Source organism: Sphingomonas canadensis, assembly GCF_026013525.1.
Taxonomy (GTDB): domain Bacteria; phylum Pseudomonadota; class Alphaproteobacteria; order Sphingomonadales; family Sphingomonadaceae; genus Sphingomonas; species Sphingomonas canadensis.
The window spans coordinates 277923-506530 of record NZ_JAPDRA010000002.1 but is presented as its reverse complement, the minus strand read 5'-3'; the positions used below and the strand labels follow the sequence as shown (position 1 = coordinate 506530).

Genomic DNA, 228608 nt, shown 5'->3' with positions numbered 1-228608 from the left:
CTCGTCACGCTCGACGACCTGGAGGACCGGCGCCGCTATCTCAACGCCTCCGCCACGCTGGACCGGCTGCTGGGCCTGGGCGTCGTGCCGATCCTCAACGAGAATGACAGCGTCGCGACCGAGGAGATCCGCTTCGGCGACAACGACCGGCTGGCCGCGCGCGTGGCGCAGGCGGCCGGGGCGCAGGGCGTGGTGCTGCTGAGCGACATCGACGGGCTCTATGATCGCAACCCGGCGCTGGAGGGCGCGGTCCACATCCCCCGCGTGGCGCGGATCGACGCGCGGATCGAGGCGATGGCCGATCGCGGATCGGGCTCCGGCATGGGATCGGGCGGGATGGTGTCGAAGCTGGAGGCCGCGCGCATCGCCAATGCGGCGGGCGCGGAGCTTGCCATCGCGTCGGGCCGGATCGATCGCCCGCTCTCCGCCCCCGCGCGCCACACGCTGTTCGAGGCGAAGAAGGCCGCCACCGCGCGCAAGGCATGGATGGCCGGGCGCCTGACCGCCAAGGGCACGATCCATGTCGATGCGGGCGCGGCGAAGGCGCTGGCCGGGGGCAAGAGCCTGCTTGCCGCCGGAGCGACCCGGATCGAGGGCAGCTTCGCGCGCGGCGACCTGGTGCTGATCGCGGGGCCGGAGGGCAAGCCGCTCGCCCGCGGGCTGACCGAATATCCCAGCGAGGACGCCGCCCGCATCGCCGGCCGCCGCAGTGAGGATCATGCCGCGCTGCTCGGCTATGCGCCGCGCTCCACGCTGGTCCACCGCAGCCACATGGCGCTGCTGTGAGGGCGCGCACCGCTCCGGGACCCGTTCGTGCTGCGCTTGTCCAAGCACGCCGGAGCCCGCCCTTCGACAAGCGCATCGCGAACGGAGCCGGTGAACGATGACCACCCTCGCCATCACCGGAGGCACCGGCTTCGTCGGATCGCGCACCATCGCGCTGGCGCTGGAGGCCCGGCATCGCGTCCGCGCGCTCACCCGCCGCGATCAGGCCCCGCGCGACGGCGTCGAATGGATCGCGGGCGATCTCCAGGACACCGCCGCGCTCGCCCGGCTGGCGGAGGGGGCGGACGCGGTGATCCACATCGCGGGCGTGGTCAATGCGCCCGATCGCGCGGGCTTCGCGCGCGGCAATATCGAGGGCACGGCCAACATGCTCGCCGCGGCGGAGGGTGCCGCCGTGCGCCGCTTCGTCCATGTCTCCTCGCTCGCCGCGCGTGAGCCCGGCCTGTCCGACTATGGCTGGTCCAAGGCGGAGGGCGACAAGCTGGTGGAGGCGAGCCCGCTCGACTGGGCGATCGTGCGCCCGCCCGCCATCTATGGCCCCGGCGACCTGGAGATGCTGGAACTGTTCAAGCTCGCCAAAAAGGGGCTGGCGCTGCTGCCCCCCGGCGGGCGGCTCTCGGTGATCGAGGTGGGCGACCTGGGCCGCCTGCTGATCGCGCTGGCGAACAGCGACATCCCCCGCATCAGCATCGACGCCGACGACGGGACCGAGGGCGGGTGGAGCCACGAAGGCTTCGCGCGCGCGATCGGCGCGGCGCTGGGGCGGCGCGTCGCGGCTTTCGCCCTGCCACGCCCGCTGCTGATGGCGGGCGCGCATCTCGACCGGCTGGTACGCGGCAAGGGCGCCAAGCTGACGCCCGACCGCGTATCCTATTTCTGTCATCAGGACTGGGTGATCGATGCCGCCCGCCGCCCGCCCTCGCAGCTATGGCAGCCCGGCGTGCCCACGCCCGATGGCCTGGCCGCCACCGCCGCCTGGTATCGCGCGCAGGGGCTGCTGTAGCGGATCGGCGGCCTGCCGGCCTATCCCTGGAACGCCGCCAGGCGGGCCACCGCCTCCCCGGCGAAGGCCGCGAAGCTGAGCACCAGCCCAGCCAGCAGCGCGCGATAGGCCCAGCCCAGCAGCCGGTATTTCTTGCGGCGGAGGACCTGGCCGTTCTGGTAGAGGTCGCGCGCCATGATCTCCAGCGATCCATGATCATGCGTCACCGCCGCGCGCAGCCGCTCGACGAACTCCGCTTCGCTCAGGCTGGTGAAGGATCCGAAGAACAGCAGGTTCAGCGGCGCCTCCTCGCGCCGCCCGCCCGCGCCGATCGCGGGCATCACCACCGAAATCGCAAGACAGGCGGAGACGAAGGCGAACAGCGCCAGTATCGCCAGCGGTAGCGGCGGCAACCCGTCGCGCGTCTGGCCGATCGCCAGCGTGAAGATGACGAAGGTGGCGCCCATCAGGATCGACGCCTTCTGGTCCGCCATCTGGCTGAGCTGGATGTGGATCGCCTGGCACGTGCGCACCACATGGACGAACTGCGGCGACAATGGCTCGTGCGGTGCAGCTTGCTCGGGCATGCCTGCCTCCCCCCTGCTGCGCCCAGTGTCGCACGCCGCGCCGCGCAATCCAAGCGCGCCCCGCCACGGGCGCGTTTCCGCCGCATTCGCTTGGCACTGGCTGGCTATCCGGCTAGGGAACCGACCCCATGAGCGACCTTCAAGCAACTGCAGATACCGTCAAGCGGCTGATCGAACCCTTCAACAAGAAGGGCGTCGAAATCACCGACGGCACCACCTTCGCGGGCGATCTCGAATGGGACAGCCTCACCGTGATGGATTTCGTCGCGGCGATCGAGGACGAGTTCGACATCATCATCACGATGAACATGCAGGCCGAGATCGAGAATGTCGGCCAGCTCATCGCCGCCGTAGAGAAGCTCAAGGGCTGACCCGATGACCCAAGCCGCACAGACCGCCCCCGCCGCCGAAGCGCCCGCGCGCGACCTGTTTTCCAAGTTCGATCCGATCATCGCCGAGCGCCAGGCGCTGCTGGACAGCGGCGTGCGCGATCCCTTCGCGATCGTGATGGACGAGGTGAAGTCCCCCACCCTTGCCGTGATCAAGGGCAAGGAGACGATCCTGCTCGGCACCTACAACTATATGGGCATGACGTTCGATCCGGACGTGGTGCAGGCCGGCAAGGACGCGCTGGACCGGTTCGGCGCGGGCACCACGGGCAGCCGCGTGCTCAACGGCACCTATCAGGGCCACAAGGAGGTCGAGGACGCGCTGAAGGAGTTCTACGGCACTTCCTCCGCGATGGTCTTCTCCACCGGCTATCAGGCCAATCTGGGCATGATCTCCACGCTCGCCGGCAAGGGCGATTATGTGGTGCTGGACGCGGACAGCCACGCCTCCATCTATGACGGCTGTTTCCTGGGCGATGCGGAGATCGTGCGCTTCCGCCACAACAGCGTCGAGGATCTGGACAAGCGGCTGGGCCGCCTGCCCGCCGACGCGCTGAAGCTGGTGGTGCTGGAGGGCGTCTATTCGATGCTGGGCGATGTCGCCCCGCTGCCCGAAATGGTGGCGGCGGTGCGCAAGCATCCCAACTGCATGATCCTGGTGGACGAAGCGCACGGCATGGGCTTCTTCGGCCCGCACGGCCGCGGCGTGTACGAGGAGCAGGGCGTCGAGAAGGATATCGACTTCGTCGTCGGCACCTTCTCCAAGTCGGTCGGCACGGTCGGCGGCTTCTGCGTGTCGAACCACCCGAAGTTCGAAATCCTGCGGCTGGTGTGCCGCCCCTATGTGTTCACCGCGTCGCTGCCCCCCTCGGTAGTGGCGACGGCGGCCACCTCGATCCGCAAGCTGATGCATGCGCACAACAAGCGCGCGCACCTGTGGGAGAACAGCAAGCGCCTGCACGGCGGCCTGCGCGAGATGGGGTTCAAGCTGGGCACCGATACGCCTCAGTCGGCGATCATCGCGGTGATCCTGAACGATCAGGCGCAGGCGGTGGCGATGTGGCAGGCGCTGCTGGAAGGCGGCCTCTACGTCAACATGGCGCGCCCCCCGGCAACTCCGGCGGGCACCTTCCTGCTGCGCTGCTCGCTGTGCGCCGAACATTCGGCGGAGCAGGTGGAAACCATCCTCGAGATGTTCCGCGCCGCCGGCAAGGCGACCGGCGCGATCGCCTGAATCCGGTTCCGGCCGGGCCGCGGCGGTGCATGCCCGCCCTGGCCCGGCCCGCGGATCGCGGCGGCGGCGCCACCTCCCGCCGCTTCCCCACAACTTTCGTGCTGACGCCCCGCCGAAGGCCCGGTATAGCCGGGTCCACGGCGGCGCTGCCGGCGTCCCGTAAAGCCAACGAAGGTCCCTGCGCGCGCGCATGAATTCGATCGACCGTTACATGGCGCGCGTGATCGCAGTGCCGTTGATCGCGAACCTCGTGATCACGTCGATGCTGCTGATCCTGGATCGCATCCGGCGGCTGCTGGATTTCGTCGTCACCGAAGGCGGGCCGATCAGCGCGGTGTGGCGCATGCTCGCCAACCTGCTGCCCGAATATCTGGGCCTGGGCATCCCGATCGGGCTGATGCTGGGCATCCTGCTCGCCTTCCGCCGGCTGGCGAACTCGTCGGAGCTGGACGTGCTGCGCGCCGTGGGCGTCAGCTACACCCGGCTGCTGCGCGTGCCCTATATGTACACGATCGTGCTGGCCGCGCTGAACCTGCTGATCGTCGGCTATCTTCAGCCCTATGCGCGCTACAATTACGAAGGGCTGCGGTTCGAGCTGCGCACCGGCGCGCTGGGCGCCTCGATCAAGGTAGGCGAGTTCACCAATTTCGGCCGCATGACGCTGCGGATCGAGGAGAGCGCGAACGAGGGGCGCGACCTTTCGGGCATCTTCGTCCACGCGATCCTGAAGGACGGCAGCTATGCGGTGAGCGCCCAGCACGGCACCTTCCTGCGCACCGACAATCCGGACGAGATCATCTTCCGCCTGACCAACGGCACGCTGGTGCAGCATGCCAAGACATCGCCGGTGCCGCGCGTACTGACCTTCACCTCGCACGATCTGCCGATCCCGCTGCCGAAATATGAGAGCTTCCGCAACCGCGGCGGCCGCAACCTGGAGCTGACGCTGCCCGAGCTCGCCCAGATCGGCGGCGATCCCGCGGCCAAGCCGCAACAGCGCGACACCAGCCGCGCGGCGCTGCACTACCGGCTGGTGGAGGTCGTCTCGATGTTCCTGCTGCCGCTGCTGGCGGTGGCACTGGCGATCCCGCCCAAGCGATCGACCTCTGCGCTCGGCGTGTTCCTGTCGATCGTGATGATCGTGACCTATCACAAGATCAACGAATATGGCGAAGGGCTGGGCAGCCTGGGCCGGATCGATCCCATCCTGGCGCTATGGGGTCCGTTCGCGATCTTCACCGGGCTGGTGCTGTGGATGTACTACACCGTCGCCTATGTGCCCGGCGGCCAGCCGATCGGCGCGCTGGAGCGGGTGTTCGCCAAGGCGGGATCGCTGGTGAAACGCTATCTGCCGGGCCGCCGCCCGCCCAAGCACGAGGAAACAAGCGCTTGAGCTGGGCCGATTTCTTCCCGTCCCGCACGATGTCGCTCTACATGGGGCGGATGTTCCTGGTTCGCACCTTCGCGATCCTGGCGGCGCTGGTAATCATCCTCCAGACGCTCGACCTGCTGGGCGAATCGGACAAGATCCTGGCGGTGACCGGCAACGGCGATGCGGAGGTCTGGCGCTATCTGAGCCTGCGCGTGCCGGAGATCGTGGCCACCTTCCTGCCCTTCTCCGCGCTGCTCGGCACGATCATCACGCTCTCCACGCTGAACCAGAACAGCGAGGTGATCGCGATGAAGGCGTCCGGCCTGTCGGCGCATCAGGTGCTGGCGCCGCTGATCGTCGCGGGGCTGGGCGTGGCGATTCTCTCGTTCGCCTTCAACGAGCGCGTGGTGTCGCGCGCGACGGGCACGCTCGCCGCGTGGAAGAAGAACGAATATCACCCGCTGCCCGTCGATCACGGCGATCGCGCCAATGTGTGGGTGCGTGAGGGCGACAATCTGATCGAGGTCGATCAGATCCGCGGCCGCGGCGACGCGGCGGCGCTGACCGGCATCACCGTCTATGAACGCGACGAGGGATCGCTGAAGGCGATCGTCAGCGGTGATCGCGCCACGCGCGATGGCACCGGCTGGCGCATCGCCAACGCCGAGCGTTTCGAGGTGGCGAGCGGCCGCAACCTCAAGCTCGGTCCGCTGCACGTCGGCGAAGGCGTGCGGCCCGATCAGTTCACGCTGGCGACCGTCGATCCCGACGGCATGTCCTTCGTAACGCTGTGGCAGGCGATCGGCGACCTGAAGGACGCGGGCCGGCCCACCCGGGCGCTGGAAGGCGCGCTGTGGCACAAATTCGCGGGGCCGCTGTCGGCGATGCTGATGCCGCTGCTGGGCGCGGTTGCGGCGTTCGGGCTGGCGCGATCGGGCAAGCTGTTCGTGCGCGCCGTGATCGGAATGGCGCTGGGCTTCCTCTATTTCGTCGCGGACAATTTCGCGATGGCATTGGGCAATATGGGCGCCTACCCGCCCTTCCTCGCCGCCTGGGCACCGTTCCTGCTGTTCCTGATGATAGGCGAAGCGGTGCTGCTGAAGACCGAGGAATAAGGGGCGCTATTGTATGCCGCGCTCGCCAAGGTGCCTTCCGTCGATCCTCGGCGCCGACCGGAATCAGGTTGCTACCGGCACAGAGCGTGGCGCATTTGCTCCGGCCCGTTCGCCCTGAGCTTGTCGAAGGGCGCTTCACCGCTTGCGATACCGCCCTTCGACAAGCTCAGGGCGAACGGCCGAACAACCCGCTTCAGACTTGAGGCGCCATGCTCCGGGAGCCGGCTTCGTCGAAGCTTGGCCCGTTCCGGCGCAACGGGCCACGAGCCGGGCCGGTATCCCGGCCCCGCCCTGTCAGCCGCGCGACACCATCGTGCTGCGCGCCAGCCGGGCGACCAGTCCGGGAAGGCCGGGATAGCTCGCCTTGTCATAGGTCGATCCCTGGCCCAGCGCCTTCATCAGCCGGCGGTGCGCCACGCCCAGAGCATGATAGGGCACGCTCGGCACCAGGTGATGCAGCGCGTGATAGCGCAGCCCCACCGGAGCCCACAGCGGCGCCAGCAGGCCCGGCGGCGGCACGTTGACCGAATCCAGATACTGGGCGGTCACCGTCATCTGCTCGCCGTCATTCTCCCACAGGTGCGCGACCAGCGTGCGGATCTGGTTCAGCACCGCCACCGCCGAGATCACGCCCAGGAAGACCAGGAACGCGCGCAGCGGGATCACGCCCGTCGCGGTCAGCGTCACCAGCGCGATCGCCCATGCGCTGGTCGCGATCTCCTGCGCCAGCCACATGGTGCGGAACGCTCCCTCCGGCGCGCGGCGGCGGAAGCTGGGGTTGATCGACAGCGCCGAATAACGCTCCACCACGATCCGGCGCAGCGGCGGAATGACCGCCGAAAGCGGCGCCAGCACCGCGAAGCGCAGGAGCTGCGCCACCGGCGCCAGCGCGGCCACGATCACGAACACCGGCAGCGACCAGGGCTTCATCAGCGCCAGCGGCAGATATTCCGGATCCTCCGCCGTGCCATAGCGCTGGCGCGCATGGTGCAGCGTGTGGACGCCTTCATACAGGAACGAAGGCACCATCAGCGGGATGCCGACCAGCAGGTGCCAGCCCAGCCGGAAACCGGGCAGCGCGCCCTGGCGGATGTGCGTCAGCTCATGGATGAAGCTGCCCGCGCGATACAGCGCGAGCACGGCGATCACCCCGGCCAGGATCGCCCAGCCCGTCGGCGCCGTCATCGCGGCATAGAGCGCGCCATAGCCCACCGCCACGCATGCCAGCATGTCGGGCCAGAAGATCGCGCCGCGCGCGACATGGAGATCGCGCGTCAGCTCTGCGGCGGCGCGCAGCATCGCCTTGTCGTCGGCGAGCGGCAGCCTGCGGGTGGCATCCTGCACGTCCGCCGGGCCGCCGGCGTCGCGCGAAGTGAAGGCAAGCGAACTGTTCATGATCCGTCCCATTGCCCTCAGATAGTGGCTAGATGGTGGCATTCGAGGGTGCGGTATCTTCCGGATTGCCATTGCCGCGCCGGGCTGTGGCTTGACATCTGCGCGGCATGGAGGCGAGTCACCGCCCCGGTAAAACGGCCCGCAACTAAGGATCCCCCGCTTGGCCAACGCTCCCGTCACCGTCCGTCCCGTCGTCACCAAGGCCGATCGCAAGGCGTTCATCGACCTCGCCTATCGCATCAACGCGAAGGACCCCGCCTGGGTGCCGCCGCTGAAGAGCGAATTCGCCAAGATGATCGATCCCAAGGACAATGGCTGGTTCAGCCATGCCGAGGGGCAGTTGTTCCTGGCCGAGCGCGGCGGCCGCGTCACCGGGCGCATCTCCGCGCATATCGACACGCTGGCGCTGGAGATGCCCGTCGAGCAGGGCTTCGGCCCCGGCACCGGCTTCTGGGGCCTGGTGGAGGCCGAGGACGCGGAGACGATGGCCGCGCTGGTGGCCCAGGCCGAGGCCTGGCTGAAGGCCAAGGGCATGACCCGCGCGCTGGGGCCGGTGAGCATGTCGGTGTGGGAGGAGCCCGGCCTGCTGGTGCGCGGCCACGATCATTCGCCCACGATCATGATGGGCCACAACCTGCCCGAATATCAGGGGTGGATCGAGGCGCTGGGATACAGGCACCTGAAGAGCCTGCTCACCTATGAGCTGGACGTCAGCAAGGAATTCCCGCCCCTCGTCCAGCGCATCGTGGCGCAGGGCGAGCGCAACCCCAGCATCCGCATCCGCGAGGTGGACAAGGGCAAGTTCCACAGGGAAGCCCAGATCATCCTCGACATCATGAACGATGCCTGGTCGGGCAACTGGGGCTTCGTGCCGCTCACCCAGCGCGAGGTGGACGACGTCGGCAAGAAGATGAAGCCGCTGGTCTACAAGGAGATGATCCGCATCGCCGAGCTGGACGGCGAGCCTGTGGCGTTCATGATCGCGCTGCCCGACATGAATGAAGCAATCAAGCCGTTCGGCGGCAATCTGCTCCCGTTCAACTGGATCAAGCTGCTGCGCTGGCTGCACAGGCCCAGGGCGCGCACCGCCCGCGTACCGCTGATGGGCGTGCGCAAGAAGCTGCAGAGCTCGCGCCTGACGATGCAGCTCGCCTTCATGATGATCTCGTACATCCGCCGCGCCACCGTGTCGCAATATGGATCGACGCGCGGCGAGATCGGCTGGATCCTGGACGACAACAGCGGGATGATCGCCATCGCCGACGCGATCAACAGCCAGGTGAACCGCGAATATGTGATTTACGAGCGGCCCATCGCCTGACGGGGCAACGGCCGGCGCTTCACGTCCTGAACGGCCGCGGCCCCGGCCCTCTCCACCGGCCGGGCGCCCCTTTTCGGGGTCGGCGGGAGGAGAAGACCGGGGCCGATTCAGCGTGGCTGAAACCGTTCCGGTGAGCTTGGCCGCCCGTTCCCCGGATGGGGCCGGAGCGCGGGCGGCCGGAAGGCTCAGCGGTTCTCGAGCGGATCGATGCCGGTCTCCTTGATCCACTCCTTGCGGGTCATGCAGGTCTTCATCGGCACGCGCGAACCAATGATGTTCTCGACGATGCAGATCTTCTGCGGCTTCTTCGAATCGTCCTTGGCGGCCTGCTCTTCCTGCTTGCCGGCCTTGGGGTCGGCGGCGGCGGCGGGGATCACGCTGCCGGCGGTCAGCGCCAACGCGGCGGCGATGGTGGCGGTGCGGGCGATCATGCGATTGGTGAACATTGGCGGTACTCCTCTTCCCTGACTTGGAACCGCAGGCGCCTTCGTCCGCCTGCACCGGAGACTAGTGCATTAGCTGTGCCAAACACCTGATTTGTTATTTTTCAATAACTTGGCTTCGATTGCCAAACAGTACCGGTGCTATAGCACGGTAAAACACGCCAAGAGTTGGCGCGTCTCGCAGCGCCCCGGCCGACGGCGATGCAGAAAACTGGCGCGGCGCATCCGCGCGCGGGCGATGCCATGGCGGCCAGTCGATACGCTGATGCCGAATCCCGGCCTGCGCCGGGGAAATAACGCCGCCGGGCGCCCTGGCAGCGAACGCGCGCGCGCCTCCCGGGCGGGACGAACTTTGGCGGACCGGCCGACACCTCCGTATCGCGGTCTTCAGCCGTTCGCGCTGTTCTAGCGGATCGTCACCCAGGTCGGCGCATGATCGCTGGCCTTCTCGCGGCCGCGATAGTCCTTGTCCACGCCCGCGCCGGTGAAGCGGTCGGCCGCCATCGGGCTGAGCAGCAGGTGATCGATGCGGAAGCCCGCGTCACGCTGCCACGCGCCCGCCTGATAGTCCCAGAAGGTCCACACGCCCCCGCCCGGAAATCGGGTGCGCAGCGCGTCGGTCCAGCCCTGCGCCAGCAGCGCGCGGTATCGCTCGCGCGATTCGGGCTGCATCAGCGCGTCGTCGGCCATGGCGCGGACGGAGAAGACGTCGTCGTCGTTGGGGATGACGTTATAGTCGCCGACCAGCACCGCGGGCCGCTCCTCGGCCAGCAGCGCGCGGGCGCGGTCGTTCAGCCGCTCCATCCACTTGAGCTTGTAATCGAACTTCGGCCCCGGCTGCGGATTGCCGTTTGGCAGGTAGATCGAAGCGACCACCAGCCCGAACACCTCGCATTCGATATAGCGGCTGTGTTCGTCCTCGGGATCGCCCGCCAGGCCCTTCTGGCGCTCCACCGGCTGGGTGCCGCGCGCCAGCACGGCGACGCCGTTGAAGCCCTTCTGCCCGTGCCAGGCGCCGCCATAGCCGGCCGCCTCGATCTCCTTCAGCGGCAGGCCCTCCTCGGCGCTCTTCAGCTCCTGGAGGCAGACGATGTCGGGCTTCGCCTCGTCGAGATACTCGATCAGCCGCGGAAGCCGCGCCTTGATGCCGTTGACGTTATAGCTGACGATCTTCACGGGCGCGCGCGTCAGACCGAGAAGCTGGAGCCGCAGCCGCAGCCCGATGCCGCGTTGGGGTTCTTCACCTGGAATGCCGCGCCGCCGAGCGATTCGACGAAATCCACGCTGGCGCCGCGCACCAGATCGAGGCTGATCGAATCCACCACCAGCTTCACGCCATCGGTCTCCGCCATGGTGTCGTCGCCCTCGACCGCGTCCGCAAAGCCGAACTTGTATTGAAAGCCCGAACAGCCACCGCCTTCGACCGAGAGGCGCAGGATCGCGGGCTTGCCCTGCTTCGCCGCGATCGCCGCGACGCGCGCGGCGGCGGAGGGCGTGAGTTCGATATCGGGAGCAAGCGTCGCCATGCCCCCGAGATAGGGCCGCCACGCCGCCGAGGCAACGGGCCAGCGGACCGTTCAGGGCGCCTCAGGCCTAAGGAAGCCGCGCCGCTGAGATCAATCGGCCCGGAAACGACGGGGGCCGCCTCGATGGGCGGCCCCTCTCCTCTCCTGACCGGAAAACCGGGGAATTACTTCGGGCCGCCGACGCCGCCCTGCGCACGATCCTGGATGCGGGCGAGATACTCGCCGCTCTGCAGGAAGGGGATGGGGTTCACGGCGCGGCCATCGACGCGCACCTCATAATGGAGGTGGCTGCCGGTCGAACGGCCGGTCGATCCCATCAGGCCGATGAGCTGACCGCGCTTCACGCGGGTGTTCTCGGCGACCAGGATCTTCGAAAGATGGCCATAGCGGGTCTGGATGCCCTTGCCGTGGTTCAGCTCGACGAGGTTGCCATAGCCGCCCGCGCGGCCGGCGCGCGAAACCACGCCATCGGCGGTGGCATAGATCGGCGTGCCGATCGGGCCGGGAATGTCCACGCCCGCGTGCATCGCCGCGCTGCCGCGGAAGGGATCGGAACGCACGCCATAGGTGCTAGTGAACTTCACATCGTCGACCGGAAGCATCGACGGGATCGAGATCACCGTATGCTCAAGCTGGTCGAGCTTCTTCCAGGTGAGGAACAGCGCGCGGAACTGGCTGTCGGCCTCCAGGTCGGCCGCGGTGGCCTCCCCGCCCGACGAAGCGGCGTCTGCGGCCTCATAGGGGCCACCCATGCCGCCCTCGACCAGGGCATAGCGCTCGGGCGACAGGCCCAGGCGGCGAATCTCGGCGGCGGTGGCGGCATAGCGCGCCTGGCCCATCGCCAGCGCACGCCCGGCGGCCTCGCGCTGGCGCTCCTCAAGCCGGCGCAGCGGGGCCAGCACTTCCTCGGCCACCGAGCTGGTGGCGGCGCTGACTTCGGGAACCGGCTGGTTGATCTTGGCGCGGTCCGCGGAACCCGGGGTCATCATCGCGGCGATCAGCGCCTGGTTCTTCTCGACGCGGGCGGCGTGCGCGCGGGCGGCCTCCTTGGCGGCGGCGACATCGGCCTGCATGCGCATCACCTGGCGGCGCATCTCGGCCATCTGGCCCTCGGGCGAAGTGTCCTTGCCCGCAACGCCGCTGGCGACGATCGCGCCGAATGCGGCCTGCACCACGCCGTAGCCGGAGAACAGGATCATCAGCGCACCGGCACAGGCGGCGACCACCTGGGTGCGCGCGGCAATGCTGAACCGGCGCAGGTCGCGCCCGTCGTGGAAGATGAAATCGCGGTTCGTGAAAAAGGATCGGATGCGCGCGAACAGGGTCGCGGTATTCATTGACGAAGCTTTAGCCATAATTCCCCGGCAATCAGCAGGCGGACGCGCCAGAAGTCCGGCGTCCCGCCTATTTTCCCCAATGTCCCGACAGCAGCCCCCCGTTGCCGCGACGCGGTATGATTAGTGCGGGAAGGGATCAGGCCAGGGCAAGGCTTTGCCAGTAATCTCGCGTTAAACCGGCTGCGATCCGCGCCGAGTCGTTGAACGGAGGCTTAATCAATCCGCGAAAATACCGATTCACCAGCGATTGCCAGGTGGATTGCGGAGGGAATCCGGAATCCCTGCAACCCGATTCGAACCAGATTGTTCCCGCGCGGACGTGAATAACCTCATCCTTCAGGATGCGCGTCAGGATCGCTGCGGTTGCGAAATCGCCCGCCGCCTCGAACCGGGCGAGCGTCGTCGGGGTGACGTCCAGCCCGCGCGCCTCCAGCACCATCGGCACCACCGCCAGCCGCGCCAGCGGATCGTGCGCCGTCGCGGCCGCCGCGTCCCAGAGCCCGTCGTGCGCCGGCATCGCCCCGTAACGGCTGCCAAGCTGCGCCAGCCGCCGGTCGAGCAGCGCGAAGTGCATCGCCTCGTCCGCGCCCACGCGCATCCAATCGTCGGCAAAGGCGCGCGGGAAGCGATCGCCGAAGCGCCCCGCCATGTCGAACGCCAGGTCGATCGCGGCGAACTCGATATGCGCCAGCGCATGGATCAGCGCGATCCGGCCGCGCTCCGATCCGCCCCTGCCCCGCTTGGGCATGCGGTTGGGTGGCAACAGCTCGGGCTGTTCGGGGCGCGCGGGGCGATCGGGCATCGCCACGTCGAAGGTCCATTCCAGCCGCCCCAGCCGCCAGTCGCGCGCCGCCGATCGCGCCGTCATCAGCTTCGCGCGCGGATCGGCGGTTAGCAGCACGGCGCGGCAGGCCTGGGCGATCGTGCGCGCGGGTTCCATGGCGCCTGCCCCTTCCCCGGTCCCTGCCGCCGCCCCGCCGTTCAGCGCCCGGCGGCCAGCTCGCGCACAGCCTCCAGCACGTCGATGGCATGGCCGGGAACCTTCACCCGGCGCCAGGAACGCGCCAGCCGCCCCTCCGCGTCGAACAGGAAGGTCGAACGATCGATGCCCATGTAGCGCTTGCCATAGAGCTGCTTCTCCACCCACACGCCGAACGCCTCCATGGCCCTGTCGTCGGTGTCGGTCGCCAGCGGCACGGTCAGGTCGTATTTGGCGATGAACTTCTGGTGCTTGATCGCCCCGTCCTTCGACACGCCCAGCACGGTGGCGCCCAGCGCGGTGAATTCGGGCAGCAGCGCGGAGAAATCCTGCGCCTCGCGCGTGCAGCCGGAGGTGTCGTCCTTCGGATAGAAATAGAGCACGAACGGGCTGCCCGCGCGGTCGCGCAGCGCGATCGCGTTGCCGTCCGAGCCCAGCAGCTCCACCGCCGGGATCTTGTCGCCTTCCTCGATTGCCATGTCGCCGTCCCCGATCCGTGCCGCGCGCGCGGCGTTGTCCTCCGCCGGTAGAGGAAAGCACCCGGATTCGACAAGCGCCGCGCGGCGGCTCAGCGATGGAAGCCGGTGCCCCGCGCGCGGATCTCCGCCCAGCACGCGCGGACGGTGGCGCGCGCCTGCTCCAGCCCGGCGAGCACCGCGTCCCAATCCGCCACGCCCAGCGCGCGCGCCACCAGCGGGCGCGTTGCCGGCGCGGGCGGCCGGCAATCGGGCGCCACCAGCCGCAACGTCACCAGCAGGCGCGAGAGCAGGTCGTGCGCCGCATGCATCTCCGGCCGCATCAGCCCGGCCGCGGCCAGCGCGTCGATCGCCCGGCCGAGCCGGGGATCGAAGGCGGTACGGTGCAGAAGCTGGAGCGTGTGGACCGCGAACTCCAGGTCTACGAGCCCGCCGTCGAGCAGCTTCGCGTCCAGCGGACCCGCCGGCGGCTTGTGCGCCGCCATCTCGGCGCGCATCGCCGCGGCATCGGCCACGATGTCGCGATCGGGCCGCGCGCCCATCAGCACGCGGCGCACCGTCTCGTCCACCACGGCGCGCGCGCCGGGCGATCCGAACACCGGGCGCGCGCGCGTCAGCGCCATATGCTCCCAGGTCCAGGCATCCTTTTCCTGATACTGGCGGAACCCCTCCAGCGAGACGACCAGCGGCCCCTGCGCGCCCGATGGCCGCAGCCGCGTGTCCACCTCATACAGCGGGCCGGAGGCGGTGGGCACGGAAAGCGCGCCGTTCACCCGCTGCGCCAGCCGGTTGTAATAGGTCACCGCCCCCAGCGGCCGCGCGCCATCGGATTCGCTCAGGTGATGGCCGGTGAAGACATAGATCAGGTCCAGGTCGGAGGCGTGGGTAAGCGCCGCGCCCCCCATCCGGCCCAGCGCCAGGATCACCAGCTCGCCATCGGCCAGTCGGCCGTGCGCGCGGGCGAATTCGTCGCGGGTGGCGCCCGCCAGCACTTCGATCGCAGCCTCCGCCACGCGCGCATAGCCAGCCGAAACCTCCAGCGGATCGCTGGTTCCCGCCACGATCTGGGTCCCCAGCGCAAACCGCTTCTCGCCCACCAGCCGGCGGACATGATCGAGCAGCCACTGATAATCGCCGTCGCGCTCGCGCTCGCGCATCTCGTCCACCAGCGCGGCGACATCGGGCATCGGCGCCAGCGCGGTGGCGTCGATCAGGCCGTCGAGCAGCTCCGCGCGCCGCCCGAGCTGGTCGGCCAGCGTCGGCGCGTGGCACAGGATCGCGCTCATCAGCCGCGCCAGCGCGGGCTGCGCCTCCAGCAGCCGGAAGAAGTTGATCGCGCTGGGCAGCCGCGCCAGCATCGCATCGAAGCGCGCGATCGCATGCGCCCCGTCTGGCGCCTGGGCAAAGGCGGCGATCAGCCCCGGCAGCACCGCCTCCAGCGCCTCACGCGCCGCCGCGGTGCGCAGCGCGGGCACGCCGCCGCCGCGCCATCCCTCGATCAGCCGCGCGGCGTTGGCGGGATCGGGCATGCCCGCCGCCGCCAGCTCGCGCTCCAGCGAATCGGCGTCCGCCGCCAGCCGCGGCTCCTCTTCGCCCGCCAGCGCGTCATAGACGCGCCCTACCCGCTCGACATGCGGGCGCAGCATCGCCGTCAGCGCCTCGCCACCGGCCAGCCCATGCAGCCCCGCCACATTGTCCAGCGCCGCGCGATCGGCGGGCAGCTTGTGGGTCTGCAGGTCGTTCACCATCTGCAGCCGGTGCTCGATCGTGCGCAGCGCGACATAGGCGCCGGTCAGCGCCTCCGCCGTCTCCGCGTCGATCCGCCCCGCCGCCGCCAGCGCGGCGAGCGCGTCGCGGGTGGCGGGCGCGCGCAATGCCGGATCGCGGCCGCCGTGGATGAGCTGCTGGATCTGCGCGAAGAACTCCACCTCGCGGATGCCGCCCCGGCCCCGCTTCAGGTCATATCCGGGGCCGAACGCCTGGCCCTGGGCATGATGATCGCGGATGCGGCGGGAGATGTCCTGGATCTCGCGCACCGCCCCGAAATCGAGCGCTCGGCGCCACACGAACGGCCGGATCGCCGCCAGAAAGCCCTCGCCCAGCGCCACATCCCCGGCGCAGGCGCGCGCGCGGATGAAGGCGGCGCGCTCCCACGGCAGCGCCTGCGATTCATAATAGCTGATCGCAGCCTCCACCGGCAGCACGATCGGCGTCACCTCCGGCGTCGGGCGCAGGCGCAGGTCGACGCGGAAGACATAGCCGTCGCCGTCGCGCGCCTGGAGCAGCTCGACCACGCGGCGGCCGATGCGCACCGCCGCATCCTCGGGCGCCTCGCGCTCGCGCCGCGGCAGCGTGGCGGGATCGTAGAGCAGGATCGGGTCGATGTCGGACGAATAGTTGAGCTCGCGGCTGCCGTGCTTGCCCAGCGCGATCACCGTCAGCCCGCGCGGCTCGACCCCGGGGGTGCGTTCGGCGATGGCAGCGGCCACCGCGCGGTCCGCCGCGTCGTCGGCAAAGTCGCTCAACAGCCGCGTCACGCGCCCGAAGTCGTAGATTCCCGCCAGGTCGCCGATCGCCGCGACCAGCGCCAGCCGCCGCCGTTCCAGCCGGAGCTGGCGCGCGACGCTGCCCCCGCCGTCCGCCGCGCGCGCCGCCGCCACCGGGTCCGCCAGCGCCCCCGCCACGTCCGCGGCGATGCCCGGCTCCTGATCGAGCAGCAGGGCCAGGAACGGGGCGTGCGCCCGCGCCCGCGCCAGCGCGTCCCGGATCGCCAGGGGGTCCATCGAAGCCGTCATCGCCGTGCCATTCTGGACGCGACGAACCGTGAAATAGTCAAGCAACAAATGCGCCCTTCGCCCGTTTGAGCGATATGACACAGCAACCCGCAAACCAGGCAGAAAGGGCCGCCTCTCCCTTCCGGGTGGAACGGCCCCGCGCCGGCGATGCGGTGGGGCATGCGCTGCGCGAGGCCTATGAGCGCGACCTTGGCTTGCCCGAGGATATGTCCTCGCTGCTCCACAGGCTGAACCGCGTGCTTTCGCACTCCGCCGACTGAAAACCCGCCGCCCGCGCTCAGCGCTCGCGGCTCAGGTCGTCGACCTCTCCCATGATGGCGTCCAGCGCGCTGCGCCCCTGCGGATCGGCCGGGGTGGAGCGGCGCGACGCGATCTGGCCGCCCGACAGCAGCCCTTCCAGCGCCACGCGCCCGCGCGCGACGCGGCTCTTGATGGTGCCCACCGCGACCTGGCAGATTTCGGCCGCCTCCTCATAGGCGAAGCCGCCCGCACCCACCAGGATCAACGCCTCGCGTTGCGGCTCGGGCAGGTGCATCAGCGCGCGCTGCAGGTCCGAAAGCTCGACATGCCGGTCCTGGCTGGCGGGCGCGGCGAGCAGCCGGTCGGCCACCAGATCGTCCCATTCGCCGCGGAAGCGCGAGCGGCGCATCTGGCTGAGATAAAGGTTGCGCAGGATGATGAAGGTCCAGGCGCGCATGTTGGTGCCCGCCTGAAAGCGCTGGCGCGCCGCCCATGCCTTCAGCAGCGTTTCCTGCACCAGATCGTCGGCCAGGTCGCGGCTGCCGGAAAGCGAGCGGCCGAACGCGCGCAGATGGGGGATCACCAGCGCAAGCTGATCCTTGAACGCATCGTCGGAGAGGGCGACGCGCTCCTCCGCGGGCTGGCCTGCACTGGAATCTTCGGCTTCGGGCTGGGTCATCGAATACCGTTCAGATGCGGGCGGCGCATCGCTGCGCGCCCGGGAATTGTCCGCGCGCGGGATGCGGCGATCGCATCCCCGGCGGCGGAGGGATCAGGCCCAAAGGATGATCGCATAGGCGATGATCACCAGTGCCAGCGACGCGCCCAGGATATAGCGCGTCATATGCGGGGTGGCGCCGGCGCGGGCGCTTTCGCCATCCAGATGGATCGGGGGTTCGGGTTTCGCCATGCTGCTTCAACCCCCCAGCACCGTTTTGGCTCCGTACCATATGGAACTTCGCCGCACGCATGGGGCGGTCAGGCGCCGGCAGGGACGGTCGCCTGATCGAAGAACAGCGCCTGCGCGATGGTGGTCTTCACCGTGGCGCGCTGGAACGGCTTGGTGATCAGGAAGGTCGGCTCGGGCCGCTCGCCGGTCAGCAGCCGTTCCGGGAAGGCGGTGATGAAGATCACCGGCACCGAGAATTCGGCCAGGATGTCCTTCACCGCGTCGATGCCGGAACTGTCGTCGGCAAGCTGGATGTCGGCCAGCACCAGGCCGGGCCGATCCTCCATCGCCAGCGCCACCGCTTCGTCGCGGGTCACCGCCACGCCGGTCACGTCATGGCCCATGTCGCGGACGATCGATTCCAGGTCCATCGCGATCAGCGGCTCGTCCTCGATCACCAGCACGCGCGTGCGCGTCTGGCGCTCGATCTCGGCGATCGCCTCATTCACCAGCTCGGAAACCCGGTCGGGCGACTTGGCGATCAGGAACGCGGTGTCGTCCACCGAAAACCCCTCCATCGCGGTCAGCAGCAGCGCCTGGCGCGACAGCGGGGCGATCTGCGCCAGGCGGCGGCGGGCGATCTCCTCATGCGTTCCGGCCGACGCGCCGCTGCGGGGATCTTCCTCCAGATGCACCGTCTGCCAGATCGCCTGGAAGGTGCGGTACAGCCCCAGCCGCGGCTCCAGGTCGCGCGGGAATTCCTCCGGTGCGGCGACGATCGCCTCCAGAGCGGCGCGGACATAGCGATCGCCCTCCACCTGGCTGCCGGTGAGCGCACGGGCATAGCGGCGAAGGAACGGAAGGTGCGGCGCAAGTTGCTGACCTAGCGACATGAGCAGTATATTCTCCCTTGCGAGCGGTTGCGGAGGTTGCACCTCCGGCACCGCCTTGGCAAATATTTCGCGTCAACCGTGGAGGCTCCCCCCGGATACCGCATCAGGGCATGGAACAAACGAGGCGTTCTTTTGTTTCATGCGCTGGAAGCGTTTGTTGAAAGCGGTTCCGATCCGGGATTGCCCCCGGCAGTTTACGTTTGTAGTCCAATGGCCCGGAGGACCGAGGCCTCAAGGGGGAATGGTGCGTTCCGCGAATGATCGTATGAAGCAGGCGCCGAAGCGGAAGGGCGGAGCGCAGGGACGAACCGGCGGAAAGCCGGTGGGCGACGCATTGCGCCAGGCCTATGACGAGGCGCTGGGCGAGGCGATTCCAGCGGAAATGCTCGATCTCCTCAACAAGCTTGGATAGCCCGCGGGGCCAATGACTGGCGAGCATCCCGAGCCGCCAGGCGCAGACTCCGCTGCCCGGCAGGAGCAGGCTCTCCAGTCGCCGCCCCGGCAAGCCGCTGTGCTCCCCGCCGGGCTGCGCGACCGGATCGAGCGGCTGCCGACCGGCGCCAAGGTCTTCCTCATCCTCGTCCTCGCGCTGCTGCCGCTGGCGCTGATCGCGCTGTTCACGACGCTGCGCACCACCGGCATGGCCGATGCGGAGGCGCGCGCCCGGCTGAATGCCGCGGCCAACGAGAGTTCGGGCGTGCTCGCCTCGATCCTGAAGAACCATATCGCGGAGCTGAAGGAGGGGCTTTCCGCCCTGGAGAGCGACCGCGCCGACGCGCCGGGATGCACGCGCGTCGCCGGTGCCTTCGCCGCGCTGGCGGACACGGGCACGCGCTTCGCGATCGTCGACCGGCGCGGCGAGCTGCTGTGCGGCCAGCGGTTCAGCGTCGCGGGCGCGTCCGTGCTGGGCGCGGACCAGGCGTCGGTACTGTTCCTGCCCGACGGGCTGGTGCTGCGCATCGGCGGCAGCCGCGGGGCCAGCGCCCTCGCCTTCTATCCCACAAGCGCGCTCGGGCAGCTCAGCCGGCCCAATGGCCTGGTCGCGGTCTATGGCTCCGCGATCGTGCGCGGGGCCGAACGGCTCGATCTGCGCCCGCTGCCCGCCGCGGGCGCGCTGGAACGCAACGAACGGGTCGAGGCGCCGCTCGGCGTGGACGGGCTCCAGCTTGAGATGTCGATGCGCGGCGCGGCGATCTCCCAGGCGCTGATCCTGGCCACGGTGCTGCTGGTGCTGATGTGGATCGCCGCTGCGGGTATCAGTTGGTTCGTGGTCGATCGGCTGCTGATCCGGCCGTTGCGCCGCCTGCGCTCGGCCGTCCAGCGCTATCGCCCGGGCGAGGAGATCGATCCCACCTGGTCCGGATCGATGCCCGCGCAGGAGATTCGCGAGCTGGGCGAGACCTTTCGCGAGATCAGCCGCACGGTGCAGGCGCACGAGGCGGGATTGGCCGAGGGGCTGGTGCGCCAGACCCGGCTGACGCGCGAGGTCCACCATCGCGTGAAGAACAACCTTCAGGTCATCGCCAGCCTGATCAACTTCCACGCGCGCGGCCCGCGTTCGCCCGAGGTGGGCGAGGCCTATGCCTCGATCCAGCGCCGCGTCGACGCGCTGGCGGTGGTCCACCGGCATCATTTCGCCGAGATCGAGGAGAGCCGCGGGCTGGAGCTGCGCGCGGTGATCGGCGAACTGGCCGCCAACCTGCGCGCCACCGCGCCCGAGCGGGCGTCCGGCATGACGATCATGCTGGAGGTGGAACCGTTGCTGGTGACGCAGGACGTGGCGGTGGCCGTCGCCTTCCTGATTACCGAGATCGTCGAGCTGGCGATGGCGCGCAGCCCCAACGCGCCCGTACGCATCGCCGCGCGTACCGACGAGACCGCGCCGGATCGCGCGACGCTGCGCGTCCTGTCCCCCGCGCTGGTCGGCAGCCCGGAACTCGATGCGCTGGTGGAAAGCCGCTACGGCCGGGTGATGGGCGGCCTGGCGCGGCAGCTTCGCACCGCGCTCCACCATGATCCGCTGCTCGGCGCCTATGAGGCCGGCATCGCCGTCACCGGGCGTAGCTGAGGTACGAAAAAAATTTGCGCGGCCGGGAACCGGTGTCCGCAAGGATCGTTCTGTTCTTCGGATAGTGACCTTTTGCCCCCCCGCTCTCGCTATCCAAGACATGGGCCCGGAAGCGTCAACCCTCCCCCCCCCCCGGAGACGCTTCCGGGCCTAACATTTTCCAGCGAAACGCTTTTTCACCGAACCTCCGCGCGGAACGAAGCCGCGCCCCCGCGCATTGATGCGCAGGTTTCCAATGGAGGTTCGATCATGCGCAAATATCTCGGCATCGCCATGCTGGCAGGCACGCTGATGCTGGCGGGCTGCAACACCATCTCGGGCGTCGGCAAGGACGTGCGCTCGGCCGGCGATGCGGTGTCCGACGCCGCCGAGGGCGCGAAATAGGCTTCAGGCCGCCCCGGATTCAGCCGCCGCCTGGCGTTCGCGCCGGCGGCGGGTGAACCAGATGGCGCCCAGCGCCAGGAAGTACAGCAGGCTGAGCGGCACCGCGAGCAGGAGCTGCGATCCGACATCCGGCGGGGTCAGCACCGCCGCGATCGCGAAGGCGCCGACGATCGCATAGCGCCACGCGCCCCTGAGCTGCTCAAAGGTGACGATGCCCGCCTGTTCGAGCAGCATCAGCAGCACCGGCAGCAGGAACGAAAGCCCGAAGCCGAAGATGAACTGCATCACGAACTTCAGGTAATTGCTCACGTCCGGCAACGCCTGCTGCTCCACCCCGCCCAGATCGCCCTGGAACCCCAGCAGGAAGGTGAGCGCCACCGGGATCGCCACGAAATATGCCATCGAAGCGCCCGCGATGAACAGCACCGGCGTCATCATCAGGAACGGCAGCAGCGCCTTCTTTTCCTTGCGGTACAGCCCCGGCGCCACGAACTGCCAGAGCTGGTTGGCGATCACCGGAAAGGCGATCATCAGCGCCGCGAAGAACGCCACCTTCAGCTCGACGACGAAGCCGCCGAACACTTCGGTATTGATGATCTTGGTCTGCCCCGCCTTCAGCAGCGGCGCGACCAGGATGGCCAGGATGCCGCGCGCGAAATAGAGGCAGCCGGCAAAAGCCGCGATCAGCGCCGCGAGCGACCACAGCAGGCGGCGGCGCAGCTCGATCAGATGGTCGAGCAGCGGTGCCTGGGTATCGTCGATGTCCCTCATTCGGCCGCCGCCTTGCGCGGGGCGCGGGGCTTGCGCGGCTTCTTCGCCGCCGGGGCCGGAGCGGGCGTAGCCTCCACCTCCGCTTCCGGCGCGGCGGGCTCCGGATCGGGCCGGATCTCGGGCATCGCGGTCATCGCCGGGGCGGGCTCCGCCTCAGGGGCGGGCAGCGCCTCGGGCGGATGTTCGCGCATGATCCGCGCATTCTCCGCCGCCCATTGCTTCTCCAGCTCCTGCAGCTCCGCCTCGCGCACCATCGAATCGAATCCGCTGCGGAACTGGCGCGCCACGCCGCGAGCACGGCCCACCCATTTGCCTACCAGGCGCATCGCCCTGGGCAGGTCCTTGGGGCCGATGATCAGCAGCGCGACGACGCCCACCAACAACAGCTCGGTCGGCGCTACATCGAACATTCGCGGTCAGCCTTGGTGCCGCGCCGCACCTTGGGGGCGCGGACGACGGGGAACGGAAATCAGCGCTCTTCGCGGACCGGCTCGGCCTCGCGCTTCGCGGCGGGATCGGGCGCGGCCTTGCCCTCGATGCGCGCGGCGGGCTTTTCGTCCTCGTCGTCGGCCATGCCCTTCTTGAACTGCTTGATGCCCTTCGCCACGTCTCCCATCATGCTGGAGAAACGATTGCCGCCGAACAGCAATATCACCAGCACGCCGACGATCAGCCAGTGCCAGATGCTCAAGCCACCCATGAAAAATCTCCTCGGTTCACGGGCTATCTAGTCCTCTTCCGTTGCAGTTTCCACCTCGGCTGAGTCGCTTTCGTCGCTTTCGCCCAATCCGGCCTGCTCCAGCGCCAGATCGACCGGGTCCAGCAGCCCCGCGGCCTTCAGGTCGTCGATCCCGGGCAGGTCGCGGCGGCTGGAGAGCCCGAAATGCGTCAGGAAACCCGCCGTGGTGGCATAGAGCAGCGGCCGCCCGGGCACCTCGCGCCGCCCCGCCGGGCGCACCCAGCCGGCCTCCATCAGCACGTCGATGGTGCCCTTGCTGATCTGCACGCCGCGAATCGACTCGATCTCGGCGCGGGTGACGGGCTCGTGATAGGCGATGATCGCCAGCGTCTCGATGCCCGCGCGGCTCAGCTTGCGGCTCTCCTCGCGATCGCGGCGCAGCAGGTGCGCCAGATCGGCGGCCGTCTGGAAATGCCAGCGGTCGCCGCGCCGCACCAGCTCGATGCCGCGCCCGGCATAGGCCTCCTCCAGCGCCTTCAGCGCGCCGCGCACGTCGGCCTCGGCGCCCACATGCGCGCGGATCTCGTCGATGTTCATCGGCGCTTCGGACGCGAACAGCACGGCTTCCACCGCGCGCTCGATCACATCCGGCGCCGCCCCCGCCCCGTTCATGCCCGTCCCTTAAGGTAAAGCGGCGCGAAGGGCGACTTCTGCTTCAGCTCCACCCGCCCCTGCCGCGCCAGCTCCAGCGCGGCGACGAAGGACGAAGCCAGCGCCGACTTGCGATAGCCGCCGCTCGCGTCGTCGGGCAGGAAGCTCTCGATCGTGCTCCAGTCGATCCGCGCGCCGATCAGCTCCGATACGCGCTCGATCGCCTCGTCCAGCGTCATCACGTTGCGCACGGCGACGACGTGCATCACCGGCCGGGTGCGCGCGTTGATCCGGCCATAGGCGGCGATCAGGTCATAGATCTCCGCCTCCCACCGCGCCTTGCGCAGCACGCGCAGCCCCTCCGGCACGCCGCGCGGGAAGACGTCGCGCCCCACCCGGTCGCGCGCCAGCAGCCGGGCGCCCGCCTCGCGCATCGCGTTCAGCCGCTCCAGCCGCAGTTGCAGCCGCAGCGCCAGCTCCTCCGGGCTCGGCTCCACCTCCGGATCGCGCGGCAGCAGCAGCGCGGACTTCAGATAGGCCAGCCACGCCGCCATCACGAGATAGTCGGCCGCGATCTCCAGCTTCAGCTCGCGCGCATCGTTGATGAAGCGCAGATATTGCTCGACGAGCTCCAGGATCGAGATCTGCCGCAGATCTACCTTCTGCGATCGCGCAAGCGCCAGCAGTAGGTCGAGCGGCCCTTCCCAGCCGTCGACATCGATGGTCAGCGTTGCGGGCGCCTCCGAATCCATGCCCGCGATTAAAGCAGCGCGGAGAGGGTAAGGCTACTCCCGCGATTTCTCCCAAATCCTCCCCCGCCAGGGGGAGGATGGGGGCGCCGCAATTCCTCCCCGAGCTTGTCTCAGGGAGGGGGACCGCCGCCGGAGGCGGTGTTGGAGGGGCGGCGCGAAGCGCCGTTGCACCTCGCCGCGCCAACTCCGCCGCCACGTTCCGGCGTCCTCCCCCGCTACCGCGTTCCGCGGTCCCCTCCCCCCGGCGGGGAGGATGGCGCGGGCTCACCCCACCGCCAGCAGCGCATCCCGCTTGGCGACCAGATCGGCGAAGGCGCCGGCGTCCGGCCCGGCCGCCACCGTCGCCATCGCGCGTTCCAGGCGCGCCAGCGTCTCGGGCGGCGCGTCGCCCAGGCGGCCGGCGATTTCCTCCATCTCGTCCATCCGCGCCCAGCAATCGAGCGCCACGTCGCACCCGGCGGCAATCGCGGCGGCGGCCTTCTCGCCCGCGGTGCCGCTCAGCGCCTTCATGTCGATGTCGTCGGTCATCAGCAGCCCGTCGAAGCCGATCCGCCCGCGGATGATCTCGCGGATCACCCGCGGCGAAAGCGTCGCGGGGCGCTCGCGGTCCCATGCGTCGAACACCACATGACAGGTCATGCCCATCGGCGCGTCGTTCAGCGCGGCGAAGGGCGCGATATCGGTCTCCAGCGCCTCCGCGGGAGCATCGACGTGCGGCAGCTCCAGGTGGCTGTCCACCCTGCCCCGCCCATGGCCGGGCATGTGCTTGACGATGCCCACCACGCCGCCGCGCCGCAGCCCCTCGATCACCGCGCGGCCCAGCGCGGCGACGCGCATCGGCTCGCTGCCCAGCGCGCGATCGCCGATCACGCTGCTCGTCTCGGGCCGCAGCACGTCGAGCAGCGGCAGCGCGTCCACGTTCACGCCCACCTCGGCCAGCATCAGCGCCAGCGCATGCGCGTTCGCCCGCGCCGCCTCGATCGCCGAGATGGGCGCCACGTCATACAGCCGGTCGAACACCGCCGGGGCCGGGAATTCGGGCCATTCGGGCGCCCGCATCCGCGCCACGCGCCCGCCCTCCTGGTCGATCAGCACCGGCACGTCGGCGCGGCCGGTCAGATCGCGCAGGCTGTCGGTCAGCGCCCGCATCTGCGCGCGGCTCTCGCAGTTGCGCTTGAACAGGATGAAGCCCAGCGGCTGGGCCTCCCGGAAAAAGGCAACCTCATCGGGCGATAGCGACAGGCCGGCGATGCCGAAGATGACGGGCTTCATGACTCCGCCCTTATCGCCAATTCGCCGCGCGGGGAATCACCCCCGCGCGCGGATCAGTTCGCGACGTAACAGTTCTCGCCCGCGGCGATCAGCCTGGCGCAGATGTCCTTGGCCTGCGCGTTGCTGCCCGCGTTGACGCGCAGGCGATACACGGTCGCGCTGCCCGCCGTACCGCGTTCCACCGCCTTGCCCAGCGGCGCCAGCACCGGGAACTTGCGCGTCAGCCGCGCCCAGGCCGCCTCGGCCCCGGCTTCGTCCGGAAAGGCGCCGAGCTGCATCAGCGCGCCCGATCCGCCGGGGGGCAGCTTGGCCTCCAGCTTCTTGGTGGCGTCGGGCACGGCCATGGTGCCGCCGCCCGGCGAGGGCTGGGCCGCGGGCACGGTCTTGCCCGTCACCGGCTCCTCGGGCCTGGCGCCCATGTTTACCGCTACGTTGCCGGATTCGCCCTGGCTGGCGCCATAGACGGCGGTGCCTTCGCCCTCCACGTTCAGGCCGCCGGGTTCGTCGGGCTTGACCTTATAGTCGCCCTCGGGCGCGGCGATCAGCGCGCCGTTGCCCTGCATCGCCTGCTGCCGCTGATAGATCCAGATGCCGAAGACGACGACCGCCAGCACGGCGACGCCGATGAAGATCAGCAACAGTATCCGCCAGATCGAGGGGCCTTCGCGATAATCCTCTTCGACGGTTTCCAGCCACGGGAGGCGATCGTCATCGCCGAAGCCCTCCCCAGCACGCATACCCATCTTAACTACATCTCCGAAACGGCATCGACCCCCATGATGCCAAGACCATTCCGTACAATTTGCCCGATCGCCTGCGCCAAATAAAGGCGCGCGCATGTTAACCTTACCTGATCCGGGATCAGGAATCTGCGCGCCGGATCGTCGTTGCCCAGATTATACAGCGCATGGAATTCGGCCGACAAGTCATAGAGATAAAAGGCAATCCGGTGCGGTTCGCGCGCGGCCGCGGCGGCCTCGACCATGCGCGGGAACTGTGCCGCCAGCTTGGCGACCTGAAGCTCGCGTGTGTCAAGCAGAGACAGGTCGGCCTCGCCGCAGAGAATCCCCGCCTCCGCCGCCTTGCGATGCACCGAAGCGACTCGCGCATTGGCGTACTGGACGTAGAAGACCGGGTTGTCCTTCGACGCCTCCACCACCTTGGCGAAGTCGAAGTCCATCTGCGCGTCGGCGCGGCGCGTGAGCATGGTGAAGCGCACCACGTCCTTGCCCACCTCGTTCACGACATCGGCCAGCGTGACGAAATTGCCCGAGCGCTTGGACATCTTCACCGGCTCGCCCGCGCGCAGCAGGCGCACCATCTGGACCAGCTTGACGTCGAACCGGGTCTTGCCGCCGGTCAGCGCCTGCACCGCGGCGACGATGCGCTTCACCGTGCCGGCATGGTCCGCGCCCCAGATGTCGATGAGCTGGTCGGCCGCCTGCGCCTTCTGGAAGTGATAGGCCAGGTCGGCGCCGAAATAGGTCCAGCTTCCGTCGGACTTCTTGATCGGCCGGTCCTGGTCGTCGCCGAAGCGGGTCGAGCGGAACAGCGGCAGCTCCACCGGCTCCCAATCCTCGGGCGTCTCGCCCTTGGGGGCTTCCAGCATGCCGTCATAGACCAGGTCGTGCGCGCGCAGCCACGCCTCGGCCTCGGCCGGCTTGCCCGCGGCCTGAAGCTCCGCCTCGGACGAGAAGAGGTCGTGGTGGATGCCGAGCAGCGCCAGGTCCGCCTTGATCATCTCCAGCATCGCGGCGACCGCTTCCTTGCGGAAAAGCGCGAGCCACACCTGCTCCGGTTCACCAACATAGGCGTCGGCATGTTCCGCGGCGAGCTTTTCGCCGACCGGCTTCAGATAGTCGCCGGGGTAGAGCCCCTCGGGGATTTCGCCGATCTCCTCGCCCAGCGCCTCGCGGTAGCGCAGGTGCGCCGATCGGGCGAGCACGTCCACCTGCCCGCCCGCGTCGTTGACATAATATTCGCGGATCACCTTGTGGCCCACGAACTCCAGCAGGCTGGCCAGCGCATCGCCCACCACGGCGCCGCGACAATGCCCCATGTGCATCGGCCCCGTCGGATTTGCCGAGACATATTCGACATTTACGGTCACGCCCGCGCCCGCGTCGGAGCGGCCGTAATCGGCGCCCGCGGTGGTGATCGCGCGCAGCTCCTCGCGCCAGCTATCCTCGGCGACGCTCAGGTTGATGAAGCCCGGCCCCGCGATCGCGACCGACGCGACCTCGTCCAGCTTCTCCAGCTCGGCGGCGATCTTTTCCGCCAATGCGCGCGGATTGGTGCCCGCCGGCTTGGCCAGCACCATCGCCGCGTTGGTCGCCAGATCGCCATGGCTCGCGTCGCGCGGCGGCTCGACCGTCACGTTGCGTCGCTCCAGCCCCGCCGGCAGATCGCCCGCCGCCAACAGGGCGTCGAGCGCGGCGTCGAGATGTGCGGAGAAACGTGCGTAGAGGGTCATTTCCTGTCCAGACGGATGTTAACGTGCGCGCCGCTTACGCCAAAGCGCCCGCGGCTCAAAGCCATACGTCACTCGGCCGCCGCAAGCCCCGCCGCCGCCGCGCCAAGAGTCTGTCCTGTTCAGGCGGCACCAGCCCGCTCCCCCGCCCGGCCACCCAACGCCAGTTTATTCTATGGGTGGCCGGGCGGGGGAGCGGGCCGGGGCCGATTCCGCCAAAGGCGGACAGACCCGAGCCCGCCATCGATCGCATAGACCGCCAGCCCCGCCCAGATCAGCGCGAAGCAGATCAGGTGCGCGGTGGTCAGCGCTTCGCCGAAGAAGGTGACCGCCAGCACGAACTGCGCGGTGGGCGTCAGATACTGGACCAGCCCCAGCGTCGAAAGCGGCAGCCGCCGGGCGGCCCCGGCGAACAGCAGCAGCGGCGTCGCGGTAAACACGCCCGCCAGCGACAGCAGCAGCGACAGAGAAGCCGTGGTGCCGAAAGCGCCTGCCGGATGCAGCACCAGATAGAGCGCGGCGAACGGCGCGAGCCACGCGGTCTCGATCGTAAGCCCCCCCAGCGAATCTACCGGGGCAAGCTTGCGCACCAGGCCATAGAAACCGAAGCTCAACGCCAGCGACAGGCTGATCCACAGGCCGCCGCCCGCACTGGCGGCGAGCACCGCCACGCCCGACGCGGCCAGCAGCACCGCCACCGTCTGCGCCCGGTTCAGCCGCTCGCCCAGCACGGCCATGCCGAGGAGCACGTTGACCAGCGGATTGAGGAAATAGCCCAGGCTGCCCGCCAGCACATGGTGGTTCTGGACCGCCCAGATATAGATCAGCCAGTTGACGGAGATCAGCGCTGCGCTGAGCGCGAGCATCGCCACCAGCCGGGGATTGGCGATCGCGCTGCCCAGCCGCGCCAGCCGCCCCAGCGCCATGACCAGCACCAGCAGGAACAGCACCGACCACACGATCCGGTGCGCCACCACCTCCACGGAACCCACCCCGTGGAGCGCCGCAAAATAGATCGGCAGCAGCCCCCACATCGCATAGGCCGCGATGCCCTGCACCAGCCCGGTGCGGACGGAATTGGTCGTGTTTTCGGCCATGCCGCGCAGTTAGGGACGATGCCGCGCCGCGTCAAAGCACCTGGGGTTTCGCGCCGCGAAGCTGCGCTGTTCCGCGCGTCAGAACCCCTCGGGCAGCCCCGTGGGGCCGATCGCCGCCTCATGCCGGGCGATGGCGTAGCGATCGGTCATGCCCGCGATGAAATCGGCGATGTGGCGGCTGCGCGCGGGCTCCTCCCCGGGCAGCGTCTCGCGCCATTCGGCGGGGATCAGCCCGGGATCGGCCGAATAGGCGGCGAACAGCCCCGATATCACCCGGTCCGCCGCGTCCGCCGCCTCCAACTGGCTGGGGTGGTAATAGAGATTGGCGTAGAGGAACGCCTTCAGCTCGCGCTCCGCCTCCTTCATCGCATCGGAAAAACCGGCGAGCGGGCGCCCGGCGGCGCGCACCTCGTCCACGCTTCCGATATCCGCGATCCGATCGCGCGTGGCGGCGATGAAATCGTTGACCATCGCGCCGATCTGCGAACGGATCAGCTCGCGTGTCAGCCGCTTGCGCTCGGCGCCGGGGAAACCGGCCTCCACGCTGCGCCAGCGCTCCTCCAGCATCGGCAGCGCGAAGAGCTGGTCGAGGCTCAGCAGGCCTGCGCGCAGCCCGTCGTCGATATCGTGGTTGTCATAGGCGATGTCGTCGGCGATCGCCGCGACCTGCGCCTCCAGCGAGGCATGGGTGGTCAGGTCCAGCGGGAAGGCCGCATCGATCTCCGCCAGCGCCCAGCCGGGCTCGAACACCGGGCCGTTGTGCTTGGCCAGCCCCTCCAGCGTCTCCCAGCTAAGGTTCAGCCCGTCCCAGGCGGGATAGGGCCGCTCCAGAACCATCAGCGTGCGCAGCGTATGGCCGTTGTGATCGAAACCGCCCGCGCCCGCCATCGCCGCCTCCAGCGCACGCTCGCCGGCGTGGCCGAAGGGCGGGTGGCCGATGTCGTGCGCCAGGCACAGCGCCTCGGTGAGGTCCTCGTTCAGCCCCAGCGCGCGGGCGATGGTGCGGCCGATCTGCGCCACCTCCAGGCTGTGCGTCAGCCGGACGCGGAAATGATCGCCGTCGGGCGCCAGGAACACCTGGGTCTTGTGGCGCAGGCGGCGGAAGCCGGTGGAGTGGATGATCCGGTCACGATCGCGCTGGAAGGCGTCGCGCGGGCCGCGCTCGATCCCAGCAATTTCCGCGTGCAGCCGCCCGCGGCTGCGATCCGGACGGCACGCCCATGGCGCCTCGCGCACGCTCATGCGCGCCGCCCGCAGACATAGGGGACGATCACTTGGCCGCCAGCTTGGTGATCTTCTGCCCGGCCTCGCTGGTGAAGACGAAGCCGCCCACCCCGTCCTTCTTCACCAGGTTCACGAAGGCCTGCGCCTCCGCCACCGATTTGAACGGGCCGACGAGCAGCCGGTTGGTCGCCTTGAACGGCACCGTCCAGGGCGAGCGCCCCTTGAACGCCGCGGGCGACTTCTTCGAAAGCGCGGCCCAGGTGAGCGGCAGGCCCTTCACCTCGGCGCCACCCGCGATCTGAACCCAGATGCGCGCGGGTTCGGCCTTGGCGGGGTCGGGCTTCTTGGTCTTGGAGGTATCGGGCTTGGCGCCAGGCTTGGTCGCGGCGGGCTTGGCCGCCGTGGGCTTGGCGGCGGCGGGCGTGCCGGGGCGCGGCGCGGCGGCCACCGCCGGAGCGGGCTTGGCAGGCGCCGGCCGCACGGCCGGGCCACCCGGCACGGGCGCATTGGTAGCCTCCATCAGCTTGCGCTCCTCATCCGGCACCGCGATGCCGGCGATGATCGAGGCAAGCACCGGATCCTCCTGCCCCGCGCGGACCGGGCCGGGCGGGCGCGGATCGCTGCGTGGCGCGGGAACCGCGGTCAGGCTGCCGGGGACGCGGCGGCCGCCGCCGGCCACGGCCGGCTGGTTGGCGGGCTTGGGCGGCGGCGCCGCACGCACCGGCTGCGGGACCGGATCGATCACTGCGTCCGGCACGGGGCGATAGACCGGCGGCGGCGGCAGCGGCGGCGCGGCGGAAGCAACCTGCACCGGCGCCGGGGCCGGCACCGGCGCGGCACCGCCCCGGCTGGTCGGCGCGGCGAGGCCGCTGCTGGCGCCCCGGGCATCGCGGCCGCGGCCCTTGTGCGGATCGAGCGCGGCGGGCGCCGGGATCGGGCTGGCGGCAGCGACCTGAACCGGCGCGGCGGCCGGCCCGGCGGGCGGGGCATAGGCGGGAAGCTCGGGCGCGAACCGGGCATCGGCAAGCCGCGCCTGGCTGGGCCGCAACTCGCCGAAATGCACCGCGAAGGCGCGGTCTGCGGCGCCCATCGGCGCAAGGCGGCGGAAGAAGGGGCTGAGCGCGGTGCCCATGTTGCCGGGCATCATGCTCGCGGCGATACGTTCGGCGCCCACGACGTCGCCGTTCATCGCCAGGATGAAGGCGCGCGCGCGCCACGCCGCGCGATCGCTCTTGCGCAGCAGCGGATCGAGCTGCGCCATCGCCTCGTCGGTTCGGCCGGTGATGCCCAGCGACAGGGCATAGCGACGCACCGTCTCGTCATCCGGGCGGATGGCGAGCGCGGCCTGATAATCCCTCTGCGCAAACTGCGGCGCGCCGAGCAGATCATAGGCCAGCCCGCGATCGGCGGCATATTCGCGCACCGGCAGCCCGCGCGCCTCGGCCTCCTTGAACAGTTGCAGCGCCTCGCCCGGGCGTTGCAGCTTGATCAGAATCACGGCGCGGCCCGCGGCGATGCGCGGGTTCTGGGCATCGAGCACCTCGGCGCGCGAATAGAAGGCGAGCGCGGCGGGCGTATCCCCCACCCGCCCGCTCAACTCCGCCGCCGAAAGCAGCGCGCGCAGATCGCGGGGATTTGCGGCGATGATGCGCATCTCCGACGCCAGGCGCTCGGCATCGGGATTGGGCGCGGCGACGACTTCCGTGGAGCTGGTCGCGGGCGCGCCGTCCATGGTCTGCGCGGCGGCGGGAAACGCGGTGGCGGCAGCCAGAACGGCGATGGCCCGGCGCAGGAATGCAGGTCTGGTCATATGCGCTCAGCCTATCCCCGCACCCGGGCGTTCCGCCAATGGCCTTTGCCCGCGCGCCTCGCCAAAACGAGACACGCGGGCGACGAACGGCCTATTGGTTGTTCTGCCGGTTGAGGAACCGCGGGATCGGCGGCAGATCGCCGTCGTCGTCGTCGGACTTCGCGCCACCCCGCGAAGCCGCGGCCATACGCTCGAACAGCGTGCCGCCCAGCTTGGGCTTGGCGGCGGGCTTCGGCGCCTCCTCCGCATCGTCGCCGCCGGTCAGCCAGCGGCGGCGGTTGCCGAACTCGGGCGCGCGCGGCTCGGACGGGACCTCCCCGGCCGCGTCGGCGGCGAGATCCTGTGGCGTCTCCAGCCCGTCGCCGACCTCGGCCTCGGACCCCAGCACCAGCTCGTCGCCGGCCGGCTCCTCCGCGGCTTCGGGCTCATAAGCCTCGGGCACGGCGGCGGCGGGCTCGTCGCCGAAGGTCATCGGCTCGGGCGCGGAGATGGTGAAGCCGGGCTGCGGCGCCGGCTCCTCGGCCACGGGCGGCTCGGGCGCGGGCTCTTCGGCCACGGGCACCGGCTCGATCACCGGAGCGGCGGCCGGAGCCTCCGTTCCGCGGCGCGGACCGGCGAAGGAGAAGACGCGCGGCTGCTCGGCCGCGGGAGCAGCGGCGGGCTGGGCCTCCGCGTCGATACCGGTGGCGACCACCGACACGCGGATACGGCCCTCCAGCTCCGGATTGAACGCCGAACCCCAGATGATGTTCGCATCGGGATCGACCAGCTCACGGATATGGTTCGCGGCCTCGTCGACCTCCAGCAGGCGCATGTCCTCGCCGCCGGTGATCGATACGATCACGCCCTTGGCGCCGTTCATCGACACGCCGTCGAGCAGCGGGTTAGCGATCGCCTTCTGCGCGGCGATGAGCGCGCGGTCGTCGCCCTCAGCCTCGCCGGTGCCCATCATGGCCTTGCCCATCTCCTGCATCACTGCGCGGATATCGGCGAAGTCCAGGTTGATCAGGCCGGGCATCACCATCAGGTCGGTGATGCCGCGCACGCCCTGTTGCAGCACCTCGTCCGCCATCTCGAACGCTTCCTTGAAGGTCGTGTTCGCGTTGGCGATCAGGAACAGGTTCTGGTTGGGGATGACGATCAGCGTATCGACGTACTTCTGCAGTTCCTCGATACCCGCCTCGGCGGCCTTGGCGCGGCGGCGGCCCTCGAAGGCGAAGGGCTTGGTGACCACGCCCACCGTCAGGATGCCCATGTCGCGCGCGGCCTTGGCGATCACCGGCGCGGCGCCGGTTCCCGTGCCGCCGCCCATGCCGGCCGCCAGGAACACCATATGCTGGCCCTGCAGCGCCGTCTGGATCGTGTCGATCGTCTCCTCGGCGGCGGCGCGGCCGATCTCGGGCCGGCTGCCCGCGCCCAGGCCCTGCGTGATCTTCGCGCCGAGCTGGAGCCGGTTCGCAGCCGTCGACTGCTTCAGCGCCTGAGCGTCGGTGTTGGCGACCAGGAACTCGACGCCATGCACGTCGGCGCGAATCATGTTCGCAATGGCATTGCCGCCAGCGCCGCCTACGCCGATCACGGTGATCCGCGGGGTCAGTTCATCCACGTCGGGCGGCAGGAATTCGATACTCATCGCCAGTTTCTCCCCTCGGGCGACCGGCGGGAAAACCGGTCGGCACCGATTCCTTGTGCTTCTGCACGAACGCCGAATACGACTCTAGCGAAAAGAAGCATTCTTGTCGCAGAAGCTTAATAATTCGAGCGAAACGCCTGCCACAGCCGTCCCAGCAGCGCGCCCGTATTGGCGCGCGTGACGAGCTGATGCGGCGCGTGGATGCTGCGCACATCGACCGGGTCCGCCGCGGCGAAGCGCGCGATTCCGGCCATGGTGGCGAACTGCGGGCCGCTGTGCGCCTCGGGCAATCCTGCGAAGCCGCGCGGCCGCTCGACGCGCACCGCGCTGCCCAGCGCCTGCTGGGCGTAATCGGCGATTCCCTTCAGCTCCGCGCCACCGCCGGTCAGCACGATCTGGCGCCCCACCGGATCGCCGAAGCCCAGCCGCGACAGCTCCGCGCCGATCTCCGCGATCAGCCGCTCCAGCCGCTGCCGGATCACCGCGATGAGCTGCGCCTTGGTGATTCGCGCCGTCTCCGCATTCTCGTCGGACGATGCGGAGGCGACCTCGATCGTATCGTGGTTGTCGCGCGGGCTCATGTTGGCGGAGCCGTGATAGCATTTGGTGCGCTCCGCCCAGGCGCGCGGCGCGGCGAAGGCGGAGGCGATGTCGTCGGTGATGTCGGCCGATCCCATCGGTATCGAACCCAGCCCGGTCAGCACGCCGCCGCGGAACACCGAGACATTGGTGAGCCCCGCCCCGATCTCGACCAGCGCGACGCCCAGCTCGCGCTCCTCCTCGGTAAGGCAGGCGAGGCCGGTGGCGACCGGCGCCGCGATGATCGAGCGGACCTCCAGATGCGCCGACCGGACGCACAGATCGAGATTGCGGACCGGCGACCCCTCGGTCGAGACGACATGGATATCGACCCCCAGCCGGTCGGCGTGCAGCCCCAGCGGGCGCTTCACCCCCGGCAGCCCGTCTAGCGTGTAGCGCGTCGGCTGGGCGTGCAGCACCATCTTGCCGCCCGGATTGAGCGCGTCGCGCCCGGCCTTGAGCAGCTCGTCGACATCGGCCTGCTCGACGCGATGGCCGCCCAGCTCGACCTCAAGCTTCACCACCTCGGAGCTCATGCCGCCCGCGGAGAAGCTGACCCACACGTCCTCGATGTTGAAACCCGCCAGCCGCTCGGCCTGCTCCACCGCCTCGCGGATCGCCTGTTCGGTGGCGGCCATATCGACCACATAGCCGCGCTTCACGCCCCGGCTCTCGCGCTGGCCGGTGCCCAGCACCATCAGTTCGCCGTCGTCGCTGCGCTGTGCGATCAGCGCCGATACCTTCGACGAGCCGACGTCGAGCGCGGTGATCAATCCTTCGGGTGCTGCCTTGGCCATGATACCCCTCCGTCACTCCCCCGATTTGGCGATGTCGCCCTCGCGCTCCGGCGCGTCCTCGCGGGCCTGGGCGGCCTGGGACGGCGAAGGCGACGGCGCCGGCTGCGCGCGCGGCATCCGGATCACGAACTGCCCTTCGTTGCGCATGTCGAAGCTGATCACGCCGCGGCCGAGCACGCGGAAATCGGCATCGCGCTTGGCGAAACGGGTCAGCGCGGCGACGGCGGCGGCCTCGCCTTCCGGAAGCTGCAGCTTCTCGCCGGTGTCGAAGAACAGGTCCCAGCGGCGATTGCCCACCCAGGCCGCGGCCTTCACCAGCGGCTTCAGCGATGGCGCCGCGTCCAGCAGGCGGCGGCGGGCCAGTTCCTGCGTGTTCGCGGTATCGCCGATCAGCAGCGGCAGATTGGGCATCGCATCGCGCGAGACGGGGGCGATCGGAAAGCCCTTCACGTCGATCAGCGTTAGCTGGCCCTGGTGGTGCTGCCAGATCGCCGCGGGCTCACGCTCGACGATGTGGATCACCAGCGTATCGGGCAGGCGGCGCGATACGCGCGCGTCCTCGATCCAGGGATAGCGCAACAGCCGCTCGCGCACGCCCGCCAGGTCGATCAGCGGCATCGCCCGCGATTTCTGGTCCAGCGCCTGGGCATAGACGGTGTCGCGGTCCATGCGGCGCAGGCCGGTGATCTCGATCGCGTTGAGCCGAAGCCCGGCATCGCCGATCGCCTCAGACACCGCCTGCCCGGCCATCGCGGGCACGCCGAACCAGCTCGCCACGCCGATCGCCCCCGCCCCGGCCAGCCCGACCAGGCCCCAGGCGGTGATGCGGCGGATCGCATCGTGGCTGAGCCCCAGCGCGCTCACCGCGCGATCGATCGCGCCCGGGCCCTGGCGCCGCCGCTGCTGCGGCGGCCGCTTCGCCGCGGGCTTGCGCCCCTTGGCGGGGGGCCGGGAGGGCGCGCGCTTGCTCACGCCAGGGCTTCGTCCACGATACGCTGCACCAGATCGGCATAGCTCATCCCGGCATGCTTCGCCTGCTCCGGAACAAGGCTTAGCGGCGTCATGCCCGGCTGGGTGTTCACCTCCAGCAGGAACAGCCCCGCCAGCCCGCGCTCGTCGTCCCAGCGGAAGTCGGAGCGGGAGGTGCCGCGGCACCCCAACAACCGGTGGGCCTCCACCGCCAGCCGCATGCACTCCGCCGCAATATCCTGCGGGATATCGGCGGGGCAGACATGCTCGGTCAGCCCGTCGGTGTACTTCGCCTCATAATCGTAGAAGCCGCTCTTGGGCCGCAGCTCGGTGACGCCCAGCGGGGTGTCGCCCAGCACCGCCACGGTCAGCTCGCGCCCGCGGACATAGGGTTCGGCGAGCAGCTCGTCGAACTCCTGCCACGGCCCGCGCGTGTCGCGGCCGATCGGGTTGCCATAGTTGCCGCCCTGGGTGACGATCGCCACGCCGACCGAGGAGCCCTCGTTCACCGGCTTGAGCACATAGGGGCGCGGCAGCGGATCGGCGGCGTAGAGGTTTTCGGTCGCCACCACATGGCCCGCGGGCATCGGGATGCCGTGCGGCACCAGCGCCTGTTTGGTGAGCTGCTTGTCGATCGCGATCACCGATGTGACCAGCCCAGAATGGGTATAAGGGATGCCCATCAGATCGAGCATGCCCTGCACCGTGCCGTCCTCGCCCGGCGTGCCGTGGAGCGCGTTGAACACCACGTCCGGCTTCGCCTCGGCCAGCTTCACCGCGACGTCGCGGCCCATGTCGATCCGCGTGACGCGATGGCCGAGCGATTCGAGCGCGTCCGCCACGCCCGCGCCGGACATCAGCGAAACCTCACGCTCGTTGGACCAGCCGCCCATCAGAACCGCGACGTGGAGGTTCACAGCTCTCCTCCCGCTTGCGAGAGGGGCTGGGGGAGGGCCTGTTCAAGATGGAGGACGATCATGGCGACACGCCCTCCCCTAACCCCTCCCGCAAGCGGGACGGGGATGCTGCAGCGACTCCCACCCTCTGAATCTCCCATTCGAGTTCGACGCCGGAACGCGCCTTCACCTTCGCGCGCACTTCCTCGCCCAGCCCCTCGATATCGGCGCTGGTCGCCGAGCCGAGGTTGAGCAGGAAGTTGCAGTGTTTCTCGGACACCTGCGCATCGCCCCGGCGCAGCCCGCGGCATCCGGCGGCGTCCACTTCCTGCCACGCCTTGGTGCCCGGCGGGTTCTTGAAGGTCGATCCGCCGGTGCGGCTGCGCAGCGGCTGCGATTCCTCGCGCGCGGCGGCGATGCGGTCCATCTCGGCCTGGATCGCCGCGGGGTCGCCGGGATGGCCGCGAAAGGTGGCGCTGACGACGATCGCGCCATCGGGCAGCGCGCTGTGGCGATAGGTATAGCCGAGGTCCGCCAGCGCCAGCGTGCGCAGCTCGCCCGATCGCAGCACCACTTCGCATTCGACCAGGATGTCGCAGGTCTCGCGGCCATAGGCGCCGCCGTTCATCCGCACGAAGCCGCCCACCGTGCCCGGGATGGAGCGCAGGAACTCGATCCCCGCGATGCCGGCGTCGCGCGCCTTCGAAGACACCAGGATGCCCGACGCGCCACCGCCGCAGCGCAGCGTCGTCGCGTCCACCTGCTCCACCGTCGCAAAGGCCTTGCCCAGCCGCACCACCACGCCCGGCACCCCGCCGTCGCGCACGATCAGGTTCGATCCCAGCCCCAGCCCCATCACCGGCACCGCCGGATCGAGCGCGGCGAGGAAATCGCACAGGTCCGCGACATCGGCCGGCTCGAACAGCCATTCGGCCGCGCCGCCGCTCTTGAACCACACGAGCGGCGCCAGCGGCGCATCCGGCGTCAGCTTGCCGCGCACCCTGGGAAGCGTCGCTGCCGCGTTCACTTCCAGCCCCACAGGCCGGCCCATTGCTTCCACAGCGCCAGATTGGCCTCGGCGGCCTTCTGCCCGGCCTCGTGCAGCGCGGCGACCTGGTCGCCCGCGTCGATCATCTTCTGCGCGGCGTCGAGCTGGGCCTGCTGGGCGCGCAGCACCTCGCGCTGCATCTCGATCGCGGTGGAGAACCAGTCGCTCATGCCGCCGCGCCCTCGGCAGAGGCGGTGCGGCGCACCTCGTCGATGGCGCCCGCCAGGCTCGCGGCCCATTTGGTGATGTCGCCGGCGCCCAGGCAGACGACGATATCGCCCGGCTCGGCCACCCCGGCCAGCGCGTGCGCCAGCGCGGGAGCATCGGCGACATGCGCCACCGAACGATGCCCGCGGCGCTTCACCGCCTCGACCAGCGCCTCACCGCTCACGCCCTCCACCGGCGCCTCGCCCGCGGCATAGACCGGGGTGACATAAACCATGTCGGCGTCGTTGAAGGCCTGGGCGAAGTCATCCATCAGGTTGCCCAGCCGCGAATAGCGGTGCGGCTGCATCACCGCGATCACCCGCCCGGGCGAACTTTCGCGCGCGGCGGAGAGCACGGCGCGGATCTCCACCGGATGGTGGCCGTAATCGTCGATGATGGTGACGCCGCCCGTCTCGCCCACCTTGGTGAAGCGCCGCTTGACCCCGCCGAAGCGGGCGAAGCCCTTCTGGATCGTGGCATCCGGGATGCCCAGCTCCAGCGCCACGCCGATCGCGGCCAGCGCGTTCTGGACATTGTGGCGGCCCGGCATCGGCAACTCGATGGCCTCGATCGTGCGGGTGGAGCCATCGCGTTGGCGGACCACCGCGTCGAAGCGGTTGCCCCCCGCCACCGGCAGCACATTCACCCCGCGCACGTCCGCGCTGGCGGCGAAGCCATAGGTCACGATCCGCCGGTCGCGCACGCGCGGGATGATCGCCTGCACCTCCGGATGATCGAGGCACAGCAGCGCCGCACCATAGAAGGGCACATTCTCGACGAACTCGACGAAGGCGCTCTTCACCTTCTCGAAATCGCCATAGTGATCGAGATGTTCGGGATCGATGTTGGTGACCACCGCGATCGTTCCGTCCAGCCGCAGGAAGCTGCCGTCGCTCTCGTCGGCCTCCACCACCATCCACTCGCTGTCGCCCAGCCGGGCGTTGGAGCCATAGCTGTTGATGATGCCGCCGTTGATCACGGTGGGGTCCACCCCGCCCGCGTCGAGCAGCGCGGCGACCATCGAGGTGGTCGTGGTCTTGCCGTGCGTTCCCGCCACCGCGACGGTGGACTTCAGCCGCATCAGCTCGGCCAGCATCTCCGCGCGGCGCACCACCGGGATGCGGCGCTCATAGGCGGCCTCGACCTCCGGATTACCGCGCCGGATCGCGGTGGAGGTGACCACCACCGCCGCATCGCCCAGATTCTCCGCGGCATGGCCGATCGTCACCGGGATGCCGCGCGTGCGCAGGCCCTCGATCACATAGCCCTCGGCCACGTCGGAGCCCTGCACGCGATAGCCCAGATTGTGCATCACCTCGGCAATGCCGGACATGCCGATGCCGCCGATGCCGACGAAATGGATCGTGCCGATGTCGGTGGCGACGCCCTTCATGCGCGGTGTTCCGTCATTGCGAAGGCGGGCCGTGCGCCGCCGGTGTTGCCACGCAGGGCCGCACGGCGGACGCCCGCCGGCGCCTCGGGCGCGTTGATCGATTCGACCAGATCGGCCAGGTCGCGCGCGGCATGCGGGCGGCCGCAGCCCCATGCCTTCTTCGCGGCATTCTCCAGCGCCACGGGATCAAGGCCCAGCTTCTGGATCTGCTTGGCCAGCTCAGTGGGGTTGAATGCGCGCTGCGATATGGTGCGCGCGCCGCCCGCGGCCGTGATCTCGCGCGCGTTGGCGGTCTGGTGATCGTCGGTGGCGCTGGGCAGCGGCACCAGGATCGCCGGGCGCCCCGCCGCGGTCAGCTCCGCGATGGTCGAAGCGCCCGCGCGCGCGATCACGATGTGCGACCACGCCAGCCGCTCGGGCAGATCGGGCAGATAGGTGGCGATCTCCGCCGGGATATCGTGATTGGCGTATTTCGCGCGCACCTGATCGATGTCCTCGACCCGCGCCTGATGCGTCACCTGCAGGCGGCGGCGGAAATGCACCGGCAGCAGCGCCAGCCCGTCGGGCACCACCTGGCTCAGGATCGTCGCGCCCTGGCTGCCGCCTGTCACCAGCACGCGGAAGATGCCGTCCTCGTCCAGCATCGGATAGGGCCGGTTGCGCAGCGCCAGCACGCTCTCGCGCACCGGATTGCCCACCAGATGCGTCTTGGCCTTCCACGAATCCTGCAGCCGCTCGACATTCTCGTAGCTGGTGGCGATGGCATCCACCTTGCCGGCGACATAGCGGTTGACGCGGCCCAGCACCGCGTTCTGCTCATGGATCACGGTCGGGATGCCCGAACGGAAGGCGGCAAGGAGCGAGGGCAGCGCCGGATATCCGCCGAAGCCGATCACGCAGGCGGGGCGAAGCTGCTTGTACAGCTTGCGCGCCATCGAACGCCCAGCCATCACCTTGGCCGCCGCGCGCACCCAGCCCAGCGGCCCGCCGCCCAGCCGCCCGGCGGGCAGCACATGCGTTTCCACGCCATCGAACAGCCCGGGATAGCGCACGCCGCGATCGTCGCTGATCAGCACGACATGGTGGCCGCGGCCGGCCAACTCCTCGGCCAGCGCGGCGGCGGGCACCATATGCCCTCCGGTCCCGCCTGCCGCGAGCACATAGGTATGCGATTGGGTCATCTGCCGCTCCACCGGACCGTATAGGACGAGCGCTTCAGATACGGGTTCCGGCGCGTGAATGCGAGCAGCAGACCCATCCCCAGCGACAATGCGATCATCGACGATCCGCCATAGCTGATGAACGGCAGCGTCATGCCCTTCGACGGTGCCAGCCCCGTGTTGACCGCCATGTTGATCGCCGCCTGAACCCCGAACTGCGCCGCCAGCCCCGCCGCCGCGAGCAGCCGGAACGGATCTTCCTCGTCGATCAGCTTCAACAGCACGCGCAGCACGATCGCCAGATAGAGCGCCGCGATCGCCGCGCACGCCAGCAGCCCGAACTCCTCGCCGACCACGGAGAAGATATAGTCGGTATGCGCTTCCGGCAGGCGGTATTTCACCTGCCCCATTCCGGGACCGGTGCCGGTCCATCCCCCGGCGGTCAGCGTCCGCTCCGCCATGTCGGTCTGATAGTGCTCGGCGAGCGCCTTGTCCTTGTCGGGGAACAGGAACGAATTGATGCGGATCCGCGCCGTATCGTAGAACAGATAGGCCGCGACCACGCCCGCCACCGCCGTGCCGAACAGCCCCGCGATCGCCGCGGGCGACAGGCCGGAGATGACCAGCAGCAATATCCAGACGATCGCGAACACCATCGTCTGCCCGAAATCGGGCTGCATCATCAGCAGCACCGCAACCAGCGCGGTCAGCACGCCGGTCACCGCCAGCACGGGCAGCTCCGGGTCCTTCGCGCGCAGCGACAGGATCCAGGCCATCGAGACGATGAAGAGCGGCTTGAGGAACTCGGAGGGCTGGAGCTCGGCCACGCCGAAATCGATCCAGCGCCGCGCGCCGTTCGCCTCGCTGCCGATGAACGGCACCAGGATCAGCAGCACCAGGAACACGCACGCCCCGATCAGCGACAGCCGCCGCGCCAGCGTGGCGGGCAGCATCGACACCGCGAACAGCACCGGCACGGAAGCGCCGACCCAGATGAGCTGGCGCCAGAAATAATACATCGACGCAACCTGGTGTGCGCCGTCCGAATAGCGCCGCGCGCTGGCGGGCGACGCCGATCCCACGGCAACCAGCCCCACCGCCATCAACAGCAGCGTGAACAGCAGCAGCATGCGGTCCACCTCGCGGAACCACACCAGCAGCGGCGATGCGCGCGCCGTGCCGAGCAGCCCGCCGCGCAGCGCCGGAAGCTGGGCGCGGCCGGCCACGGCCTCGTCCCCCGCCCCGCTCATCCGAGCGCCTCCACGGCGGCACGGAAGGCGTCGCCGCGCGCCTCGAAATCGCGGAACTGATCGAACGAAGCGCAGGCGGGCGACAACAGCACCGTCTCGCCCGGTCTGGCATTGGCCGCGGCGGACTTCACCGCCGCCTCCAGCGTACCGCTGCGCTCGACCGGCATGTCGCGCTCCAGCAGCGCCGCGAACATCTCGCCCGCCTCGCCGATGGTATAGGCGCGGGCGACGTGCGCGAAGCCGGGACGGCAGGCGTCCAGTTCGTCCGTCTTGGCGCGGCCGCCGACGATCCAGTGGATATGGTCGAACGCGCGCAGTGCGGGCGCGGTCGAATCCGCGTTGGTCGCCTTGCTGTCGTTGACGAAGCGGACGCCGTTGCGGGTCGCGACGATCTGCATGCGATGCGGCAGCGCTGCATAGGTCTCCAGCCCGCGGCCGATCGCATCGCGCGCGATGCCCAGCGCCTCGCACGCGGCGATGGCGGCGAGCGCGTTCTGCGCGTTGTGCGGCCCCTGGAGCGCGGGCCAGCGCGACTGATCCATGCAAAGGCCCGGCGCGATCTTCGTCACGTCCTCCGCACGTCCGGCGCGGGCGAGGCGCGCGGCGATCGCCTGGCTGGCCGCGTCACCGATGCCGATCACCGCGGCATGCCCCGCCGACTGCATCGCGAACAGCCGCTCCTTCGACGCGGCATAGCCCGCGAACCCGTCATAGCGATCGAGGTGATCGGGCGTGATGTTGAGCAGCACCACGACGTCGCAGTCCAGCGTCCGCGTCAGGTCGATCTGGTAGCTCGAAAGCTCAAGCACATAGACGCCGCCCTCGGGCAGCGGGTCCTGGCTCAGGATCGGCAGGCCGATGTTCCCGCCCGCCAGGCTCGGCACGCCGGCGGTGCGGCAGATATGCTCGATCAGCGCCGTGGTGGTCGATTTGCCGTTGGTGCCGGTGACCCCGGCCACCTTGTGCGGCGGCAGGTCCGCGCGCGCCTGGGCGAACAGCTCGATGTCGCCGATGACCGGCACGCCCGCCGCGCGCGCATGCTCCGCGATCGGGTGGCGGTTGATCGGCACGCCGGGGGAAACGACGACGCCGTCGAAGCCCGTCAGGTCGATGCTCAGCGGATCGGCCAGTTCGGCGCCCGTCACCTGCGCACGCGCGGCCGCGTTCGCGTCCCAGGCGGTTACGTGCGCACCGCTCGCGACGAGCGCGGCCACCGTCGCCTGTCCCGAACGCGCCAGCCCGAGCACCGCATAGCGTTTGCCGCGCCAGGACGGGCTCGTGATCACCGCAGCTTCAGCGTCGAAAGCCCCGCGAGCGCGAGCACGAAGGCGATGATCCAGAAACGGATCACCACGGTCGGCTCGGACCAGCCGAGCTGCTCGAAATGATGGTGGATCGGCGCCATGCGGAACACGCGCTTGCCGGTGCGCTTGAAGAAGAACACCTGGATGATGACGGACAGCGCCTCCATCACGAACAGGCCGCCGATGATGCCCAGCACCAGCTCATGGTGCGCCACCACCGCGATCGTGCCCAGCGCGCCGCCCAGCGCCAGGCTGCCGGTGTCGCCCATGAACACCGCCGCCGGGGGTGCATTGAACCACAGGAAGGCGAGCCCCGCCCCCACCATCGCGCCGCAGAAGATCGCCAGATCGCCCGCGCCCGGCACGTGCGGGATGCCCAGATAGGTCGCGAACTTCACGTTGCCGGCCAGATAGACGATGATCATGAACGCCAGGCTGGCGATGATCACCGGCATGGTCGCCAGCCCGTCCAGCCCGTCGGTCAGGTTCACCGCATTGCCGAACGCCACGATCGTGAAGGCGGCGAAGACGATGTAGAAATATCCCAGATCCGGGTGGATCCAGTTGAAGAACGGCACATAGAGCTGGGTGCCGCTCTGCGCGATGATGATCCACGATGCCACGCCCGCGATGGCGAATTCGCCCAGCAGGCGGATGCGGCCGGAAACACCCGCCGTCTTCTGCTTCCGCACCTTGTCGTAATCGTCGAGGAAGCCGATCATGCCGAAACCGAAGGTCACGAACATGCACGCCCAGACATAGGGATTGCGCAGGTCCATCCACAGCGCCAGCGACACCATCAGGCTGGTGAGGATCATCAGCCCGCCCATGGTGGGCGTCCCGCGCTTGGCCAGGTGGCTTTGCGGCCCATCGTCGCGGATCGGCTGGCCCTTGCCCTGGCGCACGCGCAGCCACCCGATGAAGCGCGGGCCGATCAGCAGGCCGATCAGCAGCGCAGTGGTGATCGCTCCCCCGGTGCGGAAGGAAAGATAGCGGAAGAGGTTCAGGATGCCGGGGAAGCCCAGCCATTCCGCGATCAGGTAGAACATGGTTGCCTTTCCGCCAGCGCGGCCACCAGGGTGGAAAGCCGCACGCCGTTCGAACCTTTAACGAGTACCGCGTCACCCGCCTGCAGCACGGCATCGAGCCGGTCTCGCGCGGCCGCGGCGTCGGGCACATGGACGAAATCCACATGGCCCTCAAGCGCATTCGCAAGCGGCTTCATGCCTTCGCCGACCAGGATCGCATAGGTGATGCCCGCCGCCTGCACGGGGCCGGAAAGCTCGGCATGGAACGCCTCCGAATGTTCGCCCAGCTCGAACATCTCGCCCAGCACGGCCAGCTTGCGGCCGCGCTCATCGCCCAGCACCTCCAGCGTGGCGCGCATCGACGCGGGATTGGCGTTGTAGCTCTCGTCGATCACCAGCGCCTCGCCGCCGACGGCCGGCACCGTCAGCCGCGCGCCGCGCCCGGGCAGCCCGCCCAGTTCGGCCATCGCCAGCCCCGCCAGTTCCAGGTCGCCGCCCGCGGCTTCCACCGCCGCCAGAACCGCCATCGCATTGGAAACCCAATGCATTCCGGGCTGCGACAGGGTGAAGCTCAGCTCGCGCCAGCCGCCCCCGCCCAGCTCCAGCCGCGCGGTGACATAGGTGCCGCCCGATCGCGTGCGCATCGTTTCCAGCGCACGGACGTCCGCCCCCTCGCCCAGCCCGAAGGTCACGATCCGCGCGGCATGCGGCCGGGCCGCGGCGATCAGCCGCTCGCGGTGCGGACTGTCGAACGGCACGATCGCCGTGCCGCCGGGCTCCAGCCCCTGGAATATCTCCGCCTTGGCGTCGGCGATCTCGGCCTCGTCGCGGAAGAACGCGCTGTGCGCCGGGGCGATGGTGGTAACCAGCGCGACGTGCGGGCGGACCAGCCGGGTGAGCGCCGCCAGCTCGCCCGCATGGTTCATGCCCATCTCGAACACGCCGAAGCGCGCGTCGCGCGGCATCCGCGCCAGGCTGAGCGGCACGCCGGTGTGGTTGTTGTAGCTCTTCACCGAACGATGCGCGCAGCCGGGATCGGCGCGATCCAGCGCGGCATAGAGCGCCTCCTTGGTCCCGGTCTTGCCCACCGATCCGGTGACGCCGATCACGGTGCCGCCCATCCGCCCGCGCGATGCGACGGCCAGTGCGTCGAGCGCGGCGGTGGTATCGGGAACGATCACGTGCGGATGCGGCGTCGGCTCGGAAACCAGCGCGCCTGCCGCACCGCGCGCGAAGGCCTGATCCAGGAAGCGATGGCCGTCGGTCGTCTCGCCCTTCAGCGCCAGGAACAGGTCGCCCGGCCCCACCTCACGCGAATCGAACGTCACGCCCGATACGGCGAAGGCGGCCGAAGCCGTGCCGTGGCATGCGATCGCGATCTCTTCGGCGGTCCACAGCCTCATGCGGCGCACTCCCGCGCGACGGCCACATCGTCGAACGGCAGCACCATATCTCCCACGATCTGTCCCTGCTCATGCCCCTTGCCGGCGATCAGCACGATATCCTCCGCTTGCGCCATCTCCACCGCGGCGGCGATCGCCGCGCGCCGGTCGCCGGTCTCGATGCCCTGGGGCACCCCTTTCAGTATCTCCGCCCGGATCGCCGCGGGGTCCTCGCCGCGGGGATTGTCATCGGTCACGATGGCCACGTCCGCGCCCGCGGCCGCCTCCTGCCCCATCAGCTCGCGCTTACCATGGTCGCGCTCGCCACCCGCGCCGAATACCAGGATCAGCCGGCCCTGCGTGTGCGGCCGCAGCGCCGCGATGGCCGCCTCCAGCGCATCGGGGGTATGGGCATAGTCGACATAAAGCGGCGCGCCATTGGCCTTGATCGCCGCGCGTTCCAGCCGCCCGCGCACCGGCTGGAGCCGCGCCAGATTGGCGATGGTCTGCGCCGGATCACCGCCGGTGGCGACCACCAGCCCCGCCGCGACCAGCGCGTTGGCGGCCTGGTATCCGCCGATCAGCGGCAGGTTCACCTTATGCTCGCGCCCATCGGCGGCGATCACCAGCCCCTGCCCCAGCAGCGTGGGATCGCGCGAGACGATGCGCAGCGTATCGCCATGTTCGCCCACGGTGATCAGCCGGTTGCCCCGCGCACGCGCCAGATCGATCACCCGCTCGCTGTTGGGGTCGTCCACCCACACCACCGCCACGCCGTCCGGATCCAGCACATCGGCGAACAGCCGCAGCTTGGCGTGGAAATAGGCGGCCATGTCGCCGTGATAGTCCAGGTGATCGCGGCTCAGGTTGGTGAAGGCTGCGGCGCGCACCGGCAACCCCTCCGTCCGGTATTGCGACAGCCCGTGCGACGACGCCTCGAACGCGAGGTGCGTCACGCCCTCGCGCGCCAGGCCCGCGACGTTGGAGAGGAAGGTCACGATATCCGGCGTGGTCAGGCCGGTGGAGACGCTCTCGTCCGAAGTCGTCACGCCCAGCGTGCCGATCGAGGCGGCGTGATGGCCGGCCATCCGCCAGAGCTGGCGCGTCATCTCCACGGTGGAGGTCTTGCCGTTGGTGCCCGTCACCGCGACGGTGACCGGCGGGAACGGCGCGAAGAAGCGCGCCGCCAGCCGGGCGAAGCGCTCGCGCGGGTTATCGTCGGCGATGTGCAGCGCGCCTTCCACCGCGGCTTCCGGCCGCGCCACCACCGCAATGGCGCCAGCCGCCACCGCCGCCGGGATGAAATCCTCGCCGTTCACGCGCGCGCCCTGAAAGGCGCCGAAGATATTGCCGGGCGCAACCTTGCGATGGTCTATCGCAAAGCCGGTTACCACGGCGCCGTCCGCGGCGCCCCCTGCACCGCCGGTCAATGCCCCCAGGTTCATCGATCCGATGCCTTTTCCTTGTCTTCCTGCGCCACGAGGTTGCCGTAGGCACCAAGAGCGATGTCCCGGTTCGGATCGGGGATGACGCCCATCATGGGCCCTACCCGCGTCACCAGCCTGCCCACCAGCGGCGCCGCGGTCCACCCGGCCGTACGCTGGCCTGCGGATTCGGCATTTCCGATCGGCGAATCGAGCATCGCAATCACCACATAGCGCGGTGCGTCCATGGGGAAAGCCGCCGCGAACGTGGAAACATTCTGATTCTTCAGGTAACCGCCGCCGCCCAGCTTTTCCGCGGTGCCGGTCTTGCCGCCGACACGGTATCCGGCGGCGTTCGCCTTCGATCCGGTGCCCTCCGTCACGATCAGGCGCAGCAGCTCGCGGATGCGCAGGCTGGTCTCGGCGCTGATCACGCGCTCGCCGGCCGGCGCCTTGCCCGGTTCGATGCGCAGCAGCGTGGCCGGCCGCCACAGCCCGCCGTTCACCAGCGCGGCATAGGCGCAGGCAAGGTGCAGCGGCGTGACGGAGATGCCATGGCCATAGGCGGCGGTCATGGTGGTGGTGCGGCCCCAGTCGCCGGGCCACAGCGGCCCTTCGTTCTCCACCTCGAGCGAAAGCTTACGATCGAAGTGCATGGCCCGGAACATCCGTTCCAGCGGCTCGCGCCCCATCTCGTCCGCGATCCGCGCCGTGGCGATGTTGGAGGAATGGATCAGCACCTCCGGCACGGTGATGAAGCGGCCCAGCGGGTGATCGTCGTTGATCGTGAAGCGGCCGATCTTGATCGGCTCGGTGGCGTCGTAACGCTTGGCCATCGACTTGATCGTGCCCGCCTCGATCGCCGCGGCCACCGCGATCGGCTTGAAGGTCGATCCAAGCTCGTACCGGCTCTGCGTCATGTTGTTGCGCGGGATCGGGCCGGCAATCGCGTTGGGATTGAAGGTGGGGAGCGACGCCATCGCCACTACCTCGCCGGTCTCGACGTCCAGGATCACGCCGGCCGCGCCCTTCGCCTGGAAGCTGACCATGGATCGCGCCAGTTCGTTCTCCAGCGCGCCCTGGACGCGCATGTCGATCGAAAGCGCAACCGGGGCGGCGCGCGCGCCCTCGCCCTGCAGCCGCTGGTTCAGCGCGCCTTCCATACCCCAGCCGCCCGTGCCGTCCGAACGGACATAGCCCAGCACGTGCGCCGCCATGGTGGACTGGGGATAGAGCCGGTCGGGCTCGCGCATAGGCTCGATCGCCGGCTCGCCCAGCGCGTTGACTGCCTTCACCAGCTCCGGGCCGGCGCGGCGCTTGAGCCAGGCGAACTTCGAGCCCGTGTTGAGCAGCACGAAATACTGCGCCTCGGTCTTTTCCGGGATAAGCTGGGCGAGCTGCTTCGCCAGCGCCGAGCGATCGCCGATCACGCGATCGGGGTGGATCGCCAGCGACCATCCATCGACGGTGCGCGCCAGCGGCTGACCGTTGCGATCGGTGATGTCGCCGCGCGCGCCCAGCCCGGTGAGCTGCACCGCGGCGCGCGCGGGCTCGGCCATGATCGCCAGCACCGCCAGCCGCCCGATGATGAACACCATGCCCACCGCAAACAGCAGCGCGAGCACCATCAGCCGCACCTGGGCGATCGCCACGAGCGATTGGCGGGCCCCGCCCGCCCGGCCCGTACGGGCCGGCGGTGCGACAAGGACGATCAACGCAGCTTCTGCGCTTCGGCGGCGGCGAGACGCTTCAGGTCTTCAAGCGTGTTGTTGTCCAGCATCGCCACCTGGCGAACCTTGACGACTTCCCCGCCCCGGCGCGCGCCGGCCGCGGCCACCGCCTGGCGGCTGGAGCCGGCATCGGCGGTGACGATCGCGGGCGAGGTGGCGGCCATCGCGGTGCGCACCGACGCGGGCACCACGGCAGCCGCAAGCTCGCGGCGCGGCGCGTCTTCACCGGCCACGGCGGGCTGGCCGAGGCTGGCTAGCTGCGCCTCGCTGGTCACATATTGCGCGGCCTGCGGGGCGGCGAGGCCCAGCGCGGTGCCGTTCCACTCCTCAAGCTGAAGCTGGCTCGCGCGCGCCGCGAACTCGGTCTCCAGCGCAAGAATCTCCTTCTCAGCGGTGCGGATCTTCGCATCCACCGAGGCAAGGCGCGTACGTTCTGCGGAGCCATAGGAAGTCGCGAAGCTGCAGACCGGAGCAACGATCATGCAACAGACCAACCAGCCCAGCCCCTTCATCCTGGTCACAGCCATCAGTCCACTCCTTCCGACCATGGCGCGGCGGCAGTACGCCGCGCCACCCGAAGCGTCGCTGAACGCGCGCGCGGGTTACGGTTAATCTCCGCCTCGCCGGGCCGGACGGCCTTGGCGAGCGACTCGAAGCTCGGTGCCGCCTTCGGGCCGGCGGCGGGCCTGTGGCGCGAACCGGCGGATTCGCCGCCCGAACGTTCGCGCAGGAAACGCTTCACCAGCCGGTCCTCCAGGCTGTGGAACGTCACCACCGCCAGGCGGCCGCCTGGCTTGAGCACCCGCTCGGCCGCGGCGAGGCCCTCTGCGAGCTCGTCCAGCTCGCGGTTCACATGGATCCGGATCGCCTGGAAGGTCCGCGTCGCGGGGTCCTTCTTCTCGTGCGGCTTATGTCCTAACGCCTTCTTTACCACGTTCGCGAGTTCGGAAGTCCGCTTAAGGGGTCGCGCGGAGACGATGGCGCGGGCCACGCGGCGCGACTGGCGCTCCTCGCCATAGTGATAGAGTATGTCGGCGATCTCCGCCTCGTCGGCGGTGTTCAGGAAATCGGCCGCACTCATCCCCTCGCCCGACATGCGCATGTCGAGGTCGCCGTCCTTCTGGAAGCTGAAGCCGCGATCGGGATCGTCGATCTGCATCGAGGAGACGCCGATATCCATCGTCACGCCATCCACCGGCGCGAAGCCGCGGCGCGCGAGCTCCGCCTCCATCTGGCTGAACGGCGCCTCGATCAGCACAAGGCGCCCGCCGCTTTCGGCGACGAGCGAGAGACCGCCCTGGACCGCACGGGGGTCGCGGTCCAGGGCAGCCACCTCGGCACCCCGCTCGAGGATCGCTTTGGTATATCCGCCCGCGCCGAAGGTCGCGTCGACGTGGCGCTCGCCCGGACGGGGATCGAGCGCCGCGACAACCTCGTCGAGCAGCACGGGGATATGGGGCGCCGCGCTCACAGCGCGATGCCCTTGGCCTGGCACAGATAGGCGCAATAGGAACGCAGCCGCGCAAGCTCCGGCGCGGTCGTCGCCATCAGCATCTCGGGCGCCCAGATGTTGAACGTGTTGCCGGCGCCCGAAAACGCCGCCCACTTCCCGATCTTCGCCTCCGCGCGAAAGAACGGGGGCAGGATGAAGCGGCCGCTGGGATCGAAGCTGGCGCGCTCCACCGGGCCGAACGCCTGCTGCATCGCGCGCTCGCCCACGCCGGCGGCCTCGGTGAAGGGGGCGGCGGCGGGATTGTCGATGCGGCGGTGCTTTTCCTGCGACCAGGCAAGGTCGTGCGCCGAAAGGCAGGGCTCGCTCTCGTGCAAGCCGATGACGACGATGCGGCTCTCGCAGTTACGCTCGATGGTCGCGCGCAGGTCGGCGGGGATCGCTACGCGACCCTTATCCTCGACGCTCTGCAGCGCAAATCCTTCGAAGACGTCGCGAGACACCTCAAACCCCTGAACCCCGGGGCAAAGGCCACCCGCCCCCGGAAGGCGCGGTGAAACGCCGCCTTCCGGCGCAACTCATGTTGGACGGTGAATAGGACTCTGCCCCGATTAGCTGAGGTTTCGTTTACCACAGCCATTCAGGGATTCAATGCCGGAAATGGGTTTTTAGCCCCAAATTCCCCCATGTTCTAAATATGTTCTATTAAATCTTGCTTTGTTCTTACTTCTCGCCGCCAAAACGGCCCCGCCGCGCCTGACGGAATCCGGATCGCGTTTCCGATGCTGGTTAACGATGCCATCGAAGCCTGTTTCCCTGGGGCGGCGGGGCCTTCCGGTGCCGCGCGGGCCGGTTTCGGCGCCACCGCGCCGGCTTCCGGAGCCTGTCCCTGCTACTTGCATTAGCACAAATCGCGGCAAGACACATCGCCGCATGCGCGCGGAATCGCAGAAATCCGGCGAGTCGCCGCACTTGCGGGCGATGGAACCAAAGGCTCCCAGCCTCCGGAAAACCCGCCTGGGGGGCGAATGGGGCTATTTGGGGCCGGGATTCCCGCCGGCTGGTGGCGCGTGCGCCGCATCCTCTTGCGCGGCCGTGCTGGGCGCCACGCCCAGCGTCGCCAGCGGCTCTTCCTTCGCCTTGCCGGCGGCGGTGTTCGACAGATCGGTGATGTTCGCGACAACCGCCGCGTTGGGCGCGCCGACGGCGGCCACCGGCTCATCGCGATTGGCGGAGGAGAAGATCGCGCTCGCGAGCCCGATCAGCACCAGCACCAGCGCCAGCCCCGTCATCCCGACGCGGACGCGCTGCATCGCCTGAGCGGATTCCTCTGAGGTTCCGGGCTTCATACGTGTTGCATAAATGTAACGCCTTAACGGCGCGTTGTCGAGCCGCGCGATCAGCGGCGTTCGAGCCAGTCCGGGACAGCCAGTCCCTTCGCTCGCAGCCACTCCGGATTATAGAGGCTTGAAAGGTAACGGAATCCGGTATCGCACAGGATCGTCGCGATGCGATGCCCCGGCCCCAGCTCGCGCGCCAGCGCCACCGCGCCGGCCACGTTGATGCCGGAGGATAGGCCCAGCGCCAGCCCCTGCTCGCGCATCAGCTTCCACACCCATTCCAGCCCCTCCTCGTCGGAGATCCGGAACTGGGTGTCGATCGGCGCGCCCTCCAGGTTGGCGGTGATCCGCCCCTGGCCGATGCCCTCGGCCACCGAGCTTCCCTCGGCCTTCAGCTCGCCATGGGCATAATAATTGTAGAGCGCCGCGCCATGCGGATCGCTGAGCGCGATGCGGACCTTCTCGTCATGCGACTTGAGGCCCAGCCCGACCCCCGCCAGCGTGCCGCCGGTGCCCACGGCGCAGGTGAAGCCATCGACGCGGCCCTCCATCTGCTCCCAGATCTCGTTGGCGGTGCCGCAGATGTGTGCGCGGCGGTTGGCGATATTGTCGAACTGGTTGGCCCAGATCGCGTTGGGCGTCTCCTCCGCGATCCGGCGGCTGGTGTGGACGAAATGGCCGGGGTTCGAATAGGGCGCGGCGGGCACCAGAACCAGCTCCGCGCCCAGCGCGCGCAGCGTGTCCATCTTCTCGCGGCTCTGCGTCTCGGGCATGACGATGATCGTCTTGTAGCCCTTGGCATTGGCCACCAGCGCCAGGCCGATGCCGGTGTTGCCCGCCGTGCCCTCCACGATCGTGCCGCCGGGCTGGATCAGCCCCTTCTCCTCGGCATCGCGCACGATGAACAGCGCCGCGCGATCCTTCACCGACGCGCCGGGATTGGTGAACTCGCACTTGCCGAAAATCTCGCAGCCGGTGGCCTCGCTGGGGCCTTTCAGGCGCACGAGCGGGGTGTTGCCGATCAGGGACAGCGTGTCGGGAGCAATCTGCATGGCGCGCTAGATAGGGGCGCTACCGCCCCCGGGGCAAGCAAGCGAAACTATCCGCGCCCCACCCCGGCCTGATCCAGATGCGGCCCCAGCCGCCCGGCGAACCACAGGAAGAACATGCGATAGTCGCTCAGCAGCGACCACAGCGGATAGGTGAAGGTCGCGGGCCGGTTGCGCTCCACCCCGAAATGCGCCGCCCAGGCAAAGCCATACCCCGCCAGCGGGATCGCCAGCCACCACCAGCCCCCCGCACCCACCGCGATCAACAGGAACCAGAAGGTCAGGAACGTGCCGGCATAGTGGAGCGCGCGCGTCGCGGGCTTCGCATGCTCGCGCAGGTAATAGGGCCAGAAGTCGGCATAGCGGGTGATGGTGCGCGCCATGGGCACAAGCTATCGCAGCCTCATGCACGACCGCAAGCAAAGCTTCCCGCCAGTCGTCGATCCGCGCGTCCGCCTGCTGGTGCTCGGATCGCTGCCAGGCGAGCGGTCGCTGAGCGAGCAGCGCTATTACGCGCATCCGCAGAACCAGTTCTGGGCGCTGATGGCGGCCGCGACGGGGCGCGACCTGCCCGCCCTGCCCTATCCCGGCCGGCTTACCGCGCTGCTGGAGGCCCATGTCGGACTGTGGGATGTCGTGGCCAGCGCGCGCCGCCAGGGCAGCACCGACGCCGCCCTGCAGGACGTGGAGCGGCACGACATCGCCGCGCTGGCCGAATCGCTGCCCGAATTGCGCGCGATCGCGTTCAACGGCGGCACGGCGCTGCGCCACGGGCTGCGCCAGCTCGGGCCGCTTGCCACCCGCTGGCAGGTGGTCGCGCTGCCGTCGAGCAGTCCGCTGCATACCATTGGCCTGGCGGCGAAACTCCCGGCATGGAGGGCGCTCAGCGCCCATATTTCGCCATGATTTGGACGCAATTCCTACCCGATAACTAGAAATGGCCTTGCCACCCTTGCCGCAATCGTGCCACAAATACGGCACAATTAAGGCAGGAGGCGCAAATGCGTGTCAGGTTGCTGGGTTCGGCCGCGCTGGGTGCGGCATTGCTCGCGGGGTGCAGCCAGGGGGGCTCCTATTCCGCCGGTCCCGTTTCCACCGAGGCTTATGCCGATCCCGCGGCGATGCCGCCCGAGATGCGCGAGCGCTATGCACGCAACGATATCTCGCCGGTCCGCAACGTCGCCGAGGCGCCGGTCTCCACCTTCGCGGTCGATGTGGATACGGCGGCCTATTCCAACGTCCGCCGCTTCCTTGTCGGGGGTGCCACGCCGCCCAGGGACGCCGTGCGCACCGAGGAGATGATCAACTATTTCCGCTACGACTATCCCCTGCCCGCCGATCGCGGCGCGCCGTTCAGCGTCACCACCGACGTATCGACGACGCCGTGGAACCCGCAGACGCGGCTGCTGCGCGTCGGGCTGCGCGGCTATGACCTGAACTATCGCGAGCGGCCGGCGGCGAACCTGGTGTTCCTGGTCGACGTGTCCGGATCGATGGACCAGCCGGACAAGCTGCCGCTGGTCAAGGCCGCGCTGGCCACGCTGGCGGATGGGCTGCGGCCGCAGGATCGCGTTTCGATCGTGGTCTATGCCGGTGCCGCGGGACTGGTGCTGGCGCCGACCAGTGACCGGTTGCAGATCAAGGCCGCGCTGGACAATCTGAACGCGGGCGGCTCCACCGCGGGGGGCGAGGGCATCCAGCTCGCCTATGCCACCGCGCGCGCGAACCGGATCGAGGGCGGGATCAACCGCGTGATCCTGGCCACCGACGGCGACTTCAACGTGGGGCTGAGCGACCAGCGCGGGCTGGAGGAGCTGATCGAGCGCAACCGCGACGACGGCATCACGCTGACCGCGCTGGGCTTTGGCCGCGACAATCTGAACGACGCGATGATGGAAGCGATCGCGGACAAGGGGAACGGCAACTACGCCTATATCGACACCGCGATGGAGGCGCGGAAGGTGCTGGACGAGCAGCTCGGCTCCACGCTGTTCACGATCGCGGGCGACGTGAAGGTGCAGGTGGAGTTCGATCCGGCGGCGGTTAGCCAGTACCGGCTGATCGGATATGAGAACCGCGCGCTGCGCGAGGAGGACTTCAAGAACGACCAGGTCGACGCGGGCGAAATCGGCGCCGGGCATCAGGTGACCGCGATCTACGAGATCGTCCCCACGGGCGCACAGGGCTGGTCGGGGCCGCGCCGCTACGCCGGGAACCAGCCCGCCGCCGCGCCCGCCCAATCGGGCAGCGGCGAGATGGCCTTCGTCAAGCTGCGCTACAAGCTGCCCGGCGAGAAACAGTCGCGGCTGATCGAACGCCCGGTGCCGCGCGCGCTGATCGCCGGGGCCGCCGCGCCGCAGGGCGACATGGCCTTTGCCGTGGCGGTCGCCGGCTTTGCGCAGAAGCTGCGCGGCGATACGCTGCTCGGAAGCTGGAGCTATGCCGACATCCGCCGGCTGGCGGGATCGCCGGCCGACTATTGGCGGCGCGAGTTCGTCGAACTGGTGGGCATCGCCGAAAGCGGCCGGTTCGCCGCCGAGGCGGACGGCCTGCCGGAGAACGCGGCGCTTTGAACCCGTCCCCCGCCGGCGGGCGATCTGGGGTCCCGCCGGTGCGCCGCGGCCCGGCCGTTTGCCCCTTTGGGCCGGGCCGCGGCGGAACGGGAGCTCAGCCCTGTTCCGCGCAGCCCTCGCGCGTTTGCCCGCCGACCTGGATCTTCACGGTCAGCGGCAGGACGGTTTCCGCCGGCGTGTCGCACGGCTGGGCGGTGAGCGTGACCGTCATCGGGCCGGCCTGGCCATAGCTGGTGCTGTAGGTGGCCGAGGTGGCGGTGATCACCGGCGCGGCCGGAGCCAGCGTCGCGGGTTGCGGCGTCTCCACCGAATAGTCGGTATAGACCAGCGTGCTGCCGTGAATCTCCAGCAGCCAGAAGGGCTCCTGCCCCGTCGCGCGCACCTTGCCCGCCAGATCGACGCCGCCGAGCGTGGATGCAGAAGGCGTCGCGGTGGCGTTGACCGGCGCGGGTTCCGCCATGTTCGCCGGCTCCGGCGGCGGGGGCGTCAGGTTCATCGTCTCGTTGCCGGCGTCGTTGCCGGGGGCAACCGTCACGCTGCCCTGCCCGCATCCGGCCAGCGCTAGCGCCAGCCCAGCGGCGGCCAGCCGCTGGCTCCGGAGTGGATTCATCCGCATCGCATCCTCCCTCTATGCCCCGCCCGGCATCCGCCCGCGGGGCCTGCGCCTAACAACCACGGCGGCGCTCCGGAGAGAAGCCCCGCAATGGCGGAAATACAGAACGCGGGTCTGGAATATCTGCAACAATTCTGAAATAGCGGGGCAAATTCGTGAGCAGGGCTACATTTCGATGCGTATTTCCGGCCTGTTTGGCAGGCTGATGTGTGTCTTCGGCAGGCACCAGCGCTCGCGCGGCAAGGCGCGCGAGACCCCTTCTGGCTGGCAGAGCGTGTGCATCCACTGCGGCGTCCGCATGCACCGCGGCCTTGACCGGGTGTGGCACGTCACGCGCGACTGAGCCGCCGCCTTTGCCGGAAGGCATGGGTGTCCCCCGGCGCATCGTTCTGCTAATGTTCGCGCGCGATGCCCGCAGCGATTCGCCCTGATCCCGATTGCGGCGGCGCGGCGGATGGGGCTGCGCCGGCGCCCCTGCTCGCCTTTCCGCCGCGGCCGCTGCGCTGGCTGTTCCTCGACCTGAACTCCTATTTCGCCAGCGTCGAGCAGCAGTTGAACCCCGCCTTGCGCGGCAAGCCGGTGCTCGTCGCCCCGGTGGATGTGGACACCACCGTGGCGATCGCCGCGTCGGTGGAGGCGAAGCGCTACGGCATCTCCACCGGCACCCCGGTCTGGGAAGCGAAGCAGAAGTGCCGCGACCTGCTGATCGTGCCGGCGCAACATGAACGATATGTGGCGTTCCATGAGGCGATCCTGGCCGAAGTGTGGCGCCATATCCCCGTCACCCTGGTCTGCTCGATCGACGAGGTGGCGTGCCGCCTGCTCGACAACGAGAACAGCCCGGAGGCCGCCGTGGCGCTGGCGCAGCGGATCAAAGCGGGCATCCGCGCCAATGTGGGCGAATGCCTCACCAGCTCGGTCGGCATCGCGCCCAACCGGCTGCTCGCAAAGCTGGCGTCGGACCTGCAGAAGCCGGACGGGCTGGTGGTGATGACCGCGGACCAGCTCCCCCAGCGCCTGTTCGGGCTGAAGCTGCGCGACATCGCCGGCATCGGCGCCAAGATGGAGCGGCGGCTGGCGCAGGAAGGTATCCTGGACATCCGCCAGCTTTGCGAACGCCGCCCGCGCGACGCGGGCAGCGCCTGGGGTGGCGTGAACGGCGACCGGCTCTGGTATCTGCTCCACGGCGTCGATCTGCCCGAAAAGCCCAGCCAGACGCGCAGCATCGGCCACAGCCATGTGCTGAGCCCGCAGAAGCGCGGGATCGCGCCCGCACGGCTGACCGCGCGCCGCCTGGCGCTGAAGGCCGCGAGCCGGCTGCGCCGCAAGGACTATCGCGCGCGGCTGCTGGTCCTTCATGGCAAGTTCGAGGACGACAAGAGCAACTGGCGCACCTCGATCCGCCTGCCCGCGACGCAGGACAGCTTCGTCGTGCTCCATGCGCTGGAGAAGCTGTTCGCCCGGCTGGTGGAGGCGGGGCGTGCGCGGCCCGGCGGTTTCCGGCTGCGCATGATCGGCGTGACGCTGGCCGAGATGGAGGGCGTGGAGGGCGAGCAGGGATCGCTGTTCGCCGCGCTCGACCCAGACGATCCGCTGGCCCGCGAGACTCGCACGCTGGCGCTCAGCCGGGCGATGGACCGCATCAACGAGCGATTCGGCCGCAATGCGGTAAGCGTCGGGCCGCTCCATGGCGGGCGGATCGACGGCGTGGGCACCCGCATCGCCTTTGGGCGAATCCCGGAGATCAGCGAGTTTCACGAATAGCTTGGCCCGCTTTGGGGCAAGAATCGCGCTGCGCCGCAACAACTTTATGATACGATATAACTCCAGAGGACTTGACGGGCGCCTTGGCGCCACGCCATGAGCGCGGCGCTATGAAAAGCCTCCCCCTGATCGCCGCCGCTGCCGCAGCGCTCCTGTCGCTCTCGGCTTGCAAGAACGAACCCGAGGTCGTGGACTCCATCGCGAAGGACCCGCTGGCCGAGCAGATGAAGAACGCGCCGAAGGCGGAGCTGCCGCCGGCAGTCGAGTCCTCGGTCAGCTTCCGCTGCCAGCCGGGCAACAAGCTGCTCTATGTCGACTTCTTCCAGGGCGGCAAGATGGCCGTTCTGAAGAAGGAGAAGGACGGCGCGCCGACCATGCTGAACGCGCCTGAGGCCGGCCAGCCCTTCGTCGGTGCGGACGGCTCGAAGATCACCGGCAACGCCAAGGCCGCGACCATCTCGGTCGCCGGCGCGGCCCCGGTCACCTGCAAGGCCTGAACCCCCTCCAGCAGTATCCGTAACGAACGGGCCGGCGGGGCTTCCCTGCCGGCCCTTTTTCATGCGACCTAGCGGCCAGGGAAAACCACAGGAGTCCGCGTGGCGACGGTCGCGATCTACAGCCTCAAGGGCGGGGTGGGAAAGACGACGCTGGCGGTCAATCTCGCCTGGTGTTCGGCCACGCTCTCCGCACGCCGCACGCTGCTGTGGGATCTCGATGCCCAGGCCGGCGCCACCTATCTGACCGGCGCGTCGCCCGCCGGGCGCGATCAGGCACAGGCGGTGTTCACCCGCGACGTGGCGCCGGAAAAGCTGGTGCGCCACACGGCGTTCGAACGGCTCGACCTGATCGCCGCCGACACCTCGCTGCGCGGGCTGGACCTGCTGTTCCACGAACTGGACAAGAAGAAACGCCTGGCCAAGCTGCTCGCCGCGCTCGACAAGGCCTATGATCGCGTACTGCTCGATTGCCCGCCGGGACTTACCGAGACGAGCGAGCAGGTGATGCGCGCCGCCGACCTGATCGTGGTGCCGGTGATCCCCTCCCCGCTCTCCACCCGCGCGTTCGAGGAGGTGGCCCAGCATCTGGACCGCAAGGGCGGCAAGGCGGGCAAGGCGCCGCTGATGCCGGTGCATGCGCTGGTGGACCGCCGCCGCAAACTCCACGCCGCCGCGCTGGAGGCGCATCCCGACTGGCCGGTGATCCCGATGGCCAGCGTGGTGGAATCGATGGCGGCGCGGCGGATGCCGGTGGGCGCCTTCGCCCCGCGATCGGCGGGGGCGCAGGCCTTCGCCGCGCTGTGGCAGGCGATCGAGCGGCGGCTGGCGGGCAAGAAGGGCTGATCGCGCGATGAGCCATCACCATCGCCAGCCGCAGCAGCTCGATCCGGAGCTGGTGCTGCGGGCCTATGCGATGGGCGTGTTCCCGATGGCCGATCATCGCACCGCGCGCAGCGTCTATTGGGTCGAGCCGCGGCTGCGCGGGGTACTGCCGCTCGATCGCTTCCACCTCTCGCGCTCGCTGCGCAAGACGATCCTGTCGGGCCGGTTCGAACTCACCGTCGATCGCGCGTTCGAGGATATCATCCGGCTGTGCGCCGAAAGCGTGAACGGCCGGCCCGAGACCTGGATCAACGGCGCGATCGAGCAGGCGTTCATCGCGCTGCACCGCCGCGGCTTCGCCCATTCGGTGGAATGCTGGCACGACGGACGGCTGGCGGGCGGGCTCTATGGGCTGGCGCTGGGCCGCGCCTTCTTCGGCGAATCGATGGTGACGCGGGTACGCGATGCGTCAAAGGTCGCGATCGCGCATCTGGTCGCGCGGCTGAAGGCCGGCGGCTTCACGCTGCTCGATTGCCAGTTCCAGACCGATCACCTCGCCTCGCTGGGCGCGATCGAGATCGGGCGCGAGGATTATGTCGCATTGCTGGGCGCCGCGCTGGGCGAATCCGCTGCGGGGCTCTCGGCCGGCGCGGCGTCGGTGGACGGCGATTTCTTCGCGCTCGATTCGTTGCCCGATCCGGCGCCCGCGCCCTTTGGCCCGGCGCCGACGGATACCGTATCCGGCCCGCTGTCGCGGAAGGTCATCGCGCAACTGATGGCCCATACGTCATAGACCGGGTGCTGGACGACGTTCAGCGCCGGACGGTCCTTGTACAGCCAGCCCGAAAATACGCGGTGCCAGCTCTGATCGGGCTGGCGCACGTCGAGCTGCGCGAAGACGCCGGTGTCCTGGAAATTCTCCCAGGGCGCGGTCTTCTCGCAGGCGCGGACGCGGACGATCACGTCGCCGGTGCGGGCCGACTGGCCGGGCTTCAGCGTGATCTGGCGCGACTGGCCGTTGCGCTTGTTGAGCAGGCCGATCACGGCCACGCGATCCTTCATCGGGGTCGCCGCCGCGGCCAGCGCGCTGCCGTCCGGCGCCACTGCCACCACCTGCGCCTCACCCGAAGGCGCGGCGCCCTCATCGGTGGTGATCACCTGGTCGACGGCGCTGTTGTCGTCCGGCTTGCCCTTGCCGCAGGCCGCGAGCACCAACAGCGCCAGCGCCGCGGGCACGGCTCGGGCCGCGCGGATCATGCCTCGGGGGTCCAGGCCTCGTAATCGCCGGTCGCGCCGATCCGCCGGCCGCCCGCCTCGAGCGCGCCGGAAGGGCGATAGGCCTGGCGGGTGCCGGTCAGATTGGCCTCGGCCGGGCGTTCCCACACGCGCTGCGGCGGCAGGGCGCGATCGGGCACGTCGTCGATCTGGTGGTGAAGCCAGCTAAACCAGTCGGGCGGAACGCGGCTGGCGTCGTTCTGGCCGCTGTAGATCACCCAGCGGCGCGGGCGGCCGTGAACGTCCTGCCCGCCTTCCCAATAGACGTTGCCGAGCGAATCCTCGCCCATCCGCTGCTTGCCGCGAAGCGACAGCATGGTGCCGATGGTGGCGCCTTCCCACCAGGTGAAGATCGACTTCAACAGACCCATGGCGAGCCCCTTAGCGCGGCCCCGGTGGCGGAGGCAATCGGAATGCGCGCGCCCGGACGGCCCAAATCGGCCGGACCGGCGCTATTTCTTCGCCACCGGCTCCCAGCGGACCTTGTCGCCGGGCGCGATGCCCAGCGCGGCGGCGCGGCCGGCCAGAAGCTCCAGCACTGCGCTCACCGGCTCGCCCGAAAGGTGGCGATCGTCGGTGAAGGGCGCCGCATCGGCGGCGATCGACGCGATCGTCCCGTCCTTGCGGATGAACAGGATGTCGAGCGCGGTGGGCGTGTTGACCATCCAGAAGCTCGCCTCGCGCGGGGGGCCGCCATCGCCCGGAAAGGGCGCGAACAACATGCCGCCGTCCTGCGGAATGTTCGTCCGGAACATCAGCCCGCGTTCCTGCTCGTCATGGTTGCGGGCCGATTCGACGCGGAAGCGATGCATCGCCCCGCCCTTGCTCTCGATCGTAACCAGCGTATCCGCCGGATCGGCGACGGCCAGGACCTGCGGCGCGGCGCAGGAAGCCGCGGCGGGGGCGAGCAGCGACAGCGCGGCAAGGGCCGCCAGCGCGCCGGGAAATCGGGTCATCGGGTCAACCGGTCCTTTCGACCGCCACGGCGAGCGGCCCCTTGTCTCCGTCGACGATGCGCGCGCGAAGCTGCTGGCCGGGTTCGACCTCCTCGATCTCGGCGCGGCGCAAGGTCTCCATATGGACGAATATATCCGCGGAGTTGCTTTCGCGCACGAGGAATCCATAGCCTTTCAGGCGGTTGAACCACTTCACCGCCACCGGTTCGAAGGGGCCGGCGGTCTCGATCAGCTTCAGCCGGTCGGCGCGTTCGCCGCCGCGGGCGCGCGGGGCCTCGATCGCCTGGCTCAGGTCGATGGCGCGGATCTCGCGCGCCTGCATGCCGCGCTGACGCTTCACAGCGACGCATTCCACGCGCGCGCCTTCGGGAAGGCTGCGCCTGCCATGTTCTTGAAGAACCGTGAAATGAATCAATATGTCGCCAAGGCCGGGATCGTCCGCGACGACGAAGCCGAAGCCGCGCGTCACGTCGAACCACTTGACCACGCCGGAACACAGATGGCCTTCACCGGCGAGGTCACTCTCCTCTTCCCCGGTTGCCATTGATCCGACGGAATATTCGTTCGTCAGAAGCTGCGGGTCGGCACGCATTTTCTTTTCCCCCAGCCCATGACTTTATCACAGAATTCCCAGCGGGGAACCGCTTTGTGTCGATTTGTGTCAGTTGCTGTCGAGCAGCGCTTCGGGGTCCTCGCCCGGCTCCATTCGCGCGATGGCGCGGGCCAGCGCCGGGGCGTGGCCCGCACGCACCATCGCCGCCACCTGCTTCTCGCGCATCCGGGGGTCCCCGCCCTCGCGCGCGAAGGGGCCGATGCGGCGGCGGCGGGCAAAGGCGAGCGCGCTCGCGCGGCTGTCCGCCTCCACCATCGGAGCGACGACGGCGGCGTCCTCCTCCTCGATCCCGGCGAAGCGCAGCGCCTGGCTGACGCGCCGGGCGCCCAGGCCGCGCCGCCCCATCGAAGCGGCGCGCGCCTCGGCAAAGGCGCGGTCGTCGACATAGCCGAGCTCAGCGCAACGTTCGGCCACCCCGGCGGGATCGGCGGGCGCCTCCCCCTCCCATCCGCGCTCGCGCAGCTTTCGCGTCAGATATCCGGCGAGACGCGCCCGTGTCGTAGCGTAACGCTCCACATATCGCAGTGCCAACCGCTCCAAATCGGCACTCGTCAGGGGCTTCAGGGGCTTTGGCGGGCGGCTCATGCGCCTTGATTGTGCCACAGTAGCAACCGATTTTGAACGACAGTCCGCGGCAAGGCCGGATGCAGTTATTGCGTTGGGGGGCCAACGGTTTGCCGCGAACAGGGGCACAGGAACAGGAATGGTTTTGGACGTTACCGGATCGCTCGAAGGCAAGGCGGACGACGCGCTGACGCTGGCACCGACGCCGACCGACGACAGCCTGCCGCGCCGCTACGCCGACTTCGAGACGCTTGGCGAAGCGCTGGATTATGCCGCAAGCGGCGTGCGCGGGCTCAACTTCCACGACGCGCGCGGCAATCTGTCGCGGCCGTATCCTTTCGCGGAGCTGCGCGAGGATGCGCTGGTGCAGGCGCGGCGCCTGATCGCCGCCGGGGTGAAGCCCGAGGACCGCATCGCGATGATCGCCGAGACGGGGCCGGAATTCGCCTCGCTGTTCTTCGGCGCGATCTATGCGGGCGCCTGGCCGGTTCCGCTGCCGCTGCCGACCAGTTTCGGCGGCGCGCAGAGCTATATCGACCAGCTTCGCGTCCAGCTCGATAGCTGCGATCCGACGATGCTGTTCTACCCGCCGGAGATCGGCACGATGTGCGCGGAGGCCGCACGCCAGGCGGGCACGCAGGGTGTCGACTGGTCCGAGTTCGCGGATCGCGCCGCCCCGGATGCGCCGCTGCCCCAGGCGAAGGCCGAAGACATCGCCTATCTGCAATATTCCAGCGGATCGACGCGCTTTCCGCATGGCGTGGCGATCACGCACCGCGCGCTGCTCAGCAATCTTTCGGCGCACAGCCACGGCATGCACGTGGGCGACGGTGATCGCTGCGTCTCCTGGCTGCCCTGGTATCACGACATGGGGCTGGTCGGCTGCCTGCTCTCGATCGTCGCGAACCAGGTTTCGACCGACTATCTGAAGACCGAGGATTTCGCGCGCCGCCCGCTCGCCTGGCTCGATCTGATCAGCCGCAACCCGGGCACGACCCTCTCCTATTCGCCGACCTTCGGCTACGACATCTGCGCGCGCCGCATGTCGAGCCAGATGAAGGCGAGCGAGCGTTTCGACCTCAGCCGCTGGCGCGTCGCGGGCAACGGTGCGGATATGATCCGCCCGGACGTGATGCAGAAGTTCGTCGACGCCTTCGCCGATGCGGGCTTCAAGGCATCGGCCTTCCTGCCCAGCTACGGCCTGGCGGAGGCCACGCTGGCCGTTTCGATCATGCCCCCGGGCGAGGGCATCGTGGTCGAGCTGGTCGAGGAAACTCAGCTTTCGGGCGGCAGCCACGGCGCCGGCCGGCCCCAGCGTTTCCGCGCCATCGTCAATTGCGGCAAGGCCGCGAAGGACATGGAGATCGAAATCCGCGAGGAAGACGGCACGCCGCTGCCCGAAAAGGCGATCGGCAAGGTGTGGTGCCGCGGCCCCAGCGTGATGGTGGGCTATTTCCGCGATAAGGATTCGACCGAAGCCTGCCTGGTGGACGGCTGGCTCGACACCGGCGACATGGGCTATCTCAGCGACGGCTACATCTACATCGTCGGCCGCGCCAAGGACATGATCATCATCAACGGCCGCAACCACTGGCCGCAGGATATCGAGTGGGCGGTGGAGCAGCTCCCGGGCTTCAAGCAGGGCGACATCGCCGCCTTCGCGATCACGACGCCCGGCGGCGAGGAAACGCCGGCGGTGCTCGTCCAGTGCCGCACGTCGGACGAGAAGGAACGGCTGCGCCTGCGCGACGAGATCCGCGAGCGCGTCCGTTCGGTGACCGGCATGAACTGCGTCGTCGAACTGGTCCCGCCGCGCACCCTGCCGCGCACCAGCTCTGGCAAGCTCAGCCGCGCCAAGGCCCGCAACCTCTATCTCAACGGCGAGATCAAGCCCTACGCCCTCGCGGCCTGAGGCCTACCCAGCAAGGACCCGCCGCCCCTCCCCCGGCCCATCGCCCCGGGGGAGAAGGTGGTGCGTGCGCGTGTTCCGGCGAATTTAGCGGATCGAACGCCCGCAACCTAACCTCTCGTCAACCTCCATCGCGCTATCCCGTGGCGCGTGACCAGCCAGACGACCTCCCAGTTCGCCAAGCCGCGCATCGACGCGCGCGCGCTGCTTGGCCTCTATGATCCGGCGGACACCACCGACTGGGGGCCGATCCGCGCCGCCCAGCTCCACGCGGGCAGCCAGCTCGCGCTGTTCCTGCTTGCCGCCAATGTGATCGGCGCGGCGCTGATCACGCTGATCCTGGCGCCCCAGGTTCCGCTGTGGCAGCTCGCAAGCTGGGGAGCGCTGGTCGCGGCCGTCGCGGTGGCGGTCACCTTCCGCCGCCTGTCGCGGCGCCACCGCGAGGCGCTGTCCGCGCCGCTGGGCGATGTGCGCGATACGCTGCTGGACGGGATCGCGCTCAGCGCGGTCTGGTCGATCCCGCCGCTGGCCTTCGGCCATCTTGCCGATCCGGATGCCGCGCTGGGGCTGTGGATCGTACTCACGTTGCTGATGACCTCCAGCGCGGTGGCGATGGCGGCGCTGCCGCTGGCGACGATCGCGTTCGTGACGATCACGGGCGGCGCGGTCGTCGCGCAACTGATGCTGACCGGATCGGCCACGCTGGCCGCCGCCGCGGCGCTGTTCACGCTGTTGCTGGCGATGACGACCTTCTCGCGCGGCAAGGCGCTGGTGGTCGTGCGCAGCCAGGAAATCGCCATCGCCGAGCGCGACGAGACCGTAAGCCTGTTGCTGCGCGAGACCGAGGAAGACAAGAACGCCGACTGGCTGTGGGAGATCGACGCCCAGCGCCGCGTGGCGCGCGCCAATCCGCGCTTTGCCGTCGCCGTGGGCGTGGACCCCAAGACGATCAACGGCATGCCCTTCCTCCAGGTGCTGGCCGGACCCACCTGGGAGAGCGGGAACTTCGCCCCCGCGCTGCGCCTGCTGGCGGAAAAGCTGAAGGGGCGCGAGGCGTTCCGCGATCTGCTGCTGCCCGTCTATGTCGGCGGGGAGGAGCGATCCTGGGAGATGTCCGCCACGCCGCGCTTCGATGAAGGCGGCACCTTCATCGGCTTCCGCGGCGTCGGTTCCGACGTCACCGAGGCCCGGCGCTCGGCCGAGAAGATCAACCGGATGGCGCGGTATGACACGCTAACCGGCCTGCCCAACCGCCTGCTGATCCACGAGACGCTGGCCCTCGCGATGGGGGAGGCGGAGAAATGGGGCAGCCGCTGCGCCTTCATGATGATCGACCTGGACCGGTTCAAGGCGGTCAACGACACGCTGGGCCATCCGGTGGGCGACCGGCTGCTGGGGCGCGTTTCGGAGCGCCTGAAGCAGCTTGTGACCGCCAACGAGATGATCGGCCGGCTGGGCGGCGACGAGTTCGCGGTGGTGGTTCGCGACGCGACCGACACCGCCGCGGTCGAGCGGCTGGCGCAGAGCATCATCGACACGCTCTCGCGCCCCTATGAGGTCGATCAGCATACGCTATACATCGGCGCATCGGTGGGCCTGGCCACCGGCCCGCGCGACGGGCGCACCGCCGAGGCGCTGGTCCGATCGGCCGATCTGGCGCTCTACCGGTCAAAGGACGCGGGCGGCGGGGTCTTCCACGCCTATGAGCCCCAGCTCCACATGGCCGCCGAAGAGCGGCGCGTGCTGGAGATCGCGCTGCGCAGCGCGGTCGAGAACAACGAGATGCACCTCACCTACCAGCCGGTCGTCGATGCCGAGAGCTGCACGCTGACCGGGTTCGAGGCGCTGCTGCGCTGGACGCATCCCGAATATGGCAACATCTCGCCCGCCAAGTTCGTGCCTCTGGCGGAGGAGGCGCGGCTGATCGCGCCGATCGGCGAATGGGTGCTGCGCACCGCATGCGAAGAGGCTGCGCGCTGGGACCTTCCCGCCCGCATCGCCGTCAACGTCAGCGCCGAACAGCTCCACAACCCGGCCTTCGCCGGCTTCGTCGCCCAGGCGCTGGCGCATTCCGGCCTGCCGCCGCAGCGGCTGGAGCTGGAGGTGACCGAAAGCGTGTTCATGCACGAAGGCACCATGGCCATCCAGGTGCTGGAAAAGATCCTGGACATGGGCGTGCGCCTCAGCCTCGACGATTTCGGCACGGGCTATTCGTCACTCGGCTATCTCAGCCGCACGCGGTTCAGCTCGATCAAGATCGACCGCAGCTTCGTCCAGGGCGCCTCGAAGGGCGTGAAGGAGGCAATCGCGATCATCCGCGCCGTCGTCGCGCTGGCGGAAAGCCTGGGCATGGCGACCACGGCCGAGGGCGTGGAGACCGAGGAAGAGCACCAGATGGTCCAGCGCCTGGGCTGCACCAAGGTCCAGGGCTATTATTTCGGCCGCCCCCTCCCGGTGGAGGAGGCGCGCCGCCTGGTCACGCGCCACGACGGGGAGAGCGCGGCGGCCTGACAGCGCCGCCCCCCCCCCGGCGTTCGGACAGGTCTTCAGTACCCCGCTGGACCACCCGGGCCGCTCCCACCCTCGGGCACCGGGCTGACGGTCCCCTTCACCCGGATCACCTTGCCGGGTTCGTTCACCGCGTTGCTGGTGATCGTCACGGTCTTGCTGATCGGGCCGGGTCGTTTGGTGTCGTACTTCACCGTGATTTCGCCATTGGCACCCGGCGCGATCGGTTCCTTCGGCCAGGTGGGCACGAGGCAGCCGCAGCTACTCGTCGCCTTCGAGATGATCAGCGGGGCGTTTCCGGTGTTGGTGAAGCGGAAGGTAGCGGTTCCGTTGCCGCCATATTTGACGGTGCCGTAATCATGCACCTCTTTGTGAAACTCGATCTTCGCCCCGTTTGCGACCTCCTGCGCGCTGATCGCGGAAACCGGGACGACAGCCGCCCCAAGCCCGAGCGAAACGACGAACGCCGCGGACATGGCGGCCAGAGCAAGTTTCTTCACGCGATACACTCCTTCATACAGACGCAAACCCGCGCCAAGGATAGGACCGCGCCGCCACGCGGCAACTGGACATATGGCTAGGGCATTCAAAACCCCCGCTGCCCCCTTGCCCCGCCCAGCGCGTCTCGCTACAGCCGCACCCCGCACAGGGGCGTAGCTCAGCTGGTTAGAGCGTCGGTCTCCAAAACCGAAGGCCCTCGGTTCGAATCCGAGCGCCCCTGCCACTGCCGGGTCCAGTCATAAGGGAAGACGATGTTCCGTCCGATGTACGACTGGGTCCTGCGCATGGCCCATCATCGCCATGCGCTTCGCAGCCTGGCTGGCGTGTCCTTCGCCGAAAGCAGCTTCTTCCCGATCCCGCCGGACGTGATGATGGTGCCGATGGTACTCGCGCGGCGGGACCAGGCCTATCTGATCGCGGGCGTCTGCACCGCGGCTTCGGTGATCGGCGGCATCTTCGGCTATGCGATCGGCTATTTCCTCACCGAATTCGCGCATCAGGTGCTGGAGTTCTTCCGCCACAATGCGTTCGAGGATTTCACGCGCGCCTACAACGAATATGGCTGGGCGATCATCCTGGCGAAGGGGCTGACGCCGATCCCGTACAAGCTGGTGACGATCGCCAGCGGCCTCTCCCACTATCCGCTCGGCCTGTTCATCATGCTGTCGGTGATCACCCGCGGCGCGCGCTTCTTCATCATCGCCGCGCTGCTCAAGCGCTATGGGGCGCCGGTGCAGGCGTTCATCGAGAAGCGGCTGAACCTGTTCGCCTGGGGCTTCCTGCTCCTGCTGATCGGCGGCTTCGCGGCGATCGCGCTGCTCTGATCGCGGCGGCGCGGGCGATCGAAACGCCGGCGGCGCGGGCCGCTTGCGCATCCCGTTGTTCGTCGCTAGATACCGCTCCCAATCCGACAGCGTGGATGGGCTGCACCGGTTCCCTGGAAGGGACCGGGCAGCGGACCCATGTCTCGCGAACGGAGAGCTTTTTTCGAGCGAGGCGGCAGTGGCCAAAGTCAATCCCCTGGAGTTCCTTCGTCAGGTTGAGGCGGAGCGCAAGAAGACCAGTTGGCCTTCGCAGCGCGAAACCGTGATGACCGGCGTGATGGTGCTGATCATGGCTACGTTGCTGGGCATCTTCTTCCTGGGTGTGGATACGCTGTTCGACGTGATCGTCCGCTTCCTGCTCAGCCTCGCGCAATAAGGGGACGCGAAATGTCGCGCTGGTACATCATCCACGCCTATTCGGGATTCGAGAGCAAGGTCCGGGACCAGATCCTGGCCGACGCCGCCCGCCTGCACCTCGACCGTTTCGTCGAGGCCGTCGAGGTTCCGGTCGAGACCGTGACCGAGGTCCGCCGCGGCAAGAAGGTCCAGGCCGAGCGCAAATATATGCCCGGCTATGTGCTGGCCAAGCTCGACATGAACGACGACGTCTATCACCTCGTCAAGAACACGCCGAAGGTCACCGGCTTCCTGGGCTCCAGCGGCAAGCCGCAGTCGATCCCGGAGGCCGAGGCCGCCCGCATGCTCAACACCAAGGACGAGGCCGCCGCGGCGCCCAAGGCCAAGGTGAAGGTGGACTTCGACATCGGCGACACCGTGAAGGTGATCAGCGGCAACTTCGCCACCTTCTCGGGCATCGTCGAGGAGCTGGACTACGACAAGAGCCGCGTGAAGGTCTCGATCTCGATCTTCGGCCGCGCCACGCCGCTGGAGCTGGGCTTCGAGGACGTCGAGCGCGTCAAGTAATCCCACGCACGCGCGCAACGCATCACGGGGCATCACGGGAAGGCCGGGGCGGAAGCTCCGGCTTTCGCCGTTTTTGGGGGGCCTCGCCCGCGTCCGTGCATTCCGCATAAACCAGTCCTTCACCGGCCTGGCCTAGTGTGGAACCATGGAGTCCGGTTCCCAACCTGACAACGCCGACGACCGGCGCCGCAAGGATCGCAGCGCGACCGACATGCTCGGGCGCGTGCGCCGCGCGTCCGGTGCGCGCGAGAATGTGCGCCTGCTCGATCTGACGCCGGGCGGATGCCGGGTGAACAATCCGGGATACCGCGTCGGCGAGACGCTGTGGATTTCCATCGGCAACCTTACGCCCATCGAGGCGCAGGTGCGCTGGTCGTCCGCGCATTCCGCCGGCCTGCAGTTCCGTTCGCCGCTCTATCCGGCGGTCGCCGATCATCTGCTGGGCTCCGCCGCGACGGCGCCGGGCCAGCCGCTCCCCGCTCCGGTGACGCCCGCGCGCGGCAAGCCGGCCAATCCCGCCCCCGTCACCGAGATCCGCAGCGGCTGGATTGCCGCGCTCCGCGATCCCTACCGCCGTTGAACCGCCAGGCAGCCACGCACACGATGGACCCCGCATCCTCCCCCCGACGCGCGATCCCGCGCCTGGCCCGCTGAGCCCCGATGCCGGCACGCTCCTCCGCCGTCCTCGCCAACCGGCCCCAGCGTTTCTGGGACCGCGTGGCCGTGCTCGGCACACAGGAGCAGAGCGGTACGCCGCCCCTGCTGCGTACCTATGAAGATATGCGGCTGGGCTGGTTCTGGGCGACCGACGCCGAGGGCGACCTGACCTATCTATCGGACTGGATCGAGGAACAGATGACCGCCGGCAGCGGTGCCCCGGTGCTTGGCCGCACCCTGCTGTCGGTGTTTTCGGCAGAGACGCGCGAAGACACGGAATCGACGCGCACCCTGCCCTTCCTGCTCGCCAAGCATGCGCCGTTCGAGAATATGCTGGTGCGATCGGACGGGCCGGAGGGCGTGCGCTGGTGGTCGCTTTCCGGCCGCCCGAGCCTGAACGCGGCCGGCGAGTTCACCGGCTATCACGGCCATGGATCGGACGTGACGCGCCAGCGGATGGAGGCGGAGGAGAACGCCCGCCTCGCATCGCATGATTCGCTCACCGATCTGCCCAACCGCCGCCAGGTTTCCGCACGGCTGGAGACGCTGCTGAACAAGGCCCGGCTGCACGGCGGCGACTGCACCTTCATGCTGATCGACCTCGACCGCTTCAAGCAGGTCAACGACACCATGGGGCACCAGGCCGGCGACATCCTGCTCCAGCAGGTGGCCGAGCGGCTGGTGAACATCCTGGGCGATCGCGAGAAGGTGGGCCGGCTGGGCGGCGACGAGTTCGTCGTGCTGCTGCCCGATTTCAGCAATGAGACCAAGCTCCAGGCGCTCGCCCAGACGATCATCGAGCAGCTCTCGCAACCCTATTCGGTCAACGGCGCGCGCTGCATCATCGGCGCGTCGGTGGGCGTGGCGATCGGCCCGGGCAACGGCGCGAATTGCGACGAGCTGATCCGCAACGCCGATCTGGCGCTCTATTCCGCAAAGGCGGCGGGCCGCGGCCGCTATCGCTTCTTCTCGCGCGAGCTGCTGGAGGCGGCGGAGGAACGCCGCACGCTGGAACACGACCTGCTCGACGCGCTGGCCCGCGACGAGATGGCGGTCCATTACCAGCCGATCGTCAACGCGGTGACCAACGAGGTGACCGGCTTCGAGGCGCTGCTGCGCTGGAACCATCCGCAGCGCGGCGCCATTTCGCCCGCGATCTTCGTGCCGATCGCCGAGGAAGCGGACCTGATCGTCCGGCTGGGCGAATGGACGCTGCGCCGCGCGTGCGAGGATGCCGCCGCCTGGCCGGCCGACCTCAGGGTCGCGGTGAACGTCTCCGCGGTGCAGTTCGCGCTGCCCAACCTGCCGTCGGTGGTGCTGAGCGCGCTCGCATCCTCGGGCCTGGATCCGCACCGGCTGGAGCTGGAGATCACCGAGAGCGTCTTCCTGGGCGATTCGGGCGAATCCGACGCGATGTTCGAAACGCTGAAGTCGATCGGCGTGCGCCTGGCGCTCGACGATTTCGGCACCGGCTATTCGTCGCTCGGCTATCTGAAGACGGCGCCGTTCGACAAGATCAAGATCGACCAGAGCTTCGTGCGCGGCGCCACGCGCAACGGCACGCGCAACCAGGCGATCATCAGCGCGATCGTGGCGCTGGCCACCGCGCTGGACATGGAGACCACCGCCGAGGGCGTCGAAAGCTTCGACCAGCTCGAAATGGTGCGCTCGCTCCACGTCAGCCATGTGCAGGGCTTCATCTACAGCAAGGCCGTGCCGCAGCAGCAGTTGCTGGAGCGGCTGGAGCAGGGCGAATGGGTGATCGCGCCCGCCGGCCCGGCCTTTCAGCGCAGCCTGCGCCACGCCACCTTCCGCCGTATCGGCGCGATCCACCACAACCATTATTATCCGGTGATCCTGCGCAACCTGTCGTCCAGCGGCGCGCTGATCGAAGGGCTGGTGGACGTGCCCGAAGGCACGCAGTTCGTGCTCGATTTCGGCGACGGCCAGCTCGTGGTCGCATCCGTCCGCCGCTCGATGGGCAACCAGCAGGGCGTCGAGTTCGAGGAAGAGCTGGTCCATGATTCCGCGGGCGGGCTCTACACGCGCACGCGGGTCTCTCCCCAGGCGCTGGCGGCGCTCGGCATCCGGCTGGATGCGTTCAACAACAACGATCAGGTCACGATCTTCCCGGTCGAAGGCCAGCTCTCCATCCCGGCCTTCCGCACGCTTACCTGAGCCTGCCAGCCGGGAGGATCAGGCCGGAGCCTGGTCCTTCCCGTCCGCGCCCTTCCGCTTGCGGCCCCGGCGCGGCTTGGCGCCTTCCCCGTCCTCACTGGCGATCGCCTCCCCCAGGTGGCGCAGCAGCAGTGCGATGGCAGGCGCGGTCGCGGGATCGTCCTCCTCGCCCAGCAGCCGTTCGACCACGCGGGCGATGCTGCCGAGCGCGGCATAGCCGAACAGGGCGGCGTTGCCCGCCATCTGGTGGCACCGGCTGAAAAAATCCGCGCGCGCATCCGCCCCGCCATCCTCGCCGAAGGCGATCGTCGCGGCACGCAGCTCCTCCAGCCGCTGGCGGAATTGCGGCCGCAGCTCCGCCAGCGCCGGGTTGGCCGACGGGGCCGGCGCCGCCGGGGCGATGCTGGCCCAGCGGCGCAGCACGCGCACCAGCATCGCGGCGTCGATCGGCTTGGCGAGATGATCCTGCATCCCCGCGCCCAGCGCCGCCTGGACATCCTCCTGATAGGCGTTGGCGGTCAGCGCGACGACCGGAAGCTGCTCGCCGCCGATTCCGGCATCGCGGATCAGGCGCACCGCCTCGAACCCGTCCATCTCCGGCATCTGCAGGTCCATCAGCACCAGGTCATAGCCGCGGCCCTGCGCCTCCGCCGCCAGCACGGCGGCCACCGCGCGGCGGCCGTCCGGAGCGATCTCGCAGGCGATGCCGAGCTGCTTGAGCACGGCGGCGATAAGCTGCTGGTTGATCTCATTGTCTTCGGCCGCCAGCACGCGCGCGGGCAGCGTGCCCTCCGGCTGGCCTTCGTCGAGGACGTTCTGCGAATCCGCCGGGGCATCGGTTTCCGCCAGCGGCAGCGTGAGGATGAAGCAGGAACCCTTGCCCAGTTCGCTGGTGACGTTGATGGAGCCGCCCATCAGCCGCGCCAGGCTGCGGCTGATGGCCAGCCCCAGCCCGGTTCCCCCTTGCGCGCGCGCGGAGCCCGTATCGGCCTGCACGAATTCTCCGAAGATCGCTTCCAGCCGGTCGGCGGGGATGCCGACGCCGCTGTCATGCACCTCCAGCACCAGCAGCCGGGCACCCTCGATCCCCTCGGCCCGGGCAGCGACGCGCACGCCGCCGTCCTGGGTGAACTTCACCGCGTTGCCCACAAGGTTGGTCACGATCTGGCGCAGGCGCAATCCGTCGCTGCGCACCCAGCGCGGCAGCGATGCGTCCAGCTCCAGATCCAGCGCGATGCCCTTCTGCCTGGCGGCGGATTCGAAGAGGCGCACCGAGCGGCGGATCGCATGGGTAAGATCCACCGTCTCGTCCGCGACGGACATCTGGCCCGCCTCGATCTTCGAATGATCCAGAATCTCGTTCAGGATGCGCATCATCATCCGGCCGGATTCGGCGATGATGCGCGCGCGCTCCTGCTGCACGGGGTCCAGATCGCCCGCCAGCAGCAGGTCCGCGAAGCCGAGGACGCCGTTCATCGGGGTGCGGATCTCGTGGCTCATGCTCGCCAGGAAGCGCGACTTGGCCTGCGTCGCGTTCTCGGCGCGCTGGCGCTCGGTCTCCAGTTCCTCTTCCATCTCCTTGCGCCGCGTCACGTCACGCAGCGACGCGACAATCTCGCGCGGGGTCCCCGCGTCGTCGCGCACCGCCTGGCAATTCGCCTCCATCCAGATCCAGGCATCGCGCCGCGCATGCCGGGCGCGATAGGTGACCACCGCGCGCTCAAGCTCGCCTGCCGCCATGCGGCGGAACACCTCCTCGATCCGCGGACGGTCTTCCGGGTGGAAGCGCTGCAGCACGGGCTGGCCCAGCACCTCCTCCACCTCATATCCCAGCACCTGCCGCACGGAGGGGGTGACGAACAGGCAGCGGCCCTTGGTGTCCAGGCGGAACACCGCGTCGGTGACGTTGCTTGCGAACAGGCTGAGATCATGCTCGCGCTCGGCCAGGCGGCGCTCGGCGCGACGGCGGTCGGTGATGTCCAGGATCAGCAGCATGAAGCCCGTCACCTGCCCGTGCTCGTCGAACTCGGGGCTGCCATAGGTCATCACCCACATCGCCTCGCCCAGGCGGTTGGCGAAGCGGAACTCGCGCTGGAACGGCTTGCCCTGGCCGATCAGCGTGCGCCATTCGGCCAGCGCATCGGGCGCCCGGTCGCCGTACAGCATCCGCGCCCAGCCGATGCCCAGCACCTCGTTCAGCTTCATGCCGGTAAGCTGGAGCCACGACGGGCTGGCATAGGTCATGTCCCCGGCCGCGTCGGTCAGCACGATGCCGGCAGGGGACAGGTTCGAGATGAACTGCATCCGCTGCTCGCCCTCGGCCAGCGCCACGCGGGTGCGCGAAAGCTCGCGCAGCGCCACCGCCACGGGCAGCGCCGATACGAAGGTGGCGAGCACGAAGGTCTGGAGGACGAAGGTGCGCGCCTCCGCGTCGCCGTCCACGAGCTGGATCGGCCCATTCCCCAGCGTGGTGCCCACCGATGCGACCACCGTGACGACCAGCGTGGCGACGGCCGCGCCCGAAACGCCCAGCCGGAACGCCGCCATCAGCACGAACGGTGCCGCCAGGAACAGCAGCGGAAACTGCGACTGGGCGAAGACCGCGATCGTAACCGCGGTGCCCGCCACCATCACCGCCACCCATTCAAGCACAGTCTGACGCGACAGGCGGTGGCGCAGGCGGAGCGCCTCCGCGGTCACGAGTACGATCGGGGCGATGATCAGGTTGCCAAGCCCGTCGGTCAGCGCCCAGGCGGCCCAGCCGTCGAACGCGAAGGCGCGGCCCGGCGCGGCCAGGATCGCCACAGCCAGCAGCGCGGCAGCCGCCGGCGCGGCAATGCCCGCCGCGATCACGAAGCGGGTCAGTCCGCGCGTCGTGCCGATCTCGTTCTCGGCGCCCATCCCGCCCGCGCGGATGATGGCGGAGGCGATCAGTATCTCGATCAGGTTGCACGCCGCCATGCCCGCGCCGGTCGACAGCGAATGGCCCGTGAGCAGATTGGCCGCCAGATAGCCCGCGAACACGGCGCTCAACAGGCTGCTCTTCCCCTCCCCCCGGCGCAGCATCAATACCGCCAGGACGATGCCGTTCGGAATCCAGATCGGCACGATCCAGGATTCGTGGCGCTGCATCGCCGCGCTTAGATATGCCAGAATGGCGGCAACGATGGCCGCGACCAGACAGCGGGCGATATTGCCCGCCATCCCGGTCCGCCCTTGGCGGCTGCTAAGCGCTTCTGCCATCTTGTGCATTTGTTCTATTTCATCGGGGCCAGCCAATACAGTATTTCACGGAGTCAGGGCGCATCCTTCGCTGCGCAAGCGCAACCCGGTCCGGGGCGGCGCAATCGGCCCCATGGCGCGCAACGCCGACGATTGCGTTCCGCGCCGCGCTGCGCTAAGGGCGCCGCCTTCCAGCGCGACAGCATTGGAAATCTGCGGGAGGCTGTCCCCCCGGGGCCGCCGGCTGTACCGCTAGACTTGATCTGGGCAAGGCGATCGCTCGCCGCGCCTTTGGAAAGAGAGTGACATGGCAAAGAAGATAACCGGCTATATCAAGCTGCAGGTGCCCGCGGGCGCCGCCAACCCCTCCCCGCCGATCGGCCCCGCGCTCGGTCAGCGCGGCGTGAACATCATGGAGTTCTGCAAGGCGTTCAACGCCTCCACGCAGGAGCTTGAGAAGGGCGCCCCGATCCCGACGGTGATCACCGTCTACGCCGATCGCAGCTTCAGCTTCGAGACCAAGACGCCGCCGGCGTCGTTCCTGCTGAAGAAGGCCGCGAACCTGAAGTCGGGCTCGAAGGAGCCGGGCAAGGTCTCCGCGGGCAAGATCACCCGTTCGGAGGTGACCAAGATCGCCGAGGTCAAGATGAAGGACCTCAACGCCAACGATATCGAAGCCGCCACGCGCATCATCGAGGGTTCCGCCCGCGCGATGGGCCTTCAGGTTGTGGAGGGCTGATACGATGGCGAAGCTGAGCAAGAAGCAGAAGACCTGGACCGTCGACAGCGAGAAGCTGCACGGCGTGGACGAGGCGATCGCGATCGTTAAGGCGAACGCGACCAGCAAGTTCGACGAGACCGTCGAGATCGCGCTCAACCTGGGCGTCGATCCGCGTCATGCCGATCAGATGGTGCGCGGCGTCGTCACGCTGCCGAAGGGCACCGGCAAGACCGTGCGCGTCGGCGTGTTCGCCCGCGGCCCGAAGGCCGAGGAAGCGCTGGCCGCCGGTGCCGATGTCGTCGGTGCCGAAGACCTGCTGGAAACCATCCAGGGCGGCAAGATCGAATTCGACCGCTGCATCGCGACCCCGGACATGATGGGTCTGGTCGGCCGCCTGGGCAAGGTGCTGGGTCCCAAGGGCCTGATGCCGAACCCCAAGCTGGGCACCGTGACCATGAACGTGGGCGAGGCCGTGAAGGCGGCCAAGGGCGGCCAGGTGGAATATCGCGTCGAAAAGGCCGGCATCATCCACTCCGGCATCGGCAAGGCGAGCTTCCCGGCCGAGGACCTGCGCGCGAACTTCGACGCGCTGGTCGATGCGGTGGTGAAGGCCAAGCCGTCGGGCGCCAAGGGCAAGTACCTCCGCAAGGTGGCGCTCAGCTCCACGATGGGCCCGGGCGTGAAGGTGGACGTGGCCGAGGTCGCCGCCGCCTGATCCGGCCTTTCACGGTTGAAACAACGCAGGGGCCGGGGGGAAACCTCCGGCCCCTTGCTTTTGCCCCCCGTCCCGCCCGCGGCCGGCCGATCGCGCGGCGTGGCTACCGGAAGGTTAACGCGCGCCTCGTGGCAAGACCCGGCTCGCGCGGGGCCGCGATCGGGAGCATTGGCGCACGATGCTGCCCGATCTTACCCGCCCGCCCTATGCGATCGCGCCCGACACCGGCACGGGCCTGGTGCATGTGAAGGTCAACGCGCTGCTGTCGCGTGAGACGTTCGATGCCTATGCCGCCGATCTTCGCGCCGCCGCGCGCGATGCGCGGGCGCGTTCCGGTTATGTGCGCATGCTGATCGACTCCACCAGCGGCAGCATCCTGCCGATCGGAATCGCCCAGGCCGCGGCCGCGCTGAAGGATGAGCTGGTCGGCAAGCCCGGCGATCGCGTGGCGGTGATCGTCGTATCGATGCTGCAGCGGCTGCAGATGCAGCACATGGCGCTGGGCGAGAACACCATGGCGTTCCTGAGCGAGGCGGAGGCGCGCGCCTGGCTGGCCGGCGCCGCCGCGCCGGATGCCCAGGATACCGGCCCCGCCGAAGACCAGCCGTACCTCGCCCGCGCCGCCGCGCGCTGAGCGCCGGTCCGGTTTGGGCGGGCGGCCGCGCCGGCCCGCAATCACTCAGCCGTAGACTTCGCGCATCCAGCCGCGCGTCACCGTCACCCGCGCGCCCTTGGGCGTGACGCCGAACAGCAGCTCGGCGAACTCGTCGGGCACGCCGATGCAGCCATGGGTGGCATAGCGCCCGTCCACCTCGCTACCGCTGCCGTGGATCGCGATCCCGCCCCAGGTCAGCCGCATCATCCACGGCATCGGCAGGTGATAGATGTTTGAGATATGGTCCCGCTTCTTTTCCAGGATGCGGAACTCGCCGGTGGGCGTCGGCTTGCCGTCGTCGCCATAGATGATCAGCGTGCGGCCGATCTCGGCACCGCCGCGATAGACGTACATCCGTTCGGCATCCAGATCGACGACGATCTCGATCGCGCCGGCGGCTCCCAGTTCCGGGTTCCACAGATATTCGCCGGGCTCCAGCTCGGTGCCGGGCTCCAGCACCTGGATCACGCGCGGCCCCTGCGCCGCGGCATGCGCGGGCAGCGGCACGGCCACGATCGCCATCAGCATCGCGAACAGGGTGAGTATCGCCTTCACGCCCCCATTATCGCCATCGCGGCGCGGCTTGGCTATCGGGCGATTCCCGCTGTCCCGCGCGGGAACAGCCGCCGCGGCCGTTAACCCGCCCCTTCCCCGCCGCTTGTCCGCGGCACGGCATTGACTTTCGCGGCGTTCCGGCTATGTGCGCGCCTTCGCTTCGCGGGCCTGCCCGCGGGCGTGCCGTCCGAGACAGCGGGTGGCCGGAATATGCCGGCCTTAATCTCCCGCCAAGACGGGGACAGATTTTTGCCGCGGCCTCCGTGCGATGGAGCGCTTCGGGTCCAGCCAGGGGATTTCTCTGGCAACGACGATCGTGCCCCTCGGACATTTGTGGACCGGGTATCGCGCAAGCGGTGCCCATTTGAGGAGAACGGCATGGATCGCGCTCAGAAGACCGAGCTCGTTTCCGAGCTGAACCGTACCTTTGGCGAGGCCAGCGCGGTGGTGATCACCCGCAACCTCGGCATGAGCGTGGCGCAGTCCACGGTCCTGCGCAACAAGGTGCGCGAAGCCGGCGCGAGCTACAAGGTCGCGAAGAACCGCCTTGCCAAGATCGCGCTCGAGGGCACGGATTACACCGTGCTCGCGGACCTGTTCACGGGTCCGACTGCGGTTGCCACCTCCACCGATCCCGTGGCTGCGGCCAAGGCGGTGGTGGATTTCGCCAAGACGACCGACAAGATCGAGATCGTCGGCGGCGCGATGGGCAAGCAGCTTCTCGACGCGGAAGGCGTGAAGGCGCTCGCCTCGCTGCCGTCGCTGGATGAACTCCGCGGCAAACTCGTCGGCCTGCTTCAGGCTCCGGCGAGCAAGCTCGCGGCCGTCACCCAGGCCCCGGCGTCGCAGCTCGCGCGCGTGTTCAAGGCATATGCGGAGAAGGACGCCGCCTAAGGGCGGCTCCGGCGACCGAACCCCTGATCAACTGAATATATTTGGAGTTTTAAAATGGCTGACCTGAACGCTCTTGTTGACCAGCTCTCCGAGCTGACCGTCCTCGAAGCCGCTGAGCTTTCGAAGCTTCTTGAAGACAAGTGGGGCGTGACTGCCGCTGCTCCGGTCGCGGTTGCGGCTGTTGGCGGCGGTGCCGCCGCTGCCCCGGCTGCCGAAGAGAAGACCGAGTTCGACGTGATCCTGACCGGCGACGGCGGCAAGAAGATCAACGTCATCAAGGAAGTCCGCGCGATCACCAACCTGGGCCTGACCGAAGCCAAGGCGCTGGTCGAAGGCGCTCCGAAGGCCGTCAAGGAAGGCGTGTCGAAGGACGAGGCCGAGAAGCTCAAGAAGCAGCTCGAGGAAGCCGGCGCGACCGTCGAGGTCAAGTGATCGCCGCGTAGCAGCGATCATCCCTGCCCCGGCCGGGACCAGCTACGAGCAAAGAAAGAGGGGCGGTTCCCATATGGGAGCCGCCCCTTCTTCTTTGGCTTCGCGCCGGACCGGGATCGTATCGCTCCCGGCCCTGGTCCCCCCGCTTTCGCAGGGAGCCCTTCCTCCCCCTCAGGGCACCGTCACCGTCTGCACGGGCAGGCCCTTCAGCTCGGGCAGCGCTTCGAGCTGGGGCTTGATCTTGGCGAGGTCGCCCACCGCCACCAGCGTCAGCTTGCCGAGCGGCAGGTTCGCCGCCGCCGCATCGCGCATCTGCTCGGGCGTCACCGCCAGCACCGCGGGGATATAGGTTTCCAGCCAGTCGGTCGGCAGCCCCAGCAGATCGCGCCCCGCGACCGTGCCGATCACCGCGTTCGACGTCGAGTTCTGGATCGCGAACAGTCCGGCGATATAGGTGCGGATGCCCTTGCTCTCCTCCGCGGACGGCGCCTCGGTCTGCATCCGGCGGATCTCGCCGAACACCTCCTTCAGCGCGGGGCCGGTGACGTCCGTGGTAATATCCGCCTCGAACGTCCACAGCGCGTCCCCGGGAGAGAAGGCGGTGTCCGACCCCGGCGAATAGGTATAGCCCTTGTCCTCGCGGATGTTGGTGGTGATGCGCGAGCTGAAGGCGCCGCCCAGCAGCTCGTTCATCGCCCGGTTCGGCACATCGCCCGGCGCGCCCGCCAGCGGCGCATCGAAGGCAAGGCGCAGCGTGGTCTGCGGCGCGTCCGGCCGGTCGACCAGGATCACCGCGGGGCCCGCGGTGTGCGGGCTGGCCAGCGCGACCGGATCGGGGCCGGCCGCCCAGCCCTTGAACGCCTTGCTGATCGCCGCCTTCACCGCCACGGAATCGAACCGCCCGGCGATGTAGAGATGCGCGCGCCTGGCGCCGAACTGGCTGGAATGGAACGCCTTCACCTGATCGATGGTGTAGCCCGAAAGCTGCTCCGGCGTCGCCAGCGGACGGCCATAGGGATGATCCGGCCCATAGATGCGGCGCGCGAGCGCGACATTGGCCAGCACGCCCGGCTGCGCCAGCGCCTGCGCCAGCGCGCGGCCCAGGTTGCTCTTGACGCGGCCCAGCTCTGCGGCGGGCAGGTTCGGCCGGATCGCCACATCCGCCACCAGCCCGATCGCCTGCGGCGCGAACTCCGACAGCACGTTCATCGTGATGTTGGTGGTCAGGTTGCCGGTGCCGACGTTCAGGTTGCCGCCCATCCCCGCCGCGGCGGTGGCGACATCGCCCGCGGACTTGCCGCCCGCGCCTTCCTTCATCAGCTCGCCGGTGACGCCCGAAAGCCAGGTGTTGCCGTCTTCATTGATCGAGCCCGCGCGCACGCGCAGCGACACCACCGTCTTGGGCGCCACGCCATAGGGGATCAGCGTCACCTGCATGCCGTTGGGCAGCGTATAGGTCTCGCTCGGCGGCAGCTTGAACGGCTTGGGATCGCCGACCGGCGGCGCGGGCGGAATCTCCTGCGCCATCGCCAGCGAGGGCGCCGATACCGCGAGCGCGGCGGCGAAAAGGAACAGCGCGCGCTTCATCACTTGCCTCCCTGCGGCTTGGCGCCCTGGGCGGCGCCGGGCTCGATGACGTAGATCGAGCGGTTGGTCTTGCGCAGATATTCGCGCGCGGTCTTCCGGATCAGCTTGGGCGTCACCTTGGCGAAGCCCTCCTCGATCCGGTTGATCGCCGAGGGATCGTTGTCGAACAGCGCATAGACCGCGAGCAGATTGATCAGGCCGATGCGGCCGCTGCTGTCGATCGTGCTGTAGAGCTGCGAGCGCATCTTGGTGCGCGCGCGGTTCAGCTCCGCGGCGCTGACCGGCTTGGCGATCAGCTCGTCGATCACGCTGTCCACCGCGGCGGTGATCTGCGCGGTGGTGTGGCTGGGATCGTGGGTGAAGTTGACGCTCCACAGCATCGGGCCGTTGTAATCGAACATGTTGCCCAGGCCCAAGTTGATGCCGCCGTCGACATCGCCGGAAATGTCCGCCTCCTGCACGATCTTGCGATACAGTCGGCTGTCGTTGCCCTGGACGAGGATCTGGTCGATCAGGCCCATGGCATACCATTCGGGCGTGCCGCGCTTGGGCACATGATAGCCGAAGGCATAGCCGGGCTTGGGCGCCTTCGTGTCGACCCGGCTCTTGAACTTCTCCTCCGTCTGGCGCGGCTCGGAGATGTCGGGCAGCGTCACCGCAGGCTTCGCGGGCATCCAGCCGAAGTATTTTTCGACCATCGCCTTCGTCGCGGCGTAATCGATGTCGCCCGCCACCACGAGCACGGCGTTGCTGGGGCGATAGAAGGCCTCGGAGAAGGCCTTGGCGTCCTCCACCGTCGCCGCCTCGATCTCCGCCAGGTCGCCGTAGAAATTGTGGCTGTTGTACCAGTTGGTGTTGGCCAGCATCGGCAGGTCGATCCACGGCCAGGTGCTGTAGGGCTGGTTGAGGACATTGCCCTTCACCTCGTTGCCGACAACGCCCTGCTGGTTCTTCAGCACGGTTTCGTCGATCACCGGATTGGCCATGCGATCGGCCTCAAGCCACAGCATCCGCTCCAGCGCGCTCGACGGCACCACTTCGAAATAATTGGTGAAATCGAAGCGGGTGGAGCCGTTGTTGATGCCGCCCGAATTGGTGATGGTGGTATCGAACACGCCCTTGGGCGCGTTCTTCGATCCCTGGAACATCAGATGTTCGAACAGGTGCGCGAAGCCGGTGCGTTCCTTCGGCTCGATGCGGAAGCCGATGCCGTAATAGACCGCGACGGTGACCGTGGGGGCGATATTGTCCTTCGCCAGCACCACGCGCAGCCCGTTGGGCAGGGTGAAATACTGGCTTTCGACCTTCAGCCCGGTATTGGCTGCGGCAGCGGCGGCGGCGGGCTTGCCGCCCGGACCGGCCCAGGCCTGCGGCGCAACGGCGAATGCCGCGAGCGCTGCGGCTGCGCACATCGTTCTCAACTTCATGAAACCTCCCACAGAATCGCGGAACTGTATTGGCGTAACACTACACAAGGACGTCCGGAAGGGACTCCTCGCGGCGCCTGCTCCCGCGTATGTCCGGCCCCTGCGCCCGGCGCGTTTCCGCGATGTTGCCGGGCGCTTCCCCCATTGCGCGCCGGCGCGCGGCGGCGGATAGAGGCGGCAACACAGGAGGGGAGCCACCAGGGGATGGAGCCGCGGCAGACGGCGCCGGGATATCTTCCGGCGGTGGACGGCTTACGCGCGCTGGCAGTGACCGGCGTGATCGTGTTTCACCTGTGGCCGGAAGCGCTGCCGGGCGGGTTCACCGGCGTCGACATCTTCTTCGTGATCTCCGGCTTCGTCGTCACCGGATCGGTGATCGGGCGGCGTTTCGAAACGCTGCGCGCGATGCTGGCGTGGTTCTACGCGCGGCGGCTGGTGCGGATCATGCCGGCGCTGGTGGCGATGCTGATCGCCACCGCGCTGGCGGCGCAGCTCTTCATCCCCGAAGCCTGGCTGAGCAACACGCTGCCCCAGGTCGGGCGCTTCGCCTTCTTCGGGCTGAGCAACATCGTGCTGGCGACCGATACCGACACCTATTTCGGGCCGCAGGCGGGATACAATCCCTTCACCCACACCTGGTCGCTGGGGGTGGAGGAGCAGTTCTACCTGGTCTTCCCCTTCCTGCTCTTCTGGTATCTGCGCGACCGGCCGGGGCGCGCGGCGATGGGCGAAGGGCGGATGCTGGCGATCGTCGGCGGGCTGACGATCGCGTCGCTGGCGGCCTGCGCCGCGATCGCTTCGCTGGACGGGCCTTATGCCTTCTATCTGATGCCCGCGCGCTTCTGGGAGCTGGGCACGGGAATGCTGCTGTGCCTGACGGCGCGGCATTGGCGCGGCTGGATCGAGGAGATGGGCGGGCGACACCGCGCGGAGCTGACATTGGGCGCGGCGGCGCTGGTGGCGGTGGGGCTGGCGGTGCCGCGCGGCACGGCCTTCCCCTTCCCGCTCGCGCTGCTGCCGGTGCTGGGCACGGCGGGGCTGATCGCGATCGTGGCGGCGGCGCCGGCATCGCCGCTCGCGCGGCTGCTGTCGCTGCGGCCGGTGGTGGCAGTGGGGCTGCTCTCCTATTCGCTGTACCTGTGGCACTGGCCGGTGCTGGTGCTGTTCCGCTGGACTGTCGGGTTGGGCACGCTGCCGCTCCAGCTAGCCGCACTGGCGCTGTCGGTGGTGCTGGCGGCGGCGTCCTATCTGCTGATCGAGCGTCCGCTGCGCGCCAGCCCGCGGATCGCGGCGATGCCGCGCGGGCGGGTGGTGGCGCGCGCGATGGGCGGCACGCTGGCGGGGGCGGCGGTCGCCTTCGCGCTGTTCGCCGCGCACGACCGGATCACGCTGAGCGTCACGCGCGATCATGCCGCCTGGTATGCCGACGAGCGGCACCCCAATGATCCGGCGATCACGCGCTGCGGCGTGCGGGCGTCGCGCGATCCGGCGGCGCCCAACCTGTCGCTGTGGGAGCCGGAGGGCTGCAAGGGCGCGGCGGGCGGCTTCACGCTGCACGCGATCGGGGATTCGCACGCGATCGCCTATACGCCGGTCTATCGCCAGCTCGCCGGCGAGCTGGGCATCCGCGCGCGCGCCTGGGCACGGCCGCGCTGCCCCTTCCTGAAGCTCAACGAGCCCGCCAATCCCGGATGCCGCCCGGTGTTCGAGCATATGCTGGCCGACCTGAAGGCGAAGGCGAGGCCGGGCGACGTGGTGTTCCTGCCCGCGCTGCGCCAGGCGCGGTTCATCAACCAATATGGCACCGACATCCTGCCCGCGGGAGCCGGCGGGGCGGTGCCCGAAGCGGTGATCGACGATGCGCGCGCGTGGCTGCGCCGGGTGACCGCGATCGGCCTGCCGGTGATCATCGAGGCGCCCAAGCCGCTGTTCCCCGCCCCCGCCTTTCGCTGTTCCGACTGGTTCAACCGGGGGAACCCGGTGTGCCGCGGCGGGCTGGAGGTGCCGCGCGAGGTGCTGTTGCGGCGGCGCGAGCCGGTGATGGCGGCGCTGCGCCGGCTGGAGCGCGAGGTGCCGGGGGTGCGGGTGTGGGACCCCTTCCCCATCCTGTGCCCGGGCGCGGTGTGCAGCGCCTTCGCGGGCGGGAAGCCGCTGTTCCTGGACGGGGACCATCTGAGCGGCTTCGGCAACCGCACGCTCTATCCGGCGCTGCGGGCGGAGGTGCTGCGCGCGGCGGGGCGCGGCGGCGGGCGCTGAAAATAGGCCCGCCCCCAGGACGGGGACGGGCCGGAGGTTCGCCTGGAGACCGGTTCAGGCGCGTGAAGGATCAGACGTGTTCGGGGCGTCCGCGCAGTTCGGCGGAGACGTCGTCGTGCATCGCCGGGCGGTCGACCGCGATCGGGGCGATGCCGCCGCCATTGTCGATGCCGACCTGGAAGGTGGCGGCAGTGCGGCCCTCGCTGCCGTCCGGCAGGCGATAGCGCGCCTCGGCGACGACCAGCGGCGCGAAGCTGCCGTTGATCTCCGAACGGTGGACCGCCAGCGTGCCGTCGATGCGGGTGCCCTCGCCCGGGCGGATCGTCTGCGGGGGCAGCGCGCCGCCCTGCTCGATCAGCAGCGCCTCCATCTCGCTCGGGCGCGTGCCGGGCGGGAGCATGAAGGCGGCGATGCGCACGTCCTCCGCCGGGGTGTCGCCCGCGTTGCCGACGATCAGCTCGATCTCGACCAGCGCCTCGTCCGCGCTGGTGCCGGCGCGCACCGGGCGCATGCCCAGCTCCAGCCACGGGCGGGCGGCGACGGGGGCCGGGCGATCGGCGATGCCCGCCAGCTCGTCGCGCGCGGCGCGGCTGGCGTGAAGCTCCGCGCCGATCGGGCCGGCGGGCGCCGCATCCGCTTCGGTCGCGGCGATGGGGGCGGCAGCGATCGGAGCGGCGGCGGCCGGAGCATATTCCTCGCTCGCAGCGCGGCGGCGGCGGAACAGCAGCGCGAAGGCGATGGCACCGGCCAGCACCGCGCCCAGCGCGATCCACAGCCAGTTCGAACGCTGCGGCACATTCTCCTCGACCACACCGGTCTCGACTGCGGGCGGAGGCGGCAGCGTCTCGACCGGCTCGACGGGAGCGGCAGCCTGCGGGACGGGAGCGGTTTCGGCGGCGGGAGCCGCGGGCGGCGGGGTTTCGGCGGGCTGGGCCTGCGCCTGGGGAGCGGGAGCGGCGGCGCGGGGCGCGGGGGCGGCGGACGCGCGGGCCGGGGCGGCGCGCGCGGCCTGGCGCTGGGCCGGACGCGCCCGGGCGGGCTGCGGCGCCGGTTCCGCCGTGGCGGCCGGGGCCTCCTGCACCACCGGGGCGGCGGGCGCGAACACGACACGCGGCTGGGCAGGCGCCGGGGCCGGCGTGGTCTGGGTCGACACCACCGGGGGTGGCGCGACCTCCTGCGCCATGGCTGGGGTTGCAACGAGCGCGGCACCGAAAATCACGGCGAGGCGCGGGGCGGGCTGATACGCACTGGTCTTCATGACGGCGGGACAACGAATGGAACCCGCCGCAGGCTGCGCCGCCTGCGACGACCGGAAGCCTGAAATCGACGAACCGATCAGCGGCCCGCCGGGCGCGTCCCCTGCGGCACATAGCGCGTCATCGCCAGCCCGGTCTGACGGCTGTTGCCGCGATCGAGCCAGATCGGGCCGAGCTTGTCCCCCTGCCCCGCCGTGCCGACCATGAAGTCCGCGGAGAAGTGGCGGATGCTCAGCCCGCCGCGCCAGCGGATGTCGAGCATCACGATCGGCACGAACATCGGCCGCGCGCCGACATTCACGACATGCAGCGTATCCCCGGCGATCGAGAGCGTGCCGGGCACGCGCGTTGCGCTGCGCGCAGGCAGGTCGAACGGATCGGCGACGGGCGGAACCGGCGGGCGCGCGTGGAAGGCCGAGAGCATTAGATCCTGGTCGGGCCGCGCGCTGGCCATCGCCAGCGTCAGCCGGATGCCCTCCGCCGGGACGTCCGAAGGATTGCCGAGCACCAGCTCCAGCTTCAGGTCGACGCGCCCGTCGGCCAGCAGAATCTCCGAGGGGCGCATCTCTATGACGAAGGGATCGCCCGGAAGCTGGAGCGACACGGGCTTCGGCTGCGCCGCCGGAGCGGGCGGCGGAGGCGGAGGCGCGGCGGGACGCGCGGGAGCCCGGGGCACAGGAGCGGGAGCGGGCGGCGGCGGCGGCACCGGCACGGCCTGGCGCGGTGGCGAGGACGAACGCCTGCGCGCGGGCCGCCGCCGCCTGCCGCCGAACCACCACCAGGCCGCGAACGCCGCCACCAGCAGGCCGCCCGCAAGCATCCACAGCCAGTCCGGCCCGGTGCGCACGCCCCCGCCCTGCTCCGGCACCGGGCTGGCGGATGCCTCCGCAACGGGCGCCTCGGGCGTGAAGCCGGGCGCATCGGAAGGCGCGGGCAGCGGCGTTGCCGATGGCGACGGCGTTGGCGAGACCGTGGGAGAAGGCGATAGCGTCGCGCGCGGCGTGACGCTGGGCGCCGGCGTCGGCGTGGCGCGTGCGGATGGCGTGGCGGAGGGGCGCGGCGATGGCGTCGCGCGCGGCGTGGCGCTGGCGGACGGCCGGGGCGAGGGCCGCGCGCTGGGCGTGGGCGCCGGGCGGCCGCCGTTGCCCAAATCGAAGGTCTCCGCCCCGGGGAGCGTCATGATCGTGGACGAGCGCGTGGGCGCCGGGGCGGGCGCGGGCGTCTGCTGGCCCGCGGCGGGCGCGACGATCGCTGCGGCGGCGGCCGCCGCGCCAAGGCCGTTCACAAGATTGCGGAAAGTCACCGGCATCGCCTAACCAGATCCAGAAGCCGTTCGAGATGATGGGGCGCCAGGGCGTGGCGCGCGCGGGGCGGAGCGATGGCGCATCGGCGCGGGCTTGTCGAGCCTTGCGCGCACACGCGCGTTTCCGGGCGCTGCGCGCATGTGCGCGTGCCCGTTGCGGCGTTTGACAGAATCCAACCGCGATCCTATATCGCGCCCCTGCCCCACGACCGGGAAATGATGCGCCGTCGCGCAGCGCATCGCACGAATTGGTCGGCCGAGGCATCACAGACGCTGGAGTGGCTGGAGTTTTTCCGAATTACGGGAAGGCGATCCGGCCTCTTTGCGTCTGTTTTCTGCGTGTCTGACCCGGCGGTTACCGGGACGCGATTACAGGCTGACGAGGCACAAAAAACCCATGGCGACCAAGGCAATCGAAGGCTCGGGCTCGGGCGGCACGCTCAAGCGCCGCATCCGCAAGGTTTTCGGCGACATCCACGAAGTGGTGCAGATGCCGAACCTGATCGAGGTGCAGCGCGAAAGCTATGAGCAGTTCCTGCGCTCGAACCCGGCGATCGGCTATGTCTCCGGACTGGAGAAGACGCTGCGCTCCGTGTTCCCGATCCGCGATTTCGCGGGCACTGCGGAGCTGGACTTCGTCAACTATGAGCTGGAGCCGCCGAAGTTCGACGTGGAGGAGTGCCGCCAGCGCGGCATCACCTATGCCGCGCCGATGCGCGTCACGCTGCGCCTGATCGTGTTCGAGGTCGATCCCGATACGGAAGCCCGTTCGGTCCTCGATATCAAGGAGCAGGACGTCTACATGGGCGACATGCCGCTCATGACCGAGAACGGCACCTTCTTCATCAACGGCACCGAGCGCGTCATCGTCAGCCAGATGCACCGGTCGCCGGGCGTGCTGTTCGACCATGACCGCGGCAAGACGCATGCGAGCGGCAAGTATCTCTTCGCCGCGCGCGTCATCCCCTATCGCGGATCGTGGCTGGACTTCGAGTTCGACGCCAAGGACATCGTCAACGTCCGCATCGACCGCAAGCGCAAGCTGCCGGTGACGAGCCTGCTGTACGCCCTGGGGCTGAACAGCGAGGAGATCCTCAACTATTTCTACAACCGCGTCACCTTCGTGCGCGGTCCGAACGGCTGGCAGATCCCGTTCGCGCCGGAGAACTGGCGCGGCGCCAAGCCGATGTTCGACATCGTCGACGCCAAGTCGGGCGAGGTGATCTTCCCCGCCGGACAGAAGATCAGCCCCCGCGCCGCCAACAAGGCGCAGAAGGACGGGCTGGAAACGCTGCTGATCCCGACCGAGGAGATCTTCGGCCGCTACAGCGCCTATGACCTGATCAACGAAACCACCGGCGAGATCTATATCGAGGCCGGCGACGAGGTTTCGGCCGAGAACCTTGAGAAGCTGGACAAGGCGGGCATCGACCGCATCGAGCTGCTCGACATCGACCATGTCTCGACCGGCCCGTGGATCCGCAACACGCTCGTCGCCGACAAGGCCGAGGAGCGCGAGCAGGCGCTGAGCGACATTTATCGCGTGATGCGCCCCGGCGAGCCGCCGACGCTGGAGACCGCCGAGGCGCTGTTCCACGGCCTGTTCTTCGATTCCGAGCGCTACGACCTGTCGGCCGTGGGCCGCGTGAAGCTGAACATGCGCCTGGGCCTGGACGCCGAGGACACGGTGACCACGCTGCGCACCGAGGACATTCTGGCCGTCGTCAAGACGCTGGTGGACCTGAAGGACGGCAAGGGCGAGGTCGACGATATCGACAACCTCGGCAACCGCCGCGTCCGCTCGGTGGGCGAGCTGCTGGAGAACCAGTATCGCGTCGGCCTGCTCCGCATGGAGCGCGCCGTGAAGGAGCGCATGAGCTCGGTCGACGTGTCGACCGTGATGCCGAACGACCTGATCAACGCGAAGCCCGCGGTCGCCGCGGTGCGCGAGTTCTTCGGCTCGTCGCAGCTTTCGCAGTTCATGGACCAGACCAACCCGCTCTCCGAGGTGACGCACAAGCGCCGCGTCTCGGCGCTCGGGCCGGGCGGCCTCACCCGCGAGCGCGCGGGCTTCGAGGTGCGCGACGTCCATCCGACCCACTATGGCCGTATCTGCCCGATCGAGACGCCGGAAGGCCCGAACATCGGCCTGATCAACTCGCTCGCCACCTTCAGCCGCGTCAACAAGTACGGCTTCATCGAGACGCCGTACCGCAAGGTGATCGACGGCAAGGTGACCAGCGAGGTCGTCTATCTCTCCGCGATGGAAGAGGCGAAGCACACGATCGCCCAGGCGAACGCCGAAACGGACGCCGAAGGCCGCTTCACCGAGGAGCTGGTGTCGGCGCGTCAGGCGGGCGAATTCCTGATGGCGATCCCCGACACGATCACGCTGATGGACGTGAGCCCGAAGCAGCTCGTGTCGGTCGCGGCGTCGCTGATCCCGTTCCTTGAGAACGACGACGCGAACCGCGCGCTGATGGGATCGAACATGCAGCGTCAGGCCGTGCCGCTGGTGCGCGCCGAGGCGCCGTTCGTCGGCACCGGCATGGAAGAGACCGTCGCGCGCGATTCGGGCGCGGCGATCGGCGCCAAGCGCTCCGGCATCGTCGATCAGGTGGACGCCACCCGCATCGTCATCCGCGCCTCCGGCGATCTGGAGGCGACCGAGAGCGGCGTGGACATCTATACGCTGATGAAGTTCGAACGTTCGAACCAGTCGACCTGCATCAACCAGCGTCCGCTGGTGAAGGTGGGCGATGTGGTGAACGCCGGCGACATCATCGCCGACGGCCCCTCGACCGAGTTCGGCGAGCTGGCGCTGGGCCGCAACGCGCTCGTCGCGTTCATGCCCTGGAACGGCTACAACTATGAGGACTCGATCCTGATCTCCGAGCGGATCGTGAAGGACGACGTGTTCACGTCGATCCACATCGACGAGTTCGAGGTGATGGCCCGCGATACCAAGCTGGGGCCGGAAGACATCACCCGCGACATCCCCAATGTGGGCGAGGAAGCGCTGCGCAACCTCGACGAAGCGGGCATCGTCTATATCGGCGCCGAGGTGGAGCCGGGCGACATCCTGGTCGGCAAGATCACGCCGAAGGGCGAAAGCCCGATGACGCCGGAAGAAAAGCTGCTCCGCGCCATCTTCGGCGAAAAGGCCAGCGACGTGCGCGACACCTCGCTTCGCCTGCCGCCGGGCGTTTCGGGCACCATCGTCGACGTGCGCGTGTTCAACCGCCACGGCATCGACAAGGACGAGCGCGCGATGGCGATCGAGCGCGAGGAGATCGAGCGCCTGAAGAAGGACTCGGACGACGAGCGCAACATCCTCAATCGCGCCACCTGGTCGCGCCTGCGCGAGATGCTGCTGGGCCAGGTCGCCACTTCGGTGCCGAAGGGCCTGAAGAAGGGCGCCGAGATCGACGGCGACCTGCTCGACAGCGTCGATCGCCACGAATGGTGGAAGTTCGCGGTGCAGGACGACAAGGTCCAGGGCGATCTTGAGGCGGTGAAGGCCCAGTATGACGAGGCCGTGAAGCGCATCAAGGACAAGTTCGAGGACCGCCGCGAGAAGCTGGAGCGCGGCGACGAGCTGCCGCCGGGCGTGCTCAAGATGGTCAAGGTGTTCGTCGCGGTGAAGCGCAAGCTGCAGCCGGGCGACAAGATGGCCGGCCGCCACGGCAACAAGGGCGTCATCAGCCGCATCCTGCCGGCCGAGGACATGCCGTTCCTGGAGGACGGCACCCCGGTCGATCTGGTGCTGAACCCGCTGGGCGTGCCTTCGCGCATGAACGTGGGCCAGATCTTCGAGACGCATCTGGGCTGGGCCGCGCGCGGCCTGGGCAAGCAGATCGCCGAGGCGCTGGAATCCTGGCGCGAGGCCAATCCCGACGCACCGGCCGGCAGCATGCCGGAGGTGGTGAAGGACCGGCTCAAGACGATCTACGGCGAGCAGTATCACGGCGAGATCGACGCCCGCTCGTCCGACCAGATCGTCGAGCTGGCGCAGAACCTGAAGGGCGGCGTACCGATGGCGACGCCGGTGTTCGACGGCGCCCGCGAGGCCGATGTGTCCGACATGCTCACGCTTGCCGGGCTCGACACTTCGGGCCAGTCGACGCTGTTCGACGGCCGCACCGGCGACGCCTTCGATCGCAAGGTGACCGTGGGCTACATCTACATGCTGAAGCTCCACCACCTCGTGGACGACAAGATCCACGCGCGTTCGATCGGGCCGTACAGCCTGGTCACCCAGCAGCCGCTGGGCGGCAAGGCGCAGTTCGGCGGCCAGCGCTTCGGCGAGATGGAGGTGTGGGCGCTCCAGGCCTACGGCGCCGCCTACACGCTGCAGGAAATGCTGACGGTGAAGTCCGACGACGTGGTCGGCCGCACCAAGGTCTATGAGGCGATCGTCAAGGGTGACGACACGTTCGAGGCCGGCATTCCGGAGAGCTTCAACGTGCTCGTCAAGGAAATGCGCTCGCTGGGCCTCAACGTCGAACTCAAGGCGCTGGAAGATGCGTCCGAGGACGGCGACGGCCTGGCAGAGGCGGCGGAGTAAGCCGATCTCTCCCCTCCCGCTTGCGGGAGGGGCCGGGGGAGGGCCTGTGGGCCACGGACCTCCCCGACGAAAGACAAGCCCTCCCCTAGCCCCTCCCGCAAAGCGGGAGGGGAATTGGAGCAGAAAATGAACGAACTGACCAACTTCGCGAACCCGATGGCCAAGCCGGAGACGTTCGACCAGATCCAGATCGGCATCGCGTCGCCGGATCGCATCCGCTCCTGGTCCTTCGGCGAGATCAAGAAGCCGGAGACGATCAACTACCGCACGTTCAAGCCCGAGCGTGACGGCCTGTTCTGCGCGCGCATCTTTGGCCCGATCAAGGATTACGAGTGCCTGTGCGGCAAGTACAAGCGCATGAAGTACAAGGGCATCGTGTGCGAGAAGTGCGGCGTGGAGGTCACCGTCTCCAAGGTCCGCCGCGAACGCATGGGCCATATCGAGCTGGCGGCGCCCGTCGCGCACATCTGGTTCCTGAAGTCGCTGCCGTCGCGCATCGGCCTGCTGCTCGACATGCAGCTCAAGCAGCTTGAGCGCGTGCTGTACTTCGAGTCCTACATCGTCACCGAGCCGGGCCTGACCCCACTGGAGAAGTATCAGCTCCTCACCGAGGACGAGCTGCTCGAGGCGCAGGACGAATATGGCGAGGACGCCTTCTCCGCCGGCATCGGCGCCGAGGCGGTGAAGTCCATGCTGATGGACCTCGACCTGGTCGGCGAGCGCGAGGACCTGCTCAAGGAGCTGGCCGAGACCAAGTCGGAGCTGAAGCCCAAGAAGATCATCAAGCGGCTGAAGGTCGTCGAGAGCTTCATCGATTCCGGCAACCGCCCGGAATGGATGATCCTGGACGTGATCCCGGTCATCCCGCCCGAGCTGCGCCCGCTGGTGCCGCTGGACGGCGGCCGCTTCGCGACGTCGGACCTGAACGACCTCTACCGCCGCGTGATCAACCGCAACAACCGCCTGAAGCGCCTGATGGAGCTGCGCGCGCCGGACATCATCGTCCGCAACGAAAAGCGCATGCTGCAGGAGGCGGTCGACGCGCTGTTCGACAACGGCCGCCGCGGCCGCACCATCACCGGCGCCAACAAGCGTCCGCTCAAGTCGCTGTCCGACATGCTGAAGGGCAAGCAGGGCCGCTTCCGCCAGAACCTGCTCGGCAAGCGCGTCGATTATTCGGGCCGTTCGGTGATCGTGACCGGGCCGGAGCTGAAGCTGCACCAGTGCGGCCTGCCGAAGAAGATGGCGCTCGAGCTGTTCAAGCCGTTCATCTATGCCCGCCTCGACGCCAAGGGCCTGAGCATGACGCTCAAGCAGGCCAAGAAGTGGGTCGAGAAGGAGCGCAAGGAAGTCTGGGACATCCTGGACGAGGTGATCCGCGAGCACCCCGTGCTGCTGAACCGCGCGCCGACGCTCCACCGCCTGGGCATCCAGGCGTTCGAGCCGGTGCTGATCGAAGGCAAGGCGATCCAGCTCCACCCGCTGGTCTGCTCGGCGTTCAACGCCGACTTCGACGGCGACCAGATGGCCGTCCACGTGCCGCTGAGCCTCGAGGCGCAGCTTGAGGCGCGCGTGCTGATGATGTCGACCAACAACATCCTCAGCCCCGCCAACGGCAAGCCGATCATCGTGCCGTCGCAGGACATGGTGCTGGGCCTCTATTACCTGACCATGGAGAAGCAGGCGGAGCCCGGCGAGGGCATGCTGCTGGCCGACATGGCCGAGGTTCACCAGGCGCTGGATAGCGGCGCGGTGACGCTGCACACCAAGGTGATCAGCCGCGTGTGGCAGACCGACGAGAACGGTCAGCAGTACATGAAGCGCTATGAGACCACGCCGGGCCGCATGCTGCTGGGCGAATGCCTGCCCAAGTCGCACAAGGTTCCGTTCGAGACGGTCAACCGCCTGCTGACCAAGAAGGAGATCGGCGACGTCATCGACACCGTCTATCGCCACACCGGCCAGAAGGAGACCGTGCTGTTCGCCGACGCCATCATGGCGCTGGGCTTCCGCCACGCATTCCGCGCCGGCATCTCGTTCGGCAAGGACGACATGGTGATCCCGGCCGCCAAGGAGGCCATGGTCGACGAGACGCGCACGCTCGTGAAGGATTACGAGCAGCAGTATCAGGACGGCCTGATCACCCAGCAGGAGAAGTACAACAAGGTGATCGACGCCTGGAGCCGTTGCGGCGACCAGGTGGCGGCGGCCATGATGGACGAGATCAAGGCGGTGAAGAAGCTCGACAACGGGCGTGAGGCACCGATCAACTCGATCTACATGATGGCCCACTCGGGCGCCCGCGGCTCGCAGGCGCAGATCAAGCAGCTTGCCGGCATGCGCGGCCTGATGGCCAAGCCGTCGGGCGAGATCATCGAGACGCCGATCATCTCGAACTTCAAGGAAGGCCTGACCGTCCTTGAATATTTCAACTCCACCCACGGCGCCCGCAAGGGCCTGGCGGACACGGCGCTCAAGACGGCGAACTCGGGCTACCTCACCCGCCGCCTGGTCGACGTGTCGCAGGACTGCGTCGTCATGGAGGAGGATTGCGGCACCGAACGCGCGCTGGAGATGAAGGCGATCGTTCAGGGCGGCAGCACCATCGCTTCGCTGGGCGAGCGCATCCTGGGCCGCACCACGGCCGAGGACGTGGTCGACGCGAAGACCGGCGAGGTCGCCATCCCCTCGGGCACGCTGCTCGACGAGGCGATGATCGCGCAGATCGAGGCGCTGGGCGTCCAGGGCATGAAGATCCGCTCGCCGCTGGTCTGCGAAGCCAAGTTCGGCGTCTGCGGCAAATGCTATGGCCGCGATCTGGCCCGCGGCACGCCGGTGAACATCGGCGAGGCTGTCGGCGTCATCGCGGCGCAGTCGATCGGTGAGCCGGGCACGCAGCTTACGATGCGTACCTTCCACATCGGCGGCGCGGCGCAGCTCAACGAACAGTCGAACCTGGAAGCCCCGGTGGACGGCAAGGTCGAGTTCCGCGACCTGCGCGTGATCGAGGATCAGCGCGGCCGCCGCGTCGTGCTCAGCCGTTCGGGCGAGCTGGCGATCCTGGACATGGACGGCCGCGAGCTGGCCGTGCATCGCATCCCCTATGGCGCGTACCTGATGTTCGACGATGGCCACATCGTCAGCGCGGGCGACCGGATGGCGGAATGGGATCCGTTCACCATGCCGGTGATCACGGAAACCGCGGGTGTCGTGAAGTATCAGGACCTGCTGGAAGGCAAGACGCTGACCGAGCAGACCGACGAAGCGACCGGCATCGCCCAGCGCGTCGTCATCGAATATCGCGTCACCTCCAAGTCGAAGGAGGACCTGCGTCCGCGCCTGACGTTGACCGGCGACAACGCGGCCGAGGCTGCGCGCTACATGCTCGCCCCGGGCGCGGTGCTCTCGGTCGAGGACGGTGCGCAGGTGCAGGCGGGCGACGTGCTGGCCCGCGTCGCGCGCGAGAGCGCCAAGACCCGCGACATCACGGGCGGTCTGCCGCGCGTGGCCGAGCTGTTCGAGGCGCGCAAGCCGAAGGAGAACGCGATCATCGCGAAGGTCTCCGGCCGTGTCGTGTTCGGCAAGGACTACAAGGCCAAGCGCAAGATCGGCATCCAGCCGGACGATGGCGGCGAGGTCGTGGAGTATCTGGTTCCGAAGTCGAAGGTGATCGACGTTCAGGAAGGCGACTACGTCAAGCGTGGCGACAACCTGATCGGCGGCAGCCCCGATCCGCACGACATTCTCGAGGTGCTCGGCATCGAGCCGCTGGCGGAATATCTCGTGTCGGAAATCCAGGAAGTCTATCGACTCCAGGGCGTGAAGATCAACGACAAGCACATCGAGGTGATCGTTCGCCAGATGCTGCAGAAGGTCGAGATCATCGAGAGCGGCGACACCACCCTGCTGGTGGGCGAGCAGCTCGACCGCGACGAGATGGACGAGCAGAACGCCAAGCTCGCGCCCGGCCAGCAGCCGGCGCAGGGCAAGCCGATCCTGCTGGGCATCACCAAGGCGTCGCTGCAGACCCGCAGCTTCATCTCGGCGGCGTCGTTCCAGGAGACCACCCGCGTCCTCACCGAGGCGGCGGTCCAGGGCAAGCAGGACACGCTCAACGGCCTGAAGGAGAATGTGATCGTCGGCCGCCTGATCCCGGCGGGCACCGGCGCGGGCATGAACCGCCTGCGCGTGGCGGCATCGTCGCGCGATGCGGCGCTCCGCGTGGCGCATCGCCGGATGAACGAGGCCTCGCTGATCGCGCCGGAAAGCGCCGCCGAGGAGCATGCCGCCGAGCTCGCCCGCTCGGTCCGCGACTCCCAGGGCGCAGGCGAGGATCCGCTGGCCGCAGTCGTGCCGAGCGGCCACGGCCTGGATGCCGACGCGGGGGATTACCTCAACGAGGAATGATCCCGCGCCGGCGGCCAGCCTGCCGATGCAATGCGAAAGCCGCCGTCCGGGATGCCGGGCGGCGGCTTTTTCGCGGCCGCGGCACCCGGGCCGGGCCGGGCCGGACATTGGGAACAATACGTATGCAACACATACGATTGCTATTTTTCCTAAATATACCAATTAATTATATGGCATCCGGCGCACCGCAGCCGATTCCTCTTTGATCCCGATCAAGGCTGTGCCCCGCGCGATACCGGCATGGTCCCGGCATCGAGATGACAACATCGCAGGCGGGGAGACGGACATGGCCAGCGTCCTGAGAATGCCGGACAGCCGCGCCGCGGTGCAGCGGGCGCGCGTGATCCCCGGAACCCCCGTGTTCGACGGCGCCGCCGCCAGCCGCGGCTATGCGATCAACGCCATGTGCTTCTCGTTCAACTCCGCCGAGAACCGCGCCGCCTTCCTCGCCGACGAGGACGGCTATTGCGCGAAATACCATCTGACGCCCGAACAGCGCTCCGCTGTGGCCAGCCGCAGCGTGCTGGCGATGCTCGATGCGGGCGGCAACGCCTATTATCTCGCCAAGCTGGCCGGGATCTTCGGGCTGAACATGCAGGACATCGGCGCGCAGCAGACCGGCTGCACCGTCGAGGAGTTCAAGGCGCGCCTGGCCGCGCACGCCGAGGAGGAATAGCCATGGCGGAAATCGTCGGCGGGCTGTTCACCAGCCATGTCCCCGCGATCGGCGGCGCCATCGCCAAGGGGCTGGAGAGCGATCCTTATTGGAGCCCGTTCTTCGACGGGTTCGGCCCGGTCCACGAATGGCTGGAGCGTGCCCGGCCGGATGTGGCGGTGATCTTCTACAACGATCACGGCCTCAACTTCTTCCTCGACAAGATGCCGACCTTCGCGATCGGCGCGGCGCCCGAATATCGCAACGCCGACGAAGGATGGGGCCTGCCCGTGCAGGGCGCGTTGCGCGGGCACACCGCGCTGAGCTGGCACCTGATCGAATCGCTGGTGGCGGACGAGTTCGACATCACGACGTGCCAGGAGATGCTGGTCGATCACGCGCTGGTGGTGCCGATTCAGCTCGCCTGGCCCGCGACGACGGACTATCCGGTCCGCATCGTCCCGATCGCGATCAACACGGTGCAGCATCCCCTGCCCTCGCCCCGCCGCTGCCTGGCGCTGGGCCGCGCGGTGGGCGAGGCGCTGCGCCGCTGGCCGGGCGACGAGCGCGTGGCGATCTTCGGCACCGGCGGGCTCTCGCACCAGCTTGAGGGCAAGCGGGCCGGGCATATCAACAAGGAATATGACCGTTTCTGCATGGATTCGCTGGCGGCGGATCCGGAGGCGCTGATCCGCCACAGCGCGCTCGATATCGTCGAGCTGGCCGGCAGCCAGGGCGTGGAGATCCTCAACTGGATCGCCGCGCGCGGCGCGCTGGGCGAGGCGGCGGTGGAGCGCAGCCGCAACTATCACATTCCGATTTCCAACACCGCCGCCGCGACGATGCTTCTGGAGCCGCGCGAAGCGGTTCCGGCCTGAAGGGACTCCTCCCTGGGGGAGGCGGGCAGCGCCCGTCTCCCTCTCTTTTTTCAGGCCCGCCCACGCACCCGGCCCAGCACCAGCTCCCCTGCCAGCGCCGCCAGCATCGTCAGCCCGGTCAGCGGCAACAGCACGCCGAGCGCCAACATCGCGATCGACATGTTCCGCATGCCCCGCCGCGTGGCCCGTGGCGGCGCGCGCAGCCGCCCTTCCCGCCGCCGCTTCCACCACAGCACCGGCCCCGTGATCCCCAGCACCCAGATCGCGATGCACCCCGCCAGCATCAGCAGCCGGTTCGCCTCGCCATATTGCTGGCCCTGGTGGGTGGCGATGCCCCATTCGATCCAGCGCGCGCCCGCGCCGAAATCGCCATAGCGCGCGTCCTGAAGGATGCGGCCGTCGGCGGCGTCGAGATAGACGGCATGCGCGTCCTGCGCCCGCACGGTGGCGGCGGACACCAGATAGGGCGCATCGGCCGTGCGCGGCAGCGTGAGCGTCCAGGGAGCGGAGAGCCCCGCCCATTGTGCCCGCGCCACCGCAAGGTCCGGCGTGGCACGGCTCGCCCCGCCCTGCGAGGCGGGGGCCGGCTGGCGCTGCATCGACCAGGGCAGGCTGGCCGTGCCACCATCATGGTCATGGCCCGCATGCGATTCCGCGGGCGCCGCCTTGGCCGGGGCCTTCTCCCAGGGGTTCGGCCCCGGGCTCTTCGGTCGGCCGAGCCCGCTCGACTTCACCCAATCGTTCAGCCCCGCTCCGGCGAACACCGTCCACGGCATGCCCGTGGCCGCCAGGAACAGGATCACCGCCGCGGCCAGCACGCCGGCGGACCCGTGCAGATCGCGCCAGAACAGCCGTGACCGCGGCCTGCCGCGCACGCCCACCGCGGGCGATCCGCCGCGCGGCCACCACAGGATCACGCCCGTCACCACCAGCACGATCGCCCAGCCCGCCACGATCTCCACCAGCGCGTTGCCCACCGGCCCGGTGATCGCCAGGCTGTGCAGGTCGCGGATCGTGGCCATCAGCCCGCCGCCCGCCGCCGTGCCCAGCAGCACGCCGCGATAGGGATCGATGAACGCCAGCCGCCGCGAACCATCCGGCATCGCCAGCGCCATGCGCCAGCTCTCCGCCGGACCGGCCGGGCGCGCGACATTGGTCACGCGCCCGCCCGACTGGCGCTCCACCGCCGGGATCAGCGCCGCCAGCGGCCGCGGCTCTCCCTGCGGCGCCGCCCAGCTCCAGCCGCCGTAGAAGGCCCGTTCGATCTCGGGCTTGTAGAGATAGAGCGCGCCGGTCGCCGCCAGCCACAGCAGCACCGGCAGCACGATCAGCCCGGCATAGAAATGCCAGCGCCACGCGGCGCGGAACAGGGCACCGCCCTCCCCCGCACCGATGGCCGGAGCGGTTCCCGGCACACTCACCGGCTCAGAACCCCACCCGGACGCCGCCGTAAACGGCGCGGCGCTCGATCGGGTAGAAGGCGACGCTGGCGGCGTTGGCGGTGATCGCCGCGGAGATGTCTCCCACCGCCTTCTTGCCCGTCAGGTTGCGGGCATCGAGGAACAGCGTCACCCGGTCCAGCTTCGCCTCCGCGCCCAGGCCGATGGTGGCATAGGCGGGCACCTTGAACTGGTTGCGGTAATCCGCCCAGGCCCCCTCGGGCACCCATTCGAAGCGCGGCGTGACCGACAGCGCATCGCCGCCCAGCCGCAGCTCCGCGCGATACAAATGCTGCGGGATCACCGGCAACCGGTTGTCGCCATATTGCGCGTCGCCGCGGAAGCGGAAATCGCTGAAGGTCCACATCTGCCGCAGCTTCAGCCACGGCAGCGGGGCCAGGTCCAGCCCCGCCTCGATCCCCTGGTGCCGCGTCCGCCCGCCGTTGAAGGTCGATGCGGGGAAGCCGGGGCTCACCGTATATTGCAGCATCTCGCCCTTCAGGCTGGCGCGGTAGAAGGTCAGGTCCCAGCTCGCGATGCCCGCGCTGCCGCGCGTGCCCATCTCGAACGTCCAGGCGCGCTGGGGCGCGACATCAACGAAGCCCGCGATGGGCGCCTGCACCAGCTCGCCGAAGCCGGGGAATTCCACCGAACGGCTGTAGTTGGCGTAGAACTGGACCTGATCGCCCGCCTCCCACACCACGCCCAGCTTGGGCGAGAAGGCGTCATAATCGCGCGTCGCGTTGTTGGCGGGAACCAGCCGGTTGTCGATCTTTCGCCAGCCGTCCGAATGCACGCCGCCCAGCACCAGCGTCAGCCGCTCCACCGGGGTCAGGCGCAACTCGGCATAGGTGTTGATCGTGTGCGCGCGCTGCTTCACGTCGCTGGTCAGCGCGCCGCGATCGCCCGCCACGTTCACATATTGCTTGGCGTTGACGTTGCCGAAGCGCGCCTGGCTGCCCAGCGTGATCGATATGGGCATGCCGCCCAGTTGGCTGTCCCAGTCCAGGCTGGCGAACAGGCCGCGATCCTCCGACTTCTGGTCGATCACCTGGAAGATCGGATGGAAAAGCTGCTTGGCGTTGAAGTGCCCGCCAAAGGCGAACGCCGCGCCGCCGCCCAGATCGACGCTGGTGCGGTTCTGGATGCGGACCGAGGTGATGTCGCGTTCCTGGTCCATCGCGATATTGTTGGCGCGCGATAGGCCGGGCGTGCTCAGTGCCTCCGCCAGCGTCAGCGATCCCGGCAGATCCTGGCGGATATAGCTGGCCAGCGCATAGAAGCGCGTCTCGATCCGGTCGTTCAGGCGCAGCCCGGCATTGCCGGAGAAGCGCAGCGCCCCGCGGCTGGAATGCTGGCGCTCGCCATCTGAACGATCGCCTGAAACCGCCAGCCACACGTCGCCGCGATCGTCCGAAAAGCCGCCCGACACCAGCCCGCGCACCGTGCCGAAGCTGCCGCCGTCCAGCCGCAGCGTCACGCCCGGATGGCTGCGCCCGGTGGGGGAAACGGCGTTGATCGCCCCGCCCAGCGTCGATCCGCCGAAGCGCAGCGCGTTGCCGCCGCGATAGACGTCGATCCGCGCGAGCAGCGCCGGGTCCAGTTCCTGAAAGTCGCCGTTGTCATCGGCCAGGTTGACCGGGACGCCATCCAGCAGGATCGTGAGCCCGCGCATGTGGAAGCCGCGGCTGAGCCCCGAACCGCGCACCGACAGGCGCACCTCCTGCCCGAAGCGCGGCTGGGTGTAGACGCCCGGCGAGAGCGCGAGCGTGTCGCGTAGCGAAACCGCCAGCACGTCCTGATATTCGTCGGAGGTTACGGTGTCGGTGCCGCCGGGGCGCAGCGTCACGTCGACCGGATCGAGCGCGGGGGCGGTCACGACGATGCTGGGATCGGCCGGGTCGGCGGCGTCGCTCTGGGCCAGGGCGGCGGAGGGAAGGACGGCGAACGCGGCGGCACAGGCGCCGCAAAGCAGGAACGGGAAACGCATCTGAAAATCCTCGATCGCGGGCGCCGCCGGCTGTGGCGCGCGCACGCAGGGTCACGGGCCGGCGGAATGCCGGCGTCGGTCGGGGTTTCAGGCGGTTGCGGGTGGTCCGGTGGCAGGCGGCGGCGGCGCGGCGAGCCCGCGGCCGATCGCCGCGATCAGCGCGGGTGCCGCCGGGGCGCGATCCTGCGCATGGAAGGGCGCGGCCGGCGCCGGCACCGGATCGGTGGCCGCAAAGGCCATGCCCAGCCCGGCGAAGGCGCAAGGATTGTCGCGCTGTTCGCCCTGGCCATGGCCCTTGCCGGACTTGCCCTCGATCTCCACGAATATCTCGGCGCCCGAGGCGGACGAGCAGAGCGTGAGCAGCAGCCCGCGGCTCTCCGCCGAGGGCATCCAGCCGGAGGGGACGAGCACGCGAACGGCCAGCGCGAGCGCAACCAGCGCTACCGCAAGCCCCCGTGCCGGGCGATTGGCGAATCGGCCCCCCATCGCGGCGGGCCTATAGGCCCCAGCGGCGGGCCACGGCAACCCGCCCGCCGCGCCACTGGCCCCGGCGCCCTGCCCGCGCTATGTGCCGCGGCCATGGCTACCGAACTCTACGACCTGACCGTCCCGGTCTTCCAGCGCGGCTTCGCGGCGCTATCCGCCTTCCTCGAAAAAGCGCGCGCGCACGCCGATGCGAACGGCATCGCGCATGCGGAGCTGCTGGAGGCGCGGCTCTATCCGGACATGCACCCCCTGCCCTATCAGGTGCAGCGCGCGAGCGACGCGGCGAAGTTCACCATCGTCCGCGTCGGCCAGGTCGAAAATGTGCCGATGGCGGACGAGGAGAAGAGCTTCGCCGACCTGCAGGACCGCATCGCGCGCACGCTGGCGCTGGTCGCCACCGCCACGCCGGAGGGGATGAACGGGCGCGAGCAGGCCACCATCACCATCGCCACGCCGAACCGCAGCTTCGAGATGAGCGGCATCGATTATGTGCGCGGCTTCGTGCTGCCGAACTTCTATTTCCACCTCACCACGGCCTATGCGATCCTGCGCATGAAGGGCGTGCCGCTGGGCAAGATGGACTTCCTGGGTTCGGTCTGAGCGGGCTGGGGCCGATTCCGCCAAAGGCGGACAGACTCTAGACCGCCACGCTCGGCACGCTGGCAGGCTCTTCGTCGCTTTCCTGCGCGATGGCTTCCTGCACGCTGGCGCCGAAGCGTTCCCACATGCGCAGCGCGACCACCACCACCCAGGCGATCCAGGCCGAGGTGAGCAGGATCAGGATCTCACCCGGCCCGGCGTCGCCGAACATGCGCACCACCGCCCACACGGCCAGGCCGGCCGCCAGGATACCCATCGCGAGCACGGCATTGTGGAAACGCCGCGTGCTGCTGCCCAGCAGCGCATCGGCTCCTGAAATCACCGGCGGATCGGCCGCCCCGGCCTCCTGCCCCTGTACCCCCTTCATGGTTTCCCCTCCCATGACGGATGCATGTCCGTTTTGTTACATTGACGCGAAACCGGTGGCATAGGCAAGCGGCAGATCGCGCCACCGTGCCGATTCCGGGATTCGCCGCATCACATCTCGACGATATGGCTCGCCAGCCGCTCGGCCTCGCCACGATCATGGGTCACCATCAGGATCGGCAGCCGCACCGTGTCGCGCAGCCGCTCGATCACCGCCATGATCTCCTCACGCCGCGCGCGATCGAGGAAGGAGAGCGGCTCGTCGAGCAGCAGGAAGGCCGGATCGCTGAGCAGCGCCCGGCCGATCGCCACCCGCCGCGCCTCCCCGCCCGAAAGCGTGCGCGGCCAGCGATCGAGCAGGTGGCCGATGCCCAGGAATTCCACCACCTCCTCCGGCGCCAGCGGGCCAGTGCGCTCGCCCCGCGCGCCATAGGCCAGGTTCGCGGATACGCGCAGGTGCGGGAACAGCCGGGGTTCCTGGAAAACATAGCCCGCGCGCCGGGCCGGCACGGCCAGATCGACGCCCGCCGCGGCATCGAACAGCGTCTCGCCGCCCACGCGGACATGCCCGGCATCGGGGCGCAGCAGCCCCGCCACCATGTTGAGCACGCTCGTCTTTCCCGCGCCCGAGGGGCCGAACAGCACGGTCAGCCCGTCCGCGGGCGCGATGCGGCACGCGATCTCGCCATCGCCCACCCGGCGCGTGACGGCGATGTCAAAGGACATGCGTGCCCCTCCCCGTCCGCCGCGCGATCAGCTCCGACGCGACGAGCGCCGCCAGCGACAGCAGCACGGAAACCAGCGCCAGCCGCAGCACCTGCCCCTCCGCCCCCGGTATCTGGAGCGCGGCATAGATGGCGAGCGGCAGCGTCTCGGTCTCTCCCGGCACGTTGGAGACGAAGGTGATCGTCGCGCCGAACTCGCCCAGCGCGCGGGCGAAGCCGAGAACCGCGCCCGCGATCACGCCCGGCAGGCTGAGCGGCAGCGTGACCGTCAGGAACACACGGCGCGGGGTTGCGCCCAGCGTCGCGGCGGCATCCTCCAGCCGCCGGTCCACCGCCTCGATCGAAAGCCGGATCGCGCGCACCATCAGCGGCAGCGCCATCACCCCGGCCGCGATCGCCGCGCCGCTCCAGCGGAACAGCACGCTCGCGCCGAACCAGCGCTCGAGCCAGCCACCCACCGGCCCCTCCGGCGCGAAGGCGAGCAGCAGCAGCCATCCGGTGACTACCGGCGGCACCACCAGCGGCAGATGGACCAGCCCGTCGAGCAGCAGCTTTCCCGGGAAGCGCACGCGCGCCAGCACCCAGGCGAGCGCGAAGGCCACGGGCAGTGCGGCCGCCACCGCGACGCCCCCCACCTTGAGCGACAGCGCGACGACGCCCCATTCCTCCGGCGTCAGCATCGCGCCGCCATCACCATGTCTGGAACCCGTGCCGGGCCAGCACCGCCTTGCCCTCCGCCGAGAGCAGGAAGCGGCGGAACGCCTCGGCCTTCGCGGGCTGCGGTCCCCGGTTCAGCCGGGCGATCGGGTAGCGGATCGGCGGGTGGCTGTCCGCCGGGAACACGCCCGCCACGCGCACCCGGGCGGATGCGCGCGCGTCGGTGGCGTAGACGACGCCATAGGCCGCCGCCCCGCGCTCGACCAGCGCCAGCGCCGCGCGGACATTCTCCGCCCGCACCACGCGCGGCGCCAGCGCGTTCCACAGCCCCAGCCGGGTCAGCGCCGCCTTGCCGTATCGGCCCGCGGGCACCGAATCCGGGTCTGCCATCGCCAGCCTGCCGTTGCCCAGCATCGCCGCCAGCGGGCTCCCCGGGCGCAGCGGCACCGGCCGGGCGTCGCCGCTGCGCGCGACCAGCACCAGCCGGTTGCCCGCCAGATCGGCGCGCGTCCCCGGCACCAGCCGGCCGCGCGCCTGGAGGAAATCCATCCACTCCCTGTCGGCCGAAACGAACAGATCGGCGGGCGCCCCCGCCGCCGCCTGCCGCGCCAGTGCCGAGGATGCGGCGAACGACAGCACCGGCCGGGCATTGCCCTTGCGCGCCCAAAGGTCCGCGGCCTCGTTCAGCGCCTCCTGCATGCTCGCGGCGGCCAGCACCAGCGGCCCGCGCTGCGGCTGCGGCGGCGCGGGCGCGGCGCCGAGCAGCAGCGCGGCAAGCAGCAGCAGGAACAGTCTGGCCATGGCCAATCCCTTGCCCGCTCCACGGCGGGCTGGCGAGTCAGTTCAGCTTGCCCAGCGCGGCGGGCGTGACCGGAGACGGCGGCGGCGCCTCCACCGCGGCCCAACCCTCCAGCTCGCGGCGGCGCTGGGCGAGGAGGTCGCTGCGGCAGGAGGCGGGATCGGCGGTCTCTGCGCAGCGCTGGCGCTCGCCCTCCCACATGCGCTGCATCTCGGCCAGATAGGCGCGGTCGTAGCGGCCCGCCTTGGCCATCAGCTCGCCATAGCGGGCATCGACATCGCGCTCGGCCTGGGTGGTCGCGGCGGCCTTCTGCGTGGCGCCTTCCTCCCCGGCGCGGGGGCGCAGCGCGTCCGCGAGCACGAAGCCGGTCGCCCCGTCGCGCTCGCGCATCACCCACAGCCAGGCGGGGCCGCCATCGCGGCTGCTGGAACCGGTGGCGACGACGGTATCGTGCAGGTCGAGCCGCTCGACCTCGGCATATTCCTCGCCCGGGCCAAGGCGCAGCGGCACCGTGAGCGCTCCCGCGGCGGGCAGCACGCGATAGCCGCGCGGGCTGGGAAAGGTCTCCAGCGCCGCCGGGGGACCAGGCGTCGCGGCGGAAACATCGCCGATCGCCGCGGCGCGCGCGCCCGCCGGCCCCAGCCCCGCAAGCAGCGGTCGCCACTGGTCCTGCGAGACGAACAGCGCCCCGGCCAGCCCCGCCAGCACGACCAGCCCCGCCCAGCGCCCGCCGTTCGACCGGTTGCGCGCCGCGTGAACGGGAACATAGGCCACCATCGCCCGCGACGGGCTGCGCGGCGGCAGTGCCGGAGGCACTCCGGGTGCCTTGCGCGCTGCCGGCAGGCGGCTGGGCGTCGCCTGGGGCTGTTGGGACGACGCCGCGCGCGGACGCTCCGTGCGCGGGCGCAGCGGGATGACCTTCGCCGCGCTGATCCGCGCCTCATGCCCGCAGAAGCCGCAGCCCGATCCGAAATGCGCATGCTCTTCCGGCTTCGCGGTGCAGGGCACCAGCTTTTCCATCAGCGCGTCCAGATGATCGCGCCACTCCTCCGCGCTCGGCCGGCGGTCGCCGGGCAGGAAGGCGCAATCGAACATCACGCGCGTACCGCGGCGGAACATGCGGTGGATGCTCGCCTGGCTGGGCGTCGCGCCCTCCAGCGGGGCCAGGCCATAGGCATAGACGCCCTGCAGGATGCGGGTCTGCAGATCGGTCGCCTGATCGCCGCTGCCCGATCCGCCCGAAAAGGGATGCACGCCGTTGTTGAGCAACTGGAAGATGATCACGGCGAGCGCGAACAGGTCCTGCTCGATGCCCAGCTCGCCCGGGGACCGCTGCCAGCTTTCGGGCGCGATATAGTCGTCGCTCACCTGCTCGGCGCCGATCCGCCCGCCGCGCCCCTGGATGCTGAAGCCGTCGGTATCGACCACCGCCATCCAGCTCACCGCCGGATAGAAGCGCAGATTGGCCGGCTTCATGTCGATCATGTGGTGGCCGGCGCGATGCAGCTCGGCGAACACCGACGCCAGGTTGCGCGCCACCAGCACGCGATAGCCGTAATATTCGGACAGCTTCTCCACGCGGCGGCTGCTCTTCTGGAGCAGGTTCACCAGGCTGGTGGAGCGCGCGAAATCAATCTCCGGCATCAGGAAGCCGACGAAGCGCCCGCTGCGATCGAACAGCTTCGCCTGGGGCCAGGCGATCTGGGGATAGGCGATGCCGCGATGCGTCGCCGGGGGCAGGTCCGGCGGGCTGGCGAGCATCGCGTCGACCTTCGCCTCATATTGGCGGGCGGCGGCGCCATGATAGATTTTGGCGGCCGCGCCGCGCATCTCGACGATCGAATAAACCTTGCCCGCGGCGCCTTCGCCCAGCAGCGGCCCCAGCGTAACCGGCCGCCGTTCGGCGCCGCGCCCCAGGAACAGCTCGGTCATCGCGCCTGCGCCCACACCAGCGTCTTGTCGTCGGCGGTGCGCTCGCGCGCGGCGATGCTGTCCAGCGTCGCGCGCAGCGCCAGTTCGCCCTCCTCCCGGCTGGCGTTCGCCAGGAAACGGCCGATCGGCTCGAAAAAGGGCATGTGTGGTTCCGGCCCATGCCCGTTCGTCTTGAAGCCCAGATCGGTCACGCCGTCGCTCATCACGAAGATCGTGTCATAACCCGGTTCGATCGGGCGGAAGCGCAGGTTCTCGCGCCAGTCCTGCTCGGTGAAGAAGAAGGTCGTGTCGGCATATTCGCCGTTGCTCGGCGGCGACAGCAGCCAGCGGCCGGCAGGCGCATCCAGCGCCAGCGCCGCGCCATCGCCGATGTGGAAGAACTGCCCGCCCTTGCCCGGCACCGCCACGGCGCCCACCAGCGTGGCGTGGAAGGCGTCGATGGTCAGGCCGCGCTCTGCGGCCAGCTCGCCCGCGGCGGCGCGCGCCGCCTCGATCCCCGCGGCCACGGCATCGGGCACGCCCGCCAGCGCTCCCGCCTTCAGCCTGCGCCCGGGAAACAGCCGCGCCAGCGCCTCGGCCACATGATCGCACAGGATCCGCGCCCCCTCCGCGCCGTGGCGGGCCGATCCGGCGCCGTCCGACACCACGGCGATCAGCACACCGCCGGGGGTCACATGGACGCGATGATGATCCTCGCAGGCGTCGGCCGCATGGCACGGCCCCGCCACGGAGGTTCCCGCAACACGCCACGCCCGGGCAGCCATTATCCGGCGCGTCCCGGCACCACCGCCCAATCGGACGGGGCCGCCATCTGGATGCTGTCGCTGGGCGCGGACTTGGATCCCGCGCGCGCGCTGCGGCTGAGCCACAGGAAGAACTCGCGGAATGCCAGCCCCTTCAGCGCCAGCGGCTGGCGCGGGCTGAAGCGGCCCAGCTTGGTCAGGTTCGCATCGCCCACGCCGACGCAGAACACGGTGGCGTGTCCCGATTCCTCGGCCTTGCGGCATTCGTCGGCCGCGGCTTCCCAATCGGGATCGGTCGGTTCGCCGTCGGTCAGGATGAACAGCCAGGGGCGGTTATAGGGGATGCCGTGATCGCGATAGCGCGCCTTCTCGGCCTCGATCTCGTCCAGCGCGCGGCGCACGCCGGTGCCCAGCGGGGTGGTGCCATTCGCCTCGATCTCGGGCGCCTCGAACTCGATCGCGTCGGTCCAGTCGCTGACGACCTCCACATCGTGCGGGGCGCCGACGCGCAGCACCAGGATGCGCACCCGCTGGCGGGCCACATCGTCGGCCTTCAGGTCCTGCTCCAGCAGGCGCAGGCCATCGTTCAACGCGCCGATGGCGTTGTTCTGCGCCATCGACGACGAACCGTCGAGGACGACCACGCAAGGCAGGCGCTGGCTGGTATTCTCAGCAAGCGCGACGTCGGGAATAAGGTTCACACGCCCCTCCACCCGGCAGGGCCCCCCGCCCAGCCAGCCGGGACTCAAGCCCGGCGGCACCCGGTATGAAGGAGTCGCCGTTTTCCCGCAAGGATTTGGCCATCAAATCGCGGCTCTGCGCGACACGCCGATGCAACACGACTGTCATGTTCCGCGGCCATCGGCGGCGGCCATGCCCGTTCCGGGCGGTTCAAGGGGATTCGAATGATGATGCGGCGTCCTATCGGCGGCACTGGCGGTGCCCTGCTCCTGTTCCTGACCGCCGCATGCGCGCCCGGGACGCCGCGCCCGGCCGCTATCCCGCCGGCGCCGACGGTGGAGGTTCCCGCCGCGGCGGAGACGGTGGCGGTCGCCACCACGGCCGCCGACGCCGCGGACGATCCCGCGATCTGGGGCCGCTCTGACGGCGCTTCCGCAAACTTCGGCGGACATGATGTTCCGGGCCTGATGCTCGGCACCGACAAGAAGGCCGGGCTCTACGTCTATGCGCTCGGCGGCGAATCGCTCCAGTTCCTGCCCGAAGGGCTGCTCAACAACGTCGATCTGCGCAGCGAGGGCGCGGGCTTCGTCGCGGGCGCTTCGGATCGCGGGCGGATGGGCGTGGCGCTCTACCGCTATGACGGGACCGGCGAGCTGAAGCCCGCGGGCTTCATCAAGTCCGACGTGGTCGAGCCCTATGGCTTCTGCATGGGCCGCGTGGACGGCACGCTGATCGCGGTGCTCGTCGCCAAGGACGGCGCGGTGCGCGAGTACACGCTCGACACCGCCGGCGCGGAGATCACCGGCACCGAACGCCGCCGCTATGCGGTAGGGTCGCAGTCCGAGGGATGCTCGGTCGATGACGCGACCGGCACGCTCTTCATCGGCGAGGAGCTGGTGGGCCTGTGGCGCTATCCGCTGGGCGCCGCGCCGGGCACGCGCACGCTGGTTTCCGGCGTGGCGGACGGGCGGCTGGTCCCCGATGTCGAGGGGGTGACGCTGATCCGCGACGCGGAGGGCACCTATGTCATCGTTTCCAGCCAGGGCGACAGCGCCTTCGCGGTGTGGGAGGTGAGCGGCGCGGCCGGGGCGGAACGCTATCTGGGCCGCTTCCGCGTGGCCGCCAACGGCGCCGTGGACGGCGTGAGCGGCACCGACGGCGTGGACGCCTGGACCGGCGCGATCGGCCCCTATGCCGCCGGGCTGGTGGCGATGCAGGACGATGTGAACGAAGGCGCCACCCAGAACTTCAAGCTGGTCGGCTGGGCCGAGGTGAAGGCCGCGCTGGTCAAGTAAGCCGCAGGCGATCCGGGGCGGAAAATCCCGCTCCGTCCCGGATGCAACCCGCTGGCGAATCGAAAGTACCTCGGTTAACCTTTGGCGTTTCCGGGGGAATTTCTTGTGATTATCGGCATCGATCTGGGCACGACCAACAGTGCGGCCGCCATCTGGCGCGACGGCGGGCCGGTACTCGTACCCAATTCGATCGGCGATCTGCTGACCCCTTCGGCGGTGAGCATCGGCGACAAGGGCGAGGTGTTCGTCGGCATGGCCGCGCGCGAGCGCCAGCCGACCCATCCGCGCCACACGGTCACCGCCTTCAAACGCTATATCGGCACCCAGCAGACGGTGGCGCTGGGCAAGCGCAGCTTCGATGCCGAGGAGCTGTCCGCGCTGGTGCTCAAGAGCCTGAAGGCCGATGCCGAGGCCTTCACCGGGGAGGAAGTGACCGGCGCCGTCATCACCGTTCCCGCCTATTTCAACGATCGCCAGCGCAAGGCCACGCGCCGCGCGGGCCAGCTCGCCGGGCTGAAGGTCGAGCGGCTGATCAACGAGCCGACCGCCGCCGCGCTCGCCTTCGGCATCCAGACGCGCGAGCAGGAGCCGTTCCTGGTCTTCGATCTGGGCGGCGGCACCTTCGACGTGTCGATCGTCGAGGTGTTCGAGGGCGTGGTGGAGGTCCGCGCATCGGCCGGCGACAACCGGCTGGGCGGCGAGGATTTCAACGCCCGCCTGATCGACATCGCCCGCCCCAAGCTGGATCCGGGCAAGGAGCTGGAGAAGGTCGATCCGGTCGTGCTGGTCGAGCTGCTCCGCGCCGCCGCCGAACGCGCGCGCCGCAAGCTGAGCGAGGCGGACGAGGCCGATTTCACCATCGTGTGGGACGGCAGGGAATACAGCACGACCGTCAGCTCGCTGGCGTTCGAGGATGGCTGTGCCCAGCTCCTCCAGCGGCTGCGCGATCCCGTGCTCCGCTCGCTGCGCGATTCGAACATCCGGGTGGAGGCGCTGAGCGAGATCGTGCTGGTGGGCGGCGCCACGCGCATGCCGATCGTGCGCCGCGCGATCACCCGCATGTTCGGCCGCTTCCCCAACGCTACCGTGCATCCCGATCACGCCGTGGCGCTGGGCGCAGCAGTGCAGGCCGGGCTGCTGGCGCGCGATTCGGCGCTGGAAGAGGTGCGGTTGACCGATGTCTGCCCCTTCACGCTGGGCGTGGACATGGCCGAGCCGGACGGGCGCGGCGGATACCGCAGCGGCATCTTCAGCCCGATCATCGATCGCAACACCGCGATCCCCACCAGCCGGGTGAACTATTACACCACGCTGTCGGACAACCAGCGCGAGCTGCGCTTCGGCATCTATCAGGGCGAGGCGCGCGAGGTTGCCGGGAACGTGAAGCTGGGCGAGCTGAAGGTGCCGATCCCGCCCAAGCCCGCCGGCCATGTGAGCGCCGAATGCCGCTTCAGCTATGATTCCAGCGGCCTGCTGGAGGTCGACGTGACGATCCCGGGGACGGAGATCACCCGCAACCTGGTGATCGTCGACGAGAGCGACTTCACCGCCGCCCAGATCGAGGAACGCCGCGCCGCGCTGGCCAAGCTGAAGCTGCACCCGCGCGACGAGGCGGAGAACGCCGCCGTGCTGGCCCGCGCCGCGCGCTGCTACGAAGGCTTCACCGGCATGCAGCGCGACATGATCGGCCAGGCGATCGGCGCGTTCGAAGGCGCGCTTTCCACACAGGACCCGCGCGTGATCCGCGAGGCCCGCGTCGCGCTGGTGGCCACGCTCGACCAGATCGAGGGCGAGCGCTTCCTGTGAACGGTGCCGACGCCTGGCACGAGCTGGGGATCGAGCCGACCAACGACCCGCGCGCGATCCGCGCCGCCTATTCGGCGAAGCTGAAGGCGATCGACGTCGATCGCGAGCCCGAGGCGTTCATCGCGCTACGCGAGGCGTTTGAATTCGTACAATCCTTTGTAAAATCTATAAATAGTACTCCAGGATCGACGAGGGAAGCGGCTCCCGATCCCCCGGAAGAACCTTCACGCGAAGCGGAGGAACCGTTTCGATCCGACTGGCCCGCGCAACCACCAATCGGCACCCAAGCGCATTATCACGCGCTTGAAGCACTGCTGACTGACTGGGCGGGTCAGGACCCCTGCCTTTCCGACGGTGAAAAGAGCGAAGCCTTGGCTCACTGGACGGCAATCGCGGCGGATCCGCACCTCCAGCAGATTAGCGCCCTGGACGAGCTGGAGCGCTGGGCAGCCTGGCTAATCAGCGCGACGCTTCCGCGGTCGAATGCCCTGGTCATGCCCGTGGTGAGCTTCTTCCGCTGGGAGCGCGCGATGGGCAGCATCTCCAGCGACCCCGGCGTCGAATATATCCTGCGGCACTACAAGGCGCTGCAGTTCCTGGACCAGGCACGGCTACCGACGCATTCGCATCATCCGGCGTGGGTAGAATTGCGCAGCAAGGCCTATCCCAAGTCGAACCGGGGCCGGGTCGATCCGCACACCGTCTACAACATCCTCACCACCGTCCGCTTCTGCTGTCCCGAAGTTGAGCGGCAGTTCGATCCCCTGCGGGTCGAGATGTGGAAGAACAATACTGCCGATCCAGCCTATCTGCGGACCGTTCAGCATGACTACGGGCCGGAACCCGGCGGATTGCCCCGCTGGGTGTCGTGGCTCATCCCCGCCTGGTTTCTGCTCGCAATAATCGCCGCATCATTTGGACATAGACCATGACTGGCGGCAGACATCCGCACCCGGCCTGGGCCGCGCTGGGGATCGAGCCGACCGAGGATGTGCGCGCGATCCGCGTCGCCTATTCGGCGAAGCTGAAGGCGATCGACGTCGATCGCGAGCCACAGGCGTTCATCGCGCTGCGCGAGGCGTTCGAGCAGGCCAAGTCGATGGCGCCCTGGGTCAACCATAACTGGGATGACGAGGACGAAGACGAAGACTGGGACGAGGAGGGAGACGAAACCGCCGAAGCCGCCGTGGAGGACGCCGCCGGAGCGGCGCGGCGCTATTCGGACTATATCGCCTCCAGCCATCCCGGCGTGCGCGCCGGCGCGGCAGCCGACGGCGCGGACGCCCCGGCGGAGACGGCAGCGGAGCCCGAGGGCGAACCCCCCGACGAAGCGCTGGCCTTTCGCGACATCGCGGGGCTGCTGCGCCCCGGCGGCGTGCCGCGGATGCGCCCGGTGGACGAGGCGGAGGAGCGCTGGCTGGGCGAACGCTTCGCCACCGGCCTGGGCGATCCGCGCATGGAGGAGCTGGGCTATCGCGCCCAGGCCGACCGCCGCTATGCCGAGCTGATCGCGGGCTGCTGGCCGGTATCGGAGCCGCTGCTGGGGCCGGCGATGCGCGCCTTCGCCTGGGGCGATCTGCCGCCGCAGCATCGTTCGCCCCAGGTCGCGTTCCTGCTGGAAAAGGTCGATGGCGATCGTTTCCTGAAGAGCGCGGCGGGCGAAGGCGCCGGGCCGGTCGCCGAATGGAGCATCCCGTCGGTGCCCGAGGCGCCGCTGGCCCCGCCGCTTGTGCCCAGCGAGGGCGAGGGCTTCGTCGAGGCGAGCGACTGGCGCGATCCGGCCCCCGCCCCCCCGGCATCGGACGCGCCGCTGCCCGAGACCGCCGAATGGGCCGAGGCCGAGCCGGCGGCCCCCGCGAGCGGCGAACCGCTGCCGGAGCCCCAGGCGTGGGACATGCCGCCCGCGCAGGAGGAACTACCGCCTCCCCCGCCTCCTCCGCCGCCGCCCTCCCCATGGCAATCGCCGACGCCCGAGCAGATCGAGGATCACGCCCGCGCGCTGGCGGCGCTGCTGTTCGCGCATCAGGGCGAGCATAACCGCTGGTCCACCGCGGAGGAGGACGCGGCGATGCTGGCGCACTGGCGGGCGATGATCGCCGATCCGCGCATGCACAACCTGACCTTCTACGCGGATTCGGAACGCTGGTTCAGCGAGGTGCTGGCCCAGAGCGCGCCCTTCTCCGACGCGCTGGTGATCCCCGCGGTCGAATATTTCGGCTGGACGCGCACCGACGGCACGATCGCCCAGACGCGCGCGATCGGCGAGGTAAGCGACCGGTACCGGATGCTGGCCTTCATGCGCGCCTGCCGCACGCCGGGAAGCGAGCATTACGACGCCTGGCAGGAGCTGATCACCCCGGCGGACGAAGGATCCAAGCGCGGGCGGATCAGCGTGGCCAAGGTCCACCGGCTGCTCCACCGCGTGCGCAGCGAGTACCCGGACCTGGAGGGCTGCTTCGATTCCTTCCGCGTCGGGCTGTGGAAGCCGTCCACGGATCAGGGGGCCGCATCACCGCCCCCGCAGGATCGGGGCGAGCCCGTGCCCGCCGAGGAATGGGTGATGCGCTTCGCCTGGCCGATCGCGATACTGGTGGTGATCTTCCTGGTCCGCGCGTTCGCCGGGATCGCCGATCCGCTTCCGTCCGGCAAATCCGGCACGGACGCGCCGCCGGTGGTTAGCTTGCCGATGCCCTCCTCCTCGGTCTCCAACCTTGACAGCGACGCGCAACAGGTGCTCACGCTGATGAGTACCGGCATGCCGGAATGGGCGGAGGTGAAGAAGCGCAACCCCAAGCTTGCCGGCGCGCTGAGCGCCAGTTGGGCCAGCGCCAAGGACCGCGGCAAGACGACTCTGGAGTGGTTCCGCATCGTCAGGGAACTGCTCAACCAGCGCTTTTCGGACGGGATCGTTCGCGCGCCCTATGCACTCGTCGCGGACTATCGTCGCGTGACTGCCGAAATCGCCCGCAGCCTGCGCGAGACCGATCCGGCGTGGTGCGACGCCTATTTCAACTCCGATGAACTTCCCTCCGCGGCAAGGCAGGTGGTCCGGGGTTTCGATTCCCGCTTAGACCCGATCTACACGCGCGTCGTGATGGAAACCGACGGCGATCCGCCGGAGAAGCGGGACACGAGCTACACGATATCGGGCGGCACCACCGAAAAGGCGGCGCGCCTGGCGGGCATGAGCCGGGAAGCGTTCCTGGAGGCGCTCAACGGCGAAGGCACGCCCGCCACGCGCTGCGACGCGCACATCGCACTGATCGATGCCGCGCTGGCCCTGCCGCCAAAGGAAGGGCTGAAGCTGCTGCGCGCGATGTGAGGGGGGATTATTCCTCCCCCATCCTCAATGCGGCGATGAAGGCTTCCTGGGGGATCTGGACGCTGCCGTATTCGCGCATCCGCTTCTTGCCTTCCTTCTGCTTTTCCAGAAGCTTGCGCTTGCGGGTTATGTCGCCGCCATAGCATTTGGCGGTAACATCCTTACGCAGCGCCGCGATCGTCTCGCGCGCGACCACCTTGCCGCCGATCGCCGCCTGGATCGGGATCTTGAACAGGTGGCGCGGGATCAGGTCCTTCAGCCGCTCGCACATGCCGCGCCCGCGCGATTCCGCGGTGGAGCGGTGGACGATCATGCTCAGCGCGTCGACCGGCTCGTTGTTCACCAGGATCGACATCTTCACCAGATCGCCGGCACGATGGCCGATCTGCTCGTAATCGAAGCTGGCATAGCCGCGGCTGATGCTCTTCAGCCGGTCGTAGAAATCGAACACCACCTCGTTGAGCGGCAGCTCATAGGTCACCTGGGCGCGGCCGCCGACATAGGTGAGATCCTTCTGGATGCCGCGGCGGTCCTGGCAGAGCTTCAGGATGGAGCCGAGATATTCGTCGGGCACATAGATCACGGCGCGGATCCACGGCTCCTCGATCTCGTCGATGCGGTTGGGATCGGGCATGTCGGCGGGGTTGTGGAGCTCCAGCTCCTGCCCTTCCGCCTCGCCCGCCGCCTTGGTGAGCTTGAGCTTGTAGACCACCGACGGCGCCGTGGTGATCAGGTCCAGGTCATATTCGCGCGTCAGCCGCTCCTGGATGATCTCCAGGTGAAGCAGCCCCAGGAATCCGCAGCGAAAGCCGAAGCCCAGCGCCGCGCTCGTCTCCATCTCGAAGCTGAACGATGCGTCGTTCAGCCGCAGCTTGTGGATGCTCTCGCGCAGCTTCTCGAAGTCATTGGCGTCCACCGGAAACAGTCCGCAGAAGACCACCGGCTGCACTTCCTTAAAGCCCGGCAGCGCTTCAGCCGCGGGCTTCTTCGCGTCGGTCAGCGTGTCGCCGACGCGGGCCTGGGCCACTTCCTTGATCTGCGCGGTGATGAAGCCGATCTCGCCGGGGCCGAGCTCCGGCAGATTCTCGATCTTGGGCCGGAAGCAGCCGACGCGATCGATCAGGTGCGTCGTGCCGGTCTGCATGAACTTCACCTGCGCGCCCTTGCGGATCACGCCGTCCATCACGCGCACCAGGATGACGACGCCCAGATAGGGGTCGTACCAGCTATCGACCAGCATCGCCTTCAGCGGCGCATCGGCATCGCCCTTGGGCGCGGGAATGCGCTCGACGATGGCGTCCAGGATCTCGTCGATGCCGATGCCCGTCTTGGCGCTGGCCAGCACCGCGTTGGAGGCATCCAGGCCGATGATCTCCTCGATCTCCGCCTTCACCTTCTCGGGCTCGGCGGAGGGCAGATCGATCTTGTTGATCACGGGCACGATCTCGTGATCATGCTCGATCGACTGATAGACGTTGGCGAGCGTCTGCGCCTCCACGCCCTGGGCGGCGTCGACCACCAGCAGCGCGCCCTCGCACGCGGCCAGGCTGCGGCTCACCTCATAGGCGAAGTCGACGTGGCCGGGCGTGTCCATCAGATTGAGGACATGGCCCTTCCACTCCAGGCGCACGGTCTGCGCCTTGATGGTGATGCCGCGTTCCTTCTCGATATCCATATTGTCGAGCACCTGGGCCGACATCTCGCGCTCAGAGAGGCCGCCGGTGCGCTGGATCAGGCGATCGGCGAGCGTCGACTTGCCATGGTCGATATGCGCGATGATCGAAAAGTTGCGGATCTTGGAAAGGTCGGTGGACATGGTGGCGGGGCGTTAGCACCGGGCGCGGGCGATGCGAAGGGGGTAGCGGCGCGGCGCAAGGGACGCCGAAACCGCCGTCAGCAGCACCAGTTCTGCTTGCCCCGGTTCCAGTCCTCCATGTTCCGGTAGTATTCGCGCTTGCGATCTCGGATGAAGGTGTCGGTGCTCTCGCGCGCCGACTTGACGATCGCGTCGCCCCAGGCAGCCCAGTTGGGCGTGGCATAGATGTCGCGCGGCGCCGCAGGGACCGGCGCCGCATACCGGCCGCGCTTCTCCCAATAGGCAAATTCCGCCTTGCTGATCAGCCCGGGATCGCCGCCCGTGCTGCGCGCATAGTTGAAGAAGGCGTCGCTCGCGATCGGACAATTGGCCAGCATATAGTTGACCGTCTTCGCGCCGCGCAGTTCGCCGCCCGGCGACCATTCGCAGATCCTGCCCGAAGACAGCAGCCATTGGTGGCGATCCTCCAGTTCCTTGTTCGATCGCTGGGTGGCGGCGAGGCGATCGCGCTCGCGCTGGGCCGCGAAATTGCGCCGCGCCGCCTCTCGATCGGCGGCCAGATTGCCGAGCGCATCGCGCGCGTTGACGCCGGTCGATCCGGCCGGGTCAGCCGACGACTTGCCCAGGGTCTGCGCGTCGATGATCCGCCAGAGCGGATCGCCCGCCGCACGCACGGCGAAGACGTCCACCCAACGCTGGGTATCGTCGCTTCCGCTGCGCTCGATATGGCGTGCCAGGCCGGTGTAGACGGGCAGCGTGCCCGCCCGCGCGAGTACGGACTGGAGCGTGCCCAGCCCCGGCCGGACGCGCAGCCCCTGCGGCGTCTCCTCGACGATCGCCCAGCCTTGGGTCGTCGAGCCGGACCAGGGATGCGTATCCAGCCGCAGCGGAAACACGCCGATCGCGCCCGCGGGCAGCGGCAGCGGCTCTCCGCCAGGCCCGATCGGCTGATAGAGCTTGCCATAGGGCAACACCGCATGATCGCCGGTGAGGATAGCCGACAGATAGTCGACGGCGAGCACGGGATAATCATAGCGGCCGTTCCGCCGCCACTGCCACAGGGTCCTTCCCTGTTCCGGGGAAATGGTTTCCCAGCGCTCGATGGCGCCGATGGCGGGCGAAACCGGCTCCCCGCGCATGTTGAGGACGCGGCTGAGCGCCGTGCCGTCGGGCGCGGTGAAGTTCGCGATCAGCGTACCCTTCACCTGATACAGCCAGCTCGCATCGGCGGGCCAGCCCTTGCCGCCCAGATTGGCGATGCGGGCGGGATTGGCCAGATCGCCCAGGATCAGAGCGACCTCGTTCGGGCGGGCCGCATCGCCCCAGGCGAAGGGCGTGCGCATACCGTTCCAGTCGAAGGTCGAGAGCTGAGCCCAGGAGAGCGCCTCCTTCCGCTCGCCCTTGCCGATCTCGTACAGATGATAGGGGAAGCCGCGCCAATCCTGCAGGCTGCGGGCCTTGTCGGGGCGCTGCACCGCGGCCAGGGTCCGGGTCAGCACGGTTACGCTGTGATATTGGGCGGGGATCAACAGCTTGCCGCTGGCGTCGGCAAGCCCGGCCCAGGCCCGGCCCTGGCTGGTGCAACTGATCCGGACATAGGCCTCCCGAAAGCGGGTACCGTCGGGCAATTGAAAGCTCTCGCCGAGCAGCGGCTTCCTGGCGCTGCCGAGATCGCATTTCTGCGCCGCAGCCGGCGTGCCGCACACACCGATAAGGATCGCGGCAACGGCCAGAAATACGCGCATGAAACCCTCGCCTGAAACTATCCGAAATGGTGTCGCGGCCCGAAGCAGCGCCAGGCATGGACCCGCCACGCCGATATGCCGGATAAGCGGCCGGATACCCGGGAGGTGACGGATTTCGCGCATGCCGGCGGTCATATCCGGCGGGTTAGCAGGAGCAGCCCGGGTTGTGGAAGGGGCGCAAGACATGCCCGCTTGCGGTGCCGCCGCTCCACCCCCCTCATCCGCCCCATTGTTCCGCCGCCGTCACCTCTGCTAGGCTGGGCGGCGATCATGGCTGCGCGGGAGTCGGGCTGGCCCCCTGTCCTGCCCCTCGCGCCCTGTTCCGCGTGTTTCGATTGGGGAGAGAATGATGCGTAAACTGATGCTCGCCACCGCGGCCGCAGTGCTTTCACTGTCGGTCGCCGCCGTTCCGGCGCAGGCGCAGTCGATGTCCTCCGGCAAGCAGAATAAGGACGGCACCACCAAGGGCGCTTCCTCCGGCCGCAAGGCGCAGGAGAAGAAGCAGGCCACCATGCCGCATTGTACCCGCGTGCTGGGCACGATCGCCATGGTCGAGCCGGAAAAGCAGTGGTGGCGTGAACTGAACCTGGGTTCGCCCGAGGCGATCCTGAAGGTGTTCGTGCAGGAATCGGGCTGCTTCACGCTGGTGAACCGCGGCCGCGCGATGCAGAGCCGCGCGATGGAGCGTGCGCTGGCCGAGAGCGGCGAGCTGCAGAAGGGCTCGAACATGGGCAAGGGCCAGGTGCGCGCCGCCGATTACCTGCTGGAGCCGGACATCGTCTCCTCCAACAAGAACTCCGGCGGCTTCAACCTGGGCGGCATCGCCGGCGGCCTGTTCGGCGGCACCGTGGGCGCGATCGCCGGCGGCATCAACGTGAAGAAGAAGGAAGCCAACGTCACCCTCTCGATGGTCGATACGCGCACCACCGAAGAATATGTGGTCGAAGGCTATGCGCGGAAGACCGACATCGGCTTCGGCGGCGGCGGCGGTGCCGGCTGGTGGGGCGGCCTGGCCGCGGCCGGCGGCTCCAGCTACCAGAACACCGACATCGGCCAGGTGCTCGTGCTGGCCTATCTCGACGCCTATACGAAGCTGGTCCAGCGCCTCGGCGGGATCTGATGCGGACGGCGGGGCTGCCCATGGCGGCCCCGCCCTCCCATCGAATGCACCTTCCCGCGGGGGGCCTTGCCCCGCGCCGCGCCTTCGCTACCATCGGCGCAAACGCCGGGAGAGGGCGATGCGCCATATCGCAGTGATCGGTTCCGGCCCCGCCGGCTATTACACCGCCGAAGCCTGTCAGAAGACCTTCGGCGAAGACGTGCGCGTCGACGTGATCGACCGGCTGCCCGTCCCCTATGGCCTGATCCGCACCGGAGTCGCGCCGGACCACCAGTCGATCAAGGGCGTGTCGCGCCGCTACGAGGCGGTGGCGCTCAGCGAGAATGTGCGCTTCGTCGGCAACGTCACGGTGGGCGAAGACCTGACCGTGGACGAGCTGCGCGGCCTCTATGACGCGGTGGTGCTGGCGACAGGCGCACCGCTCGATCGCCCGCTGGAGGTGCCAGGCGCGGACCTGCCGGGCGTGGTGGGGTCCGCCGCCTTCGTCGGCTGGTACAACGGCCATCCCGATTTCGCCGGGCTCGATCCCTTGCTCCATGGCCCGGGCGCGGTGGTGATCGGCAACGGAAACGTCGCGCTCGACGTGGCGCGCATCCTGGCGAAGACCGAGGGGGAGTTCCGCGGATCCGACATCGTCCGCCACGCGCTGGAAACGCTCCAGCAGGCTCGAATCGAGACGATCACCATCCTGGGCCGCCGCGGGCCGCACCAGATCGCGATGACGCCCAAGGAGCTGGGCGAACTCGGCGAGCTCCAGCGCGCCCAGCCGATCGTCGATCCCGCCGACATGCCCGAGGAGCTGGACGATGCGATGCTGGAGCCCGGCCAGCGCAAATCGGTGACGCACCTGCGCGCCTTCGCCGCCGCGCCCAGCGATCCGCGCAAGAACGTCCACATCATCTTCGATTTCTTCGCCATGCCCGTCGCGATCGAGGGCGAGGGCAAGGTGGAGCGCGTGATCGTGGAGCGCACCGCGCTCGACGCCTCCGGCCGCGCCAGCGGCACGGGCGAGACCTATGCCATCCCGGCCAGCTTGGTGGTGAGCTGCATCGGCTATCGCACCCCGCCGATCCCCGGCGTGCCCTATGACGAGACGGCGGGCCGCTTCGCCAATGACGAGGGGCGCGTGCTGCCGGGGCTCTACGCGGTCGGCTGGGCGCGGCGCGGGCCGACCGGCACGATCGGCACCAACAGGCCCGACGGCATCGGCATCGTCGAGAAGATCGCCGCCGACATCGGCTCCGGCAGCGGGAAGCAGGGCCGCCCGGCGCTCGACGCGCTGCTGGCGGCGCGGGGCGTGGAGGTGGTCACCTTCCGCGACTGGCAGAAGATCGAGGCGGCCGAGGTCGCCGCCGCGCGCGAGGGCTCCCCGCGCGAGAAGTTCACCAGCGTCGCGGCCGCGCTGGGCGTGGCACGGGGCGGCTGAGGCGCCGCCGCGGCCGCCCCGCCCCCCTGACGCCCGCCGATCGCGATTTCTTGCGGAAAACCACGCCCCAAGCCGCTTGCGCACCCGCAATCGCCCCGTTATAGGCGCCGCTCCAAGCTAGACCGGTCCGCCCCCGAAGGCATCAGGACCGGGCTCCGTCGGGGAGTAGCTCAGCCTGGTAGAGCACTGTCTTCGGGAGGCAGGGGCCGGAGGTTCGAATCCTCTCTCCCCGACCATTTCCGCCTGCGCGGATCAGCATTTCGGACGCCCGCATGGGGTTTTCCGGCTGCTTCGCGCGGCCTTTACGGCTGCTCAGCGTTTCGCGGGATAATCCGGCGCCTCGCGCGGGATCGCGGCGTTGCGCCAGCGGGCTACCGGCAGCGCGAGCGGACGCCCGTCGCCATCGAAGCCCCGGCGGATCAGCGTGGCGAGCTGCTGGCTGGTGCCGCCGATCGTCGCGCGCGTGCGCACCCAGAAGGTGGTCGAGCGGAACGAGGTGCCCCAGGGGATGGTGACGTTCGCGTCGGTCAGATCCTTGGCGGTCAGGAAGCCCTGCCGCGCACGCAGCGCCGCCAGCCGCCGCGCCACGGCGGGATCGCGGAACAGGATCGCCAGCATCGCCTCGTCCGCGGCGTTCAGGTTCACGCTGGTATTGCCGGGCAGCGCGGTGACCAGCGGCTCGATCCGCGCCAGCACCACCGGATCGAGCCCCAGCAGGCGCAGCGGGCGCAGGTCGGTGACTGGCCCCTTCAGCCGCACGAAGGCGATGATCGCCTCGATGTCCTTGTCGTCGATGCCCACCTCGCGCGCCATCGTCTGGAACAGCACCAGCGCGCCCGCCTCCCCCGATCGCAGCGAGTTGACATTGAAGCGCCCCTCCGCGTCGGCGATGGCCAGGTCGAAGGTGCCGCCCTCGATCGCCGCGCCGCGTTCGGACAGCTCGGCCCATGGCTCGCGCGCATGATCCTGCCCCGGCGCCTGCTCCAGATCGCGGCGCAGCGCCACCTCGGCCGATAGCTCGCCGCCGCGCGCCACCGCCAGCGCGCGCGCCGCCTCGCGCATGCGCAGGCCCCGATCGAGCGCCAGCTCCTCGCGCGTGATCAGCAGCAGCACCAGTCCGCTGGCGATCGCGACGAACATCAGCACGTTGATCAGGATCATGCCCTGCTCGTCGTCGCGCGGCGCCCTCATCGCGGGCCTCCGGCGTTCGGACCGGCCAGGTCCTCGGCGCGCGACGGGAGCACGACGACCCGGCGCAGCAGCCCCTCGGGCGTCCGCATCTCCAGCGCGATGGCGCGCGGGCGGCGATCGGCCTCCTCCGCGCTCGCGGGCCATTTCTCCACCCAGCCGGAATCGCCGCGAAAGCGCCAGCGCGCCTCGCTCGCGCCGTCCAGCAGCGGCTGGGGCATCAGCCCGGCCTGGCGCACCAGCGCGCCGCCTGCGAGCAGATAGCGCACCTCCAGCGGCGGCCCTCCTGCACCAGGCGCGGAGCGAGTGAAGCTGAGCGCCGGCCCCTCCCCCGCCACCCGGCCCGCGGCGATCTGATCCAGGTCCGATGTCACAACCGCCACGGTGCGCTGGAACGCGGCGAGCCGGTCCAGCTTCGCCTCGGTGCCGCCCTGCACGCGCAGGATGCCGTCCACCATCGCCAGCCCCGCCACCGCGATCAGCGCGAACAGGCCGAGCGATATGATCAGCTCGATCAGCGTGAAGCCCTGTTCGCCCCCGCTCCCGGGCGGGCCGTTCCTCACGCGCCAGAGCTCACCGCGACGGGCCGGTATCCCTCGGCGCCCGCCATCACGATCGCGAAATCGCGCGCCACGCTGCCATCGGTGCGGAAGCGAACGGGGCCGGTAACGCATTGGAAGCCCTTGCTCGCCAGCAGCCCGTCGGCGCTGAGGCTGTTCGACGCGCGCAGCGCGTTGGCGATGCCGGCGGCGTCATAGGCCAGCGCCGCGATCGCGCCGGGGGCGCCGCCGTTGCGCGCGGCGAACTCGCTGGCGAAGGTGCCGAAGGCGGCGGGATCGGGGCTGGCCAGCCATGCGCCGTCGAGCGCGGCGAGCGCGTCCGGCCGGTGATCCAGCGCCTGGAGCGTGCCGAGCAACTGCACGCCCGAATCCTTGAGGCCGCGCGCCACCGCCAGCACCGGCTCGCCCGATCCGGGCAGCAGCACCGCATCCGGCGCGGCATCGCCACCCGGCAGGGCCTCGGTCAACGGCTGGACGTGGATGCGGATACCCAGCTCGGCTTCCATCCGGCCCGCGGCGAGCGCGGCCGCGGCGGACCATGGGCTGCCGTCATCGAGCACCGCGACGCTGCGCACGCCCCGGCCGCGGGCATAGCGCAGCACCGCGCTGGTCACCTGCCCGGCGGTGATGCCGAAGATGAAGGTGCCCGGCTGGCGCAGCACGGCATCGTTGGAAAAGGCGATGACGGGCACCCGCCCGGCGATGGTGGAGGAAACCGCGGGCACCTCCTCCGCCAGCAGCGGGCCGAGCAGCATCGCGGGCTTGATCTTGAGCGCAGCCGTGGCCGCTGCCGCGGCGCCGGCCGCTGTCCCCTGGGTATCGAATACGCGCACATAGGCGCTGTTTTCCGCGAGCAAGGCGGCCTGGCGCATGCTAATGCCCAGCCGCGCCCGCGCGCCGCTGAGCGGAACCAGCAGGGCGACCGGGCGCTTGTCCTTCTTCTCGGTGCCCGCAGCCAGAGCCAGCGAGGGAACGCCCAATGCCGCCGATGCGATCACCCCGGACCGCGCAAGCCGCAGCAACTGACGGCGATTCAGGTTCGGCTGGGGCATCGGCGACTCGGGATTCACGGGATCGGGCGCGGGGGCGTCTTATCCGCTTCGGGCTGCTGGGCATAGCCTCCTATGCCGTCGCGCTGATCGTCACCATGCCGGCGGGCGTCGTGTTCAAGAATCATCCGTGGCGCAGCGGCGTATCGGGGACGGTGTGGAGCGGCTCGGTGGGCGTGAACGGCATGGCGGCGCTGCACTGGCAATGGGCGCCGCTCCGCTCGATCGCCGGGCTGGGCTTCGCGGCGGACTGGCAGGCGGAGGGGCCGGGGATGGCGCTGGCCGGCCGCGCGCTGGCCGGGCCGGGCAGCGTCGCCTTCGACAAGGTGGAGGGAACGGCCAACGCCGCGCTGCTCGATGTGGTGCAGCCGGGCCTGCCCTTCGCCTGCGACCTGGCCGGACAGCTGAGCTTCGATCGCGTGGTCGCGCGCGGCGCTGAACGGATGCTGTCGGGCCGCGCGCTGAGCGAGCCGGGATCGTGCCGGGCGCGCGCGGGCGGAGCCGCCACCGCCATGCCCGCGCTGGTGCTGACCGCCGAGAAGACCGGCGCCGAATCGCGCATCCGCGTGGCCCCCGCCGCCCAGCGGCTGAAGACGCTGATCGACGCACGGCTGAAGGAGAACGGCACGCTGGCGGTGACCGTCACCGACGAGGGCGCCCGTGCCATGCCCTTCCTGGGCGCGCGCGGCGGCACCACGATCGAAGGGCGGATGTAGGGCGGCGGGCCCCTACACGCCCACCAGGCTGTTCAGGTTGATGATCGGCAGCAGGATCGACAGCACCATGGTGAGCACCAGCCCGCCCATGATCAGCAGCACCAGCGGCTCCACCAGCGCCACCAGCGCGGTCACCAGCACATCCAGTTCGCGCTGAAGCTCGTCGGCGGCGCGGCCCAGCGCGGGGGCCAGCTTGCCGCTCGATTCGCCGCTGGCGACGATCGCGACCAGCATCGATGGGAACACCGCCGCCTCGGTCATGGCGGTGCGCAGGCTGGCGCCTTCGCGCACGCGCTGCGCCACGCCCAGCGCGCGTTCGCGGACATAATGGTTGGGCGTCACCGCCGCTGCGGCGTGGAGCGCATCGACCAGCGGCACCGCGCTCTCCACCAGCGTCGCCAGGCTACCCGCGAAGCGCGCCGAGTTATACTGGCGGCTGAACCGGCGGATCGGCCGGCGCTCGGCAAAGAAACGGTGCAGCCTCAGCCGGTTGGCGGGCACCCGCACCCAACGGCCGAAGCCCGCCGCGCCCAGCAGCAGCGCCAGCAGCAGCCACAGCCCCCAATCGCGCAGGAACCCGCTGACCGCGATCAGCGCGCGTGTGAGCAGCGGCAGCTCCGCCCCGCGCGAGACGAACACCTTGACGATGTCCGGCACCACATAGACCAGCAGCAGCGCCATCATCCCGAAGCTCGCGACCGCCAGCAGCGCCGGATAGAGCAGCGCGAGCTGGAGCTTCTGGCTGTTCGCCTGCCGCGTCTCGACGAAGGCGGCGAGGTGGTTGAGCACATGGCTGAGCTTACCCGAAGCCTCCCCGGCCGCCACCGAGGCGCGGTAGAATTCGGGAAAGGCGCGCGGATGATTGCCCAGCGCCGCGGCAAAGCCGCGCCCGTCCAGGATCGCGCCGCGCACCTCCAGCAGAAGCGTGGATACCGCCGCCTGTTCGGACTGGGTGGCGACGAGGCGCAGCGCCTCCTCCACCGGAATGTCGGAGCCGACCAGCGTCGCGATCTGGCGCGTCACGGTGGCGAGCTGGCGCGCGCTGATGCCGCGGCGCAGGAAGGGCAGGCCGATGGCCCCGCCCCGCCGCTCGCCCGCAGGCTCGACCGACAGCGGCAGCAGCGCCTGATCGCGCAGCATCGCCCGCGCGGCGGCGGGGCTCGACGCCTCGATCACACCCTTGCGCGTGGCGCCTCCCCTGTCGGCGGCCTTATAGGCGAAGGCGGGCATCAGACCCTCCCGGAACGCACGAAGACCGGCAGGCTATTCGGCATCGCGCACCACCCGGGCGACCTCCTCGACGGTGGTCAGCCCGGCGCGGATCTTCTCCACGCCGTCTTCGAGCAGCCCCGGCCCCGCCTCGCGCGCGGCATTCTCCAGCACGGCTTCGGACGCGCCTTCATGGACGAGCTGCTGGAAGGCGTCGTCCACCGCCACCACCTCATAGACCCCGGCGCGGCCCTTATAGCCTTCGCCGTGACAGGCCGGGCATCCCGCCGCGCGGCAGATCGCGTTGCCGGGGCGCAGCACGCCGCCCAGCAGCATCGCATCGGCCATGCTCGCCACATCCTCGCGCCGGCATTCGGGGCACAGCCGCCGCACCAGCCGCTGCGCCACCAGCCCCACCAGCATCGGCGCGAGCAGATAGCGCTCCACCCCCATGTCGATCAGCCGCGTCACCGATCCCACCGCGCTGTTGGTGTGCAGCGTGGAGAGCACGAAATGGCCCGTCATCGCGGAACGCACCGCCACCTCGGCGGTCTCCTGGTCGCGGATCTCGCCGACCATGATCACGTCGGGGTCCTGGCGCAGGATGGCGCGCAGGCCGCGCGCGAAGGTCAGGTCGGTGCGCGGGTTCACCTGGGTCTGGCCGATACCGGCAAGCTCATATTCGATGGGATCTTCCACCGTCATGATGTTGCGCTTGCGATCGTTCAGCCGGTTGAGCGCGGCATAGAGCGTGGTCGTCTTGCCCGAACCGGTCGGGCCGGTGACGAGCAGCAGGCCGTGCGGACGCTCCAGCAGGCGGCCGAACAGCTCGCGGTCACGCTCGCTCATCCCCAGCGCGGAAAGATCGAGCCGCATCGATCCCTTTTCCAGCAGGCGCATCACCACGCGCTCGCCATGCTGGGTGGGGATGGTCGAGACGCGGGCGTCGACATCGTGCCCGCCGATGCGCAGCGTGACGCGGCCGTCCTGCGGCACGCGCTTCTCCGCGATGTCCAGCTTGGCCATCACCTTGATGCGGCTGACCAGCAACGGCGCCAGCGCGCGCGGCGGCTCCACCATGTCGCGCAGCACGCCATCGACGCGGAAGCGGACCACCAGCCGCTTCTCCTGCGTCTCGACATGCACGTCCGACGCGCCCTCCTTCACGGCTTCCAGCAGGATCGCGTTGATCAGGCGGATGACCGGCGCATCGTCGCGCGTGTCGAGCAGGTCGTCCACGCCCGCCACGCCCTCGGCCAGCGCGGCCAGATCGATATCGCCCAGGTCCATGTCCGCGGCGGCGCCGCCGGCATAGGATTCGCCCAGCGCGCGATCGAATTCGGCATCGGCCACCGCCACGAAGCGCGCGCCCGGCGCGATCCGCTGCACCTCCAGCATGGCATCGAGCGGCAGACCGGCGCGGTGGATGCATTCGACCACGCCCCCCGCCCCGGCGCGCAGCAGCACGCCGTTGCGCCGCGCATAGCCATAGGGAAGCTGCGGCGCGGCCTCCGCGATCGGGGCGGCCTCGTTCATGGCGCGAACTCCACGCTGGCCGAAACGCGGCCCGCGGCGGGCCTGCGCTGGACCGACACCTTGGTGACGCGCAACGGCTGGGTGGCGCCCACCTCGGCGATCCAGGCCATCACCGCGTCATAGCCCGCGTCGGCCACGGTGGCGCGCGCACCGCTGCCCAGCGGCTCCACGGTGGCGACCACGCCATGGGCGCTCGCGATCGCCGTCACCGCCTGAACCGGCGCGCCGCTGACAGGTGCCGTGCCGCCGGGCTGGCCGGGCGTCAGCTTGCCGGCGGCGCGGATGCGCGCGCTCAGCGTCTCATAGGTGCGGATATCCTCGAACGCTTGCGCGCGCGCCGAAAGCACTGGGCGTACCGCGCCGAACCACAGCAGCAGCGCGAGCAGGATCGCGCCGAGCACGCCCAGCATCACGCGCTCGCGCGGGGATCGCTCCGCCCACCATGCGGCGAATCGGGCGGCGGCGGCGCTGAGCGCGGGCGGGGTGGTGAAGCGGCTCATGCGCCGGCCGCCGTCACGCGGACCGCGCCGCCGGTCTCCGCCACCTCTGCCTTCACCCCGGCCGAGGCGAAAGCGGCGCGCAGCCGCGCGGCCAGATCGGCCGGCGCGGGCGCCGCGAAATCGAGCGTCAGCCGGTTGTCGGCGAACTGCATCGCGCTGAGGCTGACCGGCCCCAGCGGGGCCATCGCCGCGAACACCCGGTCGGCCAGCGGCAGGAACGTCTGCTGCGCTCCCCCCGCCCCGCCGCCGCGCGGCAGCATCGCCGCCACCGACGCCGCCAGATCGTCGCCGAGCGGGGCGCCGGGCGCCGCCAGCGCGGCGAGCGTGCGCGTCTCCGCCTCGCGCCGGTCCGCGATCACGCCCAGCGCGATCGTGTCGGCGACCAGGATCGCGGCATGCGCGGCAAGGCCGATCCCCGCCACCCAGGCGACGCGCCTGCCGATCGAGGATACCGGCCGCCGCGCGGCATAGGCGCCCTGCCGCAGATCGAGCGTGATCGCGGCCAGCGCCAGATGCTCCGGCCCGGGATCGAAGGGGTTGAACGCCGTCTGCATGTCATCGGGCAGACGATCGCCCATCGCGTTGATTCGCGGGCGGCCCGCCGCCTCCCATGCGGTGCGCAGCAGCGATTCGGGGCAGGCGAAACCGGTGCCGTCGTCGCGCATCACGGTGGCGCGGCCCGCGGCGAGCCGCACGTTCCACCCGCCTCCGGACGCGGGCGGCATCAAAAGCGCATCGGGCACCAGCGCCGCTTCGCCCGCGCCCGCCGCCTCCAGCCCGGCGATCCAGCCGCGCATCACCTCATGCCGCACCACGCCCGCCAGATAGCGGTCCCCGCCCAGCGGGGCGCCCAGGGCGAGGTGGACCGATTCGAGCGGCTCGGCGATTCGCTCCTCGATCGCGAAGGGCAGCGCCGCGATCCGCTTCGCCGCGCTCTTCAGCGGAAGCTCCACCGAAAGCAGCGTTACCTGCTCGCTGGGCACCAGCGCGATTGCGGGACCCGGCCCAGCGGCTATGATCACGCCGCCGGCGGAGGCCGACCAAAGGCCGCTGGCGCGCGAATCGCGTGCGCCAATTGCCGATCCGGCTGTAACATTGCTTTCATGGACGGAACGCATGGGTCAGCGATGCGCACAGGTTTGAGACAATTCAAGGACAGCGTGACATTGCGCGTCCACAAGAGCAAGCGGCACGGGCACGGCGAGGCCGGGCTGACGCTGATCGAGATGCTGATCGTGCTGGTCATCATCGGCATCGTCGCCACGCTGGTGGTGGTCAATGTGATCGACCGGCCGGACGAGGCGCGCGTCACCGCGACCAAGAGCGACATCAAAACGCTCCGCACCGCGCTCTCGATGTACCGGCTCGACAATGGCGACTATCCCACCGCCGAGCAGGGTCTGAACGCGCTGTACGCCGCCCCCACCCCGGCCCCGCCCGCCTGGCGGGCCTATGTGCAGGACGCGCCGAAGGACAAATGGGGCCGCGATTACGTCTATGCGCGGCAGGGCGGCGGCTACACGATCACCTCGCTGGGCCGCGACGGCAAGCCGGGCGGCGAGGGTTCCGACGCGGACATCGTCGAGCAGGGCCAGTAACGGCCGGTGCCGGGGGGCCGCGCCATCCGCCGCGATGAAGCGGGCCTCACGCTGGTCGAGATGCTGGTGGTGCTGGCGATCATCGGCGTGATCTCCGGCGCGGCGGTGCTGGGCATCGGCGCCGCCACCCGCGCGCCGACCGCGGAGGCCGAGGCCCACCGGCTCGCCACCCAGCTCCAGGCCGCGGGCGATGACGCGATGCTGGGCGACCGGCTGATCGCGTTCACCGTCGCCGAGGACGGCTATGGCTTCGCCGATGTGGCGGACGGCAAGCTCACCCAGCGCACGCGCGGCCCGCTCGGCTTCCACCGGCTGCCCGCGGGCATGGTGATGACGCTGGACGCCAAGCCGCCCGTGATGCTGGGTGCGGACGGATCGGGCCAGCCGGTGACCGCCACGATCGAGGCGGGCGGCCAGACCTGGCGCGTCGCCTTCGACGGCATCACGGCAACCGCCAGCGCGGTGCCCGCGTCATGAGGTCGCCCTCCCCCTCCGCGCCGCCGCCCGCGCAGGGCGATTCGGGCTTCTCGCTGATCGAGGCGCTGGTGGCGCTGGCGGTGCTGGCCATCGCCACGGTGGGCCTGATGCGCGCGGTGGAATCGCACGTCGATTCGACGCGCGGGCTGGAACTGCGCCAGACGGCGATGTGGGTCGCCGAGAACCGCATGGCCGAGCTGGAGCTGGGCGAGGCCGGCGAGCCCGCGTCTCAGGTGGAGATGCTGGGCCGCCAATGGCGCGTCGAGGTGGCCCGCGACCGCACCGACGATCCGGAGATCGAGCGCGTGCGCATCCGTGTGTTCGGCACCGGGGATCAGGCGCCGCTTGCATCGCTCGACGGCTTCGTCGACGGAAGGCGCACATGATGCCGCTCCCGAAACTCTCGCCGCGCCAGGCCGGACTGGCGGTCACGCTGTTCACCGCTGCGGTGGTGGTATCGGTGGCGGTGGCGCTCGCCGGGCTTACCTGGCGGATCGCGGGCCATGCCGGAACCGGGCCGGTGCCGCCCGCCATGGTGGCCAAGGGCGGCGGCGCTGCGGCAGGCCCCGGCCCCTCCGTGAACACCGCCCCGTTCGGCAAGGCGGCGGACGGCGGCGCATCCCAGCCCACCGCGCTGCCGCTGGTACTCCATGGCATCGTCGCGGCCGATCCGCAGAGCCTGTCCGCCGCCTTCATCGCGGTGAACGGCCAGCCACCCGCCCCCTTTTCAATCGGCCAGAATGTCGCGGGCGCCACGATCCAGTCGATCCTTCGCGACCGGGTGATCCTCAGCAACGGCGGCCGCGCCGAATATCTGGCGTTCCCCGATCCGGCGCAGCAGCCCCCCGCCGGGGCTGGTGCGGCGCCCGCCGCGCCAGCGCCGGGAACGCCCAACGCGCCGCCCGCCCCCGCGCCTGCGCCTGTGATCAAGGCAGCCCCGGCCGCCGCCGATCCGGTAGGCCCGCTGCTCCAGCGGCTGGGCGCGACGCGCGCCGATGGCGGCTTCCGCATCAATTCCGCCGCGGTGCCCGGACTGGAGCCCGGCGACGTCATCCTTTCCGTGAACGGCACGCCGCTCAGCGATCCCACCGCCGCGGGCGCCGCCTTCTCGGCCGCGCAATCGGCGGGATCGGCGACGGTCCAGGTCGCGCGCGGCGGCAATCGCCTCACCATCACGATCCCGCTCAGGTAGAAGAGACGCCAGTGCAACCGATTCGCTCCTCGATAGCCCTGGCCGCGCTGCTCGCGATGGCCGTAGAGCCCATGCTGCTCGCCGCCTCTGCGCTGGCGCAGGAGGCCGCGCAATCGGCCGATGTCGTCATCAACATGCGCGGCGTGGAGATCGCCGACGTGGCCGATCAGGTCTCGCGCATCACCGGGCGCACGCTGATCCTGGACCCGCAGGTGAAGGGGCCGGTGACGGTCACCTCCTCCACCCCGCTGACGCCGGGCGGCGTATGGGAGCTGTTCCTATCCGTGCTGCGCGCCAACGGCTGGGCGGCGGTACGTTCGGGCCGCACCTGGCGCGTGGTGCCCGCCGCCAACGCGGTGCGCGAAGGCGGCGTCCCCTCGCGCGGGGCGGCGGGGCAGCAGCTCACGACGCGGATGGTGCGCCTGGCCAACGTGCCTGCGGCCGAGGTTGCGCGCGTCGTCCGTCCGCTGGTGGCCACCTTCGGCAGCGTCGAGCCGCTGACCAATCCCAACGCTATCGTCATCACCGACTATGCCGACAATGTCGCCCGGATCGAGGCGATCGCCCGCCAGCTCGATGGCGGCGGCGGCACCAGCTTCGCGGCGATCACGCTGCGCAACGGCAACGCCCCTGATGTGGCCCAGGCGCTTCAAAACGTCCTGTCGGACGGCACGGCGGGCGGCGGCAGCGTCCGGGTGGCTGCGGACGTGCGCAGCAACACCGTTATCGTGCGCGGCATGCCCGCCGCCGTCGCGGAGGCGCGCAAGATCGCGGCCACGCTGGATCAGCCCGGCGGCGCCACCCCGATCACGCGGATGTTCCGCCTGAACTATGCCGACGCCGAATCGGTGACCGAGGTGCTGCGCGGCGTGCTGGGCCAGTCGGACGGCGCCAGCAATCCGGTCGCGCGCTCGCTCGCGCCGGGCGGAAGCCGCCTGTCGCAGTTCAATCGCAGCTCCGGCTCCTCCTCGCCGATCTCGACATTGGCCGCCAGCAACGCGCTCGCCAACCAGGCGGCGCAGTCCGGCGCGGTGCAGGCGCTGGGGGGCGCAGCCCCGGCGGCGGCGTCCGGCACGCCTGCCGCCGCGCCGCAGGGCTTCTCCACGCCCGAGCTGAACATCCAGCCCGCCCCGGAGCTCAACGCCATCGTCGTGCGCGGAACCCCCGCCGCGATCGCAGGCCTGGAGCCGCTGATCGCCGATCTGGACGTGCGCCGCCCCCAGGTGATGATCGAGGCCGCCATCGCCGAGATCACCGGCGACGACGCGGAACAGCTCGGCGTCCAGCTCGGCACCTCGGGCGCGGTGCTCGACGCGGTAGAGGGCGCGGGAACCTCCTTCTCCAACGCCGGCCCGTCGCTGGGCCAGATCCTGAGCGCGCTGGACGTGCCCGCCGGAGCGATCCTGGGCGAAGGGCTGAGCGCGAACATCGCGTTCGGCGACAATTTCTCCATCCTCGTCCAGGCGCTGGGCGTTTCCACCAAGGCGAACCTGCTGTCCTCGCCGCAGGTCACGGTGCTGGACAATATGCCGGCCGAGATCGTGGTGGGCCAGAACGTGCCGTTCGTCACCGGATCGATTCTGACCGACACCAATTCGGCGACGCCCTATACGACGATCGAGCGCAAGGACGTGGGCATCACGCTGCGCATCATCCCGCGCATCAACGCGGGCGAGGTCGTGCGGCTGGAGGTGGTGCAGGAGGCTTCGTCGATCGCCACCGGCCTGACGGTCAGCGCTTCGGACCTGATCACCAACCGGCGCAGCATCGCCACCACCGTTCTGGCCGACAACGGCCAGACAATCGTGCTGGGCGGCCTGGTCTCCGACGATTATATGGAGGCCAAGCGCCAGGTGCCGATCGTGGGCGACATCCCGATCGTCGGCGAGCTGTTCAAGAGCCGCCGCGAGACGCGCAACAAGCGCACGCTGTTCATCTTCCTGAAGCCGACGATCCTGCGATCGCCGGAGGATGCCGCCGCGGTCGCCAAGTCCAAATACGCCCGGCTGCGTTCCGACGAACTGGACCTGGGCAAGTCCGGCGGGCTGCTGCTCAAGCCGCCCACGCCGCGGCTGACGGTGGAGATCGACGGAATCTACTGAGCGGCGCGGGGTAGCCCGAGCCGCCCTATTCGCCTTCGGGCAGCGCCACGCGCACGCGCTCGCTGCCGCGCGTGAAGAAGGCCGCGTCGATCGCCAGGCTCTCCAGCTTCCAGCCGTCGACACTCTCGCCCACCGCCAGGTTGCGCGTCGATCCGTCGGCGGTGCGCACCATCGCCACCGCGTCCTGATCCAGCCGCCCGGCAATGCCCACCAGCGCCGGAGCATCGGCGGGCGCCTCGCCGGCCGCGCCCTCGCCCGCAGGCGCTCCGGCGAACAGCGGGCGCTGATAGACCAACGCAAGTTCCGGCCCGGCGGTGACCGTCAACGGCCCGGCGGGGGCCGCGGGCGCCTTTGCGGGCGCTCCGCCCGCGCCGGGGAGCAGCAACAGCACCGGCATCGCCACCGCCGCCAGCCCCGCCGCGCCCAGCGCCGCCATCTCGCGCCGCGTGATCATTGCCGCACCGCCACGGCCTCGGCCGTCAGCCGCAATCCGCCCTCGATCGGATCGATCCGCCATGCGGCCAGCCGCACCAGCGGCGGCTCGCGCTCCAGCGAATCGGCGAGCGCCAGCACCGCCTTCTCCGGCCCGGAAAGCCGCAACCGGACGCGGGCGAGCGCCCCCTGAACCGGCAGTTCCGCCGCTTCCTCCACCAGCACGCCGCCGTCCTTGGCCCGCGCGCGCACCCGCGCCACCAGCGCCGCCGCCTCACCGGTCACCAGGCCGGGCGCCACCAGAGCAGGCTGCGGACCCGCGGGAACGGCCGCGTCCGCCGCAGCCTTGGCCCGATCGGCCCGTGCGCGCGAAAGATCGCCCAGCGCGCCGCCCGTGGCGGGCGCGAGCAGCAGCGCGAGCAGCAGGCCCGCGCCCGCCCCCACGGCCAGCGGCGGCACCTTCATTGCGCCAGCTCCTTCAGCGAGACGATCATCATCGTATCGGCCTGGCGCTGGCCCGCATCGCGCAGCCCGGCGAGCAGCGGCTCAGCACGGATCGCGGCCCGCAGCGCATCCGGATCGGGCGCGGCGACATCGGCCTCGATCCGGCCGTCCGCGCCGCGCGCGATGAACTGGACCCGCGCCTCCGGCGGCAGCGCCTTGGCCAGCGCCTCCAGCGTGGCGCCGGCCCCCGCACGGCGGACGAGCGCGGCCAGCACCCGCCGGTCGCGCGCCGCCGCATCGCGCGCGGCGATACGGGGCGCCGCCGCCTCCGTCATCCGCCGGGCATCCGCACGCGCGGCCCCAGCCATCAGCTTGGCGCCCGCGATCGTTACCAGCGGCCCCGCGGCGATCAGTGCTGCGAGCGCGCCCGCCACGATCCAGTCGCGCCTGCCGGGCGGCGGTGCGGCCTCGCCGTGGGCCAGCATCGCCCGTGCCGCGGCGGCGATCCGGCCGGCAAGGCTGTGGCTGGGGGAATCGTTCGGGGGCGCATCCATCGCCGCGCCCCCTAGCGCGCGGCGGGCCGCTAGGCAAAGCCGCGCGTCCTTTGGCGTCCCGCTCATCAAACTGCCGCGAAACAGTCTCCGTCGCGAAACAGGAATCGCATCAGCAAGTCACCCCCCCCTCCCACGGAGAGCGCGTCCGGGCGCGGCGTTCGCGCGGCGGCTTCGATTCGATTGACAGGGGAACCCGATGAGCAATTCCAGCGATATCCAGTTCGGCTACACCGACGGCGACGTCGATACCAACCTCACCGCAGGCCCGACCCTCAACGATCTGGTCGCCCAGCGCTATTCGCGCCGTCAGACGCTGCGCAGCGGCGCGGTTGCCACCGCCGCGGCGGTGTTCGGCGGATCCATGCTCGCCGGGTGCGACAACAGCGCGCTGCCGGCCGATCCGGCCCCTGCGATGTCGGTCGGCCAGGCAGGAACCGCGCGCGCCGGCAACGTGGTGACGCTCACCGCAACCGCCTATGACAACGGCACGATCACCGGCTACAGCTATTCGCAGCTCTCAGGCCCGGCGGTCACGCTGGTCAACGCGGGCACCGCGGAGTGCAACTTCATCGCCCCGGCCGTTTCCGCCGCCACCCCGCTGGTGTTCCGCACCTCGGTAACCGACGATTCGGGGAACGTCGTGACCGTCGACACCACGGTCACGATCCAGCCGGCGGCGCTCGGCTTCACCGCGGTCGCCAAGAACAAGCTCGACGTGGTCACCGTTCCGGCCGGCTACAAGGTCCAGATCGGCGCGCGCCTGGGCGATCCGATCGCGACCGGCGTGGCTGCCTTCGCCAACGACGGCACCGACGGCAACTACGCGCAGCGCATCGGCGATCATGGCGACGCGCTCTACTGGTACGGCCTCAACACCGCCGGCGGCCGCGACGACAACAGCTCGTTCCGCGGGCTGATCGTGCAGAACCATGAGAACATCAACCAGCAGTACCTGCACCCTGCAGGCCCCACCGCGCCGGGCGGCATCCGTCCCGAGGCGGAGGCGATCAAGGAGATCGAGTGCCACGGCGTCAGCGTCGTCGAATATGTCGAGGGCGCGAACCGCTCCTGGTCCTATGTGCAGAACAGCAGCTTCAACCGCCGCGTGACGCCGAACACGCCGGCCACCTTCTCCGGCCCGGCCGCGGGCAGCGCACTGCTCAAGACCGCCTATTCGACCAACGGCACCGCGGGCCGCGGCACGCTGAACAACTGCGCCAATGGCCACACCGGCTGGGGCACCAACCTGACCTGCGAAGAGAATTGGGCGGGCTATTTCAAGCGCGGCGCCGGCGACAATGCCAACCGCACCGCGCGCGAGGTCACCCAGCTCAACCGCTATGGCATCTCTCAGGGAGCCGCGGGCAGCTATGGCTGGGCCACCGTCGTCCCCGCCGATCCGGCGAACACCAGCTTCCGCCGCTTCGACCTGACCGTGGACACCACCAAGCCGGCCGACGGCACGGGCGACTATCGCTACGAAGCCAACCAGTTCGGCTGGGTGGTCGAGATCGACCCCTATGACCGCACGATCGCCCCGCGCAAGCGCACCGCGCTCGGCCGCATGGGCCATGAAGGCGCATGGCTGAGCAAGACGATCGCCGGCAAGAAGCTGGCCGTCTATCTCGGCGACGACGCGCGCGGCGAATATCTCTACAAGTTCGTCTCGAACGTTGCCTGGAGCGATGCCGACGCCCAGGCCGCGAACCGCATCGCGATCGGCGACAAATATCTGGATGCCGGAACGCTTTACGTCGCGAAGTTCAATGCCGACGGCACCGGCAACTGGCTGCCGCTGGTGTTCGGATCGGTGCCGGATCGCCCCGCGGTGGGCGCCGATCCGGTCTATGTCTTCCAGGACCAGGCCGACATCCTGGCCAACGCGCGCCTGGCGGGCGATGCGCTGGGCGCCACCAAGATGGACCGTCCGGAATGGACCGCCGTCAACCCGGTGAACGGCGAGGTCTATCTGACGCTGACCAACAACAACGCCAGCGTCCGTCCGCTGAACGGCACCGATGCGGCCAACCCGCGCCACTATAACGACCCGAAGGGCGCGACCAACCAGTTCGGCAACCCGAACGGCCACATCATCCGCCTGCGCGAGACCGGCGACGATCCCGCCGCCACCGGCTTCACCTGGGACATCTATCTGTTCGGCGCGGGTTCCGATCTGGATCCGGCCAACATCAACATCTCCGGCCTGACCGCGGACAACGACTTCTCCAGCCCGGACGGCCTGTGGTTCGGCCGTCCCCAGAACGCATCGGGCCTCGTGAAGCCGGTCCTGTGGATCCAGACCGACGACGGCGCCTACACGGACGTCACCAACTGCATGATGCTGGCGGCGATGCCGGGCACCGTCGGCGACGGCGGCGCGCGCACGATCACCAACACCGGATCGGGCGGCGCCACCGCCACCCAGGCGACCCGCGTCGGCGCCCCCGCCACCGCGGCGACGCTGAAGCGCTTCCTGGTCGGCCCGGTCGAGTGCGAGATCACCGGCGTCGATACCACGCCGGACGGCCGCACGCTGTTCGTCGGCATCCAGCATCCGGGCGAGAACGGCACGCCGGCCGCGCCCTCCAGCCACTGGCCGGCCAGCCAGGCGAGCGGCAGCGCCGGCGCCACCGTGCGCCCGCGCTCGGCGATCGCGATCATCACCAAGAATGATGGCGGCGTCGTCGCGCTCTGACGCGCAGCCGGGCTGAAGCAAGAGGGGGCGGCGTCCGCGATCGCGGGCGCCGCCCCTTCCCTTTCCCGGATCGCTTGAACCCCTGAGTATCTGATCCGCCCCGTTCGAAAACGATCCGGATTAGCGGCGCGATGCCGCCGGCGATCAGCGCTGCGGGCGCGAGCGCACATGGGCGATCCCGCCCGGATCGATGCTGATCAGATAATAGTCGCCCGACTTGCACTGGGCGCGCCACACCGGCAGCCCCTCGTAATCGTCCATCCTTTCGGACTTGAGGACGCCCTCGCACGGCAGGTCGAGGTCGATCAGCGCACGCACCAGCGTGATGTTGCGCAGCGAATCGTTCATCGCCAGCACCTTGGCGGTGACGTTGCCCGCCTCCGCGGCGTTGCCGCCGATATCGTTGCCCAGCGCGTTGGCTTCGGCTTCGGCTTCACCGGCGGTGTTGGCGGCCGGCTCCTCGCCGGTGCCGCCGCAGGCGCCAAGCGCCAGGGCCATTGCGCCCATCAGGGCGGCGATCGTCGTCCTTCGCATCTCCGTCTCCTTTCGCCGCCGCCGGGCGGGCCAGAGTTTGTTTGGAAATGCGCGGAAGCGCGCATTTCCGGGCGGTACTAGCCCGCTTCCCCCGGTCAGCGTTCATAGGCCTTGGGCAGCCCATCCTCCTTGGGATCGAGGTAGCGCTGCCGCAACCGGGTCTGGCGGTTCTCCAGCGGCTGCTCGACGCCGTCGATCAGCACCGTCACCGGAGCGGTGGCCAGCTCCAGCGGGTCGCCGTCCCAGATCACCACGTCGCCGTGGCGCCCCGGGCGCAGCGAGCCATAGTCGCCGCCCAGCCCCAGCGCCTCGGCAGGCTTGGAGCTGATCGCGGCGAAGGCCGCGCCCCAATCCAGCCCGCTGGCACCCGGAACGCGCGTCAGCGCCACAAGGTTGCCGGCATATTGCCGCGCCCAGCGCGCCTGGCGGGCATCGTCCTGATTGATCGTGCCGACGCCCACATCGACGCCGGCCGCCTTCATCCGCCCGATGTTCGACTGGGTGGCGGCAAGCTGTTCGAACGTGCCGGGCAGGTCGTTCAGCGCGGTGGCGATCACGGGAACGCCCGCATCGGCGATCTGCTTCGCCACCGTCCAGCCCTCGGTCGCGCCGACGAACACCAGCTTCAGCGACGGCATCTCGCGCTTCAGCTTCAGCAGCACCAGCATGTCCGACGCGCGCTCGACATGCACCAGCAGCGGCATCCGCCCCTCGGCCACCGGCACCAGCGCGGCGGCGTCGAGCCGGGTCAGCATCGCTTCCTTGCCGCGATCGAGGAACCGGCCCGGGTTGCGGGCATATTCGCGCGCCTCGAACAGCGCGTTGCGCAGCATCGCATAGGCCGCCGGGCGGCTGCCGCCCGCAGCACCCGCCCCCGCCTCGCCATATTCCATGAACTGGAAGGCCTGGGCCTTGCTCACCGCATCCATGTCCGCGCCCAGATCGATGATCGCGCCCTGGCCCGCGAAGATCGACCCGGCGGTTTCGGGCGCGACCACCGCGCGGGTGACGCCATCGGTGCGGTTGATCGCGATCGGGCTGGAGCGCGGGTTCACCGCAGGCGCCACGTCGATGGCGGCGTTGAACGGCGAATTGCGCGCGGAGCTGTCGTTGGTGCCTTCCACCGCATCCACCTCGACGATGCCCAGGCGGGTGAAGCCGGCGAAGATGCCCGGCGACACCCATTTGCCGCCCGCATCGATCGTCCGCACGCCCGCGGGCACGGACACCCCCGTGCCCGCCGCGGTGACGCGGCCGTTGCGGATCACCACGGTGCCGCCCTCGACGGGGCCGGAGCCGTCGCCGATGACGAGCTTCGCGTTGACGATCGCCACATCCTGCGCGGCGGCGGGCGCGGCAAGCGCGATTGCCGCCGCGGCGGCGCTGATCAGCAGGTTGCGCATCACTTCACATCCCCCTCGCCCGGCTGGCCGAGCTCGAAATCGGAAACCGGACGCCGCTTGGGGTCCTTGGCGTCGAACATCAGCGCGCCGTCCACCCACACCATCGCGGGGCGGGTGTAGACGCTGAACGGATTGCCGTTCCACAGCACGATATCGGCCATCTTGCCGGGCTTCAGGCTGCCGGTCTTGTCGGCGATGCCCAGCGCCTTGGCGGGGTTGATCGCCAGCCAGGTCCAGGCATGTTCCTCGGTGATCTTGAAGCCCGCGCGCAGCCCCGCCGCGCGCGCCTTCGCAACCTCCTGGTTCAGCCGCTGGATGCCGTTGTCGTCGTCCGAATGGATCATCGCGCAGGCGCCTTCCTGGTCGATGATCGCCAGGTTCTCGTTCACCGCGTCATAGGATTCCATCTTGAAGCCATACCAGTCCGCCCACACGGCGGCGCAGGTGCCGTTGGCCTTCAGCAGATCGGCGATCTTATAGGCCTCCACCGCGTGGTGGAACGCGCTGACATGGTATCCGAACTCCTTGGCCATATCCATGACGATGGCCATCTCGTCGGCACGATAGCAGTGGTTCTGGACCAGGATCTCGCCTTCCAGAACGCCGCGCAGCGTATCCATCTGGATGTCGCGCGCGGGCGGCTCGCCGCCCTTCTCCTCATACCGGTCCCAGCGGCGCTTATATTCCACAGCCTTGGCCCAGGTCGCGCGATCGACGGCGATGTTGCCCATCCGCGTGGCGGGCGAACGGCCCTTGGCGCCATAGACGCGCTTGGGGTTCTCGCCGCACGCCATCTTCAGGCCATAGGGCGCGCCGGGGAACTTCATACCCTGCATCGTGCGGGCATAGACGTTCTTGAGCACCACGGATCGCCCGCCGAACAGGTTGGCGGAGCCCGGCAGGATCTGCAGCGTGGTGACGCCGCCATTGGCCAGCGCGCGGCCGAAGCCCGGGTCCTGCGGCCACACGCTGTGCTCGGCCCAAACCTCGGCGGTGACCGGGCCGGTCATCTCGTTGCCGTCGGAATGCGCCTGCACGCCGGGGCTGGGATAGTCGCCCAGGTGGCTGTGGATGTCGATCACGCCGGGGGTGACATAGGTGCCGCCGCCGTCGATCACCACCGCGCCGGGCTCACCGGTCACGTCCGCGCCCAGCGCGACGATCTTGCCGTCCTTGAAGAAGATCGCGCCCTTGTCGATCCGCCCGCCCTCGCCATCCAGGATGGTGACGTTGGTCAACAGCGTCGGCACGCCGGGATAGGCCTTGTAGGTCGAGGGATAGGGATCGTGGTTATACCCCTTGCCCTTGCCTGGGGCGCTGGCGGCGGGTTCGGCCGATGCGGTCTGCGGCTTGGCGCCGCCGCCGCTGGCGCAGGCGCCCAGCGCGGAGGCGGCCGCTCCGAGGATCAGGATTGTGCGGATCAACTTGCAGCTCCCTGGACAGGTTCCTGGCGCGGATCGCGTCCGCGCCGATGCACCAGTGATCGCGTTACCGTGCCGCTTTGGCAAGGCGCCTCTGCGCGCACCGCCCCGCCGCTCACACGCCGGAAAAATCAGTTTCCATTCGCGCCGCAGCCAGTAAGCTTAGCACGCATGACCGACCCGGGCGGGGTGTCGAGTAGCGTGGAGAGCCCCCAGCGATGATGCCGGGAACGAATCCGGCGCCCATGGGCAGAAGAATGGCGTCGCTTCTTGCTGCGCTGGCGCTTTTCTGTTGCCTGCTCTCCTTCGCGGGATGGTTAACGGGCTCCGCAAGACTTGGCGGGTTCGGCCTAGCGACTTCGCCGATGTGGCCGGCCACCGCGATCGGCTATGCGGCGATGGCCGCCGGCCTGATCGCGGCGATCCGCGAACGGCATGTGCTGGCGTTGTGGTTGTGGGGGGCGGTGCTGGCCATCGCCGCGGCCGCGCTGTTCCAATCGATGACGGGCCTTCGCCTGGGCACTGATCTGCTGCTCTTTCCCGCTCAGGTCGGCGCGGTGCCGGTTGCCGATCCGGGGAGGACGGGGCCAGGCGGAGCGCTGGTCCTGCTGCTTCTCGCCAGCTCGGGCTATGCGGCGAGCCACGGGCGCTGGATACGCCGGGAGGCGAGCGCGCTGCTCGCCAGCGCGGTGCTGGCGATCGGCCTCGCCATGCTGCTGCTGTTCGTGTTCGCGCCCGCGGCGGGCTCTCCGGCGATCGCGCTGCGCGCCTCGCTGCCGGGCGTGATCGCGTCGATCCTGCTCTCGCTGGCACTGCTGGCGTGGAACCTCGACTTCGGCCTGCTGCGCGGATCGCGCGCGCTGAATGCCCGTGAGGCGCAGCTCCGGCTCGTGCTGGAAACCGTGCCCGACGCGATGGTGCTGGTCGACGAGCACGGCACGATCCGCGAGTTCAGCGCGGCGGCGGAGCGGATGTGGGGCCATACCGCCGCCGAGGTGGTCGGCCAGAACCTGAAGATACTCGCCCCGTCGCACCAGCACAGCGCCTTCACCGCGTTGTTCACCCGCGCGCCCGGCAGGGCGGACGAGGCCTCGCTCGCGGTCGGCCAGGCCGCCGACGGGCGCAGCTTCCCGGTCGAGGTGGTCACCGGCGCGCTGCCCGCCGGGGGGGAACGGCTGATCACCATCTTCTTCCGCGACATCTCCCGCCGCCTGGATGCGGAGGCGCGGCTGGCGGAGCTGCATGCGGAGCTGGCCCACGTCACGCGCCAGTCGGCGATGAGCGAGCTTGCCGCCGATCTGGCGCATGAACTGAACCAGCCGCTCGCCGCGATCGCCAACTTCCTCGCCGCCGCGCGCACGCTGGCCGAACGTGGCGACAGCGGGGAAAGCGTCGCCGAGGTGCTGCGCTTCGCCTCCGAACAGACCCAGCGCGCCGGCGAGATCATCCGCCGCATGCGCAACTTCACCGCCCGTGGCGAAGTCGCGATGCGGCCCACCGAGGTGGACAAGCTGGTGCGCGAGGCGGCCGCGCTGGTCTTCGCCGGAACGGGCCATTTTGACACCGATGTGGCGTTCGATCTCGATCCCGCCGCACCCCGGGTCTACGCCGACGGAGTCCAGATTCAGCAAGTTCTTGTTAACCTTCTTCGTAATTCTTTGCAGGCAATGCGCACCACTTCTGGAGGTAAACGCCAGATTAATATTCGTTCGTGTAAGATCGGTAAGGTTGAGATCGAAATTACGATCATCGACAGTGGTCCGGGAATCCCCGGAAACCTGCTTGATGATATTTTCTCCCGCTTCGCCACGTCAAAGCCAGGCGATAGCGGAATGGGTATTGGACTTTCGATCAGTAAGCGTATCATTGAAGCGCACGGTGGGACATTGAGTGCCGGAAACCGGCCCGAGGGAGGAGCAGAGTTCCGCTTCACCCTGCCCGCCGCAACGGAGGGTGAAGAGAATGAGTAGGACAATATACATCGTCGACGACGACGACGCCGTCCGCGCCTCCCTGCACAGCCTTCTGTCGGTCCGCACCGGGTTGCTGATTCGCGGTTTCCGATCGGGCGAGGCGTTTCTTGAGGAGGCGCCGGATCTGGACCCGGGGGTGCTGCTTCTCGATTTCCACATGCCGGGCGCATCGGGACTGGACGTTCTGCGGGCGATTCGGGGGAACGGCAAGTTCGCCGCGATCATCCTCACCGGGCGCGGCAACGTGGACCTCGCGGTGCAGGCGATGAAGGCCGGCGCGCTCGACTTCATCGAAAAGCCCTATGAGGCCGAAACGCTGATGGAGATGGTCGAAAACGCCTTCCAGCGTTTCGAGCAGGACAGCGAGGTCGCGGCACGGGTCGAGGTGGCCAAGACCAAGATCGCCCGCCTTTCCCCGCGCGAGAGCGACGTCCTGCGCGGCCTGATCGAGGGGCAGGCGAACAAGGTTATCGCCTATAACCTCGATATCAGCCCGCGCACGGTGGAGATCTATCGCGCCAACCTGATGGAAAAGCTCGAGGTGCGCAGCCTTTCCGAAGCGCTGCGCATCGCCTTCGCTGCGGGGCTGATCCCCGATCCCTGATCCCCGGGCTCAGCGGGCGGCATCGGTCCAATAGGGCAGCCGCGCATAGAGCTCGGGATAGGCGCGGATGCGATGGACCGGCAACAGCCGCGGTTCGTCCGGCAGGCACTCGCGCTCGCCTTCTTCCACCAGCACCACCACCTCGATCCACAGCGGATCGTCTACCAGCGCATCGATCCACTCCCCGGAACGGCCCGCCACGGCTTCGGCCTCCACCACCAGCACCGCGCGCTTGCGGATGTGGCGCGTCACCGCTGGATCATGGATCGCCTGGGCGGTCACCACCTGAGCCCCCGCGAACGACAGGCGCGCGGCCAGGATGCTGCGCAGACCCGCATCGCGCAGCACGAGCACGATCATGACATCGACTTCGCTCACGTTTCCCCTTCCCAACGCGGCGGCCAGATTGTGGAAGAAACGATAGGCACGCCACGGCGCGGCAACGACTACGGGCTTGTACCTAATCCCGTTCGTTTAGAATATTATAGTATTACAATAATTTAACCGGGACGCGGCGCGGCGGCGTGACAATCCGGCGCCCGCCGCCTAGGGAAAGGGCCTCGCAAGCAAGGGAACAAGTGCGATGCTCGTCGCGATCGAGGGCGCCGACGGCGTGGGCAAGGCTACGGCGGCGGCGCGGCTGCACGCCAGGCTGACGGCCGCAGGCCGCAACGCCATCGTGATCGGCTTCCCCCGCTATGGCGAAACGGTGGCCGGCGTCACCATCGGACGGCTGCTGGCGGGCGAGTTGCCCGTAGCCGCCAGCCCGCATGCCGCCGCGGTGCTCTATGCGCTCGACCGGTTCGAATGGCGCCAGGCGATCCTGGATGCGCAGGCCGCGCATGATGTGGTGATCTTCGATCGCTACATCGCGTCGAACATGGCCTATCAGGCCGCGAAGATGGACGGCGCGGCGGCGCGCGCGCTGATGGACTGGATCCTGGCGCTGGAAACCGGCCAGTTCGCCCTCCCCCGCCCCGATCTGTCGATCTATCTCGACACGCCGTGGGAGATGGCGCGCGAGCTGATCCTGCGGAAAGCGCAGCGCAGCTACACCGATCGCGCCTATGACGAATATGAGGCCGATGCCGCGCTCCAGGCCCGCGTGCGCGCCAATTACGAAGCGATGGTGGCCGCCGGGCTGCTCGCCCCCTGGCGCGTGGTGCGCGCCAGCGAAGACGGCGCGATGCGCGATCCCGAAGTGATCGCCGCCGAAATAGCGAGCCATATCCCCACCGCCGCGCGCTGAACCGCGCCCTCCGTAAAGCCCGCGCTTGACAGCCGCGCCCGCCGGAACCAATGGTAGCGCTATCAAATAGATGACCCAACGGACGGGCGGGGACTTGGAAGCGCGGTTTTCAGAAGATATGCTGCCCATCGATCATGGGCAGGCCAGCTTGATCGGCCGGGTGCTGCTTTCCGCAGGCCCCACTCCGGTGGCGGTGCGCGATGGCGTGGTCCATGATCTCTCGGGCGTGGCGCCGACGGTCGCCGACCTACTGGAACGCGATGATCTGGCGACGCTGACCGGCCCCGCGCTGTGCGATGTTAGCGCGCTCAATGCGCCCGGCCAGCCCCGGCTGCTGGCCCCGGTGGACCTCCAGTGCATCAAGGCGGCGGGCGTCACCTTCGCCGTTTCCGCGATCGAGCGCGTGATCGAGGAGCGCGCCCGCGGCGATTCCGCCCGAGCCGCCGAGATCCGCGGCGACCTGGAGGCGCGCGTCGGATCGGGCATCCGCGCGGTGGTTCCGGGCAGCGACGAGGCGGCGGCGCTCAAGGCGGCGCTGATCGAGGCCGGCATGTGGTCGCAATATCTTGAGGTCGCGATCGGCCCGGATGCGGAGGTGTTCACCAAGGCGCCGGTCCTCTCCGCGGTCGGCTGGGGCGCGGAGATCGGCGTGCGTTCCAACAGCGACTGGAATAATCCGGAGCCAGAAGTTGTGCTGGCGGTGGACCGCAACGGTAACATCCGCGGCGCGACGCTGGGCAACGACGTCAACCTGCGCGACATCGAAGGGCGCAGCGCGCTGCTGCTGGGCAAGGCGAAGGACAACAACGCCTCCACCGCGCTCGGCCCCTTCATCCGCATCTTCGACGATGGCTTCACCATGGACGACGTGCGCAGCGCCACCGTCGATCTGGTGATCGAGGGGCAGGACAACTACCGCCTCGAAGGCACCAACAAGATGAGCGAGATCAGCCGCGATCCCACGGATCTGGTCCGCCAGACGATGAGCGAGCATCAGTATCCGGACGGCTTCGTGCTGTTCCTGGGCACGCTGTTCGCGCCGATCCAGGATCGCGACGATCCCGGCCGCGGCTTCACCCACAAGCTGGGCGACGTGGTAAGCATCTCCGCGCCGAAGCTGGGCAGGCTCGTCAATCGCGTCACCACCTCGAAGGACGCCGCCCCCTGGGATTTCGGCATCCGTGATCTGATGCGTAACCTTGCCGCGCGCGGGCTGCTCGCATCGTGAGCGGCCGCGCCCCTTCCCAAGTCACGATTTTCGCGCGCCCGGGCGCCGCGCGCTGTTCCGGAGTAGCAATTTCTAATGTCGGAAGCTGATCCCATGCTCAAGCCGCTCACCAGCGAACAGCGCGCCATCTATCCCAGCCTTCGCGGAAAGCGCGTGCTGGTCACCGGCGGCGGATCGGGCATCGGTGCGGGCATCGTCCAGGGCTTCGTCCGCCAGGGGTGCGACGTCACCTTCTTCGACATCGCAGAGGAGGATTCGCGTGCGCTGGTGGAAAGCCTGTCGGGGGTCCAGCAGCCGCCGATCTTCCAGCGCGTAGACCTGACCGATATCGAAGCGGTTCAGGCCACGATCCGCAAGCTGATCGACGACAACGGCCCGTTCGACATCCTGATCAACAACGCCGCCAACGACGATCGCCACACGATCGACCAGATCACCGAGGCCTATTGGGAAAACCGGCTGAACGTGAACCTGAAGCACCTGTTCTTCTGCGCCCAGGCGGTGGTGCCCGGCATGCGGCAGAAGGGCGGCGGCGTGATCGTGAACCTGGGCTCGATCTCGTGGCATCTGGGGCTGGAGGGGCTGACGCTCTACCAGACCGCCAAGGCAGCGATCGAAGGGCTGAACCGCAGCCTGGCGCGCGAGCTGGGGCCGGACGGCATCCGATCGGTCTGCATCGTGCCCGGCAACGTTCAGACGCCGCGCCAGATGAAGTGGTACACGCCCGAGGGCGAGGCGGAGATCGTCGGCGCGCAATGCCTGAAGGGGCGGCTGGTGCCCGACGACATCGCGGCGATGGCGCTGTTCCTGGCGTCCGACGATGCGCGGCTGATCACCGCCCACGAATATTTCGTCGACGCCGGTTGGCGCTGAGGCCCTGCCGGTGGCCGTCCAGCGCTCCGAACCGGTCAGCATCTGGGCGCTTGGCGGCCCGCTGCTCGAAGGGCCGGTGTGGGTCGCGCGCGATGCAGCGCTGTGGTTCACCGACATCAAGCGCCACCGCATCTATCGCTATGATCCGGCGAGCGGCGAGCGCAGCGAATGGGCCGCGCCGGATCAGGTCGGCTTCGTGCTCCCCATCGCGGGCGGCGGCTTCGTCGCGGGGCTGAAGACCGGGCTGGCGCGCTTCGATCCGGCAGACGGCAGCTTCGCGCCGCTGTGCGATCCAGAGCCGCAGCATCCGAACAACCGGCTGAACGACGCCACCGTCGATCCGCTCGGCCGGCTGTGGTTCGGCACGATGGACGATGGCGAGGCGACGGTGAGCGGCTGCATCTATCGCCTGGGCGCGGACGGGGCCTGCGTGCGCGAGAGCGATCTCTGCTCGATCACCAACGGCCCCGCGCTGAGCCCCGACGGGCGCATCCTGTATCACACCGATACGCTGGGCGGCCTTATCCATGCCTGCGACGTGGGCGAGGACGGCCGCCTTTCCAACCGCCGCCTGTTCGCGGCCATCCCCAATGAGGAAGGCTATCCCGACGGCCCCACCGTGGATGCCGAGGGCTGTGTGTGGACGGGCCTGTACAAGGGCGGTGCCGTCCGCCGCTATTCGCCCGCGGGCGAGCTGCTGGAGGTAATCCGCTTCCCCGTGAGCGCGATCACCAAGATCGCGTTCGGCGGCCCCGGCCTGAAGACCGTCTACGCCACCACCGCCCGCAAACACTGCACACCGGAGGAAGTGGCGAAGGAACCCCGCGAGGGCGACCTGTTCGCGTTCGAGGTGGCCGTACCGGGCCTCCCCTGCCCGGAAATCCGGGTGGGGGTTTAGGGGGCCGCCCGTCTCCCTCCAATCCTTCCCCGCCAGGGGGAGGGGGACCGCGAAGCGGTGGAGGGGGAGGTTTCCAGAACATCCGCCGGGGCTTCCTCCCCCTCCGTCACGCTGCGCGTGCCACCTCCCCCTGGCGGGGAAGGATTGGGACGCCCCCTAACCCTCGAACGCCGCGATGATCGGGCACGGCCCGCTGGTCCCTGCCGCGCATTCGCCCGCCAGACGCTTCAACGACGCCCGTGCCGCCTCCAGCTCGGCGATCTTCGCGTCCAGCGCGGCGATGCGCTCCTCGGCCAGCGCGCGGGCACGGGGGCGATCGCCGGTGGCGTCGAGCGCGAGCAGCTCGGCGATCTCGTCCAGCGTAAAGCCCGCCGCCTGGGCCGACCGGATGAAGCGCAGCCGCCGCGCGTCCGCATCCGTATAGCGCCGCACACCGCCGTTGATGCCGCCGCCGCCGCGATCGGGCGTACCGAGCAGGCCGCGGCGCTGGTAATAGCGCACCGTCTCCACCCCCACGCCGCCCGCCTTGGCCAGCCCCGCGATGGTCATGCTTTTCATGCTTGACTCCGTACCATGGTACGGAACCTATATGGGCCGGGTCCGCTCTTGGACAAGATGAGGAGAAGACCCATGACCGAACCGACCCAGGGGTGCACCTGCAACCCGTGCCGCTGCAATCCGTGCAACTGCGCGCGGAACAGCAAGCGCTGCGGCTGCAAGCGCTGCGGCTGCAAGAACTGCGGCTGCTGATGCCCGCGCCGGGCCGCGCCATCCCCCCTCTTCCCGGCGCGGCCCGCCCCCATTCCCGGCGAACGAACGAGCGAGACCCGCGATGACCGGCAAGCCCCAGGCCACCCTCTACCGGATGGTGATGCCCGATCACGTCTGCCCCTATGGACTGAAGGCGCTGCACCTGCTGCGCAGCCGCGGCTATGCGGTGGACGACCGCTGGCTCACGACCCGCGCGGAAACCGATGCGTTCAAGGCCCAGCATGGCGTCGCCACCACACCGCAGACCTTCATCGACGGCGTCCGCATCGGCGGGCACGACGATCTGCGACGGCATTTCGGCCTGCGCGTGCGCGATCCCAAGGCCACCAGCTATGCTCCGGTGATCGCGCTGTTCGCGGTGACGGCCGCGGCGGCGCTGGCGCTCAGCCATGCCGTCACCGGAGCAGCCCTCACGCCACAGGCGCTGCAGTGGTTCGTCGCGCTCAGCATGTGCGTGCTGGCGATCCTGAAGCTCCGCGATGTGGAGAGCTTCGCGACGATGTTCCTCAACTATGACCTGCTCGCGCGCCGCTGGGTGCCCTATGGCCGCGTCTATCCTTATGCGGAGGCGCTGGCGGGCGTGCTGATGCTGGGCGAGCCGCTGATGCACCGGATCGCGATCCCGATATCGCTGTTCATCGGCGGCATCGGCGCGGTTTCGGTTTTCAAGGCGGTGTATATCGACCGGCGCACGCTGAAATGCGCCTGCGTGGGCGGCGACAGCAACGTGCCGCTGGGCTTCCTCTCGCTCACCGAGAATCTGATGATGGTGGGAATGGCGCTGTGGATGCTGCTGGGGTGACTTTGGCGCGGGAAACCGTCTAGCGCGGGACCGATGCCGCAAGACGCCCCAGCCGAACCCGAAACCCATGACGCTATCGTGCTCGGCGCGGGGGCGGCAGGGATGTTCTGTGCCGCCATGGCGGGCCAGCGCGGGCGGCGCGTGCTGCTGATCGATCATGCCGGCGCGCCGGGGCGCAAGATCCTGATCTCCGGCGGCGGGCGGTGCAACTTCACCAATCTGGGCACCGCGCCCGATCGTTTCCTGTCGGCCAACCGGCATTTCGCCAAATCGGCGCTCAGCCGCTTCGGCCCGCAGGATTTCCTGGCGCTGGTCGACCGCCACGGCATCGCCTGGCACGAAAAGACGCTGGGCCAGCTCTTCTGCGACGGATCGGCGAAGCAGATCGTGGCGATGCTGATGGACGAATGCGATCGCGGCGGGGTGGAGATCGCGCTGGGCCAGCCGATTGCGGCGGTGGAGCATGCGGACGGCATGTTCCGCGTCACCGCCGGCAGCCGCACCGCCCGGGCGCCCGCGCTGGTGATCGCCACCGGCGGCCCTTCGATCCCAAAGCTGGGCGCGACCGGCTTCGCCTATGATCTGGCGCGCCGCTTCGGGCTCAAGGTGGTCGAGCCACGCCCTGCGCTGGTGCCGCTGACATTGGGGCCGGACGAGGCGTTGTTCCGCGAGCTTTCGGGCGTCTCCGCCCCGGTGGTCGCGCGTTGCGGCAAGGCGGCGTTCGCGGAAGCCGCGCTGTTCACGCATCGCGGGCTATCGGGGCCGGCGATCCTCCAGGTCTCTTCCTATTGGCGCCATGGCGAGGCGATCGCAGTGGATTTTCTTCCCGGCGCGGCACCGGGATGGCTGACGGAGGCCAAGCGCGCCCAGCCGCGCGCCACGCTGCGCAGCCTGCTCGCCCGCACCCTGCCCGACCGGCTGGCCGAGGCGCTGGCCGAACGGCTCGCGCTGAACGGCGAGCTGGCGAACCTGCGCGATGGCGCGCTGGCCGAGGCCGAGCGCAGGCTGACCGGCTGGCGCTTCACCCCCAGCGGATCGGAGGGCTTCGCCAAGGCCGAGGTGACCGTGGGCGGCATCAGCACCGCCGAGCTCTCCTCGCAGACGATGGAGGCGCGGCGCGTGCCGGGGCTGTTTGCGATCGGCGAGGCGGTGGACGTCACCGGCTGGCTGGGCGGCTATAACTTCCAATGGGCCTGGGCCAGCGGCTGGGCCGCCGCGCAGGCGCTATAGGCCGCCCGCCGCATCAGCGCGGCTGGATGAAATGCTCCAGCTTGGCCAGCGTCTGGTGCCCCAGTTCCACCGCGCCGAACCCCTTGGCGTTCTGGAACTCGGCGGCGGTGCTGAATATCATCCCCAGCGTCACCTTCGTCGCGCCGTCCCATTCCTCGAACGAAGCCCAGGCGTCGGCGTGCTTCGGGCCGTTCTCGCCCCATAGCAGCGAATAGCCCAGCCGTTCCTCCGGCAGCACCTCGTGATAGAGATGGTGGTTCGGGAACACCGTGCCGTCCGGCCCGATCATGTCGAACACCCATTCGCCGCCGCTTCTCAGGTCGATGCGATCGGTGCGGCACGAGAAGCCATCCGGTCCCCACCATTGCGGCAGCGTCTCCGGGTTCACCCACGCGCCCCACACCACGGAGCGCGGCGCCCGGATCACGCGCTGGAGCAGCATCGTGCGCTCCGCCACGGCCGCCAGATTGTCGAGCCCCGCGCCGAATCCTTCGCGATAGCCCGCCGCCATATCCTTCGCGACGGCGGAAAGCTGCACCGTCACCACCAGCCGGCTGCGCACCGCGTCGCCGGAGAAATCCGCGGTCACCAGCGCGATCGACAGCGTCTCGCCCTCCGCCGAGACCACCTCATAGTTCACGCTGCGCAGCGCAGGCTGCAGCGCCAGCCAGCCGCATTCGCAGCGGATGTCCGGCTGGCCCGCAATCTTGCAGAGTGAAACCTCGCGCCCGCCCACCCGGCTATCGGCCTCAAGGAACGCCACCGTCACTGCAGGCGACGGCGCGGCCCACACCGCGCGGGCGGCGGGCGCGGTCCACGCCTCCCACAGCACGTCCAGCGGGGCCGCAGCCTCCCGCTCGAAACGGAGCGTGGCAAACCGGTCCTGGGGGCCGGCGGGCACGGCGGCACTGTCCTGCGTCATTCTTCGCGTTCCTTCATCACTCGCATCACGAAAGCGTCCAGCCGGTCCAGCCTGCCCTCCCAGATCGCGCGCTGCTCATCGAGCCAGGTCCGCGCCGGATCGAATGCCTCGGGCACGATCGCGCAGGTGCGGATCCGCCCGTCCTTGGAGGTGGCGATCAGTCCAGCCTCCTCCAGCACGGACAGGTGGCGCATCACCGTGGGCAGGCGCAGCCCCGTCGGTCCGGCCAGATCGGTCACCCGCGCGGGCATCTTGGCCAGCCGCGTCAGGATCGCCCGCCGCGTGGGATCGGCGAGCGCGTGAAACAGCCGCGAGAGATCGGGATCATAGTTAGACATATCGCTAAGTATTGCGAGCCGGCGCGGCGGCGCAAGCGAAAACTTTGCCGATCGGCTAAGTTTCTTAGCCCCGGATATTCCCCGGCGAAGGCCGAGGCCCGGGTTCGACGCAGACCGCATTGGGGAAAGCCCCCGCCGCCGGCTCGCAAGCCATCCCGGCCGCAGCGGCCCGCGCTAGTGATTGTGCCGCGGCACCTTCTCGCTCGTCCGCCGGTATTTCAGCGCGAACTCCAGCACCCCGCCATCGCCTAGCTGGCCCGTCTTCTCGCGGTACAACTCCTCCCAGGGCGTGTTGCTCTGCGGCACGGCCGGGATCGTCTCCTCCGCCAGCCTGCGCGCGATCTCGGCCATATCCACCAGCGCGTCACAGGTGCCGGTGTTGAGATCGATGCGGATCGTGTCTCCCGTGCGCAGCCAGCGCAGGCCCCCGCCCGCCGCGCTCTCGGGCGAGGCGTTGAGGATCGAGGGGCTGTCCGACGTGCCCGATTGCCGCCCGTCGCCCAGCGTGGGCAGGCTCTGGATGCCCTTCTGCAGCAGCGCGTCGGGCGGCTGCATGTTCACCACCTCGGCCGATCCGGGCCAGCCGAGCACGCCCGATCCGCGGATGACGAGGATGCAGTTCTCGTCGATCGCCAGCGCGGGATCATTGATGCGGTGATGATAGTCGTCCGATCCGTCGAACACGATCGCGCGGCCCTCGAACACCCCCTCGGCGCCGGGGCGCGAGAGATAGCGGGCGCGGAAATCCTCGCCGATCACGCTGGTCTTCATGATCGCGAAGTCGAACAGATTGCCCTTCAGCACCAGGAACCCCGCCCGCTCCTTCAGCGGCGCGGCCCAGGGCAGGATGACGTCCGCATCCTTGATCGGCGCGGCAGCGACATTCTCGGCCAGCGTCCTGCCGGTAACGGTGGCGACCGAACCGTCGATCGCGCCCGCCTCGATCATCACGCGCAGCACGGCGGGGATGCCGCCCGCGCGGTGGAACCGCTCGGACAGATAGGCGCCGGCCGGCTGCATGTTGACGATCAGCGGCAGGTCATACCCGGCCATCCAGTCCGCCGCGTCCAGCGTGAAGCCCGCGTGGCGGGCCATCGCGTTCAGGTGCGGCTGGGCGTTGGTCGATCCGCCGATCGCGGTGAGCAGCTTGATCGCGTTGAGGAAGGATTGCCGGCTGAGCACCTTCGACGGGCGCAGGTCCTCATAGGCCATCTCCACGATGCGCCTGCCGGTCTCAAAGGCGATCTGCCCGCGTTCGCGGTACGGCGCCGGGATCATCGCGCAGCCGGGCAGGCTCATGCCCAGCCCCTCGGCGATCGAGTTCATCGTCGATGCCGTGCCCATGGTGTTGCAATGCCCGGCGGATGGCGCGCTCTCCATCGCGCGCTTCAGGAACTCCTCCTCGTCGATCTCGCCCGCGGCCATCTTGCGGCGGCTGCGCCAGATGACGGTGCCGGAGCCGACCAGCTCGCCCTCATGCCAACCGTCGAGCATCGGCCCGCCCGAGAGGACGATCGCCGGGATATCCACCGTGGATGCCGCCATCAGCGAGCTGGGCGTGGTCTTGTCGCATCCGGTGGTCAGCACCACCGCGTCGATGGGATAGCCGTTGAGGACCTCGACCAGCCCCAGATAGGCCAGGTTGCGGTCCAGCGCCGCGGTGGGGCGGCGGCAATTCTCGAAGATCGGGTGGAGCGGAAACTCCATCGGCACGCCGCCCGCCGCCAATATGCCCTCGCGCACGCGCTTCACCGTCTCCAGATGGATGCGGTTGCACGGCGCGATGTCCGATCCCGATTGGGCGATGCCGATGATCGGCTTGCCGCTACGCAGCTCGTCCGGCGTGATGCCGTAATTCATGAAGCGCTCGAGATAGAGCGCCGCCATGTCGCTGCGGCCCGGGGCGGCGAACCATTCGCGCGATCGGAAGGGGCGGACGGGGGTACGGGTCGTCAAGGCACGGCTCCAAACAAATTCCTCCCCGAGCTTGTCTCGGGGAGGGGGACCATTCGCGCAGCGAATGGTGGAGGGGCGGCGGCGGGATACCGCCGCTTACGCGGCGCCCCCGCCACCACGCCCTTCGGGCGCGGTCCCCCTCCCCGAGCAAAACTCGGGGAGGATTTGGGACGTCAGCCCTCCATCGCCTCCAGTTCCTTGCCCTTGGTCTCATGGATGAACCGGACGACCAGGAAGAAGCTGATCACGGCGCAGACGCCGTAGAAGCTGTAGCTGGCGGCAAGGCCGATCGTGGTGAGCATGATCGGGAAGGCCTGGGCGATCGCATAGTTCGCGGCCCACTGGAAGAACCCCGCCACCGCGAGCGCCGAGCCGCGGATCTGGTTCGGGAACATCTCGCCCAGCATCACCCACATCACCGGACCCCAACTGACGTTGAAGAAGATCACATAGATGTTGGCCGCCCAAACCGCGATCTTGCCCGAATCGTCCGGCAGCATGAGCTTGCCGTCGACCAGCCCGCCCTGGCTGAACGCATAGACCATCGCGAACAGCGACAACGCCATGCCGACCGAGCCGATCAGCAGCAACGGCTTGCGGCCGATGCGATCGATCACCGCGATCGTCACGAAACAGGCAGCGATCGAAACCGCGCCCGACACGATGTTGATGATCAGCGAATCCTGCTCGGAGAAGCCGGCCGCCTGCCATAGCGTCGCGCCGTAATAGAAGATCACGTTGATGCCGACGAGTTGCTGGAACACCGCCAGCATGATGCCCACCCACACGATCGAACGGACGCCCAGGAAGCCCCGGCCGCCCGCGGGCGTGAGTACGTCGCTGAGGCGCGGGCGGTGATCGTTGGAAAAGCTCGCCTGAATCTCGGCGACCTTGGCGGAAGCCGCGCCCGCGCCGAACAGGTTGGTCAGGACCGAATTGGCTTCCTCGTTCCGCCCCTTCGACACCAGGTAGCGCGGGCTTTCGGGGATGAAGAACAGCGCGATCAGGAACACCGCCGCCGGCACCGCCTGGAGCAGGTACATCCAGCGCCAGGCCTCGATATCGAACCAGATCTTGTTGGTCGAAACGCCGGCGACCGAGGTGACGTAATAGTTGGCAAGGAACGCCGCGGTCAGGCCGGTGATGATCATCACCTGCTGCACCGTGGTCATGCGGCCGCGGATGCTGGCGGGCGCGACCTCGGAGATGTAGGCGGGCGACAGCACCGATGCGGCGCCCACCGCCATGCCGCCGATGATCCGGGCGATCACGAACAGCGTGTGATCGTGCGCGAAGCCCTGGACCAGCGCGCCGCCGAGGAACAGCACGGCGGCCAGCCGCATCACGGCACGGCGGCCCATCGCATCGGCGAGTACGCCCGCCAGCGACGCGCCGACCACGCAGCCGATCAGCAGCGACCCGACCGTGAAGCCCAGCCCCTTGTCGTCGAGCCCGAAGGCGGCGATCAGGCCCGGCTGCGTGCCGTTCACGGCACCGCTGTCATATCCGAAAAGCAACCCGCCGATCGTCGCCACCGCGACGATGGCAAAGACGAGGCCGATGTTCGTCCTCTCCGCCGATGCATTCATCCCTTGGAACCCCTCTCCCTCAGTCCGCGTGGAATCTGCGGGACTGTTAGCGGTAACGGTGGCCCCATTACGGATGAAAAGCAAGCGCCGGAAGCGCCCGCGAAGGCGCCCCGGCGCAGGATCAGGCGCGGCGTCCGCGGCTCCGCGAGGGTTCGGAGACGACTGCCGGAGGCGGCCCGGAGGATTCGCGCACCACCAGCTCGTAATCCAGCACCTGCTCCTCGAACCGGGGCGTCTCGCCAGAACGCAGCGCGCGCAGATGGGCGAGCAGCAGGTTCAGCGCGGTCTCCGCCATCGCGGCGGTCGGCTGGCGGATGGTGGTCAGCTCGGGCCAGACGGTGGTGGCGAGCTGGGTATCGTCGAAGCCGACGATCGACAGGTCCTGCGGCACGTTCATCCCGCGGCGGTGCGCCACGCCCACGGCGGCGGCGGCCATATCGTCGTTGCAGGCGAAGATCGCCGTCGGCGGATCGCCCCGGTCGAGCAGCCGTTCGGTGGCGATGATGCCGGATCGAAAGGTGAAGTAACCCTGCTCCACCGGCATGTCGGCCACGTCGAGCCCGGCCTCCTCCAGCGCCGCGCAGAAGCCGCGATAACGCTCCAGGCTGGCACTCTGGTTCGGGTTGCCGCGGATGAAGCCGATGCGGCGGTGGCCCAGCCCCAGCAGATAGCGGGTCATCGCCGCCGCCGCGCCGTAATCGTCGATCCGCACGTTGAGCGATCCGGCCGGCGGCACTCCGATCGCCACCGAAACCGCGGGGATATCGGCCGACAGCAGCTCGGCCTGCACGGGCGCCGCCTCCGCCAGCGGGCACGGCAGGATCACGCCCTCCACATCGGTGGCGGCGAAGCGGCGGGTGGCTTCCGCCTGCTCGTCCGATCGCTCGCTCTCGCACGCCTCCAGCACCAGATGGCATCCGGCGCGGCGCGCGGCGGCCAGCGCGCCGATCAGGAATTGCGAGAGATAGGCGTCGGACGGGTTCGAATAGAGCAGGCCGATCCGCATCGCCTCGCCCGCGGCCAGGCTGCGCGCGGCGCTGTTGGGCGAATAGTTGAGACGCTCGATCGCTTCGAGGACGGCGGCGCGGGTCGTCGCGCGGACGTTGGTGCCGCCGTTCACCACGCGCGAAACCGTCATCGCGGACACGCCTGCGGCGCGTGCGACGTCCTGAACGGTAACGCTACCCCGGCTCCTCCGGCTGGGTCTGCTCATCGGCCCTCCGCGCGGGTGCATATAAGTCGCCCCGCCAGATTGCAATTGCGTTGCCGCGCACGATCGCGCGCAGTCTCGGTTGACCGCCGCGAAGCGCCGCCTCTATAACTGATAGCGCTACCATAAGAACGGCGCCCCGCGCCGCGAGCCGAGGAGAGGAAATCGATGGACGTGTCCGGTCGCCGCCAGCCGGGGGCATCCGCCGCCCGCATCCGTATCGCTGCGCTTGCCGCGGTTGCCGCGATCGCGCTGTCCCCCATGATCGCGCCCGCGCTCCAGGCACAGAGTGCGAAGGCCGACGCCCGCGCCACCCCCGGCCAGCCGCTCTACAAGGACGCATCCCAGCCGGTCGACCTGCGCGTCGAGGACCTGCTCAAGCGCATGACGCTGGAGGAGAAGGTCGCGCAGATGGTGGCGGTATGGCTGGAGAAGGAGAAGATCCAGTCGCCCGACGGCGAGTTCGATGCGGCGAAGGCGTCGCGGAACTTCCCCAACGGCGTGGGCCAGATCGCCCGCCCCTATGACCGCCGCGCGATCACCCAGGGGCCGGCCGCAGGCGCCGCGGCGGGCACCGTCAACCGCGGCCCCGCCGATACCGCGCGCTACATCAACGCCGCGCAGAAATGGGCGGTGGAGAAGACCCGCCTGGGCATCCCGATGTTCATGCATGAGGAGGCGCTGCACGGCTATGTCGCGCCGGGCCGCACCAGCTTTCCGCAATCGATCGCGCTCGCCAGCAGTTGGAACCCCTCGCTGCTGGAGCGCGTCTTCTCGGTCGCCTCGCGCGAGATGCGGGCGGTGGGCGCCAATCTGGCGCTGGCCCCGGTGGTGGACGTGGCGCGTGATCCGCGCTGGGGCCGCATCGAGGAGACCTATGGCGAGGACCCCTATCTGGTCGGCGAGATGGGCCTGGCCGCGATCCGCGGGTTCCAGGGCGCCACGCTGCCGCTGGCCAAGGACAAGGTGTTCGTCACGCTCAAGCACATGACCGGCCACGGCCAGCCGGAGAGCGGCACCAACATCGGCCCGGCGAACGTGACCGAGCGCACGCTGCGCGAGGTGTTCTTCCCGCCCTTCGAACGCGCCGTGACCGAGCTGCCGGTGATGAGCGTCATGCCGTCGTACAACGAGATCGACGGCCTCCCCAGCCACGCCAACAAATGGCTGATCCACGACGTGCTGCGCGGCGAATGGGGGTTCAAGGGCGTGGTGCTGAGCGACTATTTCGCGATCCGCGAGCTCAACACCCGCCACAAGATGTTCGGGACCATCGAGGAGGCCGCGCAGCGCGCGATCGATACCGGCGTCGATTTCGAGACCCCGGACGGCGAGGCCTATAACACGCTCCCCGCGCTCGTCCGTTCGGGCAAGGTATCCGAGGACCAGATCGACATCGCGGTGCGCCGCATCCTGAAGATGAAGTTCCTCGCCGGCCTGTTCGAGAATCCCTATGTCGACGAGAAGGCGGCGGCGAAGAAGACCGAGACGCCCGACGCCGTGGCGCTGGCCCGCGAGGCGGCCCGTGAATCGGTGGTGCTGCTGAAGAACAGCAACGGCCTGCTCCCGCTCGACGCGGGCAAGATCAAGCGGCTGGCGGTGATCGGCACCCATGCCAAGGACACGCCGATCGGCGGATACAGCGATATCCCCACGCATGTGGTGAGCGTGCTCGAAGGGCTCCAGGCCGAGGGCAAGGGCAAGTTCCAGGTCGATTTCGCCGAGGGCGTGCGCCTGACCAAGAGCCGCGTCTGGGCCGCCGACGAGGTCGAGCTGGTCGATGACGCGACCAACGACAAGCTGCGTGCCGAGGCGGTCGAGATGGCCAAGGGCGCCGACACGATCGTGCTGGTGCTGGGCGACAACGAGCAGCTCAGCCGCGAGGCATGGGCCGACAACCATCTGGGCGACCGCAACTCGCTCGACCTGATCGGATCGCAGAACCAGCTCGCCAAGGAGCTGCTGGCGCTGGGCAAGCCGGTGGTCGTGGTGCTGCTCAACGGCCGCCCGCTGTCGGTCAACTATCTGGCGGAGAACGCCCCCGCGATCGTCGAGGGATGGTATCTGGGCCAGGAGACCGGCAACGCGATGGCCGATGTGCTGTTCGGCCGATATAATCCGGGCGGCAAGCTGCCCGTTTCGATCGCGCGCGACGTGGGGCAACTCCCGATCTTCTACAACTACAAGCCCTCGGCGCGGCGCGGCTATCTGTTCGCCGAAACCTCGCCGCTGTTCCCCTTCGGCTTCGGGCTCAGCTACACCAGCTTCGACATCTCCGCGCCCGCGCTGTCCTCCGCCACGATCGGCGTGAGCGAGAGCGTGACCGTGAAGGTGGACGTGACCAACACCGGCGCCCGCGCGGGCGACGAGGTGGTGCAGCTCTACGTCCGCGACGATCACGCCAGCGTGACGCGGCCGGTGAAGGAGCTGAAGCGCTTCCAGCGCGTGACGCTCCAGCCGGGCGAGAAGCGCACGGTGAGCTTCACGCTAAATCCGCGCGATCTCAGCTTCTACAACGTCGACATGCGCCGCGTGGTGGAGCCCGGCACCTTCACCATCTCCGCCGGCGCGGATTCGGCGACGCTGAAGAGTACCACGCTGACGGTGGAGTAACCGCCCGGCGCCCCGCCCCTTCCGGCTTTCCGGGAGGGGCGCGGGCGGCGGCCGGCTACGCGCCCGGCCGGCGGGTCACTCCGGCTTCGCGGCAGCCTCCGCATCCAGCCATGCCGCGGCCCACACCAGCGGCGCGTTCCAGTTGATCGCCACCTCGTTCAGCGCATAGGCGCTGATGTCGTCGGCCCAGCAGCGCATCGGCGCGCAATTGCCCTTCAGCTTCTGCGCCACCGGATCGGACATGCTGCTGTTGTTCGGCCCGCCCGAAAGCACGCCCGGCGGCGGCGGAGGCAGCGAAACATCGGCCGAGGGCGCCCAGAAACGGTGGTGCGGGTTCGCCATCGCGCGGATACCGAAGCCGCTGACGAACGATATGTCCAACGGGTTGCGGCCGAGAAGGAAGTCGATCGCGTCGATCACGCCATCGCGATATTTCTTCTCCCCGGTCAGGTCGCCCGCGACGCCAAGGATCATCGCGCGGTTTAGGATCGACGCGGTGGACCCCCAGGGCCAGGATGCGGTGGCAAAGGGGATGCGATAGCCGGTCGCGTCGCGCTCCTTCAGCCAGCCGTCCGCGGCGGAAAAGAGCGCGGCGCGCAGCCGCTTCGTCTCCTTCCCTGACAAGCCGGACGGCACCGTCGCCAGCGTGATCGCGCCGAGCGGCGCGGTGCGGGGCCAGCCGGGCTCGGTCACGGGCGCGGCGAAATGCTTCGATCTGCGGACCACCTCGCCATAGAGCTGCTTGCCCGTGGTCGCGTAGAGCTCGGTTGCTGCCCAGAAGAACTCGTCCGACACGTCGCTGTCGCCATAGCCGCCGCTGCCGTCGAACGAATTGGTGGCATAGATTTCCGGGTTGCGCAGCGCCGCCGCCCAGGCGCGCTCGGACGCGGCCAGGCACCGTGCGGCGAAGGCCGCGTCGATCCCGCGCCAGATCCGTGCGCACTGGGCCGTCACCGCCGCCAGGTTGAGCGTCGCCGCGGTGGTAGGCGGATACAGCAGCCGATCCTGCGTGTCGCGATGCGGCGGCGTGGGCAATGCGGTCCAGTGGCGGTCGGCCACCTTCTGGTGCGCCATCCCCGAAGCGTCGATCGTCGCGAAATCGGGCGGCGTGGTCATCCAGACGGGCTGGCCCGGCGACGCGGGCTTGAACGGCCCCGCGGGCACGCTGGCGCGCGTCCCCTCCGGCACCTGCATCTTCAGCAGGAACTCCAGCTCGAACCGCGCCTCGTCGAGCAGGTCGTTGACGCCGTTTCCCGCCTCCGGGATCGCGGCGCTGCCGTCGGCGAAGGGCGCCGCGCCCCGCGCCTGGCCGCGCTCATAGGCGTTGAGCAGCGTCCACACCGATATGCCGCCGTTGACGACATATTTTCCCTGGTCGCCCGCGTCATACCATCCGCCCGCCAGCTCCCGCGAATAGGAGCAGCCGGGCCATTCCAGCCCGCGCATATCCTTGCCCCTGAAGCAGGCGGCGGTCTCCCCCGCGTGCCCGGCGGGGCGCGCCCAGCGCTCTCCCACCAGCCGCGCCTCGATCGGCACGCCCGCCCGCTGGTGGTAGAAGAAGGCCAGCGCGTCGAGCGCCAGCCGCCCGCGCGCGCCGCAGGCGATGGTGAAGGGCCGGCTCAGCCGCTCCCCGGCCTTCAGGCGATAGCCCGTCCCCGGCGTGGCGAATCCGCCGAAATCGATGATGTGGACGCTCTCGCCCGCCTGCGCATCCGGCCCGAATACGATGGTGCGGCCGCTCAGCACCGGCTTCCCGCGCGCGTCGCGCAGTTCCCAGGCGATCGGATCGCCGGATTCGTCCGTTAGCATCGCGCGCTTGGGGCCTGCCGCCTCCAGCCCGGTCTGGTTCATGCGGATCGGGCTGACCGGCCCGCCATCGGCGCGCGGTTGGCCGGCCAGCGCCGGCAGGGCGAGCATTATGGCGAGTGCCAGCGGCGCGGCGGCTATCGATCGCTTCATGTTCCTCTCCCTTGTCGCGGGCCTATTCGCCCGATCGCGCGAACACGCCAAAAACCGCGCCCACGAATCCGCCTGCGGACTTGGTACTCAGCGGGCGGGCGTCCAGGCTGCCCAGACCAATCCAATTTGGTTTGTTTCTCTGCCCATGATCATCCAGGTAGGCAAAGCGATAGCTCTCGCCGTCGCTGTCGATACGCAGCCGGACGGGCTCACCCGCAGGAATGGCTAGCGTGCGCGGCGCGCCGAGCGCCAGCCCGGGCGGCTGCTTCCCGCCGGTGCGCGAGAGTACCGAGACCTGGAGCCCGCCGCCGCGCGCCGTGACCGCCAGATAATACCAATATTCGTCGTTCTGGAGCACGGCGATCCCGGCGCTGTCGCCATCCTTGCGGGGGTGCAGCCGCACCTCGGTCTCGGCACTGGCCATCATATGCTGCTGGCGCCGCGCCAGGAACGAGGGGTTGCCGAAATCCGCCAGCCCCACCGGCCGCACGTCGAGCACAAGCGCGCCCCTTTCGAGGCGGAACCAGTTCCCCTGCGGGTTGCGCATCATCATCCAATAGGGCGGCAGCGCAGCCCCATCGAACTCGTCGCGCACCGTGAAGGGGCCGCTGGCGGGCACCGCTGGCGTAGGCGCGGCGGGCAGCCCCTTGCGATCGGCGAAATAGGGGATGGCCTGCCCCGGCCGGGTGATGACCGGCCATCCGTCCACCCATTCCACCGGCATCAGGAACGTCTCCCGCCCGGTGTTGTAATGGTCGCCCTCATAGGGCCGCACCGCGAGGAAAGTGGCCCACCAATCGCCCGCGGGCGTGGTCACCAGTTGCGCGTGCCCCGCCGAGGTGATCGGCATCGCCCGGTCGCGCGGCAGATCGCGCTGGGTCAGGATCGGGTTGCGCGGGCCGGGAACATAGGGACCGGTCACGCTCTTCGACCGCAGGATCACCTGGCTGTGCCCCTCGGCGGTGCCGCCCTCCGCGCAGCTCAGATAATACCATCCGTCCTTGCGGAAGATGTGCGGCCCTTCGATCCAGATCGGCTTCGTGGCGATGTCGACGCCGCCGTTCACCAGCATCTGGCGCGGGCCGATCGTGCGCAGCTTCGCCAGGTCGAACTCCTGGATCCAGATCGCGCGATGCCCCTGGTAGAGCGGCGTTCCCTCCGGCGGGCCATTGTTGACGATCCAGGTGCGCCCGTCCGCGTCGAAGAACAGCGAGGGATCGATGCCCCCCTCCAGATCCGGCAGCCAGACGGGATCGGACCACGGCCCCGCCGGATCGCGCGCGGTGATCACGAAGTTCCCGCCGCAATCGACGCAGGTGTTGAGGATGTAGAAGACGCCGTCCTTGTGGCTGATCGCGGGCGCGAACACCCCGCGCGACAGGCCCAGCTTCTTGAAATCGAGCTGGCTGCTGCGATCGATCGCGTTGCCGATCTGGGTCCAGTGGACCAGATCGCGGCTGTGCCACACGGGGATGCCGGGGAACCAGGCGAAGGTGGAATTGACCAGGTAGAACTCGTCGCCAACGCGCGTCACGCTGGGGTCCGGGTAGAAGCCCTGCAGCACCGGATTGGCATATTCTCCCTGCCCGGGCCGCCCGGCCGCATCGTGCGGATCGCGCCCGCTATATTCGAACCAGTCGAACGAGGCCCAGGCCCCGGGCGATGCCGGAACCTGGGCCTGCGCCTGCGGGGCCAGCAGGAACGAAGCGACAGCCAACGCTGTCATCCTATGCGGGAACGCGCGCATCATGCCGCCTCCGCCGCGCAGTTCTGGCGGATGAACTCGCGGTGCGCGGGCATGTAATCCGCCGAATTGGCGATCGCCTGGCGGATATGCGCCAGCCGGTCGCGCGTCTCTTCCAGGCTCATCACCTCGGCGACGGGATCGAAGCCCTTCGGCTGCATGAGTTGCCCGAACATCACCGCGAACCAGCTCGTGTCATTGAACAGCTCCTCATTCTCGCGGAACACGCGGCCGTGCTCGCGATAGACGCGCATCTTCTCCGCCAGCCGTTCGGGGATCTCCATCGTGCGGCAATAGTTCCAGAAGGGGGAATCGGTCCGTTCGGTCGCATGATAATGGAGGATCAGGAAGTCCCGGATCTCCTCGAACTCGGTCAGCATGATGCGGTTGTACCGCTCGCGCCCGGCGGGGGCGAAGCCGCGATCGGGGAACATCGCCATCAGCCGGGCGATGCCGCTCTGGATCAGCCAGATGCTGGTGGATTCGAGCGGCTCCATGAAGCCAGAGGCAAGTCCGATCGCGACGCAGTTCTTCTCCCAGAAGCTGTTGCGGTGGCCGGTGGTGAAGGGAACGGTGCGCGGCTCGGCCAGCGGCTCGCCGTCCAGGTTGGCGAGCAGGATCGCGGTCGCCTCGTCCTCGCTCATATAGTCCGTCGAGAAGACATGGCCGTTGCCGATGCGGTGCTGCAGCGGGATGCGCCATTGCCAGCCGGCACTGTGCGCCGTCGATCGCGTGTAGGGCGTCCAGGAATCGACGCTGGCGCAGGGCACCGCCACCGCGCGGTTACATGGCAGCCAGTGCGACCAATCGGTGTAGCCCGCCTTCAGCGCCTGTTCGATGATCAGGCCGCGGAAGCCCGAGCAATCGATGAACAGCTCGCCCTCCACGGTGGCGCCGTCCTCCATCGTCACCGATTCGACGAAGCCGTCGGTGCCGCGCAGATTGACGCCGGTGATCCTGCCCTCACGCCGCACCACGCCGCGCTCCTCGGCGTAGCGGCGCAGGAAACGGGCGTAGAGCCCGGCATCGAAGTGGAAGGCATAGGCGATGTCGGACAGCGGCGAATTGCCCGCGTCGATCGATCGCATGAACTTGTCCATCTGCCCGGCCTTGGCCTGGAGCGACCATTCGTCGATGTCCGGCGCCTCACCCGCCTGGTGCATGCGCAGGAAATAGGCGTGGAAGGAAACGCCTCCCATATCAAGGCCATAGCGGCCGAAGGGGTGGAAATACCGGTGCCCGATCCGGCCCCAGTTCACGAACTGGATGCCCAGCTTGAAGCTGCCCCTGGTCTCGCGGATGAACTGGTTCTCGTCGAGGCCCAGCATGCGGTTGAAGGTCGCCATCTGGGGAATGGTCGCCTCGCCCACGCCGACGATGCCGATCTCGTCGGATTCGATCAGCGTGATCTCGCAATACCGGGTCGTCAGGATCCGCGCGAGGGTGGCCGCGGTCATCCAGCCGGCGGTTCCCCCGCCGACGATGACGATCTTGCGGATGCGGCTGTCGGACATTCCTGTTTTCCCCTGGATTTCAAGCGCCTGCGGTGACTTGCGGCATCGGCGCGGGCACCGTGGACGGGCAGTGTTTCGCGAGCCATTCGTGGTGGCGCGGCATGGCTTCGGCGGCGCGGGCGAAGGCGGCGCGGATGCGGTCCAGCCGGTCCTTGACCTCGGCCGGGTCGATCGCGTCGACCAGCCGGTCCCAGCGCCGCGGCATCACGCCCTGCCCCAGCATCACCGCGATCCAGCTCGATTCGGCGAACAGCTCGTCCTCATAGCGGAAGAAGCGCCCACCCTCGGCGAAGAGCGCCACCTTGCGCGCCAGCGTATCGGGCACCTCCATCTCGCGCACGCGGCGCCACAGGTCGCCGGTGCGGCGCTGGTTGGCGTGATAGTGGAAGATGATGAAATCGCGCACCTGCTCAAGCTGGGTGATGCTCAACCTATTGTATTCATTGCGTTCCACCGGCGAAAAACCGCGATCGGGGAACAGCGCCAGCAGCTTTGAGATGCCGGTCTGGATCAGGTGGATGCTGGTGGATTCGAGCGGCTCCAGGAATCCCGAGGCAAGGCCCAGCGCGACGCAGTTGCGGTTCCACACCAGCTTGCTCCGCCCCGCCTCGAACCGGATGACGAAGGGGTCGCGCAGCGGCTCCCCATCCAGGTTGGCGAGCAGCGTGGCGCGCGCGTCCTCATCCGATATGTCATTGGAACAATAGACATATCCGTTGCCCACCCGATGCTGGAGCGGGATGCGCCATTGCCAGCCGGCCGCGCGCGCGGTGGATCGGGTGAAGGGCGTGACCTCCTCCCCCGCCGAGGCGCTGGGCACCGCCACGGCGCGATCGCACTGGAGCCAATGCGCCCAGCTTTCGAAACCGGTGCCCAGCGCCTGTTGGATAAGCAGCCCCCGGAAGCCCGAGCAATCGAGGAACAAGTCGCCTTCGATGTTGCCGGAATTCTCCAGCTTCACCGACTCGATGAAGCCGTCCTCGCCGCGCAGCGCGACGTCCACCACGCGGCCCTCGCGCCGCACCACGCCGCGCGCCTCGGCATATTCGCGCAGATAGGCGGCGTAGAGCGAGGCATCGAAATGATAGGCATAGGCAAGCCGCGACAGCACCGAATTGGGATCGGCCACCGGGGGCAGATATTTGCCCGCGCGCATCGCCACCGCGCAGAAATTATAATCCTCGATCCATCCCGCCGCGCCGCTCTCATGCAGCTTGCGCCAATAATGGTGGAACTTCACGCCATCGAGATCGAAGCCGAATTCGCCGAAGGGGTGGGCATAGCGATGCCCCTCGCGCGTCCAGTCGACGAACTCGATGCCCAGCTTGATCGAACCGGCGGTGCGGGCCAGGAAATCGGCCTCGTCGATGCCCAGCAGCGCGTTGAAGTTGCGGATCGGCGGGATGGTCGCTTCGCCCACCCCCACCGTGCCGATCGCATCGGATTCGACGAGGGTGACCGAGACGCCCGCGCGGACCAGCTTGGCCATCGCCGCCGCCGCCATCCAGCCGGCGGTGCCCCCGCCGACGATCACCACGCTGCGGATCGGCCCGGATGCGGTCATGCGCGCACCCCGGCGGCGGCCAGCGCGGCGCCATGGCCGGGAAGCTGCTTCGCGGCCTGGAGGATCACCTCCCGCAGCCGCCCGAAATGCTGCATCAGCGCGGGTTCGGGAATGGCATCGGCCAGCGCGTCGTAGCGGCGCTGGCGCACGCCCTGGCCATCGAGCACGGCGATCCATTCGGGCCGGTCGAACAGCTCCTCGTCATAGACCGGCAGGCGCCCTCGGCTGGCATAGAGATCGAGCTTGTATTGCAGCGGATCGGGCACCGCCATCGCGCGGGCGGCATCCCACATCGGATCGCCCTTCCGCCCGTTGGTCTTGTAATGGAGGATCAGGAAATCGCGCGCGCGATCGGCCTCGGCCAGCTGGATGCGATCGAACTCCGCGCCCTCCGGCCCGTCCGCCGCATGCGGGAACAACGCGATCAGCCGCCGCAGCGCCGAATGGACGAGCTGGAGTGCGGTGCCGTGGAGCGGATCGAACAGCGCCGCCGCCGCCCCGATCGCCACGCAGTTGCGCCGCCAGAAGCTGGCCCGCCGCCCGAAAGCCACCGGCACCGGCGCCGCCCCGCCGAACGCCGCGCTGGCCGCCGCATCGTCGAGATGGGCGGAGGAATAGACCAGCGCCTCCCCCTGCCCGCGCGCCAGCGGCAGCATGCGCCGCCAGCCGGCATCGAACGCGCCGGAATGGGCATAGGGCGGCGGCACGCCCTCCGCCGCGTTGCTCCATTCGATCGCGCGATCGCACGGCAGCCATTGCGACCAGCCATCGAACCCCACGCCCAGCGCACCGCCGATCAGCAGCGCGCCCGGGCCGGTGCAATCGAGGAACAGATCACCCGCCACCTCCCCCGGCCCGGTTTCGATCGCCGCGATCGATCCATCCCCGGCCAGCCGCACCGCGCGCAGCGGCGCCGGATGCGCGGCCACGCCCGCCGCCAGCGCGCGATCGCGCAGCAGCGCCGCGAACCCCGCGCGATCGAGATGCAGCCCATATCCCAGCGCCGACAGCGGCGACCGGCGATCCGCGCTGGGCCGGGCGAAACGGCCCGATTGCGCGGCCACCGCCGCGAGCGAGAAATCGGCCAGCCGCACCTCGCGCCGCCCCGCGCGCAGCCGCGCGGCGAGATGGTGGAAGGCCACCGGCCCGATCGGCGCCCCGGTTTCGCCATGCGGCAGGAACCAGGTGACGCCCTCACCCGCCCATCCGCTGAAGGCGCCGCCCAGCGAAAAGCTGCCCCGCGCCGCGCGCATCAGCGCATCCTCGTCAATGCCGTTGGCGATCAGGAAGGCGGCGAATTCGGGCAGCGTCGCCTCGGCCGGGCCGAACGGACCCAGGCTGTGGTCCGGCCCGCCGGTTTCCACCAGCGTCACTCGTTCGCCCGCACGCGCATTGGCCAACGCCAGCGCGCTCATCCACCCCGCGACGCCGCCCCCGGCGATGACGATATCGCGGATATGCCCCATCCCGCGCCCTCAGGCCGCCGCGGCCGCGGCAAGCTCCGCGAGCGCCGCCTCATGGGTGGGGAAGCCATCCGCCATGGCAATATTGCGCGCCGTCATCGCGGCCATCGCCGCCAGAACCTGGTCCTCCGCCACCTTCTCCGCCAGCGGATCGGCGTGGCGGGGCAGGACGCGCTGGCCCAGGTAGACGGCCAGCCAGCTCGGCTCCAGGAACATGCCGTCGCGATAGTTCACCACCACGCCGCGTTCGCGGAACAACGCCATCTTATATTCCAGCGAATCCGGCAGCCGCATCGTGCGGCAATGGTTCCAGAAGTCCGAATCGTCGCGTTGGGTGGCGTGATAATGGAGGATGATGAAGTCGCGGACGCGCTCATATTCGAACGCCATCAGCCGGTTGAACTCCTCCGCATCGAGCGGGTCCCACGCCTGGGTGGGGAACAGATCGAGCAGCCGGCCGATCGCGAGCTGGATCAGGTGGATGCTGGTCGATTCGAGCGGCTCCAGGAAACCCGAGGAAAGCCCGATCGCCACGACGTTGCCCACCCATTGCCGCCTGCGCTTGCCGGTGACGAAGCGCAGCCGGTTCGGCTCCGCCATCGGCGGCGCGGCGATGGCGCCCAGCAGCGTCTCCAGCGCGTCCTCATCCGAAAGGAATCCGCTGGAATAGACATGGCCGTTGCCGCAGCGGTGCTGCAGCGGGATCTTCCAAACCCAGCCCGATTTCTGGGCGGTGGCGCGGGTGAAGGGGGCGATCCGCTCCTCGTTCGCGCAGGGCAGCGCGATGGCGCGATCGCACGGCAGCCAGTGCGTCCATTCCTCATAGCCGGTCTTCAGCGCCTGCTCGATCAGCAGCCCGCGGAAGCCCGAGCAATCGACGAACAGGTCCGCCTTCAGCTTCTCGCCATTCTCCAGCGTGACAGAGCGAACGAAGCCGCTCTCGCCCTCCAGCGCGGCATCGACGACCTTGCCCTCCTTGCGCTGCACGCCGCGCGCCTCGGCATATTCGCGCAGGAAACGGGCGTAGAGCCCCGCATCGAACTGATAGGCATAGTTGTAGCTGTTGAGCGGCGACGCGGGATCGGTGCCGGGATGGCGGAACCGGCCGCGCCGCGCCGCCTGGACCGGCAGCGAGAACGCCTCGAAATCCGGCACCGGCCCCCGCTGGCGCATGCGCAGCCACTGGTGATGGAACGGAACCCCGCCGATATCGCCGCCGAACGCGCCGAAGGGGTGGATATAGCTGTCGCCGATCCGGCCCCAGTTCACGAATTCGATGCCCAGCTTGAACGTGCCCTGGGTGCGCGCCATGAACTCGGCCTCGTCGAAGCCGAGCGTCGCGTTGTAATGGCGGATGTGCGGCACGGTGGCCTCACCGACGCCGACCGTCCCGACTTCGGCCGATTCGATCAGGCGAATCTCGACGGGCGTGCTGCCGAGCTTGTGCGCCAGCGCCGCCGCGGTCATCCACCCGGCGGTGCCGCCTCCCACGATCAGGATGCGCTTCACGAGCATCGGCTTTCCTCTCCCAGCGGAATTGTTAGCGCTCCCGTCCGGCGAGCGTCAACGCGGCGCAAACGGTCCTGCGGATATGGCAGCAGCAGCGCCATTTCGTTGCATATTCGACACGCAACGCGCCCGTTAATGGCCAATTTGTGACAAGATGGCTTGATCTCGGGCCCCGATCTCCATTAGCTACGCGCCTGATAAGCGAACACCATAAGGTGATAGCGCTAACAGGAGGGGAGGATAGCTTGATGGTCAAGCTCGTTTCATTCAATCGTCGTGACAACGCTGCCATGTCGCGCTCGGGGCTGCTTCGCGCCGGGGTTTCCGCGGCGGCGCTGGCGGTTCTTTCGGTGGCCGGTCCTGCATGGGCACAGGATACGCAGGCCGAAAGTGCGCAGGACCAGGACAGCGGCGACGAGATCGTCGTCAAGGGCTATCGCGATTCGCTGCAGAGCGCGCAGAAGCTGAAGAAGGATTCGGACGTGATCGTCGACTCGGTCACCGCCGAGGACATCAGCGCCCTTCCCGACCGCTCCGTGACCGAGGCGCTGCAGCGCATCCCGGGCGTGTCGATCAACCGCTTCGCCGCCGGCGTCGATCCCGACCACTTCTCGGTGGAGGGTTCGGGCGTGGTCGTGCGCGGCCTCACCTATGTGATGTCGGAGTTCAACGGGCGCGAAACCTTCAGTGCCAATAACGGCCGCGCGCTGAGCTTCGCCGACGTGCCCTCCGAAATGCTGGGCGGCGTGGACGTGTTCAAATCGCCGTCGGCCGATCACATCGAAGGCGGCATCTCCGGCGTGGTCAACCTGCGCACCCGCCGTCCGTTCGACGCCAAGGGCTTCACGATCGCTGCTTCGGCCGAGGCCAATTATGGCGACTTCGTGAAGAAGTGGGCGCCGACGGGATCGTTCCTGATCAGCAACCGCTGGGAGACCGGCGTCGGCGAGTTCGGCGTGCTGGCCAACGTGTCCTATTCGCGGCTGAAGACCCGGGCGGACCGTTTCCAGCTCTCCAGCTTCCGCCTGCGCAACATCTATTCCGATGGGGACGTCGTCCAGAACACCCGTGACGCCAGCGACATCGGGGGCGCCGCGGCGCCGACCACGATCACCGGCAGCGGATATTTCCCGCGCGGCGCCGTGGAAGGCACACAGGAGTTCGACCGGGAGCGCTATGGCTATGGCGCGGCGGTTCAGTGGCGCAGCAACGACGGATCGATGGAGGCGCTGCTCCAGTTCCTGCGTTCCGACGCGCGCCAGGAATGGACCGAGCGCACGATCGAGATCGCGACCGACAACGTCGCGGGCAACGGCGACTCCCGCCGCGTCGTGGGCACCACGCTGGCGTTCGATTCGGACAAGCTGTTCTCCAGCGGCACGATCACCGGGCCGACCGGCTGGCGTGCGGACCAGTTCACCGGCGCCGCCCGCGTGCCGATGCTGGGCCTTCAGTCGAACAATATCCGCCGCGATCAGCAGCAGAAGCTGGTGACCGACGATATCGGCTTCAACTTCAAGTGGGACGTGAACGAGCGGCTGGGCCTGAAGTTCGATTACCAGCACGTCCGCTCGACCACCGACCTGCTGGACAATACGCTCTGGATTTCGACCTATCAGAATGCGTTCATCCAGTTGAACGGCAGCAAGTTCCCGACGGTGCAGTTCACCCCGCCGCAGGTCTGCAGCGGCCCCTCCGCCAACGCGACCAACCCGCCGGGCGGCGACAACGACTGCGCCGGATTCGGATCGCGCCCGGCGGACGTCGCCGGATCGCAGTACAGCCCCGCCTATTACGGCGCCGGGCACAACAGCTTCGCGGATCCGTTCAACAGCTTCTATCGCGCGGCGATGGACCATATCGAGCAGAGCGACGGCAATTCCGACGCCTTCCGCCTCGACCTGGAATACAGCTTCCCCGACAACAACTTCCTGAAATCGGTTCAGGTTGGCGGCCGCTATGCCGACCGCGACCAGACTGCGCGCTTCTCCACCTATAACTGGGGTGCGCTGTCCGAGCAGTGGGGCAACAACGGCCCGATCTGGCTGGATACCCCCGTGAACGGCGACAGCACCGATCACAGCACCGGCACGCCGATCGGCGGATGGGAGGCCTATGGCTTCCCCAACTTCTTCCGCGGATCGGTTGCCAACCCGCTCAATGGCCAGCCGCGCCTGTTCTATGCCGGCGATACCGTGGGCGACTATGCGGGCATGATCCGCTACGCCAACATGATCGTCCGCGAATGGACAACCAACCCGACGGGTGGCGGCAGCGGCTGGGTTTCGCTGGCGAACCGTCCGGGAGTGGTCGCGGGAACGCCGTTCCTGCCGGGCGAGATCAACCCGATCCGCGAGAAGAACTGGGCCGGCTATGCCATGGCCCGGATCGACAGCGAATTCTCGAACGGGTGGCGCCTGACCGGCAACGTCGGCGTGCGCTACACCACCACGGATCGCACGTCCTCGGGCACGCAGAGCTTCCTGCTCGGTAACTTCCCGACCGACACGGATTGCGCCGCGGTGGTGCCGCCGAACGATCCGCCGCCGTTCTGCACCTTCAGCGTCGCCGTGCGGAACCAGGCGCGGGCCTGGGCGAACGGCGCCAACATCGCCAGCACGGTGAAGACCAATTACAACTATTGGCTGCCGAGCATGAACCTGAAGCTCGAAGTGGGCGGCGGCGTTCAGTTCCGCGCTGCCTATTTCAAGGGCGTGGCGCCGCCGCAGACCGGATATATCCGCAATTTCTATCCGCTCACGCTTGCGCCGGTGCAGAATGTGAACGCCAACGGCCAGGCGATCCCGGGCAGCTACACGCTGCAGGCGACCGCCACCGTCGGCAATCCCTATCTGAAGCCGACCACCGCGGACAATTTCGACCTGACCGCGGAGTGGTATTTCTCCGACGTCGGCCAGGTCACGCTCTCCGGCTTCTACAAGCGGCTGCACGGCGTGCTGACCAACACCACGGAGCGCCTGGACTTCACCAACGCGGGCCAGACGTTCAGCGCGGTGGTGACCACGCCGGGCAACTCGCCGGATACGGGTAAGATCCTGGGCTTCGAGGTCGCCTATCAGCAGACGTTCGACTTCCTGCCCGGCTTCCTGAAGGGCCTGGGCCTGCAGGCGAACTACACCTACGTCCATTCCTCCGGCGTTCCGCAGAGCACGCTCTCGTCGACCGATCCGGACGTGGGCGCGGGCCGCGTGACGACGATAAATACCGCCGAGCTGCCGCTGCAGGGTCTGTCCAAGCACACGCTGAACATCACCCCGTTCATCGACATCGGCCCGTTCTCGGCCCGTGCGACCTATTCGTGGCGTTCGGACTTCCTGCTGACGGTGCGCGACGTGATCGTGCCCTATGATCCGATCTTCAACGAGGCGACGGGCCAGCTCGACGCATCGGTGTTCTTCGCGATCACGCCGAACATCAAGGTCGGCATCCAGGGCTCGAACCTCCTCAACGAGGTGACGCGCACCACCGCGGCGATCGATACGGACACTGACCCGAACACGCCGGGCAACATCCGGGTGCCGCGCGGCTGGTACATGAACGATCGCCGCTTCTCCGGCATCGTCCGCTTCAACTTCTAGGCATCGACGATCACACCCTGCCCTGGCGCTGCCGGTTCACCCCGGCGGCGCCTTTTTTTTCGAACTCCGGATCAGGACGGTGCGTAGGTGAGGAAGATGTTGGCGGTGAGCCGCCCGCGCCGGGGATCGGCGGAGAGCGGCGCTGCGGGCGCGATCAGCCCGGAGTGGAGAAGATGGCTGCGATAGACGAGCATCCGATCGAACGCGGCCGGGACCGCGGCAGTCTGGACGAACGCGCCGCTATCGCCGGCGGCATAGCCCGGGCCGGGCGGCGCATCCTGCGCGCGCGCGGCCCGATAGCGGACGAGGCGATCGGGCGTCACCCGTTCGAATCCGGTGGCGCGATGTCGGAAGAAGCCCGTGCCGCCATGTTCCGGGCCGCACAGATAGTGGAGCAGCGCGAGCTGCATTGGCGTATCGGTATCGACATGCGGCGCGCGCTGATCCGCGACCAGCCGTTCGGCGGGCAGCGTGACCATCGAATAATTGCACTCGGCGTGCGCAGGCCGCGCCGCGCCGAGGCCGAACGCCTGGCACAGCAGCGGATCGAGCGCGCGGACCACGGCAGCGACATAATCGAGCGGCGCCGCCGCGCGCACGCCGGGATAGCCGCCCGCCGGGCCATAGGCCGGGGCGAACACGCCCTCCCCCGCGGCATGATCGACCAGCGCCATCGGGTTGCGCATCAGCCCGCCGATGCGCAGGATGGGCTCGCCTTCCTCGCCCACCCGGGCGGACGCGACCCGCGGGCGCGAATTGAGCGAGAACGCATGCGACGCAACGGTGGACACCGCACGACCCTGGCGCAGCGCGCTTTCCTGGCTATGTCAGCTATTTTCCATATGTGTCTGAATTACCTTGTCATGTTTCCGGGAAGGCGGGCCACGGAATGAATGGCGGCGGCGGACGCATCGGCGAAATGGATGCCGGCGCGCTGGAGGGCGGCGCTGCGGCGCTGGCCGCGGCATACCGCCCCGTCGTGATCCGCGGACTGGCCGCGCGCTGGCCGCTGGTGGCGGCCGCGCGCGAGGGCACGGGCGCGCTTTCCAGCTATCTGCTCGGCTTCGATCGGGGCGCGGAGGTGGAGGCCTTCTGGGCGGCGCCGGGGGCCGGACGGCGCTTCTTCTATGCCGCCGACATGCGCGGCTTCAACTTCGAGCGCCGCCGGGGGCCGCTCAGCGGCCTGCTGCGCTATCTGGAGGGGATCGAGGCCGCCGCCGAGCCGCCCGCCGTCTATGCCGGCGCGCTGGAGACGGCGCGGCTGCTGCCCGGGCTGGCCGAGGCGAACCCCCTGCCCGCCGCAGAGGCGATGGGTGGGGTGCCGCGCATCTGGATCGGCAACGCCAGCATCGTCAGCACCCATTTCGACGCTTCGGACAATATCGCGGTGGTGGCGGCCGGGCGGCGGCGCTTCACGCTGTTCCCGCCGGACCAGATCCACAATCTCTACGCCGGGCCGCTCGACCATACGATGGCCGGGCAGCCCGCGAGCATGGTGGACCTGGCCGCGCCGGACCTGGACCGCTACCCGCGCTTCGCCGAAGCGATGGCGCATGCCGTGTCGGCAGAGCTGGAGCCGGGCGATGCGATCTTCATCCCGGCGCTGTGGTGGCACCATGTCGAGGCGCTGTCGCCGGTCAACGTGCTGGTGAACTATTGGTGGGTGGATTCGCCCGACATGGCCGCGCGCTTCGACGCGATGGTCTATGCCGCCACCACGATCGGCCCGCTGCCCCCGGAACGGCGCGCGGCGTGGCAGGCGATGTTCGACACCTTCGTGTTCCGCAAGCATGGCGATCCGGCGGAGCATCTGGCGCCCGAACATCGCGGCGTGCTGGGCACGCCGACGCCGCGGCTGCGCGATTATGTCCGCCAGTATCTGCTGCGGGGGTTGCAGCGGCCCTGAAGGGGGACGGTGGCCGGCCGGAGACGCCCGGCTCAGTTCCCCGGAGCGTAGCGGTTGTCGATCGCCTTGTAATGGTCGAGCGGCATGGGCGGGGCGGCGTGGCCTTCGGGGAGCGGGCGTTTCGAGACCGACTGGAAATAGGCGATCGATGCGTCGCGCCACCATTGCGCCTCCTCGCGCTGGATGGCGAGGAAGTCGCGGACCTCCTCCCAGCGGCGCCGGTCCACCCTGCTCTCCAGCGCGGCCCAGCGCGCCTGCATCGCCGCCACCGCCGCGACGCCGCGATCGTAGCGGACCACCAGCTCGTCCCACAGCGTCCGGCCCGAGGAGCGGACGCGGAAATCCCAGGGCAGGTGATGGAACCACAGGAGGAATTCCTCGGGCACCTTCTTCACGCTGCCGAAGCGATCGGCGAGTTCGGGGGCATATTGCGCCACCGCGTTGCTGCCCGTCCTGCTCCGGTCGAAGCCGATGCCGGCGGCGTCGGCCTTGTGATAATAGGCCGGGTTCCATTCGGGCCGCGCCAGATCGGATACCCAGGGGCCGGGGCCATAATGGTGGCCCGTCGCCATCAGATGGGCGAGGCCGAGCGGGGTCATGTAATCGACCACCGCCTCGTGCGATCCCATCATCATCCCGGCGATGGCATCGACGGTGGCGGGATCGCCGCTCCACGTCATGCGGATCCATTCGCGCGCGATCGCCTCCGCCCCGCCCTGCGGGTTCCAGGCGAGGCGGCCATAGGCGTACCAATTGGCCTGATCGAACTGCGAACCGGACCAGTTGCGGTCGCTGCCGATATTGGCGACCCCGGCCATGCCGGTGGGCGCGGCGGCATCCACCGCGGTTTCCAGCACATCGGCCACCGTGGTGCCGCGCGCCGGGCGGAAAGTATCGGCGGCCAGCGCCTCCTCCCACATCGTGCCGAGGTAGACGAGGTGGGTGGCGAAGCCGAGATATTCCTTGGTGATCTGGAACTCCATCATCATCGGCGTGCGCGGCATCGCGCCGAACAGCGGATGGAAGGGCTCGCGCGGCTGGAAATCGATGGCGCCGTTCTTCACCTGCACCATCACATTGTCGCGGAACCTGCCGTCGAGCGGCTGGAACTCGGTATAGGCCTGCTTCGCGCGGTCCTCCGGGTTCTCGGCGGCATAGACGAAGGCGCGCCACATCACGATCCCGCCGTGCGGCGCCAGCGCGTCGGCCAGCATGTTCGCGCCATCGGCATGGGTGCGATGATAGTCGTTCGGCCCCGGCTGCCCCTCCGAATTGGCCTTCACCAGGAAGCCGCCGAAATCGGGGATGACGCGATAGATTTCGTCCGCCTTCGCCTTCCACCATGCCGCGACCGCGGGATCGAGCGGATCGGCGGTCTTGAGTCCCCCGATCTCGATCGGCGCGCTGAACCGCGCGGTGAGATAGACGCGGATGCCATAGGGCCTGAACGCCCCCGCCAGCGCCTTCACCTTCTCCAGCCAGATGGGCTTCAGTATCTCGGCATTGGCGTTGACGTTGGTCAGCACCACGCCGTTGATGCCGATCGAGGCGTTGGCGCGGGCATAATCGGTGTAGCGCGGATCGAGGTGCAGCGGCAGCTTCTGCCAGTCCCACAGCGATTGCCCCGCATAGCCGCGCTCGACATGGCGATCGAGATTGTCCCAATGGTTGAGCACGCGCAGCTTGAGCTTCGGGGCGTCGGCGATGTCGAGCGCGTCGATCCGCTCGCGGAGCTGCATCGCCTTGAGCAGGCGGAAGGCGCCGTAGAGGACCCCCTTCTCCCCGTTCGCGGCGATCACGGTGGCGCGGCGCCCGTCGATCGTGACCGAGCGGATCAGATAGCCCTCGTCGCCAAGACCCGCGAGCGGCAGCCCCAGCGCTGCGACGATCGGCGAGGTGGCGGGTGTGCCGATCACCACCGCGCCATCCGCCGCCACCGATCCCGTGCGCGGCAGGCGATGGCCCAGCATCCCCTTGACCCCGCGCTCCAGCTCCGCCGCGGCGGCCGCGATCGTGGCGCCGCCGCCCTGCACCACCAGCGCGGTGACGGCGGGATCATAGGCCTTGTGCCATTCGCCCTCCACCGGGCGATAGCGCAGCCACAGGTCGTACCCGTCCTCGGCGCGCGCCACGCCCGGCAGCGCGATGGCAAGCACCAGCGCCAGCGAAACAAGCCACTTCACCATGCGTATCCCGTCCTCTCCACATCGGCCGGCATAGGATGCCGTTGACAAAGCCGATAGCATGGGCCGATAGCATGGCACCATTGGTAGCGCTATCATCAGACAATATTGTTCAGAGTCGCAGGAGGGGGATATGGCGGAGCGCGCAGATCGCAAGGCGAGGAGTCGCCGCGCATGAGCCGCATCAAATCGGCACGGGTGATCATCACCTGCCCGGGCCGCAACTTCGTGACGCTGCTGATCGAAACCAGCGACGGCGTGACGGGACTGGGCGACGCCACGCTGAACGGGCGCGAGCTGGCGGTGGCCAGCTATCTTTCCGAGCATGTCGTGCCGATGCTGATCGGCCGCGACGCGCACCGGATCGAGGACGTCTGGCAGTTCCTCTACAAGGGCGCCTATTGGCGGCGCGGACCGGTGACCATGGCGGCGATCGCCGCGGTGGACATGGCGCTGTGGGACATCAAGGGCAAGGTGGCGGGGCTGCCGCTCTACCAGCTTCTGGGCGGGGCGAGCCGCGAGGGCTGCATGGTCTATGGCCACGCCAACGGCCGCGACATCGAGGAGACGATCGACAACGCGCTCCACTACAAGGAGCAGGGCTATAGGGCGATCCGCCTGCAATCGGGCGTGCCGGGGCTGGCGGCGACCTATGGCGTGTCGAAGGACCGCTATTTCTACGAGCCCGCCGACGCGGACCTGCCGACCGAAAGCCTGTGGTCGACCGAGAAATACATGCGATCGGTGCCGCCGCTGTTCCAGAAGGCGCGCGACGCGCTGGGATGGGACGTCCACCTGCTGCACGACGTCCACCATCGCTGCACCCCGATCGAGGCGGGGCGGCTGGGCAAGGAGCTAGAGCCCTTCCGCCTGTTCTGGCTGGAGGATGCGACACCAGCCGAGAACCAGGCCGCCTTCCGCGTCATCCGCCAGCACACCACCACGCCGCTGGCGGTGGGCGAGGTGTTCAACACCATCTGGGACGCCAAGCAGCTCATCGAGGAGCAGTTGATCGACTATATCCGCATGACCGTGGTCCACGGCGGCGGGATCACCCACCTGCGCCGCGTCGCCAGCCTGGCCGATCTCTACCAGGTGCGCACCGGCTGCCATGGCGCGACCGACCTGTCGCCGGTGTGCATGGCCGCGGCGCTGCACTTCGGACTCTCGGTGCCCAATTTCGGAATCCAGGAATATATGCGCCACACCGACGAGACCGACGCGGTGTTCCCGCACGCCTATCGCCTGGCGGACGGCATGCTGCATCCGGGCGATGCACCCGGGCTGGGCGTGACCATCGACGAGGCCCTGGCCGCCAGATACGAATACAAGCGGGCGTACCTTCCGGTCGCGCGGCTTGAGGACGGCACCGTCTTTAGCTGGTGAGCCCGCAACCGAGGAGAGGAAGATGACCAGGCTCACGCGCCGTACCGCATTGGCCGCGGGCGGCATCGCGGCGCTGACGGCGGGCGCCGGCCGCGCCCTTGCCATGGCACAGGGCGAGCCGGGGCTGAACGCGGTGGCGAAGACCCGCGGCCTGCGCTTCGGATCGTGCGTCTCCTGGAGCCAGTCCGGCGCCGACCGCGCATCCTTCGCCAACCCCGCCTATGCCGCGCTGCTGGAGCGCGACTGCGGCGTGCTGGTGGCAGAGAACGAGTTCAAGTGGCAGGCGCTGCGCCCCGATGCCAAGACCTTCGACGTCGAACGCTTCGCCGACATGATCGACTATGCCGAGGCCAAGGGCATGGCGATGCGCGGCCACACGCTGTTCTGGCACAAGACCGAGCGTTTCCCCCGCTGGCTGCTCGACCATGATTTCGGCGCGGATCCGAAGAAGGAAGCCACCCGCCTGCTGACCCAGCACATCAAGACGGTGGGCAAGCTCTACGCCGGGCGGATCGCCAGCTTCGACGTGGTCAACGAGACGGTGGACGACCAGACCGGCGCGTTGCGCGAATCCAACGTGTCGAAGGCGATGGGCGGAACGGAGGCGATGCTGGACCTTGCCTTCCACACCGCCCGCGCCGCCGCGCCGGACGCCGAGCTGGTCTATAACGACTATATGAGCTGGGAACCCGGCCAGGGCCCGTTCCGCAGCGGCGTGCTGAAGATGCTGGAGGCTTTCCGCAAGCGCGGGGTGCCGTGCGACACGCTGGGGCTGCAATCGCACATCTGGGTGGGCAACGAGCCCACCGCCCGGCTGGTGGGGCGCCAGGAATCCGACTGGCGGGCCTTCCTGGACGAGGTGGTGGGCATGGGATACCGGCTGGCCATCACCGAATTCGACGTGAACGACGCGGCGCTGCCCGCCGATATCGCCACGCGCGACCGCGCGATCGCGGACTATTCCAAGGCCTATCTGGACATCTGCCTGAGCTACACGCAGCTCAAGGACGTGCTCGCCTGGGGCATGTGCGACAAATACACCTGGCTCAACGGCTTCAGCCCGCGCAAGGACAAGGCGCCGATGCGCGCCACGCCCTATGACGCGGCGTTCAAGCCCAAGCCGCTGTACACCGCGATCCGCCAGGCATTGGCAGCCGCCCCGGCGCGGTGATGCAGGCGGCGCGCCCAGGGGTGGTGCCAATCGCAAAACGATCCGCTATCAGCTCCCCCGGGCGCACTGGCCGGCGCCTGGATGGAGAGGTGCGATGGCGGCGGATGCCGCGAGTTCGGATGCTTCGACGGGTTCGCTGCTGAGCGAGCCCGGGGCGCTGCGCATGCTGGAACCGCCGGCGATGCTGCGGCTGGCCGATCGCATCGTCGCGCTTCATGCCGCGGCCCCCGCGCTGGCGGCCGACGATGCCGCGCTGGTGCGCGCGCGGCTGGCGGCGGACGATCCGCTGCTGGCGGCGCAGGCGGCCGAGCTGACGCGCTGCACCCCCCATCTGGACACCCGCTCGCGCTCCGGAAGGGTGCGGCGCGGCCATGGCGACATCGGGCTGGCCAGCATCGCGATCGTGGACGGCGAGCTGCGCCTGGCGCCCGGCGCCGGCGAGCCGATCGACGTGCTGCTCGATCTGGCGGCGCTGCTGGCGGACCTCTGGTCGATCGGCCTGGGCACCCAGGCGAACATGATCGCCAACCGCTATGTCGACGTATCGCCCCAGGGCGCGGCGGGATGGACGCTGCTGCCGCTGTTCCTGTCGCTGCGCACGCGCGACGCGCGGCTGGCGCTGGAGCTGCTCAACCCCGTGCCGCCGCGGCTGGTGGCGATCGGCGGGCTTTCGGGCACGGGCAAGACGACGCTGGCGCGGATGCTGGGCAGCCGCATCGGCCGGGCGCCGGGCGCGCGCATCCTGCGCAGCGACGTGTTCCGCAAGCGCATCGCCGGGCTGCCCCCCGAAACCCGGCTGCCCCCCGCCCATTACACCCGCCGCAACGACGAAGAGACGTTCGAGGCGATGTTCGAATCCGCCCAGCAGCATCTGTCGTGCGGGACCAGCGTGATCCTGGACGGCGTGTTCATGAGCCGCAGCGAGCGCGAGGTGGCCGAGTTGCTCGCCCGCCAGATGCGCGCGCCCTTCACCGGCATCTGGCTGGAGGCGCCCGAGCAGGACCGCATCGCCCGCGTCGCCGAACGGGCCGGCGACGCATCCGACGCCAGCATCGACGTGGTGCGCGATCAATCGCGCCGGCCGGTGGGCGATCTGGGCGGATGGCACCGGATGCGGGTGAACCGCCCGCTGGACCTGATCGTTCCCGCGGCGCGCGCCGTGCTGAACCGCGTGCGCCGCTGAGGGAGCCGATGGCCGAAATCGTAACGCTGACGATGAACCCCGCGCTGGACGTGACGACCAGCGTTCCGCAGGTCGAGCCGGTCCACAAGCTGCGCTGTGCGCCGCCCCGGCGCGATCCCGGCGGCGGCGGGATCAACGTGGCGCGGGTGGTGCGCGCGCTGGGTGGCGACGCGATCGCGCTGTTCCCCGCGGGCGGGCCGACGGGCGCCGCGGTGAGCGCGCTGCTGGCCGGGGCCGGGGTGCCCGCCCTGCCCGTCCCCATCGCCGGAACCACGCGCGAGAGCTTCACCGTGGACGAGACCGGCAGCGGCGACCAGTTCCGCTTCATCCTGCCCGGCCCGCAGATCGCCCCCGCCGAGCTGGACGCGGTGATCGCCGCGCTGGAGGGAATCGGCGGGCCGCCGCGCTGGATCGTGGTGAGCGGCAGCATGCCGCCGGGTGTGGAGGCGGCGGCGCTCTACCGCCGCATCGCCGCCATCGCCGCGCGCACCGGCGCCCGGCTGGTGATCGACAGCTCCGGCCCCGCGCTGGCGGCATGCGAGGGCGTGCGCCCGTTCCTGATCAAGCCGAGCTACAGCGAATTGGGCGCGCTGGCCGGACGCGATGTGAGCGAGGAGGCGGCACAGGTGGAAGCGGCCCGCGAGCTGCTGGCGCGCGGCTTTGCGCAGATGGTGCTGGTGTCGCTCGCCGAGCGCGGGGCGCTGCTGGTCAGCGAAGCCGGGGCGGAGCGGTTCGCGGCGATCCCGGTCAAGGCCGTGAGCGGCGTCGGCGCCGGGGATTCGATGATCGCGGCGATGGTGCTGATGCTCTCACGCGGGGCGGAACCGGCGGAGGCGGTGCGCTGGGGCCTGGCCGCCGGCGCCGCCGCGCTGCTCGCCCCCGGCACGCAGCTCGCCCGGCGCGAGGATATCGAGCGGCTGCGCGCCGCGCTGGGATAGCGCCGGATTCAGCCCGAGGACGGATTCAGCCCGCCGAACAGATCGTCGAGGATCGCCAGAACGCTGGCGGCGGCATCGTTCGTCAGCGAATAATAGATCGTCTGCCCGTCGCGCCGCGCGGAGACCACGCCGCTGGACCGCAGCACCGCGAGCTGCTGCGAAACCGCGGTGTCGCGCGCGCCCGTCAGCCGGGCCAGCTCGCCCACCGACTGCTCGCCGTGCCGCAGGTGCAGCAGCAGCGCCATCCTGCTCCGCCCGGACAGCGCCTTCAGGAAGTTGGAGGCCCGAACGGCGCCGTCGGAAAAGTCTGTCGTCACACGACAATGGCTATTCGGGGCAGGCGCCGGTTGCAACAGCTATCATACGGAAAAACCTACGTATTATTGCAGGTAATGGCAGTGTTGCCGGAAAATCCGCCGTCACCGCGCCGGATCGGGGCGGGTGACAGCGCCCCAACGCGATGATAGGGCGCCGGGGTTCCCATGATCGCGTTGCCGCTCTCCAGAATCGCACAGATCGTCGGCGGCGTCCTGACGGGCGGCGAAGACCGCACGATCCACCGTATCTGCACCGATTCGCGGGCGGCTTCGCCCGGCGCGCTGTTCGTCGCGCTGAAGGGCTCGGCGACCGACGGGCATCGCTTCCTGGCCGATGCCCAGCGCAACGGCGCGGCCGCCGCGCTGGTGGCGGAGGGCGCGCAGGTGCCCGCCGGGCTGGCCGCCATCGCCGTCCCCTCCCCGCTCGCGGCATTGCAGGATCTGGCCCGCTGGCACCGGCGCGAGGCGCTGGGCCGGGTGCTGGCGATCACCGGCAGCAACGGCAAGACGGTGGTAAAGAACATGCTGGAGACGCTGCTGGCGCGGCGCGACGTGTTCGCCTCGCCCGGCAGCTTCAACAGCCAGCTCGGCCTGCCGGTGGCGGTGCTTTCGGCCGGACGCAGCGTCGAGCTTGCAGTGCTGGAGGCCGGCATCTCCCAGCCCGGCGAGATGGCGCGGCTGGAACGGATCGCGGCGCCCGATATCGGCATCCTGGTCAATATCGGCAAGGCGCATTTCGCCAGCTTCGGCAGCCGCGAGGCGATCGCGGCGGAGAAGATGGCGCTGTTCGCCAGCCTGCCGCCCGAAGGCTGGCTGATCGTGCCCGACGGCGAGCCGCTGATCGAGCCGCATCTGGCGAAGCTGAAGTGCCGCATCGTCCGCGTCGGCGCCGATGCGGGCATGGTGCGCATCGTCCCCGGATCGTTCGTCAGCAACGGGCAGGTGCTGGACCTGATCGAGGGCGAGGAGCGCCATTCGGTGGAGGTCCGCACGCGATCGCCCGAGATCGTCGCGGACCTGCGCATGGCCGTTACCGCCGCGCGGCTGCTGGGCGTGCCGCTGCGCGAGATCGCGGGCGCGCTCGAAGGCTATGCGCCCAGCCCGACGCGGATGGAGGTCCTCTCCTCATCGGAGGGCATCCGCATCATCAACGACGCGCACAGCGCCGATCCACTCTCCGTCCTCGCCGCGATCCGCACCGCCGCGCTGAGTACGCCGGCCGAGGGGCGTTTCCTGTTCGCGTTCGGCGGGATGCGCGAGCTGGCGGGGCTTTCGCTCGAGGAACATGCCCGGGTGGGCGCCTGTGCCGCCGAATATGGGTGCAGCCACCTGGCGCTGGTGGGGCCGGACATCCCGGCCGCCACCGCAGAGGGCTATCGCGCGCGCAAGCCCGATGGCGTGGTGATGCACGCGGCCGATCCCGACGCGCTCCAGCACGAGCTGCGCCCGCTGCTCCGGCGCGGCGACACCGTGCTGTTCAAGGGGCCGCGCGGGCTGGGCCTGTCCAACGCCGCGCGCCACCTGTCCGGATCGATCGCCCAGCGCGCGCTGTGGGTCGATCTGGGCGCCATCGCGGGCAACATCGCCAAGTTCCGCCGGCATTGCGGCGGCGAGGTGGCGGTGATGGCGGTGCTGAAGGCGCTGGCCTATGGCACCGATCTGGTCCAGCTCGCGCGATGGATGCCGCAGCTCGGCGTCGCGCATATCGGCGTATCCTCCACGCAGGAGGGCATCGCCGCGCGGCTGGCGGGGGCATCGCAGGAAATCTACGTCTTCCTCCCCGATCGCGACGACATGGACGCGCTGGCCGAATACCGGCTGACGCCCGTGCTCTATTCGCGCAGCATCGTGGAGCGGTTCCTGGCGCGCGCGGCTTCGCGATCGGCGCCGCTGCCGGTGCATCTGAAGGTGGATACGGGCATGCACCGGGTGGGCGTTGAGCCCGGCGAGGCGGTGGCGCTGGCGCGGCGCATCCGCGACTGCCCGGGGCTGCGGCTCGACGGGCTCGCCACCCATTTCGCCTCGGCCGAGGATGCGGGCGCGGACGATGCCACGCTGGATCAGATCGCCACCTTCGACGCGGTGATCGCCGCGCTGAAGGCCGAGGGGTTCGACGGGCTGCGCATCCACGCCGCCAATACCGCGGGCACGATCCGCTTCCCCCAGGCGCACTACAACATGGTGCGCGTGGGCATCGGGCTCTACGGCATCCATGCCGCGCCGGTGGACCATGACCCGCTGGCGCTGGAGCTGGCGATCGGCGTCACCAGCCATGTGGCCAGCACGCGCGAATTCTCACCCGGCAGCCGCTTCGGCTATAACGCGACCTTCACCGCGCCGCGCCGGGTGCGCGTGGGCGTCGTCCCCTATGGCTATGACGACGGGATGCCGCGCAGCCTTTCGGGCAAGGGCCATGTACTGATCGGCGGCCGCCCGGCACCGATCGTGGGCGCGATCAGCATGGACCAGATGCTGGTGGACGTGACCGACATCGGCCCGGTGGAGGACGGCGCGGAGGTGCTGCTGTACGGCACGCACGGCGGGCATGTGATCCGGCCGGAGGCGGCGGCGACGCTGGGCGGCACGATCGCGCACGAGTTGATGGTGCGGATCGGCCGCAAGGTGCAGCGCATCTATATCGAGCCCTGAGCGCGGCGGCGTAACCTTTCCCGGCGCGCGGGCGAATGGCATCGTGGAGCGGCGATGCGGGCAAGCGAGGAACAGTTGCGGATGCTGATGACGGCCGGCCTGGCGGGCGACGCCGGGGCGCACCGCAACCTGTTGTCGCTGATCGCCCCGGTGCTGCGCGGCTTCTTCACCCGCCGTCTGGGCGAGCTGCGCGACGATGCCGAGGATCTGGTGCAGGAAACGCTGATCGCGGTGCACACGCGCCGCGCGACCTATGACCCCCGCCGTCCCTTCACCGCATGGATGTATGCCATCGCCCGCTACAAGCTGATCGACCATTTCCGCCGCCACCGCCGCCATGCAAACATCGAGGACCTGTCGGCGATGCTGGTGCGCGAAGGCTTCGAGGACGAGGCCGGCGCGCGGCTGGATATCGGCCGCCTGCTGCGCGGCCTGCCCGCCAAGCAGGCGCGGGCGATCGCGGACACCAGGATCGACGGGCTGAGCATTGCCGAGGCATCGGGCCTGCGCAGCATGAGCGAATCCGACGTGAAGGTTTCGGTGCATCGCGGGATCAAGGCGCTGGCGGCGCGGGTTCGGGGGAAATGACGATGCACGCGGACCTGCTGATCGACCGGCTGGCGCAGGACGTGCCCCCCGTGCGTCCGGGAGGGCCATCGCGGCTGATGCTCGCGGCGCTCGCAGGGGGTGCGCTGGCCACCACCGTGGCGATGGGGCTGATCGCCGGTTTCCGGCCCGATCTGGCCGCCGCGATGGGATCGCCGATGCTGTGGATCAAGCTGGGCTATGCGCTGGCATTGTGCGTGATCGCCACCGCCGCCGCGCTGCGGCTCGCGCGGCCGGAGGCGCGCACGCCCGCGCCCTGGCTGATCGCCGCCGCGCTGCCCCCGGTGCTGCTGCTGGCGGGCATCGCGGCAGGCGAGATGATGCGCAGCCCCGTGTCGCATTGGCCCGCGATGTGGCTGGGGGGAAGCTGGCGCGAATGCCCGTGGCGCATCCTGTTCTTCTCGCTGCCGGTGATGGCGGCGCTGATGCTGGCGATGCGGCGGCTGGCGCCCACGCGGCTGGCGCTGGCGGGGGCGGCGGCGGGCCTGGCTTCGGGCGCGGCGGCGACCTTCGTCTATTCGCTGCATTGCGCCGAGCCTTCGGCGCTGTTCGTGCTGAGCTGGTATTCGCTGGGCATCGCCGCGGCGACCGGGCTGGGCGCGCTGCTGGGGCCGCGGCTGCTGCGCTGGTAGCGCGCCGCGCTATTGGTGGATGCGGCGCAGCTTGTCGATCAGGTCGCGCACCTCGGCAGGGCTGAAGCGGCTCTTGAGCCAGCGCTCATGCTCCAGGATCGCTTCGCGCGCGTTCACCAGCGCCTCATGGCCCAGCACGGTCATGTGCAGCGTCTGGCGGCGCTTGTCGCTGGACGAGCGCCCACGCTCCACAAAGCCGCGCTTCTGCAGCCGGTTGACGATCGCCATCACGGTCGCGCGGTCGATCTGAAGACGCCTGCCGATGTCCGCCTGGGCGATATCGGGATGATCGTCGATCAGCCACAGCACCGAAACCTGCTTCTGGGTCAGCCCCAGATCCGTGAAGGTTTCGGTGAAGTGGCGATAGACGGTTCCATAGGCCAACCGGATGTGGAAGCCCAGGATCGAGTCGATCTCGCCGATGCCATCCGCGTCCGCCGCGGACGGCGGCCCTGCCGGGCTTGTTTCCGCCATGCCGCCCGGATGGGGGAAAAGCCCGCGCCCGTCAATCCGCCCGCCACGCTTGCCGGCGGACGGATTGCGGCGCGGGGACTTCACAGGCCGAAGGCCCGCTCGGCGTTGGTCTGCATCAGCTTCTTCTTGGTGCTGTCCGGAATGTCGAGCAGGTCGTGGGTACGCACCTCGTCACCGACATATTCATAGGGATAGTCCATCGCATAGAGCACACGATCCTCGCCCATCACGTCGAGGCACAGCTTGATCGCGGGCGGCGATGCCATGCCGCTGGTGGTGACCAGGATATTCTTGCGCATGATCTCCGGAAGCCAGCGCTTCAGCGGCTTCATCCGCTCATAGCGCTGCGAGGCGACGCCCGCGCGATGCATATAGTCCAGGCGGAACAGCCAATAGGGCAGCGCCTCGCCGCCATGACCGATCATCACCTGAAGATCGGGATAGCGATCGAACACGCCCGACGTCATCAGCCGCAGCGTGTGGAACGCGGTCTCCACGCCGAAGCCGAACAGCGCGCCGTCCAGCCCGGCCTCCACCATCGTTCCGATCATCGCGTCGGGCGGCGACTGGGGATGGATGTAGAGCACCTGCCCGGCATCGGCCACGGCGCGCAGGATCGGATCGAACTGCGGCTCGTCCAGATAATGGCCCTGGGTGTGGCTGTTCACCATCACGCCGTGGAAGCCCAGTTCGCCGGCGCCCCGACGGATCTCGGCGGCGGACCATTCGGGGTCCTGCGGTGCGATCGAGGTCATGCCGTAGAAGCGGTCCGGATAGCGCTCGCATGCATCCTTCAGCGTGTCGTTGGCACGGCCGACCATTGCGGTCGCCTCCGCCACGTCCAGGAACGGCTGGACGCCGGGCGAGGTGAGCGAGAGCACCGCCTTGTCGATGCCGGTCGCATCCATGTCCGCGATACGGCGCTCACCCAGGTCGAGCAGGCGCTCCATGATAAGCTGCGCGCGTTCGGAGGTGCTGGTGGCATAGAAGCCCCAGAGCGACGTGGTCGCCTTGTCCGCGGTGCCGTCGCGTACCATGCGCAGATAGACGTCGATGATCTCGCGGACGCCAAAAGCTTCCTCGGACGCGATGCGCAGATAGCCGCGATCACCGCCGGTCTTCAGTTCGTGTGTCAAGCTATACTCTCCAGTCTTGAAACTACGCAGCTCGGGCCGAAGCGGCCGGATCAGCCCTCATGCACGGCCTTCACCACCAGGCAGGCCTGCACGCCTTCCGGCCCGTCCTCCGATCCGTGGCCAGACCATTTCACGCCGCCGAACGGCGCGTCGGCGCCCCCGATCATCGTGGTGTTGATCCCCACCATCCCGCTCTCAACCTCGCGCGCAAGGCGGCGCTGGCGCTTGGCGTCCTGCGTCCAGGCATAGGCGGCCAGGCCATAGGGCAGCCGGTTCGCCTCGGCGATCATCGCCTCCTCGTTCGCGAAGGGGTTGGCGATCGCGACCGGGCCGAACGGCTCCTCGTTCAGGATGTCGGCATCCAGCGGCACTTCGGACAACAGCGTCGGCCGGTAGAAGAAACCGCGGTTGCCGATCCGCTCGCCGCCGGTGTGCAACTTGCCGCCGCGCGCCACGGCATCGCCGATCAGCCGCTCCATCGCGTCCGGGCGGCGCGGGTTGGCCATCGGCCCCATCTGGCTGGCGGGATCGAGCCCGTCGCCCACCACCAGCCGCGCGGCGCGCTCGGCAAAGCCCTGGCGGAAGCGGTCGAACACGTCCTCCTGGACGATGAAGCGCGTCGGCGAGACGCAGACCTGGCCCGCGTTGCGGAACTTGGCCGGGACCATCGTATCGAGCACCTGATCGACATCGACGTCGTCGAACACCAGCACCGGGCCATGGCCGCCCAGCTCCATGGTGGTGCGCTTCATGTCCTCTGCGGCCAGCTTGGCGAGATGCTTTCCGATAACGGTCGATCCGGTGAAGCTCAGCTTGCGGATCACCGGCGATCCGAGCAGGTGGCGCGACACCTCGTCCGGCACGCCGAACACCGCCTGCGCCACCTCCTTGGGCAGCCCGGCGTCGAGCAGGCACTGGAGCACCGCGATCGCGCTGGCGGGCGTTTCCTCGGCCGATTTGAGGATCACCGAGCAGCCGGCCGCGATCGGCGCGCCCAGCTTGCGGCCGGGGTTTCCGATGGGGAAGTTCCACGGCGCGAAGGCGGCGACGGGGCCTACCGGCTCCCAGGTGACCGTCGATCGCGTGCCCGCCGGCCGCACCAGCGAGCGGCCATAGAGGCGCGCGGCCTCCCCGGCATAGAAGTTGAACAGGCCGACGTTCATCAGCACTTCGATGCGCGCCTCGCCGATGGTCTTGCCTTCCTCCATCGTCGCGACGCGGGCGATATCCTCCTGCCGCTCCAGCATCAGCCGGGCCGCGCCCTGGAGCACGGCGGCGCGCTGCTGCGGCGTGGAATCGCGCCAGATGCGGAACCCCCGCGCCGCCGTTTCCAGCGCGCGATCGAGATCGGCTGCGCTCGCCAGCGGCAGCTCGCCCAGCGTTTCACCGGTGGCGGGATTGACGACGGCATGCGTGCGGCGCCCGCCGCCCGTGACGCGCTCGCCGTCGATGATCATGCAAAGCTCGGGATAGGCCATGGATACTCCTCAATGCGCCGCCGGAACGGGGGCCGCCAGTCCGGCGCGCGCGGCCGGGGCACTATCGATCGGCATTGCACCCTCTCCCCCGCGCGGCCAAGGGGCCGCGCCCAGCCGGTCGAAAATTGTATCTGACACATACAATCAATCTTCGGCGATCGGCAACGGCAGAAACCGCCAGATAGGCCCCCGCCGCATCGCGAATCCATCCGTTTCACCCCGCATTACACGGCCTGCCGCATGCCCATGCGCATGCCCATGCCCTTGCCCTTGCCCTTGCGGTGCCGGTGCCGGACAATTGCCAGCGGGACGGCGTGCCGGTGGCGAAGCTGCGGCGGCAATCGCACCTCGCCCCGGCCGATCCGGTCGCGCTGGCGGAGCAAGACTTCGGCACAGCAGGATCGAACGCGGCAGAGATGGCGTGGCCGTTGAATTTCACGGCCGGCCTCCGGCGGATGCAAGCGGGGGCATTGCGGCCTGCACCCGCGCGGCATAGGCTTTCATTGCGCGCCGCGTCGCGCGGGCGAGGGGGAGAAGCCGGTTGCTGATCGCGAAGCTTGCATGGGCGCTGGCCGCCGTTTCCGCGCCCCAGGCCGCACCCGGCCCGGATGCCGACTGGATGTTCCTGGTCGAATCCGAAAGCGGCATCCGATACGATTACGACTCCGCCTCGATCGTGCGAAAGGGCGACATCGTCGCCTTCTGGATCCGGGCCGACTTCACGGGAGCGGAGGATACCAAGGCCGACGATCCCGCCGAATCGCATTCGCGCGAGGAGATCGATTGCGCGGCCAGCACGATCCGCCTGCGCGAGATGATCGACCTGGACGAGGACGGTAAGGAAACGTTCCACTTCAGCCTGTCCGAAGCGGAGACCAAGTGGCTGGACATCTCCGACGGTTCGATCGCCGCGGCGAAGTTCCTGAAGCTCTGCGTCCGCTGAACCGCTGCGTGCGCGGGCACGAAAAAGGGCGCCGGGATTGACCGGCGCCCTTTTCGTTCCAGCACGGAAGGCGGCGATTACTCGGCCGCGGCTTCCTCGGTGCGGACGTCGCGGCGCTCGGCGATACGCGCCGACTTGCCGGTGCGGCCACGCAGATAATAGAGCTTCGCACGGCGCACGACGCCGCGGCGGACGACCTCGATCGAATCGATGTTCGGCGAATAGAGCGGGAAGACGCGCTCGACGCCCTCGCCGAAGCTGATCTTGCGGACGGTGAAGCTGCTGCCCATGCCCTTGTTGGCGCGGGCGATGCACACGCCCTCGAAATTCTGGACGCGGGTGCGGTCGCCCTCGACCACCTTCACGCCGACCTTCAGCGTGTCGCCCGGGCGGAATTCCGGAATCTTCTTGGCTTCGTTGAACTTCTTGATCTGCTCGGCCTCGAGCGTCTGGATGAGGTTCATCTCATTCGTCCTTGCTTCTCTGCCGCGCGCCAGAGGGAGGCTTGACCCGAGCGCCCTCATGGCGCTCCCAAAGGTCCGGCCTCCTTAGCCGTGTATCGGTCTCGGCCATCTGCTTGCGCCAGGCCGCGATCCTCGCATGATCCCCCGATCGCAGCACTTCGGGGATCGTGCGCCCTTCCCATTCGACAGGTCGGGTATATTGCGGATATTCGAGAAGCCCCGTCTCGAAGCTCTCGTCCATGCCGCTGGAAGCCGCGCCCATTACGCCGGGAATGAGGCGAATGCAAGCGTCGAGCAGCGTCAGCGCCGCCATCTCGCCCCCGGACAGCACATAGTCGCCGATCGACACCGGTTCGATGGCGCGCGCCTCGAACAGCCGCTCGTCGATCCCCTCGAACCGGCCGCACAGGATCACCGCGCCCGGGCCCGCCGCCAGATCGCGCACGCGGGCCTGGGTGAGCGGCGCTCCGCGCGGCGTCATCGCCAGCACCGGGCGGCCGGCCGCGGCCACGCTGTCCAGCGCGGACGCCACCACATCGGCGCGCATCACCATCCCCGCCCCGCCCCCGGCCGGGGTATCGTCCACCGATCGATGCCGGTCGGCGGCGAAATCGCGGATTTGCACCGCCTCGAACCGCCACAGCCCCTCGCGCAGCGCACGCCCGGCGAGCGAATGGCCGAGCGGGCCGGGGAACATCTCCGGATAGAGCGTCAGGATCGTCGCGGCGAAGGTCACAGGGTCCAGTTCTCGATCTGCAGGCCGGGAATATCGGCAAAGTCGCGTTCGTTGTCGGTGACGAGCACCGCTCCCAGGCTCAGCGCATGCGCACCCAGCAACCGGTCGAAACGCCCTCGCCGGAACGGAAGAGACGCATAGGCCCAGGCCGCCGCACCATCGAAATCCAAGAGTATGATCTGCTCGACGAATGCGTCCAGCACCTCGACGGGCGGAGCCTTGCCGTTCGCCGATCCCAGCGCGATCTCGGCGAGGGTGACGGCCGAGATCGCAACCGATCCGGGCTCGCGATCCTCCAGGCGTTCACGCAGCCGCGGATGCGACCCGGCGAGAGCGTAGAGACACATGTCCGTGCCGAGCAGCGCGATCGTCATTCGGGCGTGCTGGAATCGGGCCAACCCGGCCAGCCGGGCCGATCCCACGCGCGCGGCGGATCATCGAAGTCATCACGCGACGGCACGGTCAGGCCCGGCGCCTTTCCCCAAAATTTGCTCACGTCGATCTTGCGCTTCACGTCCGCCGGTTCGACCGTGAAGCGGCCCTGCTCCTCGCGCACGCGCATCTCGCGGCCGGGCTCGATGCCCAGGCCCTTCGGCAGGCGCAGCGCCACCGAATTGCCCGACTTGAAGGTGCGGGCGCGATATTCCTTGGTCATCACGGCCTCCGTATATACATCAGGTATATACGCGCCGCCGGAGCGTCAAGCCCGCCGCGACGGAGCGCTCTCCACCGTCAGGGCGGTGCCGGTGCCGATCACCCCCGTCAGCAACAGCCCGGCCATATATCCGGTCACGCCGACAGGCCCCAGCGCCAGTTCGCCCGACAGCGTGAGGAAGGGGATCGCCAGCGCCGGCCCCAGGCCGATGACGTAGAGCAGCGCGTCCTCGGCCAGCCAGGGCGCGCGCCCGCGCCGCGTCAGGGCGAGGATCGCCAGCGCGAGGAGGTGGACGGCCATCATTTCGAAGAGGGCGAGCATGGCCCCTTGTCTAGCAGGCCCGCCGGGCGATGTCCCCCCGTCAGTCCCCGCCGCCGCAACCGCCGCAGCCGCCGCCACCACCGTCGCCGCCGCTGCATCCGCTGTCGCTGCTGCACCCGCTGCCGCCGGAGTCGCTGCTGCCGCTCGACGTCCGCAGGCTGTGGAACGCCGCCCAGCCCGATCCGGCGAGTACCGCGGTGCCGAACAGCGCAACCGCCATGTCGGTCTCCGGCGCGGTGGGCGCCAGCCGCAGGCGCTCGCTGCGCGCCCGCGCCGAGGCCAGCACCGCCAGCGCCCCGCGCGTCCGGCGATCGAGCACGGCGAAGCGGATCAGCGCCAGCACCCCGGTAATCACCAGCAGCACCGTCAGTGCCTCCACCGGCCGTTCGCGCTCCAGCCCGACGTTCAGCTTCACCAGCCCGATCGCCATCACCAGCAGATAGGGCAAGGTCTGCACGATCCGCGCGCGCAGCGCCTCGCCGCCGTCGAGCAGCAGCCCCGCGTCGGTGAGCCGCTGTGCCACCCCGTCCGCCTGCCGGGCGACCGCGGCCGAAACCCGGGTCCAGCGCGCGTCCTGGGGCAGCGCGAGCACCGCACGCTCGGCCGCGGTGCGCCCGCGGGCATGCTCGCCATGCTGAAACCGGCCCCCGGCGTCGATCGCGATCGCGCCGGAGGCGAGCAGGCGGGAGGTGACCGTCTCCGCCAGCCGCGTGCGGCCGCCGGCCAGATAGGCAAGCTGGTCCGGATCGGTCACCGCAGGCTCGCGCCCCTCCGCGCGCAGCCAGCGCGGCAGCAGCATGCCCGCCACGATCGCTGCCGCCAGCAGGGCCAGATACAGCAGCAGGAACATCGGCCCGGTAAGATCAAAGGGTGAAGTCATCGCAGTCAGCCTTTCGCTTCCAACACGATCATCGACACAAGCAGGATGGCAAGCAGCGCCACCGCCGCAACCGCCGCCCAGGCAAGCGAGCGCGGCACGATCAGCCGCCCGCGCAGATCGACGCGGCGCAGGTGCGGCGCCTCCAGCAACAGATGCGCGGCCGGGGGCCAGATATCGGCGGGCGGCGGGCCAAACTCGGCCTCATAGCGTTTCAGCGTATCGGCATATTGGGCGAAGTGGCGGTGGCGCTCCCCCTCGCCCCCCAGCGTCGGCCCGTGGTGCAGCGCGCGGCCCAGCACCTGGGGGCAGAAGCGCTCCCAATAATCGCGCGAATAGGTGAGGTGCAGGTGCCAGGCCTGGTCGACCGGGTCGGAGGGCGTCACGTCGCGCGTGCCGGTGACAGCCAGGAAGGCGAAGCGCTTATATTCCTCGATCACGCGGCCCGCATGGTCGAGGCTCCAGCCGTTCTCGCGCGCAAGGCGCCGTGCGAAGCCGAGCGCGGCGTCTTCCGGGCCGATGGTGTAGCGGGAAAGCAATGCCCAGACCGGGTGATCCCGGTGCGAAGCCTGCGGGTGCGCCGGTTCGCTCATCTAATTCCCATATATCCGATATATATTACGCCATCGTGACGCCCTGCCCGCCTAGGGCGCCGGACGCGGATTGAAGCGCAGCGCCTGAATCGCGGGCGGATTGGTGGGCGAAAGCAGGATCTGGCCGTCGAGCTGCCCCTTCTCGCAATTCCATCGGAACGCGGTCGAAAGACTGCCGGTCGGCGCAAGCGGCTCGGCGGTGGAGCATTCGCCCACCAGGCCCTTGATCCGGGCGAATTCCGCGGCCCAGTTTTCCGCCGAACGATCGAGCAGGAAGTTCATCGCCAGCCGCCCCTCCAGCGGCCCCAGCCCGCCCGCGCGATAGGCGGCACGCGCGATATCCTGCATCTCGCCCAGCAGCGGGTTCAGCGGCACCGGGCGCGGCGCGATCACCCCCGCGCGGGCCAGCGCCCACAGCGACTGCCATACCGGCAGCGACGGCGCCTGATAGGTGCGGTTGGCGAAGCCGAACACCGCCGTGCCCGTCTCCGGCGCCAGCACCACGAAGCTGCCGTAGCCGGGATAGCCGCCGCCATGGAACAGCGTGAGCCCAAGGTCGCAATCGGGCGACACGCGCATGCCCATGCCATAGGCGATGGCATGGACGCATTTGTCGTCCGCCGCCGCGCCGGGGCGCGGGGCGATACGGACGAAGTTGAGGCCCTGCGCCATCTCGCGCACGGTCGCGCGCTTCACCGGCCCGGCATCGGGATCGTCGCGCGCCGGCCAGGCGGAAAGCAGGAACGCGACCCACTTCGCATAGTCTTCGGCGGTGGTGTTGATCCCGCCCATCGCGCCGAACGCGCCGTCCTTCATGAACGGCTCCAGCACCCACTGGTCATTCTCCCAGCGATAGCCGGCGGCCAGCCGGTCCTTGCCGACATTGCCGACCTCATAGCCGGTCTCGCGCATCCCCAGCGGCTCCAGGATCGTGCGCCGGATATACTGCTGGTACGGCATGCCCGAAACATTGGTGACGATGCGGCCGAGCAGCGCATAGCCGAAGTTGGAATATTCATGCTGGCTCTGCCCCACCCGGCTCCACGGCACGCCCGCGGCGATGGTGCGGGTGAAATCGGCCTCGCTCATAACCTGCTGGCGATCGCCCCAGGGATCGTCGGTGACGAAGCCGGCGACATGCTGGAGCAGGTCGCGGATGCGGATGCGCGGCGCATCGGCGGTGGGATAGGTCCAGCGGCGCATCTGGGGGATGTGCTTCTCCGCCAGATCGTCCAGCGAGAGCTTGCCCTTGTCGCGCAGCGAGAGGATCGCCAGCGCGGTGAACGCCTTGCTCATCGATGCGATGCGGAAATGGGTCTGTGCGGTGACGGCCGATCCGCCGATCTCCTGTACGCCCCAGGCGCCGAGGTGGACGATCCGCCCGTCGCGCACCACGGCATAGACCATGCCGGGAACGGGCGTGCGATCGCGGAAGTCGGCGAAGGCCTTGTCGATGGCGGCGCGCGCGGGCGCGGGAAGTTCGTTGTGCTCCGCCACCGTCTGGGCGGCGGCGGGGAGCGGCGCGAACGCCATCGCCAGGGCCGAAGCCAGCATCCACCGCATCACCGAATCTCCCTGATCGCCACGCCGATGGCGCGACGATACCGGGGCGGCCTCAATCCGCCCAGCCGTCCGCGATGGTGAGCGTCAAATCGTCCCAGCGGGGCACGGCCCGGGGCTGCATCGGCACCATGAAGCGCGTGCCCGGCCGGTCGCCCGCGGCGGGCCGCTCGACCTCGATCACGTCGCCCGCGCCGAAATTGTCGACCGCGACGACACGGCCGATCGGCTCCCCGCCCTCGGAAACGGCGGCGAGACCGATCAGGTCGCAATGATAATATTCGCCCTCGCCCAGCGGCGGCAGCGCGGATCGCGGTACGGTCAGCTCGGTGCCGCGCAGCGCCTCGGCGGCGTTGCGATCGGCCACCTCGGCGAAGCGCGCGATCGTGCCGTTCGGGCCTTGCCGCGCGCTCCGCAGCGTCAGCGCGCCGCCGTTGAAGGCGCGGAAGGCGGCAAGGTCCTGCGCGAAGACCTTGAGCCGCACCTCGCCCGCCACGCCATGCGCGCCGATGACGACGGCCAGCGTGACCACCCGCTCTCCCCTCCCGGCAGCGGGAGGGGATGCGGGAAGGCTTTTCCCTGTCGGGGCGGAATGGCTCACAGGCCCTCCCCTGACCCCTCCCGCAAGCGGGAGGGGGAGTAGGATCAGGCCTCGGCCGGCGGGGTCTCTTCGGCGGTCGCCTCGGCGACCTGCTCGGCCTCCGGAGTCGGCTCCGCGGTGGCGGCTTCCACCTCGGCGGCGACGACGGCCACGGCCTCGGCGGCCTGGGCTTCCTCGGCGGCCTTCTGCTTCTCGGCACGCTCCTCGGCGCGCTCCTTGGCCTTCTCGCCCGGCTCGGCCTTCTTCGGGTTGTTGCGCGCGGCGCGCTCCTTGATGCCGGCGGCGTCGAGGAAGCGGGCGACGCGATCGGTCGGCTGCGCACCGACGCCCAGCCAATAGCTGGCGCGATCGCCGTCCAGCTTCACGCGCTCCGGCGAATCCTTGGCGAGCAGCGGGTTGTAGGTGCCGATCTTCTCGATGAACTTGCCGTCACGCGGGCTGCGGCCGTCGGCCACCACGATCCGGTAATAGGGGCGCTTCTTCGAACCGCCGCGCGAAAGACGCATGGAAAGTGCCATTGTACTTCTCTTCCTTCTCTAACTCTAAGTCTTAAATCACTTCTTTTTCAGGAAATTCTCGAAACCAGGGGGCAGCTTCGGCATGCCGGGGCCGCCCAGCCCGGGAAGGCCGCCGGGGCCGCCCAGCTTGCCCATCATGTCGCCCATGTCGGGCGCACCGGCCGCGCCGGGGCCGCCCGCTCCCCCCATGCCGCCCATGCCGCCACCGCCGCCGCCGAACAGGCCCATCAGCCCCTTCAGCCCGCCCATCTTCTTGATGCGCTTCATCGCGGTCTGCATTTCCTGGTGCATTTTCAGCAGCTTGTTCACATCCTGAACGGTCGTGCCGCTGCCCTTGGCGATGCGGATCTTGCGCTTGGCGTTGATCAGCTCGGGCTTCTCGCGCTCCTTGGGCGTCATCGAGGTGATCATCGCGTCCATGCGCAGCAGCACCTTGTCGCCGCCCACCTGATCCACCGCGGCCTGGGCCTTTTTCATGCCCGGGATCATCCCCGCCAGCGCGCCGATGCCGCCCATCCGGCGCATCTGGCCGAGCTGGGCGCGCAGATCGTTCATGTCGAACTTGCCTTTGGCAAGCCGCTGCGCCATCCGCTCGGCGTCTTCCTGCTCGATCGAGGCGGCGGCCTTTTCGACCAGCGACACCACGTCGCCCATGCCCAGGATGCGGCCCGCGACGCGCTTGGGATGGAACGGCTCGAGCGCGTCGAGCTTCTCGCCCATGCCCGCGAACTTGATCGGCTTGCCGGTGACGGCGCGCATCGAAAGCGCCGCGCCGCCGCGCGCATCGCCGTCCATGCGGGTCAGGACCACGCCGGTCAGCGGCACCTGTTCGCTGAAGCTGCTGGCGACGTTCACCGCGTCCTGGCCGGTCAGGCTGTCGACGACGAGCAGGATCTCGGCCGGGTTCGCGATGCCGGCGACCGCCTTCATCTCGTCCATCAGCGCCTGATCGACATGCAGGCGGCCCGCGGTATCGAGCATCAGCACGTCAAAGCCCTGGAGCTTCGCGGCGGAGAGCGCGCGCCGGGCGATGTCCACCGGCTGCTGGCCCGCGACGATGGGCAGCGTCGCCACATCCGTCTGGGTGCCGAGTACGGCGAGCTGTTCCTGCGCGGCCGGACGGTTCACGTCCAGCGACGCCATCATCACCTTCTTGCCCTGCGACTTGAGCAGGCGGCCCAGCTTGGCCGTGGTGGTGGTCTTGCCCGATCCCTGGAGACCGACCAGCATCACCACCGCCGGCGGGGTGACGGCCAGCTCCAGCTCCGCCGTTTCCGGCCCGAGCATGTCCACCAGCGCGTCATGGACGATCTTGACGACCTGCTGGCCGGGCGTGACCGAGCGCAGCACCTGCTGGCCGACGGCGGCCTCGGTGATCTTGTCGACGAAGCTGCGGGCGACGGGCAGCGCGACGTCCGCCTCAAGCAGGGCGACGCGCACCTCGCGCATCGCCGTGCGCACATCGGCCTCGGATAGCGCGCCGCGCCCGCGCAGGCGATCGAATACGCCCCCCAGCCGCTCGCTAAGACTATCGAACAATCGCCAAACTCCATCCTGCCGTGCCGGAAACGCAAAACACGCCGGCGGACGAAACCTCGTCGGCCGGCGTACGCCCTTGGGCGTCCCAATGCTTCGCGTCCCATGGAACGGTCGGGCGGGCACATAGCGGCGGACGGGCAAAAGCGCAAGGCACGCCAAAACCTTGCGCGGCTTAACCCGATCTACACTCTCGCGGTGACAAAACGTTCCGTCACCTTTGGGGGAGCAGCTTGCAAATGTCTCTGGATCTAGACGTCCCCGTCCGGAACCAGCCCGCCAAGGCTCGCCAAGACCTGTTGACCGGGGCGATCAGCGTCGCCGCGATCCTGATGTTCGTCGGCACCGGAAGCTCGGTGCTGGCGACCACGCTGCAATATTATTTCCAGGGCGGCGCGCCCGCGGACCGCACGCTGGTGATCGCGCTGCTGCTCAACGTCGCGCTGATCCTGTTCGGCTGGCGGCGCCACAGCGCGCTGCGCGACGAGGTGCGCATCCGCGCCGCTGCCGAGGAGCGCGCCCAGCACCTCGCCAGCCGCGATCCGCTGACCGGCTTCCTCAACCGCCGCAGCCTGGCCGAGGAAGGCGCGGCGATGTTCGTCCGCGCCGAGCGCCGCCGCAAGGCGATGGTGCTGATGATGCTCGACCTCGATCACTTCAAGACCATCAACGACATGCACGGCCATGCCGTGGGCGACGCGCTGTTGCGCGCGGTGGCGGCCGAGATCGCCGCCGCGATGCCGCCGATCGCGCTCACCGCCCGGCTGGGCGGCGACGAGTTCGCCTGCGGATTCCTGTTCGACGCGGCCCAGCCCGACACCGTCGAGCGAATCGCCGAGCGGCTGGTGAACCGCATGGCCCAGCCGTTCGAGGCCGAAGGGCTGCACCTGCACATAAGCTGCTCGCTGGGCGTGGCGCGATCGGACTTCGATTGCCCCAGCATCGACGCGCTGATGCGGTCCGCCGACATCGCGATGTATGCGGCGAAGAAATCGGGCCGCAACCGCTATGCCTGGTTCGATCATTCGATGGAGCGCGAGCTTCAGGTTCGCAACGAGCTGGAGAGCGGGCTGCGCACCGCCATCCCGCGGATGGAGATCGTCCCCTATTTCGAGCAGCAGATCGACCTTGCCTCGGGCCGCCTGCATGGTTTCGAGGTGCTGGCCCGCTGGGAACATCCGCAGCGCGGGCTGATCAGCCCCGAATTGTTCATCCCGATCGCCGAGGAAACCGGCATGATCGCGGAGCTTTCGCTGTCGATCATGCGCCAGGCCTTCACCACCGCGCGCGACTGGGACCCTTCGCTCAGCCTGTCGATCAACATCTCGCCGTGGCAGCTCCGCGACGCATGGCTGGCGCAGAAGATCATCAAGGTGATGACCGAGACCGGCTTCCCCGCGAACCGGCTGGAGATCGAGATCACCGAAAGCTCGCTGTTCGACAATCTGGCGCTGGCGCAATCGATCGTCGGCAGCCTGAAGAACCAGGGCGCGCGCATCGCGCTCGACGATTTCGGCACCGGCTATTCGTCGCTGGCGCACCTGCGCGCGCTGCCGTTCGACCGGATCAAGATCGACAAGAGCTTCGTCATGTCGCTGAACGAGAGCGCGGATTCCGCCGCGATCGTCAACGCCATCGCGCGGCTGGGCGAATCGCTGAACCTGCCGGTGACGGCCGAGGGCATCGAAGACGGACAGGTGGAGGAGCGGCTGCGCTCGATCGGCATCGCCAAGGGCCAGGGCTGGTTCTATGGCAAACCGCTGTCGGCCACCGGCGTCCGCCGCCTGCTGGCCGAGCGCCGCCTGCTCCAGCAGCCTGCCGCCAGCCAGGTTCCGGCCGCCGCCCAGCCCGTACAACTCGCCCCCGAGCAGGTCCCCCTGGCCGAGCCGCAGGACGAGGCCGGACGCCGGATGGCCGGCTGACCCGCGCGCGGCACGGCCGCCCGGCGCGGGATTACCGCGCCAAGCCAGGCTGTGGCGCGGTCAATAAAAAACAGGTGCTACCGCGCGCGATCAGCCATTAGCTGGCATCGCGACACCAGATTGCGGCAAAGACACCTGAATGAACACCCGGGCACTGACCCATCTCCAGCGGCTCGAAGCCGAAAGCATCCACATCCTGCGCGAGGTCGTCGCGGAGGCCGAGAAGCCTGTGATGCTCTATTCCGTCGGCAAGGATTCGGCGGTGATGCTGCATCTTGCCAAAAAGGCCTTCTATCCCGCGCCGCCGCCCTTCCCGCTGCTGCACGTCGACACCACCTGGAAGTTCCGGGCGATGTACGCGCTGCGCGACAAGGCGGCGCACGACGCGGGCATGGACCTGCTGGTCCACCATAATCCCGAGGCGATGGAGCGCGGGATCAACCCGTTCGATCACGGCGCGCTCCACACCGACATGTGGAAGACCGAGGGGCTGAAGCAGGCGCTGGACAAATATGGCTTCGACGCGGCGTTCGGCGGCGCGCGGCGCGACGAGGAGAAGAGCCGGGCCAAGGAGCGCGTGTTCAGCTTCCGCTCCGCCAACCACCGCTGGGACCCCAAGAACCAGCGGCCGGAGCTGTGGCGGCTGTACAACGCGCACAAGGCCCGGGGGGAGAGCATGCGCGTCTTCCCTATCTCAAACTGGACCGAGCTCGACATCTGGCAATATATCATGGCCGAGGGGATCGAGATCGTGCCGCTGTATTTCGCGGCGCCGCGGCCCACGGTGGAGCGCGACGGGCTGATCCTGATGGTGGACGACGATCGCTTTCCGCTGAAGCCCGGCGAGGTGCCGGTGGAACGATCGGTGCGCTTCCGCACGCTCGGCTGCTATCCCTTGACCGGCGCGGTGGAGAGCGAGGCCGCGACGCTGGCCGAGGTGGTGCAGGAGATGCTGCTGACCACCACCAGCGAACGCCAGGGCCGCGCGATCGACAAGGACGCGGGCGGCGCCGGCATGGAGAAGAAGAAGCAGGAGGGGTATTTCTGATGAGCGCCCCATCCTACCGCCCCGACGATCTGATCGCCCAGGACATCGAGACCTATCTCGCGCTCCACCAGAACAAGACGCTGCTGCGCTTCATCACCTGCGGCAGCGTGGACGACGGCAAATCGACGCTGATCGGCCGGCTGCTCTATGATTCGAAGCAGATATTCGAGGATCAGCTCGCCGCGCTGGAGAGCGACAGCAAGCGCGTCGGCACGCAGGGGCAGAACATCGATTTCGCGCTGCTGGTCGACGGCCTCGCCGCCGAGCGCGAACAGGGTATCACCATCGACGTCGCCTATCGCTTCTTCGCGACCGAGAAGCGCAAGTTCATCGTCGCCGACACGCCGGGCCACGAGCAGTACACCCGCAACATGGTGACGGGCGCGTCCACCGCCGACCTGGCCGTGATCCTGATCGACGCGCGCAAGGGTGTGCTGACGCAGACGCGGCGGCACAGCTATCTCGCGCACCTGATCGGCATCCGCCACATCGTGCTGGCGGTGAACAAGATGGACCTGGTCGGCTATGACCGCGCGGTGTTCGACGCGATCGTGGCCGATTATGCCGCCTTCGCGAAATCGATCGGGATCGAGGCGTTCGTGCCGATCCCGATATCCGGCCTGGCGGGCGACAATATCGCGGCGCGATCGGCCAGCATGGACTGGTATGACGGGCCGGTGCTGATCGACCATCTGGAGACGGTGGAGCTGGACGTAACCGCCGATCAGGCGCGGCCGTTCCGCATGCCGGTGCAGTGGGTGAACCGTCCCAACCTGGACTTCCGCGGCTTTGCCGGGCTGATCGCCAGCGGCACGCTGAAGCCTGGCGATGCGGTGCGGGTGCTGCCTTCGGGGCGCACCTCCACGGTGGCGCGGATCGTGACCATGGGCGGCGACCTGCCGGAGGCGGTGGCGGGGCAATCGGTCACCATCACCCTGGCCGACGAGATCGACTGTTCGCGCGGCGACGTGATCGCGGCGGCGGACGACCCGCCCCAGGTGGCCGACCAGTTTCAGGCGACGATCGTGTGGATGGACCAGGAGGAGCTGCTCCCCGGACGCGCCTATTGGCTGAAGACCGGCACCTCGACCGTTTCCGCCACCGTGCAGCAGCCCCGGCACGCGATCTGCGTCAACACCATGGCCGAGCTGAGCGTGAAGACGCTGGGGCTGAACGATATCGGCGTGGCGGAGGTCTATACCGATCGCGGCATCCCGTTCGAGCCCTATGCCGGCGATGGCGCGCATCACAGCAAGGACCTGGGCGGCTTCATCCTGATCGACAAGATCACCAACCGCACCGTGGCCGCCGGAATGATCGCCTTCGCGCTGCGCCGCAGCCAGAACGTCCATTGGCAGGCGATCGAGATCAGCCGCGAGGCGCATGCCGCGCAGAAGCACCAGCAGCCGCGCCTCCTGTGGTTCACCGGCCTTTCGGGATCGGGCAAGTCCACCGTCGCCAACCTGGTGGAGAAGAAGCTGCACGCGCTGGGCAAGCACAGCTTCCTGCTCGACGGCGACAATATCCGCCACGGGCTGAACAAGGACCTGGGCTTCACCGACGCCGACCGGATCGAGAATATCCGCCGCGTTGGCGAGGTGGCGAAGCTGATGACCGACGCCGGGCTGATCGTGCTCACCGCCTTCATCTCGCCGTTCCGGGCAGAACGCGAGATGGTGCGCCGGATGCTGCCCGAAGGCGAGTTCTTCGAGATCTTCATCGATACCCCGCTGGAGGTGGCGGAGGCACGCGACGTGAAGGGCCTGTACAAGAAGGCGCGCGCGGGCCAGCTCGCCAATTTCACCGGCATCTCCAGCCCCTATGAGGCGCCGCTGAACCCCGAGATCCGCATCGACACCACCCGCACCGCGCCTGAAGAGGCGGCCGAGCAGATCGTCGAGGCGATCATGGGCGTGTGGAGCCCCGTGCTGTGAGCGCCGCATCGCTGACCGACGCCGCGCTGGCCGCGGAAGTGGCGGCCGAGGCGGGGCGCCTGCTGCTCGCCATCCGCGAGGAAGGGCATCAGGGCCGTGCGCTGGGCGACGAGGGCGATCGCCGCGCCAACGCGCTGATCCTGGAGCGGCTGCGCGCCGCGCGGCCGGACGACGGCTTCCTGTCCGAGGAATCGGCCGACGACCGCAAGCGGCTGGATTTCCGCCGCGTGTGGATCATCGATCCGCTGGACGGCACGCGCGAATATGGCGAAGGCCGCAGCGACTGGGCGGTGCATGTCGCGCTGGCGATCGACGGGCGGCCGGAGGTGGGCGCGGTCGCGCTGCCGGCGCTGGGCCTCACGCTGGCCACCGACGGCGCCTATGCCCCGATTCCCGCGCAATCGCCGCCGCGCATGGTGGTGAGCCGCACGCGCGCGCCCGCCGAAGTGACCGCGATCGCCGGGGCGATCGGCGCCGAGCTGATCCCGATGGGATCGGCGGGCGCCAAGGCGATGGCGGTGGTGCGCGGCGAGGCCGACATCTATTTCCACGCCGGCGGCCAATATGAGTGGGACAATTGCGCCCCGGCCGCGGTGGCGCTGGCCGCCGGGCTCCACGCATCGCGCGCGGACGGATCGCCGCTGGTCTACAACAACGCCGATACGCGCGTGCCCGACCTGTTGTTCTGCCGGCCGGAGCTGGCCGATCACCTGCTGGCGCTGATCGCCGCGGCGGGAACCGCGCCCGCATGATGGATGCGCTCAACGCGCTGGCGGGGCTGCTCGTCGGGCTGATCGTCGGGCTTACGGGCGTGGGCGGCGGTTCGCTGATGTCGCCGCTGCTGATCCTGATGTTCGGCGTGGCGCCCGCCACCGCGATCGGCACCGACCTGTGGTTCGCCGCGGTCACCAAGACGGTGGGCGGCTATGCCCATCATCGCCACGCCAGCGTCGATTTCGGCGTGGTGCGGCTGCTGGCGATCGGCAGCATCCCCGCCGCGCTGCTCACCGGGCTGTGGCTGTGGCATCTGGGGATCGAACGGATCGGGCCGGGGCTGCTCTCGCACGGGCTGGGCGCGGTGCTGGTGGCCACGGCGGTCGCCACGCTGTTTCGCGGGCGGCTGGTTCGGGCGGCGGCGCATGTCACGCTGGGCGCGGGTTCGGCCTTCCGCACGCTGCGCGCGGCGGCGACGGTGGGCGCCGGAGCGATCCTGGGGCTGCTGGTCACGCTCACCTCGGTCGGCGCGGGGGCGCTGGGGGCGACGATGCTGCTGATGCTCTATCCGCGCCGCCTGTCGCTCAGGAAGCTGGTGGGCACCGATATCGTCCATGCCGTGCCGATCGCGCTGGTCGGCGGGCTGGTCCACCTGCTGATCGGGACCGTCGACTTCCGGTTGCTGGGGCTGCTGCTGCTGGGATCGATCCCGGGCATCGTGATCGGCGCGCGGCTTTCGGCGCTGGTACCGGAAAAGGTGATCCAGCCCGCGCTGGCCGCCGTTCTGGCATTCGCCGGATACAAGCTGCTGGCATGATGCCACGGCGTGCAGGGCCGATCGGTCCGTCGCGCGGAGCCGGTTGTCCGCCGCATCGTTCCAGCGGCGCGACGATCCTGCGCTATGGATTCCCGCGCCGATAACCGCTATCGGCGTATATCATACTAATTACGTGGGCATTAAGTCCGCGGCCAGCCCGGGAGATGTCCGTGGACCTGACGACCATCGAACCAGCCGCCTTCCTCGCCTTTGTGCTCGTGGGATTCGCGGCGCAGATGGTGGATGGCGCGCTGGGCATGGCGTTCGGCGTGATTTCCAACACGCTGCTGCTCAGCCTGGGCGTGCCGCCCGCGGCGGCCTCCGCCGGCGTGCATGCGGTGGAGACGGTGACCACCGCGGTTTCGGGCGTCAGCCATGTCGCCCACCGCAACGTGGACTGGAAGATCTTCTTCCGGCTGATGATCCCGGGCGTGATCGGCGGCGTGCTGGGCGCCTATGTCCTGTCGAACATCGATGCCTCGCTCGCGAAGCCGTTCATCCTGATCTACCTGACGCTGATCGGCCTGAACCTGCTGTATCGCGGCTGGCGCTTCCCGCCGCAGGACCGCAAGCCCAAGGTGATCGAGCCGCTGGGGCTGGCGGGCGGCTTCCTGGACGCGGCGGGCGGCGGCGGCTGGGGGCCGATCGTCACCTCCAACCTGCTGGTCCAGGGCGCCAGCCCGCGCAAGACGATCGGCACCGTCAACACCGCCGAGTTCTTCCTGACGCTCACCATCTCGATCACCTTCCTGTCGCAGCTCGGCTGGGCGGCGGTGACGCAGGCGACGGCGGGGCTGCTGCTGGGCGGGATCATCGCCGCCCCCTTTGGCGCGATGTTCGCCAAGCGTGTGAAGCCCCGGCTGCTGCTGTTGCTGGTGGGCGTGGTGCTGACCGTCACCAGCCTGTTCAACCTGATCAGCAGCGGTGTGCTTTTGCGCTGGTTCGGATAACCCCACTTGACCCGGCCGGGCCGGGCAGTTTTGCTGCCCGCCAAGGCCGCACCGGCCGGGAATATCGGGGACGCGCATGGAAATCGTCTGCTACGTCATGGATGGCTGGAAGCCGCGGATCCGCCCGGCGGCGCCCAAGCGCGAGTGGATGGAGGCGAGCTTCGAGCGCTTCGCCTATCGCTGCCTGCCGCTGGCGATCGCCAATTCGCACGGCTGGGAGGTGCTGAGCCCCTGCGGGTTCGAGGCGCGCTGGAACGGCGGGCTGCTGCCCACCGATGTGGAGGTGCGCGCCGATCCGGGCGCCAATCCGCGCGACGTGCCCGTGGCGCTGTTCGGCCAGGCGACGATCACCTTCCATATCGAGGGCATCATCCGCACCCCGCCCGGCTGGAACCTGTGGGTGGGCGGATCGCCCAATTCGGCCAAGGACGGCATCGCACCGCTGGGCGGCGTGATCGAGACCGACTGGTCGCCGTACAGCTTCACGATGAACTGGCGCTTCACCCGGCCGAACCAGTGGATCCGGTTCGAGGAGAACGAGCCCTTCTGCTTCTTCTTCCCGGTCCAGCGCAATCTGCTGGAGGGCGTGGAGCCGGAGATCCGGCCGCTCTCCAGCCAGCCCGAGCTGGAGCGCGACTTCCTGAGCTGGTCCGCATCGCGCGACGCCTTCCAGAAATGGGTGGAGGAGACGCACCCGACCGCGCCTGCCGACAAGTGGCAGAAACTCTATTACCGCGGGCTGAAGCCGGATGGCGAGCCGGGCGCCGAAGACCATGTTTCCAAGCTGCGCCTGCCCGAATTCCGCTGCCCCGCCGGCTTCCACGCGCCGAAGATCGAGGAAGAGGAGATCGTGGTGACCGCCCGGGTGGAGCGCAAGGCGCCTCCCCCGCCGCCCGAGCCGGAGCCGGAGCCGGAGAGCGAAGCCGTGGCCGTGGCTGCGGCGCCCGCCGCGCCGCTGTTCACCGGCATCCGCGACGAGCTGGCCGCTTCGCTCACGCCGATCGATTTCGACGCGCTGTTCGAGGCCGCGCCGCCGCGCCGCGCGCGCAATTCGATCGCCGATCAGCCCGCCGTCCCCGCCGAGCGTGCCGCCAGCCGCGACCTGGCCCGGCGCGACTGGACGCTTGCGGTGGCCGAGCGCCAGCGCGCGCTCTCCACGCGAACCGGCGGCATCCCGCGCGTCCACAGGCTTTCCGGGCAGGATTTCCTCGACGAATATTACGCCCCCGGCCGCCCGGTGATCATCACCGGGGCGATGGAGGGCTGGCCGGCGCTGGAGCGCTGGACGCCCGAATACCTGAAGCAGCGCGTGGGCGCCGCGCCGATCGAATTCCAGGGCGGGCGCGAGGCCGCCGACGATTTCGAGCTGCTGAAGGACAACCACAAGCACCGCATGGCGTTCGACGCCTTCATCGATCTGATCGGCGGCAGCGGCGGCGGCAACGACGCCTATCTCACCGCCTATAACGCCAGCACCAATCGCGAGGCGCTGGCGGTGCTCGATTCCGACCTGGGGCATCTGGGCGAATATCTGACGCGCGATCCCGGGATGCTGTGGATCGGCCCGGCGGGCACCTTCACCCCGCTGCATTTCGATCTGACCAACAACCTGCTGGCGCAGGTGGTGGGCACCAAATGCCTGGTGCTGGTCCCGCCCAGCGAAACGCCCCGGATGGCCAATCACCGCCACGTGTTCAGCGCGGTGCACGACATCACCGATCCGGAATGCCTGGCCCGATACCCCCAGGCGCGCGACGTGCGCCAGTTCGAGGTGGAGCTGAACCCCGGCGACCTGCTCTATATCCCGGTCGGCTGGTGGCATCAGGTCGCGGCGGCGACGTTCAGCGTGATGCTGACCTACACCAGCTTCCGCTGGCCCAACGACGCCTATGAGACGTTCCCGGGGGATTGACCCCCGGGAGCAGCCGGATCAGGCGGCCGACACCGACGATGGCGTATAGCGCCCGGCATACCAGGCCGCGGCATCGCGCAGGAACAGCCGCGACACGGCAAAGCCCCGCAGCAAGGTGATCGCCAGCATCAGCACGCCGGGGAGCCCCGCCGCCAGCGCGCCGGCATAGAAGTTGCCCAGCGCCAGCACGATGAGCACCAGGGCGTGGATCGCCAGCAGCCAGCGCGCCAGGTTGCTGCGCATGCGGACCGCCAGATAGAGCAGCCCCAGATAGAGCAGCGCGACCAGCACGCCCCCCACGATCGCCGGCGCAAGCCCGACGGTCTGGAGGTCGAGACTGCGCTGGAGCATGTCCCAGCGGGTCCACAGCGAATAGATGTCGAGAAAGGCCGATAGCAGCCAGGCGGCGAAATAGAGACGTTCGGCCAGGACGACGGACTTCGGACGCATTGCCTTCCCCTGCTGCGCAACCCGGGCCACCATAGCGCGCTTCGCGCGCGCGGCAACGCCGGATGCGGCCTGCGGGCGGGCTTCTTCGAGGGAAGCCAGGCGAGCGGATGTCCGCACCGGCGCCTGAGGCAACAAAAAATGGCGCCCCGGGAGAGACTCGAACTCCCGACCTGCGGTTTAGGAAACCGTTGCTCTGTCCTGCTGAGCTACCGGGGCGTGGGGCGGGTTGGTAGTGGCGGCGGGCGTGCCGGTCAATTGCGCGCCTGGGGCGGAACCACTGGCAGCGGCAGCAGCGCGACCTCCACGCCGTCCTCCACCAGCTCGCGCGCCTGTTCCAGCGTCGCCTGGCCGTGGATCGGGGCGGCGTCCTCCTCGCCGCTGTGCATCGCGCGGGCGCGATCGGCGAAGGACATGCCCACCCATTGCGATCCTTCGAGCAGCTTCGCCTGCATCTCCGCGACGACGGCGATCGCCTGCTTGAGCACTTCGGGCGGCGGCTCCGCGCCTGCCCCGCCGCCGGGGGCGGGCGCAGGGAGCTGGGCGCCGGCGGCTGGGCGCGCCTGATTGCCCTTGGGTGCGACATTGGGCGCCATCACCGCCTTCGACACCTGCGTATCGCCGCACACCGGGCAGGCGATCATCCCGGCCGCGCGCTGCTCCTCATAGGCGGCGCTCGACTTGAACCACGCCTCGAACACATGGGTTCCGGGGCATTTGAGATCGAAGACGATCACAGCGCCTCCACCTCCGGCATCGCCCGGCGGTGACGCAGCACGGGAACGCGCGCGCGCGCCGCATCGACGCGCGCCTGATCGATCTCCGCAAAGCCCAGCCCCGGCGCCTCGCCCATGTCGAGCAGCAGCTCGCCCCAGGGATCGGCGACCAGGCTGTGGCCATAGGTGGCGCGGCCGTCCTCATGCTCGCCGGTCTGCGCGGCGGCGATGACGAAGGCCGCCGCCTCGATCGCGCGGGCGCGCAGCAGGATGTGCCAGTGCGCCGCACCCGTCGGCCGGGTGAAGGCGGCGGGCAGCGCGAACAGCGTCGCCCCCGCATCGCTCAACGCCGCGAACAGCCCGGGGAAGCGCAGGTCGTAACAGATCGCCAGCCCCAGCCGCCCGAGCGGCGTATCGACGGTCACCGGCCCCTTGCCCGGCGCATAGGTAGCGGATTCGCGCCAGCTTTCGCCCGTCGGCAGATCGACGTCGAACAGGTGCATCTTGTCGTATCGCGCGCGGATCTCGCCCGTGCCGTCGATCACGAAGCCGCGATTGGCGAGCTTGCCGCCCTCCTGCAACAGCGCCAGGCTGCCCAGATGGACCCATACGCCATGCTTCGCCGCCGCCTCGCGCACCGTGGCGAGGACGCGATCCTCCTCCTCGCGCGCAAGCGACGCGGCGGCGCGCTGACGGTTGGAATCGAGCAGGCCCGACATCTCCGGCGTGAACAGCATCGCCGCGCCGCCCGCCGCCGCACCTGCGACGCCTTCGGCCAGCACGCGCGCGTTGGCGGCGGGATCGACCCCGCTCGTCATCTGGAGCAGCGCGGCGCGGGTCACGCGGCGAGCAGCGGGTCCAGCCCGCCCGAGCGATCGAGCGCGGCAAGATCGTCCGATCCGCCGATGTGGCGGCCGTCGATGAAGACCTGGGGCACGGTGGTGCGCCCGCCCGCGCGTTCGATCATCTCGCCGCGCTTGGGCGTATCGAAGGTGATGTCATATTCGGTGAAGTCCGCGCCCTTGGCTTCGAGCAGCGCCTTCGCGCGCGCGCAATAGGGGCAGAACGCCTTGGTGTAGATCTCTACGGTCGCCATGGCCCAGAGGTGAGGTGCCCGCGGCGGCTTGTCAATCGGTGCCATCCCCTTCCAGCACGCGCGCCCAGCACAGCACGGTGACCCGCGCCGCCCCGCCCCGGCGGAGCACCCGGGCACAGGCGCGTGCGGTAGCCCCGCTGGTGTGGACATCGTCCACCAGCACCACCGCCCGCCCTTTCAGCGTCGCGCGCGCGTTCCGCGCCAGCGCAAAGGCGCCCGCCACCGCCTTTGCCCGCCGCCGCGCGCCCAGCCCGCGCAGCACCGGCGTGGCCTTTACCCGGCGCAGCAGGAAGGGATCGGCCGGCACCCCGGTCTGGCGCGAGAGCGCGGCGGCGATCAGCGCGGCCTGGTTATACCCCCTGCCCCATATCCGCCAGCGGTGGAGCGGCACGGGCACCAGCAGCCCGGCGTCCCCGGGCATCAGCCGCGCCATCGCCTGCGCCATGGTGATCGCCGCCGCGGTGCGCCCGCCATATTTCAGCTTGAGCGCCACGCCGCGCGCGACATCGCCATAGGCCACGGCGGCGCGCACGCCATCGTGCGGCGGCGGATCGGCCAGGCATTCGCCGCATTGCGCGCCCTCGCCCCGGTCGTGGTCGAACGGCGCCTGGCAGGTGGCGCACCATGGCGGCCCCAGGAAGCGCAGGCTGGCCCAGCAGGCCGCGCAGAAACGGTGATCGGCATGCACGATCTCGCCGCAGCCCGGGCAGCGCGGCGGCAACGCCAGATCGGCGAGGCGGGAGAGCGGGGCCATCAGCCGCATGCCGCCTTGTCGCCGCGCGCGCATCGGCGCACAAGCGCCCGCGTGACCGCCTCCCCCGTTCCCGAAATCTTCGATCGTGCGATCCGCCGCCGCCGCCGCGATCGCGCCGCGCCTGGACACGCCGGCTTCACCTTCCTGCGTGATCATATGCTGGAGGGCATCCACGACCGGCTGGCCGCGGTGACGCGATCGTTCGCCGAGGTGCTGGACCTGGGCAGCTTCGGCGGCGGTTTCGACCTGCCGGGCGCGCGGATCACCCGGTTGGACCCCGGCGCCGCCTTCGCCCGGATCGCGGGTGGCGTGCAGGCGGAGGAAGACCGGCTGCCCTTCGCGGAAGCGAGCTTCGACCTGATCGTATCGGCGGGGGTGCTCGATCAGGTCAACGACCTGCCCGGCGCGCTGGTGCTGGCCCGCCGGCTGCTGCGGCCCGATGGGCTGTTCCTGGGGGCGTTCACCGGCGCGGGCAGCCTGGCCACGCTGCGCGCCGCGCTGCGCGAGGCCGAGGCGGAGCGGCCCGCCGCGCGCATCCATCCGCAGATCGACGTGCGCTCCGCCGGCGATCTGCTGACCCGCGCCGGTTTCGCGCTGCCGGTGGCGGACGCGGAGACGCTGACGGTGCGCTATGCGAGCATCGCCGGGCTGTTCCGCGACCTGCGCGGCATGGCGGCGACCAACCTGCTGCCCGGCACGCCGCCGCTGACCCGCGGCGCCGTTGCCCGCGCGGCGGCGGCCTTCGCGGACCGCGCCGACCCGGACGGCCGCACGCCGGAGCGATTCGAGATCGTCTATATGACCGGCTGGGCGCCCGACGAATCGCAGCCGAAGCCCGCGCGCCGCGGCAGCGCCGCCGCCTCGCTCGCCGACGCGCTCAAGCCGCGGACGGCATAGGGGCCGCGCAGGCGGCGGGCCGCTCGCGTCAAACCAACGCTTCGAGCAGGCCGATCAGCGGCTTGTCCGCCGGGGGCATGTCGAGCCCGTGCAGTTCCAGCGGGCGGACCCATTTGAGCGCGCTTGCATGCCGCGCCTCGGGCACGCCCTGCCATTTGCGCAGCGCATAGAGCAGCAGCAGCAGGTGCCGGTCGCCCAGCGGCTCGCTGGCGAAGGCGGCGGGCGCCAGGCACGATGCCTCGGCCGCGATGCCCAGCTCCTCGTTCAGCTCGCGGACCAGCGCGGCCTCCGGTACCTCGCCCGGATCCACCTTGCCGCCCGGGAATTCCCACAATCCCGCCATGGGCTTACCGGCCGGGCGCTGCTGGACAAGTATGCGCCCGTCCGCGTCGATCATCGCCGCCGCCACGACGATCAGCAAAGAACCTGAAACTGTTTGCAGCACTTCATTAATCCAACTTGACTAGATTTCGCCTTGTTTGAGGGAGAAGCGCCGGCAATGCGAGGGCTGATCGACTTTGTGCGGACGCTGGCCTGCGATCGGCGCGGTGCGTCTGCCGTCGAATACGGCTTTATCCTCGCGCTGATCGTGCTTGCCATCATGGCGGCGCTCGTCGAGCTGGGCACGGTTACCACCAGCATGTGGAACAACGTCAGCAGCAAGGTTCAGCAATCGAACTGAGCCGGTTCGGTAGCGAAATCGCAATATCGCCCCTTAGGCGTTTCTTTACCCCTACCCCCTAGTTTCAGCGATGCCGAGCCGGAGACTCCGGTGCGGCCGGGTGAATGAAGCAATTGGGACGATGGAGACCGTTATGCAGAAGATTCGTGCTTTCCTGAAGAACAGCAAGGGCGCCACCGCGATCGAGTACGGCCTGATCGCCGCGCTGATCGCCGTCGCCGCGATCGCCGCGATGCAGGGTCTGGGCAACCAGCTCAACAAGACCTTCGGCAACGTGACGTCGAACATGAAGGCTTCGTAAGCCTTCATTCGAACACGAATGCGAACATCGGGGGCGGCGGGACCATGGTTCCGCCGCCCTCTCCCTATGCGCGGCCTGCGCCGCACGATACCGGCCGGCGCGAATGGTAATCGCGCGCTTCAGCCCAATCGTTTCCGAATGGTGAACCCGGCCACGAGATGCTCGTTGCTGCCCGCCAACAATCGGGGTTGCGGGCAAGCTCGGGAGGGTATCGATGATTCGCAAGCTGCTTCGCAGCCGCAAGGGCGCGACTGCCATTGAGTATGGGCTTATCGCGGCGCTCATCGCCGTCGCGGCAATCGCCGCCATGCAGGGGCTGGGCAACCAGCTCACCACCACCTTCAGCAACGTCACCGCCAACATGAAGGCCTCGTAAGGCCTTAACCGGGCAATGGAGAGGAAGGCGGCGGGGCCGGCGGGCTCCGCCGCCTTTTGCGTTCCGGACGGCGCCGCTTCAGCGACGCCGCGCAGAAATCAGCGCGCGCGGCCCATCGCCAGGAACTTGGCCCGCCGCGTCTGGCGCAGCGCATCGGGGTTCAGCCCGTCCAGCTCGCCCAGCGCGCCCTCGATCGCATCGCCCAGCGCGCCGATCGCCCGCGCCGGATCGCGATGCGCGCCGCCCAGCGGCTCGGGCACGATGCCGTCGATCACGCCCAGCTCCAGCAGGTGCTGCGCGGTCACCTTCATCGCCTCCGCGGCCTCGGCGGCCTTGTCGGCGGTGCGCCACAGGATCGATGCGCAGCCTTCCGGCGAGATCACCGAATAGACCGCGTGCTCCATCATCAGCACCTTGTTGCCCGCCGCCAGCGCCACCGCGCCGCCCGATCCGCCCTCGCCCAGGATCGCCGCGACCAGCGGCACGCCCAGGTTCAAACACGCCTCGGTCGATCGCGCGATGGCTTCGGCCTGGCCGCGCTCCTCGGCCTGGATGCCGGGGAAGGCGCCCGAGGTATCGACCAGCGTCAGCACCGGCAGGCCGAAGCGGTCGGCAAGCTGCATCAGGCGGATCGCCTTGCGATAGCCCTCCGGCTTGCCCATGCCGAAATTATGCTTGAGGCGGCTGGTGGTATCGTCGCCCTTCTCGTGCCCGATCACCAGCACGCGACGCCCGCGGAACCGGCCCAGCCCGCCGATGATCGCCTGATCGTCGGCAAAGGCGCGGTCACCGCCCAGCGGCATGAAATCGTCGATCAGCCCGGCGGCATAATGTTTGAAGTGCGGCCGCTCCGGGTGACGCGCGACCTGGGTCTTCTGCCACGGAGTCAGCCTGGAATAGGCTTCGCGCAGGAACTTGTCCGATTTCGCCTGCAGCGGCGCGATTTCCGCGGCGATATCCACGTCGCCGCCCTCTGCGGTGCGGCGCAGCTCGTCGATGCGGCTTTGCAGCTCGGCGATCGGCTTCTCGAAGTCGAGGTAGGTAGCCATCAGACCGCGGCGGTTACGCATGCTTGGCGCCCGCGTCAACGATAAGGCTGGCGCCCGCCCCTCATGCGGGCGGGCGCCGCGGCCTCACGCTGCCGGCATCGCCTCCACCACCGAACGCAGCCGCGACGCGCTCAGCTCGTCCACGGGCGCGAAGATCATCATGCGCTGGCCCGGCGCCTCCTCGATCACATAGGAGGTGTGCTGCATGGTGATCGATCCCACGCCGGCCACCTCCAGCGTGTGCATCCCCTCGAAATGGGCGACGATCTCCGATTCGTTCCAGAACTGGCGGAAGGTCTCCGAAACCTCCAGCATCTCGGCGATCAGCGCGTCGAACACCTCCAGCCGGGTGGTACGGCTATAGTCCCATTTCAGCCGGGCGGTCAGCTTCCGCGCCATCTCTTCATAGCCATATTGCTGCGAACGGTAGCGCGGCTCCAGCATCAGAATCTTGAACAGGTTGCGGTCCGACGGCGGCAGTTGCGAATAATCGCGGAACAGGTGCGTCACGATCCGGTTCCAGCCGATGATCGTCCAGTCCTCGGTCAGCACCTGGGCGGGGATCGTCAGGCTGTCCATCATCCGCTGGATGGCGGGATGGACAACGTCGTCGGGGGTGGTCGCCAGCGGCGGCGGACGATGCTGCGCCAGCGCGAACAGATATTCGCGCTCCTGCGGGTTCAGCTTGAGCGCACCGGTCAGCCGCTCCAGCATCGCCGCGGAGAGCTGGACGTCGCGGCCCTGCTCGAACCAGGTGTACCAGGTGACGCTCATCCCGGAGAGCGTCGCCACCTCTTCGCGGCGCAGGCCCTGGGCGCGGCGGCGCTCGCCGGCGGGAAGGCCGACCTCGCCCGGCGCGATGCGCGCGCGCGCGGCCTTAAGGAACCGCGTCAGTTCTTCGCGCTGTGCCATGCCAGCAACCGGTTAGTGGTGATAATGGAATAGGCGCTCGCCTTTCGCGCGCGCCGCTCTTTCTGCAAGCCTCGTCCCATGAAACGCACCATAGCGGTTCCGATGCTGGAGAGCGAGCTTGGCTGACAAGGTATTCATCACCTGTGCCGTTACGGGCAGCTCGCCGATGCCGAACCACCCGCACTTCCCCTTCCGCAACGAGCATGTCGCCGCCGAAGCGCTTGCCGCGGCGGAGGCCGGCGCGTCCATCATCCACATCCACGTCCGCAATTCCGAAACCGGCGTGCCCAGCCAGGAGCTGGAGGATTACCGCGCCGTGGTGGGCATGATCCGCCAGAAGAACAATGAGGTGATCCTGAACGTCACCACCGGCCCGGGCTGCACCTGGATGCAGAGCGAGGAAGACCCCGCGCTTCCCGGCCCCGGCACGCTGATGTTCACCGCCGAGCGGCGGCTGGAGCATATCCTGGACCTGAAGCCCGATATGTGTACCCTCGACATCTGCACGATGAACCTGTGGGGCGGCGCGGCGATCAACCTGGACCCGATGATCACCCGCATGGGCCATATGATCCAGGATGCGGGCGTGCTGCCCGAGATCGAATGTTTCGAGGCGGGCGACTTTGTGTTCGCGGACGACCTGATGGCCAAGGGCGCACTGCCGAAGCACGCGCCGTACAGCTTCGTGCTGGGCACCAAATACGGCCTGCCCGCCACGCCCGAGGCGATGATGTACTCCAAGAACCAGTTGCCGCGCGGCGCGAAATGGACCGGGTTCGGCGTCAGCCGCCACAGCTTCCCGATGGCGGCGCAGGCGGTGCTGCTGGGCGGCAACGTGCGCGTGGGGTTCGAGGATACGATCTACCTGCGCCGCGGCCGCCTGGCCAACAACAACGCGGAGCTGGTGAACTGGGGCCGCGAGATCATCGAGCATCTGGGCGCCGACGTCGCCAGCGCGGGCGAAACCCGCGAGATGCTGGGCCTGGCGCACTGAGCGGCCGCGCCGGGGCTCAGCGCCCCCGCGCCAGCCGCTCCTCGTCCGGCGTGAAGGCGGAGCGGCGACCCGGCCCGGCCGTATCGGGAACCGCGGTGACGAAATAGGCCACGCCGCGCCCGCGCCGCCGATCGATCCACAGCCCCGATCGCAGGTTGTATGCGCTGCCCGCATGGCCGCTGCGCAGCCGCCCGTCGCCGAAGGGATCGTCGGCACATCCCGGCGCGCGCGTCGCCAGAAGCTGCACCGCCAAGCCATAGGCGCAATAGAAGCCCTGCTCGCTGTCGCCGTTGGCGCCGTCGAAAGTCCAGTGCGGCCGTTCGATCTCCGCGATCGACGCGGGGGTCAGGAACCCCTCCCCGCCCGCCAGCAGCATCCGGCCGATCCGCGCCAGTCCCAGCGGCGAGATGCGGAGCCCGCCCTGCGGCCCGAACAGCGCGCCGTTGTCGCCCGGGCGATAGGCGGAAAGGTCGCAAGCGCCCTCCGCCACCACCAGGCACGGCGGCGGCGCGCCTTTCAGGTCGTCGCGCCGCACCTCGCCCTTCTCATTGTACAGGACCACCGCATGCGCCACCGCGCCGGCGCCGCAGCCCGACCAGTTGAAACAGGCGTCGATCCCCAGCGGCGCGAACACCTCCGCCTGCATCACCGCGTCGAACCGCCGGCCGGTGGCCGCCTCGATCACGCTCGCGATCACGGGGAAGTTCAGGTTGGTGTAGCGAAACCAGGTGCCCGGGGCGTGGGCTGCATCCCAGATCGCCGGGCGCTGCATCCAGTCGCGCAACGCGGTGCCCAGCGGGATGATATAGTCGGCATCGTCGGTGATGCTCGAACGGTGCGACAGCAGCAGGCGCAGCGTGACCGGCACCTCCGGAAAGGCCGGGTTGCGCAGCCGCCAGCCCAGATAATCCGAGACGTCGCGATCGAGCGACAGCGTGCCCTTCTCCACCAGCCGCATCACGCCCAGCGCCACCGCCAGCTTGCTCACCGATGCGACACGCACCGGATCGCCCGCCGCCACCCGCCGCCCGGCCGCGCGATCGGCCGGCCCGCGCGCCTGGACGGACGTGACGCCCCGCCGGTCGAACGCCACGCGAACCTCGGCGGCGCCGCCCGCGGTCTGCGCCGTGGCCGGTGCCCCGCCCATCGCATGAGCCAACAGGCCCGCCGCCAGCGCCGATCGCGACATCCGCATCGCCGGAGTTTCGCCGCCGCGCCCTCGCCGCGCAAGCGGGTCCGCGCGCGGGCCAAGAAAAAACGGCGGGCACCAGGGCCCGCCGCGTCAGTTTCAGGAACCGGGACGCGGACAGGCCGCGCCCCGGGAGGGTATCCTCAGAATTCCTTCTTCACGCTGATCCGCCACTCGCGCGGGCGGCCCACCTGGGCATAGGCGGTACCGGCGAACGCATAGACCGCGTCGAACCGGAACGGCATGTAGTATTTGTCGAACAGGTTGGTGACCTCAAGCGCGATCGAGAGGTCCTTGTCCTCGTTGTTCCAGGTCAGGCGTGCGTTGGCGAGCGCGTAATCGTCGAAATAGCGATACTGCGTGCCCGCCGCATCCAGGCCATAGCCGGCGAAGGTCTTGTCGCGATACGAGATGTCGAAGCGCGGCGTGATCGAACCGGTGCCGCCCAGCGAGGCTTCGTACTGGATGCCCATGCTGGCCTGGAACTCCGGCGACACGATCGGATCGTTCAGCGTGGTGCTGGCGCCGACCGCGGGCGAGATGCGGGTATATTCCGACCCGCTCAGGCTCACCGAGGCGTCGATCATCAGGCCCTCGACCGGCTGGGCGGAAAGTTCGGCTTCGAAGCCCCAGATGTTGCCGTCGCCCGCGTTCGCCACGACCGCGCAAGGGCCGCCGCCATAGGCCGAGCAATCGGACAGCGGGAGCTGGATGTTCTTGTACTTGTTGTAATAGGCCGCCAGGTTCAGGCGCAGCGTGCGATCGAACAGGTCGGTCTTCAGGCCGGCCTCGTACGACGTCACCGTTTCCGGGTTGAACGTACCCTGGAGGGCGTGCTGCGGCAGGAACGGACGCGCCGTGACGCCGCCGCCCTTGAAGCCGGTAGACGCGGTGAGATAGGCCAGCACCTCGGGCGAGAAGCGGTAGTCGACCGAGACGCGCCAGTCGATCTTGTCGCCGTTGTAGTTGGCGGTCAGCCCATCCAGCGCCTCGACGCCGAAGCCCACCGCGCCCGTGGTGCCGTCAAGCCGCTTGCGGACGAAGGTATAGTCCTTGTGCTCGTCGGTGTAGCGGATGCCCGCGGTAACGTTCAGGTTCGGCGCGGGGTGCAGGATCAGCGTGCCGAATGCGGCCTTGGTGTCGGCGTTGATCGGATCGTTGCCCATGAACTGCAGCGGCACGCCCGGGACGATGTAGCGGATGTCCTGGATCGTGAAATAGGTGCTGCGCTGATCCGAATAGAAGCCGCCCACGGTCAGGTCGGCGATGTCGCCGAGCGACGCATTCAGGCGGACCTCCTGGCTGAAGAACCAGAAGTCGAGATCATTGTAGCCGCCGGCCGCGCGGGTCAGCGTCGGCGTGAAATCGTCGTCGGTGCCCCATTTGTTGTTGTATTCGCGATAGGCGGTGATCGACTGAAGCTGGATGTTGTCGCTCAGGTCGATGTCGATATGGCCCGAGAAGCCGAATCCGGTGAACTCGTTGCGGTTCCCCTGCGACCAGTTTCCGGCCGCGCCCGAGGCGGGCAGATACCAGCTCGCATAGGTACAAAGCGGGCCGCACAGGAAGCTCGCGGCATCGCCATTCGCGACGATCGGCACCTCGGCGGCGCTGGTGCGGTCCGAACGCTGATAGTCGCCGATGAGCTGGATGTCGAAACCCGCGCCTTCATAGCGGACGGCGCCGCGCAGGCCCGAATAGTTGATCCCGCCCAGCTTATCGACCACGCAGTCGCGCGCGGTGGTGACCGACGGCAGGATGCCCTGGGCGTTGCCCGGCTTGGCGCAACCATAGTCGATCTGGTCGACATAGCCGTCCTGGCTCTTGTGGACGCCGGAGATGCGGGCGAACAGGTTCTCGCCGAGCGGGAAGTTGGCGCCCGCGCGCACCTCGATGCGGTTGCGCGTGCCATAGCCGAGCTCGGCGAAGGCCGAGCTTTCGGCGTTCGGCTTCTTCGAGAACAGCTTGATGGCGCCGCCGATCGAGTTGCGGCCCGTCAGCGTGCCCTGCGGGCCGCGCAGGATCTCGACGCGGTCGAGGTCGAGCAGGTCGAAGTTGGCGCCGGTCAGCGACGCATAATAGACGTCGTCGACATACATGCCCACGCCGGGCTCATAGGCCGGGTTGAAGTCGAACTGGCCGATGCCGCGGATCGATGCGCCCATCGAATTGCCATATGCGCCGCCCATCTCGTTGAGCGTGACGCTGGGCGCCTGGCGCGCGATCGCTTCGACATCGTCCTGGCTGCGGGCCTCGAGCAGGCCGGCATCGACGGCGGTGATGGCCAGAGGCGTATCCTGAAGCCGCTGCTCGCGGAACTGCGCGGTGACGACGATGTCGTCGTTCTGCTTCCCCTGGTCGCCGGATTCATCCTGAGCCCAGGCCGGTGCGGCAGCCATCATGGCGGCCGCCGAAGCGGTAAGGAACATCATTCCGCGCGCCGCGGAAAAACTACGGGTAACCCCCATCATTGGCATTCCCTCCTAATGTCTCGGACTGGCGGACCGGGCCCCTTCGGGGGCGATACCGTCTCCACACACTCCATTGCACCTTCGGCGAGATGCAACTTTGTGAGTAGGACATACGGTTGTCGTGTTGACAAGACACAGTGAAAGAAATCGCCGCAATGGTGCTATTGCATCACATTCTGCAACAATCCTAGTATTACTGATAACTGGTACTTAAAGTAATAGCTTTGCAACTACCATTGACTTGCCGCACTGCCGCAGCATGCACCTTCTTGAGCGGCTTTCCGTATGTGTTACATACATCCGCCAAGAAGATTCCCGCGCGGCGGGCGCAGGGTGGGAGAGGCCGCGTGGAGGCCGCAATCAACTATGTCGCGCGCACCGGTGAGCGGATGCGCTATTTCGCCAACGATCATTCGCGCGATACGGTGGTGGTCGCGGCGGCGCCGATGGCGATCGCGGATGCGCGCGACGGCGGCACGACGCTGGATCGCCAGGGCTTCGTGCTGGTCCGGCACGTCAGCGCCGTGACCGACTTCGCCGATGCCGCCGCGGTAGCCGCGACCCATCCGGACGAGATCGCCGGGCTGCTTCGCCGCCTGACCGGCGCGGACCATGTGCGCGTGACGGGCAACGGCGCGCTGCGCTTCGCCGAACGATCGGACCTGTCGGGCGCGCTCGACAATTCGCGCCCGGCGCGCTTCGCCCATGTCGATATCTCGGACGCCACGGCGGTCCAGTTCTCCGGACGATCGGCGCCCGAGGGGCGGCGGATACGACGGGTCGCGCACTACAATGTGTGGCGCGCGATCTCGCCGCCGCCGCAGGACGTGCCGCTGGCGCTGTGCGACGCGCGCTCGGTGGCGCCGGAAGACCTGATCGCCGCCGACGCGATCTTCGATCGGCCGGGGCATCCGGACTGGTCGTTCGAGGGGCTGGTAGTGGCGCACAACCCGGCGCACCGCTGGCACTGGTTCAGCGATCTCGATCGCGATCAGGCGGTGGTGTTCAAGACCTGGGACAGCGATCCTGCGGCGGCGCATTGCGTGCCCCACGTCGCGTTCGACAACCCGGACTGCCCCGCCGATGCGCCCCCGCGCGCCAGCATCGAGATGCGCGCGATCGCCTATTGGCTGGAGGATTGACGGCCGGCGCGGACAATTCCACTTTCGCCACGGCCCGAATATTTGTAAGCGTTGCATACAAAATAACAGACAGGGGGACGATGATGGGCCAGCGCCAGCACGCGCCGCGCGATTCCGCGCCGGCATTTGCGCCGCGCCCGATGTGGCAAAGCCCACCCCTCAGCTCCCGCTTGCAGCCTGCCGCCCTATCGCCCTATCGCCCTGGATGCGCACGCACGGACAGGTGCGGCCGGCCGCATGGCCACGGCGATTTGCTGCGCAGCATTCCGCGGCCGCGCCGCATCCGAAAGCGCCGGGAAGGCACAGCGAATTAGTATGTGTTGCATATCATTTCATTGTATCATCGGCGCGAAGGGGGTAGTTTGAGTTCCATGTCCCAAACCCCGACGACAGACCGCGAGGCGCGCCTCGATGCGGCGATTCGCCGCCATGCCGGAGAGGAAGGCCCGCTGCTGCCGATCCTCCACGCGGTGCAGGCCGAATTCGGCTGCGTCGACGAAGCCGCCAAGCGCCGCATCGCCGATGCGCTGAACCTCACCCGCGCCGAGGTGCATGGCGTGGTGAGCTTCTACCACGATTTCCACGACAAGCCCGAGACGCGCCCGGTGCTGAAGCTGTGCCGCGCCGAAAGCTGCCAGGCGCGCGGCGGCGAGGCGCTGGCCGCGCATGCGGAGCGGGTGGCGGGCGCACGGGTGAAGATCGAGCCGGTCTATTGCCTGGGCCTGTGCTCCGTCGGCCCCAACGCGATGGTGGGCGAAGACCTGTACGCACGGCTCGACGAGCGCGGCGTGGCCGAACTGATAGGTGCGATGTGACGGTGGTGCGGATTTCCGACGATGCGCTGGCGATCGCCTGCGGCGCCGATCGCGTCGCCCGCCGCTTCGCCGAACTGGGCCATGAGGTGGTGCGCGTATCGAGCTGGGGGATGCACTGGCTGGAACCGCTCGTCGAGATCGACGGCTTCGGCTATGGCCCCGCCAGCCCGGCGGACGTGGAGGCCATCCTGGCCGATCAGGCCGGCGGCCTGTGCATCGGCAAGATCGCCGATCATCCCTTCATCGCCGCGCAGACTCGCCTCACCTTCGCGCGGGCGGGCAAGACGCGCCCGCTGAGCCTGGACGACTATGCCGCGACCGGGGGCTGGAAGGGGCTGGAACGCGCACGCACGATGACGCCCGAGGCAGTCGTGGAGCAGGTGAAGGCTTCCGGCCTGCGCGGCCGCGGCGGCGCGGGGTTCCCCGCGGGCATCAAGTGGGACACGGTGCGCAAGGCGGCGAACCCGCGCAAATACATCGTCTGCAACGCCGACGAGGGCGACAGCGGCACCTTCGCCGATCGCATGCTGATGGAGGGCGACCCCTATCTGCTGATCGAAGGGATGACGATCGCCGCGCTCGCGGTGGGCGCGCAACGCGGATATATCTACATCCGCTCCGAATATCCGCACGCCATCGCCAAGATGCGCGCCGCGATCCGCCTGTCGGCGCAGATCGTAGCCCCCTTCGTGCTGGAGGTGCGGGTGGGCGCCGGCGCCTATGTGTGCGGCGAGGAAACCTCGATGCTCAACAGCCTGGAGGGCAAGCGCGGGGAGGTTCGCGCCAAGCCGCCGCTGCCGGCGCTGGAAGGGCTGTTCGGCTGCCCGACGGTGGTCAACAACATCCTCACCGCCTCCGCCGTGCCCTTCGTGCTGGCAGAGGGCGCGCAGGCCTATGCCGATTACGGCATGGGCCGTTCGCGCGGCACCATGCCGATCCAGCTCGCCGGCAACGTAAAATACGGCGGCCTCTATGAAACCGCGTTCGGCGTGACGCTGGGCGAGCTGGTCGAGAAGATCGGCGGCGGCACCGGCAACGGCCGCCCGGTGAAGGCCGTCCAGGTCGGCGGACCGCTGGGCGCCTATTTCCCCCCCGCCCTGTTCGACACGCCGTTCGATTACGAAGCCTTTGCGGCGAAGGATGGGCTGATCGGCCATGGCGGCATCACCGTGTTCGACGATACCGCCGACATGGCGGTGCAGGCGCGCTTCGCCTTCGAATTCTGCGCGATCGAAAGCTGCGGCAAATGCACGCCGTGCCGCATCGGCGCGGTGCGCGGGCGCGAGACGATGGACAAGGTGATCGCGGGCGATCGCCCCGCGTCGAACCTGGCGCTCGTGGCGGACCTTTGCGAGACGATGAAGCTCGGATCGCTCTGCGCGCTCGGCGGCTTCACCCCCTATCCGGTGATGAGCGCCATCACCCATTTCCCCGGCGATTTCGTTCGCGAGAGCGCCGATGCGGCGTGATCCCCTCCTTGCTCATCCCCTGGCGGGGGAAGATGCCCAAGCGCAGCTTGGTGGAGGGGTAGCCGCCCCCATTCGTGCCGCCCGTGGAGGGTACCCCTCCACCGTCCTCCGGACGGTCCCCCTCCCCCTCCGGGGGAGGATTGGAGAATTGTCATGACCTATCAGCGCCAACCCGATTTCGGCACGCCCGAGAGCCATTCCGGCGAAACCGTAACGCTGACGATCGACGGCCGCGAGACCAGCGTGCCCGCGGGCACGACCGTGATGCGCGCGGCGGCGGAGATCGGCACCTCCATCCCCAAGCTGTGCGCCACCGACAGCCTGAAGCAGTTCGGATCGTGCCGCCTGTGCCTGGTGGAGATCGACGGCCGCCGCGGCACGCCGGCGTCCTGCACCACGCCGGTGGAGAACGGCATGGTCGTCCATACCCAGACCCCGCAGCTCCAGAAACTGCGCAAGGGCGTGATGGAGCTCTACATCTCCGATCACCCGCTCGATTGCCTCACCTGCGCGGCCAACGGCGATTGCGAGTTGCAGGACCAGGCCGGCGCGGTCGGCCTGCGCGACGTGCGCTATGGCTATGAGGGCGCCAGCCACCTGGGCCAGGCGAAGGACCTCTCCAACCCCTATTTCGATTTCGATCCCAGCAAGTGCATCGTCTGCTCGCGCTGCGTGCGCGCCTGCGACGAGGTTCAGGGAACGCTCGCGCTCACCATCGACGGGCGCGGCTTCGGGTCGAAGGTGTCGCCGGGCATGGCCAGCGACGATTTCCTGTCCTCCGAATGCGTGTCGTGCGGCGCCTGCGTCCAGGCCTGCCCCACCGCGACGCTGACCGAGCGCGCGGTGGTGGAGATCGGCACGCCGGAGCGCGCGGTGGTCACCACCTGCGCCTATTGCGGCGTCGGCTGCACCTTCCGCGCGGAGATGCGCGGCGAGCAGCTCGTCCGCATGGTGCCGTGGAAGGACGGCAAGGCCAACCGCGGCCATAGCTGCGTCAAGGGCCGCTTCGCCTGGGGCTATGCGAACCACAAGGAACGCATCCTCAACCCGATGATCCGCGAGAGCATCGACCAGCCCTGGCGCGAGGTGAGCTGGGACGAAGCCTTCGCCCATGCCGCGAGCGAGATCCGGCGCATCCAGGCCAAATACGGCAAGGATTCGGTGGGCGGCATCACCTCCAGCCGCTGCACCAACGAGGAGACATTCCTCGTCCAGAAGCTGATCCGCGCGGGCTTCGGCAACAACAACGTCGATACCTGCGCCCGCGTCTGCCACTCGCCGACCGGCTATGGGCTGAAGACCACCTTCGGCACCAGCGCGGGCACGCAGGATTTCGACAGCGTGATGCAGGCCGACGTGATCCTGATCATCGGCGCGAACCCCACCGACGGCCACCCCGTCTTCGCCAGCCGCATGAAGCGGCGGCTGCGCCAGGGCGCCAAGCTGATCGTCGTCGATCCGCGCCGCATCGACATGGTGCGTTCGCCGCACATCCAGGCCGAGCACCACCTGCCGCTGCGCCCGGGCACCAACGTGGCGGTGCTGACCGCGATGGCGCATGTGATCGTGACCGAGGGGCTGGCCGACGAGGATTTCATCCGCGAACGCTGCGATTGGGACGAATATCGCGAATGGGCGGACTTCGTCTCCCAGCCGAAGAACTCGCCCGAGGCGCTCCAGCCGGTCACCACCGTCGATCCGGAGGAACTGCGCGCGGCCGCCCGCCTCTATGCCACCGGCGGCAACGGCGCGATCTATTACGGCCTGGGCGTGACCGAGCACAGCCAGGGATCGTCCACGGTGATGGCGATCGCCAACCTGGCGATGGCGACCGGCAACATCGGGCGCGAGGGCGTGGGCGTGAACCCGCTCCGGGGCCAGAACAACGTCCAGGGCGCGTGCGACATGGGCAGCTTCCCGCACGAGCTGTCCGGCTATCGCCACATCTCGGACGCCGCCGCGCGCAAGCTGTTCGAGGATGATTGGGGCGTCACGCTGGACCCGGAGCCGGGCCTGCGCATCCCCAACATGCTCGATGCCGCCGTGGACGGCACCTTCAAGGCGCTCTACGTCCAGGGCGAGGACATCCTCCAGTCCGATCCGAACACCAAGCATGTCTCCGCGGGCCTCGCCGCGATGGAATGCGTGATCGTGCAAGACCTGTTCCTCAACGAAACCGCGAACTACGCGCACATCTTCCTGCCCGGATCGACCTTCCTGGAAAAGGACGGCACCTTCACCAACGCCGAGCGCCGCATCCAGCTCGTCCGCAAGGTGATGAGCCCGCTCAACGGCCTGGCCGACTGGGAGGTGACGCAGAATCTCGCCAACGCGCTGGGCCTGGGCTGGAACTACACCCATCCGTCGCAGATCATGGACGAGATCGCGCGGCTGACCCCCACCTTCGCGGGCGTCAGCTTCGCCAAGCTCGACGAACTCGGATCGATGCAGTGGCCGGTGACGGACAAGACGCTCGCGATCGGCACGCCCGTGATGCACATCGACGGCTTCGTGCGCGGCAAGGGCAAGTTCGTCGTGACCGACTATATCCCCACCGACGAGAAGACCGGCCCGCGCTTCCCGCTGCTGCTCACCACGGGGCGTATCCTGACCCACTATAATGTCGGCGCGCAGACGCGGCGCACCGGCAACGTGGTGTGGCATCCGGAAGACCTGCTGGAGATGCACCCGGTGGATGCCGAGGACCGCGGGCTGAAGGATGGCGACTGGGCGCGGCTGGCATCGCGCGCGGGCGAGACGACGCTGCGCGTGAAGATCACCGATCGCGTGGCCCCCGGTGTGGTCTATACCACCTTCCACCACCCCGCGACACAGGCCAACGTCATCACCACCGACTATTCGGACTGGGCCACCAACTGCCCCGAATACAAGGTGACGGCGGTGCAGGTGGCGGCCTCCAACGGCCCGACCGAATGGCAGGAGGAGTATGAGGCGCTGAGCGAGCGCTCGCGCCGCATCGAGCATGACGTGGAACCCGCCGAATGAGCGGCGGCACGCACGAGCACCTGGTCTATATGGCCAACCAGATCGCCCGGAACCTTGCCGTCCTGGGCGACGAGGAGGCCGCACGCGAAACCGCCGAGCATATCCAACTCTACTGGGATCCGCGGATGAAGGCGGCGATCTACGCCGATCCGGCTGGGCTCGATCCGGTCGCCGCCCGCGCCTTCGCCATCCTGCGGGAGCGGGCGGCGGCGAAGGCGGGCTAGGACGCGGCCGGGCAGGAGCGGCATCCATTCCCCCGTCCGTTCGCCCTGAGCTTGTCGAAGGGCGGTCTCCACGGGCGTATCGCAAGCGGCCAGGCGCCCTTCGACAAGCTCAGGGCGAGCGGGTCAGATTGAATGCACCCTGCCCTAATCGTGGAGATACAGGGCAACGCCGATCATCGGCTGATCCGTCCCGTTCGTGATCGCGAAGGTCGCCTTCTTGCCCAGGCCGGCGGCGAGCCCGTCGATCGTGCCCGACAGCGCGTCGTTGAAACGTTCGTCCGCGTTCCCGGCGGCGGGGAGCGATGACCGGTTCACCAGGAACAGCACCTCGCAGATCGAACGCCTGCAGGAGACCTGCTTCTCCGCGATCGTTCCGACATCGAGCGCCGCCAGATCGCCGACAATGCGCCGCTCCGCGCCATCGGCCCACGCCGCCTCGCGGCGTTCCGCCCGAAAGGATGCATGAAGCTCCGCCGGATTGCGCATTCCTTCCGGAAACGCCTGGGGCCCGACATTCTGCCAGACGTTCCGGAAGAACGGAAAGTCCGCAATTCCCTGCGCCTGCGCCGGAAATCCCGTAGCGGCGAGAATGCCGATCATGCCAAACATTGCCGCGGATCGGACAGAATAGCGAACACACATATTACGCATAGCCACATCCGCGAATCACAGAAGAATGCCACATAATATTTGAAAATTCTCCGACAGTACATGCGGATTGTCAACTCGATGCAAGCCCTGTCATCCCGCCACGCGCAGCCGCCGCAGCGCCGCGGTCATCGCCGCGATGGTCTGCGCGTCCAGCGATTCCGCCAGCCACGCCTCCTCGCCGTCCGATTTCGCGCGCACCTGCGCCGCCAGCGCCTTGCCGGTTCCGGTAAGCTTCAGCGGCTGGGCGCGGCCGTCGGTATCGGCACGGGCGATCAGGCCGCGGCGCTCCAGCGCGGTGATCAGCGGCGCCATGTTCGCACGCTGGATGCCCAGCAGGCGGCCGACGCCGCTCTGCGTCGCGCCCGGATTGGCGTCGAGGACCATCAGGATCGACGCCTCGGCCACGCGAAGGTCCAGTTCGGCCAGCGCTTCGCCGAAACGCGCCATCACCAGCGCCGACGCGCGGCGCATCTGGTATCCCAGGTTGCCGGCGAGCGGATCGCGCAACCCGCCCGTACCGGCGCCTTCCTCTTCCCCGTTCATTTCCGGACCCTACCGCTATTGAACATAGCAATCAACGTTGCTATGCGACATAGCTAAGGAGAGGGACGCGACGGCGCCTCCGGCCGCTTTCGATCGCGGGCCGGCGCAGGGCGAAGGCTCTCCGATCCGAAGCCATTTCTTCGCATAGAACGGGAAGCCGCATGACCGAGACCAGCCCCAAGGGAACCGTCGCCTACGAGGTCGTCGACCGCATCGCCTGGGTGAAGTTCAACCGCCCCGACAAGCGCAACTGCATGAGCCCGACGCTGAACCAGGAGATGCTCGAAGTGATCGAGAGCCTGGAGTTCCGCGAGGACGTGGGCGTGCTGGTGCTCACCGGCGAGGGCACCGCCTGGTCCGCCGGCATGGACCTGAAGGAGTATTTCCGGGAAAACGAGCAGAAGGGCCTGTGGGCGACGCGCAAGGCTCAGCGCCAGGCCTATAGCTGGTGGGAACGGCTGCGCTGGTATCACAAGCCGACGATCGCGATGGTCAATGGATGGTGCTTCGGCGGCGGCTATGGCCCGCTGTTCTCCTGCGACCTGGCGTTCGCGGCGGAGGACGCGCAGTTCGGCCTTTCGGAGATCAACTGGGGCATCCTGCCCGGCGGCGGCGCATCGAAGGTCGCGGCCGAGCTGCTCTCGTTCCGCAAGGCGATGTATCACGCGATGATGGGCGAGAACCTGACCGGCACCCAGGCCGCCGAATGGGGCCTGGTGAACGAGGCGCTGCCTGGCGACAAGCTGAAGGAGCGCGTGACCGAGGTGGCCAATGTGCTGCTGGCCAAGAACGCCGTGGCGCTGAAGGCGACCAAGGACGCGGTGCGCCGCGTGCGCGAGATGACCTATGACAATGCCGAGGATTATCTGATCCGCGCGCAGGAGGCCGCCAACAGCTTCGACGCGCACGGCCGCAAGGAAGCCACCCGTCAGTTCATCGACGAGAAGAGCTTCAAGCCCGGCCTGGGCGCATACGATCTGAACAAGCAGAAGGCCTGAACCGGCCGGCGATACCGGGCTCCCCTCCCCGGAAAGGAGGGGCTTGGGGGCGGGTGGGCCTCCACAAGCCGGAACGCCCATGGACAGCAACCCACCCCTACCCTCTCCGTTTCGGGGAGGGGCATCGGGAGGACAGATGAAGCCCGCACGATTCACCACCGCCCAGGTGCGGCGGCTCCTCAGCCCGCGCTCGGTCGCGATCGTGGGCGCTTCGGACAAGCCGGGCGCGCTCGGCGCATCGTGCCTGCAGAACCTGCTCGATCGCGGCTTCAGCGGCGACATCCACCTGATCAACCCCAACCGCGACCGCATCGGCGACCGCCCCTGCCTCAAGTCGATCGACGACCTGCCGGAGGGTGTGGACGCCGCCGTGCTGGCGATCCCCGGCCCCGCCGTGCTGGCCACGGTGGAGGCGCTGGCGAAGCGCAAGGTGGGATCGGCGGTGATCTTCTCCGCCGGCTTCGGCGAGGGCGGCGAAGAGGGCAAGGCGGCGCAACGCGCGCTCGCGCGGATCGCGCACGAGGCGGGGATGGTGGTGGAAGGGCCGAACTGCCTGGGCCTCACCAACCTGGTTGACGGCGTGGCGCTGAGCTTCATCGAGATGCCGGGCGATCCGCTGGGCGGCCGACCGGGCGTGGGCATCGTATCGCAATCGGGCGCGATGGCGGTGGTGCTGGCCACGACGCTCCATGCCAAGGGGCTGGGCGTCTCCGTCTCGGTCTCGACCGGCAACGAGGCAGCGAGCGGGGCCGAGGACTATATCGATTACCTGATCGACGATCCGCACACCCAGGTGATCGCGCTGATCATCGAGCAGTTCCGCGACGCGGGCCGCTTCCTGGAGCTCGCGCGCCGCGCGGCGCAGGCGGGCAAGCCGATCGTGCTGCTCCACCCCGGCCGCAGCGCCGCCGCGCGCGAGAGCGCCGCGACCCACACCGGCGCGATGGCCGGCGACTGGGACGTGATGCGCGTGAAGGTGACCGCCGCGGGCGTAACCGTGGTCGAGAATCTGGAGGAGCTGGGCGACGCGACCGACATCGCCCTGCGCGCAGGGCGCGTGCCGGCGGGCGGCACCGTGGTGCTGGCGGAATCGGGCGCGTTCAAGGCGCTGACGCTCGACCTGTGCGACGGCATCGGCCTGCCGCTCCCCCGGTTCGGCGCGGAGACACATGCGGCGCTGCGCGCGGCGATGCCGGATTTCATCGAGGTCTCCAATCCGCTCGACCTTACCGCGCAGGCGCTGGTCGATCCCGGCATCTATCGCCGCACGCTGGAGCCGCTGCTGGCCGATCCGGCGATCTCCAGCATCGTCATCGCGATCATCCAGACCGAGCCCAAGACGGCGATGCGCAAGTTCCCGCCGATCCTGGAGACACTCTCCGGCCTGGAGCGCACCAAGCCGGTGATCTACGCAGGCCTCGACGAAGGCGCCGAGGTGCCCGCCGAACCGATCGCCGAGCTGCGCCGGATGGGCGTGCCCTATTTCCCAACCGCCGACCGCGCGTTCCGGGCCATCGCGCGGCTGGCAGGCGCCGGGATCGCGGCGACCGACGGACAGGCGCCGGTGGCGCTCGACCTGCCCGTGGGCGGCGGCGCTATCCCCGAATACCGGTCGAAGGCGCTGCTGGCAGAGGCCGGCATTTCCTTCCCGCGCGGCCGCTTCGCGGCGACCCTCGCCGAGGGCAAGGCCGCTGCGGCGGAGGTCGGCTATCCGGTAGTGCTCAAGGCCCAGGCCGCCGCGCTCAGCCACAAGAGCGACGCGGGCGGCGTGAAGCTGAACATCGCCGACGATGCCGCGCTGGAAGCGGCCTGGACCGCGATGGAGGCCTCGGTCGAGGCCTATTCGCCCGGCCTGAAGCTGGACGGCATGCTGATCGAGGGCATGGGCGAGCGCGGGCTGGAGTTCATCATCGGCGCGCGCAACGACGCGGACTGGGGCCCGGTGATCCTGGTCGGCTTCGGCGGCGTGCAGGCGGAGGTGCTGAAGGACGTCCGCCTGATCGAGCCCGGCCTGCCGCACGACGCGATCGTCGCCGAGCTGCGCAAGCTGAAGAGCGCGGCGCTGATGGACGGATGGCGCGGGTCGCCCGCGGTGGATGTGGACGCGGTGGCCGGAGTGGTGACCGCGCTGGGCCGCGTGCTGATGGGCACGCCGGGCATCCGCGAGATCGATCTGAACCCCGTCGTCGCCTATCCCAAGGGCGCGGTGGCGCTGGACGCGCTGATCTATACCTGATCCCATCCCGGGGGGCCGCCGCGGAGGCGT

Annotated in this window: 211 protein-coding genes, 3 tRNA genes and 1 pseudogene (1 of these 215 only partly in view); 90 read left to right on the top strand and 125 right to left on the bottom strand. The window is 69.1% G+C overall.

What is annotated here, in order from left to right; translation table 11 throughout:
- Both proB and OM513_RS07410 read left to right on the top strand, forming a co-directional pair.
- A protein-coding gene (gene proB / locus OM513_RS07415) for a glutamate 5-kinase (RefSeq protein ID WP_264943513.1) crosses the window boundary here: on the top strand, positions 1-786 show its 3' portion. It extends 321 nt beyond the left edge of the window; the window shows 786 of its 1107 coding nt (coding positions 322-1107); its start codon lies beyond the left edge, outside the window; its stop codon occupies positions 784-786.
- Positions 787-883: 97 nt separating this feature from the next.
- Positions 884-1789, top strand: a complete 906-nt coding sequence (locus OM513_RS07410; RefSeq protein WP_264943512.1) for an NAD-dependent epimerase/dehydratase family protein — start codon at positions 884-886, stop codon at positions 1787-1789.
- Positions 1790-1809: 20 nt separating this feature from the next.
- Here the strand turns inward: OM513_RS07410 and OM513_RS07405 are convergent, their stop codons facing one another.
- Positions 1810-2355 (bottom strand): Pycsar system effector family protein, encoded by a 546-nt coding sequence (locus tag OM513_RS07405; RefSeq protein ID WP_264943511.1) that lies wholly within the window; start codon positions 2353-2355, stop codon positions 1810-1812.
- 128 nt (positions 2356-2483) lie between these two features.
- Between OM513_RS07405 and OM513_RS07400 the strand changes: the two genes are divergently transcribed.
- The 4 genes from OM513_RS07400 (at position 2484) to lptG (ending at position 6465) form a co-directional block, all read left to right on the top strand.
- Positions 2484-2726, top strand: a complete 243-nt coding sequence (locus OM513_RS07400; protein ID WP_264943510.1) for an acyl carrier protein — start codon at positions 2484-2486, stop codon at positions 2724-2726.
- A gap of 4 nt (positions 2727-2730) precedes the next feature.
- Complete coding sequence (gene spt / locus OM513_RS07395; RefSeq protein ID WP_264943509.1) at positions 2731-3978, top strand: serine palmitoyltransferase; 1248 nt, start codon at positions 2731-2733, stop codon at positions 3976-3978.
- Positions 3979-4168: 190 nt separating this feature from the next.
- Entirely contained in the window at positions 4169-5371 is a 1203-nt protein-coding gene (locus tag OM513_RS07390) for an LptF/LptG family permease (protein ID WP_264943508.1), read from the top strand.
- Between the two features lie 29 nt (positions 5372-5400).
- Positions 5401-6465, top strand: coding sequence for an LPS export ABC transporter permease LptG (gene lptG, locus OM513_RS07385; protein WP_380916284.1), 1065 nt, complete (start codon positions 5401-5403; stop codon positions 6463-6465).
- A gap of 294 nt (positions 6466-6759) precedes the next feature.
- On the opposite strand, the gene OM513_RS07380 is transcribed toward lptG, so the two are convergent.
- Entirely contained in the window at positions 6760-7860 is a 1101-nt protein-coding gene (locus OM513_RS07380; RefSeq protein ID WP_264943506.1) for a fatty acid desaturase family protein, read from the bottom strand.
- A gap of 160 nt (positions 7861-8020) precedes the next feature.
- Here OM513_RS07380 and OM513_RS07375 point away from each other — a divergent pair, with 160 nt between their 5' ends.
- On the top strand, positions 8021-9181 hold the full coding sequence (locus OM513_RS07375) for an N-acetyltransferase (RefSeq protein ID WP_264943505.1): 1161 nt from the start codon (positions 8021-8023) through the stop codon (positions 9179-9181).
- 185 nt (positions 9182-9366) lie between these two features.
- Here OM513_RS07375 and OM513_RS07370 read toward each other — a convergent pair whose 3' ends face one another.
- The 7 genes from OM513_RS07370 to OM513_RS07340 all read right to left on the bottom strand — a co-directional run bounded on the left by OM513_RS07370 (position 9367) and on the right by OM513_RS07340 (position 16737).
- Positions 9367-9612, bottom strand: coding sequence for a hypothetical protein (locus OM513_RS07370; protein ID WP_264943504.1), 246 nt, complete (start codon positions 9610-9612; stop codon positions 9367-9369).
- Between the two features lie 417 nt (positions 9613-10029).
- Positions 10030-10800: an exodeoxyribonuclease III gene (gene xth / locus OM513_RS07365; protein WP_264943503.1), complete on the bottom strand. Its 771-nt coding sequence runs from the start codon at positions 10798-10800 to the stop codon at positions 10030-10032.
- A gap of 11 nt (positions 10801-10811) precedes the next feature.
- A complete protein-coding gene (gene erpA, locus OM513_RS07360) occupies positions 10812-11150 on the bottom strand; it encodes an iron-sulfur cluster insertion protein ErpA (protein ID WP_264943502.1) in 339 nt (112 codons plus the stop codon).
- 164 nt (positions 11151-11314) lie between these two features.
- Positions 11315-12487, bottom strand: a complete 1173-nt coding sequence (locus OM513_RS07355; RefSeq protein ID WP_264943501.1) for a M23 family metallopeptidase — start codon at positions 12485-12487, stop codon at positions 11315-11317.
- Positions 12488-12623: 136 nt separating this feature from the next.
- Positions 12624-13427, bottom strand: a complete 804-nt coding sequence (locus OM513_RS07350) for a ferritin-like domain-containing protein (protein ID WP_264943500.1) — start codon at positions 13425-13427, stop codon at positions 12624-12626.
- A gap of 41 nt (positions 13428-13468) precedes the next feature.
- Positions 13469-13945 carry a peroxiredoxin gene (locus OM513_RS07345; RefSeq protein WP_264943499.1) on the bottom strand — a complete coding sequence of 159 codons (477 nt, stop codon included), beginning with the start codon at positions 13943-13945 and terminating at the stop codon, positions 13469-13471.
- A gap of 89 nt (positions 13946-14034) precedes the next feature.
- Positions 14035-16737 carry a bifunctional [glutamine synthetase] adenylyltransferase/[glutamine synthetase]-adenylyl-L-tyrosine phosphorylase gene (locus OM513_RS07340; protein WP_380916285.1) on the bottom strand — a complete coding sequence of 901 codons (2703 nt, stop codon included), beginning with the start codon at positions 16735-16737 and terminating at the stop codon, positions 14035-14037.
- A gap of 125 nt (positions 16738-16862) precedes the next feature.
- Here OM513_RS07340 and OM513_RS07335 point away from each other — a divergent pair, with 125 nt between their 5' ends.
- Positions 16863-16997 (top strand): hypothetical protein, encoded by a 135-nt coding sequence (locus tag OM513_RS07335; RefSeq protein WP_264943498.1) that lies wholly within the window; start codon positions 16863-16865, stop codon positions 16995-16997.
- Positions 16998-17014: 17 nt separating this feature from the next.
- Here the strand turns inward: OM513_RS07335 and OM513_RS07330 are convergent, their stop codons facing one another.
- The 3 genes from OM513_RS07330 to OM513_RS07320 form a co-directional block, all read right to left on the bottom strand.
- On the bottom strand, positions 17015-17656 hold the full coding sequence (locus tag OM513_RS07330) for a sigma-70 family RNA polymerase sigma factor (RefSeq protein ID WP_264943497.1): 642 nt from the start codon (positions 17654-17656) through the stop codon (positions 17015-17017).
- Between the two features lie 93 nt (positions 17657-17749).
- Entirely contained in the window at positions 17750-17887 is a 138-nt protein-coding gene (locus OM513_RS07325) for a hypothetical protein (RefSeq protein WP_264943496.1), read from the bottom strand.
- Positions 17888-17955: 68 nt separating this feature from the next.
- Positions 17956-18759, bottom strand: coding sequence for a response regulator (locus tag OM513_RS07320; RefSeq protein ID WP_264943495.1), 804 nt, complete (start codon positions 18757-18759; stop codon positions 17956-17958).
- A 265-nt stretch (positions 18760-19024) separates the two neighbouring features.
- Here OM513_RS07320 and OM513_RS07315 point away from each other — a divergent pair, with 265 nt between their 5' ends.
- The 3 genes from OM513_RS07315 (at position 19025) to OM513_RS07305 (ending at position 21211) form a co-directional block, all read left to right on the top strand.
- On the top strand, positions 19025-19171 hold the full coding sequence (locus OM513_RS07315; protein WP_264943494.1) for a NepR family anti-sigma factor: 147 nt from the start codon (positions 19025-19027) through the stop codon (positions 19169-19171).
- Between the two features lie 12 nt (positions 19172-19183).
- The gene (locus tag OM513_RS07310; protein WP_264943493.1) at positions 19184-20827 is read left to right on the top strand and encodes a sensor histidine kinase; all 1644 of its coding nucleotides are present in this window, start codon (positions 19184-19186) and stop codon (positions 20825-20827) included.
- 249 nt (positions 20828-21076) lie between these two features.
- Positions 21077-21211 carry an entericidin A/B family lipoprotein gene (locus tag OM513_RS07305; protein WP_264943492.1) on the top strand — a complete coding sequence of 45 codons (135 nt, stop codon included), beginning with the start codon at positions 21077-21079 and terminating at the stop codon, positions 21209-21211.
- Between the two features lie 3 nt (positions 21212-21214).
- On the opposite strand, the gene tatC is transcribed toward OM513_RS07305, so the two are convergent.
- The 31 genes from tatC to OM513_RS07150 form a co-directional block, all read right to left on the bottom strand.
- Entirely contained in the window at positions 21215-21982 is a 768-nt protein-coding gene (gene tatC / locus OM513_RS07300) for a twin-arginine translocase subunit TatC (RefSeq protein WP_264943491.1), read from the bottom strand.
- Positions 21979-22392: a Sec-independent protein translocase protein TatB gene (gene tatB, locus OM513_RS07295; protein ID WP_264943490.1), complete on the bottom strand. Its 414-nt coding sequence runs from the start codon at positions 22390-22392 to the stop codon at positions 21979-21981. Before tatB ends, tatC begins: the two co-directional genes overlap by 4 nt.
- A 59-nt stretch (positions 22393-22451) precedes the next feature.
- Complete coding sequence (locus OM513_RS07290) at positions 22452-22682, bottom strand: twin-arginine translocase TatA/TatE family subunit (protein WP_264943489.1); 231 nt, start codon at positions 22680-22682, stop codon at positions 22452-22454.
- 27 nt (positions 22683-22709) lie between these two features.
- Positions 22710-23333 carry an SMC-Scp complex subunit ScpB gene (scpB, locus tag OM513_RS07285; protein WP_264943488.1) on the bottom strand — a complete coding sequence of 208 codons (624 nt, stop codon included), beginning with the start codon at positions 23331-23333 and terminating at the stop codon, positions 22710-22712.
- Entirely contained in the window at positions 23330-24064 is a 735-nt protein-coding gene (locus OM513_RS07280) for a segregation and condensation protein A (protein WP_264943487.1), read from the bottom strand. The genes scpB and OM513_RS07280 overlap by 4 nt, the downstream gene beginning before the upstream one ends.
- Positions 24065-24328: 264 nt before the next feature.
- Entirely contained in the window at positions 24329-25336 is a 1008-nt protein-coding gene (nagZ, locus tag OM513_RS07275) for a beta-N-acetylhexosaminidase (protein WP_264943486.1), read from the bottom strand.
- A gap of 53 nt (positions 25337-25389) precedes the next feature.
- On the bottom strand, positions 25390-26079 hold the full coding sequence (locus OM513_RS07270) for an SPOR domain-containing protein (protein ID WP_264943485.1): 690 nt from the start codon (positions 26077-26079) through the stop codon (positions 25390-25392).
- Between the two features lie 5 nt (positions 26080-26084).
- Positions 26085-27809 (bottom strand): arginine--tRNA ligase, encoded by a 1725-nt coding sequence (gene argS, locus OM513_RS07265; RefSeq protein WP_264943484.1) that lies wholly within the window; start codon positions 27807-27809, stop codon positions 26085-26087.
- 170 nt (positions 27810-27979) lie between these two features.
- Entirely contained in the window at positions 27980-28903 is a 924-nt protein-coding gene (gene rarD / locus OM513_RS07260; RefSeq protein ID WP_264943483.1) for an EamA family transporter RarD, read from the bottom strand.
- Between the two features lie 78 nt (positions 28904-28981).
- Positions 28982-30145 carry a deoxyguanosinetriphosphate triphosphohydrolase gene (locus tag OM513_RS07255; protein ID WP_264943482.1) on the bottom strand — a complete coding sequence of 388 codons (1164 nt, stop codon included), beginning with the start codon at positions 30143-30145 and terminating at the stop codon, positions 28982-28984.
- 28 nt (positions 30146-30173) lie between these two features.
- Positions 30174-31937 carry a tetratricopeptide repeat protein gene (locus OM513_RS07250; protein ID WP_264943481.1) on the bottom strand — a complete coding sequence of 588 codons (1764 nt, stop codon included), beginning with the start codon at positions 31935-31937 and terminating at the stop codon, positions 30174-30176.
- A 91-nt stretch (positions 31938-32028) separates the two neighbouring features.
- Complete coding sequence (gene ftsZ / locus OM513_RS07245; RefSeq protein WP_264943480.1) at positions 32029-33570, bottom strand: cell division protein FtsZ; 1542 nt, start codon at positions 33568-33570, stop codon at positions 32029-32031.
- 116 nt (positions 33571-33686) lie between these two features.
- Positions 33687-34946, bottom strand: coding sequence for a cell division protein FtsA (ftsA, locus tag OM513_RS07240; protein ID WP_264943479.1), 1260 nt, complete (start codon positions 34944-34946; stop codon positions 33687-33689).
- Positions 34947-34958: 12 nt separating this feature from the next.
- On the bottom strand, positions 34959-35918 hold the full coding sequence (locus tag OM513_RS07235) for a cell division protein FtsQ/DivIB (protein WP_264943478.1): 960 nt from the start codon (positions 35916-35918) through the stop codon (positions 34959-34961).
- A complete protein-coding gene (locus OM513_RS07230) occupies positions 35915-36808 on the bottom strand; it encodes a D-alanine--D-alanine ligase (protein ID WP_380916286.1) in 894 nt (297 codons plus the stop codon). The genes OM513_RS07235 and OM513_RS07230 overlap by 4 nt, the downstream gene beginning before the upstream one ends.
- 82 nt (positions 36809-36890) lie before the next feature.
- On the bottom strand, positions 36891-37862 hold the full coding sequence (gene murB / locus OM513_RS07225; RefSeq protein WP_264943476.1) for a UDP-N-acetylmuramate dehydrogenase: 972 nt from the start codon (positions 37860-37862) through the stop codon (positions 36891-36893).
- Positions 37835-38029: a hypothetical protein gene (locus OM513_RS07220; protein WP_264943475.1), complete on the bottom strand. Its 195-nt coding sequence runs from the start codon at positions 38027-38029 to the stop codon at positions 37835-37837. Before OM513_RS07220 ends, murB begins: the two co-directional genes overlap by 28 nt.
- Positions 38026-39459 (bottom strand): UDP-N-acetylmuramate--L-alanine ligase, encoded by a 1434-nt coding sequence (gene murC, locus OM513_RS07215; RefSeq protein ID WP_264943474.1) that lies wholly within the window; start codon positions 39457-39459, stop codon positions 38026-38028. Before murC ends, OM513_RS07220 begins: the two co-directional genes overlap by 4 nt.
- Positions 39456-40640 carry an undecaprenyldiphospho-muramoylpentapeptide beta-N-acetylglucosaminyltransferase gene (gene murG, locus OM513_RS07210; protein ID WP_264943473.1) on the bottom strand — a complete coding sequence of 395 codons (1185 nt, stop codon included), beginning with the start codon at positions 40638-40640 and terminating at the stop codon, positions 39456-39458. Before murG ends, murC begins: the two co-directional genes overlap by 4 nt.
- Positions 40637-41869 carry an FtsW/RodA/SpoVE family cell cycle protein gene (locus OM513_RS07205; RefSeq protein WP_264943472.1) on the bottom strand — a complete coding sequence of 411 codons (1233 nt, stop codon included), beginning with the start codon at positions 41867-41869 and terminating at the stop codon, positions 40637-40639. The genes murG and OM513_RS07205 overlap by 4 nt, the downstream gene beginning before the upstream one ends.
- A complete protein-coding gene (murD, locus tag OM513_RS07200) occupies positions 41866-43155 on the bottom strand; it encodes a UDP-N-acetylmuramoyl-L-alanine--D-glutamate ligase (RefSeq protein WP_264943471.1) in 1290 nt (429 codons plus the stop codon). The genes OM513_RS07205 and murD overlap by 4 nt, the downstream gene beginning before the upstream one ends.
- Entirely contained in the window at positions 43152-44222 is a 1071-nt protein-coding gene (gene mraY, locus OM513_RS07195; protein ID WP_264943470.1) for a phospho-N-acetylmuramoyl-pentapeptide-transferase, read from the bottom strand. Before mraY ends, murD begins: the two co-directional genes overlap by 4 nt.
- On the bottom strand, positions 44210-45604 hold the full coding sequence (locus OM513_RS07190) for a UDP-N-acetylmuramoyl-tripeptide--D-alanyl-D-alanine ligase (RefSeq protein WP_264943469.1): 1395 nt from the start codon (positions 45602-45604) through the stop codon (positions 44210-44212). The genes mraY and OM513_RS07190 overlap by 13 nt, the downstream gene beginning before the upstream one ends.
- Positions 45601-47028, bottom strand: coding sequence for a UDP-N-acetylmuramoyl-L-alanyl-D-glutamate--2,6-diaminopimelate ligase (locus OM513_RS07185; RefSeq protein ID WP_264943468.1), 1428 nt, complete (start codon positions 47026-47028; stop codon positions 45601-45603). Before OM513_RS07185 ends, OM513_RS07190 begins: the two co-directional genes overlap by 4 nt.
- Entirely contained in the window at positions 47025-48722 is a 1698-nt protein-coding gene (locus tag OM513_RS07180; RefSeq protein WP_264943467.1) for a peptidoglycan D,D-transpeptidase FtsI family protein, read from the bottom strand. Before OM513_RS07180 ends, OM513_RS07185 begins: the two co-directional genes overlap by 4 nt.
- Positions 48719-49264, bottom strand: a complete 546-nt coding sequence (locus tag OM513_RS07175) for a hypothetical protein (protein WP_264943466.1) — start codon at positions 49262-49264, stop codon at positions 48719-48721. The genes OM513_RS07180 and OM513_RS07175 overlap by 4 nt, the downstream gene beginning before the upstream one ends.
- Positions 49264-50208, bottom strand: a complete 945-nt coding sequence (gene rsmH / locus OM513_RS07170; RefSeq protein WP_264943465.1) for a 16S rRNA (cytosine(1402)-N(4))-methyltransferase RsmH — start codon at positions 50206-50208, stop codon at positions 49264-49266. Before rsmH ends, OM513_RS07175 begins: the two co-directional genes overlap by 1 nt.
- The gene (locus OM513_RS07165; RefSeq protein ID WP_264943464.1) at positions 50205-50690 is read right to left on the bottom strand and encodes a division/cell wall cluster transcriptional repressor MraZ; all 486 of its coding nucleotides are present in this window, start codon (positions 50688-50690) and stop codon (positions 50205-50207) included. The genes rsmH and OM513_RS07165 overlap by 4 nt, the downstream gene beginning before the upstream one ends.
- A 531-nt stretch (positions 50691-51221) precedes the next feature.
- Positions 51222-51536 carry a hypothetical protein gene (locus OM513_RS07160; protein ID WP_264943463.1) on the bottom strand — a complete coding sequence of 105 codons (315 nt, stop codon included), beginning with the start codon at positions 51534-51536 and terminating at the stop codon, positions 51222-51224.
- A 50-nt stretch (positions 51537-51586) separates the two neighbouring features.
- Positions 51587-52579: a cysteine synthase A gene (locus OM513_RS07155; protein WP_264943462.1), complete on the bottom strand. Its 993-nt coding sequence runs from the start codon at positions 52577-52579 to the stop codon at positions 51587-51589.
- Positions 52580-52626: 47 nt separating this feature from the next.
- Positions 52627-52959, bottom strand: a complete 333-nt coding sequence (locus tag OM513_RS07150; protein ID WP_264943461.1) for a DUF962 domain-containing protein — start codon at positions 52957-52959, stop codon at positions 52627-52629.
- On the opposite strand from OM513_RS07150, the gene OM513_RS07145 reads away from it, so the two are divergent.
- Positions 52958-53482: a DNA-deoxyinosine glycosylase gene (locus tag OM513_RS07145; RefSeq protein ID WP_264943460.1), complete on the top strand. Its 525-nt coding sequence runs from the start codon at positions 52958-52960 to the stop codon at positions 53480-53482. The genes OM513_RS07150 and OM513_RS07145 overlap by 2 nt on opposite strands.
- 95 nt (positions 53483-53577) lie before the next feature.
- Positions 53578-55149, top strand: coding sequence for a vWA domain-containing protein (locus OM513_RS07140; RefSeq protein WP_264943459.1), 1572 nt, complete (start codon positions 53578-53580; stop codon positions 55147-55149).
- Positions 55150-55243: 94 nt separating this feature from the next.
- Here the strand turns inward: OM513_RS07140 and OM513_RS07135 are convergent, their stop codons facing one another.
- Positions 55244-55759, bottom strand: a complete 516-nt coding sequence (locus tag OM513_RS07135; protein WP_264943458.1) for a hypothetical protein — start codon at positions 55757-55759, stop codon at positions 55244-55246.
- A 208-nt stretch (positions 55760-55967) separates the two neighbouring features.
- On the opposite strand from OM513_RS07135, the gene OM513_RS07130 reads away from it, so the two are divergent.
- The 5 genes from OM513_RS07130 to aat all read left to right on the top strand — a co-directional run bounded on the left by OM513_RS07130 (position 55968) and on the right by aat (position 59638).
- A complete protein-coding gene (locus OM513_RS07130) occupies positions 55968-56105 on the top strand; it encodes a hypothetical protein (RefSeq protein WP_264943457.1) in 138 nt (45 codons plus the stop codon).
- A 65-nt stretch (positions 56106-56170) separates the two neighbouring features.
- On the top strand, positions 56171-57526 hold the full coding sequence (locus tag OM513_RS07125; RefSeq protein WP_264943456.1) for a Y-family DNA polymerase: 1356 nt from the start codon (positions 56171-56173) through the stop codon (positions 57524-57526).
- Between the two features lie 110 nt (positions 57527-57636).
- Positions 57637-58023, top strand: a complete 387-nt coding sequence (locus tag OM513_RS07120; protein ID WP_264943455.1) for a hypothetical protein — start codon at positions 57637-57639, stop codon at positions 58021-58023.
- 99 nt (positions 58024-58122) lie between these two features.
- The gene (locus OM513_RS07115) at positions 58123-58866 is read left to right on the top strand and encodes a ParA family protein (protein ID WP_264943454.1); all 744 of its coding nucleotides are present in this window, start codon (positions 58123-58125) and stop codon (positions 58864-58866) included.
- A gap of 7 nt (positions 58867-58873) precedes the next feature.
- Complete coding sequence (aat, locus tag OM513_RS07110) at positions 58874-59638, top strand: leucyl/phenylalanyl-tRNA--protein transferase (RefSeq protein WP_264943453.1); 765 nt, start codon at positions 58874-58876, stop codon at positions 59636-59638.
- Between the two features lie 35 nt (positions 59639-59673).
- Here the strand turns inward: aat and OM513_RS07105 are convergent.
- The 5 genes and pseudogenes from OM513_RS07105 to OM513_RS07085 form a co-directional block, all read right to left on the bottom strand.
- Positions 59674-59907, bottom strand: a pseudogene (locus OM513_RS07105) (DUF2155 domain-containing protein); the annotation flags it as partial.
- A gap of 191 nt (positions 59908-60098) precedes the next feature.
- Positions 60099-60491 carry an NADH:ubiquinone oxidoreductase subunit NDUFA12 gene (locus OM513_RS07100; protein WP_264943452.1) on the bottom strand — a complete coding sequence of 131 codons (393 nt, stop codon included), beginning with the start codon at positions 60489-60491 and terminating at the stop codon, positions 60099-60101.
- An 81-nt stretch (positions 60492-60572) separates the two neighbouring features.
- Entirely contained in the window at positions 60573-61076 is a 504-nt protein-coding gene (locus OM513_RS07095; protein WP_264943451.1) for a DUF192 domain-containing protein, read from the bottom strand.
- Between the two features lie 4 nt (positions 61077-61080).
- Positions 61081-61620 carry a cold-shock protein gene (locus OM513_RS07090; protein ID WP_264943450.1) on the bottom strand — a complete coding sequence of 180 codons (540 nt, stop codon included), beginning with the start codon at positions 61618-61620 and terminating at the stop codon, positions 61081-61083.
- 117 nt (positions 61621-61737) lie between these two features.
- Positions 61738-62220 carry a regulatory protein RecX gene (locus tag OM513_RS07085; protein ID WP_319951605.1) on the bottom strand — a complete coding sequence of 161 codons (483 nt, stop codon included), beginning with the start codon at positions 62218-62220 and terminating at the stop codon, positions 61738-61740.
- Positions 62221-62392: 172 nt separating this feature from the next.
- Between OM513_RS07085 and OM513_RS07080 the strand changes: the two genes are divergently transcribed.
- Positions 62393-64165: a fatty acyl-AMP ligase gene (locus OM513_RS07080; RefSeq protein ID WP_264943448.1), complete on the top strand. Its 1773-nt coding sequence runs from the start codon at positions 62393-62395 to the stop codon at positions 64163-64165.
- Between the two features lie 147 nt (positions 64166-64312).
- Entirely contained in the window at positions 64313-66673 is a 2361-nt protein-coding gene (locus OM513_RS07075) for a putative bifunctional diguanylate cyclase/phosphodiesterase (protein ID WP_264943447.1), read from the top strand.
- 35 nt (positions 66674-66708) lie between these two features.
- Here the strand turns inward: OM513_RS07075 and OM513_RS07070 are convergent, their stop codons facing one another.
- Positions 66709-67170 carry a DUF1573 domain-containing protein gene (locus OM513_RS07070; protein WP_264943446.1) on the bottom strand — a complete coding sequence of 154 codons (462 nt, stop codon included), beginning with the start codon at positions 67168-67170 and terminating at the stop codon, positions 66709-66711.
- Between the two features lie 147 nt (positions 67171-67317).
- Between OM513_RS07070 and OM513_RS07065 the strand changes: the two genes are divergently transcribed.
- The 6 genes from OM513_RS07065 to OM513_RS07040 all read left to right on the top strand — a co-directional run bounded on the left by OM513_RS07065 (position 67318) and on the right by OM513_RS07040 (position 71754).
- Positions 67318-67394, top strand: a tRNA-Trp gene (locus tag OM513_RS07065).
- A 40-nt stretch (positions 67395-67434) separates the two neighbouring features.
- On the top strand, positions 67435-67995 hold the full coding sequence (locus OM513_RS07060; protein ID WP_264943445.1) for a YqaA family protein: 561 nt from the start codon (positions 67435-67437) through the stop codon (positions 67993-67995).
- A gap of 178 nt (positions 67996-68173) precedes the next feature.
- Positions 68174-68371: a preprotein translocase subunit SecE gene (gene secE / locus OM513_RS07055; protein ID WP_264943444.1), complete on the top strand. Its 198-nt coding sequence runs from the start codon at positions 68174-68176 to the stop codon at positions 68369-68371.
- An 11-nt stretch (positions 68372-68382) separates the two neighbouring features.
- Complete coding sequence (gene nusG, locus OM513_RS07050) at positions 68383-68919, top strand: transcription termination/antitermination protein NusG (RefSeq protein WP_264943443.1); 537 nt, start codon at positions 68383-68385, stop codon at positions 68917-68919.
- A 145-nt stretch (positions 68920-69064) separates the two neighbouring features.
- Positions 69065-69499 carry a PilZ domain-containing protein gene (locus tag OM513_RS07045; RefSeq protein ID WP_264943442.1) on the top strand — a complete coding sequence of 145 codons (435 nt, stop codon included), beginning with the start codon at positions 69065-69067 and terminating at the stop codon, positions 69497-69499.
- An 80-nt stretch (positions 69500-69579) separates the two neighbouring features.
- Complete coding sequence (locus tag OM513_RS07040) at positions 69580-71754, top strand: putative bifunctional diguanylate cyclase/phosphodiesterase (protein ID WP_264943441.1); 2175 nt, start codon at positions 69580-69582, stop codon at positions 71752-71754.
- Between the two features lie 18 nt (positions 71755-71772).
- Here the strand turns inward: OM513_RS07040 and OM513_RS07035 are convergent, their stop codons facing one another.
- Positions 71773-74997 carry a PAS domain S-box protein gene (locus tag OM513_RS07035; protein ID WP_264943440.1) on the bottom strand — a complete coding sequence of 1075 codons (3225 nt, stop codon included), beginning with the start codon at positions 74995-74997 and terminating at the stop codon, positions 71773-71775.
- A gap of 286 nt (positions 74998-75283) precedes the next feature.
- On the opposite strand from OM513_RS07035, the gene rplK reads away from it, so the two are divergent.
- From rplK to OM513_RS07020, 3 genes are all read left to right on the top strand, one after another.
- A complete protein-coding gene (rplK, locus tag OM513_RS07030) occupies positions 75284-75715 on the top strand; it encodes a 50S ribosomal protein L11 (protein WP_264943439.1) in 432 nt (143 codons plus the stop codon).
- A 4-nt stretch (positions 75716-75719) separates the two neighbouring features.
- Positions 75720-76412: a 50S ribosomal protein L1 gene (rplA, locus tag OM513_RS07025; protein WP_264943438.1), complete on the top strand. Its 693-nt coding sequence runs from the start codon at positions 75720-75722 to the stop codon at positions 76410-76412.
- 178 nt (positions 76413-76590) lie between these two features.
- Positions 76591-77046: a hypothetical protein gene (locus OM513_RS07020; RefSeq protein WP_264943437.1), complete on the top strand. Its 456-nt coding sequence runs from the start codon at positions 76591-76593 to the stop codon at positions 77044-77046.
- 45 nt (positions 77047-77091) lie between these two features.
- On the opposite strand, the gene OM513_RS07015 is transcribed toward OM513_RS07020, so the two are convergent.
- Positions 77092-77622, bottom strand: a complete 531-nt coding sequence (locus OM513_RS07015; protein ID WP_264943436.1) for a L,D-transpeptidase family protein — start codon at positions 77620-77622, stop codon at positions 77092-77094.
- A 378-nt stretch (positions 77623-78000) separates the two neighbouring features.
- Here OM513_RS07015 and rplJ point away from each other — a divergent pair, with 378 nt between their 5' ends.
- Both rplJ and rplL read left to right on the top strand, forming a co-directional pair.
- Complete coding sequence (rplJ, locus tag OM513_RS07010; RefSeq protein WP_264943435.1) at positions 78001-78516, top strand: 50S ribosomal protein L10; 516 nt, start codon at positions 78001-78003, stop codon at positions 78514-78516.
- A gap of 54 nt (positions 78517-78570) precedes the next feature.
- Entirely contained in the window at positions 78571-78948 is a 378-nt protein-coding gene (gene rplL, locus OM513_RS07005; protein WP_264943434.1) for a 50S ribosomal protein L7/L12, read from the top strand.
- 171 nt (positions 78949-79119) lie between these two features.
- Here rplL and OM513_RS07000 read toward each other — a convergent pair whose 3' ends face one another.
- Both OM513_RS07000 and OM513_RS06995 read right to left on the bottom strand, forming a co-directional pair.
- Entirely contained in the window at positions 79120-80535 is a 1416-nt protein-coding gene (locus tag OM513_RS07000; protein WP_264943433.1) for a M16 family metallopeptidase, read from the bottom strand.
- On the bottom strand, positions 80535-81962 hold the full coding sequence (locus OM513_RS06995; protein WP_264943432.1) for a M16 family metallopeptidase: 1428 nt from the start codon (positions 81960-81962) through the stop codon (positions 80535-80537). Before OM513_RS06995 ends, OM513_RS07000 begins: the two co-directional genes overlap by 1 nt.
- 243 nt (positions 81963-82205) lie before the next feature.
- On the opposite strand from OM513_RS06995, the gene OM513_RS06990 reads away from it, so the two are divergent.
- Positions 82206-84218 carry an acyltransferase family protein gene (locus OM513_RS06990; RefSeq protein WP_264943431.1) on the top strand — a complete coding sequence of 671 codons (2013 nt, stop codon included), beginning with the start codon at positions 82206-82208 and terminating at the stop codon, positions 84216-84218.
- Positions 84219-84288: 70 nt separating this feature from the next.
- On the opposite strand, the gene OM513_RS06985 is transcribed toward OM513_RS06990, so the two are convergent.
- Together OM513_RS06985 and OM513_RS06980 are read right to left on the bottom strand one after the other, a co-directional pair.
- Positions 84289-85476: a hypothetical protein gene (locus OM513_RS06985; protein ID WP_264943430.1), complete on the bottom strand. Its 1188-nt coding sequence runs from the start codon at positions 85474-85476 to the stop codon at positions 84289-84291.
- Positions 85477-85553: 77 nt separating this feature from the next.
- Positions 85554-86321 (bottom strand): hypothetical protein, encoded by a 768-nt coding sequence (locus OM513_RS06980; RefSeq protein ID WP_264943429.1) that lies wholly within the window; start codon positions 86319-86321, stop codon positions 85554-85556.
- On the opposite strand from OM513_RS06980, the gene OM513_RS06975 reads away from it, so the two are divergent.
- The 5 genes from OM513_RS06975 to OM513_RS06955 all read left to right on the top strand — a co-directional run bounded on the left by OM513_RS06975 (position 86314) and on the right by OM513_RS06955 (position 97284).
- Entirely contained in the window at positions 86314-86790 is a 477-nt protein-coding gene (locus OM513_RS06975) for a hypothetical protein (protein WP_264943428.1), read from the top strand. The genes OM513_RS06980 and OM513_RS06975 overlap by 8 nt on opposite strands.
- Positions 86791-87174: 384 nt before the next feature.
- On the top strand, positions 87175-91344 hold the full coding sequence (gene rpoB, locus OM513_RS06970) for a DNA-directed RNA polymerase subunit beta (RefSeq protein ID WP_264943427.1): 4170 nt from the start codon (positions 87175-87177) through the stop codon (positions 91342-91344).
- 126 nt (positions 91345-91470) lie between these two features.
- Positions 91471-95751: a DNA-directed RNA polymerase subunit beta' gene (gene rpoC / locus OM513_RS06965; protein WP_264943426.1), complete on the top strand. Its 4281-nt coding sequence runs from the start codon at positions 91471-91473 to the stop codon at positions 95749-95751.
- Positions 95752-96037: 286 nt separating this feature from the next.
- Positions 96038-96427, top strand: a complete 390-nt coding sequence (locus tag OM513_RS06960; RefSeq protein ID WP_264943425.1) for a protocatechuate 4,5-dioxygenase subunit alpha — start codon at positions 96038-96040, stop codon at positions 96425-96427.
- Between the two features lie 2 nt (positions 96428-96429).
- Positions 96430-97284 carry a class III extradiol dioxygenase family protein gene (locus OM513_RS06955; protein WP_264943424.1) on the top strand — a complete coding sequence of 285 codons (855 nt, stop codon included), beginning with the start codon at positions 96430-96432 and terminating at the stop codon, positions 97282-97284.
- 50 nt (positions 97285-97334) lie between these two features.
- Here the strand turns inward: OM513_RS06955 and OM513_RS06950 are convergent, their stop codons facing one another.
- The 3 genes from OM513_RS06950 to OM513_RS06940 all read right to left on the bottom strand — a co-directional run bounded on the left by OM513_RS06950 (position 97335) and on the right by OM513_RS06940 (position 101199).
- Positions 97335-98705, bottom strand: a complete 1371-nt coding sequence (locus OM513_RS06950) for a PepSY-associated TM helix domain-containing protein (protein WP_319951604.1) — start codon at positions 98703-98705, stop codon at positions 97335-97337.
- A gap of 4 nt (positions 98706-98709) precedes the next feature.
- A complete protein-coding gene (locus OM513_RS06945; RefSeq protein WP_264943423.1) occupies positions 98710-100713 on the bottom strand; it encodes a TonB-dependent receptor family protein in 2004 nt (667 codons plus the stop codon).
- Between the two features lie 87 nt (positions 100714-100800).
- Positions 100801-101199, bottom strand: a complete 399-nt coding sequence (locus OM513_RS06940) for a hypothetical protein (protein ID WP_264943422.1) — start codon at positions 101197-101199, stop codon at positions 100801-100803.
- Between the two features lie 93 nt (positions 101200-101292).
- Between OM513_RS06940 and OM513_RS06935 the strand changes: the two genes are divergently transcribed.
- On the top strand, positions 101293-101799 hold the full coding sequence (locus OM513_RS06935; RefSeq protein ID WP_264943421.1) for a DUF1993 domain-containing protein: 507 nt from the start codon (positions 101293-101295) through the stop codon (positions 101797-101799).
- Positions 101800-101836: 37 nt separating this feature from the next.
- Here the strand turns inward: OM513_RS06935 and OM513_RS06930 are convergent, their stop codons facing one another.
- The 7 genes from OM513_RS06930 to OM513_RS06900 form a co-directional block, all read right to left on the bottom strand.
- Positions 101837-102166, bottom strand: a complete 330-nt coding sequence (locus tag OM513_RS06930; protein WP_264943420.1) for a hypothetical protein — start codon at positions 102164-102166, stop codon at positions 101837-101839.
- A 110-nt stretch (positions 102167-102276) separates the two neighbouring features.
- Positions 102277-102891, bottom strand: a complete 615-nt coding sequence (locus tag OM513_RS06925) for an ATP-binding cassette domain-containing protein (RefSeq protein ID WP_264943419.1) — start codon at positions 102889-102891, stop codon at positions 102277-102279.
- Positions 102881-103570, bottom strand: coding sequence for a molybdate ABC transporter permease subunit (gene modB / locus OM513_RS06920; RefSeq protein ID WP_264943418.1), 690 nt, complete (start codon positions 103568-103570; stop codon positions 102881-102883). The genes OM513_RS06925 and modB overlap by 11 nt, the downstream gene beginning before the upstream one ends.
- 10 nt (positions 103571-103580) lie before the next feature.
- On the bottom strand, positions 103581-104348 hold the full coding sequence (gene modA / locus OM513_RS06915) for a molybdate ABC transporter substrate-binding protein (protein WP_264943417.1): 768 nt from the start codon (positions 104346-104348) through the stop codon (positions 103581-103583).
- A 37-nt stretch (positions 104349-104385) separates the two neighbouring features.
- On the bottom strand, positions 104386-106278 hold the full coding sequence (locus OM513_RS06910) for a hypothetical protein (protein ID WP_264943416.1): 1893 nt from the start codon (positions 106276-106278) through the stop codon (positions 104386-104388).
- Positions 106275-107006 carry a PP2C family serine/threonine-protein phosphatase gene (locus OM513_RS06905; RefSeq protein ID WP_264943415.1) on the bottom strand — a complete coding sequence of 244 codons (732 nt, stop codon included), beginning with the start codon at positions 107004-107006 and terminating at the stop codon, positions 106275-106277. Before OM513_RS06905 ends, OM513_RS06910 begins: the two co-directional genes overlap by 4 nt.
- 35 nt (positions 107007-107041) lie before the next feature.
- The gene (locus OM513_RS06900; RefSeq protein ID WP_264943414.1) at positions 107042-107722 is read right to left on the bottom strand and encodes a vWA domain-containing protein; all 681 of its coding nucleotides are present in this window, start codon (positions 107720-107722) and stop codon (positions 107042-107044) included.
- A gap of 207 nt (positions 107723-107929) precedes the next feature.
- Here OM513_RS06900 and OM513_RS06895 point away from each other — a divergent pair, with 207 nt between their 5' ends.
- The 4 genes from OM513_RS06895 (at position 107930) to OM513_RS06880 (ending at position 114125) form a co-directional block, all read left to right on the top strand.
- The gene (locus OM513_RS06895) at positions 107930-108997 is read left to right on the top strand and encodes a phytase (RefSeq protein WP_264943413.1); all 1068 of its coding nucleotides are present in this window, start codon (positions 107930-107932) and stop codon (positions 108995-108997) included.
- 105 nt (positions 108998-109102) lie between these two features.
- Positions 109103-110803, top strand: a complete 1701-nt coding sequence (locus OM513_RS06890) for an Hsp70 family protein (RefSeq protein ID WP_264943412.1) — start codon at positions 109103-109105, stop codon at positions 110801-110803.
- A complete protein-coding gene (locus OM513_RS06885) occupies positions 110800-111735 on the top strand; it encodes a hypothetical protein (protein ID WP_264943411.1) in 936 nt (311 codons plus the stop codon). Before OM513_RS06890 ends, OM513_RS06885 begins: the two co-directional genes overlap by 4 nt.
- The gene (locus tag OM513_RS06880; protein ID WP_264943410.1) at positions 111732-114125 is read left to right on the top strand and encodes a hypothetical protein; all 2394 of its coding nucleotides are present in this window, start codon (positions 111732-111734) and stop codon (positions 114123-114125) included. The genes OM513_RS06885 and OM513_RS06880 overlap by 4 nt, the downstream gene beginning before the upstream one ends.
- A 7-nt stretch (positions 114126-114132) precedes the next feature.
- On the opposite strand, the gene lepA is transcribed toward OM513_RS06880, so the two are convergent.
- Both lepA and OM513_RS06870 read right to left on the bottom strand, forming a co-directional pair.
- Positions 114133-115941, bottom strand: a complete 1809-nt coding sequence (gene lepA / locus OM513_RS06875; protein ID WP_264943409.1) for a translation elongation factor 4 — start codon at positions 115939-115941, stop codon at positions 114133-114135.
- A 77-nt stretch (positions 115942-116018) separates the two neighbouring features.
- Positions 116019-117686 (bottom strand): hypothetical protein, encoded by a 1668-nt coding sequence (locus OM513_RS06870; protein WP_264943408.1) that lies wholly within the window; start codon positions 117684-117686, stop codon positions 116019-116021.
- Between the two features lie 349 nt (positions 117687-118035).
- Between OM513_RS06870 and OM513_RS06865 the strand changes: the two genes are divergently transcribed.
- The 3 genes from OM513_RS06865 (at position 118036) to OM513_RS06855 (ending at position 120468) form a co-directional block, all read left to right on the top strand.
- Entirely contained in the window at positions 118036-118806 is a 771-nt protein-coding gene (locus OM513_RS06865) for a CsgG/HfaB family protein (RefSeq protein ID WP_264943407.1), read from the top strand.
- A 118-nt stretch (positions 118807-118924) separates the two neighbouring features.
- The gene (locus OM513_RS06860) at positions 118925-120232 is read left to right on the top strand and encodes an FAD-dependent oxidoreductase (RefSeq protein WP_264943406.1); all 1308 of its coding nucleotides are present in this window, start codon (positions 118925-118927) and stop codon (positions 120230-120232) included.
- A 159-nt stretch (positions 120233-120391) separates the two neighbouring features.
- Positions 120392-120468 (top strand) — tRNA-Pro (locus OM513_RS06855).
- A gap of 76 nt (positions 120469-120544) precedes the next feature.
- Here the strand turns inward: OM513_RS06855 and OM513_RS06850 are convergent.
- The 3 genes from OM513_RS06850 to OM513_RS06840 are packed head-to-tail and all read right to left on the bottom strand — an operon-like array spanning position 120545 to position 122978.
- The gene (locus OM513_RS06850; protein WP_264943405.1) at positions 120545-121423 is read right to left on the bottom strand and encodes a type II secretion system minor pseudopilin; all 879 of its coding nucleotides are present in this window, start codon (positions 121421-121423) and stop codon (positions 120545-120547) included.
- Positions 121420-121983, bottom strand: coding sequence for a type II secretion system protein GspJ (locus OM513_RS06845; RefSeq protein WP_264943404.1), 564 nt, complete (start codon positions 121981-121983; stop codon positions 121420-121422). Before OM513_RS06845 ends, OM513_RS06850 begins: the two co-directional genes overlap by 4 nt.
- Positions 121980-122978, bottom strand: a complete 999-nt coding sequence (locus OM513_RS06840) for an ABC transporter substrate-binding protein (RefSeq protein ID WP_264943403.1) — start codon at positions 122976-122978, stop codon at positions 121980-121982. The genes OM513_RS06845 and OM513_RS06840 overlap by 4 nt, the downstream gene beginning before the upstream one ends.
- Positions 122979-123127: 149 nt before the next feature.
- Here OM513_RS06840 and OM513_RS06835 point away from each other — a divergent pair, with 149 nt between their 5' ends.
- A complete protein-coding gene (locus OM513_RS06835) occupies positions 123128-123745 on the top strand; it encodes a hypothetical protein (RefSeq protein ID WP_264943402.1) in 618 nt (205 codons plus the stop codon).
- A gap of 12 nt (positions 123746-123757) precedes the next feature.
- Here OM513_RS06835 and gspF read toward each other — a convergent pair whose 3' ends face one another.
- The 4 genes from gspF to gspL are packed head-to-tail and all read right to left on the bottom strand — an operon-like array spanning position 123758 to position 128066.
- Positions 123758-124975: a type II secretion system inner membrane protein GspF gene (gspF, locus tag OM513_RS06830; RefSeq protein ID WP_264943401.1), complete on the bottom strand. Its 1218-nt coding sequence runs from the start codon at positions 124973-124975 to the stop codon at positions 123758-123760.
- 33 nt (positions 124976-125008) lie between these two features.
- On the bottom strand, positions 125009-126490 hold the full coding sequence (gene gspE / locus OM513_RS06825) for a type II secretion system ATPase GspE (protein WP_264943400.1): 1482 nt from the start codon (positions 126488-126490) through the stop codon (positions 125009-125011).
- Positions 126487-126990, bottom strand: coding sequence for a type II secretion system protein M (locus OM513_RS06820; protein WP_264943399.1), 504 nt, complete (start codon positions 126988-126990; stop codon positions 126487-126489). The genes gspE and OM513_RS06820 overlap by 4 nt, the downstream gene beginning before the upstream one ends.
- A complete protein-coding gene (gene gspL, locus OM513_RS06815; protein ID WP_264943540.1) occupies positions 126987-128066 on the bottom strand; it encodes a type II secretion system protein GspL in 1080 nt (359 codons plus the stop codon). Before gspL ends, OM513_RS06820 begins: the two co-directional genes overlap by 4 nt.
- Before the next feature lie 63 nt (positions 128067-128129).
- On the opposite strand from gspL, the gene gspG reads away from it, so the two are divergent.
- The 5 genes from gspG to gspD are packed head-to-tail and all read left to right on the top strand — an operon-like array spanning position 128130 to position 132359.
- Positions 128130-128588 carry a type II secretion system major pseudopilin GspG gene (gene gspG / locus OM513_RS06810; protein ID WP_406701367.1) on the top strand — a complete coding sequence of 153 codons (459 nt, stop codon included), beginning with the start codon at positions 128130-128132 and terminating at the stop codon, positions 128586-128588.
- 6 nt (positions 128589-128594) lie between these two features.
- Positions 128595-129065 carry a prepilin-type N-terminal cleavage/methylation domain-containing protein gene (locus tag OM513_RS06805; RefSeq protein ID WP_264943398.1) on the top strand — a complete coding sequence of 157 codons (471 nt, stop codon included), beginning with the start codon at positions 128595-128597 and terminating at the stop codon, positions 129063-129065.
- Positions 129062-129451, top strand: coding sequence for a type II secretion system minor pseudopilin GspI (gene gspI / locus OM513_RS06800; RefSeq protein WP_264943397.1), 390 nt, complete (start codon positions 129062-129064; stop codon positions 129449-129451). The genes OM513_RS06805 and gspI overlap by 4 nt, the downstream gene beginning before the upstream one ends.
- A complete protein-coding gene (locus tag OM513_RS06795) occupies positions 129451-130257 on the top strand; it encodes a type II secretion system protein N (protein WP_264943396.1) in 807 nt (268 codons plus the stop codon). Before gspI ends, OM513_RS06795 begins: the two co-directional genes overlap by 1 nt.
- Before the next feature lie 56 nt (positions 130258-130313).
- The gene (gene gspD, locus OM513_RS06790) at positions 130314-132359 is read left to right on the top strand and encodes a type II secretion system secretin GspD (RefSeq protein ID WP_264943395.1); all 2046 of its coding nucleotides are present in this window, start codon (positions 130314-130316) and stop codon (positions 132357-132359) included.
- A 25-nt stretch (positions 132360-132384) separates the two neighbouring features.
- Here the strand turns inward: gspD and OM513_RS06785 are convergent, their stop codons facing one another.
- Genes OM513_RS06785 through OM513_RS06775 form a run of 3 tightly spaced genes read right to left on the bottom strand, consistent with a single transcriptional unit; the run spans position 132385 to position 133789 of the window.
- Positions 132385-132813, bottom strand: a complete 429-nt coding sequence (locus OM513_RS06785) for a hypothetical protein (protein WP_264943394.1) — start codon at positions 132811-132813, stop codon at positions 132385-132387.
- On the bottom strand, positions 132810-133256 hold the full coding sequence (locus OM513_RS06780; protein ID WP_264943393.1) for a hypothetical protein: 447 nt from the start codon (positions 133254-133256) through the stop codon (positions 132810-132812). Before OM513_RS06780 ends, OM513_RS06785 begins: the two co-directional genes overlap by 4 nt.
- Positions 133253-133789: a hypothetical protein gene (locus OM513_RS06775; protein ID WP_264943392.1), complete on the bottom strand. Its 537-nt coding sequence runs from the start codon at positions 133787-133789 to the stop codon at positions 133253-133255. The genes OM513_RS06780 and OM513_RS06775 overlap by 4 nt, the downstream gene beginning before the upstream one ends.
- Before the next feature lie 196 nt (positions 133790-133985).
- Here OM513_RS06775 and OM513_RS06770 point away from each other — a divergent pair, with 196 nt between their 5' ends.
- On the top strand, positions 133986-136484 hold the full coding sequence (locus OM513_RS06770) for a PhoX family protein (RefSeq protein ID WP_264943391.1): 2499 nt from the start codon (positions 133986-133988) through the stop codon (positions 136482-136484).
- Positions 136485-136628: 144 nt separating this feature from the next.
- Here OM513_RS06770 and OM513_RS06765 read toward each other — a convergent pair whose 3' ends face one another.
- The 3 genes from OM513_RS06765 to OM513_RS06755 all read right to left on the bottom strand — a co-directional run bounded on the left by OM513_RS06765 (position 136629) and on the right by OM513_RS06755 (position 139845).
- Entirely contained in the window at positions 136629-137018 is a 390-nt protein-coding gene (locus OM513_RS06765) for a hypothetical protein (protein ID WP_264943390.1), read from the bottom strand.
- Between the two features lie 95 nt (positions 137019-137113).
- Positions 137114-138421, bottom strand: coding sequence for an amidohydrolase family protein (locus OM513_RS06760; protein ID WP_264943389.1), 1308 nt, complete (start codon positions 138419-138421; stop codon positions 137114-137116).
- Positions 138421-139845, bottom strand: a complete 1425-nt coding sequence (locus tag OM513_RS06755; protein ID WP_380916274.1) for an amidohydrolase — start codon at positions 139843-139845, stop codon at positions 138421-138423. Before OM513_RS06755 ends, OM513_RS06760 begins: the two co-directional genes overlap by 1 nt.
- A gap of 254 nt (positions 139846-140099) precedes the next feature.
- On the opposite strand from OM513_RS06755, the gene OM513_RS06750 reads away from it, so the two are divergent.
- Together OM513_RS06750 and OM513_RS06745 are read left to right on the top strand one after the other, a co-directional pair.
- Positions 140100-141812 (top strand): sensor histidine kinase, encoded by a 1713-nt coding sequence (locus tag OM513_RS06750; protein WP_264943388.1) that lies wholly within the window; start codon positions 140100-140102, stop codon positions 141810-141812.
- Complete coding sequence (locus OM513_RS06745; protein WP_264943387.1) at positions 141805-142419, top strand: response regulator transcription factor; 615 nt, start codon at positions 141805-141807, stop codon at positions 142417-142419. The genes OM513_RS06750 and OM513_RS06745 overlap by 8 nt, the downstream gene beginning before the upstream one ends.
- Positions 142420-142428: 9 nt before the next feature.
- Here the strand turns inward: OM513_RS06745 and OM513_RS06740 are convergent, their stop codons facing one another.
- Positions 142429-142797, bottom strand: coding sequence for a hypothetical protein (locus tag OM513_RS06740; protein ID WP_264943386.1), 369 nt, complete (start codon positions 142795-142797; stop codon positions 142429-142431).
- 205 nt (positions 142798-143002) lie between these two features.
- Between OM513_RS06740 and OM513_RS06735 the strand changes: the two genes are divergently transcribed.
- From OM513_RS06735 to OM513_RS06720, 4 genes are all read left to right on the top strand, one after another.
- Positions 143003-143668, top strand: coding sequence for a dTMP kinase (locus OM513_RS06735; RefSeq protein ID WP_264943385.1), 666 nt, complete (start codon positions 143003-143005; stop codon positions 143666-143668).
- Positions 143669-143786: 118 nt separating this feature from the next.
- Positions 143787-144896, top strand: coding sequence for a fumarylacetoacetate hydrolase family protein (locus tag OM513_RS06730; protein WP_264943384.1), 1110 nt, complete (start codon positions 143787-143789; stop codon positions 144894-144896).
- Positions 144897-144989: 93 nt separating this feature from the next.
- A complete protein-coding gene (locus tag OM513_RS06725; RefSeq protein WP_264943383.1) occupies positions 144990-145769 on the top strand; it encodes an SDR family NAD(P)-dependent oxidoreductase in 780 nt (259 codons plus the stop codon).
- A 10-nt stretch (positions 145770-145779) separates the two neighbouring features.
- Positions 145780-146667, top strand: a complete 888-nt coding sequence (locus OM513_RS06720; protein WP_264943382.1) for an SMP-30/gluconolactonase/LRE family protein — start codon at positions 145780-145782, stop codon at positions 146665-146667.
- A 156-nt stretch (positions 146668-146823) separates the two neighbouring features.
- Here the strand turns inward: OM513_RS06720 and OM513_RS06715 are convergent, their stop codons facing one another.
- A complete protein-coding gene (locus OM513_RS06715; RefSeq protein ID WP_264943381.1) occupies positions 146824-147225 on the bottom strand; it encodes a MerR family transcriptional regulator in 402 nt (133 codons plus the stop codon).
- A gap of 274 nt (positions 147226-147499) precedes the next feature.
- Here OM513_RS06715 and OM513_RS06710 point away from each other — a divergent pair, with 274 nt between their 5' ends.
- Together OM513_RS06710 and OM513_RS06705 are read left to right on the top strand one after the other, a co-directional pair.
- Complete coding sequence (locus OM513_RS06710) at positions 147500-148240, top strand: MauE/DoxX family redox-associated membrane protein (protein ID WP_264943380.1); 741 nt, start codon at positions 147500-147502, stop codon at positions 148238-148240.
- Between the two features lie 33 nt (positions 148241-148273).
- Entirely contained in the window at positions 148274-149470 is a 1197-nt protein-coding gene (locus OM513_RS06705; RefSeq protein ID WP_264943379.1) for a BaiN/RdsA family NAD(P)/FAD-dependent oxidoreductase, read from the top strand.
- Positions 149471-149483: 13 nt separating this feature from the next.
- On the opposite strand, the gene OM513_RS06700 is transcribed toward OM513_RS06705, so the two are convergent.
- From OM513_RS06700 to OM513_RS06680, 5 genes are all read right to left on the bottom strand, one after another.
- Complete coding sequence (locus OM513_RS06700) at positions 149484-150392, bottom strand: SRPBCC domain-containing protein (RefSeq protein WP_264943378.1); 909 nt, start codon at positions 150390-150392, stop codon at positions 149484-149486.
- Positions 150389-150730 carry an ArsR/SmtB family transcription factor gene (locus tag OM513_RS06695; RefSeq protein ID WP_264943377.1) on the bottom strand — a complete coding sequence of 114 codons (342 nt, stop codon included), beginning with the start codon at positions 150728-150730 and terminating at the stop codon, positions 150389-150391. The genes OM513_RS06700 and OM513_RS06695 overlap by 4 nt, the downstream gene beginning before the upstream one ends.
- A gap of 174 nt (positions 150731-150904) precedes the next feature.
- Positions 150905-152686 (bottom strand): IlvD/Edd family dehydratase, encoded by a 1782-nt coding sequence (locus OM513_RS06690; RefSeq protein WP_264943376.1) that lies wholly within the window; start codon positions 152684-152686, stop codon positions 150905-150907.
- A 173-nt stretch (positions 152687-152859) separates the two neighbouring features.
- Entirely contained in the window at positions 152860-154359 is a 1500-nt protein-coding gene (locus OM513_RS06685; RefSeq protein WP_264943375.1) for a sugar porter family MFS transporter, read from the bottom strand.
- 37 nt (positions 154360-154396) lie between these two features.
- Positions 154397-155488 carry a LacI family DNA-binding transcriptional regulator gene (locus tag OM513_RS06680; protein ID WP_264943374.1) on the bottom strand — a complete coding sequence of 364 codons (1092 nt, stop codon included), beginning with the start codon at positions 155486-155488 and terminating at the stop codon, positions 154397-154399.
- A 165-nt stretch (positions 155489-155653) separates the two neighbouring features.
- On the opposite strand from OM513_RS06680, the gene OM513_RS06675 reads away from it, so the two are divergent.
- Complete coding sequence (locus OM513_RS06675; protein ID WP_264943373.1) at positions 155654-158098, top strand: glycoside hydrolase family 3 N-terminal domain-containing protein; 2445 nt, start codon at positions 155654-155656, stop codon at positions 158096-158098.
- A gap of 75 nt (positions 158099-158173) precedes the next feature.
- On the opposite strand, the gene OM513_RS06670 is transcribed toward OM513_RS06675, so the two are convergent.
- The 6 genes from OM513_RS06670 to OM513_RS06645 are packed head-to-tail and all read right to left on the bottom strand — an operon-like array spanning position 158174 to position 167857.
- Complete coding sequence (locus OM513_RS06670; RefSeq protein ID WP_264943372.1) at positions 158174-160057, bottom strand: glycoside hydrolase family 9 protein; 1884 nt, start codon at positions 160055-160057, stop codon at positions 158174-158176.
- Positions 160058-160079: 22 nt separating this feature from the next.
- Complete coding sequence (locus OM513_RS06665; protein ID WP_264943371.1) at positions 160080-161783, bottom strand: glycoside hydrolase family 43 protein; 1704 nt, start codon at positions 161781-161783, stop codon at positions 160080-160082.
- Between the two features lie 20 nt (positions 161784-161803).
- Positions 161804-163315 carry a tryptophan halogenase family protein gene (locus tag OM513_RS06660; RefSeq protein ID WP_264943370.1) on the bottom strand — a complete coding sequence of 504 codons (1512 nt, stop codon included), beginning with the start codon at positions 163313-163315 and terminating at the stop codon, positions 161804-161806.
- 19 nt (positions 163316-163334) lie between these two features.
- Positions 163335-164879 carry a tryptophan halogenase family protein gene (locus OM513_RS06655; RefSeq protein WP_264943369.1) on the bottom strand — a complete coding sequence of 515 codons (1545 nt, stop codon included), beginning with the start codon at positions 164877-164879 and terminating at the stop codon, positions 163335-163337.
- A complete protein-coding gene (locus tag OM513_RS06650) occupies positions 164876-166345 on the bottom strand; it encodes a tryptophan halogenase family protein (RefSeq protein WP_264943368.1) in 1470 nt (489 codons plus the stop codon). The genes OM513_RS06655 and OM513_RS06650 overlap by 4 nt, the downstream gene beginning before the upstream one ends.
- A gap of 9 nt (positions 166346-166354) precedes the next feature.
- Entirely contained in the window at positions 166355-167857 is a 1503-nt protein-coding gene (locus tag OM513_RS06645; protein ID WP_264943367.1) for a tryptophan halogenase family protein, read from the bottom strand.
- A 284-nt stretch (positions 167858-168141) separates the two neighbouring features.
- Here OM513_RS06645 and OM513_RS06640 point away from each other — a divergent pair, with 284 nt between their 5' ends.
- Positions 168142-171450 (top strand): TonB-dependent receptor, encoded by a 3309-nt coding sequence (locus tag OM513_RS06640; RefSeq protein WP_264943366.1) that lies wholly within the window; start codon positions 168142-168144, stop codon positions 171448-171450.
- Between the two features lie 71 nt (positions 171451-171521).
- Here OM513_RS06640 and OM513_RS06635 read toward each other — a convergent pair whose 3' ends face one another.
- Positions 171522-172241, bottom strand: a complete 720-nt coding sequence (locus OM513_RS06635; protein ID WP_264943365.1) for a DUF6445 family protein — start codon at positions 172239-172241, stop codon at positions 171522-171524.
- 128 nt (positions 172242-172369) lie between these two features.
- Between OM513_RS06635 and OM513_RS06630 the strand changes: the two genes are divergently transcribed.
- Entirely contained in the window at positions 172370-173356 is a 987-nt protein-coding gene (locus tag OM513_RS06630) for a cupin-like domain-containing protein (protein ID WP_264943364.1), read from the top strand.
- Positions 173357-173388: 32 nt separating this feature from the next.
- On the opposite strand, the gene OM513_RS06625 is transcribed toward OM513_RS06630, so the two are convergent.
- Positions 173389-175542, bottom strand: a complete 2154-nt coding sequence (locus tag OM513_RS06625) for an alpha-glucuronidase family glycosyl hydrolase (protein WP_264943363.1) — start codon at positions 175540-175542, stop codon at positions 173389-173391.
- A gap of 171 nt (positions 175543-175713) precedes the next feature.
- Between OM513_RS06625 and manD the strand changes: the two genes are divergently transcribed.
- The 4 genes from manD to OM513_RS06605 all read left to right on the top strand — a co-directional run bounded on the left by manD (position 175714) and on the right by OM513_RS06605 (position 180217).
- A complete protein-coding gene (manD, locus tag OM513_RS06620; protein ID WP_264943362.1) occupies positions 175714-176925 on the top strand; it encodes a D-mannonate dehydratase ManD in 1212 nt (403 codons plus the stop codon).
- Between the two features lie 22 nt (positions 176926-176947).
- Positions 176948-178096: an endo-1,4-beta-xylanase gene (locus tag OM513_RS06615; protein ID WP_264943361.1), complete on the top strand. Its 1149-nt coding sequence runs from the start codon at positions 176948-176950 to the stop codon at positions 178094-178096.
- Positions 178097-178190: 94 nt separating this feature from the next.
- Entirely contained in the window at positions 178191-179279 is a 1089-nt protein-coding gene (locus OM513_RS06610) for an AAA family ATPase (RefSeq protein ID WP_264943360.1), read from the top strand.
- Between the two features lie 8 nt (positions 179280-179287).
- Complete coding sequence (locus OM513_RS06605) at positions 179288-180217, top strand: 1-phosphofructokinase family hexose kinase (RefSeq protein WP_264943359.1); 930 nt, start codon at positions 179288-179290, stop codon at positions 180215-180217.
- An 8-nt stretch (positions 180218-180225) separates the two neighbouring features.
- Here OM513_RS06605 and OM513_RS06600 read toward each other — a convergent pair whose 3' ends face one another.
- Positions 180226-180534: an ArsR/SmtB family transcription factor gene (locus OM513_RS06600; protein ID WP_264943358.1), complete on the bottom strand. Its 309-nt coding sequence runs from the start codon at positions 180532-180534 to the stop codon at positions 180226-180228.
- A 165-nt stretch (positions 180535-180699) separates the two neighbouring features.
- On the opposite strand from OM513_RS06600, the gene alr reads away from it, so the two are divergent.
- The 3 genes from alr to OM513_RS06585 are packed head-to-tail and all read left to right on the top strand — an operon-like array spanning position 180700 to position 184421.
- Positions 180700-183183, top strand: coding sequence for an alanine racemase (gene alr, locus OM513_RS06595; RefSeq protein ID WP_264943357.1), 2484 nt, complete (start codon positions 180700-180702; stop codon positions 183181-183183).
- 54 nt (positions 183184-183237) lie between these two features.
- Complete coding sequence (locus tag OM513_RS06590) at positions 183238-183771, top strand: sigma-70 family RNA polymerase sigma factor (RefSeq protein ID WP_264943356.1); 534 nt, start codon at positions 183238-183240, stop codon at positions 183769-183771.
- A complete protein-coding gene (locus OM513_RS06585) occupies positions 183768-184421 on the top strand; it encodes a DUF1109 domain-containing protein (RefSeq protein ID WP_264943355.1) in 654 nt (217 codons plus the stop codon). Before OM513_RS06590 ends, OM513_RS06585 begins: the two co-directional genes overlap by 4 nt.
- 9 nt (positions 184422-184430) lie before the next feature.
- Here OM513_RS06585 and OM513_RS06580 read toward each other — a convergent pair whose 3' ends face one another.
- The 4 genes from OM513_RS06580 to OM513_RS06565 all read right to left on the bottom strand — a co-directional run bounded on the left by OM513_RS06580 (position 184431) and on the right by OM513_RS06565 (position 187856).
- Positions 184431-184895 carry a MarR family winged helix-turn-helix transcriptional regulator gene (locus tag OM513_RS06580; RefSeq protein ID WP_264943354.1) on the bottom strand — a complete coding sequence of 155 codons (465 nt, stop codon included), beginning with the start codon at positions 184893-184895 and terminating at the stop codon, positions 184431-184433.
- 80 nt (positions 184896-184975) lie between these two features.
- Entirely contained in the window at positions 184976-186031 is a 1056-nt protein-coding gene (locus OM513_RS06575; protein ID WP_264943353.1) for an amidohydrolase family protein, read from the bottom strand.
- A gap of 50 nt (positions 186032-186081) precedes the next feature.
- Positions 186082-187509, bottom strand: coding sequence for an NAD-dependent succinate-semialdehyde dehydrogenase (locus tag OM513_RS06570; RefSeq protein ID WP_264943352.1), 1428 nt, complete (start codon positions 187507-187509; stop codon positions 186082-186084).
- A gap of 224 nt (positions 187510-187733) precedes the next feature.
- Positions 187734-187856, bottom strand: coding sequence for a hypothetical protein (locus OM513_RS06565; RefSeq protein ID WP_264943351.1), 123 nt, complete (start codon positions 187854-187856; stop codon positions 187734-187736).
- Between the two features lie 194 nt (positions 187857-188050).
- On the opposite strand from OM513_RS06565, the gene OM513_RS06560 reads away from it, so the two are divergent.
- Complete coding sequence (locus OM513_RS06560) at positions 188051-188452, top strand: surface-adhesin E family protein (protein WP_264943350.1); 402 nt, start codon at positions 188051-188053, stop codon at positions 188450-188452.
- A gap of 77 nt (positions 188453-188529) precedes the next feature.
- Here the strand turns inward: OM513_RS06560 and rplS are convergent, their stop codons facing one another.
- The 11 genes from rplS to ffh form a co-directional block, all read right to left on the bottom strand.
- Positions 188530-188916 carry a 50S ribosomal protein L19 gene (gene rplS / locus OM513_RS06555; protein ID WP_264943349.1) on the bottom strand — a complete coding sequence of 129 codons (387 nt, stop codon included), beginning with the start codon at positions 188914-188916 and terminating at the stop codon, positions 188530-188532.
- 1 nt (position 188917) lies between these two features.
- On the bottom strand, positions 188918-189652 hold the full coding sequence (gene trmD, locus OM513_RS06550) for a tRNA (guanosine(37)-N1)-methyltransferase TrmD (protein WP_264943348.1): 735 nt from the start codon (positions 189650-189652) through the stop codon (positions 188918-188920).
- Positions 189649-190026, bottom strand: coding sequence for a type II toxin-antitoxin system VapC family toxin (locus OM513_RS06545; protein ID WP_264943347.1), 378 nt, complete (start codon positions 190024-190026; stop codon positions 189649-189651). The genes trmD and OM513_RS06545 overlap by 4 nt, the downstream gene beginning before the upstream one ends.
- Positions 190023-190307 (bottom strand): AbrB/MazE/SpoVT family DNA-binding domain-containing protein, encoded by a 285-nt coding sequence (locus OM513_RS06540; protein WP_264943346.1) that lies wholly within the window; start codon positions 190305-190307, stop codon positions 190023-190025. The genes OM513_RS06545 and OM513_RS06540 overlap by 4 nt, the downstream gene beginning before the upstream one ends.
- A gap of 45 nt (positions 190308-190352) precedes the next feature.
- Positions 190353-190628: a hypothetical protein gene (locus OM513_RS06535; RefSeq protein ID WP_264943345.1), complete on the bottom strand. Its 276-nt coding sequence runs from the start codon at positions 190626-190628 to the stop codon at positions 190353-190355.
- Between the two features lie 40 nt (positions 190629-190668).
- A complete protein-coding gene (locus tag OM513_RS06530; RefSeq protein ID WP_264943344.1) occupies positions 190669-191508 on the bottom strand; it encodes a TIGR04222 domain-containing membrane protein in 840 nt (279 codons plus the stop codon).
- Positions 191509-191513: 5 nt separating this feature from the next.
- Entirely contained in the window at positions 191514-192098 is a 585-nt protein-coding gene (locus tag OM513_RS06525; protein WP_264943343.1) for a glycine-rich domain-containing protein, read from the bottom strand.
- 51 nt (positions 192099-192149) lie between these two features.
- Positions 192150-193661 (bottom strand): serine hydrolase domain-containing protein, encoded by a 1512-nt coding sequence (locus OM513_RS06520; RefSeq protein ID WP_264943342.1) that lies wholly within the window; start codon positions 193659-193661, stop codon positions 192150-192152.
- A gap of 52 nt (positions 193662-193713) precedes the next feature.
- Positions 193714-194190, bottom strand: a complete 477-nt coding sequence (rimM, locus tag OM513_RS06515) for a ribosome maturation factor RimM (protein WP_264943341.1) — start codon at positions 194188-194190, stop codon at positions 193714-193716.
- A 113-nt stretch (positions 194191-194303) separates the two neighbouring features.
- On the bottom strand, positions 194304-194777 hold the full coding sequence (gene rpsP / locus OM513_RS06510; RefSeq protein ID WP_264943340.1) for a 30S ribosomal protein S16: 474 nt from the start codon (positions 194775-194777) through the stop codon (positions 194304-194306).
- 36 nt (positions 194778-194813) lie between these two features.
- On the bottom strand, positions 194814-196316 hold the full coding sequence (gene ffh / locus OM513_RS06505; protein ID WP_264943339.1) for a signal recognition particle protein: 1503 nt from the start codon (positions 196314-196316) through the stop codon (positions 194814-194816).
- 236 nt (positions 196317-196552) lie between these two features.
- Between ffh and OM513_RS06500 the strand changes: the two genes are divergently transcribed.
- From OM513_RS06500 to OM513_RS06470, 7 genes are all read left to right on the top strand, one after another.
- Entirely contained in the window at positions 196553-198235 is a 1683-nt protein-coding gene (locus OM513_RS06500; protein WP_264943338.1) for a putative bifunctional diguanylate cyclase/phosphodiesterase, read from the top strand.
- A 139-nt stretch (positions 198236-198374) separates the two neighbouring features.
- Complete coding sequence (gene cysD / locus OM513_RS06495) at positions 198375-199283, top strand: sulfate adenylyltransferase subunit CysD (protein WP_264943337.1); 909 nt, start codon at positions 198375-198377, stop codon at positions 199281-199283.
- Complete coding sequence (gene cysN / locus OM513_RS06490; RefSeq protein ID WP_264943336.1) at positions 199283-201217, top strand: sulfate adenylyltransferase subunit CysN; 1935 nt, start codon at positions 199283-199285, stop codon at positions 201215-201217. Before cysD ends, cysN begins: the two co-directional genes overlap by 1 nt.
- Positions 201214-201969, top strand: a complete 756-nt coding sequence (locus OM513_RS06485; RefSeq protein ID WP_264943335.1) for a 3'(2'),5'-bisphosphate nucleotidase CysQ — start codon at positions 201214-201216, stop codon at positions 201967-201969. The genes cysN and OM513_RS06485 overlap by 4 nt, the downstream gene beginning before the upstream one ends.
- A complete protein-coding gene (locus tag OM513_RS06480; protein WP_264943334.1) occupies positions 201966-202748 on the top strand; it encodes a sulfite exporter TauE/SafE family protein in 783 nt (260 codons plus the stop codon). Before OM513_RS06485 ends, OM513_RS06480 begins: the two co-directional genes overlap by 4 nt.
- Before the next feature lie 164 nt (positions 202749-202912).
- Entirely contained in the window at positions 202913-203698 is a 786-nt protein-coding gene (locus OM513_RS06475) for a sulfite exporter TauE/SafE family protein (protein WP_264943333.1), read from the top strand.
- 76 nt (positions 203699-203774) lie between these two features.
- Positions 203775-205610 carry a cupin-like domain-containing protein gene (locus OM513_RS06470; RefSeq protein WP_264943332.1) on the top strand — a complete coding sequence of 612 codons (1836 nt, stop codon included), beginning with the start codon at positions 203775-203777 and terminating at the stop codon, positions 205608-205610.
- 18 nt (positions 205611-205628) lie between these two features.
- Here OM513_RS06470 and OM513_RS06465 read toward each other — a convergent pair whose 3' ends face one another.
- The 6 genes from OM513_RS06465 to OM513_RS06440 all read right to left on the bottom strand — a co-directional run bounded on the left by OM513_RS06465 (position 205629) and on the right by OM513_RS06440 (position 208623).
- Positions 205629-206060, bottom strand: coding sequence for a hypothetical protein (locus tag OM513_RS06465; protein ID WP_264943331.1), 432 nt, complete (start codon positions 206058-206060; stop codon positions 205629-205631).
- Positions 206061-206199: 139 nt separating this feature from the next.
- Positions 206200-206276 (bottom strand) — tRNA-Arg (locus OM513_RS06460).
- A gap of 35 nt (positions 206277-206311) precedes the next feature.
- Positions 206312-206794 (bottom strand): DUF1178 family protein, encoded by a 483-nt coding sequence (locus OM513_RS06455; protein ID WP_264943330.1) that lies wholly within the window; start codon positions 206792-206794, stop codon positions 206312-206314.
- On the bottom strand, positions 206791-207615 hold the full coding sequence (locus tag OM513_RS06450) for a carbon-nitrogen hydrolase family protein (RefSeq protein ID WP_264943329.1): 825 nt from the start codon (positions 207613-207615) through the stop codon (positions 206791-206793). Before OM513_RS06450 ends, OM513_RS06455 begins: the two co-directional genes overlap by 4 nt.
- Complete coding sequence (grxC, locus tag OM513_RS06445; RefSeq protein ID WP_264943328.1) at positions 207612-207869, bottom strand: glutaredoxin 3; 258 nt, start codon at positions 207867-207869, stop codon at positions 207612-207614. The genes OM513_RS06450 and grxC overlap by 4 nt, the downstream gene beginning before the upstream one ends.
- Positions 207870-207900: 31 nt before the next feature.
- On the bottom strand, positions 207901-208623 hold the full coding sequence (locus tag OM513_RS06440; protein ID WP_380916277.1) for a double zinc ribbon domain-containing protein: 723 nt from the start codon (positions 208621-208623) through the stop codon (positions 207901-207903).
- Positions 208624-208674: 51 nt separating this feature from the next.
- Here OM513_RS06440 and OM513_RS06435 point away from each other — a divergent pair, with 51 nt between their 5' ends.
- Positions 208675-209520: a methyltransferase domain-containing protein gene (locus OM513_RS06435; RefSeq protein ID WP_264943326.1), complete on the top strand. Its 846-nt coding sequence runs from the start codon at positions 208675-208677 to the stop codon at positions 209518-209520.
- Positions 209521-209548: 28 nt separating this feature from the next.
- On the opposite strand, the gene OM513_RS06430 is transcribed toward OM513_RS06435, so the two are convergent.
- Positions 209549-209941, bottom strand: a complete 393-nt coding sequence (locus tag OM513_RS06430) for a (deoxy)nucleoside triphosphate pyrophosphohydrolase (RefSeq protein ID WP_264943325.1) — start codon at positions 209939-209941, stop codon at positions 209549-209551.
- A 78-nt stretch (positions 209942-210019) separates the two neighbouring features.
- Here OM513_RS06430 and OM513_RS06425 point away from each other — a divergent pair, with 78 nt between their 5' ends.
- The 3 genes from OM513_RS06425 (at position 210020) to OM513_RS06415 (ending at position 210879) form a co-directional block, all read left to right on the top strand.
- Entirely contained in the window at positions 210020-210202 is a 183-nt protein-coding gene (locus OM513_RS06425) for a Flp family type IVb pilin (RefSeq protein WP_264943324.1), read from the top strand.
- A 133-nt stretch (positions 210203-210335) separates the two neighbouring features.
- Positions 210336-210503: a Flp family type IVb pilin gene (locus OM513_RS06420; protein ID WP_264943323.1), complete on the top strand. Its 168-nt coding sequence runs from the start codon at positions 210336-210338 to the stop codon at positions 210501-210503.
- Positions 210504-210717: 214 nt separating this feature from the next.
- The gene (locus tag OM513_RS06415; RefSeq protein WP_264943322.1) at positions 210718-210879 is read left to right on the top strand and encodes a Flp family type IVb pilin; all 162 of its coding nucleotides are present in this window, start codon (positions 210718-210720) and stop codon (positions 210877-210879) included.
- Positions 210880-210977: 98 nt separating this feature from the next.
- Here the strand turns inward: OM513_RS06415 and OM513_RS06410 are convergent, their stop codons facing one another.
- A complete protein-coding gene (locus OM513_RS06410) occupies positions 210978-211928 on the bottom strand; it encodes an acetyl-CoA carboxylase carboxyltransferase subunit alpha (RefSeq protein WP_264943321.1) in 951 nt (316 codons plus the stop codon).
- A gap of 84 nt (positions 211929-212012) precedes the next feature.
- On the bottom strand, positions 212013-212840 hold the full coding sequence (locus OM513_RS06405) for a helix-turn-helix transcriptional regulator (RefSeq protein ID WP_264943320.1): 828 nt from the start codon (positions 212838-212840) through the stop codon (positions 212013-212015).
- Between the two features lie 118 nt (positions 212841-212958).
- Between OM513_RS06405 and OM513_RS06400 the strand changes: the two genes are divergently transcribed.
- A complete protein-coding gene (locus OM513_RS06400) occupies positions 212959-213834 on the top strand; it encodes a BKACE family enzyme (protein WP_264943319.1) in 876 nt (291 codons plus the stop codon).
- A 16-nt stretch (positions 213835-213850) separates the two neighbouring features.
- On the opposite strand, the gene OM513_RS06395 is transcribed toward OM513_RS06400, so the two are convergent.
- On the bottom strand, positions 213851-215029 hold the full coding sequence (locus OM513_RS06395; protein WP_264943318.1) for a serine hydrolase domain-containing protein: 1179 nt from the start codon (positions 215027-215029) through the stop codon (positions 213851-213853).
- 137 nt (positions 215030-215166) lie between these two features.
- A complete protein-coding gene (locus OM513_RS06390) occupies positions 215167-217422 on the bottom strand; it encodes a TonB-dependent receptor (protein ID WP_264943317.1) in 2256 nt (751 codons plus the stop codon).
- 419 nt (positions 217423-217841) lie between these two features.
- On the opposite strand from OM513_RS06390, the gene OM513_RS06385 reads away from it, so the two are divergent.
- The 5 genes from OM513_RS06385 (at position 217842) to OM513_RS06365 (ending at position 224150) form a co-directional block, all read left to right on the top strand.
- On the top strand, positions 217842-218636 hold the full coding sequence (locus OM513_RS06385; RefSeq protein WP_264943316.1) for a CmcJ/NvfI family oxidoreductase: 795 nt from the start codon (positions 217842-217844) through the stop codon (positions 218634-218636).
- A 371-nt stretch (positions 218637-219007) separates the two neighbouring features.
- On the top strand, positions 219008-219451 hold the full coding sequence (locus OM513_RS06380) for an NAD(P)H-dependent oxidoreductase subunit E (RefSeq protein ID WP_264943315.1): 444 nt from the start codon (positions 219008-219010) through the stop codon (positions 219449-219451).
- The gene (locus OM513_RS06375) at positions 219448-220920 is read left to right on the top strand and encodes an NADH-ubiquinone oxidoreductase-F iron-sulfur binding region domain-containing protein (RefSeq protein WP_264943314.1); all 1473 of its coding nucleotides are present in this window, start codon (positions 219448-219450) and stop codon (positions 220918-220920) included. Before OM513_RS06380 ends, OM513_RS06375 begins: the two co-directional genes overlap by 4 nt.
- A gap of 153 nt (positions 220921-221073) precedes the next feature.
- Positions 221074-223926, top strand: coding sequence for a formate dehydrogenase subunit alpha (gene fdhF / locus OM513_RS06370; protein WP_264943313.1), 2853 nt, complete (start codon positions 221074-221076; stop codon positions 223924-223926).
- Positions 223923-224150 carry a formate dehydrogenase subunit delta gene (locus OM513_RS06365; RefSeq protein WP_264943312.1) on the top strand — a complete coding sequence of 76 codons (228 nt, stop codon included), beginning with the start codon at positions 223923-223925 and terminating at the stop codon, positions 224148-224150. The genes fdhF and OM513_RS06365 overlap by 4 nt, the downstream gene beginning before the upstream one ends.
- A gap of 144 nt (positions 224151-224294) precedes the next feature.
- Here the strand turns inward: OM513_RS06365 and OM513_RS06360 are convergent, their stop codons facing one another.
- Both OM513_RS06360 and OM513_RS06355 read right to left on the bottom strand, forming a co-directional pair.
- Positions 224295-224636 (bottom strand): hypothetical protein, encoded by a 342-nt coding sequence (locus OM513_RS06360; protein ID WP_264943311.1) that lies wholly within the window; start codon positions 224634-224636, stop codon positions 224295-224297.
- Between the two features lie 255 nt (positions 224637-224891).
- Positions 224892-225344, bottom strand: coding sequence for a MarR family winged helix-turn-helix transcriptional regulator (locus OM513_RS06355; RefSeq protein ID WP_264943310.1), 453 nt, complete (start codon positions 225342-225344; stop codon positions 224892-224894).
- Positions 225345-225505: 161 nt separating this feature from the next.
- On the opposite strand from OM513_RS06355, the gene OM513_RS06350 reads away from it, so the two are divergent.
- Entirely contained in the window at positions 225506-226342 is an 837-nt protein-coding gene (locus tag OM513_RS06350) for a p-hydroxycinnamoyl CoA hydratase/lyase (RefSeq protein ID WP_264943309.1), read from the top strand.
- 136 nt (positions 226343-226478) lie between these two features.
- Positions 226479-228578 (top strand): acetate--CoA ligase family protein, encoded by a 2100-nt coding sequence (locus OM513_RS06345; protein WP_264943308.1) that lies wholly within the window; start codon positions 226479-226481, stop codon positions 228576-228578.
- The last annotated feature ends 30 nt before the right edge of the window (positions 228579-228608 follow it).

Bases quoted from the DNA above. Each gene is read 5' to 3' on its own strand.
- OM513_RS07410 (WP_264943512.1), top strand. From the start codon at position 884: ATGACCACCCTCGCCATCACCGGAGGCACCGGCTTCGTCGGATCGCGC.
- OM513_RS07405 (WP_264943511.1), bottom strand. From the start codon at position 2,355: ATGCCCGAGCAAGCTGCACCGCACGAGCCATTGTCGCCGCAGTTCGTC.
- OM513_RS07400 (WP_264943510.1), top strand. From the start codon at position 2,484: ATGAGCGACCTTCAAGCAACTGCAGATACCGTCAAGCGGCTGATCGAA.
- spt (WP_264943509.1), top strand. From the start codon at position 2,731: ATGACCCAAGCCGCACAGACCGCCCCCGCCGCCGAAGCGCCCGCGCGC.
- OM513_RS07390 (WP_264943508.1), top strand. From the start codon at position 4,169: ATGAATTCGATCGACCGTTACATGGCGCGCGTGATCGCAGTGCCGTTG.
- lptG (WP_380916284.1), top strand. From the start codon at position 5,401: ATGTCGCTCTACATGGGGCGGATGTTCCTGGTTCGCACCTTCGCGATC.
- OM513_RS07380 (WP_264943506.1), bottom strand. From the start codon at position 7,860: ATGAACAGTTCGCTTGCCTTCACTTCGCGCGACGCCGGCGGCCCGGCG.
- OM513_RS07370 (WP_264943504.1), bottom strand. From the start codon at position 9,612: ATGATCGCCCGCACCGCCACCATCGCCGCCGCGTTGGCGCTGACCGCC.
- erpA (WP_264943502.1), bottom strand. From the start codon at position 11,150: ATGGCGACGCTTGCTCCCGATATCGAACTCACGCCCTCCGCCGCCGCG.
- OM513_RS07355 (WP_264943501.1), bottom strand. From the start codon at position 12,487: ATGAATACCGCGACCCTGTTCGCGCGCATCCGATCCTTTTTCACGAAC.
- OM513_RS07350 (WP_264943500.1), bottom strand. From the start codon at position 13,427: ATGGAACCCGCGCGCACGATCGCCCAGGCCTGCCGCGCCGTGCTGCTA.
- OM513_RS07345 (WP_264943499.1), bottom strand. From the start codon at position 13,945: ATGGCAATCGAGGAAGGCGACAAGATCCCGGCGGTGGAGCTGCTGGGC.
- OM513_RS07340 (WP_380916285.1), bottom strand. From the start codon at position 16,737: ATGACGGCTTCGATGGACCCCCTGGCGATCCGGGACGCGCTGGCGCGG.
- OM513_RS07330 (WP_264943497.1), bottom strand. From the start codon at position 17,656: ATGACCCAGCCCGAAGCCGAAGATTCCAGTGCAGGCCAGCCCGCGGAG.
- OM513_RS07325 (WP_264943496.1), bottom strand. From the start codon at position 17,887: ATGGCGAAACCCGAACCCCCGATCCATCTGGATGGCGAAAGCGCCCGC.
- OM513_RS07320 (WP_264943495.1), bottom strand. From the start codon at position 18,759: ATGTCGCTAGGTCAGCAACTTGCGCCGCACCTTCCGTTCCTTCGCCGC.
- OM513_RS07315 (WP_264943494.1), top strand. From the start codon at position 19,025: ATGAAGCAGGCGCCGAAGCGGAAGGGCGGAGCGCAGGGACGAACCGGC.
- OM513_RS07310 (WP_264943493.1), top strand. From the start codon at position 19,184: ATGACTGGCGAGCATCCCGAGCCGCCAGGCGCAGACTCCGCTGCCCGG.
- OM513_RS07305 (WP_264943492.1), top strand. From the start codon at position 21,077: ATGCGCAAATATCTCGGCATCGCCATGCTGGCAGGCACGCTGATGCTG.
- tatC (WP_264943491.1), bottom strand. From the start codon at position 21,982: ATGAGGGACATCGACGATACCCAGGCACCGCTGCTCGACCATCTGATC.
- tatB (WP_264943490.1), bottom strand. From the start codon at position 22,392: ATGTTCGATGTAGCGCCGACCGAGCTGTTGTTGGTGGGCGTCGTCGCG.
- OM513_RS07290 (WP_264943489.1), bottom strand. From the start codon at position 22,682: ATGGGTGGCTTGAGCATCTGGCACTGGCTGATCGTCGGCGTGCTGGTG.
- scpB (WP_264943488.1), bottom strand. From the start codon at position 23,333: ATGAACGGGGCGGGGGCGGCGCCGGATGTGATCGAGCGCGCGGTGGAA.
- OM513_RS07280 (WP_264943487.1), bottom strand. From the start codon at position 24,064: ATGGATTCGGAGGCGCCCGCAACGCTGACCATCGATGTCGACGGCTGG.
- nagZ (WP_264943486.1), bottom strand. From the start codon at position 25,336: ATGAAGCCCGTCATCTTCGGCATCGCCGGCCTGTCGCTATCGCCCGAT.
- OM513_RS07270 (WP_264943485.1), bottom strand. From the start codon at position 26,079: ATGGGTATGCGTGCTGGGGAGGGCTTCGGCGATGACGATCGCCTCCCG.
- argS (WP_264943484.1), bottom strand. From the start codon at position 27,809: ATGACCCTCTACGCACGTTTCTCCGCACATCTCGACGCCGCGCTCGAC.
- rarD (WP_264943483.1), bottom strand. From the start codon at position 28,903: ATGGCCGAAAACACGACCAATTCCGTCCGCACCGGGCTGGTGCAGGGC.
- OM513_RS07255 (WP_264943482.1), bottom strand. From the start codon at position 30,145: ATGAGCGTGCGCGAGGCGCCATGGGCGTGCCGTCCGGATCGCAGCCGC.
- OM513_RS07250 (WP_264943481.1), bottom strand. From the start codon at position 31,937: ATGACCAGACCTGCATTCCTGCGCCGGGCCATCGCCGTTCTGGCTGCC.
- ftsZ (WP_264943480.1), bottom strand. From the start codon at position 33,570: ATGAGTATCGAATTCCTGCCGCCCGACGTGGATGAACTGACCCCGCGG.
- ftsA (WP_264943479.1), bottom strand. From the start codon at position 34,946: ATGGCCAAGGCAGCACCCGAAGGATTGATCACCGCGCTCGACGTCGGC.
- OM513_RS07230 (WP_380916286.1), bottom strand. From the start codon at position 36,808: ATGGGCGGCTGGTCCAACGAGCGTGAGGTTTCGCTGATGTCCGGCGCG.
- murB (WP_264943476.1), bottom strand. From the start codon at position 37,862: ATGGGCCGGCCTGTGGGGCTGGAAGTGAACGCGGCAGCGACGCTTCCC.
- OM513_RS07220 (WP_264943475.1), bottom strand. From the start codon at position 38,029: ATGAGCGACTGGTTCTCCACCGCGATCGAGATGCAGCGCGAGGTGCTG.
- murC (WP_264943474.1), bottom strand. From the start codon at position 39,459: ATGAAGGGCGTCGCCACCGACATCGGCACGATCCATTTCGTCGGCATC.
- murG (WP_264943473.1), bottom strand. From the start codon at position 40,640: ATGACCCAATCGCATACCTATGTGCTCGCGGCAGGCGGGACCGGAGGG.
- OM513_RS07205 (WP_264943472.1), bottom strand. From the start codon at position 41,869: ATGAGCGGGGCGGGGGACGAGGCCGTGGCCGGCCGCGCCCAGCTTCCG.
- mraY (WP_264943470.1), bottom strand. From the start codon at position 44,222: ATGTTCTACCTGATCGCGGAATGGCTGGGCTTCCCCGGCATCCTGAAC.
- OM513_RS07190 (WP_264943469.1), bottom strand. From the start codon at position 45,604: ATGAGGCTGTGGACCGCCGAAGAGATCGCGATCGCATGCCACGGCACG.
- OM513_RS07185 (WP_264943468.1), bottom strand. From the start codon at position 47,028: ATGAACCTGGGGGCATTGACCGGCGGTGCAGGGGGCGCCGCGGACGGC.
- OM513_RS07175 (WP_264943466.1), bottom strand. From the start codon at position 49,264: ATGGCTGTGACCAGGATGAAGGGGCTGGGCTGGTTGGTCTGTTGCATG.
- OM513_RS07160 (WP_264943463.1), bottom strand. From the start codon at position 51,536: ATGAAGCCCGGAACCTCAGAGGAATCCGCTCAGGCGATGCAGCGCGTC.
- OM513_RS07155 (WP_264943462.1), bottom strand. From the start codon at position 52,579: ATGCAGATTGCTCCCGACACGCTGTCCCTGATCGGCAACACCCCGCTC.
- OM513_RS07145 (WP_264943460.1), top strand. From the start codon at position 52,958: ATGGGCACAAGCTATCGCAGCCTCATGCACGACCGCAAGCAAAGCTTC.
- OM513_RS07150 (WP_264943461.1), bottom strand. From the start codon at position 52,959: ATGGCGCGCACCATCACCCGCTATGCCGACTTCTGGCCCTATTACCTG.
- OM513_RS07140 (WP_264943459.1), top strand. From the start codon at position 53,578: ATGCGTGTCAGGTTGCTGGGTTCGGCCGCGCTGGGTGCGGCATTGCTC.
- OM513_RS07135 (WP_264943458.1), bottom strand. From the start codon at position 55,759: ATGAATCCACTCCGGAGCCAGCGGCTGGCCGCCGCTGGGCTGGCGCTA.
- OM513_RS07130 (WP_264943457.1), top strand. From the start codon at position 55,968: ATGTGTGTCTTCGGCAGGCACCAGCGCTCGCGCGGCAAGGCGCGCGAG.
- OM513_RS07125 (WP_264943456.1), top strand. From the start codon at position 56,171: ATGCCCGCAGCGATTCGCCCTGATCCCGATTGCGGCGGCGCGGCGGAT.
- OM513_RS07120 (WP_264943455.1), top strand. From the start codon at position 57,637: ATGAAAAGCCTCCCCCTGATCGCCGCCGCTGCCGCAGCGCTCCTGTCG.
- aat (WP_264943453.1), top strand. From the start codon at position 58,874: ATGAGCCATCACCATCGCCAGCCGCAGCAGCTCGATCCGGAGCTGGTG.
- OM513_RS07100 (WP_264943452.1), bottom strand. From the start codon at position 60,491: ATGGGTCTGTTGAAGTCGATCTTCACCTGGTGGGAAGGCGCCACCATC.
- OM513_RS07095 (WP_264943451.1), bottom strand. From the start codon at position 61,076: ATGACCCGATTTCCCGGCGCGCTGGCGGCCCTTGCCGCGCTGTCGCTG.
- OM513_RS07090 (WP_264943450.1), bottom strand. From the start codon at position 61,620: ATGGCAACCGGGGAAGAGGAGAGTGACCTCGCCGGTGAAGGCCATCTG.
- OM513_RS07080 (WP_264943448.1), top strand. From the start codon at position 62,393: ATGGTTTTGGACGTTACCGGATCGCTCGAAGGCAAGGCGGACGACGCG.
- OM513_RS07060 (WP_264943445.1), top strand. From the start codon at position 67,435: ATGTACGACTGGGTCCTGCGCATGGCCCATCATCGCCATGCGCTTCGC.
- nusG (WP_264943443.1), top strand. From the start codon at position 68,383: ATGTCGCGCTGGTACATCATCCACGCCTATTCGGGATTCGAGAGCAAG.
- OM513_RS07045 (WP_264943442.1), top strand. From the start codon at position 69,065: ATGGAGTCCGGTTCCCAACCTGACAACGCCGACGACCGGCGCCGCAAG.
- OM513_RS07040 (WP_264943441.1), top strand. From the start codon at position 69,580: ATGCCGGCACGCTCCTCCGCCGTCCTCGCCAACCGGCCCCAGCGTTTC.
- OM513_RS07035 (WP_264943440.1), bottom strand. From the start codon at position 74,997: ATGGCAGAAGCGCTTAGCAGCCGCCAAGGGCGGACCGGGATGGCGGGC.
- rplK (WP_264943439.1), top strand. From the start codon at position 75,284: ATGGCAAAGAAGATAACCGGCTATATCAAGCTGCAGGTGCCCGCGGGC.
- rplA (WP_264943438.1), top strand. From the start codon at position 75,720: ATGGCGAAGCTGAGCAAGAAGCAGAAGACCTGGACCGTCGACAGCGAG.
- OM513_RS07020 (WP_264943437.1), top strand. From the start codon at position 76,591: ATGCTGCCCGATCTTACCCGCCCGCCCTATGCGATCGCGCCCGACACC.
- rplJ (WP_264943435.1), top strand. From the start codon at position 78,001: ATGGATCGCGCTCAGAAGACCGAGCTCGTTTCCGAGCTGAACCGTACC.
- rplL (WP_264943434.1), top strand. From the start codon at position 78,571: ATGGCTGACCTGAACGCTCTTGTTGACCAGCTCTCCGAGCTGACCGTC.
- OM513_RS07000 (WP_264943433.1), bottom strand. From the start codon at position 80,535: ATGAAGCGCGCGCTGTTCCTTTTCGCCGCCGCGCTCGCGGTATCGGCG.
- OM513_RS06995 (WP_264943432.1), bottom strand. From the start codon at position 81,962: ATGAAGTTGAGAACGATGTGCGCAGCCGCAGCGCTCGCGGCATTCGCC.
- OM513_RS06985 (WP_264943430.1), bottom strand. From the start codon at position 85,476: ATGAAGACCAGTGCGTATCAGCCCGCCCCGCGCCTCGCCGTGATTTTC.
- rpoB (WP_264943427.1), top strand. From the start codon at position 87,175: ATGGCGACCAAGGCAATCGAAGGCTCGGGCTCGGGCGGCACGCTCAAG.
- rpoC (WP_264943426.1), top strand. From the start codon at position 91,471: ATGAACGAACTGACCAACTTCGCGAACCCGATGGCCAAGCCGGAGACG.
- OM513_RS06960 (WP_264943425.1), top strand. From the start codon at position 96,038: ATGGCCAGCGTCCTGAGAATGCCGGACAGCCGCGCCGCGGTGCAGCGG.
- OM513_RS06955 (WP_264943424.1), top strand. From the start codon at position 96,430: ATGGCGGAAATCGTCGGCGGGCTGTTCACCAGCCATGTCCCCGCGATC.
- OM513_RS06945 (WP_264943423.1), bottom strand. From the start codon at position 100,713: ATGCGTTTCCCGTTCCTGCTTTGCGGCGCCTGTGCCGCCGCGTTCGCC.
- OM513_RS06940 (WP_264943422.1), bottom strand. From the start codon at position 101,199: ATGGGGGGCCGATTCGCCAATCGCCCGGCACGGGGGCTTGCGGTAGCG.
- OM513_RS06935 (WP_264943421.1), top strand. From the start codon at position 101,293: ATGGCTACCGAACTCTACGACCTGACCGTCCCGGTCTTCCAGCGCGGC.
- OM513_RS06930 (WP_264943420.1), bottom strand. From the start codon at position 102,166: ATGAAGGGGGTACAGGGGCAGGAGGCCGGGGCGGCCGATCCGCCGGTG.
- OM513_RS06925 (WP_264943419.1), bottom strand. From the start codon at position 102,891: ATGTCCTTTGACATCGCCGTCACGCGCCGGGTGGGCGATGGCGAGATC.
- modB (WP_264943418.1), bottom strand. From the start codon at position 103,570: ATGCTGACGCCGGAGGAATGGGGCGTCGTCGCGCTGTCGCTCAAGGTG.
- modA (WP_264943417.1), bottom strand. From the start codon at position 104,348: ATGGCCAGACTGTTCCTGCTGCTGCTTGCCGCGCTGCTGCTCGGCGCC.
- OM513_RS06910 (WP_264943416.1), bottom strand. From the start codon at position 106,278: ATGACCGAGCTGTTCCTGGGGCGCGGCGCCGAACGGCGGCCGGTTACG.
- OM513_RS06895 (WP_264943413.1), top strand. From the start codon at position 107,930: ATGATGCGGCGTCCTATCGGCGGCACTGGCGGTGCCCTGCTCCTGTTC.
- OM513_RS06880 (WP_264943410.1), top strand. From the start codon at position 111,732: ATGACTGGCGGCAGACATCCGCACCCGGCCTGGGCCGCGCTGGGGATC.
- lepA (WP_264943409.1), bottom strand. From the start codon at position 115,941: ATGTCCACCGACCTTTCCAAGATCCGCAACTTTTCGATCATCGCGCAT.
- OM513_RS06870 (WP_264943408.1), bottom strand. From the start codon at position 117,686: ATGCGCGTATTTCTGGCCGTTGCCGCGATCCTTATCGGTGTGTGCGGC.
- OM513_RS06865 (WP_264943407.1), top strand. From the start codon at position 118,036: ATGCGTAAACTGATGCTCGCCACCGCGGCCGCAGTGCTTTCACTGTCG.
- OM513_RS06860 (WP_264943406.1), top strand. From the start codon at position 118,925: ATGCGCCATATCGCAGTGATCGGTTCCGGCCCCGCCGGCTATTACACC.
- OM513_RS06850 (WP_264943405.1), bottom strand. From the start codon at position 121,423: ATGAGGGCGCCGCGCGACGACGAGCAGGGCATGATCCTGATCAACGTG.
- OM513_RS06835 (WP_264943402.1), top strand. From the start codon at position 123,128: ATGCCGGCGGGCGTCGTGTTCAAGAATCATCCGTGGCGCAGCGGCGTA.
- gspF (WP_264943401.1), bottom strand. From the start codon at position 124,975: ATGCCCGCCTTCGCCTATAAGGCCGCCGACAGGGGAGGCGCCACGCGC.
- gspE (WP_264943400.1), bottom strand. From the start codon at position 126,490: ATGAACGAGGCCGCCCCGATCGCGGAGGCCGCGCCGCAGCTTCCCTAT.
- OM513_RS06820 (WP_264943399.1), bottom strand. From the start codon at position 126,990: ATGAGCCGCTTCACCACCCCGCCCGCGCTCAGCGCCGCCGCCGCCCGA.
- gspI (WP_264943397.1), top strand. From the start codon at position 129,062: ATGAGGTCGCCCTCCCCCTCCGCGCCGCCGCCCGCGCAGGGCGATTCG.
- OM513_RS06795 (WP_264943396.1), top strand. From the start codon at position 129,451: ATGCCGCTCCCGAAACTCTCGCCGCGCCAGGCCGGACTGGCGGTCACG.
- gspD (WP_264943395.1), top strand. From the start codon at position 130,314: ATGGCCGTAGAGCCCATGCTGCTCGCCGCCTCTGCGCTGGCGCAGGAG.
- OM513_RS06785 (WP_264943394.1), bottom strand. From the start codon at position 132,813: ATGATCACGCGGCGCGAGATGGCGGCGCTGGGCGCGGCGGGGCTGGCG.
- OM513_RS06780 (WP_264943393.1), bottom strand. From the start codon at position 133,256: ATGAAGGTGCCGCCGCTGGCCGTGGGGGCGGGCGCGGGCCTGCTGCTC.
- OM513_RS06775 (WP_264943392.1), bottom strand. From the start codon at position 133,789: ATGGATGCGCCCCCGAACGATTCCCCCAGCCACAGCCTTGCCGGCCGG.
- OM513_RS06770 (WP_264943391.1), top strand. From the start codon at position 133,986: ATGAGCAATTCCAGCGATATCCAGTTCGGCTACACCGACGGCGACGTC.
- OM513_RS06765 (WP_264943390.1), bottom strand. From the start codon at position 137,018: ATGCGAAGGACGACGATCGCCGCCCTGATGGGCGCAATGGCCCTGGCG.
- OM513_RS06760 (WP_264943389.1), bottom strand. From the start codon at position 138,421: ATGCGCAACCTGCTGATCAGCGCCGCCGCGGCGGCAATCGCGCTTGCC.
- OM513_RS06750 (WP_264943388.1), top strand. From the start codon at position 140,100: ATGGCGTCGCTTCTTGCTGCGCTGGCGCTTTTCTGTTGCCTGCTCTCC.
- OM513_RS06745 (WP_264943387.1), top strand. From the start codon at position 141,805: ATGAGTAGGACAATATACATCGTCGACGACGACGACGCCGTCCGCGCC.
- OM513_RS06735 (WP_264943385.1), top strand. From the start codon at position 143,003: ATGCTCGTCGCGATCGAGGGCGCCGACGGCGTGGGCAAGGCTACGGCG.
- OM513_RS06730 (WP_264943384.1), top strand. From the start codon at position 143,787: ATGCTGCCCATCGATCATGGGCAGGCCAGCTTGATCGGCCGGGTGCTG.
- OM513_RS06725 (WP_264943383.1), top strand. From the start codon at position 144,990: ATGCTCAAGCCGCTCACCAGCGAACAGCGCGCCATCTATCCCAGCCTT.
- OM513_RS06715 (WP_264943381.1), bottom strand. From the start codon at position 147,225: ATGAAAAGCATGACCATCGCGGGGCTGGCCAAGGCGGGCGGCGTGGGG.
- OM513_RS06710 (WP_264943380.1), top strand. From the start codon at position 147,500: ATGACCGGCAAGCCCCAGGCCACCCTCTACCGGATGGTGATGCCCGAT.
- OM513_RS06705 (WP_264943379.1), top strand. From the start codon at position 148,274: ATGCCGCAAGACGCCCCAGCCGAACCCGAAACCCATGACGCTATCGTG.
- OM513_RS06700 (WP_264943378.1), bottom strand. From the start codon at position 150,392: ATGACGCAGGACAGTGCCGCCGTGCCCGCCGGCCCCCAGGACCGGTTT.
- OM513_RS06695 (WP_264943377.1), bottom strand. From the start codon at position 150,730: ATGTCTAACTATGATCCCGATCTCTCGCGGCTGTTTCACGCGCTCGCC.
- OM513_RS06680 (WP_264943374.1), bottom strand. From the start codon at position 155,488: ATGAGCAGACCCAGCCGGAGGAGCCGGGGTAGCGTTACCGTTCAGGAC.
- OM513_RS06675 (WP_264943373.1), top strand. From the start codon at position 155,654: ATGGACGTGTCCGGTCGCCGCCAGCCGGGGGCATCCGCCGCCCGCATC.
- OM513_RS06670 (WP_264943372.1), bottom strand. From the start codon at position 160,057: ATGAAGCGATCGATAGCCGCCGCGCCGCTGGCACTCGCCATAATGCTC.
- OM513_RS06665 (WP_264943371.1), bottom strand. From the start codon at position 161,783: ATGACAGCGTTGGCTGTCGCTTCGTTCCTGCTGGCCCCGCAGGCGCAG.
- OM513_RS06660 (WP_264943370.1), bottom strand. From the start codon at position 163,315: ATGTCCGACAGCCGCATCCGCAAGATCGTCATCGTCGGCGGGGGAACC.
- OM513_RS06655 (WP_264943369.1), bottom strand. From the start codon at position 164,879: ATGACCGCATCCGGGCCGATCCGCAGCGTGGTGATCGTCGGCGGGGGC.
- OM513_RS06650 (WP_264943368.1), bottom strand. From the start codon at position 166,345: ATGGGGCATATCCGCGATATCGTCATCGCCGGGGGCGGCGTCGCGGGG.
- OM513_RS06645 (WP_264943367.1), bottom strand. From the start codon at position 167,857: ATGCTCGTGAAGCGCATCCTGATCGTGGGAGGCGGCACCGCCGGGTGG.
- OM513_RS06640 (WP_264943366.1), top strand. From the start codon at position 168,142: ATGTCGCGCTCGGGGCTGCTTCGCGCCGGGGTTTCCGCGGCGGCGCTG.
- OM513_RS06630 (WP_264943364.1), top strand. From the start codon at position 172,370: ATGGATGCCGGCGCGCTGGAGGGCGGCGCTGCGGCGCTGGCCGCGGCA.
- OM513_RS06625 (WP_264943363.1), bottom strand. From the start codon at position 175,542: ATGGTGAAGTGGCTTGTTTCGCTGGCGCTGGTGCTTGCCATCGCGCTG.
- manD (WP_264943362.1), top strand. From the start codon at position 175,714: ATGAGCCGCATCAAATCGGCACGGGTGATCATCACCTGCCCGGGCCGC.
- OM513_RS06615 (WP_264943361.1), top strand. From the start codon at position 176,948: ATGACCAGGCTCACGCGCCGTACCGCATTGGCCGCGGGCGGCATCGCG.
- OM513_RS06610 (WP_264943360.1), top strand. From the start codon at position 178,191: ATGGCGGCGGATGCCGCGAGTTCGGATGCTTCGACGGGTTCGCTGCTG.
- OM513_RS06605 (WP_264943359.1), top strand. From the start codon at position 179,288: ATGGCCGAAATCGTAACGCTGACGATGAACCCCGCGCTGGACGTGACG.
- alr (WP_264943357.1), top strand. From the start codon at position 180,700: ATGATCGCGTTGCCGCTCTCCAGAATCGCACAGATCGTCGGCGGCGTC.
- OM513_RS06590 (WP_264943356.1), top strand. From the start codon at position 183,238: ATGCGGGCAAGCGAGGAACAGTTGCGGATGCTGATGACGGCCGGCCTG.
- OM513_RS06585 (WP_264943355.1), top strand. From the start codon at position 183,768: ATGACGATGCACGCGGACCTGCTGATCGACCGGCTGGCGCAGGACGTG.
- OM513_RS06580 (WP_264943354.1), bottom strand. From the start codon at position 184,895: ATGGCGGAAACAAGCCCGGCAGGGCCGCCGTCCGCGGCGGACGCGGAT.
- OM513_RS06570 (WP_264943352.1), bottom strand. From the start codon at position 187,509: ATGGCCTATCCCGAGCTTTGCATGATCATCGACGGCGAGCGCGTCACG.
- rplS (WP_264943349.1), bottom strand. From the start codon at position 188,916: ATGAACCTCATCCAGACGCTCGAGGCCGAGCAGATCAAGAAGTTCAAC.
- OM513_RS06545 (WP_264943347.1), bottom strand. From the start codon at position 190,026: ATGACGATCGCGCTGCTCGGCACGGACATGTGTCTCTACGCTCTCGCC.
- OM513_RS06540 (WP_264943346.1), bottom strand. From the start codon at position 190,307: ATGACCAAGGAATATCGCGCCCGCACCTTCAAGTCGGGCAATTCGGTG.
- OM513_RS06535 (WP_264943345.1), bottom strand. From the start codon at position 190,628: ATGCTCGCCCTCTTCGAAATGATGGCCGTCCACCTCCTCGCGCTGGCG.
- OM513_RS06530 (WP_264943344.1), bottom strand. From the start codon at position 191,508: ATGACTTCACCCTTTGATCTTACCGGGCCGATGTTCCTGCTGCTGTAT.
- OM513_RS06525 (WP_264943343.1), bottom strand. From the start codon at position 192,098: ATGAGCGAACCGGCGCACCCGCAGGCTTCGCACCGGGATCACCCGGTC.
- OM513_RS06520 (WP_264943342.1), bottom strand. From the start codon at position 193,661: ATGCGGTGGATGCTGGCTTCGGCCCTGGCGATGGCGTTCGCGCCGCTC.
- rpsP (WP_264943340.1), bottom strand. From the start codon at position 194,777: ATGGCACTTTCCATGCGTCTTTCGCGCGGCGGTTCGAAGAAGCGCCCC.
- OM513_RS06500 (WP_264943338.1), top strand. From the start codon at position 196,553: ATGTCTCTGGATCTAGACGTCCCCGTCCGGAACCAGCCCGCCAAGGCT.
- cysD (WP_264943337.1), top strand. From the start codon at position 198,375: ATGAACACCCGGGCACTGACCCATCTCCAGCGGCTCGAAGCCGAAAGC.
- cysN (WP_264943336.1), top strand. From the start codon at position 199,283: ATGAGCGCCCCATCCTACCGCCCCGACGATCTGATCGCCCAGGACATC.
- OM513_RS06480 (WP_264943334.1), top strand. From the start codon at position 201,966: ATGATGGATGCGCTCAACGCGCTGGCGGGGCTGCTCGTCGGGCTGATC.
- OM513_RS06475 (WP_264943333.1), top strand. From the start codon at position 202,913: ATGTCCGTGGACCTGACGACCATCGAACCAGCCGCCTTCCTCGCCTTT.
- OM513_RS06470 (WP_264943332.1), top strand. From the start codon at position 203,775: ATGGAAATCGTCTGCTACGTCATGGATGGCTGGAAGCCGCGGATCCGC.
- OM513_RS06465 (WP_264943331.1), bottom strand. From the start codon at position 206,060: ATGCGTCCGAAGTCCGTCGTCCTGGCCGAACGTCTCTATTTCGCCGCC.
- grxC (WP_264943328.1), bottom strand. From the start codon at position 207,869: ATGGCGACCGTAGAGATCTACACCAAGGCGTTCTGCCCCTATTGCGCG.
- OM513_RS06440 (WP_380916277.1), bottom strand. From the start codon at position 208,623: ATGGCCCCGCTCTCCCGCCTCGCCGATCTGGCGTTGCCGCCGCGCTGC.
- OM513_RS06425 (WP_264943324.1), top strand. From the start codon at position 210,020: ATGCGAGGGCTGATCGACTTTGTGCGGACGCTGGCCTGCGATCGGCGC.
- OM513_RS06420 (WP_264943323.1), top strand. From the start codon at position 210,336: ATGCAGAAGATTCGTGCTTTCCTGAAGAACAGCAAGGGCGCCACCGCG.
- OM513_RS06415 (WP_264943322.1), top strand. From the start codon at position 210,718: ATGATTCGCAAGCTGCTTCGCAGCCGCAAGGGCGCGACTGCCATTGAG.
- OM513_RS06410 (WP_264943321.1), bottom strand. From the start codon at position 211,928: ATGGCTACCTACCTCGACTTCGAGAAGCCGATCGCCGAGCTGCAAAGC.
- OM513_RS06405 (WP_264943320.1), bottom strand. From the start codon at position 212,840: ATGGCACAGCGCGAAGAACTGACGCGGTTCCTTAAGGCCGCGCGCGCG.
- OM513_RS06395 (WP_264943318.1), bottom strand. From the start codon at position 215,029: ATGCGGATGTCGCGATCGGCGCTGGCGGCGGGCCTGTTGGCTCATGCG.
- OM513_RS06390 (WP_264943317.1), bottom strand. From the start codon at position 217,422: ATGGCTGCCGCACCGGCCTGGGCTCAGGATGAATCCGGCGACCAGGGG.
- OM513_RS06380 (WP_264943315.1), top strand. From the start codon at position 219,008: ATGTCCCAAACCCCGACGACAGACCGCGAGGCGCGCCTCGATGCGGCG.
- fdhF (WP_264943313.1), top strand. From the start codon at position 221,074: ATGACCTATCAGCGCCAACCCGATTTCGGCACGCCCGAGAGCCATTCC.
- OM513_RS06365 (WP_264943312.1), top strand. From the start codon at position 223,923: ATGAGCGGCGGCACGCACGAGCACCTGGTCTATATGGCCAACCAGATC.
- OM513_RS06360 (WP_264943311.1), bottom strand. From the start codon at position 224,636: ATGCGCAATCCGGCGGAGCTTCATGCATCCTTTCGGGCGGAACGCCGC.
- OM513_RS06355 (WP_264943310.1), bottom strand. From the start codon at position 225,344: ATGAACGGGGAAGAGGAAGGCGCCGGTACGGGCGGGTTGCGCGATCCG.
- OM513_RS06350 (WP_264943309.1), top strand. From the start codon at position 225,506: ATGACCGAGACCAGCCCCAAGGGAACCGTCGCCTACGAGGTCGTCGAC.
- OM513_RS06345 (WP_264943308.1), top strand. From the start codon at position 226,479: ATGAAGCCCGCACGATTCACCACCGCCCAGGTGCGGCGGCTCCTCAGC.